Raw genomic sequence first — 224,417 nt, 5'->3', positions numbered from 1 at the left:
GACCTCATCCTCGAGGAAATCGGCATCGAGTTCCGCGAAGATCCGGAAGCCTTGCAGCTGTGGCGGGACGCCGGCGCAGATGTGCGCGGCGAGCGCGTGCATTTCCCCAAGGGACTGTGCCGCGAACTCTTGAAGACCGCACCGTCCCAGTTCACCTGGCATGCCCGCAACCCCGAGCGCAGCGTCCAGATCGGCGGCAAGGCCACCGTTTTCGTGCCGGTCTACGGCCCGCCCTTCGTGCGCGACCTTGAAGGCGTGAGGCGCTATGCGACGATCGAGGACTTCCGCAATTTCGTGAAGCTCGCCTATATGGCACCGTCCATGCATTCGTCGGGCGGCACGGTCTGCGAGCCGGTGGACATTCCGGTGAACAAGCGTCACCTGGACATGGTCTACAGCCACCTGAAATATTCCGACAAGCCGTTCATGGGCTCGGTCACCGCGCCGGAACGCGCGGAAGATTCGATCGCCATGGCCAAGATCGTGTTCGGCGACGAATTCGTCGAGAACAACACGGTCATGATGAACCTCATCAACGCCAATTCGCCCATGGTCTTCGACGAGACCATGGTGGGCGCGCTGAAGGTCTACGCCCGGCACAACCAGGCCTGCGTCGTCTCGCCGTTCATTCTGTCGGGCGCGATGAGCCCGGTGACCGTCGCCGGCACGCTGACGCAGATCCTCGCCGAGGTTCTCGCCGGCGCCTCCTTCACCCAGCTCATCCGCAAGGGTGCGCCGGTGCTGTTCGGCACCTTCGCCGCGTCGATCTCCATGCAGTCGGGCGCGCCGACCTTCGGTTCGCCGGAGCCGTCGCTGGTCTCCTACGGCGCAGCACAGCTCGCCCGCCGCCTCGGCCTGCCGTTCCGTACGGGTGGCTCGCTCTGCGGTTCGAAGGTTCCGGATGCGCAGGCGGCGCACGAATCCGCCAACACGCTCAACATGACACTGCTGGCGGGCACGAATTTCGTGCTGCACGCAGCGGGCTGGCTCGAAGGCGGCCTCGTTTCGTCCTACGAGAAGTTCATGATCGACCAGGACCAGCTCGGCATGATGCAGAAATTCGCCGAGGGCATCGACCTCTCGGAGAATGCGCAGGCGTTGGATGCCATCCGCGAAGTGGGTCCGGGCAGCCATTATCTCGGCTGCGCGCATACCCAGGCCAACTTCCAGACCGCTTTCTACCGTTCGCCGCTCGCCGACAACAACTCGTTCGAGCAGTGGGAGATCGAGGGGCAGAAGCGCATCGAGGAGCGCGCCAACGCGCTGTGCCGCAGCTGGCTCGACAGCTACGAGGCGCCGCATCTCGACCCCGCCATCGACGACGCGCTTCTCGCCTTCATCAAGGAGCGCAAGGACTCGATGCCGGACGCCTTCACCTGAAAGGGTCCCGACCGCGCCAGGGAGCAAGGCGGAGCGACGCGGGTGGCCGACATGATCCAGAAGGAAGTCTGGCGTCCGCATTATGAGCTCAAGGGAGACGTGACCCGGTGAACGCCTCCGGTCAGCACCTCGAAACGATCCGTGCGGCTCTTCGGCCGCACGGTCTTTTTTTGCGTGGTGTGGTGAGTTTTGCGGATGGCGAGGCCGTGCCGACGCTGGGCGACGGTCGCCCGGCGGCCAGCGTCGTGCTCATCGGCAATATCGGCAGTTCCCTGTGGCCGGCGTTCTCCTGCTGGCGGCGCGGCCGGTCGGATGGTGGCGGGCCCGACCCGCTCGATACCTGGTCGAAAGACGTCATCGGTCCCATCGCGGCGACGGCCGGTGCAACGGCGTGGTTTCCCTCCGATCCGCCCTGGCAGCCGTTCCAGCAGTGGGCGATGCGCGCGGAGGGTCTGAAAGCGTCGCCGCTCGGCATTCTCATCCATTCTGTTTACGGCCTGTGGCACGGTTATCGTGGCGCGCTCGGTTTTGCCGTGCCGGCGGTGACCGAGCCGGTGGCGCGGCCCGTGGAACATCCCTGCGACACCTGTCGCGACCGCCCGTGTCTCACGACCTGTCCCGCCGTTGCCGTGCGCGCGGACGCATTCGACGTCCCGGCCTGCCGCAGCCATCTGCGTACGCCGCAAGGGCAGGGCGGCTGCCTGCGCGGCGGCTGTCTTGCCCGTGCCGCCTGTCCCGTCGGGGCGGCGTATCGCTACGGGGACGAACAGTTGCGTTTCCACATGGCCGCGCTCTCGCTTTGACCATCTGCGCGGCGCGCTGCTAATTTCGCCGCATTGCAAGCCGAGCCATCGTTCATGCGCTTTCTCTCCATCCTGTGCTTTTTCCTCGCCACGCTGGCCCTGCGGAGCGTCGCCATGGCCGAACCGCCAAAATGCGCCGAGGTCGAACATCTCGGCGGCCGTTATACGGTCTGCACCTTCGATCCCGCCGAAGATACGATCCGGCTTTACGGTGCGCGCACGCTGGGCAGCTCTGGTGCGAGCTACGACCAGCTGAACACCTATCTTCTGCGCAACGGCGAGCACATGAGCTTTGCCATGAACGGCGGGATGTACCATCCCGATTACGGCCCGGTCGGGCTTCTCGTCGAGAATGGCCGGGAGACCGGCGCGCTCAACCGTGAGAATGCGTTCGGAAACTTCTTCATGAAGCCGAATGGCGTGTTCTGGCTGGCAGACGGCAAAGCCGGCGTGATGGAGACGGAGGCCTTCGCCAAAGCCGGGCTTTCGCCGCGCGAGGCCACGCAGTCGGGTCCGATGCTGGTGGTCGACGGCAAGATCCATCCGCGCTTCCTGCCGGATGCGACGAGCCTGCAGATCCGCAACGGCGTCGGCATCCTGCCGGACGGGCGCGTGGCCTTCGCCATATCGAAAGACCATGTCCGCTTTCACGATTTCGCGACGCTGTTCCGCGACCGGCTGCACTGCCGCAACGCACTGTTCCTCGACGGCAGCATTTCCAGCCTCTACGCGCCGGAAATCCGCCGACACGACCGTCGGGCCGTGATGGGAACGATCATCGCCGTCGTGAAAAAGCTGCCCTGGTAATATTTTTTTCGGATTCGATCCAAAGGATTGCCACGCCATGCACGTCTGAAAGGTCAGTGCACGCAATCGGGATGGGCCCGTGGAAACAGAACTCGTCGAAAAGGCGGCTCAGGGGGACCGGCAGGCATTCGCCGCGCTGATCGAGAGCCGCTATGATTTCATCCATGCCGTCGCCTGGCGATGGTGCGGCGACCGGCAGGATGCGGAGGATGTGGCGCAGGAGGTGTGCATACGCCTCGCCAGCGCGATCAGGGGCTTCAAGGGTGCCAGCCGCTTCAGCACCTGGCTCTATTCGGTCACGCTCAACGCCGCCCGCGACCAGATGCGCAAGCGCCGCCGTGCTGAATGGCGCGACGCAGCCTATCTGCGCGAGCAGGCGGTGCTGGAGACCGGGCGCACCGAGGATGACGGCGAAGAGCTGTGGCAGGCCGTTCGCCAGTTGCCCGACAGGCAGCGTGATGCCGTTCTGCTCATCTACGGTGAGGGGCTTAGCCATGCGGCGGCAGCCGATGTGCTCGGCTGTGCCGAAACGACCATTTCCTGGCATGTGCACGAGGCCCGCAAGCGCCTGAAGGTGCTTTTGCGCGATGCCGCCGCGTGACGGAAGGATAGACCGATGACCGATCTCGATCTTGAAAAACTCGCCCGCCGCCAGCCGCCGGCCGCCAGAGCATCGTCGCGCGCCGCAGCCCTTGCCGCCGCCATGCAGGCTTTCGACGACGCGGAAAAAAATGCGACCGCCACCAAAGGTTCTACCGCGGGCGGGCGTCGAAGCTCCATCTTCAACCGGATATGGAGCCCTATCATGAACCGCAGACTTCTGGCCGGATCGGCCCTTGCCACGCTTCTCGTCGTCCCGGTCGCCGGCCTTGTGACCTATGAACTGGTGCGCAACGGTACGGTGGCCTTGCAGACCAATCATCAAACAGAGACGGAAAGACGCGCGGCTGCGGTAAAGAAGTTGGCCGAGGAGAGACGGAAGCAGCAGCTCGAGCAGGCAAAACAGCAGGACTCTTTCCCGGGGGAAGCAGAGGGTGATGTATCCTATCTTATCGGAAAGAAGCGTGCCGTCGAGCCGACGACGAAGCAGGAAACAAACCTGTCCACGGCCGACAACCGCTCCGCCGAAGCCGCGCCACTTGCCGAAAGCCTGAATGGCGAAATGGCGGCGGTGCCGCAATCGCTTTCCGTCGGCGGCGCTGTCAACCCGACGCTGACGCGGCGCGTGGCGCAGCCCACGACAATGGATTCCATGATCGTGCCGGTTCCGCAGGCGAACCGCGAACGCTTCGCCTCCGCCGATCCGAATCCGGTGAAAAGCGTCGCCACCGATCCGGTCTCGACGTTCTCGGCCGATATCGACACGGCGTCCTACTCCTATATGCGCAGCGCGCTTCTCGGCGGCAGCCTGCCGGAGCCGGATTCTGTGCGTGTCGAGGAACTGATCAACTATTTCCCCTATGACTGGAAGGGGCCGGACACGGTGGAAAAGCCGTTCAACGCCACCGTCACCGTCATGCCGACGCCCTGGAACAAGGGAACCGAACTGCTGCATATCGGCATCAAGGGCTTCGAGACCGTGGCGGCCGAACAGCCGTCGGCCAACCTCGTTTTTCTCATCGACGTCTCCGGTTCGATGGATGAAGCCGACAAGCTGCCGCTGCTCAAGAGCGCTTTCCGCCTGCTGGTCGGCAAGCTGAAGGACACCGATACCGTGTCCATCGTCACCTATGCGGGCAATGCGGGCGTGGTGCTGGAACCGACGGCGGCGAAGGAGCGGCAGAAGATCCTCGACGCGATCGATACGCTCCAGCCCGGCGGCTCGACTGCCGGTGCCGAGGGCATCGAGACGGCGTACAAGCTGGCGCAGAAGGCCTTCAAGAAGGACGGCGTCAACCGCGTCATGCTGGCGACGGACGGCGATTTCAATGTCGGCCCGGCGAGCAATGAGGAACTGGAACATATCATCGAGGAACGCCGCAAGAGCGGCATCTTCCTCTCCGTGCTCGGTTTCGGACGCGGCAACTACAATGACGGCATGATGCAGGCGCTGGCGCAGAACGGCAACGGCACGGCCGCCTATATCGATACGCTGGCCGAGGCGCAGAAGACGCTGGTGGAGGAGGCGGGCTCCTCCCTCTTCCCCATCGCCAAGGATGTGAAGTTCCAGATCGAGTTCAACCCCGATCGCATCGCCGAATACCGGCTGATCGGTTATGAAACCCGCATTCTCAACCGCGAGGATTTCAACAACGACAAGGTGGATGCCGGCGATATCGGCTCCGGCCATCGCGTCACCGCGATCTATGAGGTGACGCCGAAGGGCAGCCCCGCGGTGCTGAACGATCCCCTACGCTACGGCAAGGGCGAGACGGCGGATGCGGCTGCGTCTGGCGCCGGCGAGATCGCGTTCCTGAAGATGCGCTGGAAGAAGCCCGATAGCGACACGAGCGAGCTTGTGACGATGCCGGTTACGGACAGCAATGTGGTCCCTGATCTCGATGCGGCCTTGGCGGATGTCCGCTTTTCCGTCGCCGTTGCGGCCTTCGGCCAGAAGCTGAAGGGTGTTCCCGCCCTGCAGGACTATGCCTACGGCTCGATCCTCGGCCTGGCGGAGGCGGCCAAGGGCAACGATCCCTTCGGCTATCGCGCCGAGTTCGTGAAGCTTGTCCGGCTCGCCGAGGGCCTGGCCGGCGGCAAGTAACCGCTGCTGCCCGGTCGTCGTCTTTCCGACAGCCGGGGCGGAACGTTTCAGGCGGCGGTCGACGCCTCTGCGCTGCACGGTTCCTGCGCGGTGGCTGGCTGCACATTCTTTGCGTTGGGTTTGCGCGGCCAGACAGGCGACAGCCGCATGAGGGGCGCTCTCCAGCGCCTCTCTTTTTCGGTTGGCAAAGGCGTGCAGGCCGGCGGCGTGGCGTCCACGAGTTCGAGCCCGGCGTCCCGCAATAGGCGCCAGTCTCGGCGCCGGACAAGGTGTTGCAACGCGTCCCGTTCGGACTGTCTCTGCCGCTGGTTGTTCCAAAATTCCCGCAATGTCGCCAGAATGTCCATGCCATGCGCCCTTCTTTCCTCCCGCACAGCCAAGCAAAGCCGTAGACATTTCACAAACGAATAGCGATGATGGCAGGCATCAGAAAAGGCGATGGCTGAATGTACCCACCTCTTGAAAGCGATCTGCTCCGGATTTTCGTCGCCGTCGCGCAGGCGGGCAATGTCACCCATGCCGGCGAACGGCTCGGGCGAACGCAGTCGGCAGTCAGCATGCAGGTGCGCAAGCTGGAAGCGTCCGTCGGGGCGAAACTGTTTGCCCGCGGCCCGCGCGGCGTGGGGCTGACGATGGAAGGACAGCGGCTGCTGCCCTATGCCAAGCGCATCGTCGGCCTTGTCGACGAGACGACTGCGGCGATGCGCACGCTGCCGCTCGACGGGCCGGTGCGGGTCGGTATTCCAGAAGAATACAACCAGACCATCCTGCCCAATGCGCTGGCGGCCTTCGCGCAGGTGCATCCCGGCGCCGAGGTAACGGTCTTTTGCGGCTATACCGCGCAGCAGATGGAGGCGTTGGAGGCCGACGACCTCGATCTCGCCGTCATCTTCGAATGGGACGGCGGCATTTCCGGCGAGCTTCTGGCGATCGATCCAACGGTCTGGGCGGTCTCGGTCGGGCATGACCTGCATCTGGAGCGCCCGGTGCCGGTCGCGCTCTACCGGCGCTCGGTCTGGTGCCGGGAGTTTGCGGAGCGCTCGCTGGAACGATATGCCATCCCCTATCGGGTCGCCTATACCAGCGATACGAGCAGCGGCCTGCGTTCGGCGGTGTCGAGCGGTCTTGCCATCGCACCGCTTGCCCGCAGCAACATTCCCGCGGGCGCGCGCGAATTGACCCTTGCCGAGGGCTTTCCGCAAGTCGATTCCTCGCGTGTCGTGCTCAAGCGCAACCCACGCCGTGGCGGGCCTGCCATCGATGGCATGGCGGATCTCGTCCGCAAGTCCTTCGCGCCGCTGGCCGCGGCGACCGATCAGGCTTTTGGATAGGCTCTTTCCAGCCCGCCGGACCGGGTCAGCCCGGCGCGGAAGGCGGCGTGTGCGGCGTGCTGGCTGGAGCGCGCGCATTCCATGAGGCGGATCTGCAGGCGCGCGGGCGCGGTTTCGCCCAGCCATTCGCCAAGCTTTTCCAGCTTGAGGGAATTGAGGAAGCGGGCGGTGGACGCCCGGTCGAGAGAGAGGGCCAGCCCTTCGAGCAGGTTTTCGTCCTGCTGCGGGTTTTGCATCAGCAGGCTCAGATAGGCCTTATCGCCGTCGCCGAGCGCTAGAAGCTTGTCGGCGACGGTATCCCTGTCCGGAAAGGCGGCCGGATCTGCACTCATATCATCCCCCATAGAATCGTCTTCGTCTTGGATAAGGCGCGCAAAGGTTCGCCGCAAGCGACGGTAAGGATATGGACTTAAAATCCAATATTGACAAAACGTCTATAATCGGATTGGTTGCCGCCATGTTTGATGCTTCGAATTCCAACGCGCTGCTGGTGCGCCACGCCACGACCGCCGCGGCCATCTCCACCCTGTTCTATCCCCATGCCGAGGTCGTGCTGCACGATCTCGAAACGGGCCGGATCGCCGGCATCTGGAATGCCTTTTCCGGCCGCAAGCCCGGCATGGAATCGCTCGTGGACGGCGAGCTGGAGGAGGCCGGCGAGGCGGGCGTCTATGGCCCCTATGAAAAAACGGGAGACGACGGTCGGCGCCTAAAATCGGTGACGTCGGTGCTGAAGGATGAGTTCGGCCAGGCGCTCGGCCTGCTCTGCATCAACATGGATGTCTCGCATTTCGATGCCGCTGCGAAGCTGCTGTCGGCCTTCACCGGAACGGTGGCGCCGCGCCCGCCGTCGCTGTTTTCCGGCGACTGGCGCGAGGAGATCAATACGGCTTTGCATGACTGGCTGCGCAACCAAGGCCTTGCATTGACGGCCCTGAGGAAGGCCGAGCGCGTGGCGCTGGTGGCAGCGCTCGAGGAGCGCGGCCTGTTCCAGACCCGCAATGCGGTCGATCATCTCGCCGGTCTCATCGGCGCCTCGCGCGCCTCGATCTACAACTACCTCGCCGATGCCCGGCGCCAGAACGTCAAGGATTGACCTCGTGACCCCATTGCCGGATTTCCGTCTCGAAACCCATTTTTCCCGCTGGGAATTCAAGGCCCGCCACCACATGACGGCGAGCGATGCCGAGACGATGAGCATGTCGGAACTGCTGGCGCTTGCCGGCCCCGAGGATCTGGAGGCGTGGGAGCGTGTCTCGCTCGGCTATACGCAGACCTGGGGTGCGCCGGAGCTGCGCGAGATCATCGCCTCGACTTACGAGACGCTTGGCGGCGCTGACATCCTGACCTTTGCCGGCGCGGAGGAGGGGCTTTACTGCGCCATGCTGGCGCTGCTCGGGCCTGATGATCACGCCATCGTCACCGTGCCGAACTACCAGTCCATGGAGACGCTGCCTGTCACCATCGCCGGCAGCGTGACGGGCGTGGCGCTGCGGCCTGAGAACCGCTGGCGGCTCGACCTCGACGATGTGCGCGCCGCACTTCGTCCGGAAACCCGGCTCATCGCCGTCAACTTTCCCAACAACCCGACCGGGGCCATTGCCGATCAGGCGACCTTCCGGGAGCTGGCGGCGCTGTGCGCGGAGCGCGGCATCCATCTCTTTTCCGACGAGGTCTATCGCGGGCTGGAGGTCGATGATGCCAAGCGCCTGCCGCAGGCCGCGGACCTGTTCGACAGGGGCATTTCGCTCAATGTCATGTCCAAGGCCTATGGCCTGCCGGGCCTGCGCATCGGCTGGATCGCCTGCCGTGACCATGCGCTGCTCGAACGCATGGAGAAGATGAAGCACTATCTCTCCATCTGCAACGCGCGCCCTTCGGAGGTGCTGGCCGGTATCGCGCTCAAGTCGCGCGAGACGATACTGGCCCGCAACCGCGCCCTGTGCGCTGACAACTCCGAAAAACTCGGCCGTTTCTTCGCGGACTACCCGCATCTCTATGAATTTTCTCCGCCCGACGGCGGCTGCGTCGCTTTCGCCCGCTATCTCGGAGCCGATGGCGTGGAGGCGCATTGCCGCCGGCTGGTGGAGGAGAAGGGAGTGCTTCTCCTGCCGTCCAGCCTCTATGTCTCCGATCTGCTGCCGGTGCCGGCAGATCGCTTCCGCGTCGGCATCGGGCGCAGGAACATCGACGCGGGCTTTGCGGCATGGCGGAAATTCCTGGCCGAGACCTGATCGTCAGGCGTTTTCACGCGCAAGCCGCGCCTCAAGGTCCCCGATGGTCGCAAGAAACCAGATGGAGCGGCCCTTGTTCGTCTCGCGCACGAAGTCACGAAGCGCCTTGCTGCCCTCGAGCAGCGTCGTGACATCGCCGATGATGGCGCAACGCAGATGGTAGTTGACGAATTTCTGGAAGACCGTGCCGGCAAGGCGCGTCTCCAGGCGCAGGAAATCCGGACCGAGCCGTTCGACCGGAATGGCGACGAGCGTGGCACCCGCCGAAAAGGCCTCGCCGATCACGTCATTGCCATCCGCTTCCGTTGCGACAGGCGTGCCCTGCGCGGAAAGAACGAGCACGTTCGTGCCCGACATCTCGATCGTCTGCATCATGCAGGCTCCTTGAACGTATCTTCTCACATATAGCGACAAAAAAGCCGCCCGCGGCGCTGACCGGGGCGGCTTGCAATTGTCGATCCGACAATCGGTCAACCGCGCCGGCGGCCGCCGCGTTCGCGAGCGGGCGCCGCGGCGGCTTCATTCGCGGTCTTGTTGCGCAGCGGGCCGATCTTTTCGACGATCGTTTCGAGCGTCGGGCGTTCGCGCGGTTCATGGGCGTCGAGGGCCACGCGCATCGCGGCAAGGTGCTCGCAGGACGTACCGCAGCAGCCGCCGATGATGCGTGCGCCGGCATCGCGGGCAAGGCGGGCATATTCCGCCATCAGCGGCGGCGTGCCGGAATAGTAGATTTCCGAGCCGCGGAATTCCGGGATGCCGCAATTGCCCTTCACGACGACCGTGGCCGAGGGGGCAGCGCCCGTCATGTCGAGCAGCGAGGACAAGATGTCGGAGGCGCCGACGCCGCAATTGGCGCCGACCGCGAGCGGGCCCGCGCCGATGTCACCGGCCACGCCGTGGATATCCTTGGGATGCAGGCCCATCATCGTCTTGCCGGCCGTATCGAAGGAGCCGGTATAGACGAAGGGCATGCCGACCTTGGTAGCGGCTTCGGCGGCCGCGCGGATTTCATCCGGCGACGACATGGTCTCGATCCAGGCGACATCCGCGCCGCCGGCCTTCAGGCCCTCGATCTGCTCGACGAAGGCGGCGACGGCATCGTCATAGGTCATGGCGCCCAGCGGCACGAGCAGTTCGCCCGTCGGCCCGACCGAACCGGCGACGATGACGGTGCGCGGCGCCTTGTCGGCGACCGCGCGCGCGATCTCGGCGGCCTTTTTGTTCAGCGCGTGTACACGATCCTGCGCATGGTGCAGTTTCAGGCGGTGCCGCGTGCCGCCGAAGGTGTTGGTGAGGATGATGTCGGCGCCCGCATCCACGAAGTCCTGGTGCAGCTTCGTGATGTTCTCGGGCTTGGCCTCGTTCCACAGTTCCGGCGCTTCGCCTGCTTCCAGCCCCATGGCGAACAGCGATGTGCCGGTTGCGCCATCGGCAAGCAGGAAGGGTTTTTCGGCCAGGAGGCTGGCGAGCGGATTGGTGGCGGTCATGGCATGTCCTCTGTTTGCTCCATCATATAAGGATTTCTTTATGTGGTTGCAACGGCGGAATGGCAGAGCGCCCCATGGAGGCCGTCGATGCCCTCTCGGTCCCGGCCGAGTGGCCGCGAGAGACATCTAATTGTGGGACAGCGGCGCCGGAAAACGAGAAGAGGGCGCCGGCGCGCCCTCTCGATGTGCTTGTAAGCGGCTCAGGCCGCCGCCTTCGCCTCATGGCTCGTCGGCGTCACCATGGAGGAGATGATCGCGCCGATGTCGATCGCGCCGATCGGCCGGCCGGCCTCGTCCACGACATGGGCCTGCGTCTGGTTGGCGCCCGTCATGGCACGGGCGGCGGTTTCCAGCACGGTGCCCTTGGCGATCGGCATGCCCTGGGGATTGCCCGCGAGCGGCGCCATGATCGTCTCGACATTGACGACGCGGCCACGGTTCACTTCCTTCACGAAGGCCGTGATGTATTCGTCCGCCGGGTTGAGCACGATCTCCTGGCCGGTGCCCTGCTGCACGACCATGCCATCACGCAGGATGGCGATCTTGTCGCCGAGACGCAGCGCTTCGTCGAGATCGTGGGTGATGAAGACGACGGTCTTCTTCAGTTCTTTCTGCAGGTCCAGAAGCACGGTCTGCATGTCGACGCGGATCAGCGGGTCGAGAGCGGAGTAGGCTTCGTCCATCAGCAGGATGTCTGCATCGTTGGTGAGCGCGCGCGCGAGGCCCACGCGCTGCTGCATGCCGCCCGAAAGTTGGTTCGGGTAGTGGTTCTCGAAGCCGGCAAGGCCGACGCGCTCGATCCACTGCTTGGCGCGCTTTTCGCGTTCGGCCTGCCCGATGCCCTGGATTTCCAAGCCGTAGACGGTGTTTTCCAGCACCGTGCGGTGCGGCAGGAGCGCGAATTTCTGGAACACCATCGCCGTCTTGTGGCGGCGGAATTCGCGCAGGTCGTTTTCGCTCATCCGACAGACGTCGACGCCGTCATACAGCACCTCGCCGGCGGTCGGATCGATCAGCCGGTTGATGTGGCGGATCAGCGTCGACTTGCCGGAGCCGGAGAGACCCATCACCACCATGATGCCGCCTGCGGGCATGGAGATGTTGATGTCGCGAAGACCGAGCACATGGCCGTACTGCTGGTTCAGCTCGGCCTTGCCGAGGCCGTTCTTCACCGCGTCGACATAATCGCCGCCACGGGGTCCGAAAATCTTGTAGAGGTTGCGGACCTCGATTGCATGACTAACCATGAATTACCTCCGAATGCTTCTGTAGTCGCCTGCCATAGGCCTGGCTTGTACGGTCGAATATGATGGCGATGGCCACGAGCGCGAACCCGTTGAGGAACCCCACCGTGAAGAACTGGTTGTTGATGGCCTGAAGGACGTTCTTGCCCAGGCCGCCGACGCCGACCATGGAGGCGACGACGACCATGGCGAGCGACATCATGATGGTCTGGTTGATGCCGGCCATGATGGTGGGCAGGGCAAGCGGCATCTGCACGTTCTTCAGCTTCTGCCAGGCGGATGAACCGAAGGCGTCGGCCGCTTCCAGCACTTCCTTGTCGACGAGACGGATACCGAGATTGGTCAGGCGGATCATCGGCGGCACGGCATAGATGACGACGGCGATCAAACCCGGCACCTTGCCGATGCCGAAGATCATGACGACGGGGATCAGATAGACGAAGCTCGGCATCGTCTGCATCACATCGAGGATCGGGTTGATGAAACCCTGAACCCGGTCCGAGCGCGCCATGAGAATGCCGATGGGGATGCCGATCACGATGGCGATGAGCGTGCAGACCGTGACCATGGCGAGCGTCACCATCGTGTCGTTCCACAGGCCCAGCATGCCGATGACAAGCATCGACGCGGCCGTTCCGATGACGATCTTGACGTTGCGGCTGGCGAAATACACGACGGCCAGCAGGATCAGCAGGATGATCGGCCATGGCGACGTGACGAACAGGCGCTCTAGGTAGTTCAAAAACCATTGCAACGGCTGAACCATCGCATCGATTGCATTCACATAACTTCTGACGAGCCCCTTGAACCCGTCATCGACAGTCTTTCTGACCGCGCGAATGCTCGCGTCGCTGAATGCCGGAAACTTGCAAAGAAAGACCGGCAACGTGTCGCATAGTCCTGCCATCCTTTTTCCCCTCTTCCTACCGGTCGATGGTGCCCCGCTATGCGACGGATGTGTCCGGCATGGCGAATGGGGCGGCTTGTACAGCGATATTCTTCTTATTGTTCCGGTTTGTCCGTATTGGCACGGGCGGCGGCCCGATAGTGTACTGTTTGCGACTTTCTGGGTGAAGATCAGTCAAATGACTGTCCGCACCGAAGCCATCGGCACCGGCAGCCTTGGGCCGCCGGTGCCTGATGTCTGTCAGAGAGCGGCCTTGACCTTCTCGGCAACCTCGGGGCTCACCCACTTGGTCCACATATCGGGATAGGTTTCGAGGAAGTACTTCGCCGCATCCTCGTTCGTGCCCTGGTTTTCCGTCATCCAGGCGAGAACCTTGCCGACCGTGCCGTTGTCCCACTGGCGGGTCTTCATGTAATCCATGGCGACGCCCGCCTTTTCGGAAAAGGCTTTCGTCACGACGGTGAAGACGTCGGAGGTCGGGTAGGAGTTTACCTTGGGGTCGGGGCAATCGGGAACGGCCGTGCAGGCATCCCAGTCGGCCTTGTTGTGCTCGACGCCGAAGGACAGGCGCGTCATCTCGTACTGACCGAGAATGGCGGTCGGCGCCCAGTAGTAGCCGAGCCAGCCGGTCTTCTTTTCGAAGGCGTTGGCAATCGAGCCGTCGAGGCCGGCCGCCGAGCCGGTATCGACCAGTTCGAAGCCGTCGGCATCCGCGTTCAGCGCCCGGTAGAGGTTGGACGTGGATACCTGGCAGTTCCAGCCGGCGGGGCAATTGTGCACCGCGCCCTTCGACGGATCTTCCGGCGCCGGGAACAGGTCCGGATGCTTGAGCGCGTCCTGCACGGTCTTGATGTCGGGATGCGCGTCGGCCAGGAATTTCGGTATCCACCAGCCTTCCACGCCGCCTTCCGACAAGAGTGGCGCAAGCTGGATCAGGCGTCCCTCGGCGATGGCCTGGTCGAGCGGCGTGCGCACGGCGTTGACCCACATTTCCGGCGCGACGTCAGGTTCGCCCTTTTCGTTCATGGAGGTGAAGGTCGGCATGGTGTCGCCCGTCACCAGGGTGACGTTACAGCCATAGCCGCTTTCGAGAATGATCTTGTCGACCTGTGCGGCGACGCCGGCCGACGCCCAGTTCATTTCGGCGATCGAAACATCGCCGCATTCTGCCGCCTGGGCGGACCCGGCAAAGCCATAAAGGCCGGCGGCGAGGATAGTGGAGGCAAAAAGCTTCTTCATAGGATTTAAGACCTCCCAGTCTTGAGATGCAGCGTTCATCCCGGAAGGCAGAGCAGGTTACTGCGTTGTCCCGACTGCCCGGTCTCAGTGTTCGGCAGACGAGGGAATGCGATGCCAGGTGAGGCGAGCCAATCCCCCTGCTGCAAGGACGTCGAGCTTTTTTTGTTCCCCGGCGTAACCCTGTCACCGGCGATCCGTCTGCGTACGTCACGGGGCAAGCCTACGGGTTCTTGTTGAGAAATCAACCGCCTGAGAGGCAGGCACGGGCTGCATCGGGCGCTAGCCATGGCCGGAATGCTGAAAAACAGGTGTTCTTGCCGTCGAAAAAATGGGCGTTTGCTCCGGTGCGGGCAAATACTCGTAAGCGATCCGTCCCGGGAACGCCGCTTCCTGTTCGGAAGCAGACAGATCGTGTCCGGATTGCGCCGTTTCGCCCCAGCAGTCACTTTTTTCGCGGTTTTATAAAAAAATCGCGATTCACCTTTGCTTAAGGTCTCGATAACCGTCCGGTAACGATGTGGCGCTATTGATCTTCCCACGGCGGGGGACACTGCCGAACGCTCCGGAAAAGGTATTGCGTACCGGGGTGACTGGGCTCCGATGTGTTTTTGTCGGAAGCCGCCATGCGTATTTTGGCAAGCCGTGCACTCCCACCAGGGGTGCACGGCTTTTGCGTTTTAGCGATCCGGCAGGCAATAAAAAACGTCGCCTCCCGGAGAGAGGCGACGCTGGATGCGAGCGGGACCTGACGTCGCGCTCGAAGGATCAGCCGATGTTGCGCGTGCGGATGACGCCGAGCGGGCCGAGCGGCGCATCCATGACCTCGTTGCGCACGCGCGACTGGTTCTGGGGAGCGACGCCGTTCCAGGCGATCTGTACGAAGTTCGGCTTGCTGAAGATAAACAGCATGGTCTTTGTCCTAAAAATCCGAAGCCACGCGCCTCGGCTGTCTGATGTCCCTCATATAGGTGCGCCGAAGAGAAAAATCAGCGTCGTTCACGGCGCAAAATGTCGCAAAACGGATAGCATCCCAGCTATGCCGATCTTGCATGGCATGCTGTTGCGGAAATACATCGGAGCACCGGGCCGGATTGCGGCAAAATTGCGGTAAATCAGGGCTTTCCGGTGGCGAGACGCGGTGATAGGAAAAGCGCCATGACAAGAACGATCATGCTACAGGGCACCGGCTCGGATGTCGGAAAAACGGTACTGGTGGCGGGGCTCTGCCGCATGGCCGCCAACCGCGGCCTGACGGTGCGTCCGTTCAAGCCGCAAAACATGTCGAACAATGCCGCCGTTTCGGCCGATGGCGGCGAGATCGGCCGCGCACAGTGGCTCCAGTCGCTTGCCGCGCGCGTGCCCTCCAGCGTGCATATGAACCCGGTGCTGCTCAAACCGCAGTCGGATGTCGGCAGCCAGATCGTCGTTCAGGGCAAGGTCTTCGGGCAGGCCAAGGGGCGGGACTACCAGGCGCTGAAGCCCAAGCTCATGGGCGCAGTGATGGAGAGCTTCGAGACCGTATCGGCCGGCGCCGACCTCGTGGTCGTCGAGGGCGCTGGCTCGCCGGCGGAAATCAACCTGCGGTCCGGGGACATCGCCAATATGGGGTTCGCCACCCGGGCCGGCGTGCCGGTCGTGCTGGTGGGCGATATCGATCGCGGCGGAGTCATCGCCTCGCTGGTCGGCACCCACGCCATTCTGCCGGACGAGGACCGGCGCACGGTCACGGGCTATCTGATCAACAAGTTCCGGGGCGATGTCACGCTGTTCGACAGCGGCATCGCCGAAATCGGCCGCTTCACCGACTGGCCTTGTTTCGGCGTCGTGCCCTGGCTGAAGGATGCCGCGCGCCTGCCGGCAGAGGATTCCGTCGTGCTCGAGCGTCTGGCGAAGGGTGGCGGCGGGGCGCTCAAGGTCGCCGTGCCCGTGCTGCCGCGCATCGCCAATTTCGACGATCTTGACCCCTTGAAGGCTGAGCCGCAGGTCGATCTCGTCTTCGTGCGGCCGGGGGAGGCGCTGCCGGCCGATGCCGGCCTTGTCGTCCTTCCGGGCTCGAAATCCACCATTTCGGACCTGCGCGATTTCCGCGCCGCGGGCTGGGACCGGGATCTTTCCCTTCATGTGCGCCGCGGCGGGCGCGTCATCGGCATTTGCGGCGGGTATCAGATGCTTGGCCGCCGCGTGACCGATCCGCTCGGCATCGAAGGCGGCGAGCGGGAGGTCGAAGGGCTCGGGCTGCTTGCGGTCGAGACGGAGATGGCGCCGGAAAAGACCGTGCGCAACAGCGACGCCCGCTCCCTGCAATACGATGTGCCGCTCGAAGGCTATGAGATCCATCTCGGCCGCACCACGGGGCCGGATGCGCTGTGTCCCTCCGTCAGCATAGACGGCCGGCCGGACGGCGCGGTCTCGCCGGATGGCCGCGTGATGGGAACCTATCTGCACGGACTGCTCTCGAGCGATGCCTACCGGGCGCGGCTGCTTGCGGATTTCGGCATCGAGGGCGGCGGCTTCGATTACCGGGCCGGCGTCGATGCGGCACTCGACGGCGTGGCGGCCGAGCTTGCAGCCGTGCTGGATCCGCGCTGGCTCGACAGCCTTATGGGCACCCGCTGATTAAACCGCCGGCCTGAAACGTTCAGACATCGGGTTTCTCCACTGCCGGTCGCGGCCGCACCAAAGTTGCGCCTGATTTCGGTGCAAGGAGGGACACTATCATGCCCGCTCTGCGGGTGCCGACGCCGTTGTGCGATCCGAAAGGGTGATTTGATGGGTTCTGGACCTCTTGCTCGATCTGTTCTGGTGGGCCTTGTCGGGCTGTCGCTCGCCGGTTTTCCGGTGGCTGCCTTCGCCCAGACGGCTAAGGAAACCACCAATGCCGGCAAGCGTTGGGAGGAAGAATTCGCCTTCTGGCAGAAAGCCTCCTCCGGCAGCGATGTCACGCAGTTTGAAAACTACCTGAAACAGTATCCCAACGGCACGTTCGCCTCGATGGCGCGTCTGCGCATCGCCGAATTGAAGGCCGCGGGCAACGCGAAGCCGGCCACGACGGCGTCCGACGATGCCGCCGCCAAGGCCAAGGCCGATGAGGCGAAGGCCGCCGAGGAGGCCAAGCGCGTCGCCGATGCGGAGAAGGCCAAGGCGGAGGACGCCAGCAAGGCCGCCGAGGCCGAGAAGGCGAAAGCCGAAGCGGCGAAGGCCGAGGCGGCCGCTGCCGCAGCCAGCAAGCTTGCGTCCGAAAAGGCCGCCGCCGAGGAAAAGGCGAAGGCCGAAGCCGCAGCCGCTGAAAAGGCGCGGGCAGAGGAAGCCGCCCGCCTCCAGGCGGACCGGAAGGCGGCGGATGAACGCAGGCTGGCGGCCGAGAAGGCTGCCGAAGCCGAGCGTGTGAAGAAGGAAGCCGCCGCTGCTGCCGAAAAGGCCAGGGCGGACGAGGCGGCGCGCGTGCAGGCCGAGGCAGAGCGCCGCAAGGCCGACGAGGCCGCCGCGGCCCAGAAGGCCCGCGCCGAGGCCGAGGCGAATGCCCGCGCTGCCGAAGCCGCGGCCGCCCGTGCCGAAGAAGCCAAGCGGCTGGAAGCGGAAAAAGCCGCGGCTGCCGAAAAGACCCGGCTGGAGCAGGAGGCGGCAGCCGCCCGCAAGCTGGCCGAGGAAAAGACGCGCGAGCTGGAGCGCCTGAAGGCGGAGGCCGCCAAGGCTGCGGCGGAAGCCGAGGCCAAGGCCGCCGAAGCCTCTCGCCTTGCCGCCGAGGCCAGGAAGCGTGCCGAGGAGGCCGAGGCCGCCCAGAAGCGCGCCACCACCAGCGGCCCGGCAACGGCAACGAACGACAACGCGGAAGCCGACAGGCTCGCTGCGGCCAAGCGCGAGGAAGACACGTTCCAGAAGGCGGTGGTATCCGGCTCTCGGCAGGCGTTCCAGGCCTATCTCGACGCCTATCCGCGCGGCCGGTATGCATCGGATGCGCGCGAGCGGATGGCTGCCCTCGCGACCACGCCGACGCAGAAGGCGGAAACCGAGCGCCTGGTCGAGGAGCGCCCCGTCGTCGATCCGCGTGAGGCCTATATGGAGCGCTCGACGCGGATTCAGGCGCAGCGCTGGCTGAGCGCGCTGGGCTACAGCACCTATGGCGCCGATGGCGTCTTCGGCCCGCGCACCCGCGCGGCGATCGCCGCATGGCAGGGTGCGTCCGGCTACCGCGCCGATGGCTATCTTTCACGCCGGCAGTTCGCCGCCCTGCGCCAGGCCGCGCAGTTTGCCGAGGCACGCCAGGCCAGCCGCGAGCGCCGCTACCAGCGCGAATACGATGTGCTCGAGGGCCCGGTCGACGGCTATTACGATGGTCCTTACTACAGCGATGACGGCTACTACCGCCGGCGCGGCGGCGTGGTGATCATCCCCGGCTATTGAGTTTGCGACGGCCGGCCGGCGTTTTCGGCACAGGCCATGCCGCTGGCTGTCGATTGACTTGTGGCGGCCGGCGGCATAATCATCCGACTATTGGATGGTTCTCTGGTCCGGAAACGGACCGGTGAGTAAATGGGAATGTGACGCGGCGGACCCAATCAGGGCGCTGCAATCACGGCCGACCCCGCGACTGTAGAGTAGCGAGGGACGCCCATCCGGAGGGAGGAATTTCGCGGGTAAGAGGGCAATGTTGTCCTTGAAGCGCGAAAGGAACACCGACCGGAAAAGCCACTGGGTGGCATCACGATAACCGGGGCTGGACGCCTCTTCTTCTACGAATCGTCCGCCTGCGTGATGCGAAAAGACCTGGGAAGGTGAGGGCGGCCCGAAGGCGCTGATGCGCCGGACGCTGCGAGCCAGGAGACCTGCCAGCCAATGAGGGCATATCGCCCGACCTGGGGAGGGGCTTCCCCGATGCCTGCACGGAGGTTGTCATGGCTGTTTCCAATACGTCTTCTATCACGCTTTCCGCGAGCGATCGCCTTGTCGCCGGCGTTCTCGCGCTGCTGCTCGGCGGGTTCCTCGTCTTCGGCGCCGGCCTTGCGAATTCGGCCGTGCTGCACGACACCGCGCACGATACGCGTCACTCCTACGGCTTTCCCTGCCACTAAGGAGTTTCCGATATGATCGTTCGTTATCTCCTGGCCGCCCTGGTGGCCGGGCTCTTCTCTGGCGTCCTGATGACGGCCGCCCAGGAGGCCCGCGTCGTGCCGCTCATCCTTCACGCCGAAGAATTCGAAGGCGGCGATGAGGCGGCACCCGCCACCGAAGGCACCACGCCGTCCGCCGATGGCGCTGCCGCGACGCATGAGCATTCGTCCTTGGGCGCCGTCATCCTCAACGTCGCAGCTTACCTGTCGCCCGTCTCCGTTGCCTACGCTCACGACGCCGAAGGCCATGAAGAGGGTGGCATCATGTTCGGCATGAGCCGGTTCTCCGGCACGCTGCTGGCCAACCTCGTGACGGGAGCAGGCTTCGCGCTGCTGCTTGCCGGTTTCAGCCTTGTCTCCGGCCATCCGATCACGGTCGCCAACGGGGCGCTGTGGGGCGCTGCCGGCTGGCTTGCCGTGCATATGCTGCCGGCCATCGGCCTGCCGCCGGAACTGCCGGGTTTCCCGGCCGCGGACCTGACGCAGCGTCAGATCTGGTGGGTTGCGGCGGTCGTGCTGTCGGCGGCGGGGCTCTACCTGCTGTTCCTCAGGCCGGGCATCGTGGCCAAGATCGCCGGCGTGGTGCTGATTGCCGCGCCGCAGGTCTATGGCGCGCCGCAGCCGTCGGACATTTCCAGCGCCGTTCCGGCCGTTCTCGGTGCGGAGTTCGCCGTCGCGGCCCTTGCCACGACGCTGTTCTTCTGGATCGTGCTCGGCCTTTCGCTTGGCTTTGCCAACGAAAAGATCGCCAAGGCTGCCTGATATGACGCTGACATCGCCCGGAGCCGTCCTGGTTCTGGGCGGTGCGCGTTCCGGAAAATCCACTTTTGCCGAAAGGCTGGTCGCCGAGACCGGCCTTTCGCGTCATTATATCGCCACCGGCCGCGCCTGGGATGACGAGATGCGTGAACGCATCGCCAGGCACCGGGAAGACCGCGGCGACGGCTGGGAAACGCATGAGGAACCGCTTGCGCTCGCGGCCCGGATCGCCGATGTCGCGCGGGCTGATCGTGCGGTCCTCGTCGATTGCCTGACCCTCTGGCTCGCCAATCTGATGCTGGAGGAACGCGACATCGCGCAGGAATGCGCCGGCCTCCTGTCGGCCATCGCACAGGCGCCGGGCCGTTTGGTCTTCGTTTCGAACGAGGTCGGCCTGGGCATCGTACCTGAAAACCGCATGGCGCGCGACTTTCGCGACCATGCCGGGCGGCTCCACCAGCAGGTGGCGGCGCTCGTACCGGAAGTGTATTTCGTTGCGGCCGGACTGCCGCTGAAAATGAAGGGTTGAGCCATGCTGCAACAGAAGATCCCCGCCACCGTTATCACCGGCTTTCTCGGGGCCGGCAAGACGACGATGATCCGCAACCTCCTGCAGAATGCCGGCGGCAAGCGCATCGCGCTCATCATCAACGAGTTCGGCGATCTCGGCGTCGACGGCGACGTGCTGAAGGGCTGCGGCGCGGAGGCCTGCACCGAGGACGATATCATCGAGCTCACCAATGGCTGCATCTGCTGCACCGTGGCCGACGACTTCATCCCCACCATGTCGAAGCTGCTGGAGCGGGAGAACCGCCCGGACCATATCGTCATCGAGACTTCTGGTCTCGCGCTGCCGCAGCCGCTCGTCGCCGCCTTCAACTGGCCGGAAATCAAGACGCAGGTGACGGTCGACGGCGTCATCACCGTGGTCGACAGCGCCGCCGTCGCGGCCGGCCGTTTCGCCGACGATCATGACAGGGTCGATGCCCTGCGCGTCGAGGACGAAAACCTCGACCACGAAAGCCCGCTGGAAGAGCTCTTCGAGGACCAGCTGACCGCCGCCGACCTCATCGTGCTCAACAAGACCGATCTGCTCGACGCCGCCGGTATCCAGACCGTGCGCGACGAGGTCGCCTCGCGCACCGCCCGCAAGCCGTCGATGATCGAGGCGAAGAACGGTGACGTGGCCGCCGCCGTGCTGCTCGGCCTCGGCGTCGGCACGGAAGACGACATCGCCAACCGCAAGTCGCACCATGAACTGGAACACGAGAACGGCGAGGAACACGACCACGACGAATTTGACAGCTTCGTCGTCGAACTGCCGGCGCTTGCCGATCCGTCCGCCTTCATCGAGCGCCTCAAGGGCGTGATCGCCGAGCACGACGTGCTGCGCGTCAAGGGATTTGCCGATGTGCCCGGCAAGCCGCTGCGCCTGCTCATCCAGGCCGTAGGCAGCCGCATCGACAGCTATTTCGAGCGCGCCTGGGCCCCGGACGAAAGCCGCGGCACCCGCCTCGTCGTCATCGGCCTGCACGACATGGATGAGGCCGCCGTACGCGCTGCCATTGCTGCGGCTGTGTGATATCGGATGAGCATGCGGCGGCACCCCCCTCTGGCCTGCCGGCCATCTCCCCCACAAGGGGGGAGATCGGATGAGGCGACGGCTTGCCCCGCTGTCTTGCCTGCACGCCGCCGCTCAATCTCCCCCCTTGTGGGGGAGATGTCACGAAGTGACAGAGGGGGGTATGCCCCCTTGGCGGTCCTCTCGCAGCAGGGAGGCGCTGCATGCATCTCCTGCTAGCCCAGAAGGGCACCATCGCCGACGGCAAGGAGGCGATCGACCTTGGCCAGACGCCGGGCGATATCCTCTTCCTCTCCGCTGCCGATACGGAACTGGCCTCCATCGCCGCCGCCCACCGTGCGCGCGGTGGTGATACGCGCCTTCGTCTCGCCAGCCTCGCGACGCTGTCGCATCCCATGTCCGTCGATACCTATATCGAGCGCACGGCCCGGCACGCCCGGCTCATCGTCATCCGCGCGCTCGGCGGCGCGAGCTATTTCCGCTACGTGCTGGAAGCCCTGCTGGCGACGGCTGTCGCCAACGATATCAAGCTCGTGGCGCTGCCGGGCGATGACCGTCCCGATGAGGGGCTGATCCCCTTCAACAGCATCGAGGATGCCGACCGCCGGAACCTCTGGGCCTATCTCAACGAGGGCGGGGCGGACAATGCCGACCGTTTCCTCGCCTATGCCGATGCGGTGGTGTTTGGCCGCGAGAAGCCGGCACCGGCGACGCCGCTCGAAAAGGCCGGCATCTGGTGGCCGGGGCGCGGCGTGGTGGATGTCGAGGAGTGGCGTGCGCTTGCGGGCGATAACATCCCCACCGTCGCCATCGCCTTCTACCGCGCCTATGTCCAGAGCGGCGAAACACGTCCGGTCGAAATGATGATCGATGCGCTGGCGGCGGAGGGCATTCGGGCCCTGCCGCTCTTCGTCTCCAGCCTCAAGGAGCCGGTTTCCATCGAAACCGTCCGCGCCGCCTTTGCGGAGGTCCGGCCGGAGGCCGTGCTGAATGCCACGAGCTTTGCCGTCTCCGCGCCCGGCGCCGGCCGCAAGCCGACGGTGCTCGACGAGACCGGTGCGCCGGTGTTGCAGGTCGTCTTCTCCGGCTCCTCGCGCGAGGCGTGGCAAGCGTCGGGGCAGGGGCTCACGGCGCGCGATCTCGGCATGAACGTCTCGCTGCCGGAAGTCGATGGCCGGGTTCTGTCCCGTGCCGTCTCCTTCAAGGCGGCCGCGCGGTACGACGAGCGCGTCGAGACCAACATCATCGGCCTCGATCCGGTCGAGGACCGCATCCGTTTCGTTGCGAAGCTCGCCGCCGGGTGGGCGCGGCTTCGGCGCGCCGCGCCGGCCGAACGCCGGGTCGCCCTCGTCATGGCGAACTATCCCAACCGCGATGGCCGCCTCGGCAACGGCGTCGGCCTCGATACGCCCGCCGGCACGATGGAAGTGCTGCGCGCCATGGTGGCGGAAGGTTATGCGGTGGCGGACCTGCCGGAGGATGGCGATGCGCTGATCGCCCATCTCATGGCGGGCCCCACCAATGCGGCCAATGACGGCCGTGAAATCCGCGAAACGCTTTCGCTGAATCTTTACAAGGCATTCTTCGCTTCGCTTCCGACATCGATTCAGCAGGAGATGACCGCCCGCTGGGGCACGCCGGAAGACGACCCCTTTGTGACCGGCGAGGTCTTCGCCCTGCCGCTCGCCCGTTTCGGCGAGACGCTCGTGGGTATCCAGCCGGCACGCGGCTACAATATCGATCCGAAAGACACCTACCACTCGCCGGATCTCGTGCCGCCGCATGGTTATCTCGCCTTCTACGCTTTCCTGCGCCTGCATTACGGCGCGCATGCCATCGTGCATATGGGCAAGCACGGCAATCTCGAATGGCTGCCGGGCAAGGCGCTGGCGCTGTCGGAAGCCTGTTACCCGGAGGCCGTGCTCGGCCCCGTGCCGCATCTCTATCCCTTCATCGTCAACGATCCCGGCGAAGGCACGCAGGCCAAGCGTCGTTCCGCGGCCGTCATCATCGATCACCTGACGCCACCTCTGACGCGTGCCGAAACCTACGGCCCGCTGAAGGACCTCGAAGCCCTCGTCGACGAATATTACGAGGCCTCCGGCGGCGATCCGCGGCGCATCAGGCTGCTGACGAAGCAGATCCTCGATCTGGTGCGCGATATCGGCCTCGACAGCGACGCCGGCATCGCAAAGTCGGACGGCGAGGAAGCCGCGCTGCAAAAGCTCGACGCCTATCTCTGCGACCTCAAGGAAATGCAGATCCGCGATGGCCTGCACGTCTTCGGCGTCTCGCCCGAAGGGCGCCTTCTGACGGACCTGACCGTTGCGCTGGCCCGCGTGCCGCGCGGCCTGGGCGAGGGCGGCGAGGCGAGCTTGCAGCGTGCCATCGCAGCCGATGCCCTGGGCGAGACGGATTTCGACCCGCTCGACTGCATCCCGTCCGATCCATGGACCGGCCCGCGGCCGCAGATCCTTGCCGGGCAATCCGAAACGCCCTGGCGCAGCAAGGGCGATACGGTGGAGCGCATCGAACTGCTCGCGGCAAGGCTGGTGGATGGCACATTGGGCTGCCCGGCCGGCTGGCTCGCCACGCGCGCGGTGCTCGATGTCATCGAGACATCCATCCGCCCTGCCGTTGCGGCCTGCGGCCCCGCGGAAATCACGGCGCTGATGCGCGGCCTGGACGGGCGTTTCGTCGAGCCCGGCCCCTCCGGCGCGCCGACACGCGGGCGGCCGGATGTTCTGCCGACCGGGCGAAACTTCTATTCCGTCGACAGCCGCGCGGTGCCGACGCCGGCGGCCTGGGAGCTTGGCCGCAAGTCCGCCGAACTCCTCGTCACCCGTTATGCGCAGGATCACGGCGAATGGCCGACCTCCTTCGGCATCACCGCCTGGGGCACCTCCAACATGCGCACCGGCGGCGATGATATCGCGCAGGCCATGGCGCTGATCGGCGTGAAGCCGACATGGGACATGGCTTCGCGCCGCGTCACCGGCTTCGAGATCATTCCACCGGCGACGCTGCGTCATCCGCGCGTCGACGTGACCTTGCGCATTTCCGGCTTCTTCCGCGATGCCTTCCCCGAACAGATCGCGCTTTTCGACCGCGCCGTGCGGGCCGTGGGTGCCCTCGACGAGGACGATGCGGACAATCCGATTGCCGCCCGTATGCGGGCGGAAGCCACAGCGCTTGCGGCCCGGGGTGCCTCCGAAGCGGAGGCCGCCAGACAGGCGGGCTTCCGCATCTTCGGCGCGAAATCAGGCGGTTATGGCGCTGGCCTGCAGACCATGATGGACGAAGGCCTGTGGACGGACCGGGGCGACCTGGCCGATGCCTGGCTCGACTGGGGCGCACACGCCTATGACGGCGAGAGCGACGGCGTGCCGATGCGCGAGCGGCTGGAGGCCCGCATGAAGAGCCTTCAGGCCGTCATCCAGAACCAAGACAGCCGCGAGCACGATCTTCTCGACAGCGACGAATACTACCAGTTCGAGGGCGGCATGGCGGCGGCGGCGGAGCACCTGTCCGGCCGCCAGCCCGTCATGTACCACAACGACCTGTCGCGGCCGGAAAAGCCGGTCGTGCGCACGCTGGAAGACGAGATCGGCCGCGTCGTGCGCGCCCGCGTGGTCAATCCGAAGTGGATCGACGGTGTCATGCGCCATGGCTACAAGGGCGCGTTCGAGATCGCCGCAACCGTCGATTTGATGTTCGCCTTCGCCGCCACGACCGGGGCGGTCAAGGACCACCACTTCGAGGCCGCCTATCAGGCTTATCTGCTGGACGAGCGCGTGCGCGATTTCCTGATGGAGAAGAACCCGGCAGCACTTGCCGAGATGGCCGCACGCTTCGCCGAGGCCATCGACCGGCGGCTGTGGACCCCGCGCTCGAATTCCGCGCGTTTCGAACTGGATATGTTGGGCGCCCGCAAGGCGTCCTGAAAGGAAAGAAAACGATGTCTGAAAACCACGACGAGACCGCCGGCATGACCGAAGCCGAGCTTGCCCGCCATTCGGAGAAGATGGCCAAGAAGAAGCAGGCGCGCGAGAAGATCATGGCGACGAAGACCGATGAAAAGGGTCTCGTCATCGTCCATACCGGCAAGGGCAAGGGCAAGTCGACCGCCGGCTTCGGCATGATCTTCCGCCATATCGCGCACAGGAAGCCCTGCGCCGTCGTGCAGTTCATCAAGGGCGCCTGGCAGACCGGAGAGCGCGACCTGATCGAGGCGCATTTCTCCGATCTCTGCCAGTTCTACACACTCGGCGAGGGCTTTACGTGGGAAACGCAGGATCGCGCGCGCGATGTCGCCATGGCGCAGACGGCCTGGGAGAAGGCCAAGGAGCTGATCCGCGACGAGCGAAACGCCATGGTGCTGCTCGATGAGATCAACATCGCGCTGCGCTACGACTATATCGACGTCAACGAGGTCATCGACTTCCTCAGGACGGAAAAGCCCTACATGACCCATGTCGTGCTGACGGGCCGCAACGCCAAGGAAGAGCTGATCGAGATCGCCGATCTCGCAACCGAGATGGAACTGCTCAAACACCCGTTCCGCTCGGGTATCAAGGCGCAGCAGGGCGTGGAATACTGAGGCCGATCAACGCTCAACTCGCCTGCCTGCGGATCTAGTGCGCGCAGGCGATGGCGAGGCTACCACCCCAGCCACAGCCGGATCGGATGGGCCGGGTCGGCCATCAGGCGGATGGCGAGCGCGATCGAGGTGACGACAAGAAGCGGCTTGATGATCCGGGCGCCGTTTCTCATCGCCACGCGTGAACCCACCTGTGCGCCGAGGAACTGGCCGACACCCATGGTCAGCCCCACCTTCCACAGCACGACGCCGTAGAGAATGAAGACGACGAAGCCGCCCAGATTGGAGCCGAAGTTCAGAAGCTTCGTGTGCGCCGTCGCCTTCAGCACGCCGAAGCCGGCCAGCGTCACGAAAGCCAGCATGAAGAACGATCCGGTGCCGGGGCCGAATACGCCGTCATAGAAGCCGACCAGCGGCACGATGGTTACGGTGAACAGGAAGACGCTCATGCGGCGGTGCTTGTCGAGATCGCCGATATTGGGCTTGAGGCCGAAGTAGATCGCGATCGCCACCAGCAGGAACGGCATGAAGATTTTCAGGACATCGCCGGGCACGACCGTCGCCAGCAGCGCACCGAACACCGAACCGATGGTCGCCGCCGCCGCCATGGGCAATTGCTCGCTGAGCCGCACATGGCCGGCGCGCGCATAGGCGATCGTGGCCGATCCCGAGCCGAACAGCGATTGCAGCTTGTTCGTTCCCAGCGTCTCCAGCGGCGGAATGCCGGCCAGCAGCATCGCTGGAATGGTGATCATGCCCCCGCCGCCGGCGATGGAATCGATGAAGCCGGCGAGGAAAGCGGCAAGGAACAGCAACAAGAGAAGGTGGAGGGCGATATCGACCACGGCGGGACTCGGGAGCAAAAAAGGGAGCGTCGCGTGACCTTCTGTCAGACTGAGGGCCGAAAAGCAAAGCATGCCGACGCTATGCCTCCGCACTCTGCCGCAACCTGCGCCTTGCATGCCGCAATCCGGTTTGACCGGCCTTGCCCCCTCCGGTACTAAGGAAGCAGCGACGGTGCCCGCCAGGCGGGCCGAGCGGTGTCCGGTGCGGCCGACCCAGGCGGGGCCATAGCCGGAACTGTCGGAAGACGGCGAAGCCGGGCCCTTTCGCGCGGAATTTTGCGAGAGACTGCCATGCGCGCTGCGGCCCCATCCCCAGACACCGGACGACGAAGGCTTGTCCTCGGCCTCGGCTGCGAACGCGGCACGCCGCCCGAAGAACTTGTCGCGCTTGCCATCTCCGTCGTCGATCGCCCGGGCGATATCGCTTTCGTCGCCACGCTGGATGTGCGGGCCGGGGAGCCGGCCATGCAGGCCGTTGCCCGCCATTACGGCGTCCCGCTCGTGACCTTTACGGCCGCGCGCCTCGAAGCGGAGACACCGCGCCTCGCCAATCCGTCCGATATCGTCTTTGCCCATACCGGCTGCCACGGCGTGGCGGAGGCCGCCGCCTTGGCGCAGGCGGGTGAGAATGCGCGGCTCGTGCGCGGCAAGACGAAATCCGCCCATGCGACCGTTGCCATCGCCGAATCATCTCAATCGTTTGCGGCGCTTTCCTCGCAAACCGATTCGGCCTCTTCGCATATCGATTCAAGGGAGCGCGTGTGATGAACGCCCTGTTCTCCGCTCTTCCGGTCATCGAAAAAGGCAGCGTCTGGCTGGTCGGCGCGGGGCCCGGCGATCCCGGGCTTCTCACGCTGCATGCCGCCAATGCGCTGCAGCAGGCCGATGTCATCGTGCATGACGCGCTCGTCAATGCCGAATGCCTGTCGCTTGCGCGGCCGGGCGCAACGCTGGAATTTGCCGGCAAGCGCGGCGGCAAACCCTCGCACAAGCAGCGCGACATCTCGCTCAGGCTGGTCGAACTGGCGCGGGCGGGCAACCGCGTGCTGCGGCTGAAGGGTGGCGATCCCTTCGTCTTCGGCCGTGGCGGGGAGGAAGCGCTCACGCTCATCGAGCACGGCATTCCCTTCCGCATCGTGCCGGGTATCACCGCCGGTATCGGCGGTCTTGCCTATGCCGGCATCCCGGTCACACACCGCGAGGTCAACCACGCCGTCACCTTCCTGACGGGCCATGATTCCTCCGGCGTCGTTCCCGATCGCATCAACTGGGAGGGCATCGCCAAGGGCTCGCCGGTTATCGTCATGTATATGGCGATGAAGCATATCGGCCAGATCACCGCCAATCTCATGGCGGCCGGCCGCGCGCCGGATGAACCGGTCGCCTTCGTCTGCAATGCCGCGACCGCCGAACAGATGGTACTGGAGACGTCTCTCGCCCGCGCCGAGGCGGATATGGCGGCGGCCGGAATCGAGCCGCCCGCCATCGTTGTCGTCGGCGAAGTCGTGCGCCTGCGCTCCTCGCTCGACTGGCTCGGCGCCTTGACGACCGGCCGCAGGCTTGCGCCCGACCCGTTCGGGGTGAGCGCGCTCAAGGACCCGGCATGAGCGGATTGCTTATCGCAGCACCTGCCTCCGGATCGGGCAAAACGACGGTGACGCTGGGACTGGCGCGGGCCTTTGCCGACACCGGGTTCGACCTCGTCTCCGGCAAGGCGGGGCCGGATTACATCGATCCGGCGTTTCACGCCGCCGCCAGCGGAAGACCCTGCTTCAACTATGATCCCTGGGCGATGCGGCCGGACCTCATCCGCGCCAATGCCGCGCTCCAGGCGGGCGAGGGCAGCTTCCTGCTCGTCGAGGCGATGATGGGCCTGTTCGACGGCGCCATGGATGGCACCGGCACGCCCGCCGACCTCGCCGCCATGCTCGGTCTGCCGGTGGTGCTCGTCGTGGATTGCAGCCGCATGTCGCAATCCGTGGCCGCACTGGTGCACGGCTATCGAGGGTATCGCCGTGATATCCATGTCGCCGGCGTCATCCTCAACAAGGTCGGCAGCGCCAGGCACGAGGCGATGCTGCGCGGCGCGCTGGAGGCGGGCGGGGTTGAAATCTTCGGCGTGCTCGGGCGCGATGCCGCACTCGCCTTGCCGGAGCGCCATCTCGGTCTCGTCCAGGCCGGCGAGCACGCGGCGCTGGAGGGCTTCATCGCCCATGCGGCAGCGGTCGTTCGCCGCAGCTGCGATCTCCAGCGCCTCGCCGCCGTGGCGGAGACACGACGCGCGCCGCCCGCCGCGCCTGCTGTGTCGCGCCTGCCGCCGCTTGGCGCGCATATCGCCGTGGCCCGCGACCGCGCTTTCGCCTTCTCCTACGAGCATCTGCTGGCGGGATGGCGCGCAGCGGGTGCGGCCCTGTCCTTCTTTTCCCCGCTGGCCGATGAGGCGCCCCACGCAGACGCCGATGCCGTCTATCTTCCTGGCGGCTATCCCGAACTCCACGCTGGCGCCCTTGCCAATGCCGCCCAATTCCGCCTAGGCATGCAGGCGGCGGCGCGCCGGGGAGCGCGTGTCTATGGCGAATGTGGAGGCTACATGATTCTGGGAGAGGGGATCGTCGCGGCGGATGGCACCAGGCACGCCATGCTCGGGCTTCTGCCGCTCGTCACCAGCTTTGCCGAGCGTCGCCGCCATCTCGGCTATCGCCGCGTCACGCCGCTGGCAGGTTCCGGTTTTGCCGGCCCCATGACGGCGCATGAGTTCCACTATTCGACCGTGCTGCACGAGGGCGATGCGGATTGGCTCTTTGCCGTCACCGATGCCGTCGGCGAGGATCTCGGCCAGGCCGGCCTCCGTCGCGACACGATCAGCGGCTCCTACATGCATCTCATCGACGTCGCGCCGGTGGCGGCATGACCGCGCCGCCTATTGTCCATGGCGGAGGTATTGCCGCGGCGGCGGCGCGCTTCGGCGGCAAGCCGGAGGACTGGCTTGATCTTTCCACCGGCATCAACCCCAATCCCGTCGCCGTTCCCGAGATCGACGCCGCCGCCTGGCATCGCCTGCCGGATCGGCATCGGCAGGACGCCGCTCGCGCCGCCGCCGCCCGCTATTATCGCACGCCGCACGTCCTGCCGCTGCCCGTGCCCGGCACGCAATCCGTCATCCAGCTTCTGCCGCGCCTTGTGCCGGCGGGCCGGCGCGCCGCCGTCCTGTCGCCGACCTATGGCGAATATGCCCGCGTGCTGGAGAATGCCGGCATCGCCGTCGACCGGGTGGACGGCATCGATGCAGTGACGGAAGCGCACGGCCTCGTGGTGGTCGTCAATCCGAACAATCCGGATGGCCGCTTCGTCCCGCGCGAAACCCTTCTGGACCTCCATCGCCGGGTCGAGGCGTCGGGCGGCATTTTGCTCGTCGACGAGGCTTTCGGCGATATGCGGCCCGATGACTGCATCGCGCCGCTTGCCGGCGATGACAGACCCGGTCTTCTCGTCTTCCGCTCCTTCGGAAAATTCTTCGGCCTTGCCGGCCTTCGGCTGGGCTTCGTCGCCGGACCGTCCGCCGTTCTGGAAACGTTGGCCGATGGCCTCGGACCCTGGGCCGTGTCGGGCCCGGCGCTGACCATCGCGACAACGCTGATGGCCTCCGATACGACGCCAATCCGGCATGCCATCCAGCAGCGCAAGTCGGCGCTCGATCAGGTCCTTGCCGAAGCCGGGTTGGTGTCGGCCGGCGGCACCGGCCTGTTTTCGCTGGTCGAACACGCGTCGGCCAAGGCCCTGCACCAGCATCTCTGCCGCCACCATATCCTCGTGCGTCCCTTCGACTATCATGCGCGCTGGCTGCGCTTCGGTCTCACGCCGGATGAGGCGTCCGACACCCGTCTGGCAGCGGCCCTTCGTGATTTTGCGGGCTGACCGATGACGCAGACGCTCTTCATCCTCTTTTTCGCGCTCGTGCTGGATCGGTTGATCGGCGATCCCGATGCGGTCTGGCGGCGCGTGCCGCATCCGGTCGTGCTGTTCGGCCAGGCCATCGGCCTGATGGATCGGCTGTTCAACGGCAAGCGCCTGTCCGCCGAAACGCGGCGCTTCAATGGTGCGGCCTGCATCGCCGTCCTGCTCGTCGCGAGCGTGCTGCTCGGCTTCGTCATGCACCGTCTTCTGGCCGTAATCGGGCCGCTTGGCATGCTCGCGGAGGTCATCGTGGTTGCGATCTTCCTTGCCCAGAAAAGCCTGCTGGATCACGTCCGCGCCGTGTCGGAGGGCTTGAAACAGGGCGGACTCGAAGGCGGGCGGCGCGCGGTGTCGATGATCGTCGGTCGCGATCCGGCAACGCTCGACGAGCCTGCCGTCTGCCGCGCCGGCATCGAAAGCCTTGCGGAGAACTTTTCCGACGGCGTCGTCGCGCCGGCCTTCTGGTATGTGCTGTTCGGCCTGCCGGGCCTGTTCGCCTACAAGATGCTGAACACCGCCGATTCGATGATCGGCCACAGGAACGCGAAATATCTGGACTTCGGCTGGGCCTCCGCCCGGCTGGACGACTTCGCCAACTGGCCGGCGGCGCGGCTCTCGGTCCTCTTCATCGCCGCCGGCGCCTGGCTGGCCAAGGGCAAGGCCTCCGCGCGGCTCGCCGTCGGCACCGCCCTGCGGGATGCCGGCCTGCACCGTTCGCCCAATTCCGGCTGGCCGGAAGCGGCCATGGCCGGCGCGCTCGGCATCGGCCTTGCCGGCCCCCGCATCTATGGCGGCCAGCGCGTCGACGAACCCATGATGAACGCCAGCGGCCGCACCACGGCCACCCCCGCCGACATGGATCTTGCGCTGCGCATCTTCTCGGCGGCCTGCGTTGCACTGTCTGCCACGATACTTGTTCTAGCGCTCTGCGGTGCTGTTGTTTAAGCGGGGGACGTAGAGCTCCGTCGCCAGCATCCGGTATTCGCTAAATTTTTATACCTTAACTTCGTTTTGTTTTCGCCATCCCCGTCAATATTGCGGAAGGATGAAACGTCTATATTCTGTGCCATCGGGAGACATGACGTTCAGCATTTCGAAAATTGATAGAGAGGGAAATCATGCGTAGTTTTCTTGCGACTGCCGTCGCATTTCTTCTTGTTCTGTTCCAGACAGAGACGGTGCTTGCAGCCAATCTGGTGGCGCAGGTCAATCTTTCTTCGCAGACCATGACCGTTACTCAGAACGGCGTCGTGAAGCACCGCTGGCGCGTCTCGACCGGCCGCAAGGGCTTCAACACGCCGACGGGCAGTTGGTCGGCGAAGTGGGCGTCGCGCAACCACCGTTCGCGCAAGTACAACAATGCACCGATGCCCTATGCGATCTTCTTCAAGGGCGGCTATGCCGTGCATGCGACCTATGAGACGCGGCGGCTCGGTCGCCCGGCGTCACATGGCTGCGTGCGGCTTTCGCCGAACGATGCCGCGACGTTCTACCAGTTGGCCAACCGCCACGGCCTGCCGAACACCCGCATCGTCATCACGCGCTAAAGCATTTCCAGCCGAAGCGAAGTCGCTTCGGCGTCGGATAATGCGGTAAAAACAGGAATCTAGAGCATTTCCGGTGAACCGGATTTCACCGGAAATGCTCTAGTATCGTCAGTCATTGCCGGCATAGCGCATGAGGCGGTCCATGTCGGGCACGCTGACATGCCGGTTGTTCTCGATGCGGATGACGTTTTCCTTGCGCAGCTTGGTGAACTGGCGGCTGACCGTCTCGATGGTCAGGCCGAGGAAATCGGCGATGTCGGCGCGCGAGAGCGGCAGGTCGAAGACGGTGGTCTCGATGTTTTCCGGGTCGACATGGGTGGCGATCAGGTGGAGGAAGCTTGCGACCTTCTCCTGCGCCGTCTTGCGGCCGAGCGTCAGCATCCAGTCGCGGGCTTCGTCCAACTCCTTGAGCGCCTGGCGATGCAGCTTGTGCTCCAGCTCCGGTGTCCGCCTGACGAGGCGGTCGAGCACCTGGCGCGGGAAGTTGCAGACCTCGCTTTCGGTCGCGGCCTCGGCGGTGATGGCGCTTTCCTCGAGGAAGGGACGGCCGAGGAAATCGGGTGCGAATTGCAGGCCGACGATCTGCTGGCGGCCATCGGCCATCACCTTGGTCAGCTTCACGACGCCGCGGATGATGTTGGAATAGTTCACCACCGTCTCGCCCTGGCCGATCACTTCGGCGCCGGTGTCGAGCCGATGGCGGGAGGAGTGCTTGTTGAGTTCGCCGAGCTGCTCGGGCGTCAGCACGCCGCAGACGCCGCCGTGGCGCGCCTCGCAGGCGCGGCAGACCACCGGGATATCGGAATTGTGGATATCTTGGCGACGAACTTCCATGTCAATTTCCTTTGGCCCGATGGCACAACGCTGCCGTGCTATCGCAAGGTGCCGCCAACATAAAGAGTGTCGCGCAGCGGCAAAATAGCGCTTTCTGACTATTGTCAAATCCTAGCCCATCCAATCGGCTTTTCACTTGATCAAAATCAAATGGCGCGGGGCGTTTCGGGTTTATTTGCCTGATCAGCAAGGAGATGATCATGCAGGACGCACTCGTAGAACGCCTTTCCGCGCCGGTTCCCCGCTACACGAGCTATCCGACCGCGCCGCATTTCGACGAGAGCGTGGGGCCGGATGCCTATGCCGGGTGGCTCGCGACCCTGGGTTCTGCCAATCGGCTGTCGCTCTATGCCCACATTCCCTATTGCGACCGGCTGTGCTGGTTCTGCGCCTGCCACACCAAGCACACGCTGCGCTACGAGCCGGTGGAGGCCTATCTGAAGGGGTTGCACGCGGAGATCGCGTCCGTCGGCGCGCTTGTCTCGCGCGCGGCGCCGGTGACGGCGCTGCATTTCGGCGGTGGTTCGCCCACCATGCTGCGGCCCGACGACCTCGTGGCGCTGAAGGACTGTCTTGCACGATATTTCGCCTTTTCCCCGGAGGCCGAGGTCTCGGTGGAAATGGATCCGAACGATCTCGATGATGCAAGGCACGACGCGCTCGCGGCCATCGGCATGACGCGCGCCAGTCTCGGCATCCAGGATTTCGACCCCAAGGTCCAGAAGGCCATCAACCGCATCCAGACTTTCGAACAGACGCGGGGCGTGGTGGAGGCCGCACGGGCGCGGGGCGTACGCTCCGTCAACTGCGACGTCCTGTACGGGCTGCCTTACCAGACGCTGGAGACGATGGCCGAGACCGTGCGCGCCGTCATCTCGCTTGCGCCTGATCGCATCGCGCTGTTCGGCTACGCGCATGTGCCGTGGATGAAGAAGCACCAGACGATGATCGCCGAGGCCGCGCTGCCCGGCATCGTGGCGCGCTTCGAGCAGATGTCGATGGCGGCGGAGATGCTGGTTTCGGCCGGCTACGAGGCGATCGGTATCGACCATTTCGCGCTGCCGGCTGACCGGCTCGCCGTGGCCGCGCGGGAGGGAACGCTGCGCCGCAATTTCCAGGGCTATACGGACGACCGGGCGGATGCGCTGATCGGGCTCGGCGCATCGTCCATTGGTCAATTGCCGCAGGGCTATATCCAGAACATGCCGGCGACGGGTGAATATCTGCGCCGCGTGGAGGAGGGCGGCCTTGCGGTGGTGCGCGGCTACATCCTGACCGAGGAAGACCGCGCCCGCGCCTGGGTCATCGAACGCGTTATGTGCGATTTCGGCTTCTCGCTGGCCGACCTCGCGGAACGGCATCCGGCATTTTTCGCCGTCATTCGCGGGGAGGCAGGGCGTTTCGTCGCGACGGATCGGGATGGTCTGGCGGCGTTCGAGGGCGAGCGCTTCACGCTGACGCCGGCCGGGCGGCCCTTTGCCCGCACGGTGGCCGCCACCTTCGATGCGCATCTTGCCAGCGGCCGGGGACGGCACTCCATTGCCGTGTGAGGGCTGTTGCCGCGGCAACACAGCCTTGCGGGGAATGCAGGTCCCTCATCAACCCCATTGGCAATCGCGTCGGTTTTCCATATAGGATCGCGCGACTATAGATTCATGAGGTATGGGCGTGACTGCTACATTCGACAAGGTTGCCGACATCATTGCTGAAACCAGCGAGATCGATCGCGAGACGATCACGCCGGAAAGCCACACGATCGACGATCTCGGCATCGACAGCCTCGATTTCCTCGACATCGTCTTTGCGATCGACAAGGAATTCGGCATCAAGATCCCGCTGGAACAGTGGACGCAGGAAGTCAATGAAGGCAAGGTTGCGACGGAAGAATACTTCGTCCTGAAGAACCTCTGCGCGAAGATCGACGAACTGCGGGCCGCCAAGGCCTGATACGCGGCGCCCGGCCGCCTTTCCGGCGGCGATGTTCCGGACGACCCCGGCGCAGAGGGCTATCGGCCTGCCGTCTTCGGCAGGCCTTTCGATTTTCGGCAAAGGCTAATCCGATGCTGCTAGAATATTTCCAGATGATCGACCGGGTGGAAGCCGTCGATGCTGCGCGCCGCATCCTGAAGGCCCGCTCCGTCGTTCCGTCCAAGAGCCCGGTCTTTGAAGGTCATTTCCCCGGCATGCCGCTCGTTCCGGGCGTGCTCCTCATCGAGACCATGGCGCAGGCATCCGGCTTTCTCGTGCTGGGCGCATCGGATTTCGCCGCCATGCCCTTTCTGATGAGCGTGGACGGCGCGAAGATGCGCACCTTCGTCGAACCCGATGCGGTGCTCGACATCGAGGTCGTGCTGGAGCATGAGGGATCCGGCTACGCCGTGACGAAGGCGAAGATTTCGTCGGCCGGCAAGAAGGTATGCGACACGCAGCTGAAGCTGCGCACCATGCCGTTTGCCGAGGTGCCGCTTGCCGATATCGTGCGCAAGCGCGCCGAAGAGGTGGGTTTGTTGGAGGCGCTAGCTGCGTCTGCTGAAGGGAAGTGAGTATGGCCAAGGCGAACAACGATGTTGTCATCACCGGCGTGGGTATTGTCACCTGTCACGGTGTCGGCGCCGAGGCGCATGTGCAGATCCTCGGCGCGGCCGCAGCGCCCGGGCTGAAGATCGAGACGGAGCGTTTTTCGCCCTATCCCGTGCATCCCATGCCGGAAATCGACTGGAACCAGCAGATTCCCAAGCGTGGCGACCAGCGCCAGATGGAAAACTGGCAGCGCCTCGGCGTCTTCGCCGCCGGCCTCGCGCTTGACGATGCCGGCTTCAAGGACGATGCGGACGCCTGCGGCACCATGGACATGATCGTGGCGGCCGGCGGCGGCGAGCGCGACATCACGGTCGATTCGCTCATCGTCGACGAGGGCCTGAAGCGTAACGACCGCGAACACCTGCTCAACGAGAAGCTGACGACCGAGCTGCGGCCGACGCTTTTCCTGGCGCAGCTTTCCAACCTGCTCGCCGGCAACATTTCCATCGTGCACAAGGTCACGGGCTCGTCGCGCACCTTCATGGGCGAGGAAGCGGCCGGCATCAGCGCCATCGAGACGGCCTTCCACCGCATCCGGTCCGGCCAGTCGACGCACACGCTGGTCGGCAGTGCGCTGGTGGCCGAGCGGCAGGACGTCATCCTGCTTTACGAGGCGATCGGCGCGCATGCCACGGGCGGCTGGACGCCCCTGTGGTCGCGTGACGAGACGGCCGGCGGCGGTATCATCACCGGTTCGGCGGCAGCGTTCCTCATTCTCGAATCGCGCGCGCATGCCGAGGCGCGCGGCGCACGCATCTACGCGACCATCGACGCCATCGGCGGCGACCGCGGTTCGCGCGACGCGGGCCGTCTGGAAGCGCGCCTGGAGCAGCTGGCCGACGGGGCAAAGGCCGGCGCCGAAACCATCGTCTTCTCCGGCGCCTCCGGCGCGCATGATGTGACGGCCCGTGAAAAGGCCTGGCTCGGCACCCGTTTCGAAGGCAGCGCCGTGCGCGGCTACAGCGGCGTCATCGGGCAGTCGCTCGAGGCACAGTTCCCGCTGGGTTTGGCGCTCGCCGCGCTGACGCTCGGTGCGGGCATCACGGTCGCGCCCTTCGACACGGCCGCCGAGACCGCCATGAGCGCACCCGCCGCAACCGCCGTCGTCACCACGGTCGGTCATTCGCGCGGCGAGGGCGTCGCAATCCTTTCCGCAGAGAAGTGAGGGTAGGGCCATGAGCAAAGCCGCTTACAGGGATCATCTCGGTCGCCCCATCGTCGCCGTGACAGGCATGGGTGTCGTCACCTCGCTCGGGCAGGGCCTCAAGGACAACTGGGCCGCGCTGACCGGTGGCGTCTCCGGCATCCACGCCATCACGCGTTTTCCGGTCGACGGGCTCAACACCCGCATTTCCGGCACGGTCGATTTCATCGAAGTGCCCGTCGAAAACCCGGTCGAGCGTTCCTACGCCTATGCCCGCGAGACGACGGACGAGGCGCTGGCGCAGGCCGGCATTTCCGGGGATTTCGGCGGCCCGCTCTTTCTGGCCGCGCCGCCCATCGAGCCCGACTGGCGCGACCGCTTCGCGCTCGCCGACCGGGCGCCGGCCTCGCAGCGCCCCGGCGACGCCTATGACCGCTTCCTGTCCGTGCTCCGCGAACAGCCGAGCCCGGCGTTGCACGAGGCCTGGTCCTTCGGTTCGATCTCCGAGCGCCTGTCTGACCGCTACGGCACGCGCGGCCTGCCGGTGACGCTCTCGACCGCCTGCGCCTCCGGTGCGACCGCGATCCAGCTCGGCGTCGAGGCGATCCGCCAGGGCCGCACGGAGCGCGCGCTCACCGTCGGCACCGACGGCTCCGTGACCGCCGAGGCACTCATCCGCTTTGCGCTTCTGTCCGCGCTGTCGACGCAGAACGACCCGCCGACCAAGGCCTCCAAGCCGTTCAGCAAGGACCGCGACGGTTTCGTCATCGCCGAGGGTGCGGCGGCGCTCGTGCTGGAATCGCTGGAATCGGCCATTGCCCGCGGCGCCAAGGTGCTGGGCATCCTCAGGGGTTGCGGCGAGAAGGCGGATCATTTCCACCGCACGCGCTCGTCGCCGGACGGCGGTCCTGCCATCGCGACCATCCGTGCGGCGCTGGAAGATGCCGGCATCGACGAAAGCAGCATCGGCTATATCAACGCCCATGGCACGTCGACGCCCGAAAACGACAAGATGGAGTATCTCTCCATGTCGACCGTCTTCGGCGACCGTCTGGCGGGCATCGCGGTTTCGTCCAACAAGTCGATGATCGGCCATACGCTGACGGCGGCCGGTGCGGTCGAGGCCGTGTTCTCGATCCAGACCATGCTGACCGGGACGCTTCCGCCCACCATCAACTACACGAACCCCGACCCGACCATCCAGCTGGACGTCGTGCCGAACGTGAAGCGCGATGCGCAGGTCACGGCGGTTCTCTCCAACTCCTTCGGCTTCGGCGGCCAGAACGCCAGCCTCGTGATGACGGCCGAACCGGCCTGACAGGAAAATTGACCATGCGTGCCCTGCAGCTTCTCGACGACCGCAAGCTCGAAATCACCGACATCCCGGAACCGGAAGCGCCCGGCCCGGGTGAAGTGACCCTGCGCGTCAAGGCCGTCGCTCTGAACCATATCGATGTCTGGGGCTGGCGCGGCATGGCCTTCGCCAAGCGCAAGATGCCGCTGGTCATCGGCGCGGAAGCCGCCGGCGTCGTCGAAACGCTCGGTCCGGGCGTGTCCAACGTGCTGCCCGGCCAGCTCGTGTCCATCTACGGCGCGCGCACCTGCGGCCTCTGCAAGCCCTGCCGCGAGAAGCGCGACAATCTCTGTGAACATGTCGGCGGCGTGCATGGCTTCCATCTCGACGGCTTCGCGCAGGAAAAGGTCAACCTTCCCGCCCGCCTGCTCGTGCCAGCACCGCCCGGCATCGATGCGGTTGCGGCGGCACTCGCGCCCGTCACCTTCGGCACGGTCGAGCACATGCTGTTCGACAATGCCAAGCTTCAGCCCGGCGAGACGATCCTCGTTCACGCCGGCGGCTCGGGCATCGGCACGGCTGCGATCCAGCTTGCCAAGAAGACCGGTTGCACCGTCATCACCACCGTCGGTTCGAACGACAAGATCGAGAAGGCCAAGGCGCTCGGCGCCGATCACGTCATCAACTACCGCGAGGATCGCTTCGAGGGCGTGGTGCGCAAGCTGACGAAGAAGAAGGGCGTTGACGTCGTCTTCGAACATGTCGGCAAGGATACCTGGGCCGGCTCGATGCTCTCCATGAAGCGCGGCGGCCGCCTCGTCACCTGCGGCTCCACGTCGGGCGTTTCGACCGACATGAACCTGATGATGCTCTTCCAGCAGCAGTTGAAGCTGCTCGGCTCCTTCGGCTGCCGCATGGAAAACATGGCGGATGCCATGCAGAAGATGGCCCGCGGCGTCGTGCATCCGGTCATCGACACGGAAGTCACCTTCGACGGCATCGCGACGGCGCTGGAGCGCATGGAATCGCGCCAGATCTTCGGCAAGATCGTCCTCAAGCTGGACTGATTGCCGTGAAGATGATCATCACCCGCTTTGTTCTGGCGCTTAGGAACACGAAGCAATGGCTGGAGGCGCAATTCGCCTTCGGTCTGCTCAACCTCCTGAAGCTGCTGCCGGCGGATGGTGCGATCAACTTCGCCGACCGGGTCGCGCGCTGGATCGGTCCCAAGACGAAGCGCCACAAGCTGACCCTGACCAATCTGCGCAATGCCTTCCCGGAAAAAACGGACGAGGATATCAAGGCGATCGCGCTCGACGCCTGGGGCAATATGGGCCGCCTTGCCGCCGAATATGTCTTCCTCGACAAGCTGTTCGATTTCGATCCGGCGCGCTCGACACCCGGCCGTGTCGAAGTGTCCGGCATTCCGATCTTCGTCGACCTTCGGGACAACCCGCGCCCGTTCATCGTCTTCACGGCCCATACCGGCAATTTCGAGCTCCTGCCGGTCGCGGGCGCGGCCTTCGGGCTCGACGTGACGGTGCTGTTCAGGCCGCCGAACAACCCCTACGTCGCCGATAAGGTTTTCGAATTCCGCCGCGCGCGCATGGGCGGGCTGGTGCCGTCTCATGCCGGTTCGTCCTTCACGCTGGCGCGCAAGCTGGAAGCCAGCCAGCCGGTGGGCGTGCTCGTCGACCAGAAGTTCACCCGGGGCCTGCCGACGCAGTTCTTCGGCCGCCCGGTGCAGACCAACCCTTTGCTCGCCAAGCTGGTCCGCCAGTTCGACTGCGAGGTCTATCCGGCCCGCTCCATCCGGCTTCCCGGCAATCGCTACCGCCTGGAGATCGAGCCGGCGATGAGCGTTCCGCGCAAGCCGAACGGCGCCGTCGACGTCGATGCCACAGCGCAGATGCTGAACGACAAGGTGGAGCAATGGGTGCGCGAATATCCGGGCCAGTGGCTCTGGTATCATGATCGCTGGAATATCAAGCACAGCCTTATTACTTGAAGGCTTATCATTTTTTATTAGAACTTTGCTTTTACGTACGTACTTCAGCTCGTTTCTTTAAAATTGTCGTTTGACATCTTTTCCGACGCTGTTACCATTTTGCTAATGTAAGCGCTTTGGATGGCGGTTTCGGGGAGGTGTCAGGCAAGAGAGGAATCCCGTTCCCAATAGTATGATAATATGAATGGCTGATTGCTGTAGTTCTCGGCAATTTTGGGGAGCAAGAATTGAAAGCTCTTATAGAGTTGTTCTGGTTTAAGTATTCGCAACTACAGTATGCTGTAAGAACGGGAGATGAGAAACTCATCTCCATGCTGGACAGGGAAATAGAACCGGCGCTCGCCGCCGTGCTCCAGCAGGAGGCGCAGAATGTTGGCGACCTTCGCTGTCAGTTCCAGTTCGCGCTGGATCTCCTGCGGGAGGATGCCGACGACAGGGCCTGCGTGCTTCGGCAGGCGCAAAGCCTCAAGATTTTGCTCGACAGGTATTTCGGCACGCAGGAGGCGGCAGGTCCGTTTTCCGTTCCGGCGATCGATGCCATACGCCCGAGCGGCGTGTCGCGCGTCACGGAGGACGGCCTTCTGAACGAAGCGATCCTCGACAGCCTGCCCGATCGCGTTGCCGTCGTTACCACGGATTACCGCTACATCTATTCGAACGCGCTCAATGCCAGCCGCTTCAGCCAGAAGCCCATCGATCTCGTGGGGCGGCATATCGTCGAATTCATCGGCCTCCAGCGCTTCGAGTCACGCGTGAAGCGGCATCTCGATCGCTGTTTTGCCGGCGAAGTGATGGAATACGATTATATATCCAGCGGGCGCGGCAGCGCCGTCACCCGTTGCCGCATGACGCCCTGCCTATCGGCGGCCGGCGACGTGATCGGCGCCATCCTCGTTCTCCATGATTTCCAGGAATTGTCGCGCGACCCGATGGCGGCGTGAGCCCCCTCATGAGGCGAGCGGCCCGCGCAGCATGAACTGCTGCTCGAAGGCGATATGGCGCCGGATCGATTCGAAGAAGCCGCGCAGCATGTAGCCTGCCGCTTCCGCGTTGACCCCGGCGTCACCGCTGCCGAGCCGCGTCAGCGTGTCCGTGAGCTCCTCGGCGAAACACTCGTCCTCGACATGCTCGAACTTCAGCCGCGCGATGGCTTCCGTCAGTTCGTCGTCGTGTGCGCGCAGTTTCTCCAGCAGGGGAAACAGCGTTTCCTCCTCATAGCGATGCACGCCGTTGACCAGCGGAATCAGGGATTTGGCGGCGTACATGCATTTCTGCCGGTTGATGTTGGCCGGCAGGCTGTCGGCGATGTCTTCCAGCGCCGCGCACAGCGCGAGCTGCGCGTCGTGGGCCTTCTTCAACCAGTCGAGCGAAACGGCATCCATCGGGCGGTCCGAAAGCAGCCGGGCAATACCAGTGTGGTCCGTCATCTCATATGTCCTCGTTTTCTGGATGCCGCGCGTCGCAGGGCGGGCTGCGTCAACCTGTCCCTTTGATGACCCCGGCTTCCGATCTGCGCCTTGATCCATGTCAAGGATGCTGGCGTGCGCATCTGCGAAGGCTCATTCGAGCGCAAAGGCCGATTCCGCGTGGGAACGGCTTATGCGGGACATTCGAGAGTTGGGGGATGCCAACGATGAAATACACAACGGAAACAATCGTCCTTGCCGTGGGCGCATTCCTCGCGCTGCTCGGCGCGGCGTTTGCCCAGGACAAGCTTTTCGGGGCCCATATGTGGGTCCTCTTCTTCGTGCTCCTGGCGGGCACGGTCTTCATGATCCGGCGCATTTCCTTCGCCCCGGCCAAGATCGCAGCCTCGTCTGACGATGGCGGTTACTTCGATGAGGTCGTGAAATACGGCGTCATCGCCACCGTCTTCTGGGGCGTCGTCGGCTTCCTGGTCGGCGTCGTGGTCGCGCTGCAACTGGCCTTTCCCGATCTCAACATCGAACCCTGGCTGAACTTCGGCCGCACGCGCCCGCTGCACACCTCGGCGGTGATCTTCGCCTTTGGCGGCAATGCGCTGATCGCGACGTCGTTCTATGTCGTGCAGCGCACGTCGCGCGCGCGCCTCTTCGGCGGCAATCTCGGCTGGTTCGTGTTCTGGGGCTACCAGCTCTTCATCGTCATGGCCGCCACCGGCTATCTGCTCGGCATCACGCAGGGCAGGGAATATGCCGAGCCGGAATGGTATGTCGACCTGTGGCTCACCGTCGTCTGGGTCGCCTATCTCGTCGCCTTCCTCGGCACGATCATGACCCGCAAGGAACCGCACATCTACGTGGCGAACTGGTTCTTCCTGTCGTTCATCGTGACGGTGGCCATGCTGCATATCGTCAACAACCTGGCGATCCCGGTGTCGTTCCTGGGCGTGAAGAGCTACTCGGCCTTCTCGGGTGTGCAGGATGCGCTGACGCAATGGTGGTACGGCCATAACGCCGTGGGCTTCTTCCTGACGGCCGGCTTCCTGGGCATGATGTACTACTTCATCCCCAAGCAGGTGAACCGCCCGGTCTATTCCTACCGCCTGTCGATCATCCACTTCTGGGCGCTGATCTTCATGTATATCTGGGCCGGCCCGCACCACCTGCACTACACGGCGCTGCCGGACTGGGCGCAGACGCTGGGCATGGTCTTCTCGATCATGCTGTGGATGCCCTCGTGGGGCGGCATGATCAACGGCCTGATGACGCTCTCGGGCGCCTGGGACAAGATCCGCACCGACCCGATCGTGCGCATGATGGTCATGGCCGTCGCCTTCTACGGCATGGCGACCTTCGAAGGCCCGATGATGTCGATCAAGTCGGTCAACTCGCTCAGCCACTACACGGACTGGACCATCGGCCACGTGCATTCGGGCGCGCTTGGCTGGAACGGCCTCATCACCTTCGGCGCGGTCTACTTCCTCGTTCCGAAGCTGTGGAAGCGCGAACGGCTGTACTCGATCCGCATGGTCAACTGGCACTTCTGGCTCGCCACGCTCGGCATCGTCGTCTACGCGGCGGTCATGTGGGTCGCCGGCATCCAGCAGGGCCTGATGTGGCGCGAATACGACGAGCAGGGCTTCCTGGTCTACTCGTTCGCCGAAACCGTCGCCGCGATGTTCCCCTATTACGTGCTGCGCGCCGTCGGCGGCGGGCTGTTCCTCTTAGGCGCGCTCATCATGGCCTACAACGTGACCATGACAATCCTCGGCTACCAGCGTGACGAAGCCCCGATCCCGGGTGCCGCACCCGCGCTCCAGCCGGCCGAATAGGAGGGGACACCATGTCCATTCTTGACAAACACGCGATCCTCGAACGCAACGCGACGCTTCTCCTCGTCGGCTCGCTCCTGGTCGTCACCATCGGCGGCATCGTCGAGATCGCCCCGCTGTTCTACCTCGAGAACACGATCGAAAAGGTGGAGGGCATGCGGCCTTATTCGCCGCTCGAACTGGCGGGCCGCGACATCTATGTCCGCGAGGGCTGCTACGTCTGTCACAGCCAGATGATCCGCCCGTTCCGCGACGAGGTGGAACGCTACGGGCACTACTCGCTGGCGGCGGAGTCGATGTACGACCATCCGTTCCAGTGGGGCTCGAAGCGCACGGGGCCCGATCTCGCCCGCGTCGGCGACCGCTACTCGAACGAGTGGCACGTCCAGCACCTGATCGAGCCGCGCTCGGTCGTGCCGGAATCGGTGATGCCGAGCTACGCCTTCCTCAAGGAGACGCCGCTGGAGGTGAAGAACATCACCCTGCATCTCGAAGCCAACCGCAAGGTGGGCGTGCCCTATACGGACGAGATGATCGAGAACGCGGCGGCCGATATCAAGGCGCAGGCGGATCCGAACGCGGACACGTCCGGCCTGGAGGCCCGCTATCCGAAGGCCAAGCTTGGCGACTTCGACGGCGACCCCACGAAGCTCACCGAAATGGATGCGCTCGTCGCTTATCTGCAAATGCTCGGCACGCTGGTGGACTTCTCCACCTATGACGATGCCAGCGGTTACCGCTGAGGAGGTGGACCATGGAAACCTATACCGCCATGCGCCACTTCGCCGACAGCTGGGGCCTGCTCGCCATGACGCTGTTCTTCCTGGCCGTCGTCGCCTTCACACTCCGCCCCGGCGCCCGCAAGGCCGCCGAACGGGCCGCTGAAATCCCTCTCAAGGAGGACTGATCATGGCCGAGAAACATATTGACGAAATCTCGGGCGTCGAAACCACCGGCCACGAGTGGGATGGCATCCGCGAACTGAACAACCCGATGCCGCGCTGGTGGGTCTGGACGTTCTACGCGACGATCCTCTGGGCGATCGGTTACACCATCGCCTTTCCGGCCTGGCCGCTGGTGAGCGATGCCACAAGGGGCGTTCTCGGCTGGTCGAGCCGCGCCAATATCGCGACCGAGCTGGCAGACGCCAAGCAGGCGCAGTCCGCCTTCGTCGACCGTATCGCCAACTCCTCGCTTCAGGAGATCATGGCCGATCCGCAGCTTTCGCAGTTCGCAATCGCGGGCGGCGCGTCGGCCTTCAAGGTCAACTGTGCGCAGTGCCACGGCTCGGGCGCTGCCGGTGGCGCCGGCTTCCCGAACCTCAACGACGACGACTGGATCTGGGGCGGCTCGGTGGACGATATCTACCAGACCATCGCGCATGGTATCCGCAACCCCGGTGACGACGAGACCCGCACCTCGGAAATGCCGGCCTATGGCGAAATCCTGGAGCCCGTGCAGATCAAGCAGGTGGCGGCCTATGTCGTCAGCCTGACGGGCACGCCGTCGGATGCAAGCCTCGTCGAGCCGGGCAGGCAGATCTTCGCCGACAACTGCGCGGCCTGCCATGGCGATGACGCCAAGGGCAACCGCGAGTTCGGCGCGCCGAACCTCGCTGACGCCATCTGGCTGAAGGGCGAGGGCGAGGCGGCCATCGCCGCGCAGGTCCGCGCGCCCAAGCATGGCGTGATGCCGAGCTGGCTGCCGCGTCTCGGTGACGCTTCGGTCAAGCAGCTTGCGATCTTCGTCCATTCGCTGGGTGGCGGCGAATAATCGCCGAGACTGGATATGAGAAAGGAAGAGGCCGCGTCGAACGCGGCCTTTTTCATGCGACGACCGTGTTGCGGCCTGCCGATTTCGCCCGGTAGAGATTGCGGTCGGCGGCGGCGAGCGCTTCGGCCGGATCGAACCGGGGGGCGCAATGGAAGGCGCCGATGCTGACGCCGAGGGGTATGCGGATGCCGGATGGGTGGCGAAAATCGATGGCGGAGACCGCCTCGCGCACCGCCTGCGAATGATCGAGCATGCGCTCGGCCGACGCGCCGTGCAGGAAAATCGCAAATTCCTCGCCGCCAAGGCGACCGACGATGTCGTTCTCCTGAGCCAGGCTCTGGAGGGCAGCGCCGATGAGATGCAGGGCCTCATCGCCCGCGGCATGGCCGAACCGGTCGTTGACCGACTTGAAATGATCGACATCGAGAAAGAGCAGGCCGCCATTCGCGCCGTCGTTGCTGGATGCGGCAATCTCGTCCATGAAGGCTGCCCGGTTGAGCAGGCCGGTCAGGGCATCGCGCCGGGCCTGGTATTGCAGGCGGTCATAGGCTTTTTCCAGCGCATCGCGCGCCTCGGCGAGCGCCGTATTGGCGCGGCGCAGACGGTCGGCCTGATAGAAATGCACGAGCGAGGCGGGAATGGAGATGGCGATCGGGCAGACGATGGTCATGACCAGGCCTGCGCCCGCCACGCGGCCGCCCATCATCGGTACGAAGGCGAAGCTGATCACGAGCGATGCGACCGTCGACAGCACCGCGACCAGTAAGGTCCTGCCCAGAATTGCGTACATCGACGAGCCCACGCTGATTTAACCGCTGGACTCGTCACTAGGAGGCGATCGTTGAAAATCCCTGAATTCCAACGGTAAAAATGCTTTACGCCGTCAGATTGACGCTAAGTAAGCCGCTCAACGGTCGGACCAGACCGCCAGCTCGTATCCGTCGGGATCGGTGAAGTGGAAGCGGCGTCCACCGGGAAATTCGAAGATCGGCTGTACCACGGTTCCGCCTGCGGCCTCCACGCGCGCCAATATCTCTTCCAATTCGTCGGCAAAAAGAATGATCAGCGGGCCGCCCTGTGCGCGAACCGGCGCCGTTGTGGTGAAGCCGCCGGTCAGGCGGCCGTCCTGAAACTCGCAATATCGCGGCCCGTAGTCCGTGAAGGTCCAGCCGAAGGCGCTGCCGTAGAAGGCCTTGCTGCGGGCGATATCCGCGACGTTGAACTCGATATAGTCGATCTTGCGATCCGCGCCTCTGCTGCTCATCGCGGCAACTCCCTGTCTTCCATCAGTTTGGCCAACGTCCCGAGATCACGGGCCACATGCGCCGCATCCGATTCGAAGGCCGCGTCATCCATATCCGGTTGCCGCAGCAGCGTGAACATCACCTCCGCGCCATCACCGTTCGGCACGACGCGCAGGGCGTTTTCGACGACCCGGCCATCGGGCAGGGTGACGGTATGATCGATAACGCCGAAATCGTTGGCCGGCGCGAACCGGACACGCACATTGTCGATCGGCCCGCCATCGGCGATCCAGTCGTCACCGTCGCGCGTCAGCCCCGAGGCGAGGCCCGAAGCCCAGAGCGGCATGTTCTCCGGCTTCGCGGCGAAGGCGTAAACGGCACGCCAATCACGATCGATGCTGCGGTGAATAACACGGACGGGCAGGGTGGTCATGGGCGCTCTCCTCATCGACGCAGGATAGGTTGGAACGGGCGCATTTGTCGAACGAAAAGTGAACATACTTTTCTTTTCGACAGCGGCAGACGGTGAGTGCTGCGCATTCGTGCGGCAACGCGCCACGCCCATGGCGGCCGTAACGCCCACCAAACTTGACGTAGATCAACGATGCGGCGCCCCGTTGGCGTCATTGTCCCCGGCATAGGCAGAAGATTCCGGGACATCCGCATATTATGACGACCGTCTACACCGCAGACACGACCATCGAGCGCCACGAGGCCGAGCCCGTCAACTCGGCCAAGGTGCGCAAGCCGCTCTACGAGAAGCGCAAGAAGATCTTTCCCAGGCGCGCGCAGGGTCGTTTTCGCCAGTTCAAGTGGCTGATCATGCTCGTGACGCTCGGCATCTATTACCTGACGCCGTGGATTCGCTGGGACCGCGGTCCCTATGCGCCAGACCAGGCGGTGCTCATCGATCTCGCCGGACGGCGCTTCTACTTCTTCTTCATCGAGATCTGGCCGCAGGAATTCTTCTTCGTGGCCGGCCTGCTCGTCATGGCGGGCTTTGGGCTGTTCCTCGTGACCTCAGCGGTCGGTCGTGCGTGGTGCGGCTATGCCTGTCCGCAGACGGTCTGGGTGGACCTGTTCCTTGTCGTGGAGCGTGCCATCGAAGGCGATCGCAATGCGCGCATGAAGCTCGATGCCGGGCCGTGGACGTTCTCCAAGGTCTGGAAGCGCGTCAGCAAGCATGTCATCTGGCTCGTCATCGCCGTCGCCACGGGCGGTGCCTGGATCTTCTATTTCGCCGACGCACCGACATTGCTGGTCAATTTCGTCACGCTGCAGGCGCCGCCGGTCGCCTATATCACCGTCGCGGTCCTGACGGTGACGACATACGTCCTGGGCGGGCTGATGCGCGAGCAGGTCTGCACCTATATGTGCCCATGGCCGCGCATCCAGGCGGCGATGCTCGACGAAAGCTCGCTGGTCGTGACCTATAACGACTGGCGCGGCGAGCCGCGCACCCGCCATGCCAAGAAGGCCATTGCTGCCGGGGAGAGCGTCGGTGATTGCGTGGATTGCAACGCCTGCGTCGTGGTCTGTCCCATGGGCATCGATATCCGCGACGGCCAGCAGCTCGAGTGCATTACCTGCGCGCTGTGCATCGATGCCTGCGACAATGTCATGGACAAGCTCGGCAAGGAGCGCGGTTTGATCGCCTATGCCACGCTGTCGGATTACGCGGCGAACATGGCGCTTGCCACCGGTGGCGGCACGCAGCCGATCGACCCGGCGCGCGTCCGCAATGCCGACGGCACGTTCAATGATCGTGTCAGGCATTTCGACTGGCACGTCATCTTCCGCCCGCGCACGCTGCTCTACTTCGGTGTCTGGTCGCTGGCGGGGCTGGCGCTGGTTTATGCGCTGCTGGCGCGCGAGCGGCTGGATCTCAACGTCATCCATGACCGCAACCCTCAGTTCGTCGTGGAATCGGATGGCTCGATCCGCAACGGCTATGCGGTGAAGCTGCTCAACATGATCCCCGAACCGCGCGTCATCACCGTGTCGATCGAGGGCATGCCGGGCGCCGTCATGAAGATTGCCGGCCATGACAACACGGATGGCCGCAGCGTCGACGTGCCGGCCGATCCGGACAAGGTGACGGCGCTCAGGGTCTTCGTCACCCTGCCCAAGGACAAGCTGTCGGAAGCGGCCGAGGGCTTCAGGATCATGGCGGAAGATCGCCAGGGTCACGAGAGCAGGGCCTATTCCGCCAAATTCAACATGCCGGGAGCACGATAATGGTCGCCGAAAGCAAGCAACGCGGTTTCGTCTTCACGGGCTGGCATATGCTCCTCGTCATGGTGCTGTTCTTCGGCACCATCATCTCGGTCAACGTCTTCATGGCGTGGAACGCGGTGCGGACCTGGAGCGGGCTGGTCGTGCCGAACACCTATGTCGCCAGCCAGCAGTTCAACGGCAAGGTGGAGGAGGCCAAGCGGCTTGCCGCCAGCGGCATCGAGGGCGACATCGTCATCAAGGACGGCCGCATCGTCTACCATGTGGTCGACGCCGGCGGCCAGCCCGTCGTCGCCGACGAGGTCTCGGCCACCTTCAAGCGTCCGGTGGATGAGCGGGAGGATTTCACCCTGTCGCTCGTGCCCTCGGGGGCGGGGCGGTTCGTTGCCGAGCGCGATGTGCCCGCCGGCCAGTGGGTGATCGATATCGCCACGCGGCATCAGGGCGTGAAGGTGTTCCACCAGACGCTGCGCACCGTCGTCACAGGAGGCAACCAATGAGCTGCTGTGCACCCGGAACGGAAGGCGCGATGGAGGCTGAGCGTGCTCGCCATGCCTTGCCGTCGTCGGAGGAACTGCTGCTGGCCAGCCGGCCTGTCGGGCCGGGCTTGCGCCAGAGCGACCTGAGTGTTCCCGGCGTGCATTGCGGCGCGTGCATCACCACCATCGAGGCTGCACTCGAAGCCCTGCCGGAGGTCGAGCGGGCGCGCGTCAACCTTTCCACCCGCCGGGTCTCGGTGATGTGGAAGGAGCAGGTCAACGGCGCGCCGACCGATCCGCAGGCCATGGCGGCGGCGATCGCCGCCACGGGCTACGAGACGCATCTCTTCTCGCTTGCCGCGGAAGGCGACGACCTCCTGCGCAACCAGCTGATCCGCGCCGTCGCCGTTTCCGGCTTCGCGGCCACCAACATCATGCTGCTGTCGGTTTCCGTCTGGTCGGGCGCCGAGGCCGCGACGCGCGACCTGTTCCACTGGATTTCCGCCTTCATCGCCGGCCCGACGCTGATCTATGCCGGTCGCTTCTTCTACCGCTCGGCCTGGAACGCGCTGCGCCACGGCCGCACCAACATGGATGTGCCGATCGCCATCGCGATCACGCTTTCCTATGTCTTTTCCTTGTGGGAGACGCTGCACAGCGCCGAGCATGCCTGGTTCGACGCCACCGTCAGCCTGCTGTTCTTCCTGCTCATCGGCCGCACGCTCGACCATGTCATGCGCGATCGCGCCCGCTCGGCCATCACCGGCCTTGCCCGCCTGTCGCCGCGCGGCGCGATGGTGATGCTGCCCGACGGGACGCGCGACTATCGGCCGGTCGAGGAGATCGCCGTCGGCGATCATCTCGCCATCGCCGCCGGCGAGCGCATTCCCGTCGATTGCCGCGTGCTGACGGGGGCAAGCGATGTCGACCGTTCCATCGTCAACGGCGAGAGCGATCCGCTCGCCGCCGGGCCCGGCACCCGCCTAGAAGCGGGCGCGATGAACCTCACCGGCTCTCTTCTCGTCGAAGCCGTCGCGACCGCCCGTAATTCCTTCCTGTCGGAGGTCATCGGCCTGATGGAAGCGGCCGAAGGGGGCAGGGCGCGGTATCGCCGCATCGCCGACCGAGCGTCGCAAATCTATGCGCCCGTCGTGCATGTCATGGCGCTGGGCTCCTTCCTCGGCTGGGGTCTCCACGACGGCGACTGGAAACATGCGCTCATGGTCTCCATAGCCGTGCTGATCATCACCTGCCCCTGCGCGCTCGCGCTTGCGGTGCCGGTCGTGCAGGTGGTGGCAGCAGGCCGCCTGTTTGCCGGCGGCGTCATGGTGAAAGACGGCTCGGCCATGGAACGCCTGGCCGAGATCGACACCGCCGTCTTCGACAAGACCGGCACGCTGACGCTCGGCAAGCCGCGCCTTGTCGATCGGGATAGCGTCAATCGCACCCATCTTGCACTCGCGGCGGCGCTGGCGGCCCATTCGCGTCATCCGCTTTCCGTGGCGCTTGCCAGCGCGGTGCCCGGTCCCATGCCCGTGCTCACCGAGGTGCGTGAAATCGCGGGCGGCGGGCTTGAGACCGAAACGCCGCAGGGCCTGCTGCGCCTCGGGAGCCGCGCCTTTGCGGCGGGCAGGGCTGTTGACGGCGAGGAGATGCACGGGCTTTCAGAGGTCGTGCTGTCGCGCGACGGCGTCGTGCTGGAAACCTTCCGCTTCGAGGACGCCCTGCGCGCCGGGGCCGGCGAGGTGGTCGGCGCGCTGCGCTGGGACGGCATCGATATGGCGATCCTGTCGGGCGACCGGCCTGCGGCGGTCTCGCGCATTGCCGGCCTGCTCGGCATCGAGCGCTGGCAGGCCGGTCTTTCGCCGCGTGAGAAGACCGAGGCCGTCGCCGAACGCGCCGCAAGCGGTCATCGTGTCCTCATGGTGGGCGACGGCATCAACGACGCCCCGGCACTGGCCGCGGCGCATGTCTCCATGGCGCCGGCCAGCGCTGCCGATGTCGGCCGCCAGGCGGCGGACCTGGTCTTCCTGCACGAAAGCCTCGAGGCCGTGCCCTTTGCCATCGAGACCGCGCGAAAGGCCGGGCGCCTGATCCGCCAGAACTTCGCGCTCGCCATCGGCTACAATGTCGTCGCCATTCCCATCGCCCTTCTCGGGCACGCGACGCCGCTGATTGCGGCCATAGCAATGTCCACATCATCGATTACGGTCGTGGTCAATTCGCTGCGCCTGCGGGGACGCCTGCCGGCCTTTGCGACACGCGCAGCGGATGCGGCGCGTCCGGTCAACACCATGGTGAAGGCGGCATGAACACGCTCATCTTCCTCATTCCCATCGCGCTTTTCCTCGGCGCGCTCGGGCTTGCGGCCTTTCTCTGGTCGCTCAAGAGTGGTCAGTACGACGATGTGGAGGGTGCGGCCTGGCGCGTCCTCGACGATGGCGACGACCGGCCGGGCAAGTAGTTTCGAGGGGTTCTAAAATGGCGGGGAATTCAAACAATCCCTTGTCGTAAATCGATTTGAATGCCAAAACACGCGCGCTGGAGCGATGCTCCACTCTCTCTTTTCGCGCGGCGTTTTCGGCAGGCTCCGAAAGTCATCCCCGCCGCGCCATACCTACGGAGGTACTATCGTGGCACAGGCGGAAATCGGTCTTATCGGTCTCGGCGTGATGGGGTCCAACCTTGCGCTCAACATCGCCGAGAAGGGCAACAAGATCGCGGTGTTCAACCGCACCGTTGCGCGCACGAAGGAGTTCTACGAGGAGGCCGGCGACCTCAAGGGCCAGATCGTGCCCTGCGAGACCATCGAGGAATTCGTCGCCGCCATCCGCCCGCCGCGCCCGATCATCATCATGATCCAGGCCGGCGCGGCGGTCGACCAGCAGATGGATCTGCTGCGCCCCTACCTCGAAAAGAACGACATCATGATCGATGCCGGCAACGCGAATTTCCGCGACACGATGCGCCGCTTCGATGCGCTCAAGGATTCCGGCCTCACCTTCATCGGCATGGGCGTCTCCGGTGGCGAGGAAGGTGCGCGCCATGGCCCGTCCATCATGGTCGGGGGCACGGAAGACAGTTGGAAGCGCGTCGAGAAGGTTCTGACCTCGATTGCCGCCAAGTACAACGACGATCCGTGCGTTGCCTGGCTCGGCGAGAACGGCGCCGGCCACTTCGTCAAGACCATCCACAATGGCATCGAATATGCCGACATGCAGATGATCGCCGAAATCTATGGCATCCTGCGCGACGGCCTGAAGATGAGCGCCACCGAGATCGGCGAGGTCTTCGGCCAGTGGAACAAGGGCCGCTTGGAATCCTACCTCATCGAGATCACCGAGAAGGTTCTCGCCGCCAAGGACCCGATCGCCGGTGGCCCGATGGTCGACATGATCCTCGACAAGGCCGGCCAGAAGGGCACGGGCAAGTGGTCCGCCATCGAAGCCCAGAACATGGGTGTGCCGGCAACCGGCATCGAAGCCGCCGTTGCCGCCCGCTCCATCTCGTCCTTCAAGGCCGAGCGCGAGGCCGCCGAAAAGATCCTCGGCCTGCCGGACGTGCCCGCACTCTCGGTCGCCGACAAGGCCGCCTTCATCAAGGATCTCGAAAGCGCGCTTCTGGCCGGCAAGATCGGCGCCTATGCGCAGGGCTTCGCCGTCATGGCCGCCGCGTCCAAGGAATACGACTGGAACCTGCCGATGCCGACGATCGCCAAAATCTGGCGCGCCGGCTGCATCATCCGCTCGCAGTTCCTCGACGAGATCACCAGCGCCTTCACCAAGGCCCCGGATGCGGCGAACCTCATCGTCACCCCGGCCTTCGCCGCCATGGTCAAGGAAACCGACGGCGCGCTGCGCCGCGTCGTTTCGGCCGCTGCACTGCACGGCCTGCCGGTTCCCGCACTTGCCTCCGCGCTCGGCTATTTCGACAGCTACCGCCGCGGCCGCGGCACGGCCAATGTCATCCAGGCCCAGCGCGACTTCTTCGGCGCGCACGGCTTCGACCGCCTCGACGGCGCCGACAGCCACCACGGCCCGTGGGGCTCGGGCCTCAACGGCTGACGCCAGCTATCAGACAAATGAAAACCGCCCGCAAAAACTCTTTTGCGGGCGGTTTTGTTTGGACTGGTCAGTCCGGCAGACGGACGACCAGTTCCATCTCGACTTGCAGGTCAGGCGCCGCCAGCGCGGCCACGCCGATGCCTGTCACGCACGGTTGCACGCCGTCGAACGTGGCGAGGAAAGACGGCATCAGCACATCCATTCTTTCCGGGGTCATATCGACCATATAGACCCGCGCGATCACGATATCCTGCGGTTTTGCCCCAACGGCCTCCAGTGCTGCCCTGGCATTTGCCGAGACGAGGTCCATCTGCTCGGCGAGGCCCGTTGGCGTCGGCCCGCCGTCCGCACGCCACGCAACCTGGCCGGAAATGTAGGCCATGCGCCCGGGTGCGACGATGGAAATCTGCGAATAGCCCGCATTGCCTGCGTTTGGGAGCGCGGGAGGGTTCAAGCGCGTGATGGACTGTGACATAACTCTTCCTGAAATTAGAGAGAAATTCTAAGATGATTTTGAATTTCTCTACAAATGTAGAGGATCACATGCCGCAGGACAAGGCCAACCGCAAGGAGATCATCCTGGACAGTGTTATCGATCTTCTGGCGACCCGCGGGCTCGAAGGGGTGACGCACAGGGCGGTCGATGAGGCGGCGGGCTTGCCGCCGGGATCGTCATCCTACTATTTCCCAAAGAAGGCCGCCCTTCTTCTCGCAGCCGCAGGGCAGCTTGCCGACCTCCTGGAAAAGGACTGCGAAGACATGCAGGTCGGTTTCGCCGAAACGGTTGCCCGGGCAGGAATGGCGGCGGCCGTGGACTACGTTGCCGACGAACTTGCGACCTATGCGGATACCGCCCGCAACTTGTTTCTGGCGCGGATGGAACTGACCATGGCCTCAGCCAGGCGCGAGGATCTCGCAGGCGTGGGCGCACAGCTCACCGCGGCCGCGCGACGGCCGATCGCGTTCTTCCTGAAGCTGATTTCCGAGGGGCGGGCGGACGTTCCGGTGGACGCCTTCGCCGGTTTCATCGACGGGATGACGCTGATGTATGCGACTGGCCAGGGGCCGAAGCCGACTCGCGAGCAGGTCGCGGCAGTCTTCGGCTCCATCCTTTAAGGCGCATCACTCGGTCGGGATCGGATAGCTCAGCGTCTGCAACTCTTCCGGTGCGCGTCCTTCGATGCGGGCGATCACGGCTTTTGCCAGTTCGCGGCCGGCGAGGCGGATATCCTCGCGCATGGTCATGACCTCGGGACGCAGCCATTGCAGCAGCATCTGCGATTCCTTGGAGACGAGGTCGATATGCTCGCCGAGCTTCAGCCCATCCGCCTCCAGCGCCGCGACGAGCGCCACGGCGCCCGAGCCGCTGCCCGAGACGATACCGTCGGGGGCATTCGGCGCGCGCAAGAGGTTTTCCGCCGCCCGGCGTATGTCGACGAGGCTGCTGTCGAGGTTCACTTCGTTGAAGGGCATGGCCGTCGCGCCGAAATCGCGGACGCCGCGCTCGAAGCCCGCCCGCATGTGCAGGTAAAAGGTCAGGTACGGCGGCGGCTGGAGCAGGACGAGCCGCTTGCGGCCCTGTTCGACGAGCTTGCGCACGGCCTCGTAGGCGAAGCGCTCGTTATCGAAGTCGTGATAGGGATGCGTGAGCCCCATCTCCGTGCGGCCATGCGTGGCGAAGGGAAAATTGCGCTCCATCATCAGCGCCACGCGCGGGTCCTTCGGCTCGGTGCGCGAGATGATCACGCCGTCGGCCGCGCCGGTTTCCAGCACGTATCGCACCGGGTCGAGCGCATTGCCCTGGGTTCGGTAGGGCGTGACGACGAGGTGATACTGCGTCGTTGCAAGCACCTCCGAAATACCGATCACCATGGGGCTCGTCAGGCCCATGATCTCTTCCTCGAGACTGAGGATGAGGCTGATGACATTCGTCTTGCCGGTGCGCAGGCGCACGCCCGCGCGGTTGGGCTGGTAGCCGATCTGGGCGGCGACAAGGCGCACGCGCTCCTTCGTCTCGGTGCCGATATCGGGGGCGTCCTTGAGCGCGCGCGAGACGGTCGTGATGCCGAGGCCCGTCATGAAGGCGATCGTCTTCAGTGTCGGCCGCTCATTCGTGCCCGCGGGCGCGGTTCGTGCCCCCTCGCTCAGCCTGTCCTTCATTCCCGCCTCAACCTCTCCGCATTAGCGAGCGGTTATACATGTTCTGCCCTGCATCGCCACATGGGCGCGCAGATGCATGGAAAAACTGTAACGATATAGTGATTTTGTCGAGCCAAAAATTCCGAAAACGGCTTTTTCCGATGCTTCGGCGGCTCTTTCCGCATTGCACAAGGCTGCGATGATGGTGCGTGACGGAGTGCAGCCTATTAATATAAGATATAAAATAAAAACAATTGTTTGTAATTTCTGTCATGCTGGATTTTACCGGATGAACGCATCCTTTTCGCGTCTCTCAAATCGGGCGTTTTGAGTAAAACGTCCCTTTGCCGCGCTTGCAGGTTGCGCGTTCGATCCTCTTCGTCTACTTTTTTACTGCAACGTTTCAGTGAGGGAGGAGACTCATGAAAATTCGTTCGATGGCCGCTGCCTTGGCGGTGACCGTGGCCCTGCCGTTCGCCGCAGCCCATGCGACCGATCTGGAGGTGACCCATTGGTGGACGTCCGGCGGGGAGGCCGCGGCGGTCGCAGAACTGGCAAAGGCATTCGACGCGACGGGCAACAAGTGGGTGGACGGCGCGATCGCCGGCGCCGGCGGCACGGCGCGGCCGATCATGATCAGCCGCATCACCGGCGGCGATCCGATGGGCGCCACGCAGTTCAACCACGGCCGCCAGGCCGAGGAACTGGTGGAGTCCGGCCTGATGCGCGACCTCACCGATGTCGCGACACGGGAAAACTGGAAGGACATCATCAAGCCGGCGAGCCTGCTCGACAGCTGCACGTTCGATGGCAAGATCTATTGCGCACCCGTCAACATTCACTCCTGGCAGTGGCTGTGGCTATCCAACGGCGCCTTCGAGAAGGCGGGTGTCGCCGTTCCCAAGAACTGGGACGAGTTCGTCGCGGCCGCGCCGGCGCTGGAAAAGGCCGGCATCGTGCCGCTCGCGGTGGGCGGCCAGCCCTGGCAGGCGGCCGGCGCGTTCGACGTGCTGATGGTGGCCATCGCCGGCAAGGACACGTTTTACAAGGTCTTCAAGGACCGCGACGCGGAGGTTGCGGGCGGCCCTGACATCGCCAAGGTTTTCAAGGCCGCCGACGATGCGCGCCGCATGTCCAAGGGCACGAATGTGCAGGACTGGAACCAGGCCACCAACATGGTCATCACCGGCAAGGCCGGCGGCCAGATCATGGGCGACTGGGCGCAGGGCGAATTCGCGCTCGCCGGACAGGTCGCCGGCAAGGACTATACCTGCCTGCCGGGGCTGGGCGTGAACGACATCATCTCGACCAGCGGCGACGCCTTCTACTTCCCGCTGCTCAACAACGAGGAAAAGTCCAAGGCGCAGGAAGTGCTGGCGTCGACGCTCATCGCGCCTGCCACGCAGGTCGCCTTCAACCTGAAGAAAGGCTCGCTGCCGGTGCGCGGAGACGTCGATCTCGCCGCCGCCAACGACTGCATGAAGAAGGGACTGGAAATCCTTGCCAAGGGCAACGTGATCGAGGCGCCGGACCAGATGCTTTCGGCCGACAGCCAGAAGCAGAAGGAGGACCTCTTCTCCGAGTTCTTCGCCAATCCCTCGATGACGCCGGAAGACGCCCAGAAGCGTTTTGCCGACATCATCGCCTCGGCGGAGTGATCAGCGGACGGTCGGCGCTTGCCGCCGGCCGTCGGCATAGCCCGAAACCTCCCGTCCGTCATGGTCGGGCCTGTCCCGGGCATCTGCCAGCGTCTCGATTTTCGATGCGTCGGCAGATCCTCGGCACAAGGCCGAGGATGACGGAGGAGGGGGGCGGGGCTCTGCTGCAGCGAAGGCGAGCGCTTGCGCCTGCCGTGTGATCGAGACCAAGGAGGAGTGACCCATGACGGGCCAGGCACACACCGGTCGCCCCAGTAGACTGCTGCGCAATCTCAGTTCCAAGATTGCGTCCATTCCCATGATGCTCACCGCCGTCGTCATCTTTCTCGGCGGCACGATCTGGACGGTCGTCTATTCGTTCACCAATTCCCGGCTCCTGCCGCGGGCCAAGTTCGTCGGGCTCGACCAGTACGAGCGCCTGTGGGATGCGCCGCGCTGGATCGTCTCGATCCAGAATCTCGCGATCTACGGCTTCTTCACGCTGGTCTTCAGCCTCGTGGTCGGCTTCCTGCTGGCCGCGCTGATGGACCAGAAGATCCGCTTCGAAAACACCTTCCGCACCATCTTCCTCTATCCGTTCGCGCTGTCCTTCATCGTGACGGGCCTCGTCTGGCAATGGATCCTGAACCCGGAGTTCGGCGTGCAGTCGGTGGTGCGCGCGCTGGGCTGGACGAGCTTCACCTTCGATCCGCTCTACAATGCCGACATCGTCATCTACGGCGTGCTGATCGCGGGGCTGTGGCAGGGCACGGGGCTCGTCATGTGCCTGCTGCTCGCCGGGCTTCGCGGCATCGACGAGGACATCTGGAAGGCGGCGCGCGTCGACGGCATCCCGATGTGGAAGACCTATCTCTTCATCGTCATTCCCATGATGCGTCCCGTCTTCATCACGACGCTGGTCATCATCGCGAGCGGCATCGTCAAGGTCTACGATCTCGTCGTGGCGCAGACGAGCGGCGGCCCGGGTATCGCCTCGGAGGTCCCGGCGAAATACGTCTACGACTACATGTTCCAGGCCCAGAACCTCGGGCAGGGTTTCGCCGCCTCCACCATGATGCTCGTCACCGTCGCGATCATCATCATCCCCTGGGCCTATCTCGAATTCGGAGGACGCAAGCGTGGCTGAGACCGTCTCCCTCAAGCCCGGCGCAGCACTCGCCGCCACCGCCGGACCGCCAAGCGAGCCCTGGGGCAGGAAGCCCCGCCGCACGCTGTCCCGCCGCAACATCATGCTTTACGGCACGCTTCTCGTGGCGGCGCTCTACTATCTGCTGCCGCTCTACGTGATGATCGTGACCTCGCTGAAGGGCATGCCGGAAATCCGGCTCGGCAACATCTTCTCGCCGCCGGTGGAAGTGACCTTCGAGCCCTGGGCCAAGGCCTGGGCCACCGCCTGCACCGGCCTCAACTGCGATGGCCTGTCGCGCGGCTTCTGGAATTCGGTGCGCATCACCGTGCCCTCGACGCTGATCTCGATCCTCGTCGCCTCCGTCAACGGCTATGCGCTGGCCAACTGGAAGTTCAAGGGCGCGGACCTCTTCTTCACCATCCTCATCATCGGCGCCTTCATACCCTATCAGGTCATGATCTATCCGATCGTCATCGTGCTCCGGGAAATGGGCATCTACGGCACGCTGACCGGCCTCGTCATCGTGCACACCATCTTCGGCATGCCGATCCTGACGCTGCTCTTCCGCAACTATTTCTCCTCCCTGCCGGAGGAGCTGTTCAAGGCGGCGCGCATCGATGGGGCCGGGTTCTGGCAGATCTATTTCCGCATCATGCTGCCCATGTCGCTGCCGATCTTCGTCGTGGCGATGATCCTGCAGATCACCGGCATCTGGAACGACTTCCTGTTCGGCGTCGTGTTCACGCGGCCGGAATATTACCCGATGACCGTGCAGCTCAACAACATCGTCAACTCCGTCCAGGGGGTGAAGGAATACAACGTCAACATGGCCGCGACACTGCTCACCGGGGCTGTTCCGCTCATCGTCTATTTCGTGTCGGGGCGCCTGTTCGTCCGCGGCATCGCCGCCGGCGCAGTCAAGGGTTAAGCCATGCAGAACTCCGTCTCCATCAAGGACCTTTCGTTGAGCTTCGGCGCTGTCAACGTGCTGGAAAACCTCAATCTGGATATCGGCGAGGGCGAGTTCCTCGTGCTGCTCGGCTCGTCCGGCTGCGGCAAGTCGACCCTGCTCAACTGCATTGCCGGCCTGCTCGAGCCGACCGGCGGGCAGATATTCATCAAGGACAGGAACGTCACCTGGGAGGAGCCCAAAGACCGCGGCATCGGCATGGTCTTCCAGTCCTACGCGCTCTATCCGCAGATGACGGTGGAGAAGAACCTTTCCTTCGGCCTGCAGGTCGCCCGCATGCCACGCGCGGAGATCGACAAGCGCGTCGCGCGTGCCTCCGAAATCCTGCAGATCGGCCCGCTCCTCAAGCGCAAGCCCTCGGAACTGTCGGGCGGCCAGCGCCAGCGTGTGGCGATCGGCCGGGCCCTGGTGCGCGATGTCGATGTCTTCCTGTTCGACGAGCCGCTCTCCAACCTCGATGCCAAGCTGCGGTCGGAGCTGCGCGTGGAGATCAAGCGGCTGCACCAGTCGCTGAAGAACACGATGATCTATGTCACGCACGACCAGATCGAGGCGCTGACGCTCGCCGACCGCATCGCCATCATGAAGAGCGGCGTCATCCAGCAGCTCGCCGATCCAAACACGATCTACAATGCGCCGAAGAACATGTTCGTCGCCGGCTTCATCGGCTCGCCGTCGATGAATTTCCTGCGTGGCGAGATCGTGGAGAAGGGCGGAAAGCCCGTCTTCAGCACGAACGGCGTGGATGTCTCGCTCGATGGTTATGCCTCCGGCGAAGCGCTTCCGGCCGGCCGCAAGGTGGTGCTGGGTGTGCGCCCGGAGCACGTGAAGGTCGACGAGGATAGCGCCGGTGCCGAGGCGCATCAGGCGAGCGTCGATATCGAGGAGCCGATGGGCGCCGACAATCTGCTGTGGCTCAAACTTGCCGGCCACACGCTCGCGGTCCGCGTCGCCGGCAACAGGCGTTTTGCGCCCGGCACGGCCGTGTCGCTCTCCTTCGACATGGGGCTGGCCTCGCTGTTCGATGCCGGCACGGAGGAGCGAATTTAGGATGGCGGAGATTGCGCTTGCCGTCCTTCCTTCTCCCCCACGGGGAAGAAGGGGGAGAAGCGACGCCGCAACTCACTACGAGGCGCCCGCAGATAGTAAGCCAGAGATCACCCAATGACCCAAACATCCGACGTCACCGCCATCGAGCTTTCCGGCACCTGGACCGTCACCAGCACGGACGCCGCGCACACCGCCCCCATGCGCGTGCCCGGCGACGTGCACAGTGCGCTCATCGCCGCCAACCTCATTCCCGATCCCTATGCCGGCCGCAACGAGCGCGACGTGCGGTGGGTGGCCGGGAAGGACTGGGCGATCGAGCGCACGTTCGACCTTCCGCCGGAAACGCTGGAAGGCGACTGGTATCTCGATATCGGCAGCATCGACACGGTGGCGTCGGTCTATCTCAACGGCGTCCTGGTGCTCGATACCGACAATTGCTTCCGCCGCTACCGGCCGGCCGTGACCGAGGCGCTGAAGGCGGGCGAAAACACGCTGAAGGTGCTGATCCATTCCAGCATCGCGGCCGGCGCGCGGCGGCAGGCGGAGCAGCCGTTCTTCATCCCGTGGTCGACGAGCAATTCGCCCATTGCGAACGGCAACATGCTGCGCAAGCCGCAGTGCCATTTCGGCTGGGACTGGAACATCGCCATCGCGCCGCTCGGCATCTATGGCGAAATCGTATTGCGCCGGCTTGAGGTGGCGCGCATCGAGCATGTCACCACGCGGCAGTTCCATCATGCCGACGGCGCGGTCGATCTCTATGTCACCGCGACCTTCCATGCCGAGGAGCCGGGCATCCTGCCGGTGCATTTTGCGCTCGGCGAGGAACGCGTGCGGCTCGATATCGGCGTCGCCGCCGGCGAGACCCAGCTTACCCACATGTTCAGCATCGAAAAGCCGGCGCTCTGGTGGCCGGCCGGCCACGGCGAACAGGCGATCTATGCGGTGCGCGTCGAGACGCCGACGGAGACCGTCGTGCGCCGCGTCGGCCTGCGGCTGTTAGAGCTGATCACGGACAAGGACGAGGCGGGCAGTCGTTTTGCGCTGAAGGTCAACGGACGGGAAATCTTTTGCCGCGGGGCGAACTGGATTCCCGCCGATGCCTTGCCCTCGCGCATCAACCCGGTCGCCGTGCGCGACCTGCTGCAATCGGCCGTCGATGCCAACATGAACATGCTGCGCGTCTGGGGCGGCGGCTTCTACGAGCCGGACTGGTTCTACGATCTCTGCGACGAGCTCGGCCTGATGGTCTGGCAGGACTTCATGTTCGCCTGCAACCTCTATCCCTCGACCGTCGATTTCCTCGACAATGTGACGGCGGAGGTGGACTACCAGGTCCGGCGGCTCGCCTCGCATCCTTCCATCGTGCTGTGGTGCGGCGACAACGAGCTGGTGGGCGCGCTCACCTGGTTCGAGGAAAGCCGCCGGGACCGCGACCGCTACCTCGTCTCCTACGATCGCCTCAACCGCACCATCGAAGTGGCGATGAAGAAGGCGGCGCCCGGCGCGATCTGGTGGCCGTCGAGCCCGACTTCGGGCTATCTCGATTTCGCCGATGCCTGGCATGCCGACGGTTCCGGCGACATGCACTACTGGTCGGTCTGGCACGAGAACAAGTCCTTCGACAATTACCGGACCGTCAGCCCGCGCTTCTGCTCGGAATTCGGCTTCCAGTCCTACACGTCCATGCCGGTCATGCAGACCTTCGCGGACCCCAAGGACATGAACATCGCGTCGCCCGTAATGGAGAGCCACCAGAAGAATGCCGGCGGCAACGAGCGCATCGCCGGCACGATGTTCCGCTATTTCCGTTTCCCGAAGGATTTTCCGAGCTTCGTCTATCTCAGCCAGATCCAGCAGGGCCTCGCCATCCGCACCGCCGTCGAATACTGGCGCTCGCTGAAACCCCATTGCATGGGCACGCTCTACTGGCAGCTCAACGACACCTGGCCCGTCGCCTCGTGGTCGAGCCTCGATTACGGCGGCAGCTGGAAGGCCATGCACTACATGGTGCGCCGCTTCTTCCAGCCCGTCGCCGTCGCTGCCATTCCATCTAAGGACGGCGAGACGATCGGTTTCTCGGTGGTCAACGATACGGCCGAACCCGTCACCGTGACGCTCGAGACCTGGCTCGTCTCGCTGTCCGGCGAGCGCCGGCCCTATCGCAGCATCGAGGGCGCTTGCGGGCCGGACAGGGCGGAAATGCTGTTTTCCGCCATTTCCGCCGATCTCCCCGAGGACGCGCTGCTGTTCTGGTCCTTCAAGGCCTCGAACGGCATGGCGGGCGAGGGGCACCATGTCTCCGGCACCTACAAGGCGCTCGATCTCCAGGCCTCCGGCCTGACGCTCGACGTCACGCCGCGCGGCGATGGCCGTTTTGCCGTCACCGCCACGGCACACGGCCTGGCGCTGCACGTCATGCTGGAGGCCGACGTGCCCGGCCGCTGGTCGGACAATGCGTTCGACCTTACGGCCGGCGCCCAAAAGACGCTGATCTTCACGCCGTCCGAGCATGGCGTGGATCCGACATTCCAGTGGCTCGACCTTCATTCGTGCCAGACCCATCAAGACTGAACCAAGGAAACCGCCATGCAGACCGTCAGCTTCCAGCTTTACAGCGCCCGCAATTTCCAGCCCTTCGCCGAAGTGTTCCGCATCCTCGCTGATGCCGGCTATAGCGAAGTCGAGGGCTACAGCGCACTCTACGAAACGCTCGACGATGCGGCGATCCAGCAGGTGAAGGCCGATCTCGATAAAAACGGCCTCACCATGCCGACCGCCCATTTCAGCCTGGACATGCTGGAGACGCAGCCGCAGCGTGTGCTCGACATCTGCCGCACGCTCGGCATCACGGCGGTCTATTGCCCCTATCTTCTGCCGGAGCATCGCCCGACCGATGCAGCGGGCTGGCATGCGCTGGGCGCGCGGTTGCAGAAGGCCGGGACGCCGATCCGCGAGGCTGGCCTCGTGTTCGGCTGGCACAATCACGACTTCGAGTTCTTCGCGCTGCCCGACGGCACCGTGCCGCTGGATCATCTCTTCGCCGGCGGCCCGGATCTGACCTGGGAGGCGGATATCGCCTGGATCATCCGTGGTGGGGCCGACCCTTTCGCCTGGATCCAGAAATACGGCAGCCGCATCACCACCGTCCACGTCAAGGACATCGCGCCGGCGGGCGAGAACGCCGACGAGGACGGCTGGGCGGATGTCGGCCATGGCACGGTGCCGTGGGGCGATCTCGCCAAGGCGCTCGCCGGCACGCCGGCCAGACATTTCATCGTTGAGCATGACAATCCGAGCGATATCACCCGGCTTGCCACCCGCTCGATCGCGACCGTCAAGACATTCTGAGGACCGACATCATGAGCAAGGAATACGGAGTCGGCATCATCGGCTGCGGCAATATCTCGGGCGCCTATTTCAAGCTGATCCCGACCTTCAGGAACCTGAAGCTCGTTGCGTGCGCCGATATCAACCCCGCGGCCTCGACGGCGCGATCGGAGGAGTTCGGCGTGCCGGCGCAGGAGATCGACGCGCTGCTGGCAAATCCCGACGTCGATGTCGTGGTGAACCTGACGATCCCCGACGCGCATTACCCGGTGTCGAAGCAGGCGCTCGAGGCGGGCAAGCATGTCTATTCGGAAAAGCCCTTCGTGCTGTCGCTCGAGCAGGGCGAGGATCTGCGCCGCATCGCCGATGCCAGGGGCCTGAAGGTCGGCTCGGCGCCGGACACCTATCTCGGCGGATCGCACCAGTTCGTGCGCCACCTCATCGACAGCGGCAGGGTGGGCAAGATCATGTCCGGCACGGCGCATGTGCTGGGGCCGGGCATGGAGAGCTGGCATCCGAACCCGGATTTCTTCTTCGCGCCGGGCGGCGGGCCGATCCTGGACATGGGCCCCTATTACGTCAACAACCTCGTCAACCTGGTCGGGCCGGTGAAGCGCGTCGTGGCGCTCGGCAACCGGGCGCGCGAGGAACGCATTATCGCCAATGGGCCGCGGCTCGGCGAGGCGCTGCCGGTCGCGGTGCTGACGAACATCCATGCCGTGCTCGAATTCGTCAGCGGCGCACAGGTCGCGCTGATGGCGAGCTGGGACGTGTGGGCGCATCGCCACCAGAACATGGAGCTCTACGGCACCGACGGCGCGGTCTTCGTGCCGGACCCGAATTTCTTCGGCGGCACCGTCGAGGTTGCCGTCAACGACAAGGAGCCGAAGGCGGTCGCGGTCTGGGACCATCCGCTGACGGCCCAGAACTACCAGTTCGACTGGGGCAAACAGGCCAATTACCGCGGCATCGGCCTTGCCGACATGATGGACGCCGTGACGACGGGCCGTGACTATCGCTGCTCGCTCGACCGCTCGCTGCACACGATCGACGTTCTGACGGCGATCCTGCGCTCCGCGGAGGAGGGCCGGGCGGTCGATATCGTCACGACCTGCACCCAGCCGCAAGCCTTCGGCATCGAGGAGGCGCGCGCGCTGCTTCGCTAGCACCGCGCGACCTCATCCGCTCACCCCGCCTGGCGCATCCAGAGCGGGAAGGGGTCGGGCAGGTTTGCCCAGCGCGCCGGTTCGAACGTCTCTTCGGCGACGAGGCAGGCGTCGAGCCGGCGGCGGATGTCGTGCTCGTCCATCGGGTCCGCGCCGATGAAGACGAGTTCCTGCCGCCGGTCGCCCCAGACGGGATCGGAAGAGCGGGCGATGGCCTCGCGCGCCGCCTCGTCCTGCGGCCAGTGCTGCGGGGGAACCGAGGCCCACCACAGGCCGAGCCGGCCGCTGCGCACCAGCGCGCCCGCCTGGCTCATCTCGCCGACATGGTGCGGCCGTGTGGCGAGCCAGAAGAAGCCCTTGGCGCGGATGACTCCCGGCCAGCTCTCGTCGAGAAAAGCCTTGAAGCGGGCGGGGTGAAACGGGCGCTTCGCCCGGTAGACGAAGGAGCGGATGCCGTATTCCTCGGTTTCGGGAACGTGATCCTTGAAGCCGTGCAGCTCCTTGAACCACAGCGGATGCTCGCTCGCCTTCTGGAAATCGAACAGGCCGGTGCCGAGGATATCCGCCAGTTCGACCATGCCGAAATCGGTCTCGATGACGCGGGCCGCGCTGTTCAGGCCGCCGATGATCTGGCGGGCGGCCAGCAGGTCCGGGGGGCTCGCCGCCCCCGTCTTGTTGAGCACGACCACGTCGGCGAATTCGATCTGCTCGACCAGCAATTCCACCAGCGTCCGGTTGTCTTCCTCGCCGGCCGTTTCGCCGCGTTCGGCCAGGAAATCCTGCGAGCCGTAATCCTTGAGGAGGTTCGCGGCATCGACCACCGTGACCATCGTGTCGAGGCGGGCGACATCCGACAGGCTCCAGCCGTCTTCGTCGCGAAAATCGAAGGTGGTGGCGACCGGCAGCGGCTCGGAAATGCCGCTGGATTCGATCAGCAGGTAGTCGAAGCGCTTCATTTCGGCGAGGCGGCGCACCTCCTTGAGGAGGTCGTCGCGCAGCGTGCAACAGATGCAACCATTCGTCATTTCCACCAGCTGCTCGCCGGTCCGTGAAAGGTCCGCCCCGCCATCGCGGATGAGGGCGGCGTCGATGTTCACCTCGCTCATGTCGTTGACGATGACGGCGACGCGCAGGCCGCTGCGGTTGTTGAGCACGTGGTTCATGAGCGTCGTCTTGCCGGCGCCGAGGAAACCAGAGAGGACGGTAACGGGGAGGCGGTTATCCATGCGATCTACCCTTATGTTATAATATTACATTCGCGGAGCTAAAAAATGGCGGGATGATCCCGCCATGCGTTTTCGAAGTGACGCCGCCCGGCCTGATAGGGCCCGCCCAAGTCTCCACGCCATGCTGTTGACGGCGTGGAGGGTGGAGCGGGCGTTGCGCTCAGGCCGGAGCCCGAACCTGTCCCTTAACGGCCGCAAGCGCTCCTCAGCTGGCCTGTCCGAGGCAATCGCGCAGCGACGTGGCGATGCTCTTCATCAGGGTGAAATAGAGGTCCGGACCGGGCTCCAGCGTGGCGGCCTCCGGGTCGAGAACCCCGGATTTCGCAGGCGTGCCCTCGATCACCACATTGACCAGCTTCGGCTCGAACTGCGGCTCGGTGAAGACGCAGGTCGCGCCCAGCGTCTTCACCTTGTCGCGGATCTGCGTCAGGCGTTCCGCACCGGGCAGGGTTTCCGGGCTGACGGTGATGGAGCCGGCGGCGTGCATGCCGTAGTGATGTTCGAAATACTGGTAGGCGTCGTGGAAAACGATGAAGGGCTTATCCTTCACGGGCGCGACCGTCTCGGCGACCTCCTTGTCGAGCGCATCGAGCTTTTCTTCGAGGCCGGCGAGGTTCTTCCTGTAGGTCTCGGCATTGGCCGGGTCCTTCTCGGCGAGAACCTTGGCGGCTTCGGCCGCAATAGCACGGGCGTTCTGCGGGCTCAGCCACAGATGCATGTCGAATTCACCATGCTCGTGGCCTTCATGGCCGGCTTCCTCACCATGGGCATGGTCGTGGCCGTCCGCCTCTTCACCATGGGCATGCGCTTCCTTGCCGTGGTCGTGACCTTCCTTCTCATGATCATGGCCTTCCTCGCCCTCATGCGCGTGGCCCTCATGCGCATGGTCATGGCCTTCGCCTTCATGCGTATGGGCCTCGAACGGGCCGCCTTCGCGGAAGGGCAGTTTTTCGAGGCCCGGCGCGTCGTCCAGTTCCACCACGGTCGCCTTGCCGCCGAGCGATTCCAGCGGCTTTTCCAGGAAGGCTTCCAGGCCATGGCCGACCCAGAAGACCACATCGGCATTCTGGAGAGCGGCCGCATTGGACGGCTTCAGCGAATAGGTGTGCGGCGAGGCGGCACCCTCCACGATGAGGCCCGGTTCGCCGACGCCCTGCATGATGGCGGCGACCAGTGAATGGATCGGCTTGATCGACACGACGACATCGGGCGCCTCGGCGCGCGCGGCACCGGCGCCGGCAACGAGAAGGGCGGTGGAAAGGAGGAGGGCGCGAACGGCCTTTTGCATGGGATACTCCGCTTGAATGTGAATGTAATGTTATTACATCAATTGCGTTATGCTATAACGTGTGCCATATGCTGACGCAACAGGCTTTTGGAAAAAATCATGCTGCAGACCCCAACCAGGACCGCTTCGCCGCTCGTGTCGCTTGCCGGTGTCGGTGTGCGCCGTCAGGGCCGCTGGCTCGTGCGCGGCGTGGAATTCTCGATTGCGCCCGGTGAGATCGTCACGCTGATCGGCCCGAACGGCTCGGGCAAGTCGACCACCGCCAAGGCGGCCATCGGCGTGCTGAAGGCCGACGAGGGCAGGGTGGAGCGCAAGGCGGGCCTCAAGGTCGGCTATGTGCCGCAGAAACTCTCCATCGACTGGACCATGCCCCTTACGGTGGACCGGCTGATGACGCTGACCTCGACGCTGAAGGGCGCGGAGATCGAGGCGGCGCTGGACGCGACTGGCATCCGTCATCTCGCCCGCGCGGAGGTGCAGCATCTCTCCGGCGGCGAGTTCCAGCGCGCGCTGCTGGCCCGCGCCATTGCCCGCAAGCCCGATCTTCTGGTGCTCGACGAGCCGGTGCAGGGGGTGGATTTCTCCGGCGAGATCGCACTTTACGATCTGATCAAGACGATCCGCAACACGACCGGCTGCGGCATCCTGCTCATCTCGCACGACCTGCATGTGGTGATGGCCGAGACCGACACCGTCATCTGCCTCAACGGCCATGTCTGTTGCCGCGGCACGCCCGAGGTGGTGAGCCAGAGCGCGGAATACCAGCGCCTTTTCGGCGCGCGCGCCGGGCAGACGCTGGCCTTCTACAATCACGATCACGACCACACGCACCTGCCCGACGGCCGCGTGCTGCATGCCGACGGCTCGATCACAAACGATTGCCGCCCGAACGACGGCCATCATACGCCCGTCGTGCCCTCGGGCCGCGCGGGGCCGATGCGCATCGTGCACACGCACGGGCCCGATTGCGGCTGCGGCCACGACCATGGCGCGGTGCCTGACGGCGCCGGACAGCAGGAGAAGCGCGATGCTTGACGATTTCTTCATGCGCGCACTCGTCGCCGGCATCGGCCTGGCGCTCACGGCGGGCCCGCTCGGCTGTTTCGTCGTCTGGCGGCGCATGGCGTATTTCGGCGACACGATGGCCCATTCGGCGCTGCTCGGCGTGGCGCTGTCGCTGCTGATGAACTTCAACCTGCTCCTCAGCGTCTTCGCCGTCGCGGCGACCGTCTCGCTTCTTCTTCTGCTGCTCCAGAAGCGCGGCACGCTTTCGACGGATGCACTGCTCGGTATTCTCTCCCATGCGACGCTGGCGATCGGCCTCGTCATGGTGTCCTTCATGACCTGGGTGCGTATCGATCTGGTCGGCTTCCTGTTCGGCGATATCCTCGCCGTGTCGCGCGCCGATGTGGACCTCGTATGGGGCGGTGGCATTCTCGTCGTTTTCGCCATCGTGTGGATGTGGCGCCCGCTGATCGCGTCCACGGTCAACCCCGAACTGGCCGAGGCCGAAGGCATGCAGCCGGAGAAGACGCGCCTTGCTTTCATGCTCTTGATGGCGCTCGTCATCGCCATCGCCATGAAGATCGTCGGCATCCTGTTGATCACCTCGCTTCTCATCATCCCCGCGGCGACGGCGCGGCGCTTTTCCACCAGCCCGGAGATCATGGCGGTGCTTGCCTCGCTGATCGGCGCGCTGGCGGTCGTCGGCGGATTGTTCGGATCGCTGAAGTTCGACACGCCCTCCGGCCCCTCGATCGTGGTTGCAGCGCTTGGCCTGTTCATTCTAAGCCTCATCACGAAACCGAGGACGAGCGTCGTGGAACATTCGGCGGCAAACCAGGGAGGTCGGGCATGACCACGCAGCAATTGACGAAGAACCAGGGCCTCGTCTTCGACGTGCTGTCGCATTCCGACAGCCCGCTCAGCGCCTACACGATCCTCGACAAGCTGCGCGACAACGGGTTTCGCGCGCCGCTCCAGGTCTATCGTGCGCTGGACAAGCTCCTGGAGTTCGGCCTGGTGCATCGGCTGGAGAGCATCAATGCCTTCGTGGCCTGCGCCCACCCGCATGAGGGCTGCCACAACCACGGCATTACCGCCTTCACGATCTGCGAGACCTGCGGCAAGGTGACGGAGTTCCACGACCACGTGATCGAGGACCGGCTGAAAGCCTTTGCCAAGGACCGCAACTTCAAGACCGGCAAGACGACGATCGAGATCCGCGGCACCTGCGCCGGCTGCGCGTAGATCCTCTAGCCGACGGGTTTCAGACCCTTCCTGAAGCGCTGCCAGTTGCGCACATAGCCCTCCGCGGAGCGCTTCAGGCCTTCGATTGCCTCGGCATCGAGCGTGCGCACGGCCTTGGCGGGGGCGCCCACGATCAGCGAATTGTCCGGAAAGACCTTGCCTTCCGTCACCAGCGCATTGGCGCCGACGAGGCAATTGTTGCCGATGACCGCGCCGTTCAGTACCGTTGCGCCCATGCCGACCAGCGAATTGTGGCCGATGGTGCAGCCATGGATGATGGCGCCGTGGCCGATGGTACAGCCCTCGCCGATGATGACGGGCTTGCCGGGATCGGTATGCACCACGACGCCTTCCTGGATATTCGAGCGCGCGCCGACGATGATCGGCTCGTTGTCGCCGCGCAGCGTGGCGCCGAACCAGATGCCGACGTCCTCGCCGAGGATGACCTTGCCGATGACATTGGCATCCGGCGCCACCCAGTAGCGGTCGTCGGCGGGGAGTGTGGGCGCGCGGTCGTCGAGGGCATAAAGCGGCATGGTTTCCTCCGGCGGTCTGATTCCGGTGACAGTCTAGCACCGGCCCGGCGACCGGGGAAAAGGGCGAGGGTGGTTTTTGCTGATCATATGGATTATGAGCCCGGCCATGACGAACAGAGCGACATTCTACAGCCGGGCCGTGGAGACGGGGACGAAGATTTTCGCCACCGCGCCGATGATCGACTGGAGCGACCGGCATTTTCGCGTGTTCGCGCGCCAGCTCACCCGCAACGCGCTGCTCTTCACCGAAATGATCGTCGCCGATGCCATCCTGCGCGGCAATCGCGAGCGGCTGCTCGGCTTCGATGCGATCGAACATCCCGTGGCCTTGCAGCTTGGCGGCAACAGCCCGGAAAAGCTTGCGGAGGCTGCGCGGATCGGCGAGGGTTTCGGCTATGCCGAGATCAACCTCAATGTCGGCTGTCCGTCGGACCGGGTGCAATCGGGCACCTTCGGCGCCTGCCTGATGCGTGAACCGGATCTGGTGGCCGATTGCGTGGCGGCGATGCGGGCGGCGGTGTCGATCCCGGTCACCGTCAAGTGCCGCATCGGCGTCGACGACCAGGACCCGGAGGTGGCGCTGCGCGACCTCGTGTCCCGCGTGACGGCGGCCGGCACGGATGCCGTCTGGGTCCATGCGCGCAAGGCCTGGCTGCAGGGCCTGTCGCCGAAGGAGAACCGGGATATCCCGCCGCTCGACTACGGCCTCGTGCACCGGCTGAAAGCCGAAAACCCGAATCTTTTCATCGGCCTCAACGGCGGGCTTCAGACTTTGAGTCAGGCCGTCGAGGCGATGGACGGGCTGGATGGGGTCATGCTCGGACGAGCAGCCTACCAGGATAGCGGTGTTCTCACGGGCGTGGACCGGTTTTTCCCGCATCCCCTGTCGGAAGGCCTGCCGTCCGGTGTCTTCTCCGGCCCACAGGACCTGTCGGGCGAGGACTGGGAGGCGGTGCGCGATGCGATGGTCGCCTATGCCGGCGAGGTGATCGCGCGCGGCGGGCGGGTGGCGCATGTCACGCGGCATATGGTCGGCCTGTTCCAGGGCTTTCCGGGCGTGCGCCGCTACCGGCAGATCCTGTCCACCGACGCCACGAAGCCAGGGGCGGGGCCGCAGGTGATCGCCGATGCCTTCGCGGCGGTGCTGTCGGCACGGGGCGCGGCGCAGGATGCGGCGGAGTAGCGCTTTCTGTGCATCGGCCCCGGCATGACCACAATTTCGTCCCCTCGGGGTCGGAAAACGGCGTAAAAGAACCGACGACGCAATGAGAGACGAACAGGTGCCCGCGTGATCGATCCCTACGCCATGCTCGGACTGGAGCGCGATGCAGACGACAACGCGGTCAAGGCCGCCTATCGCAAGGCCGCCAAGGGCATGCACCCGGATTCGGGCGGCGATGCCGACCAGTTCGCCCGCCTGCAGGCCTGCTACGACCTGTTGCGCGACCCGGTGCGCCGCAAGGTCTTCGACGACACCGGCTTCGACCCGCAGCTCGCCGACCCGCGCGACCTCAAGGGCCTGATGCTGCTCGAACCGCTGGTCAACGACGTCATCCTCGACGAGCGCGAGCCGGGCAGCTTCGATCCGCTGGCGGCGATGCGCCGAAAACTCTCCGACGACATCGTCAAGAGCCGCTTCCACATCCTGGAGCTCGAACGCCACCGCAACCGGGTGCGCCAGCACATCGATCGCCTCGGCCGCAAGGGCGGCACGGATTTCCTCGGCTCCATGCTGCGCGCCCGCTCGCAGTCGATCACCGAGGCCATCCGCAATGCCGAGGGGCAGATCCAGGCGATCGAGCAGGCCTATACGATGCTGGAAGGCTATTCCTACGAACTGGCCGCCGCCCTCGACACCGCCGCGCTCGACGTGAAGGGCGAGGCGGCCGAATAGGCCGCGCCGCCGCCGTCATCGCAAATCCTGCCAGCCCTCCGGCAGCGGCGGTTCCTCGCCGTCGTATTCGGCCGGCGGCCGCGCCGCGCGCATGGCTTCAAAGGCCCGGAACTCCCGCAGCGCCGCGCCGGATTTCACCGTGCGCGCCACCGCCATGCCGGCATCCTGAAGCGCGCGCGTGTCGCGATAGGGCGAGGCGAAGGTCACCCGGCTGAAAAACGAGCTGTAATCGACGATGTCGCGCACCTCCTCCGCCACGGCGTCGAACTGCGCGCGCTGCCCGGCATCGAGGTTGCGCAGGCAGAAGGGCTGCTGCGTGTTGCGCGAGACCCAGCAGCACCGCCCGCGGCGACGGCAGTCGCGCAGGCGGCAGGCGCGCCAGGGCAGCGCCAGCATCTCGGCAATGCGGGCGAGCAGGAAGGGCGATAGCGGGGGAAGCTTGCTGCGGTCGAACATGAGGGCTCCTGTCGGTTGGGAAAGGCGCGGGCTGCGCGGCGCCGGGCCGCGACCAGCCAGGCGGACCGCGTCCGTTGCCGGCGACGGCGGAGGACGGGGCGGCGGGTGTCGCAAGGCGGGCAGCCGCCCGCATCGCCGCGCGCGAGATCACGCCGGGTTGTGGGGCATCGGTATCGGACGGGGCGCTGAAAGCTGCCGCATCAGATAGTATAAATGGCACCTCTCAGCGCCCCGTTCGGCGGTTTTTGCCCGCGACTCCGGTCCCTCTGCAAGCAACGGGCCCGGCGGCGCTTGCCGTCGGTTTCCGGGGCGGGCCCCGCCGGGGTTTTTCGCGCCTGACAGGGCTCACCTTCGAGCACCGTCCGGGCGGAAAGGCGTCACCGCCTTTCCCGACAAGACATCACTCCGGCGGACGATGCCGACGCACCCTCCGGCCCCGCTCCCCTTGTGTGCCGCACAGGCACGCCCGACGCGCCGTCCGGGGCTGAAACGGGGGAGCCGGTCCGACGCTCCGCCGCTTCCCCCGTGTCGCCGGAGGGAGACCATTTTCCGCGGACCCTCAAGATGCAGGCTTACGTCCGTCCCGCACCCCAAGCGCCGACCCCGCCTCGCCGCAACGCCTTGCGGTGTATCCGCGACGGGATGAGGGGATTATGGCATGGGTGGAAAGGGTGGGGATGATTTCAGTAGATCTTTTCGCGCACAATCTCCGGGGACTGCTAAACATTCCGAATCCACCGCGACGACGTAACTAGAGATTGTAAAACCTGATATGGGCCTATCCAAATCCCCTCGCATGATGCAATCTAAATAAAACACGGGCTTGGAAATGGCGGAGAACATTGTGGCAGACAAAACGTGGCAGGATTTCGAGAAAAATGTGAGGCTCTACGCAAAGGCGATATGGGGCACCGAATTTCGTTCTCAAATGTTATATGATCGCCAAATCGACGCCTACTCAGAATTGAATTCAAAATCTGCTGTCGCTATCGAAGTTACAGAGCAAAAGAATATAAATAAAATCCAAGACGATATAAATAAATTATATCATGTTCGTGCTAATAACTTTTCTAGTAAATTTATAAGCACGGAATGCTTTATCGTTGTCGGATTTGAGCCTACACCAGCCATGATCGGCGCTTGCTCGAAGGTTAACATAGACGTTCTTACCGTTGAGGAGTTTAAATCGCGCTTTCTTCCTTACGAGGAGTACCGCTCAATGCGGATTCTCGAGCCGTTTGGAAGCGCGATCGATCCGGAATCTGGCTCCCCGGATACGAAAGCTTATGTGGAAGTAGATTTTCTGCGGGGCGAGAGTGCATACAGTCGAAAGAGAATATATGAAGATATTTCATCCGGGAAAAGTGTAGTTCTACTCGGGGAATACGGTACGGGAAAAAGTAAATTTTTTGAGAATGCTTTTCATGTTTTTTCGAAGAAAGCGAGCTTTTCAACCGGCTATCCTTTGGCTATCGATCTGCGAAAGAGCTGGGGGCTAAATAGCAGATATGAAATAATTACAAGACATTTAACTGATTTAGGTATGTCTTTTCATGCTGATAAGTTCATTAAAGCGTATAATGAGGGTCTTCTATTTCTGTTCATAGACGGTTTTGATGAAGTTGGATCACAGGCTTGGAGCGATAATCCGGAAAGCTTAAAAAATTTGAGAGCCGATGCGCTGCAGGGGGTGCGAGATTTAATATCTAATCAGAAATCCGGTCTAATTATCTGCGGTCGAGAGCATTATTTTGACAGTAATGATGAGATGTTTTCTGCATTAGGTTTGATAAACAGGAATCCCATTCTCGTTCAAACTAAAGGCGAGTTTAGTGTCGATGAGATTCAGAAATTTGTTCAGAACTCCAGTATCTCCATATCAATTCCCGATTGGTTGCCGCGAAAGCCTCTAACGTGCGACTTTTTTGTTAGGACATTTGCCGCGACGGAGGATAAAGCTCGTTTTGATGCAGATACACCTCATAAATTTTGGGATATTTATGTCTCCGCAGTCTGTGAGAGAGAGGCGAGGCTAAACAGTGCGTTTGACGCGGACTCGATTAGATCGGTTCTCGTTGCAATTGCAGCTATAACGAGACGTCTGCCTCAGGATGTCGGGCCAATCACCCTTGCGGAAATTCGTGACGCATTTCAGCGCGCTGTTGGTTACGCGCCTATTGATCAAGCAAGCGTGTTGTTGCAACGCTTGTCAGGCCTAGGTCGCTCCTCTGCGGATACGGAAGATCGCCGATTTGTAGACACGTATCTACTTGATGGACTAAGAGCTGTTCATGTAGTTGAGTTCGTTACCAAGATCGCAAATGATGCTTATCTTGACGAGGATTGGCTAAACCCACTCGGTGAGTACGGATTAGATATTGCTTCTCAAAAGATAGCTGATTTGGGTTTGAGTGAAGAAGCTGTACTATTTTGTCGATCTGCCATACGAAAGAGAAATCACACACTAATTGCGGATGTAGTTGGTGCGCTTCTTCTTTCGGGACAAGCGGAAATTGATTTTGGTGGCCTTCACATAAAGGGTGCTCAAATTGGCTGCCTTGATTTTTCTGAAGTGGATGCTCGGAATTTAATAATAGAAACTTCTACAGTTGATGAACTGAACGTTCCTTTGAAGGAGAATTCTAGCATCGTAATAATTGACTGCCATGTTAATACAGCTTTGGGTATATCTGCCGAATCTGGCATGCCTAATTGGATAAAAGACACAAAAATTGAAAATTACACGTCAATTGCCACGACCTCTAGAATAAAATCCTCAGATATAAGTAATAATCATAAGGTTCTTGTTGCTATTCTCCATAAAACGTTCTTCCAGCCTGGGTCTGCCCGAAAAGAAGAAGCTTTGTTTAGGGGGTTGGGAAAAATTGCCAGACCTAAAACCGTTTCCTCTATAACTAACAAGCTAATATCTGAGGAGATAGTTTCTCAAGAGAAAGGGAATTCGGGAGATATTTTCGTGCCAAATCGCGCCAAAACGAAGCGCGTCGCGAAAATCATGGCCGAGTTAAACATGTCCACAGATCCGATTTGGCGATATGTCGATTCCATTTAACACTCTTTCCGAATACTCGGCTACAATAGCTATATCGACGTCTCACCGCCCCGGCCGACCCGTTTTCCCCTTCGTCCGTCCCTTACGCTTCGCCTCCGCCGGGTCCTCATAGCTTCCGACGCCGATCTTCCCCCGGCGAACCGGCTTCGCGTCGTCGGCGCCGGTGGCGCGTTCGGGTTGGCCTTCCAGCAGGGGGGAGTGGCGCTTCTTGGTGGAGAGGGTTTCCGGCGGGCGTTGGGGCAGGTCGCCGGTGACGGGTTTTTCGGTGCGGCCGACGGTCATTTCGTCGAGGCTGTTCTTGCGGAACAGCGACTTGCCTGATGGCGTGGCAACGTCGCGGCCCATCTCGTCCAGTTTCGGCTTGCGGAAGAGGGGGCGTTCGATGTCGGTGCCCGGGCCCATGTCGTCGAGCGAGGGTTTCTGGAAGAGGGATTTCGAGGTGTCGGCGTCCGCCGCTATGGATCCTCGGGTCAAGCCCTGATATGACGGAGGAGTGATGGTGCCAGAGGCACCCCCCTCTGTCCTGCCGGCGTTCGTCGCTGTAAACGATTCACTGGATCGATTGCTCCGCTGCGCGGACCGCTCCTCACCCCCCACAAGGGGGGAGATCGACTCGTGGCTGGCGCCGGTTTTCTTCCCGTTGCCGCCTTGTGTCTTTGCCGCGCCTTTTGGCTTGCCGCTGCCACCTTCCTGATTTTTCGCTTCTTCGCGCGCCATCGGGTCGTCCATGACGGCGAGTTCGGCGGCCTTGAGGCGTTTGATCTCGTCGCGCAGGCGGGCGGCCTTTTCGAAATCGAGATCGGCGGCGGCGTCGCGCATGGCTTTTTCCAGCGCGTTGAGGTGAGCCTGGAGGTTGTTTCCGACGAGGTTGCCGCCGTCCGCAAAGCCCTTGCCGGCGACGCCGGAGATATCGGCGCGGACGTGATCGCGCTCGTAGACGCTGTCGAGGATGTCGGAAATCCTGGCCTTCACGGATTCCGGGGTGATGCCGTGCGCCTCGTTATAGGCGACCTGCTTTTCGCGGCGGCGGGTCGTCTCGTCCATCGCACGCTGCATGGAGCCGGTGATCTGGTCGGCATAGAGGATGACCTTGCCGTCGACGTTTCGCGCCGCGCGGCCGATGGTCTGCACGAGGGACGTTTCCGAGCGCAGAAAACCTTCCTTGTCGGCATCGAGGATGGCGACGAAGCCGCATTCGGGAATGTCGAGGCCTTCGCGCAGCAGGTTGATGCCGACGAGCACGTCGAAGGCGCCGAGCCGCAGGTCGCGGATGATCTCGATGCGCTCCAGCGTGTCGATATCGCTGTGCATATAGCGCACGCGAATACCCTGTTCGTGCAGGTATTCGGTGAGGTCTTCGGCCATGCGCTTGGTGAGCACGGTGACGAGCGTGCGGTAGCCGGCCTGCGTGGTCTCGCGGATCTCTCCCAGCACGTCGTCCACCTGGCTTTTCGCCGGGCGAACCTCGACGGGCGGGTCGATCAGGCCGGTCGGGCGGATGACCTGTTCGGCGAAGACGCCGCCGGACTGCTCCATCTCCCAGGCGCCGGGCGTGGCCGAGACGGCGATCGTGTCCGGCCGCATGGCATCCCATTCCTCGAAGCGCAGCGGGCGGTTGTCCATGCAGGAGGGCAGGCGGAAGCCGTATTCGGCCAGCGTCGCCTTGCGGCGGAAGTCGCCGCGATACATGCCGCCGATCTGCGGGATCGTGACGTGGCTCTCGTCGATGAAGATCAGCGCGTTGTCGGGAATGTATTCGAACAGGGTCGGCGGCGGCTCGCCGGGCTTGCGGCCCGTGAGGTAGCGCGAATAGTTCTCGATGCCGGCGCAGGAGCCGGTGGCTTCCAGCATCTCGATATCGTAGCGCGTGCGCTGCTCCAGGCGCTGCGCTTCCAGGAGGCGGCCGGCCTTTTCCAGCTCGGCGAGGCGCAGCTTCAGCTCCTCGCGGATCGCCTTGATGGCGCCGTTCAGCGTGGGGCGCGGCGTGACATAGTGGCTGTTGGCGTAGATTTTTACCGATTTCAGGTCGCCGGTCTTCTGACCGGTCAGCGGGTCGAATTCGGTGATGGCGTCGATCTCGTCGCCGAACATCGAGATGCGCCAGGCGGCATCTTCCAGGTGGGCAGGGAAGATCTCGATCGTGTCGCCGCGAACCCGGAAACTGCCGCGCTGGAAATCCATCTCGCGGCGCTTGTATTGCTGGGCGACGAGGTCGGCGAGCAGCTGGCGCTGGTCGAGCCTCTCGCCCACTTCCATCTGGAAGGTCATGGCGGTGTAGGTCTCGACCGAGCCGATACCGTAGATGCAGGAGACCGAGGCGACGATGATGCAGTCGTCGCGCTCCAGAAGCGAGCGGGTCGCGGAGTGGCGCATGCGGTCGATCTGCTCGTTGATCGACGATTCCTTCTCGATGAAGGTATCGGAGCGCGGCACATAGGCTTCCGGCTGGTAATAATCGTAGTAGGAAACGAAGTACTCGACCGCGTTTTCCGGGAAGAAGTTCTTGAACTCGCTGTAGAGCTGGGCGGCGAGCGTCTTGTTCGGCGCGAGGATGACGGCGGGGCGCTGCGTCTCCTCGATCACCTTGGCCATGGTGAAGGTCTTGCCGGAGCCGGTGACGCCGAGCAGCACCTGGCTGCGCTCGCCCGAAGACAGGCCCTCCACGAGGTCGCGGATCGCCGTCGGCTGGTCGCCGGCCGGCTGGTATTCGCTGATCATGCGGATCGGGATGCCGCCTTCCGTCTTCGCCGGCCGGGCCGGGCGGTGCGGCGTCCACAGCTTGCCGTCCTTGAACAGCGGGTTGCCGCTCTCGATGAGCGCCGACAGCGCCTCCACCGTGGCGGTGACCGCCGTTCCGGCATTGAGCGACGCGGCGTCCTCCAGCGAGACATCCATGCCCGACACCGGGTTGAGGCCGGCGGCGGCGCGCGTCTTGGGGTCGGACGAGCCGCCGATCGACACGCCGCGGGAGGTTTTGCTGGCGGTGACGTTTTCCGTGTGGCGGCGGGCGGCGTTCTCCACCGACTTGCGGTGCTTGCCGGCCTTCGACGCGACTTCGCGGCGGCTTTCGACGCTTCCCGCCTCGGCTTCCGCCTCCAGCTGCTTCACCCAGTCGGAGACGCTGCCGGACAAGGGTTCGCCCTCGAAAGGCGACTGCGGGGCTTCCTCGAAACCGGGGTTCGAGGGCGGGGATTTTTTCGGGGTTCTGGCCATGCGGGGAATATGGAGAGAGTCATCGCGAAAAGAAAGGGGCGGCGAGTACAAAAGGGAAACGAATTTGCGCCGTTCCCGCCGGCGGCGGGTCAGGCCGGATGGCCGGCGAAGACGTCGCGCACGATATCCGCGACGTGGCGCACGGCGCGGTCCGTGTCGCGGCGGCGATGCCAGGCGATGTGGAGCGGAAAGCCCTCCACCGGCAGGGGCGGCGCGGCGATGTGCAAGTTGTCGGCGGCGCCGGCGGGCACCGTATGGGCCGGCATCATCGCCAGGAGGTCGCTGTCCTCCAGCAACGGCGGGACCATCAGGAAGCTCGGCACGACGATGCCGATGCGGCGCGACCGGCCCAGCGCGGCGAGCTGGTCGTCGAGGCCGCTGCGCGTATCGCCGCGCCCTGAGACGAGGACATGCGGGTAGGCGAGCCAGCGCTCCAGCGTGAAATCGGCGGCGGCCGGGTGGTCGCGGCGCATGGCCACGACATAATGCTCGTGCAGCAGCGTCTCGCGGTGGAAGGCCGTCGCGTCGATGGCGGGGAAGACGGAGATCGCGATGTCGCCCGTGCCGCGGGCGAGGGATTCGAGCGCCGCCGATGCGCTCTGCCACGGCTGGATGACGAGGTCGATGCCGGGCGCGGAGCGCGCCAGCGCGCGTTGCAGCGGGCCGGCGATGAGGATGCCGGGATGGTCGGCCGTGATGATGCGCACGGTCTGGCGGATCTCGGCCAAGGGCTCCTCGGGCGCATCGACCACGGCGGCAATGCCGGCGAGCAGGTTCTTCAGGGGATCGCGCAGCGCCTGCGCCCGCGCCGTCAGCCGCATGCCGCCCTTGCCGCGTTCCAGCAGGGGATCGCCGAAGAGGTGGCGGCAGCGGTCGAGCGCGCTCGATGTCGCCGGCTGCGACAGGTTCAGCCGGGCCGCGGCGCGCGACACATGGGCCTCGTCAAGCAGGGCATCGAGGATGACGAGGAGGTTGAGGTCAATGGATCTTAAATTCATCAGATCGATAATAGCATATACAAATCATCCATTGGAATGATTTCTTTCGTCCCGGCATTGTCTGCCTGTCAACACAGGAGACGACGCCATGAGCAAGACCTTGATCCTTCTCTTTCACCCTGACCTCACCCGTTCGCGCGCCAATGCCGCGCTCGCGACTGCGGCGGCGCGCCTGCCCGATGTCGAGGTCGTGGACATGCATGCGGTGTGCACGGACGGTAGGATCGACGCCGACCGGGAGGTTGCCCGGCTGCTTGCCGCCGACCGGATGGTGCTGCAGTTCCCCGTCCAGTGGTATTCGACGCCGCCGCTGCTCAAGGCCTGGCAGGACGCCGTGCTGACGCGCATGGTCTACATGGCGTACGAGACCGAGGGCCGGCTGCTGGAGGGCAAGCCGCTTCTGGTCGCGGCGACGGCCGGCAATGTGCCGGAAGCCTATGCGCCTGCCGGCACCAACCGGTTCACCATGACCGAATTGCTTCGCCCGCTGGAGGCGACCGCCCATCGCTGCGGCCTGCCCTGGCAGCCGCCGTTCCTGCTGTTCCGGGCAGACAGGCTGAACGATCTCGCGCTGCGTGCGGCAGCCAGTGATTATGCCGCACGCCTCGAAACGTGGCGCAGGGACGACGAGCGCCGCTATCTCGCGGAAGCCTGGGGCTGAGACATCGCGCCGTGCGCGCCTCTCGTGGGAGCAGCCGGTAAGCAGGAGCCGACATTGCCCGTCAGGTTGCGTCCGTCGCTGGTTGGCGGGCGAACCGTTCGGCGTGCTGTGCAAGCCAGCCGGGAATGTCGGCCGCTTCCATCGGGCGGGCGTAGTGATAGCCCTGGGCCTGGCGGCAACCGAGGCTTTGCAGCATGCGTGCCTCGGCCTCGTTCTCCACGCCCTCTACGACGATGTCGATGGACAGGGCATTGCCGATGCCGATGAGGGCGGAGATGAGGGTCTGGTTCTGCCGGCTCGTCTCGATGCCCCGCACGAAGCTTCGGTCGATCTTCAGCCGGTCGATGTGCAGGCTGACGATGTAGGCGAGGGAGGAATGGCCCATGCCGAAATCGTCGACGGCGAGACGGAAACCGGCGGCTTCCAGCCGGGCAAGCTCGGCGTCGGCAGCCTGGGTGTCGAGCGTCGCTTCCTCGGTGATCTCGATCTCCATGCGCGACGGCGGGACATCGTGCTGCTGCGTGATGTCGATGAGGAGACGCGAGAGCGTGTCGCCGGAAAACTCACGCGGCGAGACGTTGATGGCGACGGCGGCATCCGGCAGGCCATAGCCGGGCAATGCCTGGAGCAGGCGCGCGGCGCGCGTCGCGACATAAGCGGTGAGGGCCGTCGACATGTGCAGGGCCTGTGCGGCGCGCACGATATCGGGCGGGCTGACCGCGCCGAGCGCGTCATGGGTCCATCGCAACAGGGCCTCGAAGCCCGTCACGCGGCCGCCGCCCAGTTCCACCTGCGGCTGGAAGAAGACCTGCAACATCTGCTTCTCGATCGCTTCGGCAAGCGTCGCCTCGATAAGGCGCTGACGTTCGATGCGCGCTTTCAGCAGCGGGTTGAAGAGGCTGAGCTTGCGGCGGCCGCCGGCCTTGGCGGCATAAAGCGCGATGTCGGCACTGGCGAAGAGCGCCTCGGCGCTCTCGCCGTGCGCGGGATAGAGCGCGAGGCCCGCGCTGGCGCCGACGGTGACCGAGCGCTCGCCGACGACGATGGGCTCGCCGGCAATCCGGATGATTTCCTTGCCGATCAGGCGGGCGCGCGCCTCCGCGCCGGTGCCTTCTATGATCACGGCGAACTCATCGCCGCCGAGCCGGGCCACCATGTCTCGCGCGCCGGTCAGGCCGGTGAGACGGCTGGCGATTTCGGTGAGGACAGCATCGCCCACGCCGTGGCCCATCGTATCGTTGATCGCCTTGAAGCGATCGAGGTCGATTGTCAGCAGGGCCAGCGTATCGGCCGAACGGCTGGCGGCGAAGGCGCTGCGCAGCCGGTTGTTGAAGAGGGTGCGGTTGGCAAGGCCCGTCAGCGGGTCCGTGTTCACGAGAGCGGAAAGCTGCTGATTGGACTGGTTGATTTCCGCATTGGCATCCGACAGCGATGCGGCGAGCGCGATGGCATTCAGGCGGTCCATCTGGCTGCGGACGAACTCCCTTTCGCTGACCTGGCTCGTGCGGAACATCACAAGGCCGAACAGCGCCGTATCGGCGGCGATGACCAGCGAAGAGGGCGTGCCGATCGCTATCAAATTCACAAAGGTCGCGAGGATGGGCGGGACGGCGAACAGCATCGTCGTCTGGCTGTAGGCCGCGCTCTGCATCATGGCGCCGGCGCAAATGCCGCAGATGATGAAGACCACGTAGGGATTGAGCCCGCCTTCGCCGATGACCGTGCCGAGGAATGGCGTCAGGGCCCATGTCAGCCCGCCGGCGAGGGCGCCGAGTGACAGGATTCTGAGCGCTCGCTTCGGCTGTTCGATCGCGATGTTCTGGCGCCTGATGACGCGCACCGTGATGTAGCGGGCGAGGTTGACGGCGAAGATCGCGGCCAGCCAGTAGAGCACGCTCGTATTGGGCGCATCGAGCCACAGGACTGCAACTATCGTGACGGCGATGAAGCAACTGGCCGGCAGGGTCAGGACGATGCCGTCCAGCACGGACATGGCCTGTGCGGACAAAATCTGGTGTCTCGTGGGTTCGTCGATCGGCGTCGGCCGGCTCGCATGCGTCATTCTCGGTCCCGGCCAACAGGCACTTCGTCGCGCCGGGATGGTGCGGCTGGCCCCATAAGATTGTCTTAACGCCAGACCGTCAGAATCAGCAAGTGGTGTCTCAGTCGATCAGGTCGAAGGCGCGGAAGATCCAGCTCAGCTGATAGGCGATGGCGGCGGTGACGAAGACGGCGTGGAAGCGCCGGTTCGCCGTCCAGGCCGCGATCAGGCACAGCGTGATGAAAGTGACGTTGCGGATGGGATATTCGTACCCGAAGGACTCGAAGTAATCGATCCCCTTCAGCGCCGTGTCGAGCAGATCGACCGCGAAGACCATCGTGAACGCGCCGAAGAACCATTTGCGCCGCGAGAAGAAATAATCCTCGTAATCCCTGTAGTCGTCGAGCGTGGTCGGAAACAGCAGCACCGCCAGCATGAAGAACAGGCAGCAATAGCTGACGACGAAGAGATAGACGCCGAAATCGATGGGCGTCAGCACCTGAAGACGGAACTCCCACCACCAGAAATGCAGCAGGTAGAGGATCAGGAAGCCCGCCCAGGCGAGGTGGACCGGATAGACCTTCGTCTTGCCGGGATGCTGGATGAAGATGGCGATGCCGCTCAGGACGCGCGCCAGGCTGAGACTGACGACCATGCCGATGACCACGCGGACATGCGTAAACACGGCGGGATCCGGCGGCATGTTATGGTCCATCCTGGCCCTCCCGAGGCTTATCTAGTCGCCGGGAACCGGCGTCGGCTGGCCCTGGCTGTCGAGCGCGACCATGACGAAGGTCGCGGCCGTCACCTTTTCCAGCCGCGTGGTGAGATAACGCTGCGCCCAGGCTTCGACCGACAGCGTGATGGAGGTGCGCCCGACGCGGGCGATATCCGTGTAGATGCTGAGCGTGTCGCCGATCTTGACCGGCAGTTCGAAGGCCATCTCCCTGACCGCCGCGGTGACGACGCGGCCGCGGGCGCGTTCTGCGGCGCGGATGCCGCAGGCAAGGTCCATCTGCGCCATGACCCAGCCGCCGAAGATGTCGCCGGCCGCGTTGGCATCGCCGGGCATGGCGAGCGTGCGAAGGGTGAGCTGGCCGTTCGGGGTCTGCGTGTCGGTCATGCGGGCTCCTCTGCGTCTGCCTTCCGGTCTAACCCATTGCGCGCGTGTTCGAAAGAGGGTCGGCGGGCCTGCCGGGCACCGCGCGCAGCTCAACCTTGCGTCGACAATCTTTCCTTTACCATGTTGCGCGAAAATCCCCTGGAAATGCAGGCTTGTCGGCTTGCAAGCCGGTTTTGCGGGGACGGTGTCCGAATGTGGACAAACGCCGCCTGCACCATCGCCGGACAAGAATGTGCGTAACCGGGACCGCATCCTGCGACGCCAGGCGCCGGGCGGAAGTGACAATGGGTATTGCGTTCGTATCTCGTTTCCGCAGGCCGGTGGGGCTGCTTCTGATCCCGGCGTTTCTCGCCGCCTGTTCGGGCGGCCTGACGCCGCCCGACGATGTCGACAGCGTCGGCGCCATCACGCCGGTCGCGGAGATCGGCGATACCGGCAACAGCGGCGATACTTCATCTTCCTACGGCATGGAAACGCCTGATACGGTGATGGCCGCGCCCGAGCGCCAGACGCGCCGCCTCCCGAAGATCGACAGCGACGAAGCCATGGGCATCGGCGAGCCGGTGCAGGCCTCGTCGGGCATGCTGACCGTGCCCGAGGGCGGGGTGAGCATGGACGAGGGGCTGGGCGTGGGTCGCGTCGAGGGGCTCGCCGAGGCGCAGGCCAACGAGATCGCGGAGGGCAATGCCAGCCAGGTCGTCGTTGGCGGCATCGGCACGGATACACCGCAGCAGATGGGCGAGCCCGAGGTCATCCCGATGTCGGATGCCGGCATGGAGGCCGAAAGCGACGGCTATCTGCGCGTGCCCGACAAGGCGACGACGCGTCAGCACCAGTCCCAGCAGCAGTCTATGCAGGGCGAACAGGTCGCCTTCCTGCCGCGGCTCAACAATCCCATGCAGATCCCCGAGACGATGGGCGGCATGCCGGCGTCCGAAAAGGCCTGCCGGCAGCGTCTCCAGAAGCTCGGCGTCAAATTCCGCGACGTGCCGCGCATCTCGCGCGGGCGCTCCTGCGGCATCGAATGGCCGGTCGAACTGTCGGGCCTTTCCGGCGGCATCCAGATCAAGCCGGCCGCGCAGGTCAATTGCCAGATTACCGAAGCCTTCGCGCGGTGGGTGAAGGCCGAGCTCGTGCCCTCGGCGCGCATGCGCTACCTCTCGGGCGTCTCGGCGATCCACCAGATGTCGTCCTATTCGTGCCGCACGATGAATTCGCGTCGCGGCGCCGCCATGTCGGAACACGCGCGCGGCAATGCCATCGATGTCGGCAGGATCGTGCTGAAGAGCGGCAAGTCCATCGCCATCGAGCCGAAGGGCTTCTTCGCCTTCCGTGAGAAGGGACTGCTGAAGTCGGTGCGCGGTGACAGCTGCAAGTATTTCTCCACCGTGCTCGGACCCGGCAGCGACCGCTACCACAAGGACCATTTCCACTTCGATCTGAGGGTGCGCAAATCGGGCTACAGGCATTGCAGCCTGTAGGCGCACAAAAAAAGACCGGCGGGGCGCCGGTCTGAAGGAATGTCACATTTCAATCGCCACCGCCGGGGGCGGCGAGGGCGCATGCGGGCTTCCACAGGGGAAGCGGGCGGCCGGGCCGCCGAAAGCTCCCTCAGGGTCGGGAGCGAGGCCTCTGTCTGACAGTGGGAGCGGTGGGGTGCGGGGTGCGGACCGTTCCCGTGGCCTCGTGCAGACCATGGTTGAAATCGGTCACGGTTTGATGACAGTTGGCGCATCTCTGCCGCGATTGTTTCGCGAGTCGCCTCTTTATTCCCGCCGGGAGAATTGCATGCCGCCCATTGCCGATCTTGCCCTGTTCGCGCTGGCGCTTGCCGCGGCGGGCGTCGTCTCCGGCCTGCTTGCCGGCATTTTCGGCATCGGCGGCGGGGCGATCCTGGTGCCCGTCTTCTATCAGGTGTTCGGCTATCTCGATGTGCCGGAGGCGGTGCGCATGCACCTGTCCGTCGGCACCTCGATCGCCATCATCGTGCCGACCTCGCTGAGGTCGTTTACGGCGCATCGCAAGCGCAGCGCCGTCGACATGGACCTGCTGAAGAGCTGGATCGTGGCGCTGCCGCTCGGCGCGATCCTCGCATCCGTCATCGCCGCCTTCATCTCCAGCGTCGGCCTGCGCCTCGTCTTCGTCGGCATCGCGCTGCTCGTCGCGCTGCGGATGCTGTTCAACCGCGAGACCTGGCGGATCGGCGACACGCTGCCCGGCGGCATCTCCCGGCAGATCGCCGGCGTCGTCATCGGCACGTTGTCGGGCCTGATGGGCATTGGCGGCGGCGTGCTCAACAACACCTACATGACCTCCTTCGGCCGGCCGATCCATCAGGCGGTCGCGACCTCCTCGGGCGTCGGCGTGCTCATCTCCATCCCCGGCATCTTCGGCTATATCTGGGCCGGCTGGGGCGAGCCCGGCCTGCCGCCCGGATCGACCGGCTTCATCAACTGGATCGCCGTCGCGCTGATCGTGCCCATCGCGCTCGTCGTCACGCCATGGGGCGTGCGGCTGGCGCATGCCATGAGCAAGCGGCAGCTCGAGATCGGCTTCGGCATCTTCCTCATCCTGGTGGCGCTGCGCTTCCTCTACAGCATCTACGGCTGAGAGATTTTTTCGCCAAGCCGGGTGAAAACCGGCAGGGGATACGCCATATAGGGTGTCCTTCCGCATGAATTTTCCCTTTTCCGGACCATCCCATGGCGCCCATCGTTTCCATTCGCAATCTCACCAAGAGCTATGCTTCGGGGTTCCAGGCGCTGAAAGGCGTCGATCTCGACATCGAAGAAGGCGAGATCCTCGCGCTGCTCGGGCCGAACGGCGCGGGCAAGACGACGATGATCTCGATCATCTGCGGCATCGTCACGCCGAGCGGCGGCACGGTCACGGTCGGCGGCCACGACATCCTGCGCGATTTTCGCCAGACGCGCTCCATCATCGGCCTGGTGCCGCAGGAGCTGACGCTCGATTCCTTCGAGACGGTCTGGAACACCGTCGCCTTCTCGCGCGGCCTGCACGGGTGCAAACCCGACCCGGCGCTGATCGAGCGCATCTTGAAAGACCTCTCGCTCTACGACAAGAAGGACACGATGCTGCGCCACCTTTCGGGCGGCATGCGCCGGCGCGTGCTGATCGCCAAGGCGCTGTCCTACGAGCCGAAGGTGCTGTTCCTCGACGAACCCACCGCCGGCGTCGACGTATCCCTGCGCAAGGACATGTGGCATCTCGTCGAGCGGCTGCGTGCCTCCGGCGTCACCATCATCCTGACCACGCACTATATCGAGGAGGCCGAGGAGATCGCCGACCGCATCGGCGTGATCAATCACGGCCAGATCCTGCTCGTGGAGGAGAAGAAGGCGCTGATGGCCAAGCTCGGCCGCAAGCAGATGACGGTAGAGCTCGCCGAGCCGGTCACCGCCATTCCCGACGCGCTGTCGCCGTTCGGGCTGACGCTTGCGGGCGAGGGCACGCGCCTCGTCTATGAATTCGATTCCGCCGGCGAGCGGACCGGCATTTCCTCGCTGCTGTCGGCCCTCTCGCATTGCGGGCTGAGGGTCAAGGACATCTCCACCGAGCAGAGTTCGCTGGAAGACATCTTCGTGGAGCTGGTGGGAGAGGGCAAATGAACTTCGAGGCGATCAAGTCCATCTATGCGTTCGAGATGGCGCGCACGCGCCGCACGCTGCTCCAGAGCATCGTCTCGCCCGTCATCACCACGTCGCTCTACTTCATCGTGTTCGGCGCGGCGATCGGCTCGCGCATGCAGGAAGTGCAGGGCGTCTCCTACGGCGCCTTCATCGCGCCCGGCCTCATCATGCTGACGCTGCTCAACCAGTGTATCGGCAACGGCTCCTTCGGCATCTACTTCCCGAAATTCACCGGCACGATCTACGAGATCCTGTCCTCGCCGATCTCGATGATCGAGATCGTCATCGGCTATGTCGGCGCCGCCGCGACGAAGGGGCTCATCGTCGGTACGATCATTCTCGTCACCGCCTCGTTCTTCGTCGACATCTCGATACGGCATCCGTTCATGATGGTGCTGTTCTTCGTGCTGACGGCGGTCACGTTCAGCCTGTTCGGCTTCATGATCGGCATCTGGGCGAAGGACTTCGAGCAGCTGAACCTTTTCCCCATGCTGATTGTCCCGCCGCTCGTCTTCCTCGGCGGCAGCTTCTATTCGATCGACATGCTGCCGCCCTTCTGGCAGACGGTCAGCCACTTCAATCCGGTGCTCTACCTCGTCTCCGGCTTTCGCTGGAGCTTCTACGAAATCGCCGATGTCAGCCCGCTCGTCAGCCTCGTGACGGTGCTGGGGTTCCTGATCGTGTGCCTTTCGATCACGGCCTGGATCTTCAAGACGGGCTACAAGCTGAAGAACTGAGCCATGCAGAACGCGTCGCGACCGGTTGACCGGATCGCGGCGCATGCCTATCGCTTTCGCCAGCATTCCCGCAGCGCGAGCGCCCATGACGTCCAGACCGGTCAACGCCATTCCCAGAACAGTCTGGATCCTGGGTATCGTCAGCCTGCTGATGGATGTTTCCTCGGAGATGGTGCAGACGCTGCTGCCCTTCTACCTCGTCAGCGGACTGGGCGCCTCGGCGGTCTTCGTCGGCTTCGTCGAGGGCCTGTCGGTCGCCATCGCCACCGTTACCAAGCTGTTCTCCGGCATTCTCGCCGACCGCATGGCGCAGCGAAAGCCGCTCGCCGTTCTCGGTTACGGCCTCGGCGCGGTTTCCAAGCTGCTCTTCCCGCTCGCCACCTCCGCGGGCTGGATCGTCGCGGCCAAGGCCGTCGACCGTGTCGGCAAGGGCATTCGCGGCACGCCGCGCGATGCCCTGATCGCCGATGTCACGCCGCCGGAACTGCTCGGGGCGAGCTTCGGATTGCGGAAATCACTGGATACGGTGGGCGGGTTCGTCGGGCCGCTGGTGGCCATCGGGCTTATGATCCTGTTTGCCGGCGACGTTCTCACGATCTACTGGATCGCCGTCATCCCGGCGTTTCTGGCCGTCCTGTTGCTGATCGTCGGCGTGCGCGAGCCGAAGGCGCCATTCGAGGCAAAGGGCGGCGGGCTGCCGCGCCTTGCCGATATCGTGCGGCTGAACGGGGCGGTGTGGATGGTCATCGGCGCGGCCGCGCTGCTGACGCTCGCCCGTTTCAGCGAGGCCTTCCTGCTTCTCAAGTCACAGGAGGCGGGCTTTGCACCGGCCTGGATTCCTCTCACCATGGTGATCATGCACGCGGTCTACGGTCTGACGGCCTATCCGGTCGGCCGCCTGTCGGACCGTATCGGACGCTCGGGCCTGCTGGTCGCCAGCCTGTTCGTGCTCGTCTTCGCCTATGGGACGCTTGCCTATGCCGCGACGGTGCCGCTGTTCATTGCCGGCATCGTGCTGTGGGGTCTGCATATGGGGCTGTCGCAGGGGCTGCTTGCCACGTTGATCGCCGATACCGCGCCGAAACACCTCAAGGGCACCGCCTTCGGCGTCTTCAACCTCATGACCGGCATCGTCGTGCTCTTCGGCAATGTCGCCGCCGGCTGGATCTGGGACAATCACGGCTCGGGCGCGACCTTCCTGACCGGCGCCGTGCTTTCGGGGGCGACCATCCTCTTCGTCGCGCCCATGCTGATGCGGGTCAAACACACGGGCAAATGAGCTGTTTCCTTTCGCCCGTGAGCGGGCCAGGGTCCGCGCCGTAGATGGGGCGGGCGATGTCTTCGCCGTTTCACCTTTCCAGCCAGCTTTCGAGCATGCGTCGGATTGCCCTGTCGGCGGGTTCCTCGCGCATGAAAGCCCACCAGGTGTGTGCGCCCTGCCAGATGCTCGCCATCTGCCAGGCGAGGCGGGCTCCCTCATCGGCATCCTGCGAAAGCCGGCGGGCAAGCGCCTGGTTGAGGCGGCGTGCCCATGCGGCGCCACGGGCACGCAGGACAGGGTCGCGGATATCCTCCCGCAGCAGAAGCAGGCCGTCCGTGGCGTTGCGCTCGGCCATTTCGGCCGGCATTAGCCGCATCAGAAGATCGATGGCGCCTGCCGGGGTGACGGCTGCCTCGGCATCGACCGCATCGGTCTCGTCATCGAGCCGATCCCACGCGCGCAGCAGCACGGCCCGCACCATGGTGTCGCGATCGCCGTAGCGTTGCACCAGCGTTGCCGGCGAAAGCCCCGCCGCCTTCGCTGCGCGGGCGAACGTCAGCCCGGCCGGGCCGGTCTCCATCATCGCTTCGAGAAGGGTGTCTAGGACCTGTTCGTCCGGGATCGTCTTGTGCCGCGCCATGGAAATATATAAACGTATGTTCGTTTATTTATCAAGGGAGGTCACGATGGCCAGGATCATCGGCTATATCGCCGCCAGCCTCGATGGGCTTATCGCCGACGAGAACGACAATCTCGACTGGCTGTTCAAATATGACAGCATGGATCTCGGCGAACATGATTACCGGACGTTCCTGTCGGGCATCCGCACCGTCGTGATGGGGCGGGGCACCTATGACTTCATCGCACGGGAACCGTCGCCCTGGGCCTATGACGGGAAACGAACCTTCGTCGTCACGTCCCGGCCGATCGACGACCCGAAGGGGCCGCTGGAAACGCGAAGCGATGTCGATGCGCTCATTGATGAACTTCGCGCGCTCGGCGACGGTGACGTGTGGATGCTGGGGGGCGGCCGCCTGCAGATGGCGTTTCTGGAACGCGGCGCGCTGGACGAGATCGAGATCTACATCATCCCGGAAATGCTGGGCGGCGGGCAGCCGCTGTTTCCGTTGACGGGTTTTCGCGCGAGCCCGACGCTGGTGAGTGCCAAGGCGATAGACCAGGGATGCGTGCGGCTGCATTACCGGTTCGATGACGCCGCCTGATCAGTCCTTCAGCCGCAGTTCGTCGCGGGTGATCTCGATGGAGCCCAGCGTTTCGAGGAAGCTCATGCCGAGCAGGCTCTGCTCCAGGCGGCCCTCCTGGGCGACCATGCCGCGGATCGTGCCGCGCTGGATGGGGCCGATGGCGACCTGGCGCAGGGTGACGGGGGCGGCGAGCGCGCGGCCGTTGGCGGTCGACACGTCGATGGAGAAGACGAGGTTGTCCGGGTTGATGCCGAGGCGCATGGCATCCGCATAGGACAGCACGACCGAGCTTGCGCCGGTATCGACCATCATGCGCAGCGGCGTGCCGTCGATGGTGACATCCGTTTCGAAATGGCCCGACAGGCCCTTCTGGATGACGAGGATCTGTTCGCCGCTGGCATTGGTCGTGACGACCGCGCGGCCGGGAATGAGGCCTGCCGTCAGACGGTTGCCGACGTCCTGCAGGTCGAAGCGGTAGAGATAGGCTGTCGCGAGCGCCAGGATGAGCACGAGCCAGATGGCGGCCTGGCGCAGGCTTTCGCCCCATTGGCGACGCCCGGCCAGAATGCCGGCCGCCATCATCGTGCCGATCGCCGAGAGCGTCACGAGGCGGCCGAAATCGTCATTGGCGATGCCGAGCGTGCGGCCGCTGTCATGGTTGAGGATCAGAAGCGCAAGGCCGCCACCGAGAATGGCCAGAAGGACATAAAATCTCATGCGTCGCCACGCTCCCTTGCCATGCGGGCGCGGCGGGTCTCGCGCCGCGGCTTGCGCTCGACGGTCTCAAGCCGCGCCGGAAGGGCGGCCATGATCGCGCGGCGCTCGTCGGATGTGTAGAGCGTCCAGGCGCCGATTTCCTCGCGCGTGCGACCGCAACCGAAGCAGTAGCCGGTCACCATGTCGATTGAACAGACGAGTATGCAGGGCGATTCCATCGAAACTCCAGATATGTCCGCTTCTATATCGGCAGCTCAAAGCGCCAAGGCAAGGGCGAAAAGCACTGACATTTCCGCGAGCTGTTGGGTGGCGCCGATCGTATCGCCGGTATGGCCGCCGATCTTGCGCAGGGCGATGCGGTTGAAAACGAGGACGCAGAGCGCTGCGGCGGCAAGCGCCAGAAGCCAGGACAGGACGGTGCCGTGCGGCAGCAGGAGCAGTGCCGCAAGCAGGACGCCGGAGATGAGCGCGACCGTGGTGGCGCCCTGGTCCGGCTCGCCCACCGAAGCGGCGACGCCGTCCCGGCGGGCCGGCGGCAGGAGCGACCAGTGCCAGACCATGGCGGTGCGGCTGGCGGCCGCGACGGCGAGCAACGCCATGCCGAGGCCGGAGGGCGTGAGAGCGGTCGCGAGCGCGGCGATGGCGGCCGCGCGCAGGCCGAAGGAGAGGACGAGGGCGACGACGCCGTAGGAGCCGACGCGGCTGTCCTTCATGATGGCGAGCGCACTGTCGCGGTCACGCCCGCCGCCGATGCCGTCGGCGCTGTCGGACAGGCCGTCCTCATGCAGCGCGCCCGTCACCAGCACCTGAAGGCCGAGCACGGCGAAGGCGAGCAGGAGCGGCGGGGCGTGCAGGGCCGAAAGCACGGCAGCGAGTGCGGCGGCCGGCAGCACGATCAGCACGCCGGCCAGCGGAAAGGCCTGCACGGCGCGCGACAGGCGGCCGTCATGATCCGTGAAATGACGTTGCGGCACAGGCACGCGCGACAGGAAGGCGACGGAGCGTGCGGTGTCGTCGATGAAGTCGCGGATGTTCATGTGGAAAAGCCCCTCCCGGCGAAAGCGCGATGGCAACAGCCGCAAATGCGGTTGTCGGATTCGCGCCCGGCCTCTATTAGGAGACACCAAAACCCCGCCTTTGAAAGCCCAAAGCAAGGAATTCCCCAAGATGAGTGCCAGCGGCCTGCCGTTCGATGATTTCCGTGAATTGCTGCGCAATCTGCCCGGTCCCGATTCGGCCGCGCTGGTGGCCGCGCGCACGCGGAATTCGCAGCTGACCAAGCCGCCGGGCGCGCTGGGCCGGCTGGAGGAGATCGCCTTCTGGCTCGCCGCCTGGACGGGGCGTCCGCCTGCCGTCACGCGGCCGCTCGTCGCGATCTTTGCCGGCAACCACGGCGTGACGAAGCAGGGCATCACGCCTTATCCGTCGTCGGTGACGGCGCAGATGGTGGAGAATTTCGCAGCCGGCGGCGCGGCGATCAACCAGATCTGCGTGACGCACGACCTCGGCCTCAAGGTCTTCGACCTGGCGCTCGACTATCCGACCGCCGACATCACGGAGGAGGCCGCCCTTTCGGAGCGTGACTGCGCCGCGACCATGGCCTTCGGCATGGAGGCCGTTGCCGGCGGCACCGATCTCCTGTGCATCGGCGAGATGGGCATCGGCAACACGACGATCGCCGCGGCGATCAACATGGCGCTCTATGGCGGCACGGCAGAGGAGTGGGTCGGGCCGGGCGCCGGGTCCGAGGGCGAGGTGCTGCAGCGCAAGGTCGCGGCCGTCAAGAAGGCGGTCGACCTGCACCGCGCGCATCTCAACGATCCGCTGGAGGTGCTGCGCCGCCTCGGCGGCCGCGAGATCGCGGCGATGGCGGGCGCCATCCTGGCCGCGCGCATGCAGAAGATCCCTGTTATCCTCGACGGTTATGTCGCGACGGCGGCCGGCGCCATCCTTCGCGCTGCCAACCCGGCCGCGCTCGACCATTGCCTGATCGGCCACGTCTCCGCCGAGCCGGGCCACATGAAGTCCATCGAGAAGCTCGGCAAGACGCCGCTTCTGGCGCTCGGCATGCGGCTTGGCGAAGGCACCGGAGCAGCACTCGCGGCCGGCATCGTCAAGGCGGCGGCGGCGTGCCATTCCGGCATGGCGACCTTCGTTCAGGCGGGTGTCAGCAACCGTTCGTAGCGGCATGGTCGGCAAAAAGCCAAAATGACGTGGATTGGACCCGTGGGGCTTCGCTCGACGGGTCCGGCAGCAGGGGATGACGGAATGGGTCAGGGACCAATTACGAAAAAGACGGGCTTCAGCCACCTCCTGGCGGCCGCGACCTACTCGGCCGACGGCGCGCGCCGCCTGCTTGGCGAATCCGCCTTCCGCCACGAGTTGATCGCCTTCGTCGTCGCCATGGTGCTGTTTGTCTTCGTCGGCGCGACGCTGTTCGAATTCGTGGCGATGACCATCCTCTTCCTGCTGATGATCGCCTTCGAGGCGCTGAACACCGCAATCGAGGAGATCGTCGACCGCGTGTCGCCGGAAATCTCCGAAATGGGCAAGCACTCGAAGGACCTCGGTTCCTTCGCGGTGTTCTGCCTCATCATCGCCAATGCCGCCTGTGCGGGCTATGTGGTGATTTCGAAGTTTATCTGAGGATCACGCGAAGCTCTTGCGGCGCGGGGCGACCGCGTGGGTCTCGCTGACGGCGGGCAGGCTTTCCAGCACGCGCTTGGCCGGCAGGATGGCGATGGCTTCGGTGCCTTCACGCAGCTTCGATTTCAGGATGAATTCGCCGTTGTGCTTGGCGAGGATCGCCTGGACGATCGGCAGGCCGAGCCCGGTGCCCTGTTCGGCGCTCTTGATGGCGATCGACCCTTGACCGAAGGCTGAGAGCACGACGGGGATTTCCTCTTCCGGAATGCCGGGACCGTTGTCCTTGATGGAGACATACTGCCCGCCGCCGGCCGTCCAGCCGGCCTTCACGACGACCTCGCCGCCCTGGGGCGTGAATTTCACGGCATTGGAGAGCAGGTTGAGGATGACCTGGCGCAGCGCCTTCTCATCCGCCCAGACCGCCGGCATGCCGCTTTCCACCTGCTCGGAAATGGTGATGTTCTTGGCGCGGGCGCGCAGCTGCACCATGCCGATGCAATCCTCGGCGATATCGACGAGATGCACGGAATCTTCCGCCAGATCGTATTTGCCGGCCTCGATGCGCGACAGGTCGAGGATTTCGTTGATGAGATTGAGGAGATGCTGGCCCGAACGGTGGATGTCGGAGGTGTATTCCTTGTAGATCGGGTTGTTCAGCGGCCCGAGCACTTCGGTCGACATGACCTCGGAGAAGCCGAGGATGGCGTTGAGCGGCGTGCGCAGTTCATGCGACATGGAGGCGAGGAAACGCGATTTAGCGAGATTGGCCTCTTCCGCACGGCGGCGGGCCTCGTCGGACATGGATTTTGCGACTTCCAGCTCGGCGATCAGGTCGTCCTTTTCCGATTGCGAGGAGAGGAGCTGGGCGCTCGTGTAGCGCAGGCGGTGCGTCATGAAGACGAGGAAGAGCATGGCCGCCGTGATGATCGCCGCCATGCCGACGGTGCCGGGTGCGGGCGAGAGCACGGCCACGACGATGAGCACGGCCACGGTGGGCAGGAAGGCGCAGAGAATGGCGTGGCGCAGCATCAGCGTGCTCATCGCCGTCACGGCGAGCGCGACGAGCAGCGCGGAACCCTTGTAGAAGTCGAAGGTCACGCCGGTGCAGCTGCCGCAGGTTTGCAGCGAGAAGGCGACCCAGGCGAGCCCCATGAAGACCTGTGCGATGAGGAAGCCGCGTTGCCAGCGCCGCACGTTCTCCGCCGTGATCTCGCGCCCGCGCGCGCGTTGCGCGACGATCATGCCGATGGCGTGCATGGTGAGCGCCAGCACCGCCCAGGCAACGAGGCCGATTTCCTGCGTGAGATAGACGCCGCCGGCGGCAATGAGCATGACGACGACGGGAATGGCGAGCGCGCTCTGTGCCACCGAGCCGACATGCAGCTGCATCATCTCGCGTTCGAAACCCGGCGAGACGCCCGTGGCGACCTGCAAGCGATCACGAGTCGCGCGAACGGTCCGCGAAACAGCCTTGTTTCGATGGCTGCGCGACTTGTCGACAATGATCTTGTCGGTCGAGGTGCTGACGCCGGTACTCATGATGACTGCAACTGTTACGGACAGCGTTGCAGTCTAGGTGGCAATCCTTAAGAAGATGCTGCCTCGCATAAACCATTTGCGAACCATTCCGGCATTTTTCGTGACGTGAAATGCGGTGCCATTCATCCTATGACGCTTGGGCAGATTCGAAATCGGGAAATGAGTTCCATGAGTTTTTCCAGGCGCATGCGCGATGTCGGCGTGGCGGTCGCCATGATGGTGCTGATCGTGCTGATCATCGTGCGTCTTAGCGACGGTAGCGTGGAGACGATTGGCGGTGCGGCGCGGGCGAAGGACGGCGATTCCATCACGCTGGACGGCCGCCGTATCCGGCTCATCGGCATGGACGCACCGGAAATGTCGCAGATCTGCAAGAGGGACGACGGGGAATGGCGCTGCGACGTGGCGGCGCGCTCGCGGCTGGCCGAGCTGATGCGCGCGGGCCCCGTGACATGCCGCGTCCAGGGCAAGGACAAGTACGACCGGCTGCTGTCGCGCTGCGAGGCCAACGGCATCGACCTTGGCGAGCGCATGGTGCGCGATGGGCTTGCCGTCGCCTATGGCGACTACGAACACGAAGAGCAGCTTGCCAAGGCCGAGCGCAAGGGGCTGTGGGGCAGCACCTTCGATCGGCCGCAGGATTGGCGGCGGATGAACGGCCGCCAGCCGGAGGGCGTTCACACGGCCGAACCCGGCCTTGTGGGGCGCATTCTGGGTCTGCTGGGGCTGGATTGACGGAACGGGCGATGGACAAGGCTGCAAACCCCGAGGATCTGGCTGCCCTGCGCGTGGCGATCGCTGCCTGCCGGCTCTGTCGCGAGGCGCCGGCCAAGGCGGGTGACGTGCTGCCGCACGAACCGCGCCCCGTGGCCGTCATCTCCTCCACGGCGCGTATCCTGATTGCCGGACAGGCGCCGGGGCTTCGGGTGCACGAAAGCGGACTTCCCTTCAACGACGCATCGGGCGACAGGCTGCGCGCCTGGCTCGGCGTCGATCGCGCGGTGTTCTACGATCCCGACCGTTTCGCCATCGTTCCCATGGGCCTGTGTTTTCCGGGCTACGACGCCCATGGCAGCGACCTGCCGCCGCGCCGCGAATGCGCGCCGTTCTGGCGTGCACGCATCATGGCGACGATGCCGCAGGTCGAGCTGGTGCTGGCGATCGGGCAATATGCGCAGGCATGGCATCTGGGTGCCGCGAAAGCGGCGAGCATGACCGAGACGGTTCGCGACTGGCGCCGCCATCTCGGCCGCAATGAAGCGCCCGCCGTGCTGCCGCTGCCGCACCCTTCCTGGCGCAACACCGGCTGGCTGAAGCGCAATCCGTGGTTTGAGGCCGAGATTTTGCCGGAACTGCAAAGCTGGGTGAAACGTCTAACGACTGAAATATAATTCTTCCTATTCGCCGAAAAATCGATATATAGGGGAATTAATTTTCGTAGGGGAAACCAATGGACCGTCTGGACCGCAAAATCCTTCGCCTCTTGCAGGAGGATTCCACGCTTGCAGTTGCCGATCTCGCAAAGAAGGTTGGCTTGTCGACAACCCCCTGCTGGCGCCGCATCCAGAAGATGGAAGAAGACGGTGTGATCCGCAAGCGTGTCGCGCTGCTGGATCCGGTCAAGATCAACACCAAGGTCACGGTCTTCGTCTCGATCCGCACCAATTCGCATTCGACCGAATGGCTGAAGCGCTTCTCCGAGGTGATCGTCGAGTTCCCGGAAGTCGTCGAATTCTACCGCATGAGCGGGGAGGTGGATTACCTCCTGCGCGTGGTCGTGCCCGATATCGCCGCCTATGACGCCTTCTACAAGCGCATGATCGCCCGTATCGAGATCCGCGACGTGTCGTCGGCCTTTGCGATGGAGCAGATCAAGTACACGACCGAGCTTCCGCTCGACTACATGGTCGTGGACAACCAGAAAAGCGGCGAGGACTGAGCGCCTTCAGAGATCCGGCGCATTGAACGTGACGACGATCGTCTTCCACGCGTCATAGGATGCGCGTTTCGCCAACTCCGCATACGGGGCGCAGCGAACGACCGCACGAACGGCACTTGCGGCGAAGGCCTTCGTCGCGGGATCGCCGGCGACGGGACCGTCTATGGATGGTGATCCGTCGAGTTCGCCCGACGGTGTCAGCGAAAACTTTACGCGAACCGGCTTGATGGTGTCGGGAAGGTCCGGCGGGAGAGCCCAGCAGCTCGTGATTTTCGCGTGCAGCCCGGCGAGAAGCGCGTGCCTCGACGCATCGTCGTCCGCGTCAGCCCTTGCGGCGGATGACACGAGGAGGAGGGCGACGGCGGCGGCGCGAAGCATCATCTACTTGCGCTCCAGCCGGGCAAGCAGCGAGGACGTGTCCCAGCGGTTGCCGCCCATCTCCTGCACGTCGCCGTAGAACTGGTCGACCAGCGCGGTGACGGGCAGTTTGGCGCCGTTGCGGCGGGCTTCCGACAGCACGATATCGAGGTCCTTGCGCATCCAGTCGATGGCGAAGCCGAAATCGTACTTGCCGGCGATCATCGTCTTGTGGCGGTTCTCCATCTGCCAGGAACCGGCAGCGCCCTTGGAGATGACGTCGATGACGGCTTCCATGTCGAGCCCGGCCTTCTTGCCGAAATGCACGCCTTCGGCGAGGCCCTGCACGAGGCCGGCGATGCAGATCTGGTTGACCATCTTGGTCAACTGTCCGGCACCCGCCGGGCCCATCAGGCCGACCATGCGGGCATAGGCGTCGATAACAGGCTTTGCCGTCGCGAAGGTCGCCTCGTCGCCACCGCACATGACGGTGAGCACGCCGTTCTCGGCACCGGCCTGTCCGCCGGAAACCGGCGCGTCGATGAAGGCGAAGCCGCGCTCCCTGGCGGCGGCGTCGAGTTCGCGGGCGACTTCGGCAGACGCGGTGGTGTTGTCGATGAGAATGGCGCCGGGCTTCATGCCGTCGAACACGCCGTCCTTGCCGGTCGTGACGGCGCGCAGGTCGTCGTCATTGCCGACGCAGGTGAAGACGAAATCGGCATCTTTCGCGGCCTCGGCCGGGGTGCGGAAGGCCGCGCCGCCGAATTCGGCCGCCCACTTTTCCGCCTTGGCGAAGGTGCGGTTATAGACCGCGACCTCATGGCCGCCCTTGATCTTGAGATGGCCGGCCATGGGATAGCCCATGACGCCGAGACCGATGAACGCAACCTTTGCCATGCCGTCTTCTCCTGCAATCGCTGGCAGGACGTTTAGCGGATCACGGGCCGGGGTGAAAGTCTTTCGCGTCAGCCGCGATACCGGGCGATGACCAGATGGCCGGCGATCGGTTCGCCTTCCTCCATGCGCACGGTGATGTCGGACATCTCCACGACGTCGAAGCCGGTCTCGTGGAGGCGCTGGCGCACATAGGATCCGGCATGGGCGAAGCGCTGGTGCGGGCCCACCATGAACGGACGGCCGGCAAAGCTGTCGTACGGCAGCGTTTCCGACGAGAAGGCAAAGAGGCCGCCGGGCACGAGATTTTCGGCCGCGCCGAAGAACAGCGCCTCGAGCGCACCGAGATAGGGCAGCACGTCGGTCGCGGCGATGAGGTCGAAGGGCTCGTCGTCGTTGTCATCGAGGAAATCGACGGCCTCGGCGACATAGAGGGTCTCGTAGAGATCCTTCTCATGCGCGATCTCGACCATGTTTTCCGAGAGGTCGACGCCGGTGATGTCCTCGGCCATGTCGCGCAGCGCGCCGCCGGTCAGGCCCGTGCCGCAGCCGAGATCGAGCACGCGGTCGAACGGGCCGAGTTCCAGCGCCTGGAAGCGCTGGCGCACCAGAAGCGGCACGCAGTAGCCGAGCTGGTCGACGAGCACGTTGTCGAAGACTTCGGCATGCTGGTCGAACAGCGTGGTCACATAGGCGTCGGGCGCCTTCTCAGGGGTCTCGCCGCGGCCCATGGAGGCAAGGCGCACGGCCGCGCCGCCATGGTCCTCGGGATCGAGCGCCAGCACCTCGGCATAGGCCTTGGCGGCGGCATCGAAATCGCCGGACTTCTCCAGCGAGAGGGCGCGGTTATAGGCTTCCGCGAGCGCGTCTTCGTCGATCTTCTTCATGCCGCGTCTCTTAGGCCCGCCCGCCGGGCTTGGCAAGCAGGCCGCAGGACGTCAGTTGATGATGAATTCGCCCTTCAGTGCGCGCCACTCGCTGGCCGAAATCAGGTGGCGGTGCACGTAGCGGATCGAGTGCAGCGGGCCGTCGAGTTTCTCCTGCCAGAACTTCAGGAAGCGCTTCATCTCCGGAAAGTCCGGCGCGAGATCGTAATGCTGCCAGATATAGGTCTGCAGGAATGTCGGATGGTCGGGCATGCGATAGAGAATCTGGGCCGTCGTCATGCCGTAGCCCTTGAGCTGCATTGCCATGTCGTTCGTCATCGGGACCTCTCATTTCACAAGAATGATGGTCCTTATGATTGAAGCGCCGCCATGGTTAAGCAAGTGTTGATTTTTGCCCGTGAAAACAAATAATCCTTTGGATTCAAATTGTTGGCAGCATCGTCAGGCGAGTGCTGCCAACCGTGTCACCGCTTCAGGTGACGGGTGAGGCGCGCTTCCAGCCAGGCCCAGACATTGCGCAGCAGCTCCACGATGATGAGGTAGAGCAGCGCTGCCCACAGATAGGCCTGGTAGTCGAAGGTGCGCGAGAAGGCGCGGCGGGTTTCGCCCATCAGGTCGAAGACGGTGATGATGGCGACGATGGCCGAGCCCTTGATCATCAGGATGATCTCGTTGCCATAGGGGCGAAGGGCCACGATCAGCGCCTGCGGCAGGATGACCTTGAAGAAGGCGATCTTCTTCGGCAGGCCGAGGGCCGCGGCACCCTCGTGCTGGCCGCGCGGTACGCTTTCGATCGCGCCGCGCAGGATTTCGGCCTGGTAGGCGGCGGTGTTGAGCGTGAAGGTCAGGAGGGCGCAGTTCCACGCATCGCGGAAGAACCACCACAGGCCCCAGGCCTTCAGTTCGGCCGAGAAGCTGCCGAGACCGTAATAGATGAGGAAGAGCTGGGTCAGCAGCGGCGTGCCGCGGAAGAAATAGACGTAGCCGTAGGAAAACCACGAGAAGACCGGGTTCTTCGACATGCGCGCGAAGGCGAGCGGCAGCGACAGGACGGCGCCCAGCGCGACCGAGAGGCCGACGAGCGTGAGCGTCACGCCGAGGCCGGAGAGGTAGTTCGGCCCGTAGCGGGTGAACTTTTCCGGATCCCAGCCCTCGACCAGCATCAGGAAGATGCCGATGGTCAGCGCCAGCCAGACGCCCATGAAGACGTTTCCGAAGAACCGGCCGGCGGTAAAGGGCCGCGGCGGGGCCGGCGGCGGCTCCTGCGGCGGAATGAGGCTGGTGGAAACGTGGCTCATCGTGCCGCCTCCGAACGCTTCGCCCAGCGCTCGATGCTGGAGAAAATCAGCGAGGAGAGGAAGGCGAGGATGAGGAACAGCAGACAGGCGATGGCATAGAATTCGAACGCCTGCTTGGTGACGCGGGCGGCCACGCCCGTCTGGCGCAGGATATCCGGCAGGCCGATGACCGAGACCAAGGCGGTATCCTTGAGCAGCGCCATCCAGAGGTTGCCGAGGCCCGGCAGGGCGATGCGGATGAGCTGCGGCAGGATGATGCGCTGCATCGTGCGGCCGCGATGCAGGCCGAGCGCATGGCCGGCCTCGTACTGGCCGCGGGGAATGGCCTTGAAGGCCGACAGCAGCACCTCCGAACAATAGGCCGAAAAGACGACGCCGAGCGCGATCATGCCGGCGAAGAAGGCGTTGATCTCGACGGTGCCCTGGTAGCCGATGGCGGTCGCGGCATTCTGCACGAGGATCTGCAGGCCGTAATAGACGATGAAGAGCGTCAGAAGTTCGGGCAGGCCGCGGAAGAGGGTCGTGTAGATATTGGCCGACAGGCGCAGTGAGCGTTCCTCGGACTGCTTGGCCAGCGCGATGAAGAAGCCGAACAGCAGGCCGACCGGCAGCGTCGCGAGCGCCAGGCTGCCTGTGACCAGGAAGCCGAGCGCGATCTCGTCGCCCCAGCCGGTATCGCCACAGGCCAGAAGCGTGTCGCCTGCAAACAGCGTGAAGATGCCGACCGGTCCGCAGAGCGGGTCCACGATCCCCAATGCTGCGGTTACCGCCTCGACGATGGCGGTAAAGAACCCGCTCATGCCAAACCCCCGATGCGCGTTTCGCGCTTGTTGTCAGACGCTGTGCGCGCCTTTCATTTTGTCGTCAAGTTCTCAAGCAAAAGAAGCGGGAGGGCAAGCCCTCCCGCTTCTGCAATCCGGTGATGGGGTCAGAAAAAACCGGCATCAACCCAACGTGTCCAAGTCTCAATCGCCGTAAACGTCGAACGGGAAGTACTTGGCGTTGATTTCCTGGTATTTGCCGCTCTTGCGGATGGCCGCGATCGCCGCGGTGAACTTGTCGGCGAGCGGATCGCCCTTGCGCACCGCAATGCCGGCGCCTTCGCCGTTGATGACCGGATCGAGGGGCAGCGTGCCGAGCAGCTTGCAGCAGGCGCCGTCAGCCGTCTTCAGCCATTCCGACAGCACCACCACGTCGTCGATGACGGCGTCGATACGGCCGTTGGCGATGTCGAGCTTGTACTCATCGGCCGTCGGGTAGAGCTTGACCTCGCTGTCCTTCATATGCGCTTCGGCATAGTTGGAATGGGTCGTGGAACCCTGGGCGCCAAGCGTCTTGCCGGCCAGCGCTTCGGGCGTGGCTTCCTTGATGTCGGAATCCTTCGGCACGACGATGGCCGGCGGTGTGTTGTAGTACTTCTTGGAGAAGTCCACCTGCTGCTTGCGCTCGGCGGTGATCGACATGGACGCGACGATGGCGTCGAACTTCTTGGCGATCAGGGCGGGAATGATGCCGTCCCAGTCCTGCGTGACGAAGGTGCACTCGGCCTTCATTTCCTCGCAGAGCGCCTTGGCGATGTCGATGTCGAAGCCGGTCAGCGTGCCGTCCGACTCGAGGTTGTTGAAGGGCGGGTAGGCGCCTTCCGTGCCGATCACGATCTTCTCGCCTTCAGCCATCGCGGAGGAGGCGAAGAGCGCGATGACCGCAGCCGAGGCTGCGAGCGTGAAACGTTTGGAAATACGCATGTTGATCCTCTCTGTTGAAGGCTCTCGGGTTTTTCTTGTTGTCCGGGCCTTGATGTAAAGCAGGCGGGGTGCCCGCTTGGATGGGATAATCGGCCTGTTTGCGCGTAAAAATCAACTCCTTTTGCGCCGTCATTCCGCCCCCTTTCAACGACAATTTCCGCGCACCTCTGGTCTTGGCGGCGGCGCGACCTATCTCGTCGCTCACCGCTGGCCGTTCAGCCACGGTTCAGGCAGGCATGACTAGGCCTTAGAGGAAGACGGGCGACTCGCCGATCGGCAACAAAGAATGCCGGCGGCAGGCTCCCGACACTAACAAGACGGGACACCGTGAGGACAAAACGATGACTTTCCGCTCAAAACTTTTCGCAACCGTGGCGTTCCCGGTGCTTTCCGCGTCGCTGATCGCGACGCCGGCACTCGCCGATGCCCTCATGAAGCCGTTCGAAGTCGCCCAGGACAGCGGCGAGCAGGCCCAGCCGTCCGAAGAAGAGCTGCTGCAGCAGCGCCAGGCCGAAGAACAGCGCGCCGCCGAGGAAGAGGCGCAGCGCCAGGCCGAAGAGCAGCAGCGCGCCGCCGAGGAAGAAGCCCAGCGCGCGGCCGAAGAGCAGCAGAAGGCTGCCGAGCAGGAAGCCCAGCGCCAGGCTGAGGAACAGCAGAAGGCCGCCGACGAAGAGGCACAGCGCCAGGCCGAAGAACAGCAGCGCGCCGCCGAGGAAGAAGCCCAGCGCGCGGCTGAGGAGCAGCAGAAGGCCGCCGACGAGGAAGCCCAGCGCGCGGCCGCCGAGCAGCAGAAGGCTGCCGACGAGGAGGCCCAGCGTCAGGCCGAGGAACAGCAGAAGGCTGCCGACGAGGAGGCCCAGCGCGCGGCCGAGGAACAGCAGAAGGCCGCTGACGAAGAAGCCCAGCGTGCAGCCGCCGAGCAGCAGAAGGCTGCCGACGAGGAAGCCCAGCGTCAGGCTGAAGAACAGCAGAAGGCCGCCGAGGAACAGCAGCAGCAGACCGAGCAGCAGCCGGCGGAAGAACAGCCCGTCGAGCAGCAGCCGGCGATCGTGACCGACGAGCAGCAGCAGCCCGCCGACGGTAGCACGGCGGAGCAGCCCGCTGAAGCCGGCACCGAGCAGCCGGCAACGGCCGAGACCGGTGAAACGCCTGCCGGCGAGCCGGTTCCGGAAGTCGTCGACACGCTTTCGCCTGAGGAAAAGCAGGCCATTGCCGAGGACCCGGGCAAGACGGACGAAACCGTCGTGCTGCCGGTCGAAAACGGTGCTGCCGTGCTCGACAGCGACAAGGACGCCGACAATACCGGTGGCCGCATGAGCCGCGAGGAGCGCCGCAAGCAGCGCGAGGAGCTGCGCGCCCAGGAAGAGGTTCCGCTGCCGGCTTCCGACGATTCGGCGCAGGCCGAAATTCCGCAGGAGGTCCGTGAGGCCGTTCCGCAGAAGATCGAGGCCGCCATCAAGGAAGAGGGCCAGCGTGTCGACGCCGCGCCGGTCTTCGCGGTGCCGGAGACGACCAACATCGTCAACAACACCGTGATCAACAACACGGTCATCAACAACAACACCGTCAATAACACTGTGAACAACAACACGGTGAACAACAACGTGACGCAGGTGAACGTGGTCGAGACGATCGATAACCGCACCGTTCTGTCGGTCGGCAACCAGCTGATCGTGCGTGGCGACGACCGTCCGCGCCTGCGCCGCGATTCCGAGGAAGTCTATTACGACGAGCTCGCCCGGGGCCGCACGCGTGAAACCATCGTTCGTCCCGGCGGCGTGCAGATCATCACGATCTACAATCGCTACGGCGACGTCATCCAGCGCTCGCGCATCGGCCGCGACGGCCGCGAGTATATCCTCGTCTATGCGCCGGAACTGGAAGACGATGCACCGCGCCCCGACCTCGTGGACGTTGGCTACGAGCTGCCGCCGATGCGCCTGCGCATTCCGCTGCGCGACTATATCGTCGACACCTCGAGCGACCCGGATCGCGACTACTACGAGTTCCTCTCCGAGCCGCCGGTAGAACGGGTGGAGCGCGTCTACACGATCAACGAGGTGAAGCAGTCCGCCCGCCTGCGTGACAAGGTCCGCCGTATCGACCTGGATACCGTGACCTTCGCCACCGGAAGCGCGGAAGTGCCGATGTCGCAGGCACGCACGCTGCGCAAGGTCGCGGAGGCGATGTCGAAGATCCTGGACAAGGATCCGGGCGAGACCTTCCTCATCGAAGGCCATACGGACGCCGTCGGTTCGGACAAGTCGAACCTCGTCCTGTCGGACCGCCGCGCCGACTCCGTCGCCAGCCTGCTCACCGAGGTCTACGGCATCCCGCCGGAAAACCTCCAGACGCAGGGTTACGGCGAGCGCTTCCTGAAGGTGCGCACGCAGTCTGCCGAACAACAGAACCGCCGTGTGACCATCCGCCGTGTGACCACGCTGGTCCGCCCGGTCGCCAGCGCGAACTGATCCGGCCTCGCGCCGCTTTGCAAAACGAAAAACCCGCCGGTGGAAGCCGGCGGGTTTTTCTTTGGTCTCAGGCTATGCGAGGCCGCTTTGCGTCAGGCGGCGTGGTGCCGGCCGAAGCCGTCCTCGCGGATCGGGTCGAGGTCACGCGTCTTGAAGTGATCGATCTTCTCGTTGAGGATCTGCACGCGGCGGCGCAGGCCGTGGATCTCGGCGGTGTTCTCCTCGACCATGGTCGCGTTCTGCTGCGTGATGAGCTCGACCTGATGCACGGCCTGGTTCACCTCGTTGATGCCCTCGTACTGGGCGGCGGCGGCATGCTCGATCTTGCTCACCAGCGAGTGGATGGACGAGATGTGCTGGTTGATGACGGTAAGGGCCTCGCCCGTCTCGGTGACGAGGGACACGCCGTTGCGCACCTGTGCGGAGCTGTCTGAGATAAGGCCCTTGATCTCCCGGGCGGCGCCTGCGCACCGCTGGGCGAGTTCACGCACCTCCTGCGCCACGACCGCGAAGCCGCGGCCGGCTTCACCGGCGCGGGCTGCCTCGACGCCGGCATTGAGCGCCAGGAGGTTCGTCTGGAAGGCGATCTCGTCGATGACGCTGATGATCGTGCTGATCTTTTCCGAGGACTTGTTGATCTGGTCCATGGCGTCGACGGCCTTGGCCACGACGTCGCCGGAGCGGCGGGCATAGCTCTGGGTCTCGTCGACCGAGACGGCGGTCTGCTGCGCGCTTTCGGCCGTCGAGCGGACGATATCGGTGAGCTGGCGCAGCGCCCGCGAGCTTTCCTCCAGGGCGGCGGCCTGCTGCTCCGTGCGGCGGGCGAGGTCGTCGGCGGAGGTGGCGAGGTTGCCGGTGCCGCTGTTGATCTCCACCGTCGTGGCGCGAACGTCCGACAGCGTGACCCGCAACGCCTCGACGGCATTGTTATAGGTGCGCGCCATGGCGACATATTCGGCGGCAAGCGCTTCCGTCATGCTTTCCTCGAGGTTGCCGGCGGCGAGCTGGCCGAGCACGTTGGAAAGCGCCGTCAGCGCCTCGGTCTGCTCCGCCTCGATGCGGGCACGCTCGCTGGCGCGGCGGGCCTGTTCCTCGGCCGTCAGCTGGCGCTGGGCTTCGGCTTCCTGCTCAAGGCGGATGTTTTCGAGCGCGGCGTCGCGGAAGACGGCGACCGAGCGCACCATGTCGCCGATCTCGTCGCCACGGTTGCGGCCGTCGATGGAGATGTCGAGGTCGCCGGAGGCGAGGCGCGACATGGCTTCCGTCACGCGCTTGAGCGGTCCGCGCAGCGTTTCCACGAGCATCAGGCCGCCGATGATGGCCAAGAGCGTGCCGGCGACCATGGCGATGATCGAGACATTGGCGGAACGCTGGCTGTCCTGCTTGCCGGCTTCCTGCGCGCTGGAGACGAACTGCTCGAGCGTCTGGCTGGCATCGGCGACGGAGACATAGGCGCTGGCGCGTGCGGCCTGCCAGGTCTCGCCGACGGCAATCAGGTTCTGCGTGCCTTTCTCGACGCGCTCCAGCGAGGGGGCGAGCTTCTGGGCGAGATCGCGCAGGGCGGCGTTCTTGGCGCCGAGCTTGGCGAGTTCGGCCGCGCTGGCGGAGACGTTCTTCACGTCGGCCAGCACCGCGTCGCGGCTCGTCTGATCGAGCTTGCGGTGGAGTTCGCTGATATGCAGGCGGGTCTCGCCGATCGCCTTGAACGTATCGTTCATCAGGGAGATCAAAGTCTTCAGCGTCGCGATTTCGGTGTCCATGCCGACGAAGCGCTTGGCGGCGGTGTCCGAATTGGCGCCGGCGGCCTTGGTGAAGTCCGCCTCGTACTTGGCAAGCTTGCCGAGGACGGGCACGAATTTCAGCTTCTTGCTTTCGGCATCGTCGCTGCCGGCGAGGATCGCCTTCACGGCCCCGATTTCGGCCTCGAACGGCTTGATCTGGCCAAGCGCCTTCTCCGAGGCGATCGCCTTGGATTCGCCCAGCTGCTTGACGAGCTGCGGCAGGTAGGTCTCGGCGGCCTTGACCTTGTCCTCGGCCTTCATCGCCAGTGCGACGGGCTTGCGGAACTTGCCGATGCGTTCGGCAAGGCCCTGGTAGGCCGCGGCATCGAACAGCAGAGCCTTGGCGAAGGCTTCCTTTTCGCCCGATTCACCGCGGATGACGTCGATCTGCTTTTCGGCGAACTCGCCGTCCTTGGTCATTGCCGCCAGCGCGCCCTCGAGATCGGCCGTCACGGCGTTGCGTTCCTGGTCGATGGCCCAGAGATTTTCCGTCTGGCCGCGCATGGTGGTGGCGAGCGCGACCACCGAGGCGATCTTGGCCTTTTCCGTTTCGTTGGGAAGAAGGGCTTCCAGATCGTGGATGCCGGCCTCCTGCTCGTCGATACGCGCGGTAAGCGCATCGCGCGTCGTCTGGCTCGGCCTGTCGGAAAAGTCCTGTAGCGCGGTGCGCAGGTTCTGGAAGTGCGACAGGCTGTTGATCGTCTCGCGCGTGACCGTCATGTGGCCGTTCAGCGTGCTCGCGGTGAAATATCCCACGAGGCCGATACCCGCGATCAGCGCAATGAGAGGGATAACGAACAGCAGCACCTTGGTGACGATGCGGCGCTGTTGCAGCAGGCGATCGATGAAGGACATGGCTTCCCCGGCATGTTTATGACGATCAACATTCCCGGGGGTGAGCGCTAAAACGGAAAGGGCCACTCATGCCCTTGCGTGGGCGCGGCCTGCCTTCCGTCGTTCCGTGGCATCACCGATCGTTCATCCGCCGGCACGCCTTCACCCGTCGCATCATGCGATCGTTCATTGGGGTGCGGTAACGATAGGCGCGGAAGTTTAATGAAATACTTCCCGCAAGCCGCTGAAATTCAGGCTTTTCATGAGAATTACGCCAGTTCCGTGCCCAAGGGTACGGCAAAAGCCTGTTCTTTGGTCAAAGCAATGCTTCATTGGGCAGAATCGGGGATGCAACCGGCAGGTATCCGGCTTATGACTGACGCGGATATGCATGGAATCATTCTTCATGAGCCTTACCGCAAATACCAGGGGGGCGCTCTTCATGGTCGTCGCCATGGCCGGCTTCACCTGTAACGACGCGCTCGTCAAATCCGTCACCCACAGCATGAATGCGGGGCAGATCCTGTTCATACGCGGGCTGATGACGAGCGTGCTCGTTCTGGGCATCGCGGCCTGGATGGGCGCGATCTGTTCCTGGCGCGTGCTCGTGCAGCCGGCGGTGCTGCTGCGTCTGGTGGCGGAGATCGTCGCTTCGCTCGCCTATGTTTCGGCGCTGGGCGCCATGCCGCTTGCCAACACCTCGGCCATCCTCCAGTCGCTGCCGCTTGCCGTGACGCTCGGGGCGGCCCTTTTCCTTGGCGAAACCGTGGGATGGCGGCGCTGGGCGGCGATCCTTGCCGGCTTCGTCGGCGTGCTGATCGTCATCCGGCCGGGGCCGGAAGGATTTTCGCTGGCCGCGATCTATGTCGTCGCGTCGGTCATCGGGGCTGCTGCGCGCGATCTTTCCACCCGCCGGATAAGTCGCGACGTGCCGTCGATCTTCATCAGCGCGGTGACCGCCATCGCCATCACCCTGGTCGGCGGCGCGTTGGTCGTGCCGCTCGGCGGCTGGCAGCCGATGACGCTGGAGACGTTCGCACGCCTGGCGGGGGCGAGTGTGCTGCTGCTCGTCGGCTACCAGACCATCGTCAACGCCATGCGCATCGGGGAGATCTCGTTCATCGCGCCGTTCCGCTACACGTCGCTGATCTGGGCGATGACCATCGGCTTTCTCGCCTTCGGCGAGGTTCCGGATTTCTGGATGGCGGTCGGCGTGGCGATTATCGTGGCGTCGGGGCTCTATGCCTTCTCGCGCGAGAATATCCGCAAGCAGGCACCGCTTGCGCAGCAATCGAAGCCTGAATCGCCGTGACGGGTCAGGATGAGAGCAGAGGAGGAGCGGCGATATGGCGGACAAGGTCTTGATACCCGGTGTCGTGCTTGCGGGCGGCCTGTCGTCGCGCATGGGGCGGGACAAGGCCGGTATTAGGCTTGGCGGGATTTCGCTGCTCGACCACGCGATTCGGCGCCTGCGGCCGCAGGTTTCCACCGTCGCCATCAACGCCAATGTGCCGGTCCTGAGCGCGGAGGGCGAGGGGCTGGCGGTCTTTCCCGATCTCGATGCCGCGCGCTCCGGTCCGCTCGGCGGTGTGGCGGCGGCGCTCGACTACGCGCGCCGCCATCATCCGGCCGCCCGCCATGTCGCGACGGTGCCGACGGACAGCCCGTTCTTTCCCGCCGATCTCGTCGCGCGCCTGCATGAGGCTGCCGATGCGCCGGAGCGGATCGTCGTTGCCCGGTCGGCGGATGGCCTGCATCCGGTCTTCGCGCTCTGGCCCGTCACTGTTGTCGACGACCTTTCCGCATGGCTTGCAAGCGGTTCCGTCCTGCGGGTGCGCAGCTTCCTCGATCGCCACAATGCGCGGGAAGTGACCTTCCAACCGGTCGAGACTGCTGCGGGGCCGCTCGATCCCTTCTTCAACATCAACACGCCGGACGATCTGGACGCGGCGGAACGCTGGCTCGAGGTGCTGAAACGATGACACGACCGAAGATCTTCGGCATTGCCGGCTGGAAGAATTCCGGCAAGACGGGGCTTGCCGTGCGCCTCGTGACGGAACTGGTCGGGCGCGGCTACCGGGTCTCCACCATCAAACACGCCCATCACGACTTCGATATCGACAAGGTGGGTGCCGACAGCTACCGGCACCGGCAGGCGGGCGCGCACGAGGTGACGATCGTGTCGGGCACACGCTACGCCATCATGCATGAGTTGCGCGGTGCGCCCGAGCCCTCGTTCGAGGAAATCCTCGGCCGGCTGGCCCCGTGCGATCTGGTGCTCATCGAAGGCTACAAGCGCGAGCCGATCCCGAAGATCGAGGCGCGGCGGCTGGAATCGGCCAACCGCGAACCGCTTGCGCCCACCGATCCGCATATCGTGGCCATCGCGGCCGACCATGCCGTGGCAGATACGGCGTTGCCGGTCTTCGACCTCGACGACACGAAGACGATCGCGGATTTCGTGGTGGCGGTGACGGGCCTCGACGGCTGACGGCGTTAGCCGCCGGTAACGCTCATGTGGCGGGCGACGGCGGGGCGGTTACGACGGTCGATGATGAAGTCGTGGCCCTTGGGCTTGCGGCCGATGGCCTCGTCGATGGCCTGCGAGAGCAGGGCGTCGTCATCGGAGGCACGCAGCGGCAGGCGCAGGTCGGCGGCGTCGTTCTGGCCGAGGCACATATAGAGCGTGCCGGTGCAGGTGAGGCGCACGCGATTGCAACTTTCGCAGAAATTGTGCGTCATCGGCGTGATGAAGCCGAGGCGTCCACCGGTCTCCTCGACGGTCACGTAACGTGCCGGGCCGCCGGTGCGGTAGGCATTTTCGGTCAGCGTGAATTCCTCGGCGAGGCGGGCGCGCATCTCCGACAGCGGCAGGTAGCGGTCGGTGCGGTCTTCCTCGATCTCGCCCATCGGCATGGTCTCGATGAGGGTGAGGTCCATGCCGCGACCGTGCGCCCAGCGCATCAGGTCGGGGATCTCGCGGTCGTTGAAGCCGTTCAGCGCCACCGCGTTGATCTTGATCTTGAGGCCGGCAGCCTGCGCGGCGTCGATGCCCTCCATGACCTTGGAGAGATCGCCCCAGCGGGTGATGGTCTTGAATTTCTCCGCATCGAGCGTGTCGAGCGAGACATTGATGCGGCGCACGCCGCAATCGGCAAGCTCTGCCGCATGTTTGGCGAGTTGCGAGCCGTTCGTGGTCAGCGTGAGTTCGTCGAGCGTGCCGGCATGGACGTGGCGGCCGAGCTCGCGCACCAGGTGCATGATGTTCTTGCGCACCAGCGGTTCGCCGCCGGTCAGCCGCAGTTTGCGCACACCCTTTGCGATGAAGGCGCAACAGAGCCGGTTCAGCTCTTCCAGCGTGAGGAGGTCCTTCTTGGGCAGGAAGGTCATGTTCTCCGCCATGCAATAGGTGCAGCGGAAATCGCAGCGGTCGGTCACCGAGACGCGCAGATAGGTGACGGCCCGGCCGAAGGGATCGATCATCGGGGCGGCGGATTGCGCGACGGGGTCGGCGCCGTTCCAGGGGCCAATATGCGAATTCAAGACACGTTCTCCATGATCGTCATGTCGTGCGCGACGGCCGCATCGTCAAGCCGGTGCGGCGATTATGACAGCATTTTGCGCCTTGCGCATCCCCGGCTTGCGGCATAGTCCTTCGCGAAAGCGTGAAGAAAGGAATGGACATGGGCGATCTCTGGCCGACCGAACTGCGTGTCTCCAAGGACCGCCAGCGCCTTGTCGTCACCTTCAACGACGGCGCAAGCTTCGACCTTTCCGCCGAACTGCTGCGCGTGCTTTCGCCCTCGGCCGAGGTGCAGGGCCATGGACCGGGCCAGAAGGTGACGGTTCCGGGCAAGCGCAATGTCGCCATCCTTTCCATGACGCCGACGGGCAATTATGCCGTGCGCATCGGTTTCGACGATCGTCACGATACCGGCATCTACACGTGGTCCTATCTGCGGGAACTCGGGGAAAAGGGTGCCGATCTCTTCGCCGACTACGAGCGCGAGCTTGCGGAGAAGGGCATGAGCCGCGATATATCGGAAAAGCCGCGATAACCGGACAGCCCGTTCGGGGCGGTGTCCAGCCAGCCCGGACGGGAGATGCCTTTGGCCGCAGAAGCGAATGCAAACGATCTGACGCAGGTCGTCGTCCTCCTTGCGGCGGGCGTCGCGGCGGTTCCCATCTTCAAGAAGATCGGCCTCGGCTCGGTGCTCGGCTATCTCGCGGCCGGCCTTGTGGTCGGACCGTTCGGCTTCGGCTTCTTTGCCGATCCGCAGGCGATCATCCATGTCGCCGAGCTCGGCGTGGTGATGTTCCTCTTCATCATCGGTCTGGAAATGCAGCCGTCGCGATTGTGGGGCATGCGCAAGGATATCTTCGGGCTCGGGGCGGTTCAGGTGATCGGCGCAATCGCCGCGCTGACCTGTATCGGCCTGTCCTTCGGCTTTCCGCTCGTTCCCTCCTTCGTAGCCGGCACCGGCTTCGTAATGACCTCCACTGCCATCGTCATGCAGATGCTGCAGGAGCGGGGAACGATGTCCACGCTCAAGGGGCAGCGCATCATCGCTATCCTGCTCTTCGAGGATCTCGCCATCGTGCCGCTGCTCGCCATCGTCGCCCTCCTGGGCACGGGGGCTTCGGCGGCCGATGCGTCCGACCGCTGGCTTTCCGTTGGCATCGCCATCGGCGCCGTCGTCGCGCTGGTGCTGGCGGGGCGTTATCTGCTCAATCCGCTGTTCCGGGTGCTGGCATCATCCGGTGCGCGCGAGGTGATGACGGCTGCGGCGCTGCTCGTCGTGCTCGGCTCGGCGCTCGCCATGCAGGTATCGGGCCTCTCCATGGCCATGGGGGCGTTCCTCGCCGGCGTGCTGCTCTCCGAATCCGCCTTCCGCCATCAGTTGGAGGCCGATATCGAGCCGTTCCGCGGCATCCTGCTCGGCCTGTTCTTCCTGGGCGTCGGCATGGCGATCGATCTTTCGGTCATCGCGGCCAACTGGCAGCTCGTGGCGGCCAGCGTGGTGGGCTACATGGTCGCCAAGATGCTGCTGATCTACATCGTGGCGCGGTTGCTCGGCACCTGCCACGCCGAGAGCCTCGAGCGCGCGGTCCTGATGGCGCAGGGCGGCGAATTCGCTTTCGTCCTCTATGCGGCGGCCGTGTCGGCCGGCATTTTCGACGCGCAGTCGAACGCGATCCTGACAGCGACCATCATCATCTCGATGATCCTGACGCCGCTGATGGTGATCGCCCACGACCGGCTGGTGCCGAAGAAGGCGCCGTCGATCGAGGGGCTGACGCTGCCGGAGAATGTCGAAGGTACGGTTCTCATCATCGGCTTCGGCCGGTTCGGCCAGATCGTCAGCCAGCCGCTGCTGGCGCGCGGCTACACGCTGTCGCTGATCGACAGGGATGCCGAGTTCGTGCGCGATGCATCCGAGTTCGGCTTCAAGGTCTATTACGGCGACGGTGCGCGCATCGATATCCTGCACGCGGCCGGCGCCGGCACGGCCAAGGCGATCCTGATCTGCGTGGACGACAAGGAGGCCGCGCTCAAGATCGCCGAGGTGGTAAAGGAGGAATTCCCGCTCGTGCCGCTCCTGGCGCGCGCCTTCGACCGCGGCCATGCGCTGGACCTCGTGCATGCCGGCGTCGATTTCCAGATCCGCGAGACCTTCGAATCGGCGGTGGCCTTCAGCCGCGAAACGCTGAAGGCGCTCGGTGAAGACGGAGACGTGGCCGAGGACGTGGTGGAGGAATTCCGCGACGTGGACCGCGAGCGCTTCGCGCTCGAAACGGTCGGCGGCATTTATGCCGGCCGCCAGCTCATTCGCGGCAATGCGCAGCCCGCCGACATCATCGCGGCGCGCACCGGCCGTGCACGCGCGGCCGCGGAAGAGGAGCGGCATCGCCGCGAGGAAGAACAGGAAAGTTGACGTTTCGCAAACGTCGCTGGCGACTCACCAAAATATGCGTCATGTCTAATTAAAATCGACATGAGGCGCTCATGAACAAGGGTAGGCTCGAGGCATTCAGCGACGGCGTCATCGCCATCATCATCACCATCATGGTTCTTCAGCTGGCCGTGCCGAAAGAGCCGACATTGGCGGCCCTCGTGCCGATGGTGCCGATCTTCCTCGGCTACCTCCTGAGCTTCGTCTATGTGGCGATCTACTGGAACAATCACCACCACCTGCTCACCGTATGCGGCAATGCAAGCGGCGGGGTGCTTTGGGCGAACATGCACCTGTTGTTCTGGATGTCGCTCATTCCCTTCGTCACGGCCTGGATGGGCAACAACCCGTCGGCGCCGATCCCGACGGCGCTTTACGGTGTCATCCTGCTTCTGACGGCGGTCGCCTACGAGATCCTGCAGATACGGATCGTGGCCGTCCACCCCGACAAGGCGCGCATCCGCAGCGCGCTGGGGCGCGATTTCAAGGGGCGGTTTTCGCCCGTGTTCTATTTTGCCGCCATCGTGCTGGCCTTTGTCTCACCCGTGATTTCCCACGTGCTCTACGCAGCGGTCGCGCTCCTGTGGATCGTGCCCGACCGCCGCCTCGAACAGCTCTACCAGAAGGACGCGCCATGACGGCAAGCGAGGACCAGCGTTTCATCCATTCCGCGTGCCTGCGTGTCCGCGGCACGGCGAGCGAGGGCAAGGTCGCCTTCGCCGAGCTCTTCTTCGACCTCGTCTTCGTCCTGACGATCATCCAGCTCTCCCATTCGCTGGCTGCGCACTACTCACCGCTCGGTCTCGTCGAGGCGGCGCTGCTGATGCTGGCGATCTGGTGGGTGTGGATCTACACGACCTGGGCGACGAACTGGCTGGATCCGGACAAGTCGCCGGTGCGCCTGCTGTTGTTCGTCCTGATGTTCCTGGGGCTTCTGCTTTCCATTGCGATCCCCACCGCCTTCGGGTCCGGCGGGCTGCTCTTCGCGCTCACCTATGTCGCCATGCAGGTCGGCCGCTCCGCCTTCACCGCGCACGCCATGCGCCGCGACTGGCCGGAAAACAGCCGGAACTTCACACGCATCACCGTCTGGACGATCTTCTCGGCGGTGTTCTGGATTGCCGGCGCCTTCGTCGAGCATGAGGCGCGGCTGGCGCTCTGGCTCGTTGCGCTTGCCATCGAATATGCCTCGCCGGCACTCGGTTTCGCCGTGCCGGGACTTGGCCGCTCGTCCGTCAGCGACTGGCAGGTCTCCGGCGAGCACATGGCGGAACGCTGCGCGCTCTTCGTCATCATCTGCCTTGGCGAGACCATCCTCGTCACGGGGCGCACGGTCGCGGGCATGGAACTGCTCGACGGCTTCACCATCTTCCTGCTGCTCATCGCCTTCGCCTCGACGGCGACCATGTGGTGGATCTACTTCCGGTTCGGCCATGGCGAGGCGGCGCATCTGATCGAGCATTCGCCGACGCCCGGCCGCATCGCCCGCATGGCCTTCACCTATGCGCATATTCCGATCGTCGCGGGGATCATCCTGTCGGCGGTGGCCGAGGAATTCGCGCTCGCCCATCCGCTGGGCCACCTCGATGCGAAGACGGCAAGCGCAATCATCGGCGGGCCCGTGGTCTTCCTGCTCGGCAATATCTGGTTCAAGGCGACGATCCGCGGGCGCTCGCCGCTCTCGCACATCGTCGGTGTTGCCGCGCTTCTCGGGCTTTCCGTCATCGTGCCGTTCGTCGAGCCCTACCAGCTGTTCATGGCGGCCGGGATCGTGCTCTTCGGCGTGGCGCTTTGGGAGTTCTTCTCGCTGAAATCCACCCCGGCGGACGCGCTTACGCAGGCCTAACCGTCATCGGCATCGTCCGCGGGCTCCATCGTCTGGAGGATGCGGATGATGTCCTCCATGGCTTCGGCGACCTGCAGGCAGCGATCTTCCGGCGTGCGCGATAGAGTGCGCTCGATGAGGCCGGTCTGGATGGCCATGGCCTGCATCGTCAGGTCTCGGCCGCTCCCTGTCAGCGAAAGACGCAGGATGCGCTTGTCCTTCGCATCGGGCCGGCGCTCGATGAGGCCGCGCTTCTCAAGCTGCGGCAGGAGCATGCTCATGTTCGAACGGCCGACCAGGAGCTTGCGGGCAAGCTCCTGCTGCGAGATGCCGTCGAAGCGATAGAGGTTGATCAGGATGTCGAGATGCGGCGTCTTGATATCGAGATCCGCGATCGCGCGCGTCATCGCCTGCTGCATGAGCTGGCAGGCCCGCGCCACGCCGATCCAGCTGCGAAAGCGCGGATGATCCCAGGGAAAGGCTTGATTTTCGTTCATCGTTGTACTTTATTGTTCAGCATTGAACATTTTTATGGTTTCCCACTATGGCATCCTTTGGCTTGAAGGTCATCCGGCTCGCGCTGTCGGGCGTGGCCGCCGTCTCACCCGATGCGGCCGGCCGCGCCGCGTTCCGGATTTTTGCCACGACGCCTGGGCGCCGGCCGCGCACCGCCAAGGAAAAGGAGCTTTTCGCGCGCTCCGAAGGCTGGATGCGGCAGGCGCAGCGCGTGACGCTCGCATTCGACGGACGTGTGGCGGTCGCCCACCGTTTCGCCGCCCGGCCATGCGCGGCCTTCGCCGGCCGGGTTCTGGTCGTGCACGGATGGGGTTCGCGGGCGGCCTATCTTTCCGCGCTGACGGAGGAACTGGTCGCGGCCGGCCATGAGGTCGTGGCGCTCGACCTGCCGGGGCACGGTGCCGCGCGCGGGCGCACGCTCACCCTGCCGATGGCGGTGCGGGCGATCGATGCGGCCTGGCAGCGCTTTGGCGGCTTCGACTATTTCTGCGGCCATTCCTTCGGCGGTGCGGCCCTTGCCTGCGCGGCGAGCGGCCTCGTGCCCGCCGTTCCCGCGCACCGGCCGCGCCGCCTCGTGACCATCGGTTCGCCGAGCGAGATGACCTGGCTTTTCAAGGATCTCGGGCGCTACCTGGAGCTCGGGCCGCGGGCGCAGAGCGCGCTGGAAAGCCATGTCGAAAGCATTGCCGGCGCGCCGCTGTCGGCCTTCGATGCGGCAAGCGCGGCGGGCGGGCTGGACACGCCGATGCTCGTGCTGCATGCCGAAGACGACAAGGAGGTTCCCGCCCACCATGCGCGCCGCTACGCGGCCGCTGGGCCGAATGTCACGCTGGAATGGGCGAACGGCTTCGGCCACCGGCGCATCGTATCGGCCGCGCCCGTCATCGACCGCATTGTCGGCTTCTTTGCGGAGGATCGGCAGCGGATAGCCGCCTGAGGGGCTTTTCGTCACGCGACTGTCATGGAAAGGTGCGATCCGCCCGGTTTGGGCAGAGCATGGAGAAGCGCATGACCGTCGTGACATCAGTCGAAGAGTTGAACGCGCTTTATGGCACGCCGGGCGAGGCTTCGCTCGTCAAGGTGACGGACCATGTCTTGCCGGAGCATCGCGCCATGATCGAGGCCTCGCCGTTCATGGCGCTGGCGACCGTCGGGCCGGAGGGGCTCGATTGCTCGCCGCGCGGCGATGCCGACGCCGTCATCCATATCGAGGACGATCGCACGCTGATGCTGCCGGACTGGCGCGGCAACAACCGGATCGATTCGCTTTCCAATATCGTGCGTGATCCGCGCGTAGCACTGCTGTTTCTTATCCCCGGCTCCAACACCACGATGCGCGTGAACGGCCGCGCGGTGGTGCGCATCGACGAGGCGATCACGCAACGGTTCGTGATGGACGGGCGCCATCCGCGTTCGGTCGTGGTGATCGCCGTCGAGGAGGTCTATTCCCAGTGCGCCCGCGCGGTTTTGCGCGCCGACCTCTGGAACCCCGAAAAATTCCGCGACACGTCGCAATTGCCGACCGTCGGGCAGATGCTTGCCTCTGCCAAGAAGGGGTTCGACGGCGAAGCCTATGATCGCGAATGGCCGGGCAGGGCCGCGAAGACAATGTGGTAGGCGCCTGCGAATATCGCGCCATGCAGAACCGTTTTATCCCTGATCGTGAATGGCTTTAGCCGAAATCTGGAGTTGGAAATGCGGACAGGACTTTTTGCGGCAGCACTTGCCGGCATGTTTGTGGCCTCGATGGGGGTAGCCCGGGCGGATGAACTGATCGAGAGCTACAACGCCTATATCGGCCAGGATGATCTTTACAATTCCAGCAATGAGCGCCTGACGCTGCCCTGGCAGGTGATCCGCCAGGACCGGGCGAACGTGCACCGCTTCGGCATCCGCCAGCCGGGCGATGAGACGGACGGCTTCTTCGCCTCGGCACGCAACCGGGAACTGGCCGAGCGCATGCTCAGCCATGGCCGCATCGACAGCGGTGCCGCGCGTCTGCTGCTGGAAGGCGATGTGCGCATCAATGTCCAGATCTGGCGCGGCGCCCATGGCGACTACATCAACATCAATGTCGACTAAGCGCCTTCTTGTGGGCGTGATTGTCGGTCTCCTCGCCGCCTGCCCGGCGGCGGGGGCAGCGGAACCGGATCTCGCGGCCCGTCTCAAGCTTCTGGTGGAGGCCTACCCGGAAAGCCTCTCCGGCGTGGAGGGCAACACGCTCATCTTCAAGGACGGCGGCCCGCCGCTCGAGATAGACGACGGCAAGGCCAAGGATCATCCGGCGGCGCTTGCTTCCGGCGATGTCGAGGACAGCCTGCGGCAGATCTATCCGCTGGGGCCCTGCGAGCGGAAGCCGGAGGTCGATTTCGATCCCGGCCGCATCCGCAGCGATGCGCTGATGATGCGGCTCTTCGGTGCGTCGGCCAAGGCGGTTGGGGCTGATCTCGTGCCGGTCGCGTGGTTCGGCGAGACGTTGCGCGTGACGAAGCGGCAAGGCGCGGCGACGGCGCTGGAGAAGGTGCGCGATGCGCTTGCGGCAAAGCCCGAGCTGAAGCGGTATCTGTCGCCTTCGGCGGGCGTGTTCAACTGGCGCAAGGTCTCGGGCGCGAAGAACATGTCGGTGCACAGTTTCGGCGCCGCAATCGACCTCAACACGAAATTTGCGGATTACTGGATCTGGTCCGGCGGAAAGCCGGGCAGGGTGCCGACATATGCCAACAAGTATCCGCTGGAGATCGTGGAGATTTTCGAACAGCACGGCTTCATCTGGGGCGGGCGCTGGTATCACTACGACACGATGCATTTCGAGTACCGGCCCGAACTGATCGCCATCGCAAAAGCGGCGGGCGCTTCCGCCTGCCGCTGAGCTTGGTTCAATCGCGCACGATGACGGTGGCGCCGGCGGAGACCTGCGCATAGAGGTGCTCGACATCCTCGTTTGCCATGCGGATGCAGCCCGAGGATTGCGCCTTGCCGAGCGATGACGGCTGGTTGGTGCCGTGAATGCGGTAGATGGTCGAGCCGAGATAGATGGCGCGCGAGCCGAGCGGATTGTCGAGGCCGCCCTTCATCGAGACGGGCAGGACCTTGCCCTTCCTGGCTTCACGGTCGCGCATCTCCTGCGGCGGTGTCCAGGTCGGCCATTCGGCCTTGCGCGTCACCTTTTCCGTCCCGGTCCAGATGAAACCCGCGCGACCGACGCTGACGGCATATTTCATCGCAAGGCCGGAGCCGAGGACGTGATAGAGGCGACGTTCCGAGTTGACGATGATGATGGTGCCGGGCGCGACCTTCTCGTCGAAGGCGACGAGTTCGCGGGCGATGGGGGCACGCGAGACCGCGGCAATCTTCTTGTCCGAGGCGACCGGCTCGCCGCTCGACAGCACCTGAAGCCAGCCGGCCTTGTGTGTCGCGGACGAGAGCGAGGATACCTCGATCGGGTCGATGGACTGACCGGCGGCATAGGCGCCGGAGGCGGAAACAAGCCCTGCGATGAGGGCGATAGCGAGCGTTTTCATGATCCTGTCCCTGTCAGAGCATCCGGCCTCGCCGGCTTTTCGATGGGACTGTTCTAGGATCGCGGCGACGCCCGCGCTGTTCCTCGCGGAACAGAGCCGCATGCGCGGCCGATCAGAAGGGCTGTATCCAGACCAGGCTGCTCAGCATCAGGGCGGCGATCATCGTCATTTCGAAAAATCCGGTTTGCATGGCGCTTATCTCCTTGCTTGCCACACAAACGCACGATTTCCGTCCCGGTTCCGCCGGATATGCGGCGCGCCGAAAAATTCCTTGCCGAAACGTAAAAACGGCGCCGCAAGGGCGCCGTTTCGAACCGGGGATGGCGCTATCGCCGGTAGATCAGCCAGTTCTTGGCGAAATCCTTCTTCATGCCGTCCTCGAAGGGCATCGTGCGGTTGCGGCCGCCGTTCTTGGCGCAGTAGAGCGCGATATCGGCCTTCGAGTAGAGTTCGCCGGGGCCTTCCGCCGACGAGGCCATGCACAGGCCAAGCGATATGGTGATCGGACCGTAGTTGACGCCGGTCTTGGAGTTTTTGAAGGGCGTGTGCTCCAGCGCTGTGCGGACACGCTCTGCGATCGCGATCACCTCTTCCTCGTTGTTGCCCTCGATGATCATCGCGAATTCCTCGCCGCCGGTGCGGGCGACGAGGATGTCCTTGCGCACATTGGCGCGGATCACGCTGCCGACGGAGGCGAGGATCTTGTCGCCGACGGGATGGCCGTAGGTGTCGTTGATCTTCTTGAAATGATCGATATCGGCGAGGATGAGCCCGGTGACATTGTGCGCCATGGTGGAATTGTAGATGGCCGACAGCTTGTCGTCGAAGGCGCGGCGATTGGCGAGCTGGGTGAGCGAGTCGGTGGAAGCGATGCGCTTGTACTCGTCCAGTTCCTTGCGCACGCTCTCCATTTCGAGCGATTTCTGCGCGACGTTCTCCACCATCACCTTGCCCTGGCTGATGGTGTCGCCGGTCGCCTCGGTGAGCACGCCGATGACGCTTCTGATGAGGTCCATGCTGGTGGCGTTCTTGCCGGTGATGCGCACCACCGTTTCGTCGAGGAGCCGGTTGTAGCTTTCCAGCGATGTCTGCTCCTGCTTGAGCAGGCGAAGCAGCCCTTCGAGTTCGCCGACGATGCGCGAATGCACGCCGTCCATGGCGGTGACGCCATGGTGATGGCCGAAATACTGTGCGCCGATCTCGTCCAGCTCTTCCTGCGTGGCCTTGCTGCCGAGGGCCGCCAGTTCGCGGGTCAGCTTCGGATTCGATCCGATATAGGCCTCGTAGAACAGCTCGTAATTCCGTGGAATGGGCGAGATGCCCATAATGCGCATGGCGTAGGTTACCTGCGCCGCAATGTCCGGCACCTGCACCTTCTGCGCGACTGCCGTGTTCATGGCGCCTGCCCCCGAGCGGTTTGATACAGGCCCGTAAAATAAACGGAAAATGCTTTGGGAATGATTAACGTTTGTCGTTTTCCGCTCGGTGAGGCAGATAAAAAAAGGCCGCAGATCGTTGAATCTGCGGCCTTTTGTCGGAGCGTGCCGTTTGGCGTCAGCCGGGCATGATCATCTTTTCGGGGCGAACGACCGCATCGAATTCCTCATTGGTGACGTAACCGCCGCCGACGGCTTCCTCACGCAACGTGGTGCCGTTCTTGTGGGCCGTCTTGGCGATCTTGGCGGCGTTGTCGTAGCCGATCTTCGGGGCGAGCGCGGTCACGAGCATCAGCGAACGGTCGAGTGCGGCCTTGATGTTGTCCTCGCGCGCCTCGATGCCGACGACGCAATTGTCGGTAAACGAGATCGCCGCATCCGACAGCAGCTGCACCGACTGCAGGAAGTTATAGGCCATCAGCGGGTTGAAGACGTTCAGCTCGAAATGGCCCTGGCTGCCGGCGAAGGTCAGCGAGGCGTGGTTGCCGAACACCTGGGCGCAGACCTGGGTGAGGGCTTCGCACTGGGTGGGGTTGACCTTGCCGGGCATGATCGACGAGCCGGGCTCGTTTTCCGGCAGGGCGAGTTCGCCGAGGCCCGAGCGCGGGCCCGAGCCGAGGAAGCGGATGTCGTTGGCGATCTTGAAGAGGGCCGCGGCGGCCGCATTGATCGCGCCATGCGAGAAGACCATGGAATCATGGGCGGCGAGCGCCTCGAACTTGTTCGGCGCGGTCTTGAAGGCGATGCCGGTAATCTCGGCGATGTGATCGGCGACCTTTTCGGCGAAGCCGATCGGCGCGTTGAGGCCGGTGCCGACGGCGGTGCCGCCCTGGGCGAGTTCGCACAGGCCCGGAAGCGTCAATTCGATGCGCTTGATGGAGGAGGCGACCTGCGCGGCATAGCCGGAGAATTCCTGGCCGAGCGTCAGCGGGGTGGCGTCCTGCGTGTGCGTGCGGCCGATCTTGATGATGTGGTCGAACGCCTTGACCTTGGCTTCCAGCGCCGCATGCAGGTGCTTCAGCGCCGGCAGCAGGTCATGAACGATGCGCTCGGCGCAGGCGATGTGCATGGCCGTCGGATAGGTGTCGTTGGACGACTGGCTCATGTTGACGTGGTCGTTGGGGTGCACCGGCTTCTTGGAGCCCATGACGCCGCCGAGCATTTCGATGGCCCGGTTGGAGATGACCTCATTGGCGTTCATGTTGGATTGGGTGCCCGAGCCGGTCTGCCAGACGACAAGCGGGAAGTGATCGTTGAGCTTGCCGTCGATGACTTCCTGTGCGGCTTCGACGATTGCCTTGCCGATGGCCGGATCGAGACGGCCCAGTTCCATGTTGGCGCGGGCGGCGGCCTGCTTGACGATGCCGAGCGCGCGCACGACGGAGAGCGGCTGCTTTTCCCAGCCGATCTTGAAATTGCCGAGCGAGCGCTGGGCCTGCGCGCCCCAATAGCGGCTGTTGTCCACTTCGATGGGGCCGAATGTATCCGTTTCCGTGCGCGTCGATGTCATAGTGCTTCCCGCTTCTCCGAGCCCATGCGATGAGGTCTGCCGCCGGCGTTGCCGCCGCATGGGGCGCGGCAGGCCGGGCGAGCGCGGGCCGGGAACGGCGGGCGCGCTGGCGCGAAAAAATCGCGCAAATCTCTGGCCCATCTGCGACCCAGTTGCAAGGGGCGGCCGGCTCCCGCGGTGGAAGACTTTCGGCTAAAATCGATTAGGCCGCGTCGCGACGGTGAAGCGTCGCTCAAGGCGCGTTTGAGCTGTGCCTTTTGCATCACAACCCACCAGCGATTTTTTTTGCCCGCCGTGCGCCGCCGTGTCCCGTGTAAGGCTGCGAACGCAAAAATGCGAGCGGGTTCAAATTTTTATGCCGTCCCAACCGTTCCCTGCGCAAGCGATCGGCATAACGGTTTTTTGAGGCCAGGAAGGGCATGTGGGGTGAGGGCGTTTCCTTTTCATTCACCATCCTTTCCTATAACTTACCGGCCTGCTGGTTCGGGCGCCACCAGAGACCGCGAAGCGCGGTTTAAGACGGGGAATGGAAAACACATGAAGCTTACGAAAACCGCCGTGCTGGCAGCCGCGCTGGCCCTTTCCTGTGCCACCGTCACGCTCCACGCAGCGCCCGCCAATGCAATGACATTCATGGAGTGGCTGCAGAAGCGCAAGGAAAAGAAGCAGGCCGAGGCCGCCGGATTGCCCGGCGTCAAGACGACCTCCGCGCTGCCGGGCGCCGCCGCCGAGGTGAAGCAGGAAGCCAAGCCGCTGCCGCGCGTCACCGGCCCGCGCTACTACACCTACAAGGCCGACGCTCTGAAGCGTGTCGGCGTCGACAAGCTGGCCGATCCGGTCGTCACGAGTTCGATTTCCGCCGACATCGCGCCGGCAGGCGATGCCGGCATCCGCGCGGCCTTCGCGAATGTCGACGTGCGCACCAATCCGGATGCCGCGAAGGCTGTCGAGACCTTCTATGGCGACTACCACAAATTCGTCTGGATCGACGGCACCGGCATCAACGACAAGGCGAAGGCCGCGATTGCGGTGCTGGCGGATGCCGCATCCGTCGGGCTCGATCCGTGGGATTATGCCGTGAAGATCCCGGCGGAGACTTTCGACGGCGCCGACATGAACGCGCGCTATGCCGAGCTCGCCACCTTCGAGATCGCGCTGTCCTCGGCTGTCGCCAGCTACGTGCAGGACGCCGTGCGCGGCCGCATCGATCCCAACCGCATCTCCGGCTACCACGACTTCAAGCGCAAGGACGTCAACCTCGTCGCGGCGCTGAAGAACGTCTCGATGAGCAGCAACGTCAAGGGATATCTCGAAAGCCGCTCGCCGCAGAGCGCCGACTTCCAGGCGCTGAAGGACGAGCTTGCCCGCCTCAAGGCAGAGACAAGCGGTGAAGACCGCGTTGTCATCGCCGATGGTACTTTGCTGAAGCCCGGCCAGAGCAATCCGGAACTCGCCAATATCGTGAAGGGCATCGTCAAGCACGGCTCCGACGCGCTGAAGACCGACCATTCCGTGACGATCGCCACCTATGCCGGCACGCCTGAATACACGCCGGAACTGGTGTCGCTCGTCGAAGCCTTCCAGAAGGAGCATGGCCTCAAGCCCGACGGCATCGTCGGCAAGGCGTCCATCCGTCTGCTGACCGGCGGTGATTCGGTTGCCGACAAGATCGCCAAGGTCGAGGTGGCGCTGGAGCAGGCGCGCTGGCTGCCGGTCGATCTCGGCGCACGGCACGTCTTCATCAACCAGCCGGCTTTCCAGGTCTATTACTACGAAGGCGGTTCGGAAAAGTTCTCGATGCGCACGGTCGTCGGCTCCAAGTCGAACCAGACCTATTTCTTCGAGGACAAGGTGCAGACCGTCGAGGTCAATCCCTATTGGGGCGTGCCGCAGTCGATCATCATCAACGAGATGCTGCCGAAGCTGCGCAACGACCCGAACTATCTCGACCGCATGGGCTATGAAGTGGCCGTCGGCGGGCGGGCGGTTCCGTCGTCGTCGGTCAATTGGTACGGCTCCACGTCGGGCATTTCCGTTCGCCAGCCGCCGAGCGGTGACAATGCGCTCGGCGAACTGAAAATCCTCTTCCCGAACAGCCATGCCATCTACATGCACGACACACCGTCGAAGAGCTTTTTCAAGAAGGACATGCGTGCGCTGAGCCATGGCTGCGTGCGCCTTGCCGAGCCCCGCAAGATGGCGGCCGCCGTGCTGGGCGTGAGCGAGGAAGAGGTCGGCAAGGAGATCGCCGCCGGCCGCAACAAGGCGCTCAGCGTGAAGGCGGACATCCCGATCTACATCGCCTACTTCACCGCCTGGCCGAACAAGGATGGCGTGGTCGAGTATTTCGACGACGTCTACGGGCGCGACGACTACATGCGCAAGGCCTTCGCGGCGACGCAGAAGGCGCGTCAGGCCGGCGCCTGAGCGGGACGGCCCGATTGAAATAGAAAGGCGCCCGCAAGGGCGCCTTTTTTCGTTGAAGCGGATGGTTTTCTGCCGGCTTCAGCGCGCCAGCAGTTGTTCCACGAGCGCGGGCGTCAGCTCGTCGAAATGGGCGATGACATGGGTCGGCTCGAGCGTGGCCACCGGAACGTCGGAATAGCCGAAGGGCACGCCGATGGAGGGCACGCGGGCATTGCGGGCGACGAGGATATCGTTGAGGCTGTCGCCGATCATGACGGTGCGGGCCGGATCGCCGCCGGCCCGGCGCACCGTCCCCAGCAGATGTTCGGCTTCCGGCTTGCGCACGGGAAAGGTGTCGCCGCCGGTGATGGCCGCGAAGCGGTCCGTGAGGCCGAGACCGTCGAGCAGGCGGCGCGCAAGGCCTTCCATCTTGTTCGTGCAGACGGCGAGCCGGTGGCCGGCATCCGAGAGGCGATCCATCGCCTCGACCAGACCGGGATAGGGTGCGGAGACGCCCGGCATGGCATTGCCGTAATGATCGACGAAGACGCCAAGCATCTCCTGCAACTCGTCATCGGAAACGGCTCGTCCGCGAAGCGCGAAGGCGCGCTTGATCATCACCACGCCGCCATGGCCGACCAGATGGGTCAGGTCGTCATAGGTGACGGGGTCGAGCCCTCTGAGGCCGATCGTGTGGTTAAGGCTCGCCACGAGGTCGTGCGCGGTATGGATGAGCGTACCGTCGAGATCGAAGACAACGAGAGAAGAGGTCATGGCAGGCCTTGCGGGACAGAGCGGACGAGGTCTTTCCGGTAAGCGAGGGGAGGCGCTTTTGCAATCGCCTTTTCGGTCCGGGACTTGCGGCGTTTTTGACTTTCGTTTGCCGGGCGGGGCGTGTAAGTGTCTCACCGGAATTCCGGTGCCTCGCGCGCGCCGGCGTGCAACCGTTCAGGGAGTTGGGGGGCATGGACGCCCGTGAAATGAAGATCAAGGCGGCGGAAGCCGCACTGGCGCATGTGGAAGACGGCATGCGCCTGGGCATCGGCACGGGGTCGACCGCCGAGGAGTTCGTGCGGCTGCTGGCCGAGAAGGTCGCGGGCGGCCTGCGCGTCGAGGGCGTTCCCACATCCGAGCGCACCGCGCGGCTCTGCCTGGAGCTCGGCGTGCCCTTGAAATCGCTCGACGAACTGCCGGAACTGGATCTGACCATCGACGGCGCCGACGAAGTCGACGGCCGGCTGCGCCTGATCAAGGGCGGCGGCGGCGCGCTGCTGCGCGAGAAGATCGTCGCCTGCGCCTCCCGGCGCATGATCGTCATTGCCGACGAAAGCAAGGTTGTCGAGACGCTCGGCGCCTTCAAGCTGCCGATCGAGGTCAATCCGTTCGGCCTCGTCGCCACGCGTATCGCCATCGAGAAACTCGCAGCGCGCCTGGGCCTTTCCGGTGCGATCGATCTGCGCGCGTCCGGCGACGGCACGTTCACCACGGACGGCGGGCACTACATTCTCGACGCATCTTTTGGCCGCATTCCTGATGCAGATGCGCTCGCAAGAAACCTCAACGACATACCCGGAGTCGTCGAACACGGCCTCTTCATCAATATAGCGTCGCTGGCCGTCATCGCGGGACCCGCGGGAGCACGCACGCTGACGGCGAAAGAATAGACAGGAGCAAAGACCACATGTCCAAATTTGCTGGTTTCGGCCGCACCCTCGCAGTGACCCTTATCGTTTCGGCCAGCCTTGCCGGCGCCGCCAAGGCGCAGGACGTCACGGACGACCAGATCAAGGCCGCCCGCGCCGCCATCGACGCCATCGGCGCGACGAGCGGTTTCGACAATATCCTTCCGAGCCTTGCCGCTCGCGTGAAGGCAACCTTCGTGCAGGCTTCGCCCAACTTCGAGGCCGAGATCAACACCGTCGTCGATGAGCAGGCGATTGCCCTTGCGCCGCGCCGCGCCGATCTCGAAAAGGAAGCGGCCACGATTTACGCCAAGACGTTCACGCAGGACGAACTGAAGGCCATCGCGGATTTCTATTCCTCGCCGGTCGGCAAGAAGCTCCTGTCGGATGGCCCGATCGCGACGCGCGAAGTCATGAAGGCCGCCGAAATCTGGGCCGCCGGCGTCAGCCGCGACCTGCAGACGGAAAGCGGCAAGAAGCTGGACGCCACGATCGGCGCTGCCGCTCCCGCCGAGGGTGGCGCGCAACAGCCGCAGCAGTAAGACAAAAAAGGCGGCCCTGGGCCGCCTTTTTCATTCCGTCGCCGGGCATGGCGGCCGGGATCGACCTATTCGTGGATCGTGTACTCGCCGAGCTCGCAGAGGTTCTGCGTGTCGGTGGTCGTGTCGAGGTCGGAATCTTCAGAGAATTCGAAGCGCATATCGTATTCGCAGACGTCGCGGCCGTCGGCGATGGTGATTTCGATCGTTTCGCCGGGGTTGAGCACGTCCTGCCCGAACACATCCTCTTCCCATTTGTCGACGCCGACGGGCGAGGTGTGAAAGCGGGTGAGCACGGAATTCGTGCCGTTCTTCAGGTTGAAGACGAGATCTTCGGCAGAGGCAGCGCCGGCAACCAGGAACAGTGCCGCGGAAGAGATTGCGATCAGTTTCGATTTTGACATTTTTGTCACCCGTTCAGCCCACGATTGAGCGAAATCTCTTTTAAGCGTTGTCTCACATTCGGTAAATGAAAATAGCGTTGGACGGCCTGCCATCGGCCGAGAATCGCACGGCGTCGGACAACGTCCTCGATGGTGACGGCCGGGCTTTCACTTTTGTGCCTGCTGCACCTATATGGGAGGCACAAAAGGCCGTGGATTCGCCGGCCGTTCCCAACGCCATCGTCCGGCCACGTCCGCAGGAGATCCCCATGACAGCTTTCGATTACGACCTCTTTGTCATCGGCGGCGGCTCCGGCGGTGTGCGCAGCGCGCGTCTGGCCGCAAGCATGGGCAAGAAGGTGGCGATCGCCGAGGAATTCCGCTTCGGCGGCACCTGCGTCATTCGCGGCTGCGTGCCGAAGAAGCTCTATGTCTATGCCTCGCAGTTTCCCGAGCATTTCGAGGATGCCGCCGGCTTTGGCTGGACGGTGGGCGAGAGCGCCTTCGACTGGAAGGCGCTTGTCGCGGCCAAGGAGAAGGAAATCACCCGTCTCGAAGGGCTTTATCGCAAGGGGCTGGACAATGCGGCGGCGACGATCCTCGCTACGCGCGCCGTTCTGGTCGGACCGAACACGGTGCGCCTGACGGCCACCGGGGAAGAGGTGACGGCCGAGCGTATCCTGATTGCCGTCGGCGGGCATCCGACGCCGCATCCCGACCTGCCGGGACACGAGCTGTGCATCACCTCCAACGAAGCCTTCGACCTGCCGGAAATGCCGAAATCCATCGTCATCACCGGTGGTGGCTATATCGCGGTCGAATTCGCCAACATCTTCCACGGGCTCGGCGTCGAGACGACGCTGATCTATCGCGGCAAGCAGATCCTCTCGCGCTTCGACCAGGACATGCGCCAGGGCCTACAGTCGGCGATGATCGCCAAGGGCATCCGCGTCCTGTGCGAGGACCTCATCATCGACGTCGCAGAGGCGGCGGACGGACGCCGCACGGTCACGACCAAGGCGGGCGAGACGCTGCATGTCGATCAGGTGATGCTGGCGCTGGGCCGCGCGCCCAACACGGGCAGCCTCGGGCTGGAAACGGTGGGCGTGAAGACGGATGAGCGCGGCGCGATCATCGTTGACGACTATTCGCGGACAAACGTGCCCGGCATCTTCGCGCTGGGCGACGTGACCGACCGCGTGCAGCTCACCCCCGTGGCCATCCATGAGGCCATGTGCTTCATCGAGACGGAGTTTCGCGGCAACCCGGTCTCGCCCGACCACGACCTGATCGCCACCGCCGTGTTCTCGCAGCCTGAGATCGGCACGGTGGGCCTCAGCGAAGAAGAGGCCGCAAAGACGTTCGACGACCTTGAAATCTACCGCGCCGAGTTTCGCCCGATGAAGGCGACGCTTTCGGGGCGGCAGGAAAAGACCATCATGAAGCTCGTCGTCAATGCCGCCGACCGCAAGGTGATCGGCGCGCATATCCTCGGCCACGAGGCCGGCGAGATGGCGCAGCTGCTCGGCATTTCGCTGAAGGCCGGCGTGACCAAGGACGATTTCGACCGCACGATGGCGGTGCACCCGACGGCGTCGGAGGAACTGGTGACGATGTACCAGCCGAGCTACCGCGTCAGGAACGGCCAGCGGATCTGAGTGCCGCCGGTTTCGCCGTCGGCAGGCGGCCCGCGAAGCGATCCTCATGGCGCTTGAACAGAGCCGCAAGCCTGTCCAGAGCCAAGCGCATTTCCGGGCGATGGCGGTCGTCGTCGTTGACGGCCAGCCAGAGGGGATGGGTGAGCGCCTCGATCGGAGCGCCGTCGCGCGCGAGCGCCGGCAGGGCATCTCCCACGAAGGTCGGCAGCACGCCGCGCCCGGCGCCGCTGGCAATCAGCCGGGCCAGGATGTCGGGCGCGTTCGTCCAGGTGTGGATCTGGTTCTCGTGGTGGCGGAACACCCATTTCTCCGGCTCCGATATGGCAACCTCCGTGCCGATCGATATCCAGGGCAGCTCCTCGCCCGGATCGGCACCGGCCGCGCGATAGACCGCGTAGGCGACGTCGACGGATTTGCGCACGGCGACATTGCCGGTCCTGGGCGCTTCGTGGAGAAGCGCGATCATGCTGTGGCGATGGGTGAGGTCTCCGATGGCCGACAACAGCTTGCAGCACAGCCGGAAGGCGTCATCTCTGCTTCTGAGTTCGGCGAGATTGTCGGCGACGAAGCCGGCCAGCCAGATATTGCCGGCGACCGACACGATGGGCAGCGTGAAGGCATCGCCGTGCCAGCGGGTGATGTCGGCCGTCGTGCGGCGGATGGTCTGCACATGTTCGAACAGCACGGCGCCGTCCGGCGCCAGCCGGTAGCCCTGCTGGCTGCGGATGAACAGCGTGCGGCCCATCGAGCGCTCCAGCGCCAGCATGCGCCGCCCGATCGTCGGCGCGCTGATGCCGGTCATCGCTGCCGCGCCTGCAAGGCCGCCTTCGGCTGCGACATGAAAGAAAAGCTGCAGATCGCTCCAGTCGACTTCCGACATTCCCATTCCCTCTTCACACCATCCTTCTTAGCGCAAATTGCGCCGCTCGGCATCGCTCGCCGGTGAAACGGGCGTTTCATTCGTGCATCTACGAAGCGCGGGCGCCAGCCGCTACCTCATGACGAACATCACGATAGGAGTTTGTCATGAGCCCGGAATGGATGATTGCCTTCGACCGGCAGGACGCCAGGTCGCATGGAACGAGACGCAAGAGCCTGGCCGATCCGCTCGAACGGGTGGAGTGGCGGGGCCTTCAATGGGTGAACACTCTGTTCAGCCGCATGGCCGCCGCCCGCGGGCGGCAACGGCCGAAATCAAGGCAAAGTGCTTTTTCCAGATGGATATTCGCATCCGAAGTGTCTCGAGGTCGCTGACAGGCAACGCCGCTTCGATATCCTGTGCTCTACCGCCTGTTACCGGGATGGCGCAGCCGCCGCAATTGCATTGCAGGCGCTGGAACTGCGGCTATGCAAGAACCATCTAACGGTTTATAAGCCCGCATCTTCAAACGGAGAGGCGCCCGCCGGTTTCGGGCGCTTCAGGACAGGTGAGTATCATGGCACAGAATTGGACCCCGAACAGCTGGCGGCAGAAGCCCATCCAGCAGGTTCCGGAATATCCCGATCTCGCCGCATTGGCGGCGACCGAAGAGCGCCTCGCGAAGTTTCCGCCGCTCGTCTTCGCCGGTGAGGCACGTCGCCTCAAGGCATCGCTCGCCAATGTCGCGGAAGGCAAGGGCTTCCTGCTGCAGGGCGGCGATTGCGCCGAGAGCTTCGCCGAACACGGTGCCGATACGATCCGCGACTTCTTCCGCGCCTTCCTCCAGATGGCCGTGGTCCTGACCTTCGGCGCCCAGCAGCCGGTGGTGAAGGTCGGCCGTATCGCCGGCCAGTTCGCCAAGCCGCGCTCGTCCGGCATCGAAAAGCAGGGTGACGTGTCGCTGCCGTCCTACCGCGGCGATATCATCAACGGCATCGAGTTCACCGAGGAAGCCCGCATTCCGAACCCGGAACGCCAGATCATGGCCTACCGCCAGTCGGCTGCGACGCTGAACCTGCTGCGCGCCTTCGCGATGGGTGGCTACGCCAATCTCGACAACGTGCACCAGTGGATGCTCGGCTTCGTGAAGGACAGCCCGCAGGCCGAGCGTTACCGCAAGCTCGCCGATCGGATTTCCGAGACGATGGACTTCATGAAGGCCATCGGCATCACCTCGGAGAACCACCCGAACCTGCGCGAGACGGATTTCTTCACCAGCCACGAGGCGCTGCTGCTCGGCTACGAGCAGGCGTTGACGCGTGTCGATTCCACCTCGGGTGACTGGTATGCGACCTCCGGCCACATGATCTGGATCGGCGACCGTACGCGCCAGGCCGACCACGCGCATATCGAATATTGCCGCGGCATCAAGAACCCGCTCGGCCTCAAGTGCGGCCCGTCGCTGACCGGCGATGGCCTGCTGGAGCTGATCGACCTGCTCAATCCGAGCAACGAGGCCGGCCGCCTGACGCTGATCTGCCGCTTCGGCCATGACAAGGTCGCCGACAACCTGCCGAAGCTCATCCGCGCCGTCGAGCGCGAGGGCAAGAAGGTCGTCTGGTCCTGCGATCCGATGCACGGCAACACGATCACGCTCAACAACTACAAGACGCGTCCGTTCGAGCGCATCCTGTCGGAAGTCGAAAGCTTCTTCCAGATCCATCGTTCGGAAGGCACGCATCCGGGCGGCATCCACATCGAGATGACCGGCAATGACGTGACGGAATGCACCGGCGGCGCGCGTGCGCTGTCGGGTGACGATCTCGCCGATCGCTACCACACGCATTGCGACCCGCGTCTCAACGCCGACCAGGCGCTCGAACTCGCCTTCCTTCTTGCCGAGCGCATGAAGGGCGGCCGTGACGAAAAGCGCATGGTCGTGAACGGCTGATCGCCTTTCGTTCCTGCTTCGGTTCCCCTCGATGAGCGGGGCTGATGGAAGCATTCAGGAATGTGAAATTGACAGGACCGGGCCAGCTGGACAAGCTGGCCCGGTTTTCATTTGCGCGCTGCGCCTGCCAGGGGAAGAGGAACCATGAGCGAAGTCCACACGGGCCATTGTCTTTGCGGCGCAGTGCGGTTTCGCACGTCCGGTCCGCTACGCGCGGTGACGGCATGCCATTGCAGCCAGTGCCGCCGCCAGACCGGGCATTTCTACGCCGCGACCAATGTGACCGACGACCGGCTGGAGGTCGAGGGCGACGAGAGCGTGACCTGGTACCGGGCGAGCGAGGCGGCGAGCCGCGGCTTCTGCCGCATCTGCGGCTCGGCGCTGTTCTGGAAGGGCGATGGATCCGACAACATATCCATCATGGTCGGTTCTTTCGACCTGCCGACGGGGCTGGCCATCGGCAAGCATATCTTCTGTGCCGACAAGGGCGATTACTACGAAATCGAGGGCGACGCGCCGCGCTATGACGCCGCCCGCTGAGCCGATCTCACTGCACCAGGGCAGGGCGCTGACAGCGCACGCCCGTCACGCGGATATCGGCCTCGCCGATGCGCACGCCGACGACCAGTAGCAGATTGTAGAGCAGGTCGTCGATGGCGGGCGTCACCGCGCCGAGCGTGGAGGCCAGTGCTGCGGTCAGCACCTTCGGCGTGCCGATCGTGAGGAACAAGATCTGGATGTCGAGATCGAGATTTTCCAGCAGGGACTTCGTGATCGAGGTGAGGGCGTCGCGCGTCGAGGCGGTTTTCGTGGTACGGGCGGCGATCTCCGTCGGCGAAAAGGTGATCCTGCTTTTCGTCAGGTTCTGGGCTTCGACATGGGCGATGGCATCGATGTTGACCAGGCCGGAATCGACGATGCGGGCCTTCTTGACGCGCGGTTCGGTGGAGAAGTTGGAAAGCACCGAAGGATCGACGGCGCCGATGGCGATTTCGGCAAGCCCCGGCACGGCGTCGATAGTGACGTTGGCATTGGCCGTGGTGCCGCCGAGGCAGCGGATATCGGCAAGCTTCGCTTCCGAGGCTGCCACCTCCACGTAGAGCGGCAGCTTTATGCGTATGCCGGCGAGGGCCGCAAGCCCATCGACGCCGATCTCGACGGCAAGGCGCGTCTGGGCACTGCGCACCGCGCTGCCGGGGGCGCCGAGACGGTGGGCCGGTGTTTCCACTGGCGGCTCGCCGATGGCCAGAGCCACCTTGACGCCGGCGAGGCCCGGTACGCCCGCACCGAGGTCGAGCGCCACCTGGTTCGTGCCGTTGGCAAGGGCCGCACCGGCGGACACGATCTGCATGGCATTGACCGACATATCCCAGTCGCCGCCCGTTGCCACCGCTATGCCCTTCTTCGGGTCGAGGTTCAGAATGCGGGAAAGCGGCAGCTTGACCTTGCTCTTGCTCGTTGCCTGCTCAAGGGCGCGCAGAGCCGAATTGACGGTGCTCGACAGGCCATGCACGGCCCGCATGGAGGCCAGCAGTTCCGGCATGGTGATGCCGGCGTTCAGCACGTCCTCATAGGTCCCGGCCGTCAGGTTGAGCCTTGTCGCGACGGCCTTGAGGAACGGCTGGACGGCGATGTCGGTATCGACGAGCGCGCGATAATCCATGACCTTCAAGGACAGGTTGGTGCCGAGAAGCTTGCCGAGCAATGCGTTGAGAATGCCGTCGTTGAGGCTTGCGAGCCGGGTTCCGACCGAGAAGGCGGCTGTCTTGGTGCGCGAAGCCGCGCCCGTCGCCGAAAGTACGGGCGAACGCGGCATGAACATGGAGGCGACGAAGAGGTCTGCCGGGCGCGTCAGCCGGACACGCGCCGCATCCGCATCCGTCGTCGACGGCGTAAAGCGATCCTGCGGCAGCAGGTCCGGATCGGCGACATAGCGGCCGCGCTCGACCGTGGCCTCGGCGACAGTCGTCTTGCCGAGGTCGAGCGACGGGTCGGCGGGGAAGGACAGGCCGTTCCTGCCCGTGACATTGGCGGGCACGCGGTTGAGCGAGAAGAAGGCGGCCGTGGCCTTCTCGGCTTCCATAACATTCGAGGCAGCGGCGATGGCGGCGAGATCGGCATCGGCCTGAAGCGCGCGCTGCTGCACCGTGAGGTAGCCGAAGTCCACGCCGAGCGCGAGCGAGAACACCATCAGCGGCAGGCTGAGGGCCGCGAGCGTGCCGATATTGCCGGCGCGGTCCTTGATGAAGGGATGGCGGTCCATTTCACATGCCCCCCACACGCACCGTCGCGTAGCGGCGAATCTCTTCCTGCGGCAGGGCGAAGGTGAAGAGCTTCCAGATCGGCAGGTCGCTCGAATCGTAGGCGATGGTCACCGTGAACTGGTCGGGGTTGCCCGGATCGTCGGCGACCACGACCTGCATCTTTGCGCGGTTTATGAAGGAGTAGTCGAAACGCGAGGCGTCGAGATAGCGGTTGACCAGCGTGACGCGCTCCGCCGGATTGAGGCCGGCCACAGCGGTGCGTGCGGCATCCGCCGCGATCTGCTGCACCGAGTGGGTCACGCTGAGATAGATGCCGTAAGCGATCATCGTGAAGAGCGCCAGGAAGAACAGCGGCGCGATGATCGCAAATTCCAGCGCCGAGGTGCCGGCGCGGTCTTTCGACAGACGGGCGAGGGCGTGCATGACATCTCCTCCGTGGGATGGTCGGCGGTCAGGCATTTCCGCATCCGGGAGGGATGCACGTTTATCGTGCATCGAAAGTCTTAATTTCTCCTATAGATTGATTTTTGAAGCCAGTGCGTGCCGCAGGTTGAGGCCGGTTGTCAGTCCCGCTGCCGCAGCACGTCGTGCAGGCGCAGCACTTCCATCTTCAACGCGGCGATCTCGTTGAGGAAGTGCGTATCGATCTTGTGGTGAAGCGCCATCAGTTCGATTTCCGCCTTCAGGTTGACCTCGTAATCCTTCGACGCCTCGAAACGGTCGCGCATGGCCTGGCGGTTCTGCGACATCATGATGATCGGCGCCTGCAAGGCGGCCAGCATGGACAGAACGAGATTGAGGAAAATGAAGGGGTAGGGGTCGAAGGCCTCGCGGGTGAGGATGATGGTGTTGAGGACCGTCCAGACGAGGAGGAAGACGAGGAAGCCGATGATGAAGGTCCAGGACCCGCCGACGCGGGCGATGGTATCGGCGACGCGCTCGCCGACGGATTGCTTGGACTCGTAGGCCGCGTTGGTATCCTCGGCGAGGATGCGCCCGGCGCGCGAATTCATAAGGACTTGACGTTCGGTCTCGTCCAGCTCTTCGGCGGGCTTGCCGAAGAGGACCTGCGCGGCATCGTCTAGGGTTTTCATGGGCGGCTCCGGGAAAGCGAATCGGAGCCTAACCTAGCGCCTTTCCGGCAAAAATCAGTAGCCCGCGCTCATCAGTTCCGCATGGGAATCGAAGAAGCGTTCCAGACCGTATTGCTTGCCGAACATGATGTCGTGCTGCAGGAAGCGGAAATCGCGCACCAGCGGGTCGATCGTCTTCTTGCGCGACCAGTCCGTCGTCGCCTTGCCTTTCGCATCGATCAGCATGTAGCGGTCGATGACGCGCAGCTTGTCGTGCACGGCGCCGAGGAAGCCCGTGTAGTAGGGGTGCTCGAAGCCGGCCTCCTTGAGGATGTAGTAGGACAGGAACGCCGGGCTGATCGTGCCGATGTCCTTTTCGGCGCCGGTCTTGTTGGACCAGACGACGAGCGGGGTCTCGTGTTCCTTCTTCATCTGCTCGGCGGAGCCCTTGCGGGAGGCGGTGATGCCCTTCATGTAGCCGGAGTTCTGGTAGACGGTGTTGAGCGGCGGCAGGTGGTCGCCGAAGACGACGATGATCGTCTCGCGGTCACGGTTCTTCGCCCAGTCCATCAGCATCTTCAGGCTCTGGTCGGCTTCCTTCACGCCCTGCGCGTAGCTTGCCAGCATCCGGTTGTCGCGTGCGTCCAGCTTGCCCTCGGACGTGATGTCCGTCTTCATATAGCGGCCGTCGTCATAGGGGCCATGGCCCTGCAACGTCACCGTGAAGAAGAAGAACGGATCTTCCTGCATATCGGCCTGGCGGATGATTTCCTTCGTCAGCGCCTCGTCGGACGTGAAGTTGCCCCGCTTTGCCAAGGGCGGCATCTTGTCGACGTCCTTGAAGGTCTCGAAACCGAACGCCTTGTAGACGCTGGAGCGGTTCCAGAACCAGCCCGAGAACGGATGGATGGCGCGCGCCGTGTAACCCTCGGCGCGGAAGAAGGTCGCGAGCGACGGGATCGGCTTGCGGATATACTGCTGGTAGGGAATGCTGCCGGTCGGCAGGAAGGCGTTGGAGAAGCCCGTCAGCGCCTCGAATTCGATATTGGCGGTGAGGCCGCCGAATTCCGGCGAGAAGACGTTGCCGCCCTGGTTTTCGCGAATGACCGGCATCGGGTCGGCGGAAAGCTTCACGGTTTCCAGCCGCGTCGGATCCCAGAGCGACTCGCTCATGACGACGATGACGTCGGGCTTCGTGCGGTGCGTGGTGCCGGCCGGAAGCGGCTTGGACGGGATCTTGTCGATGGCATCGACCATGTAGCCCGACGGGGCCTGCACATTGGCCATGGGCAGGTTGATGGCAAAGGCCATCATGAAGCCGTTGTGGCGATAGTTTTCCGCCTGATCCCACATGATCGGGAAGACTTTCAGGCGGTCACGCATCCAGGAGAACTCGTTGTAGTCCATGATGGAGGCGAAGCCGGCCAGCAGCGGCACGGCAAGCGCCAGCCGCGCCAGACGTTCCTTGCGGGTCAGCGGGCGGAAGCGGCGCCAGGCGAAGATCCACAGGGCGATGAGGCCGGCCATACCCGCGGCAACGGCAAGCGCAAGGGCAGCTGCCGTCCACGGACGGTCCTGCACCAGCACCGGCATCAGTTCGAGGATCTGGCGGCCGAACAGCAGGTCGGTCGGGTAGAGCGGATCCGTGAGGAAGACCTGTTTCTGCTGCGAAATCACGCCCATCAGGATGACGAGCGGCGAGACCAGCAGCACCGCCTTGTGCTGCCGCCCGATCAGCGCGTCCAGCGCAAGATAGAGCAGGAAGAACACGCCCGTCGTCGTCCAGCCGGGCTGTTCGAGATTGGTGAGGTAGGCGTAGGTCTGCTGGACGGAGCCACGCGTGATGAGCTCGATGGCAACGACGGTCGCGAGCGCCAGGATGCCGGACACGGTGAGCGATCGCAAAACCGCCAGCGTCTTGGCATGGCGCGTGAGAAAACCCACCCTGTCAGGACGTTTCTCCGTGGCTTCGATTGCCACCGCTGCGGTCGTGAACAGGGCCAAGGCCGTCTCCGATTTCACAAAACTTTCGTCTCTCTGTCATATGGTTGTCATCTTGAACAGGAGATGAACGCTTTCCTTAACGTTGCCCAAACGCTTTGGTTCAGTCTGTTGCTGTGCAGCAATGGTGGAGCGCCGCATGCGGGCGAACCTGGTTCGCATCCCATTGTTTTCAATCGGCGCAGCTGTTCATTCCAAAAGCGCGCGGTATGTTCTAAAGAGCTTGCGACCGTCCGAGCGTGCGGGCTGCACGATCGGACACAAGAGGAGACGGGTCCGCAGAGATGACTTCCGAGACTGAAAAGACGACGCTGCGCATTGCTGTCGCGCAATTGAACCCGACGGTTGGCGATGTGGCCGGAAATCTGGCCAAGGCGCGCGCCGCGCGTGCGGACGCCGCAACGCAGGGCGCCGACCTGCTTTTGCTGACGGAACTCTTCATTTCCGGCTATCCGCCGGAGGACCTCGTGCTGAAGCCGGCCTTTCTGAAGGCCTGCCGTCGCGCCGTCGAGGATCTCGCCGCCGACACGGCGGATGGCGGCCCGGGCGTCATCATCGGTTTTCCGCGGCAGGACGAGACCGGCCGCTACAATGCCATCGCCGTTCTGGATGCCGGCAAGGTCATCGCGGTGCGCGACAAGGTGGACCTGCCGAACTATGGCGAATTCGACGAGAAGCGCGTCTTCGACCAGGGCGCGATGCCGGGGCCGGTGAATTTCCGCGGCGTGCGCCTCGGCATTCCGATCTGCGAGGACATCTGGGGCGAACTCGGCGTCTGCGAGACGCTGGCGGAAAGCGGCGCGGAAATCCTGCTGTCGCCGAATGGCTCACCCTATTATCGCGGCAAGGTCGATATCCGCCACCAGGTCGTGCTGAAGCAGGTCATCGAGACCGGCCTGCCGCTGCTCTACGCCAACCAGCTCGGCGGCCAGGATGAGCTTGTCTTCGACGGCGCGAGCTTCGCCTTCAACGCCGACAAGACGCTGGCCTTCCAGATGAGCCAGTTCGAGGAGACCATCGCGCTCACGACGTGGAAGCGGCGCGGCGACGGCTGGGCCTGCGACAGCGGCCCGATGTCGCAAATTCCCGAGCGCGAGGAAGCGGATTACCGTGCCTGCCTGCTCGGCTTCCGCGACTACGTCAACAAGAACGGCTTCAAGAACGTCGTGCTCGGCCTGTCCGGCGGCATCGACTCCGCGATCTGCGCGGCCATCGCCGTCGATGCGCTGGGCGAGGAGCGCGTGCGCTGCGTGATGCTGCCCTACCGCTACACGTCGGAGGATTCGCTCAAGGACGCCGCCGATTGCGCGAAGGCGCTGGGCTGCCGTTACGACATTGTGCCGATCGAGGCGCCCGTGACCGGCTTCCTTTCCGCACTGTCGGAGACCTTCGAGGGCACGGAAGAAGGCATCACCGAGGAAAACCTGCAGAGCCGCACGCGCGGCACGATCCTGATGGCGATTTCCAACAAGTTCGGCTCGATGGTTGTCACGACGGGCAACAAGTCGGAAATGTCGGTCGGCTATGCCACGCTCTACGGCGACATGAACGGCGGGTTCAACCCGATCAAGGACCTCTACAAGATGCAGGTCTACGCGCTGTCGCGCTGGCGCAACCAGCATGTGCCGCCCGGCGCGCTGGGCCCGACGGGCGAGGTGATCCCGCACAACATCATCGACAAGGCGCCGTCCGCCGAACTGCGGCCAAACCAGACCGACCAGGATTCCCTGCCGCCCTATCCGGTGCTCGACGACATCCTCGAATGCCTCGTCGAGCTGGAGATGGGCACGGAGGAGATCGTGGCGCGCGGCCACGACGCGGCGACCGTCCACCGGATCGAACACCTGCTCTACATCGCCGAATACAAGCGCCGCCAGTCGGCGCCCGGCGTGAAGATCACCCGCAAGAACTTCGGCCGCGACCGCCGCTACCCCATCACCAACCGCTTCCGCGACCGGGGGTAAGGGGCGCGGGGTGCTGGCTATCTTTCTGCGCCTGGTAGTTGTGCGTTAACCTGTGAAATCGAAAAGTAACCTCTCTGATTGCAGGCGGAGTGGGCGATGCTAATATGCATTCCTTCTCAAGGGGAGTGGGTATGACGCAACGCGGGGCTGTCCTTTTCGTCGATGCAGAGAACGTGCCTTCAGGTGTCGCTGGTAAACTCATTGAAGAGGCGACAAGGCACGGCCTGCTGCTTGATCGCCGCATCTACGGTGACTTCTCGAATCCATCCCTCAAGCCTTGGCTGGATGCCGCCGCACTTCATGCCCTCACGACCCGGCAAACCGTGGCCGGTGCAAACCGCAAGAACGGTGCTGATATCGCCATGGTGATCGATGCCATGGACGAACTTCATTCGGGAGAAGTGGATGTGTTCTGCCTCGCCACTGCCGATAGCGACTTCACGCAATTGGCAATGCGAATTCGGCGCGCTGGCAAGATCGCCGTTGGCATGGCGTGCTCGAAAGCTTCAAGCCGCTTTCAGGCGGCGTTTGATGTTTTCAGGATCGTCGATGCAGTGAAAGCCAATGCCAGTTCAGTGTCGGTGAAAGCCGGCGAAAAGCCTGTCGCAAAGCAGGCACCGGCTGTTCGGCGGGCGTTAAAGGGAGAACTCCTGCAACGCATTTTCGTCGAAGCGCCGCCGTTGGATGGTCCATGGGTTGCGCTGCCGGACCTCATGAAGACTTTGCAAGCGTGTCAACCAAACTTCGATCTTAAGTCTTACGGCCACAACCAATTCTACAAGCTGCTGGCCTTTTCCGACGTCGAACTCACCGACAAGAACCGCAAGGCGCGTTTGAAGGCACAGCCCCTCAAGAAAGTGGTCGATAACGGTTGAGGCGATAAGGCCGTTTTGCGGCCGCGGGCTTGATCGTTGAGCCGTGCCGTGCACAATCCGGCCGTCAGGTGCCCGCTTGCGGGAGAATCGGGAAACCGGTGCGGGGAAACCCAGGTCCGGTACGTGCCCAACGCTGTGACGGGGATGGCTTGTCCTTAAAACCTTGAATCGATTCAGGGTTTTGCCACTGGTTGTTCAACCGGGAAGGCAGGGCGGGGCCGTGTGAACCGAAGTCAGAAGACCGGCCTGGCGAGATGGACCGAACCGCGCGGACGGCGGCAGGTTTTGCGCATTGTTGGGGAGATGACGATGCGAACCGAACCGTGGGACCCTCTGGTCCGGGCGGACGCCTTTCCGTGTGAGGAGAGGCAGGCCGTCTACCGCGCCATCGAAACACGCCGCGACGTGCGCGACCAGTTCCTGCCCGATCCCTTGCCGGACGATCTGGTCCGCAGGCTGTTGCAGGCGGCGCACAATGCGCCGTCGGTCGGTTTCATGCAGCCGTGGAACTTCCTTCTCGTGCGCAACCTGCCCACCCGTCAGGCGGTGCATGCGGCCTTCCTGAAAGCCAATGCCGAGGCGGAGGCGATGTTTTCCGGCGAACGGCAGGCACGCTATCGCGCGCTGAAGCTCGAAGGCATCCTGAAGGCGCCGCTGTCTATCTGCGTGACCTGCGATCCGACACGGGCAGGGTCCGTCGTGCTGGGGCGAACGCACAATCCGCGCATGGATGTCTATTCCACCGTCTGTGCCGTGCAGAACCTCTGGCTTGCGGCGCGGGCGGAAGGGGTGGGCGTCGGCTGGGTCAGCATCTTCCACGACAGCGATATCCGCGCCATCCTCGGCATTCCTGACCATATCGAGATCGTCGCCTGGCTGTGCGTCGGTTTCGTCGACCAGCTCTATGGCGAACCGGAGCTGGCCGTGAAGGGCTGGCGGCAGCGCCTGCCGCTGGAGGAACTGGTCTTCGAGGAGCGCTGGCCGGACGTCAGTTGACGTCGGCATCGGCCGGACGGCCGAGGTCGATCGCGGATTCGTTTTCCGGCAGGAAGGCCGGGCCGACCGTGCGCACCTTGTGCTTGGACGGATCGTACTCACGCTCGGCGGCCTTGACCGGAACCTTTGCCTCTTCCTTGCGGGGCAGCGCGTGGATCGTGGTCACGGAGCCGGCCCCGCCATCGGGCGCCGTTTCCGTCGTCGTCTCCCCGCGGGCCGCCTTTTCGCGCTTGATCATCTCCTGATAGTAGGCCGTAAGGTTGCAGCCGCAGGCGCCGGGCTTGGAGAGATCGCGCGTGCGGTAGGCGAAGGCGTTCTGCAATTCGACATAGGCGCGGCCGGTGACCGTGGAGGTCATCTGCTCGGTTTCCTGCCCGCGGCCCATCGCCTGGTAGAACAGTTCCGTCTCGGTCTGCGGGCACATCATGGCGCAGACCTGCTGGTCGCGGCGGAAATCCATCGGCGAAGCGTTGGAGGAGATCGGGAAGAAGCCGCCGTCGCAGGTGCGCACACAGACGGTGCGCAGGTTCCCGTGGCCGGCATTGCCGCCCAGCGAGCGCAATTGCAGCCGGTCGCTGCCTTCGGGCGTCGTTCCCAGCGGCAGGGTGCGCGTGTCGTCGAGCGAGCGCAGGCGCTCGGTCGCGGCAACCGGCGTCACCTTCGCGTCGTTGCAGCCCTCGGCCTCAAGCCTGGAGAGCAACTGGTTGCGCCTGGCTTTCGACGTGCCGCCACCCGACAGGTCGCGCCGCTTGCTGTCGAGGATCTGGAGGTTCTGCTCCATCTTGCCGATGACGGTGGCGAGCGTGGCGCAGGCATCGGCATTGGCGCCGCCGATCACGATGATGCTGCCGCCGGAGCAGCGCAGGCGGCGCTGGTCGCTTTTGGCCTGCCGCAGCTGGATGTTCTGGCGGGCGATGGCGGAAGCGTATTTGCGCGCGTTCGCGGTATCGACCACGACCTTGGGCAGGCTCGCCAATTCCGTTTTCAGGCGCTGGCACACGTCGGCCAGCGCCGTGCCGCCGGATAAAAGAAGCGACAGGCCGGTTGCGACGGCAAACAGGAAGCGACTGCGTCCCTTCACGGTATCGATCCCTATCGATCTTCGAGCATGTCGAAACGGCCGGCGAAAACCGGCTTTCGTTCACTTATCATAGGGCGCGCCGGGGCAAGTGCAACGCCGACAGGCATTCGTGATTAACGGCCTCGATACCCGCCTGCCTTGCAACCGCCTTGGTCAGCCCCTAGATTGCGGCCATGGTCAATACCGACCGGATGGTGCTTCATGGATTTCAACCCGACCGCAAATCGACTTCGTTTTGTCATCGGGGATATCCGCATCCATGCCGCATTCCATCACGCTTTCCAAAATCTCGTGGTCCACGCCTGACGGGCACACGCTTCTTTCCGATCTCGACCTGACCTTCGGCGCCGCACGCACCGGCCTTGTCGGCCGCAATGGCGTCGGCAAGACGACGCTGCTCAGGCTCGTCACGGGCGAACTTATTCCGCGATCGGGGGCCATCACCGTCGACGGTACGCTAGGCGTGCTGCGCCAGACCGTGCAGATCACCGCTGGAGAGACAGTCGCCGATCTTTTCGGCATTGCCGACATGCTCGACCTCATCGCCCGCGCGGAACGCGGCGCGGCGGACGCCGACGCGCTTGCCGATGCCGACTGGACCGTGGAGGCGCGGTTTTCAGCTGCGCTCGCGCGTGTCGGGCTTCAGGCGGGCTCGGATACCCCGCTGTCGGCCTTGTCGGGCGGGCAACGCACGCGGGCAGCCCTTGCGGCGCTGGTGTTCCAGGAGCCGGATTTCCTGCTGCTCGACGAGCCGACCAACAATCTCGACCGTGAGGGCCGGCAGGCGGTGCTCGACCTGCTTGCCGGCTGGCGGGCCGGCGCGGTGGTCGTCAGCCACGACCGCGAATTGCTGGAGACGATGGACGTCATCGTCGAACTGACGACACTGGGTGCTAGCAGCTATGGCGGAAACTGGAGCGCCTACCGGCAGCGCAAGGCGCTCGAACTGGCCGCGGCCCATCGCGATCTCGCCGATGCGGAAAAGCATGCGGGTGAGGTGGCGCGCACCATGCAGGTCATTGCCGAGCGCCACGCCCGCAAGGAAAGCGCGGGCCGCCGCAAGCGCGCGCGGGGGGATATCCCGCGCATAATTCTCGGTGCCATGAAGGAGCGCAGCGAGCTCACGGGCGGTGCGAATGCGCGGCTTGCCGAGGGCCGGCAGGCGGAGGCGGGCGACGCCGTCGCCAAGGCCCGCGCGCGTATCGAAGTGCTCCAGCCCCTGACGGTCAACGTGCCGCCGACGCGCCTGCCGGCAAGCCGGGTGGTCCTGCGCATGGAGGATGTCGCGGCGGGTTACCGGCCGGAGCAACCGGTTATCCGCGGTTTCTCCCTCGTCGTCACGGGCCCGGAGCGCATCGCCATCACCGGTCCGAACGGTTCGGGAAAGACCACGCTCCTGTCGCTGCTGACGGGCGACCTGCAACCGGAGAGGGGCAGCGTGCGCCTCTTCACCGATCTTGCCATGCTCGACCAGCGGGTGAGCCTGCTCGACCCGGCCCTGTCGATCCGCGACAATTTCCGGCGGATCAATCCCGGTGCGGACGAGAATGCCTGCCGGGCCGCCCTGGCGCGCTTCATGTTCCGGGCGGATGCGGCCTTGCAGGTGGCGGGCAGCCTCAGCGGCGGGCAATTGCTGCGGGCTGGTCTCGCCTGCGTGCTGGGCGCCGGGCAGCCGCCGGCCCTGCTTGTGCTGGACGAGCCGACGAACCATCTGGATATCGATTCCATCGAGGCGGTGGAGGCGGGCCTGCGGGCCTATGACGGCGCGCTCGTCGTCGTCAGCCACGACGCGGCGTTTCTGGAAGCGATCGGCATCACGCGCAGGATCAGCCTTTCGGGTCCTTCCTGACGAAAACGGCCGCCGGGTTTGCCGGCGGCCGTCCGTCTCGATAGGCCGCCTGCGGCATCAATCCGGGTAGGAGGCTTCCACCACGGCAAGTGCCGCCATGTTGACGACGCCGCGCGAGGTGGCCGACGGCGACAGGATATGGGCAGGCAGGGCGGCGCCGAGCAGGATCGGGCCGACATGCAGGCTGTCCGTCATGGTCTTGACGACGCCCATCGTGATGTTGGCGGCGTCGAGGTTCGGGAAGACCAGGAGGTTGGCTTCGCCTGATAGCGTCGAGTTCGGCATGACGCGCTGGCGCAGCGTTTCGGAAATCGCGGCATCGCCGTGCATTTCGCCGTCGGCTTCCAGCGTCGGGTCGATCTCGCGCACGATATCCATCGCGCGGCGCATCTTGTAGGCGCTGTCGGAATCGCGCGAGCCGAAGTTCGAGTGCGAGACGAGGGCGGCACGCGGCGTGATGCCGAAACGGCGGATTTCCTTGGCCGCCATCACCGTCATTTCCGCAACTTCCTCTGCCGTCGGATTGAAGGTGACATAGGTGTCGGTGAAGAAAGTCGCGCCGCGCTGGGAGATCAGCAGGCTGAGGCCGGAGAAGTCCAGCACGCCCGGCTTCTTGCCGATGATCTGGCTGACATCGCGCAGGTGCTTGGCATAGCGCCCTTCGACGCCGCAGATCAGCGCGTCGGCCTCGCCGCGCTTGACGGCCAGCGCACCGATGACGGTCTGGTTGGTGCGCACGATGGTACGTGCGGCTTCCGGGATGACGCCCTTGCGGCCGACGATGCGGAAATAATCGTCGACATAGTCGCGGTAGCGCGGATCGTCTTCCGGGTTGATGACCTCGAAATCGCTGTCGGGGCGAATGCGCAGGCCATAGCGCTTGAGGCGCGTCTCGATGATCTGCGGGCGGCCGATGAGGATGGGCTTGGCGATTTCCTCTTCCAGCAGCACCTGGGCTGCGCGCAGCACGCGCTCGTCCTCGCCTTCGGCGAAGATCACGCGCTTCTTCTCGGCATTCTTCGCCGCCGCGAAGATCGGCTTCATGATGAAGCCCGAGCGCCAGACGAAGCGGTTCAGCTGGTCGAGATAGGCGTCGAAATCGGCAATCGGGCGCATGGCCACGCCGGTTTCGGCGGCCGCGCGCGCGACGGCCGGCGCAATCCGCAGGATGAGCCGCTGGTCGAAGGGCGAGGGGATGAGGTAGTTCGGGCCGAAGACGGGCGTTTCGCCGGAATAGGCGCGGGCGGCGACGTCGGACACCTCTTCGCGGGCGAGCGCTGCGATGGCGCGCACGGCGGCCATCTTCATTTCCTCGTTGATCGTGCGCGCGCCGCAATCGAGCGCGCCGCGGAAGATGTAGGGGAAGCAGATGACGTTGTTGACCTGGTTCGGGAAGTCCGAACGGCCGGTGCAGATCATCGCGTCCGGGCGGGCGGCGCGCGCCTCTTCGGGCATGATTTCCGGCGTGGGATTGGCGAGCGCCATGATCAGCGGCTTTTCGGCCATGCGCACGAGCAATTCGGGCTTCAGCACGCCAGCGGCGGAAAGACCGAGGAAGACATCGGCACCGTCGATGGTTTCGGCGAGCACCCGCTTGTCGGTTTCCTGCGCGTAGACGGCCTTCCACTGGTCCATCAGCGCTTCGCGGCCCCTGTAGACGAGGCCTTCGATGTCGTGGACCCAGATGTTTTCGACCTTGGCGCCGAGCACGACGAGCTGGTTGAGGCAGGCAAGCGCGGCAGCACCCGCCCCGGAGGCTACGATCTTGGCGTCGGCGAGCGATTTTCCGGCAAGCTCAAGGCCGTTCAGGACGGCGGCCGCAACGATGATGGCCGTGCCGTGCTGGTCGTCGTGGAAGACGGGGATATCCATCTTCTCGCGCAACTGGCGCTCGACCTCGAAGCATTCGGGCGCCTTGATGTCCTCGAGGTTGATGCCGCCGAAGGTCGGCTCGAGAGCGGAGATGACATCGACCATCTGCTCGACGGTCGGGGCGTCGATCTCGATGTCGAAGACGTCCACGCCGGCGAATTTCTTGAAGAGGACGGCCTTGCCTTCCATGACGGGCTTAGAGGCGAGCGGTCCGATATTGCCGAGGCCGAGGACGGCCGTACCGTTGGACACCACGGCGACGAGATTGGAGCGCGCCGTGTAATCGGCGGCCGTGCTCGGATCGTCGCGGATGGCAAGACAGGGCGCGGCGACGCCCGGCGAATAGGCGAGCGCGAGGTCGCGCTGGTTGCCGAGCGGCTTGGTGGCGGTGATCTCGAGCTTTCCGGGACGGGGATAACGGTGGAAGAAAAGCGCCTGCTGGTCGATGTCTCCGCTTGCGGGGCCGTTCTGCGTCCGCGGTTTGTCACCGGTGCTCATGATACTCCTGCCATATTCTGTTTTCGTTGCGGCCTTCGTGGCACAAAACCGCCGCGACGTGAAGTTTAACGGGTGTACCATAAAGCCGCATTCAACAGCCGGTGCAATGCCTATTTGCCTTTCGAAAATGCATAGCTGTGTCATCAATCTGAAATAGGACTCTGGTTTTCAGGAGACCGAGAGCCGCCCGTCATGACGATGATCGCGGTGGCCGGCCACCCGGAGACGAACGCATGACCGTGACCCCTGCCGACCCCGACGTCCGCCACTTCCGCACGCTCTTCATCTCGGATGTGCATCTGGGATCGAAGGCCGCCAAGGCCGATTTCCTTCTGGACTTCCTGCGGCACCACGAGGCCGAGACCATTGTGCTGGTCGGCGACATCGTCGATGGCTGGCGGCTGAAGCGCAACTGGTACTGGCCGCAGGCCTTCAACGACGTCACGCAGAAGATCCTGCGCAAGGCGCGCAAGGGCACGCGCATCGTCTATATCCCCGGCAATCACGACGAGTTCCTGCGCGATTTCCCCGGCACGCATTTCGGCGGTGTCGAGGTGGCCGAGCGCATGATCCACGAAGGCGCGGACGGCAGGCGCTATCTGGTGCTGCACGGCGACCAGTTCGACGTGGTCGTGCGCCATGCCCGCGTCGTCGCCTATCTCGGCGACTGGGCCTATGACGCGGCCATCGCCATCAATGTGGTCTTCGCCGCCATCCGGCGCCGGCTCGGCCTGCCGTACTGGTCGTTCTCGTCCTGGGCGAAGCAACAGGTCAAGTCGGCCGTCAACTTCATCGGCGAGTTCCAGAAGGTCGTGGTCGAGGAGGCGCGCCGCAACAATGCCGACGGCGTCATCTGCGGCCATATCCACCATGCCGTCATCACCGAAATCGACGGCATCCGCTATATCAACAGCGGCGACTGGGTGGAAAGCTGCACGGCGATCGCCGAACACCATGACGGCGAGATGGAGCTGATCACCTGGCAGACGATGGCCTCGCGGCCCGCCGCCGTGCTCGCCGTATCGCACCAGATGCCGGCCATCGAGACGCGCGAACGGGTTGGCGCGGAGGCCGCCTGAGGCGGCTTCCCGGCAGGCGCCGACGCCTGAAAAATCCCGGATTGGCCTGCGCGCTGCGGCATGATAGAGCGGCAAGCGTTTCAATGCAGGTTTCCCGCCAATGACGCCCCCTTCCGGGTTCAGAGTTACCACCGGCGCGCCGCCGTTCTTCGCCGTGCGGATCGCGCTTGTCTTCTGCGCGCCGATGATGGTCAACGGCATTGCGCTCCCGTTTTTCCCGGTCTGGCTGGAAACGCTGTCGCTTACCGATTTCCAGATTGGCATCGTGCTTGCCGTGCCGCTATTCGTGCGGGTCTTCACCGCGCCGGTCGCGGGCGTCATCGCCGACCGGATCGGCGAGCGCTCGGTCGTGCTCCTGTGGTCGGGGCTGCTCTCGCTTTTGACGGCCGTGGCACTGTTTGCGACCGGCTCGTTCTGGCCGATCCTGCTGCTCTACACGCTGCAGGGCGCGGTCTATTCGCCCTATGTGCCGATCACCGAGGCGATCATGCTGTCGGGCGTGCGGCGCTGGAACTTCGATTATGGCCGCATGCGCCTATGGGGTTCGCTCGCCTTCATTGTTGCCACAATGGTCGGCGGCTGGCTTGCCGGGCTCTATGGCGGCGCCATGGTGCTGCCCGCGATGGCGGCGGCTTTCGTGCTGACCGTCGTGGGCGCGATCATCGCGCCGAAGATCGGCAAGCCGCGCCGGCCGTCACCGATCGCCGCCATAGCGACCATGCCGACGAAGAGCACGCTGCGCCAAAGCGACGTGCAACTGATGCTGATCGGCGTTTCCCTCGTCAACGCCAGCCACGCCATGCTGTTCGCCTTCTCGGCGATCTACTGGCAGAAGATGGGCTTTAGCGGCGTCGATGTCGGCATCCTCTGGAGCGCGGGAGTGCTGGCGGAGGTGGTGTTCTTCCTGCTCGCCGTCCAGCTCAGGCGGCGCTTCAATCTCTGGTCGATGATGATCGTCGGTGCGTCGGTGGCCGTCGTGCGCTGGATCGTCTTTCCGATGGAGATGTCGTTTGCCGGCTATTTCGCGCTGCAATGCCTGCATGCCTTCACCTATGCGCTCATCCACATGAGTGCGCAAAGCCGGCTCGTGCAGCGGGTGGCGGAAGAGCAGGAGGCGGCGGCGCAGGGGCTGTACTTCTTCTACACCGGCATCTTCACGGCACTGGCGACCTTCGTCTCGGGCTATGCCTTCAGCTGGTATGGCGTTCAGGGCTTCTACCTGATGTCGCTGGTCGCCGCAGCCGGTCTCATCTGCGTCGTGGCAGGCCGGTTGCTCGCGCCATCGGCTCAGCCCCAGAGTGCCGGCTCCGGCGGATAGACGTCGGAGCCTTCGTAGCGCAGGGCCGGCTCCCGGTCGCGCGCCAGAAGCAGCGGGCCGTCGAGATCGACGAAGTCGGCGCCTTGCGCCAGAAGCACGGCCGGCGCCATGCCGAGCGACGTGCCGACCATGCATCCCACCATGATCTTCAGGCCGTGGGACCGTGCCGCCTGGCGAAGCGCCAGCGCTTCCGTCAGCCCGCCGGCCTTGTCGAGCTTGATGTTGATGGCGTCGTAGCGGTCGGCGAGGCCGGCGACATCGCGCGTGCGATGCACGCTCTCGTCGGCGCAGACGATGACGGAGCGCGCCATGCCGCGCAGCGCCGAATCGTTGTCCGCCGGCAGCGGCTGTTCGACCAGCGTGATGCGGGCCTGCGCGCAGAGGGCGAAGTGATGGGCGAGATTGTCCGGCGTCCAGCCCTCGTTGGCATCGAGGATGATGGCGCTGTCGGGTGCGCCCGCGCGCACGGCGCGGATACGGGCTTCATCGTCAGCCGTTCCGACCTTCACCTTGAGCAGGGGACGCCAGGCATGTTCGGCGGCCTGCCGCTGCATGGTGTCGGGTTCCCCGAGCGAAAGCGTGTAGGCCGTGACCAGTTTCTGCGGCGCCGTCGTATCCAGCACCTGCCATGTGGGTACGCCGGACAGCTTGGCCTCCAGGTCCCAAAGGGCGCAGTCCAGCGCATTGCGCGCCGCACCCGCCGGCATGAGGCGGGCAAGCTCCTCGCGGCCGACGCCGTCCTCGATGGCGCCGCGCATCTCCTCGATAGCGGCAAGCACACCCGGCACCGATTCGCCGTAGCGCGCATAGGGCACGCATTCGCCGCGGCCGAGGGCACCCGAGGCGCCAATCGTGCAGGTCACCACCTCCGCCGTCGTCTTGGCGCCACGCGAAATGGTGAAAGCGCCGGCAATCGGGAAGCTCTCGGCGGCGGCGAGAAGTGTTCTGTGCATCGGATCGGCTCTCCCGGTATTGAAAAATGCGCAAGGCGACGGGCTTTTGCCCCTTCGTTCGGTGACAGACGATGCGCGAGTCGATAAGACAGGGCATGTTGTCCCACGCACGGGAAGATGCAAGACACTTGGCCACGAACACCGATACCCTCGCAGAGATAAAGACCGAGAGCCTGACGGGTGGAGACGGCGAGATCTGGCGTCTCTCCGGCCGCTGGATCAACACGACGGCGGTCGCCGCCTCCAAACAGCTCGACGGCATGAAGGGCGGCACGACGGGGCCGCTTGAGATCGACCTCGGCGGCGTCGAGGAAATGGATACCGCCGGCGCCTGGCTGCTGCGTCGCGCCATCACCGCGCGCCAGTCGGGCGGTGGCGAGGTCAACATCACCGACCGGCCGGGCGCAAGCTATGCGGACCTCATCGCGGCACTGCCCGAAAAGCTGGCCGAAGCCGGCGATACGCGCAGCGCGTCGGGCTCGAGATTCGAACGCATCTTCGCCCCCATCGGCCGCGTCGTGGTCGACATCTGGAACGACTCGGTCGCGGCCATGTTCATTCTGGGCTCGGCGGTGCGCGGGGCGCAGCTCAAGCTTGGCCGCAAAAGCGGCGTTTCGCCCGCCGCCATCGTGCACCAGATCGACCATATGGGCGTGCGCGCCGTTCCGATCATTCTGCTGATGTCGTTCCTCATCGGCGCGATCATCGCCCAGCAGGGCGCCTTCCAGCTGCGGTACTTCGGGGCGGAAGTCTTCGTCGTCGATCTCGTCGGTATCCTGCAGCTGCGCGAAATCGGCGTCCTGCTGACGGCCATCATGATCGCAGGCCGCTCCGGCAGCGCCATCACGGCCGAAATCGGCTCGATGAAGATGCGCGAGGAGATCGATGCGCTGAAGGTGATGGGGCTCAGCCCCATCGGCGTCCTCGTCTTTCCGCGGCTGGTGGCGCTCACGGTCGCGCTGCCGCTTCTGACGATCATCGCCAACTTCGCGGCGCTCGCCGGTGCCGCCTTCGTGGCCCGGGCCTATTCGGGCATCACCTTCGACACGTTCCTGTCGCGCCTGCGCGAGGCGATCGATCTCTCGACCATCGTCTCCGGCATGATCAAGGCGCCCTTCATGGCGCTGATCATCGGCATCGTCGCATCGGTGGAAGGCCTGAAGGTCGGCGGCAGCGCCGAATCGCTCGGCCGGCACGTCACCGCCGCCGTGGTTAAGTCCATTTTCGTCGTCATCCTCGTAGACGCCCTCTTCGCCGTGTTCTACTCCGCAATCGACTTCTAGGAATGCAGATGGACCCGGTTACGGCAGATCAGAAGGACGTCATTCTCTCGGTCAAGGACCTGACCGTCGGTTTCGGCACGAAGATCGTCCTCGACAAGCTCAATCTCGATATCTACCGCGGCGAAATCCTCGGATTCGTTGGTGCATCCGGCACCGGCAAATCCGTTCTGATGCGCACCGTGCTGCGGCTCCTGCCGCGCCGCGGCGGCAATATCCAGATCTTCGGCACGGATTTCGACAAGGCGACGGATTCCGAGCGCATGGCGCTGGACATGAAGCTCGGCGTGCTCTTCCAGCAGGGGGCGCTGTTCTCGTCGCTGACGGTGCGGGAAAACATCCAGGTGCCGATGCGCGAATATCTCGACCTTCCGCAGGCGATGATGGACGAACTGGCGCGGCTGAAGATCGAGCTCGTCGGCCTCGCACCCGACGCCGCGGAAAAATTCCCCTCGGAGCTTTCGGGCGGCATGATCAAGCGCGCGGCGCTGGCCCGCGCGCTGGCGCTCGATCCGGCGCTTGTCTTCCTGGACGAGCCGACATCGGGCCTCGATCCCATCGGCGCGGCCGAATTCGATGCGCTGATCGCCAAACTGCGCGACACTCTGGGCCTCACCGTGTATATGGTGACTCACGACCTCGACAGCCTGTTTTCGGTATGCGACCGCATCGCCGTGCTTGGGCAGAAGAAGGTTCTCGTGGAAGGCACCATCGAGGACATGCTGGCCTTTGACGATCCTTGGGTGCAGTCCTATTTCCAGGGCAAGCGTGCACGATCGATCGTGCGATAGACATGAAGGACATCCGGGAGCATCCCGTCCCGGCGGATGGAACTGCGAGCAGGACTGAAGAATGGAAACGAAAGCCAATTACGCCCTCGTCGGTTTCTTCACCGTGCTGGTCATGGCAGCCGCCTTCGTGTTCGTCTACTGGATGTCACAATACGGCCGGGGCGGCGACATGGCGCAGCTGGCGATCCGCATTCCGGGTTCTGCCAACGGCCTGTCCATCGGCTCGCCCGTGCGCTTCAACGGCATTCCCGTTGGTTCCGTGCGCAGCCTTGCCATCGACAAGGACGATCCGCGCTTCTCCGTCGCCATGACGGAGGTCGCAACCACCGCACCCGTGAAGAAATCCACCTCCGCCGTGCTGGAAGTGCAGGGCCTGACGGGGGCCGCCTATATCGAGCTTTCCGGTGGTTCCGCCGGCGATCCGAACATCCTGCGCGATGCCTTCGACAACGAGACGGCCGCGGTTCTCCAGGCCGAGCAGTCGAGCGTGACCAATATCCTGTCGACGGCCGACAAGATCCTCAAGCGGGCCGATGCCGCCATTACCGATGTCCAGGGTTTTGTCGCCGACGCCCGCGGCCCGCTCACCAAGACCATCCAGAATGCCGAGCGCTTCTCCGATTCGCTTGCCGCCAACGGCGAGAACATCGACGAATTCCTGAAGAGCGTCGGCGGGCTTTCCGAGACGTTCAGGAACCTTTCGGGCCGGCTCGATTCCACGCTCGCCTCGGTCGATTCGTTGATCAAGGCCGTCGATCCGAAGAAGGTCGAGGACTTCGTCGGCAATGTCGACAAGGTCAGCAAGGATATCGCCGACGCCTCCGGCAACGTGAAGGAGACGGTCGAGGGCTTCCGCAAGACGGCCGAGACCTTCGACACATTCGGCAAGAATGCGACCGCCACGCTCAACAAGGTCGATAGCCTGATCGCCGCCGTCGATACACAGAAGGTCAGCGGCGCCATCGACAATATCTCGGTCGCGACCCAGGATGCACGCAAGGCAATCGCGTCCGTCACCGGCGTCGCCGACAAGATCGGCAACCGCCAGGAAGACATCGACCAGATCATCACCGACGTGCAGCAGATGAGCAGCAAGCTGAACGCGGCATCCACCCGTGTCGACGGCGTGCTCGCCAAGCTCGACGGCTTCCTGGGCGAGGGCGATTCCGAATCGCTGTTTGCCGAGGCCAAGGCGACCTTGCAGTCGATCAAGCAGGCGGCGGATACGCTGAATGGCCGGATCGGGCCGATTGCCGACGGGCTTCAGCGCTTCTCGGGCTCGGGCCTTCGCGATGTCGAGGCGCTGGTGCTCGATACGCGCCGCACCATCCAGAATCTCGACAGCGCGATCTCCGGTTTCGAGCGCAATCCCCAGCGCCTGCTGTTCGGCGGCGAGACCGTCAAGCAGTATGACGGCCGCACCCGCCGCTGACACCCTTGAAGTGTGGCCGTATTTACACAACGGCCGCTCAGGTCTCGCTTGCGTGCAAGGACTTGGCCCACACCACCGTGACAGCCTGCAAGGCCGCTGCTACATATCGATATCAAGGGTTTCGAGGACAATATGACGGTATCGGGTATGGAGATGTGGCGGAGAGGACCTGCGACGCGGATCGCACTCTCGGCCGTTCTGGCTGCGTCACTGACCGCCTGCGGCGGTGGAGCAGCCAAGAACGATACGTTCAGCCTCACATCTGCGGCACCGATCGAGGGGCCGTCTGCCAAGAGCCGGCAAATCCTCGTGCCGCAGCCGACCGCGCTGAAGGCGATCGACAGCGAACAGATCGTCATCCGTCCGTCGCCATCGGAGATCCAGTATCTTTCGCAGTCGCAGTGGAGTGATAGCCTGACCAAGATGGTGCAGGCCAAGCTCGTGCAGGCTTTCGAGAACACCGGCCGTCTGGGCGGTGTCGGTACGCCCGGCCAGGGTCTGGCCATCGACTACCAGATCGTGACGGAGATTCGCGCGTTCGAGGTTCAGACCTCCGGCGCCGGCACCGCGATCGTCGAGATTTCCGCCAAGCTGCTCAATGATCGCAACGGTTCCGTGCGGGCGCAGAAGGTGTTCCGGGCTACGGCGCCGGTTCGCGGAACGGGTAATACGGCTTTCGTGAAGGCGCTCGATACGGCCTTCGCCGCCGTCACCGCCGATATCGTCGGCTGGACGCTGAAAACGATCTGATCGATCGATCTCTTATCGATAGATTTTCGGCCGCGCGCTGCCCCTTGAGGTCGCGCGCGGCCTTGTCTTTTCCCGTCAGGCCGCTTCGACGCCCTGGATGGCCGAGACCTTCCAATCGCCACCGTTGCGGCGCAGGAACGTCCAGACCTCGACGGTTTCCGTGGGAGTGTCCGGATCGCCGGAGACCAGCTTGCCCGAGGCGCGGTCGCGCATCACGTCGATGCTTTCGTAGCGCATGGCGACGGTAGCGTAGTCATCGCTGCCTTCGCGCCAGGCTTCGGCGACGTCGCCCTGTACGAGATGAATGTCGCGCACCTCGTTGCGCAGGCCCTGCGTGGCATTGTCGCCGATCTCCTCGGCGAGGTAGGACATCGCCTCCGGCGTCGTGATCTGGCGGAGCGTGCGGAAATCTTCCGCCGCATAGGCGGCCTGCAATTCCTTCAGCATGCCCTCGAACTGTTCGAGATCCTGCTGTCCTATGCCGATCTCGTCGCCGGACTGCGGCTGGACCGCGGCCTGTCGCTGGCCGCCGCCGATGCGCGGGATCTCGAAATCCGAGCCGTTGCCGCCCTGATAGGTGCTGCGCGCCGCGCCTGCGCCGGCATAGGCCGGTGCATTCTTCTGCGCGAACATCCGGCGGATGAACAGGAAGGCACCGGCGATGAGCAGCACCTGGAGGATCAGGCCGAGGAAGCCGATGCCGCCGCCGAGCCCGTGGCCGAGCATCATGCCGACAAGGCCGCCGAGCATCAGGCCGCCGAGCATGGAGCCGCCGAAGCCGCCGAACAGGCCCGGACGCGGGTTCGTCGCCGTGTTGTTGCGGCCAGCCGCCTGCTGGGTGGTGGATGGCTGGCGCGTCATCGTGCGGTCGATGGGCTGGGCTTCGTTCGGCGCGGTGCGCGTCGTCGAGGGCGTGGAGAAGGTGCGGGTGCCGCGGCTGCCGAAACCGCCGCCGGCGCGACGGGCTTCGGCCACGTCCACCACCGTCATCATCACGACCAGCGCCACGGCCAGCGTCGCGAGAAGGCGCCCAAACCCCTGTATTGCAATCATATTCGTCTCTCTCCCTTGCGGCATCAGGCCTTTCGCTGGGGATATAGAGGCTGGCGGCCGCGAATATAAGAGAAGGGAGCGCGGAAACGACACGGCCGGCTCACAAATGCGTTATCGGCCATAACGCAAAACGGCCGCCCCGAGGGACGGCCGCCAAGTCCTGCACGATCTGCTTCACTCAGTTGAAGCGGCCTGCCGCGTGGGCCAGCATGGTGTAGACCTTGCCGGTGTCCGAGGTGAGGTAGGTCTGCGTCATCGTCTTGTCGCGGTCGTTGCGGGCCACGTCGGCGAGCAGCTTCTCGAAATCCGAGATGTAACGGTCGACGGCGGTGCGGAATTCCGGCTCGCGCTCGTACTTGCGCTTGATCTCGTCGAAGGTCTGCTGGCCCTTCAGCGTGTAGAGGCGACGGGTAAACACGTCGCGCTCGCCGCGCTGGTAGCGGCGCCACAGGTCGACCGACGCATCGTGATCGATGGCGCGGGCGATATCGACGGACAAGGAGTTCAGCGATTCCACGACATGGCGCGGGTTGCGGCTGTCGGCGGGGCGGGCCGCCTGGCCTTCGCCGCGCGGCTGGGCGAACTGGGCTTCCTCACGCGAGACGGCGCCGCGCAGGAGATCGCGCATCCAGCCGCCTTCGCCGCCTGCCGTTCTGGCATCGGTTTCGGCGGGCAGGGGCTGCGCGCGCTGCGGCACGGTGGCGGCGGCTGCGCGCTCCAGCCCGAGGCTGCCGCGAAGCTGCGGCTGTTCCTCGCGACGCGGCTCGACGCGGGCCTGCTGCTGGACGGGCTGCTGCGCAGGTGTCGCCTGAACGGCCGGGCGCGAGACTTCGAGAGCGGCCGAGGATTTGCCGATGATATCGGACAGGTCCTGCAGCGCCTTGATCTGCTCGCTGACGGCGCGCCGCATCTGGGCGGCGTTTTCCTTCGCTTCTTCCGGCAGGTCGAACGCGCCGCGCTTGAGTTCGCCACGGGTTTGGTCGAGTTCGCGGCGGATTTCGCCGGCGGCGCGGCGGATTTCCTCGGTGGCGCCGGAGAACTTGCCGATGGCTTCCTCGACCGCCTCGCGCATCGCGTCGCGCATGACGGCCGTCGCGGCCTCGGACTTCTTGCCGGACTCGTTCAACAGGCGATCGACATCCGAAAGCCAGGCGCTGACGCTGCCGCGCAGGCGGTTTGCGACTTCCTTGGTGCGCTCCTCGGCGCGCACGAAGGCGCCTTCGACGGACTGGCCCGCTTCCTCGCCGGCCTTGACCAGCGAATCGCGCAGCGTGGCGGCGGCGGTCTCGGCGCGTTTTTCGGTCTCGCTCAGGATGCGACCGACTTCGGCGAACGAGCCCTGGATGCCGCCGCGCAGGTTGCCGGCGATCTGGCTGGAGCGTTCCTCGGCGCGGCTGAAGGCGCCTTCCACCATGCCTTCGAGCGAGCGCATGGTGCCCTCGATTTCCTCCGACCGCTGGACGAGGCCGACGGAGAGCGCGCGCAGCGCATCCTGACGCTCCTCGAGCGTCGAAACGAGGTTGGACTGGGCCGCGGCCAGGAGGTCCGACGCCTGCGACAGGATCTTCGAGTGGTCCTCGAAACGACCGACGATGCCGCCGATCTGGGAGAGGGTGCCGGCCGCGATATCCGACAGGCGGTCGACCTTGCCTTCCAGCAGGCGCGACGTGGTGGCGACCATTTCGGAGGCGCGTTCGGCCGACGAGCTGAAATGCTCGGCCGTGCTGCTGAGACGGCCATCGATGGCGCCCAGCGTCTGGCTGGCCGCATCGACCATGCCGGCGATGGCGCCGTTGCTTTCCGAAAGGCGGGCGATCAGGCCCTCGACATTGGCCTGGAGGCCGTCTTCGATGGCGCGCATCGCGCCGGCCGCTTCGTCCGTGCGGGCCGTGATGGCGGCCAGCGTGTCGGCGGTGCGGGCGGAGATCGCGTTGATGAGCGCGGCGTTCTCGTTGCGCAGGCGATCGGCGCTTTCGCGGGCGACGCCGGTGATCCGCTCGGCAGCCTCGCGGCCGACGGCCGCGTAATCGTCGATGACCGGGCGGGCTTCCTCGTTGATGAGGCGCGACAGCTCTTCCGTGCGGCTCGCCAGCATGGAGTTGAGCTCGCGGGTGCGCTCGTCGAGCGTGGAACGGATGGAGGCACCGCGCGTATCCAGTGCCTTCTGAACCTCGCCGAGACCCTGCTGCAGGGCCTGCGCCTGACCGGCCAGACGGCTTTCCGTCTCCTCGATGGAGCGGGCGAAGGCCTCGTTGCGGGTGGAGAGGTTTTCGGCAAATTCGGCGCCGGTGCGTGCGATGTTCTCGGCCACCCGCTGGGCTTCCGTGCCCATTTCCGTGGCCGCACGAGACACCGCGCCGCGCAGCGAACTGCTGATGCTGACGAATTCCTCGCCGGTCTTGGCCAGCGACTGGGCCGAGCGCACGGCTTCGGCATCCATGTCCTGCGCCGCCTGCGAAACGGCTTCGCGCAGCGTCTGGGCGAGGCCCGCAGCCTTGCCGTCGATGGTGCGGTTCACATTGTCGAGGCCGATCGTGAGCGCCCGGTCCATCGTGCCGAGGCGTTCCTCGATGCGGCCGGTCTTGTCGTCGATCGTGGTCGCGATGCGTTCGGAGGCTTCGCCGGCGATCTGGGCGATCTGGTTGGCGCGCTCGCTCAGCGTGCTGTCGATGCGTCCGGCGGCCTCGTCTGCTACCTGCGCGATCTGGCTGGCACGCTGGGCGAGCGTGCTTTCGATGCGCCCTGCAGCCTGGTCGGTAACCTGCGCGATCTGGCCCGCGCGCTCGGCGAGCGTGCTGTCGATGCGTCCGGCAGCTTCGTCGGTGACCTGTGCGATCTGGCTCGCGCGGTCGGCAAGCGTGCTGTCGATACGCTGGGCGGCATCGCCCGCAACGCGCTCGATATCGCCGACATGGCCGGCGAGGGTGGCGGCGATCCGCGCCGTGGTTTCGTCGCCGATGCGGTCGACTTCGGCAATGGGGCGGGAGAGGGCGTCGGAGACGCGCAGCGAGACGTCGCTGCCCACGCGCTCCAGGTCGGCCAGGCGCTCGCCGAGCGTGTCGGAGATGCGCGAGGCTGCCGTATCGACGATGCCGGAGACGTTGTCGACGCTGTGCTCGATGCGGGCTTCCAGCTTGCCGAGGTTTTCTTCCAGGCGGCTGCCGGTGGTGTCGAAGCGATTGGCGACGCTGTCAACGGTCTGCTCCATGCGCGCGCCGAAGGCATCGGCCGCCTGCGCGATCTTGGACGTGGTCTCGCCGAGGCGTTCGGCGACGGCATCGGTGCTTTCGCGAACGCGTGCATTCAGGAGGTCGGCGCTGGTGTCGATGGTGCGGCGCAGTGCTTCCTGCTGCTGCTCCAGCGAGATTTCCAGCATGCCCGCGCTCGTGGCGATGGTCGTGCCGATGGCGGTGGTCTGGTCGTTCAGCGTCTCCGTGAGCTGGTCGCGGCCTTCGCTGATGGCGACATTGATCGCATGGATGCGGTCGTCGAGCGTCGCGCGGATCTGTTCATGCGTCGAGACGAGCGAGCCGGCAAGCTCCGAGGCGCGGCCCGAAAGGGCTTGCGCGATCTCGGCGGCGCGGCCCGAGAAGGCGTCGGCGAACTCGGTCGCCTGGCCGTGCAGCACGCCGCCGAGCTGCTGGCTGCCTTCTGAGAGCACATGCTCGACGCGGTCGGCTGCATTGTCGATGGCCGCCTGCATGGAGCCGGCGCTGTTGGACAGCACGGAGGCAAGGTTGGCGGTGCGGCCGGTGATGACCTCATCGATCTGGCGGGCAGCACCGGTGAGCGCGGTTTCGACGCGATTGGCCGCCGAACCCACGGAATTCTCCAGTTGGCTGCCGGTCTCGTGCAGCATGGCCGAAAGGGCTGCCGTGCGCTCGGTAAGCGCGCTGTCGAGGCGGTTGTGGCTTGCCGCGATGGTGGAGGTGATCTCGTCGGCGCGGGCGCCGAGCGCTTCTTCCATGCGGGCCTGGGCGGCCTGGATGTCGGTCGCGATGGCCGTGCCGCGGTTGTCGAGCGCTTCCGTCAGGCGGCGTTCGCTGCCCGAGATGCTTTCGGCCAACGCGTCGGCGCGCGCGCCGAAGCCGTTTTCGATACGGCTCTGCACCTCGGCGAGGCCGCCGAGCAGGGCGGACGACTTTTCGGACAGGACAGCGCCCACGCGCTCATGCGCACCGCCGACGGCGTTGCTGATGGCTTCGGCATGGCCGGAAACGGCGCTTTCGAACACTTCCTGGCTGGTGGCGATCGTGGTCGCCAGCGCGAAGGACTGGTCCGTCAGCGTGTTGCCCAGGCGGTCGATGCTGGAGGTGAGGATGCCGTCGATCGCCTCGCGGCCGCTGGCGACGGTCTCGTTGATTCGTGCAAGGCTCTCCATCAGCTTGGAATCGAGCGATCCGGCGCGCTGGTCGAAGGCCTGGGCGAATTCCTCGACGCGCTGGTCGAAGGTGCCGGCGATCTGGCCGACGGTCGCCTGCATGCGCTCGTCGAAGAAGCCCGAACGAAGGTCGAGGTCCATGACCGTGTCGTCGGCGGCGTTCTTGAGGCTCTGGCGGAACTGCGCGCCCTTTTCATCCAGCGCCGCGTTCATCGACTGGAGAACGTGATCGAGGCCGCTCGTCACGGCTTGCTGGCCGATCGAAAGGCTTTCGCTGATCTCGCGGGTGCGGGCGATCAGCGTTTCATTGAGCTGTTTTGCGCGCTCGTTAAGCGCGGCATTGAGCTTCTCCGTGTTCGCGTCGAGCGAGGTCGCGCGCGTTTCGAACTGCTGGAGAAGATCGCGGCCGCGGCTGTCGAGGTTCTGCGTCAGCTGGTCCAGGCGCGTATCGAATTCGTTGGCAAGCGCAAGGCCGGAGGAGCTCAGCGTGGACAGGAGGTTGTCCGTGCGCGCGGCGAGCATCGCGCCGATGGTCTGCGTCGCGCTGTCGGACTTTTCCATCAGCATGGCGGCGCGCGTGTCGAGCATGGAGGCGAAGGCCTCGCCGGACGTGGCAAGGCGCGCCGTGATGCTCTCACCGGCGCTGGCCAGCTCGTCCTTCAACTGCTCGTGCGCGCCGGAAATGGACGAGCGGATGCGTTCGGCATGGCTGACGATCGCCTCGCGTTCCGTGCCGAGTTCCTGCACGAGCGTGCGCACGCGCATCTCATTGTCGGAATAGCTGCGCTCGAGGGCGTTGACCTCGGAATGAACGAGCGTTTCGAGTTCCGTGGCGCGTGCGATGGTGCGCTCGATGCCTTCGTTCATCGCCGACACTTCACGGCGCACGGCCTGGCCGACGGACATGATGCGGTCGGCGGCGACGGTTTCCGGCTCAGAGAGGCGCAGGGCGACTTCCGCCATGGAGCGTGCCGCGCTGCGCAGTTCGTGGGCGCGCGCGATCATGATGGCGAAGGCGAAGAACAGCATGATCGGCATGATGATCGCGACCAGCATGCCGATGGCGCCGGGCAGGGCGACCAGATCGGCGATGGAGCGGATCTGCCAGATCTGCGGTGCATAAAGAAGATTGGCAACGCCGACGCCGCCGATGACCCAAAGCACGGAGGCGAGCGCGGCCATGCGGATGGGGCCGCGCGAGGAGCGCATGTCGAGCGACTTCAGGATCGCGGCGGGCGTCTTGCGCGAACCGTCATTGGCGGGCGCGAAGACCGGCGTCTTCGGGCCGGGCTCGGGGTTCAGGTTGCGCGGGGTCTCGGCGGACGCCTGCTGACCTTGCGTCTTTCCCTGAATTCGACTTGCTGGTTCAGACACACGGGCCTCCGACGAATCCGTCTTCGAAGGCGTCTCCGCGGTCAGATCGTCGAAATCGATTTTCAAGGCCTCTTCGAGAGCCTGGAATGCCTTGTCGTCGATCGACTCAATGGTCTTGTTCGTCGCCATGCGGGTACGCCTCGTTACCATGTCCGGGTCGAGCCCTATACGCGCCGCCGCTGCTCGGGCGTATTCGAGATCGTCCGGTTGGCGGCCGGTCTTGCCGCGAACCCTCATGGTTGCGCAGCGTCCGGACCGCCGTTCATTCCCAATTCGTTCGATAGACCGAAATGACGGAAGGGTGTATATCCGCCAACGGCTTATCCACCGGGACTATCCGGCCGTATCGTAGTGACACATTAGCCTGTATCACACAATTGATTGCCATCTCCCTTAGGCTGAAACTTAACAGAAAGTTAATTTCAGCCGATTCTGTATCGCAATGGAAAGCTTGAGAAAAAAGCCTTTTTTCAGGCATTAACCATAGTTTGCGATTCATGCCCATTTTGCGCCGCCTTTTAATCCGATAGGGGCCTCCGCCATACACAATGGCATCCGTTTTCCGCGCATCCGGCGGGCGAACGGACGGGCAGGCCCGTAAACGTGGCATGCTCCATAACGAAACAAGCGCGCGCGGCGCGAACAAGGATATTGGCAAATGGCAGCGCTCAACATCGCCTTCGATACCCCCGACAACGCCAGCGGCATCTGTGCCTCGACTGGACGGCCGATCGATTTGGTACACCTTGGCCGCCAGACCATGGGCGACAAGGCGCTGGAGCTGGAAGTGCTGCAGATGTTCGCGCGGCACGCCCGTCAGAGCATGAAGGAACTGGCCATGTTCGACGGCGAGGCGCGCGCCTCGATCGCCCATCGCCTCAAGGGATCGGCGCAATCGGCCGGCGCCACGGCCGTCGCGCGCGCCGCCGCCGCGCTGGAGGAAAACCCGGCGGATGCGATTGCGCTTGCCGCCGTCACGGCCGCCGTCGTCGAGGCCGAGAACTTCATCCTGAAGCTCTGCCGCTGACCGGAACTGTGGCATAACGGCAGCCCCTCGCGCCCGGATGGCCGGGCGGCACGGCGCGATGTTGACTGTGGAGGGGTTTTGTTGGAAACCTCGGCCGCAACGCTGGCAGGCGGGCGGTCGCCCGCCGTGCCGGACAGAGGCCCTGGGCCGCTCACAGAATTCGGAAGCCATCATGAGCAAACTCACCATCGTCGCCTTCGACGGCACCCGTCACGAACTGGATGTCGCCAACGGCTCCACGGTCATGGAAAATGCCGTGCGCAACTCCGTGCCCGGCATCGAGGCCGAATGCGGCGGCGCTTGCGCCTGCGCGACCTGCCATGTCTATGTCGACGAGACTTGGACGGCGCTTGTCGGCCCGCCGGAAGCGATGGAAGAGGACATGCTCGACTTCGCCTATGACGTCCGGCCGACCTCGCGGCTTTCCTGTCAGATCAAGATGTCGGATGCCCTTGACGGTCTCGTGGTCCACGTTCCCGAGCGCCAGGCCTGACATCAAATTCCTGAAAACGGATTACGGCCAGCCGGCGCGCCTTGGCGCGACCGGCCCCATTATCGTGGGCGCGAAAAGTCACCGGCGTTACCGTGCAGGGATCAAGACACAAGGACAGGCAAAAAAAGCCTCGCCGGTCATGGGACAAGCGAGGCGAGGAGGGCGCATCGCAGCGAGGAAAGGGAGGAAACAACCTGCTGCTATGATGTGGATGCGCCAGGAGAACCTGTTACAAACTGCTTCATGCTGCACGGGGAGAAACATATCCTCCCGGTCACCGTTGAAATGAAGATAGGGTGATTTGCGCATTTGCGCTATCGCAAGAATTCACCTGTCATTTTACGCATAAAACGACAATGCTTGCATCGCATCGCGGCTTTTCATCGCAATTGTGCTGGCAATACTGAGCGGCCGGGCGGCCTTTACTCACTTCCCGTTTTTCAGGCGGTGCGTCAGCAGGCGCATCATGCGGTCGTTGAAGTTCTTCGATTCGATGCGGTCGAAACGGGCCTGGTCGGCATCGTGGCGCGCGACAGCGTCGGCGGTGGCGCGGTCCACCCGCGCCTGCATGCGCTCGCAGTCGGGTTCCGACGGCAGACGCCGCAGCGTGCGCTCCAGCTCGCGGGCATGGGTGCGGGCGATCTCCGCATGCCGCTCCTCGTGGCGCTTGATATCGCTGGATAGCGTATCCCAGATCAGCGCCAGCGACGGGGTCGCGCGATTGCGGTTCTTCCAGCGCGGCAGGATGATCTGCGTGGAGAGCACGACCTTGGCCTCGCCGACCGCGCAGCGGTTGTTGCGGCGGACATAGGTTACCGAGCCGCCCCACTTGATCTTCGTCGCGCCCGGATGCCGCGAGCCGCTGCGCTTCATCATCGGCCCGCGCTTTGACAGTTCCGCGTCGAGTTCGGCGGCGGTGCGTCCGCCGACCGGGAAATAGGAGAAGGTCTTCGTGGTGATCGTCTGTGCACCGGCTGGCTGGAAAGGGAGCGAGGCGAGGGCGGCAAGGGCCATCAAGCGGGCGATGGTCTTCATTCGAATCCGTATTCCTTTCGCGCCGGCGGGCATGCCCGACGGTGTGCCGGCAATGCGCCGGTTGAACTTCGTCTAAGCTTGGGGCATAGGCTCGGCAAGCGCAACACCCATTCGGGATCGCTGGTTAACCGCCGGAGGAAAACGCCATGTTCTCGCCGTTCGATCCCTTCCGCTGGTCGCTCGCCCATGGCCGGCATCTGGAGCTTGGCGCGCGCGGCATCCTGATGGCGATCGTCAATGTCACGCCGGACTCCTTTTCCGACGGCGGGCGCTTCGACAGCGCGGACGCCGCCGTCGCGCGGGCGATCCTGTGTCTCGAAGAGGGGGCGGAGATCATCGATATCGGTGGCGAATCGACGCGGCCGGGTGCAGCATCCGTCTCGGCGGCCGAGGAGCAGGACCGGATCCTGCCGGTCATCGAGGCGCTCGCCGGCACGACGGACGCCATCATCTCCGTGGACACCTACCGCGCCGAAACGGCGCGGCTTGCGGTCGCCGCGGGCGCCCATATCGTCAACGATGTGCATGGGCTGCAGCGCGAGCCCGATATCGCCGAAGTCGCGGCGCAGAGCGGGGCGGGGCTCTGCATCATGCATACGGGACGCGACCGCGAGAAGCGGCCGGACGTCGTGGAGGACCAGTATCTCTTCCTCGGGCGTTCGCTGGAGATCGCCCGCGCAGCCGGTGTGCCGCGCGAGGCCATGGTGCTCGACCCCGGCTTCGGCTTTGCCAAGGACGCGGACGAGAACCTGGAACTGATGGCGCGGTTCGGCGAACTCTACGGTTTCAAGCTGCCCATCCTCGCCGGCACGTCGCGCAAGCGTTTCCTCGGCGCGGTGACGGGACGCGAGGCGGCGGAAGACCGCGATGCGGGCACGGCCGCCACGACCGCCTTGCTGCGCATGGCCGGTGCGGCGGTCTTCAGGGTACACGATGTCGCAATCAACAGGGACGCATTGGCCGTTGCCGATGCTATGCTCTCGGCGCGGCGCAGGGTCGCTGCGCGCGAGGCGCAGGGCGAAACGCCGGCGAGACAGGATACACCATGACCACCAGCTACACGATCACGCTCAAGAACTGCGCCTTCTTCGCCCGCCACGGCCTGCACGATGCGGAAGAGTTTCTCGGGCAGCGCTTCTTCGTCGATGCGGAACTCGACGTGCTGCCGCTTCGCCCGCTGTCGGACGACGCCATCGATTCGACGGTGGATTACGGCGTGGCCTTCCAGGAAATCGAAAAGATCGTGACCGGCCAGCGCCGCTACCTGATCGAGGCGCTGGCGCAGGAGATCGCAACGGTTCTCTGTGCGCGTTTCCCGCAGATTTCACGCGCCCGCATCACCGTGCGCAAGCCCAATGCGCCCGTGCCGGGCGTGCTGGACTATGTCCAGGTCACGGTCGATCATGTCGTCTGAGACGTTTCGCCGGGCGACGCTCGGCCTCGGCGGCAATATCGGCGATCCCGCCCACGCGATGGCCGCGGCGCTGCGCGCGCTCGAAGCGCGTGCGGATTGCCGGGTGCTGGCGGTGTCACGGCTCTATCGCACGCCGCCGTGGGGAAAGACGGACCAGGACTGGTTCTTCAACGCCTGCGCGCTCATCGAAACCACGCTGGCGCCCGAGCCTCTGCTCGACATCTGCCTTGGGATCGAGCGCGACATGAAGCGCGAGCGCATCGAGCGCTGGGGACCGCGCACCATCGATATCGACGTTCTGACCTATGAGGGTGTGGAGCAGGCCGGCGGGCGGCTGGAACTGCCGCATCCGCGCATGACGGAGCGCGGCTTCGTGCTCATGCCACTTGCCGATGTCGCGCCGTCGCTGGACGTCGAAGGCCGGCCCGTCACCGCATGGCTGGAAGCGGCGGATGTCTCGGGCATAGAGCCGGCAAGCGCCGGCCCGGACTGGTGGCGGACTACTTGATCGAACCGACGGCGATGTCGTCGAGATTGCGGTCGAGCGACAGGCCGATGACCGGGATCATCTTGTCTTCGACCTTCACCGAGATGGTGATGTTCATCTTCTTGTCGCCGTCGAGGCGTGCGATCATGGCGCCGTTCAGCTTCTGGCGGTTGATGCCCACCACGACCTTGTTGCCGTTGACCTGGCCGGACACGATGTCCATGCCCTTGCCGGCGGCGCCGTCGAGGAACTTGCCCTTGTAGGTGCTGCCTGCCTTGCTGATCAGCGCGGACATCGGCTGCTTGAAGACGCCGACGCGGCAGAAGCCGTCGAGCTGGATGCCGGCGCCCTTTGCGGCGACCGGGTTGCCCGTCAGGTCGCAGTTGAACTTGGTGCCCTTGTATTTTCCGGCGACGATTTCACCCGCGCCCTGCCAGTTGCCGGCGACCTGTTCGAAGAAGGCCCTGTCGCGCTGCGAGGCGGATGCGGGAAGCGCAATGGCGCTGGCTGCGAGAATGGCCGCTGCGGAGGCGCGGGCGATCAAAGAGGTGCGCGAGTACATGAACAATCCTTGATGGGCGATGGCCGTTGGCCTGCTTTGTGCGTTCAGGTTTGCGCGAAAATGGTTAACGGACGGTTTCCGGCGGGCGTGCTTGCGTCTTTTGATGGCGCATGACGGCCCGGGAAACCGGAGTGTTGCAGCAAGGTCACGCCTCGTCGCGGCGGCTGCCCGTGGCGCCGGGCGTCAGGTCGCCGATGAAATCGCCGATGCCGGGGCGCTTCAGCGCGCGGAAGGGCATGGGGCGGCAGAGATCCATGGCGGCGATACCGATGCGGGCGGTCATCAGGCCGTTGATGACGCCTTCGCCGAGCCTTGCGGAGAGTTTCGAGGCCAGTCCGTGGCCCAGGACCTGCTGCACGAGGCTGTCGCCCATGGCGATGGACCCGGTCACGGCGAGATGGGCGATCACGTCACGCATCAGCCGCAGCATGCCGATCTTGCCCGGGCGTCCGCCGTAGAGTTCGGCCATGCTGCGCACAAGCCGGCTGCTTTCGTAGATGACATAGCCGAGGTCCACCAGCGCGCGCGGGCTGACGGCGGTGACGATGGAGACGCGCTTGGACGCGCCGAGGATCAGCGCAAGGGCCTCGCGATCGAGCGGGCTCATCAGTTCACGCTCGGCAAGCTCGATCAGGTGCGCGGCATCGATGATATCGCCGTCTGTTTCGGCAAGCCGCGCACGGCCGCGCGCCGTCTGCGGGCGTGCGGCGAGCAGTTGGACGAGGCGTGCGACCATGGCCCGGCCGCCGGCCGGCGTGGGCGAGGCGGCCGCCGCCGCGATATCGTGCTTCAGATCCTGCACGGCGGCGAGGCGGCGAAGGCCGATCAGTTCGCGCAGCACGACGCCGAGAAGGGCAAGGACCGCCACCACGGCGGCGGCGAGGGCGAGGTAGCCCAGCCAGTCGTTGCGGCTGAACAGGTCGCGGATCAGCGCATCGACCCAGAGGCCCACGGCGAGCGACACGAGAACGCCCAGCGCGCCGAAGACGATGCGGCCGAGCGTGATGCGACGCGGGCGCGGTGCGGCGACGGGCGGCGTGAGGTCGGGCAGGTCTGCCGTCGTGGCGATGAAGGGGTCCTCCGCGTCCGGTGTCAGCCTGACGGGCGTGTCGAAGGCGGCGGGCGGACGGGTGCGTTCGCTCTCCGGCCGGGTGGTTGCATCGGCCGGCAGGGAGAAGGCGGCGGGCTTGCGCGGACGGTCGGTCATGCGAGCCGGTCTCCGATCAGATATTGCAGCGCGCGGTCGAGCCTTATGTGCGGCACCGACAGTTTCAGCCCGCCGCCGGTCTCCTCGATATGGGGCGGGCGAAAGCGCACGAAGTTGAGCAGATGTTCGCCTTCAGGAGACGATTCAAGCGCTTCGAAAAGTGAATCCGGATTCTTTGGCAAGTCCCCGGGAAAGATAGCGGTTTTGCGTTCGCCGTCGAAGGTTTCGCCGTTGATTTTCTCACCCGCCATGGGCACGCCGACGATGACGGGCAGGTCCTCGCCGCCATGCTTGACGGTGGCCTCCCGGGTGGCGCGCACGGAGGCGAGCGCCATCACCTCGATGCCCGCGCCGCTCATGCCGATGCGCTCGATGGCGCGCTCGACGAGGCGGCGGGTGACAGCCTCCAGACGCGGATGGCTCTCATGGTGCAGGTGATCGGCCTTGGTGGCGGCGATCACGATGCGGTCGATGCGCCGCGTGACGAAGGAGGACAGGAAGCTATTTGAGCCGGCACGGAAACAATCCAGCACGTCGCCGAGCGCGCGTTCCAGATCGTGCACGGCCTCCGCGCCGCGATTGATCGCCTGGAGCGCATCGATGAGCACGATCTGCCGGTCGAGGCGGGCGAAGTGCTCGCGAAAGAACGGGCGCACCACATGGGACTTGTAGGCCTCGTAGCGCCGCTCCATCATCGCCTGCAAGGAGCCGCGCGCCGGGTTGCCCTTGGCAAGGTCGGGCAGCGGGGCGAAGGTGAGCGCCGGCGAGCCTTCCAGGTCGCCCGGCATCAGGAAGCGGCCCGGCGGCAGGGTGGAGAGCGAGCGCTCGTCGGATTTGCAGGCGCGCAGATAGGCGGTGAAGGCTTCTGCAAGTGCCCGGGCCGTCGCCTCCGAAGCGTCGGCCGCCGGATCGACCGTCGCGGACAAAGCCAGCCAGTCGCGGGCGAGCTCGGCGCGGATACCGGAGCTTGCGAGTGCGACGGTCTTTTCGCTGAAGGTCCGGTAATCCTGCGCCAGCAGGGGAAGATCGAGCAGCCATTCACCGGGATAATCGACGATGTCGATGGAGAGTTTGCCGGGCGAAAACAGCCGGCCCCAGCCGGAGGCGCTTTCATATTCCAGCGTGAGGCGGAGCTGCGAAATGGCACGGGTCGAATCCGGCCAGACGCGGTCGGCCACCAGCGCGCGGATATGGTCCTCGTACTGGAAGCGCGGCACGGCATCGTCCGGCTGCGGTTCCAGGCGGATATTCGAGACCCGGCCGGAGCGCCCGGCCTCGAACAGCGGCAGGCGTCCGCCATTCAGAAGATTGTGCACGAGCGAGGAGATGAAAACCGTCTTGCCGGCGCGCGACAGGCCCGTCACGCCGAGCCGGATCGACGGGTTGACGAGATTGGTGGCGCGGCCCGTCAGCGCGTCGAGCGCGAGCAGGGCCTCATCGGTCAGGGTCGTCAGGCTTGGCGGCACGATTTCTCTTCCATCATCGAAGGCGATATAGGAAACCCGACGACGCCGAAAAAGAGGCGCCGAGATGCCCGCGCGTGTTTCAGCGCAGGGGGCGCGGCGCCATGAAACCTGCAAGGCAGGCGCCGCCCTGGTCGCTGTATGTTGGGCGGTTGTCGAAATCCAGGATGGCGAGACCGGCGGTCGGATAACCCAGGGGCGCCGCGGTCTCTGCGATCTCACGGCCGACGAGGCTGTGGAAGAACGCCTCGACCATAGGATTGTGACCCACGATCATGACAGACGTTTGCGCGCGTGCGGCGAAAGCCAGTTCGGCATAGGTCTCGATTCCGCCGGAATAGAGCGAATCCACATAATCGATCGGCAGCTCCTCGCCGACCGTACGGCGGAAAGGGGCCGCCGTCTGACGGCAGCGCAGGGCCGTGGAGGAGAGGATGAGGGCCGGCCGGTAGCCCTGGTCGGCGGCCTCCTCGGCGATGACCTCCGCCTCGGCGAAGCCTTCGTCGTCAAGAGCGCGCTCGAAATCGGACTGGCCCGGCTGCGCCCAGGCGGCGCGGGCGTGACGAAGGATGTAGAGCCGGAAAGCCGGCGTGCCGAGAGATGTCAAATCGATGCTCCATCCGCCCGCGGCCGACCATCAGAACCGCTTTCCGACTTCATGTCTTTCCCCGCGGCAAAGATCAACCGGTTTCGCGGGCGGATGCATTCACGATTGCGGGGAATGGCGGCGCGGCCCGTCAAATAAAATCTTGATAGGCCGCCCTTGGGGGACGGAAAGTCGTGCCTATATTCTCGGCACGCGCTGAAGGCGGAGCAGGCGGTCCTCCTTCCAACGGCCGCGGCAATGCCGTCTTCGGCGCGATATGGGAACGGCTGTTTTGCCATCCTATTGTAATTTTGATGAAATATTACTCTGGCAAGGTCCAAAACATAGGCACGCGTGAAAACCGTGGGTAAGTCTCAGAAGGCTTGAAACGGCGTAATTGTAGGGATATACAGCGCGCCTTGAGATGTTCTTCAGGAGAATCGCGTTGAGTGAGAAGATCGATCTTAGCAATTTCGTCCTCAATGAGGACGATGAATTCATGAGTGCCAACCAGCGGGCTTACTTTCGAGCGAAGCTTAACGCCTGGAAAAACGACATTCTGCGCGAAGCGCGCGAAACTCTCGAACATCTGGCCGAAGAAAGCGCCAATCATCCGGATCTCGCAGACCGGGCATCCTCGGAAACCGACCGCGCTATCGAGCTTCGGGCTCGTGACCGCCAGCGCAAGCTGATCTCCAAGATCGACGCCGCGTTGCAGCGCTTGGACGAGGGCACCTACGGGTACTGCGAGGAAACGGGTGAGCCGATCGGCCTCAAGCGTCTCGACGCCCGTCCGATCGCAACGCTGTCCATCGAGGCGCAGGAGCGTCACGAGCGCCGCGAAAAGGTGTATCGCGACGAATAGGCGTCTGCCTGACGGGCGAAACGGGCGCCCGGGAGCCAATCCTTCACGCTCGTTCCTCAGGGAACCGCAATAACTCAAACCCCTGGAGCTTCCGCTTCCAGGGGTTTTTTCTTGGCCGCGTCAGCCCTTGCGGTTGGCGGCGATCTCACCGAGCAGGCGGGCCATTTCGGCTTCCGTCTCCTCACGGCTCTTGCCGGCCGGTTGCTGCGCCTGTCCGGCCATGGCGGCGGTCTGCGTCGGGTTCGACGTCGGCTGGGCAGCGGTGCGCACCTGGCCGGCACTGGCGGTCGTCGCGGGATTGTTCGCCATCTCCGCTTCGAGCAGCTTTTCGAATTCGCTGACCAGGGCCGGATTGTCTGCGGCGCTGCCTTCCGGCCTGACCGGCGTCGCGGTAACCGCGGTTACCGGGCGCTGCTGCGGCACCTGATGGCTCTGGGCGGGAACGACAGCCGGGTTTACGGTGCTCATGGACGAGGCCGTGGCGGTTGCAGCGGGCTGCGGCGTCAGCACGCGCTGGCGGTTCTGCTCCAGCAGGTCTTCCACGCGCTTTTCGGGCGTGCGCTGCTGCTGGCCTGGCTGCGTCTGCTGCACGGCGGAAACCGGCTGGGACACGGCCCGCGCGGGAACCGGGCGCGCATCCTCATCGCCGGCATAGAGAACCTTGCCCATGGCGGAGACGCCATCCTGTGCTGCGGCCGGCCGTCGCTCGGTGGTGGTAGTGGTCGGGGTTGCAGCCGTGACGCTTGCCGCCGGCCGGGTGACCACGGGCGTCTCTACGGCGGCGACGGCGGGTTCGCGCCGTACCGGCTCGGCTCGCTCGACCGTCTCGACGGGCTTTTCGGCGGGCTGCGCGCTCTCGCTCGCTGTCGGCACGATCCGCGATTCGATGACGATGTCCGTGGGGCCGCCGATCATGACGAGGTGTTCCACGTCGTCGCGCCGCACCAGAACGAGGCGGCGGCGCGTATCGATCGCGGCGGCATCCAGCACGGCAAGGCGCGGCGTGCGGTTGCGGCCGCCGCGAATGAAGGGCGAGGACGGACGGCCCCGGATGATCCACAGCACCAGCGCGAGGCAGAGAAGGCCGAGCAGGACGACGACCACCGCGATGACGAACTTCTGACCGTTGTCTGCGAGGATCTCAGGCAACATGGCGCGTGCACTCCTTTTGTCCGGTCGGCCCCTGCCGCTCACCGCGGCATCTGACGGCCTTTTGCGAGGTCCTACAAGCGCTTGGCGACGGTTGTCCAGCATCCATTGCCGTCGCGCTTGCGTCGTAACTATGGCGGCGCGCGGAAAATACGAGGGTTTTGGCGGTAATATTCCCTGTGAATTCGCGGCCTTGCTTCCCCTCGGCGGCTTTTTGCGCTTCCCTCGGGCAGCTAAACATGATTCTCGCATCGTTGCCGCGCCACGTGAAGGGCAGGCGCGCTGCATATGAGGGATTGATGACGACGATGAAACGGCCGGGCGACGACAATCTGCCGATCGTGGACCGCGGCTTGCGGCCGGCGATGGCGCTTCGCGTCGTGCTGCTGGCCGTCGTGCTGGCGGCCTCGGCCGGCGCCTTCATCGTTTTCAAGAACCAGCTCGACAATGAACTCGTGCTCGGCGTGCTGGGCGTGCTGGCCATGGCGGGCATCTTCTTCGTCGTGTCAGCGCTGATCGGCTTCATCGAGTTCATGCCGGAACCCGCCGGTGCCGACGATCTCGCGCATGCCTTTCTCGACAGCCATCCCGACGGCACGGTCATCACGGACCGCAAGGGACGCATCGTCTATGCCAATGCCGCCTATGGCGCGCTGACCGGCGCCAAGGGTGACGCGGAAGTGCAGTCGCTCGAGACGCTGCTGTCGCGCAACCGCGACGCCACGGAAGCCGTCTACCGCCTCACCAACGGCCTGCACGAGGGCAAGGAGGGGGCCGAGGAATTCCGTGTCCAGAAATCCCTCGACGCGTCCGCCTCGGCCGGTTCCGGCGCGCACTGGTATCGGTTGAAGGCCCGCGTGCTGCCGAACGGCAAGAAGGCCGGGCGGCCGCTCTATATCTGGCAGATTTCGGATATCACCTCGGAGCGCGACGATCAGGAGCGGTTCTTCAAGGAGCTGCAGAACGCGATCGATTATCTCGACCACGCGCCCGCCGGCTTCTTCTCCGCCGGCCGCAAGGGCGAGATCGTCTATCTCAACGCGACGCTCGCGGAGTGGCTGGGCATCGACCTCACGAAGTTCCATCCGGGATCGCTGTCGATCGCCGATGTGGTGGCGGGCGAGGGGCTTGCGCTCATCCAGTCCGTGCAGGCCGAGCCTGGCCTGAAGCGCACCGAGACGCTCGATCTCGACCTGCGCAAGACGAATGGCCAGAGCCTGCCGGTGCGCATCGTGCATCGCGTGTCCTCCATGCGCGACGGTGCGCCCGGCGACAGCCGCACCATCGTTCTGGCGCGCGAGGAGGGCGGCGAGGCCGACCAGTCCGCGTCGATCGCCTCCATGCGTTTCACGCGTTTCTTCAACAACACGCCGATGGCGATCGCCTCCGTCGACGGCAATGGCCGCATCCTGCGCACTAATGCGCCGTTCCTGAAGCTGTTTTCCGGCGTCGTGTCGCGTGACGACATCGATCGCGGCGCCAAGCTCGAGACCATCGTGCACGAGACGGACCGGCTGCGCCTCCAGGCGGCATTCGATGCGGCCAAGGACCGGCAGGGCGATATCCCGCCGATCGATTCGCTGCATCCCGCCGACGACGGGCGGCATTTCCGTTTCTACGTGAACGCCGTCATCGACCAGAGCGACGAGGCGCCGGAGGAGGCGGCCATCGTCTACGCCGTGGAGATCACCGAGCAGAAGGCGCTCGAGACCCAGATGGCGCAGACCCAGAAGATGAACGCGGTGGGAACGCTCGCCGGCGGCATCGCACACGATTTCAACAACGTGCTGACGGCCATCCTGCTCTCGTCCGACCATTTGCTGCTGTCGGCGCGCCCCGCCGACGCGAGCTTTGCCGATCTCATGGAGATCAAGCGCAACGCCAACCGCGCCGCGGTGCTGGTGCGCCAGTTGCTCGCCTTCTCGCGCAAGCAGACGATGCGCCCGACGGTGCTCAACCTGACCGACGTGATCGGCGACCTGCGCATGCTGGTCGACCGGATGACCGGCACGAATGTGAAGATCAATGTCGATTACGGCCGCGACCTGTGGACGGTGAAGACGGATCTCGGCCAGTTCGAGCAGGTGCTGATCAACCTCGCCGTCAACGCCCGCGATGCCATGCCGGATGGCGGCACCATCACGTTCCGCACCCGCAACGTGGAGGCCGAGGAGGCCGCTGCCCGCAACCTGCGCGACCTGCCGCCCGGCGACTATGTCGAAGTGGAGGTTTCCGACCAGGGAACGGGCATACCGCCCGAGATCATCGACAAGATCTTCGAGCCCTTCTTCACGACCAAGGATGTCGGCAAGGGCACGGGCCTCGGCCTCTCGATGGTCTACGGCATCGTCAAGCAGACCGGCGGCTACATCTATCTGGATTCGGAAGTCGGCAAGGGCACGACCTTCCGCATCCTGCTGCCGCGCCATGTGGAAGAGGCCGTTCCCGTCGATACCGCCGCCGACGCCGCGCAAACCGGCGCCCAGCCGGTCGCATCCGTCGCGCAGATCGCCGAAAAGGAGCCGCGCGACCTCACAGGCGGTTCGGCCGTCGTGCTTCTCGTCGAGGATGAGGAAGCCGTCCGCCGCGGCGGAAAGCGCATGCTGGAAACCCGCGGCTATACGGTGCACGAGGCCGGGTCGGGCGTGGAAGCGCTCGACATCATGGACGAATTGAACGGCGCCGTCGATATCGTCGTATCCGACGTCGTGATGCCCGAAATGGACGGGCCGTCTCTGCTGCGCGAACTGCGCAAATCCTATCCGGATCTCAAGTTCATCTTCGTCTCGGGTTACGCCGAGGACGCCTTCGCCCGCAACCTGCCCGCCGACGCCAAGTTCGGCTTCCTGCCAAAACCGTTCTCGCTGAAGCAGCTGGCTGAGGCCGTGCGGGAAATGCTCGACGAGGGGTAAGTCAAACGGGTTTCAGTGCCGAATTGCCCCACATCCGCATTGTCCCTTCGTCGGCCTTTGTGAGCTTTAACGAAGGACGACCGAGCATACCGTTGCGCCTGGCATTCACGATGCAACTGTATCGACTGGCATAGGCGCGTGAGGACCGGCCAACTTCATATCCATTAAACGCGCGTCGGCTCCAATGCCATCCCTCGTCGTCACGCCAGAATACCCATCTGTCACCATTCGGATCGATACAACTTAAGAGCATGATCTCTACTCCCCTTGATAGACTCAAGGTCGCGCTGATTCGTGCAATTGTCTACCAATCCAATGCAATCTTTGGGTGTTCCTTTTCTGGTGCCTATATTGTTTAAGGTTGTGTTGATAGCTTCTAAATTCTTTATAAAACAACGGCTTATTTATAAGGCTTTTCTTACTTAATTGCGTGAGTTATTCGCGCCGGTTTGTAAGGAATTCGTGACCTGCGTCAAAAAAAGAGCGGCCGGAGTAGCCCGGCCGCTACTTTGTTCTCAAGCCACCATCGCGACGGCGATCTCTGCCGCCAGGCGGGCATTGTTCTCTACCAGCGCAATGTTCGTCTTGAGACTGCGGCCGTCGGTCAGGTGGAACAGGCTGTCGAGCAGGTAGGGCGTGACCGCCTTGCCGGCGATCTCGTCGCGCTCTGCATTGTCGAGCGCACGGGTGATGTAGATTTCCATCTCCTCGCGCGGGATCTCGTCGGCCTGCGGCACCGGATTGGCGATCAGCATGCCGCCGTCGACGCCGAGCTGGTCGCGCACCGTCTGGAAGTTGGCGATCGCCGCCGGACTGTTGAGCGTCAGCGGGCTCTTCAGCCCCGAATCGCGCGACCAGAAGGCCGGGAAGATGGCGCTGTCATAGGTCACGACCGGCACGCCGCGCGTTTCCAGCACTTCCAGGGTCTTGGGGATGTCGAGGATCGCCTTGGGGCCGGCGCAGACGACGATGACGCCCGTGCGCGCGAGTTCCTCAAGGTCGGCCGAGATGTCGAAGGTTTCTTCCGCGCCGCGGTGAACGCCGCCGATGCCGCCGGTGGCAAAGACCCTGATGCCGGCGCGCGCAGCACCGATCATCGTGGCGGCGACCGTGGTCGCGCCCGTGCGGCGCTCGGCAATGGCAAACGCCATGTCGGCGCGCGATACCTTCATCGCGCCCTTGGTCTGCGCCAGCGCTTCGAGCTGGGCGGCTTCCAGGCCGATATGCAGCACGCCCTCGATGACGGCGATGGTGGCCGGCACGGCGCCGTTGTCGCGGATGATCGTCTCCACGCTGCGCGCCATCTCGAGATTGCCCGGATAGGGCATGCCATGCGTGATGATCGTCGATTCGAGGGCGACGATGGGCGCGCCACGGGCCTTGGCGGCGGCGACTTCGTCCGAATACTGCATCGGCAGGAGGGAGGAGACGGGTCTGGTCATGCGATGTCCTTGAAGGATTTTGGGCAAAAAAGTCTCATGACAGGATTTCGGCAGGCGGCACAAGAGAAAGTGCATCGGCAAGCGCCGTCTGCGACATTTCTTCCGCGACGGCGAGCGGCGAGCGCACGGTGATGACGGCGGCGGCGACGCCATGGCGCAACGCCTCATCGATCGGCGTCCCACGAAGCCACGCATCGAGAAAGCCGGAAGCGAGCGAATCGCCCGCGCCGGTGACATCGCCGAGCGCCGGTATGGCCGGCGGCATCACCAGCGCGGCACGCTTCTCATCGAAGGCGATGACGCCTCTGCCGCCGCGCGTGACCACGCCGGCGCGAAGGCCGACGGCGCGCAGAGCGTCGGGCCATGCGGCCGCGTTTTCCGGGTTGGCGCCGCTGATCGTGCGCGCCTCCGCCTCGTTCATGAACAGGAAGGCGAGGGCGGACAGGCTTTTTTCAAGGCGCACGACCTTGGCCGGCGAAATGGCGATGGCGGCAAGCGGAATGCCGGCTTCCCGCGCCATCGTCGCCATTGCCGCCAGCGTTTCCGCCGGCAGATTGGCATCGGTCAGCAGGGCGCCCGCTTCGGCAATCGCCTCGCGCATGGCGCGCTGTTGCAGCCGGCGCGGCGAAAACAGCCGGTAAAGCTCCATGTCGGCCAGTGCGATGACGAGGTTGCCGTCGCGCTCGATGATCGCCGTGTAGCTCGGGGTCGCGCGGTCGAGAAAGGTGAAGGGCGTGTCCTCGACGCCCGCCGCGTGCGCTGCGGCCGCGACGATCTCGCCGTCCGTGTCGCCGCCACGTGGCGAGACCAGCCGCACGCGGCGGCCGAGCCGGGCGAGATTGCGCGCTGCGTTGAAGGCGCCGCCGCCCGCTTCCACGAACCATCCGCCCGGATTGCTGGCGCCGGGCACCGTCTCGCCGGCAATACGCCCGCGCCTGTCCACATGGGCGCCGCCCATCACCAGTATCGTTCTGTCCGTCATCGTCGTCCTTCGCATCCGCATGCCGATTCGTCCGTCCGGGGCAGGTTGCAGGGCGGCCAAACCGTTGTTTTCAATCCAAGATCATCCACTTGAAACGAAAGTAGAACACACGCTCGATTTGTTAATTCGTTCAAATGGATGAACGGCTCTTGCAAAAAGAGAACAAAATGTGTACATAGCTTTCATCGGCGGGTTCGTTGCCTGTCTTGCTTCAATAACCTAAAGGTGGACAAAATGGCACAGAACAGTTTGCGGCTCGTAGAGGATAAAACAGTGGATAAAAGCAAGGCACTCGAAGCGGCTCTCTCCCAGATCGAGCGCTCGTTCGGCAAGGGCTCCATCATGAAGCTCGGCGGCAAGGACAGCGTGGTGGAGATCGAGACGGTTTCGACCGGCTCGCTCAGCCTGGATGTCGCGCTTGGCATCGGCGGCCTGCCCAAGGGGCGCATCATCGAAATTTACGGGCCGGAAAGCTCGGGCAAGACGACGCTGGCACTGCAGACCATCGCCGAGGCGCAGAAGAAGGGCGGCATCTGCGCCTTCGTGGACGCCGAGCACGCGCTGGACCCGGTCTATGCCCGCAAGCTCGGCGTGGACCTGGAGAACCTCCTCATTTCGCAGCCGGATACCGGTGAGCAGGCGCTGGAAATCACCGATACGCTGGTCCGTTCCGGCGCCATCGACGTGCTGGTGGTCGATTCGGTCGCGGCACTCACGCCGCGCGCCGAAATCGAAGGCGAGATGGGTGAAAGCCTGCCGGGGCTTCAGGCCCGCCTGATGAGCCAGGCGCTGCGCAAGCTGACGGCCTCCATCTCCAAGTCCAACACGATGGTCATCTTCATCAACCAGATCCGCATGAAGATCGGCGTCGTCTACGGTTCGCCGGAAGTGACGACGGGCGGCAACGCCCTGAAGTTCTACGCCTCCGTGCGTCTCGATATCCGCCGCATCGGTGCGGTGAAGGAGCGCGACGAGGTGATCGGCAACCAGACCCGCGTCAAGGTCGTCAAGAACAAGATGGCGCCGCCCTTCAAGCAGGTCGAGTTCGACATCATGTATGGCGAGGGCGTCTCCAAGACCGGCGAGCTCATCGACCTCGGCGTCAAGGCCGGCATCGTCGAGAAGTCGGGTGCCTGGTTCTCCTACAACAGCCAGCGCCTCGGCCAGGGCCGCGAGAACGCCAAGACGTTCCTGCGTGACAACCCGGACCTCGCGCGCGAGATCGAGACGTCGCTGCGTCAGAATGCCGGCCTCATCGCCGATCGCTTCCTGGAAAACGGCGGCCCCGATCCGAACGATGCAGAAGACGCGGCGAACATGTAGTCTTCCCGCAACGCTTTCAGAAAACGACGGAAAACCGGCCTTTCTTCGCGAAGGGCCGGTTTCTTCGTGTCTGGACAGGTGCCGGGCCGGACGATAAAAGCCTTCAGTTCTCGCGCATGCCCGCGGTTTCAGGCCTTCTTTCGGGAGGCGTCGGGCGAAGCGCGGTTTCGACGGAATTCGCGGATGGACGGTCCACAAGGCCTTCCGGGCGGGCACTCCGGCCGGCGAGGCGGTGTCGCGTCGCTGTGGGGCAATTGGGTGGATGACGCGCCGGTTCCGGTGCAGACAGTGCTAAGATGAAGGACGCGATATGAGCGGCGTGAATGACATCCGGTCGACTTTTCTCGACTATTTCCGCAAGAACGGGCACGAGGTCGTGGCCTCCAGCCCCCTCGTGCCGCGTAACGACCCGACGCTCATGTTCACCAATGCCGGCATGGTGCAGTTCAAGAACGTCTTCACGGGGCTGGAGACGCGGCCCTACACCAAAGCGACGACGGCCCAGAAGGTCGTGCGCGCCGGCGGCAAGCACAACGATCTCGACAATGTCGGCTATACCGCGCGCCATCTGACCTTCTTCGAGATGCTCGGCAACTTCTCCTTCGGCGATTACTTCAAGGAGCAGGCGATCGAGCATGCCTGGACGCTCGTCACCAAGGGCTTCGACCTGCCGAAGGATCGTCTTCTCGTCACCGTCTACGCCGATGACGACGAGGCCGCGCTGCTGTGGAAGAAGATCGCCGGTTTCTCCGACGACCGCATCATCCGCATCCCGACCTCCGACAATTTCTGGCAGATGGGCGATACCGGTCCCTGCGGCCCCTGCTCGGAAATCTTCATCGACCAGGGCGAGCATGTCTGGGGCGGCCCTCCAGGCTCGCCGGAAGAGGACGGCGATCGTTTCCTGGAGTTCTGGAACCTCGTCTTCATGCAGTTCGACCAGACCGCACCCGGCGAGCGCAGCCCGCTGCCGCGTCCGTCCATCGATACCGGCATGGGCCTGGAACGCATGGCCTGCATCCTCCAGGGCGTGCAGAGCGTTTTCGAGACGGACCTGTTCCGCACGCTGATCGCCGCGGTCGAGGAAACGGTGGGCACGAAGGCCGAGGGCGAGGCCGCCGCAAGCTGCCGCGTCATCGCCGATCACCTGCGCTCGTCCGCTTTCCTGATCGCCGACGGCGTGCTGCCCTCGAATGAGGGCCGCGGCTATGTCCTGCGCCGCATCATGCGCCGCGCCATGCGCCACATGCAGCTGCTCGGCGCCAAGGAGCCGCTGATGTGGTCGCTTCTGCCGGCCCTCGTCGGCGAGATGGGTCGCGCCTATCCGGAGCTCGTGCGCGCCGAGGCGCTGATTTCCGAGACGCTGAAGCTCGAGGAAACCCGTTTCCGCAAGACGCTGGAGCGCGGCCTCTCGCTGCTGTCGGACGCCACCGTCACGCTCAAGAAGGGTGACATGCTGGACGGCGAAACCGCCTTCAAGCTCTACGACACCTACGGCTTCCCGCTCGACCTGACACAGGATGCACTGCGCGCCCGCGAGATCAATGTCGATCTCTTCGGCTTCAACGATGCGATGCAGCGCCAGAAGGCCGAGGCCCGCGCCAACTGGTCGGGTTCGGGCGACAAGGCGACCGAGGCCGTCTGGTTCGAATTGAAGGAAAAGCACGGTGCGACCGAATTCCTCGGCTACGACACCGAAACCGCCGAAGGCGTGGTTCAGGCCATCGTCGTCGACGGCAAGGCCGCCGGCAGCGCCAAGGCCGGCGACAGCGTGCAGATCGTCGTGAACCAGACCCCGTTCTACGGCGAATCCGGTGGCCAGATGGGCGATTCCGGTATCATCACCTCGGACAATGCCCGCCTTTCCGTCACCGATACGCAGAAGAAGGGTGAGGGACTGTTCGTGCACAGCGCCGTCGTCGAGAGCGGCACGCTGAAGCTCGACGATGCGGTCGTGCTCACGGTCGATCATGCGCGCCGTTCGCGCCTGCGCGCCAACCACTCCGCCACGCACCTGCTGCACGAGGCGCTGCGCGAGGTCCTGGGCACCCATGTCGCCCAGAAGGGTTCGCTCGTGGCGCCCGAGCGCCTGCGCTTCGACGTTTCGCATCCCAAGCCGATGACCGCCGAGGAACTGCGCGTCATCGAGGACATGGCCAACGAGATCATCGTGCAGAACGCGCCGGTCACCACCCGCCTGATGTCGGTGGATGATGCCATTGCGGAAGGCGCCATGGCGCTGTTCGGCGAAAAGTACGGGGATGAGGTCCGCGTCGTCTCCATGGGCACCGGCCTGCACGGCGCCAAGGCGAACCGGCCCTATTCGGTCGAGCTTTGCGGCGGCACGCATGTCTCCGCCACCGGTGAGATCGGCCTTGTTCGCATCCTCTCGGAAAGTGCCGTCGGCTCGGGCGTGCGCCGCCTGGAGGCGCTGACGGGCGAAGCCGCTCGCGCCTATCTCGCCGAGCAGGACGAGCGCGTGAAGTCGCTTGCCAGTGCACTGAAGGTGCAGCCTGGTGAGGTTCTGGCCCGCGTCGAGGCGCTTGCGGACGAACGCCGCAAGCTCGAACGCGAGCTGACCGAGGCCAAGAAGAAGCTTGCCCTGTCCGGCGGCTCGGCCGGCGGTGACGATGGCGTGCGGGATGTCGCCGGGGTCAAGTATCTCGGCAAGGTCGTGACCGGCGTCGAGCCGAAGGACCTGAAGAGCCTGGCCGACGAGGGCAAGAAGAGCCTGGGCTCCGGCGTCGTCGCCTTTATCGGCGTCTCGCCGGATGGCAAGGCGAGCGCCGTCGTGGCCGTCACCGAGGACCTGACCGGCCGCGTCAGCGCCGTCGATCTCGTGCGCGTCGCCTCCGAAGCGCTCGGCGGCAAGGGCGGCGGCGGGCGTCCCGACATGGCGCAGGCCGGCGGGCCCGATGGCGCCAGAGCGGCCGAGGCGATCGACGCCGTGGCGGCTGCCATCGGCGGCTGACCACGCTGCCAGCGGCTGGAATCGACCCGATCTGATACGCTACGGCGGGCCTTGGCCCGCCGTTCGTTTGCGAAGTCTTCAACGTTTCCGTGTAGCGTGGCGCTGTGCGGAGTTTTTGTTTTGATCGAAGATCTCGTCAGTATCTCGACCCTGATGATGTGCACGTTCCTGTCGACCACCGTCGTCGGGATCTTTTTGCTTCAGGTCTGGCTGACCGATCGGCGCCATGCGGCGGCCGGCTACTGGTGCCTGTCCATGTGGGTGGGCTCGCTCTGCACGCTGCTTTTCACCTTTCGTGCGTTCGGTTACCCACTCGTGACGGTCGGGCTTGCCAATATGCTGGCCGTCTTCGGCTATGCCATGATGTGGGCCGGCTTTCGGGTGTTCGACAACCGCCCGGTCCATGGCGCCGTCGTGCTGTCAGGAGCGGTTCTCTGGCTCGTTGCCTATATGGGCGTGAATGCGGTGGCGCAGGATGTGAACAACCGCGTTATCATCATCTCGCTGCTGATCACCGCCTATTCGGTGGCGACGGGCGTGGATATCTGGCGTGGCCGCCGCACGGACCCGCTACCGACACGCTTTCTCGCCTCGCTCTTCTTCGTGTCGCATGGCGCCATCTATTTCCTGCGCGTGCCCATGACGTTGCTGGCACCGTCGGCCTTCGGCCACGGCACGGCCTATTCGGCGTGGTTCGCGATTTTTTCGCTGGAACTGTTCGCCCATACGATCCTGGCGGCGGTCGCCATGCTGGTGCTGATCAAGGAGCGGGGGGAGGCGCTGTACCGTCAGGCGTCGCGCACCGATGCACTCACCGGCATCGCCAATCGCGGCTCCTTCCTCGATGATGTGCAGGCGCGGCTTGCCGGGCGGTCGGGCGGCAGCCTGCTCGTCTTCGATCTCGATCGTTTCAAGAGCATCAACGATACCTATGGCCATGCCGCGGGCGATGCCGTGCTCAAGCGTTTCGTCGAGACGGTTTCCGCGCGAATGGAACGTGGCATGCTGTTCTGCCGCTTCGGCGGCGAGGAGTTTGCACTGTTTGCCCCGCATCATGGCATGGATCGGGCGGAGGTTTTCGCCCAATCCCTGCGGCGCGAGATAGCCGCCCTGTCGCTGGATGACGGGGAGGGCCGCGCGATCAGCCTTTCCGTGAGCATCGGGCTTGCGGATGTCGAGACATTCGGCGCCGATTTCGATCGTCTCTATTCCGCTGCCGACCGCGCGCTCTATGCCGCCAAGGACGAGGGCCGCGACCGCGTGAAGCGGGCCCAGCCGTCTGCGGGCCTCTCGGACCTCGCGAGCCGCATGCGCGCCTCCATCGTGCCCGATGCGGGCGCGGCCGCAGCCAGTTAGCCCGCCGCTTCCTCTTTGGAAATCTCCCAGAGCCTCGGCACGATTGGCACGGCCGTTACTTGACGACGCCATCGAGATAGAGGTCTTCACCGCGTTGCAGAGACGTAAAGGCGAAGTCGTCTTTCTTGAGAAAACGGTCGAACCAGCCCAAAAGATCATCTTTCGTCGCCGTGTTGCGATAGCCGACCAACCTGACGCTGAGGGGAGCGCTGAAGGCGATGTCAAAGGCCGTGTCGACCTAGGTTGTGCCTGAAAGCTGAACCGAAAACGTGCCGTTGCCGTCGTGACGGATGGCGATGTCCGCACGCATGAAAAACTCGTCGCTGTAGGTGGTGATGAGGCCGGGCGCTTCCCACCAGTCCTCACCCGTCAAGGCGTTTCGCGTTCCTTCGCCCTGGAAGTCTGCCCGGATGTCCTGCAGGCTGCGATAATCGCGGTTCTCAAAGCGCTTCACCGGTATTTTGAGCCATTGTGTATCAAGCGCCGGGTTCAACCATTGGGAAACGTCATCCTCGGGGTCATTGTTGGGATCGAAGAAGAATTTCGGGGATGTCACGTTCAAGTTCAGGACGACATAGTCTTCCAGCGTCTGGCCGGGCCAGGATCCACTGTTCGCCCGCAAGGTGATGCGCGGTTCCTGAACGGCGAGATCGAGCGGATAACTCTGATAAACAATCCTAAAATGCGCCATGTCGTCTCCGGTGTGAAACTCCTCATGAATTCCGCAGGATAGTGGCTGATGGTGCACTTTGCCATGCACATCGCTCAGGATCAGACCGCTCGCAAGGGAAAACCGCGCGGCCCTGCAGATGAGCAAGATTTGCGAAGTCGGGCCGTGCCATGGTTCGAGGCATGCGAACGGGAGGCGAGACATGCGCAGCAATGACATATGGGCGGCCTACGAGAAGCGTCTGACGCGCGTTTCAGACTATATCCACGATCACCTGGACGAGGAGCTTGATCTCAACCGCCTGTCTGAAATTGCCTGCCTGTCCGCACATCACTGGCATCGGGTCTATCGCGCGGTTCACAAGGAGACGCTGGCCATGACCGTTCGGCGGCTTCGCCTGCACCGGGCGGCGGGTGATCTGGTGCGCAGCGATCGTCCCGTTCGCGATATCGCCGCGCGATGGGGTTATCCCAACCTTCAATCCTTCACGCGGGCCTTTTCGGCTGCCTATGGCATGCCGCCGGCCCGCTACAGGCGGGAGGGACCCCACCGTGCCTACGCAACGGAAAACCAAGAGGAAACCACCGGCATGTTCGACGTCACCATCCGCACGCTCCCGCCGCAAGACCTGCTCTGCATTCCGCATACCGGGTCCTATATGGGCATCGGCAAGGCCTTCGAGGCGCTCTATGGCACGCTCTATGCGCGCGGCCTCTTTCGGCCCGGCATGCGCATGATCGGCTTGTATCTCGACGATCCCGATCTTGTCGCCGAGGACAAGCTGCGCTCCTTTGCCTGTGTCACGGTCGATGCCGCGTCTGCCGTCGCATCGCCACTGGAACAGCGCACGCTGTCCGGCGGAGACTATGCCGTGCTGCGTCATCAGGGGCCTTATGCGAATATGGGTGCTGCCTATCGCTGGCTCTTCGAGGCATGGCTGCCCGCGTCGGGCCGGTCGATCCGCGACGAGGTGATGTTCGAGCACTACCTCAACAGCCCGCGCGATGTGGCGCCCGATGCGCTGCTGACGGAGATCGGCCTGCCGCTCCAGCCGGATGGCAACACGGCTTCCTAAGGCCCGCGGCGGCAAACCCGCCCCAATAAAAAAAAGCCCGGCGCGATGGCCGGGCTTCTCATGCATGTGGATGCCGATCAGGCCGCCGTGGCCTTGCGGAGGTTCTCGTCGATCTTGTCGAGGAAGCCGGTGGTGGAGAGCCACGGCTGGTCGGGACCGATGAGGAGCGCCAGATCCTTGGTCATGAAACCGGATTCGACGGTCTCGACGCAGACCTTCTCCAGCGTTTCGGAGAACTTCGCCAGTTCCGCATTGCCGTCCAGCTTGGCGCGGTGGGCAAGGCCACGCGTCCAGGCGAAGATCGAGGCGATCGAGTTGGTCGAGGTTTCCTCGCCCTTCTGGTGCTGGCGGTAGTGACGGGTCACCGTGCCGTGCGCGGCTTCGGCTTCCACCGTCTTGCCATCGGGTGTCATCAGGACGGAGGTCATCAGGCCGAGCGAGCCGAAGCCCTGCGCCACGATGTCGGACTGCACGTCGCCGTCGTAGTTCTTGCACGCCCAGACGTAACCGCCGGACCATTTCAGCGCCGAAGCGACCATGTCGTCGATCAGGCGGTGCTCGTACCAGAGCTTGGCTTCCTTGAACTTCTCGGCGAATTCGGCGTCGAAGACCTGCTGGAAGATATCCTTGAAGCGGCCGTCATAGACCTTGAGGATGGTGTTCTTGGTCGAGAGATAGACCGGAACCTTGCGCTGCAGGCCGTAGTTGAACGACGCGCGGGCGAATTCGGTGATCGAATCGTCGAGGTTGTACATGCCCATGGCCACGCCGGCAGACGGCGCGTCGAACACGTCGTATTCGATTTCCTTGCCGTCTTCGCCGACGAATTTCATCGTCAGCTTGCCCTTGCCGGGGAACTTGAAGTCGGTGGCGCGGTACTGGTCGCCGAAGGCGTGGCGGCCGACGATGATCGGCTTGGTCCAGCCGGGAACCAGACGCGGGACGTTCTTGGCGATGATCGGCTCGCGGAAGATGACGCCGCCGAGGATGTTGCGGATCGTGCCGTTCGGCGACTTCCACATCTTCTTCAGCTTGAATTCCTCGACGCGGGCCTCGTCCGGCGTGATGGTGGCGCACTTGACGCCGACGCCGTGCTTCTTGATGGCGTTTGCGGCATCGATTGTCACCTGGTCGTCGGTGGCGTCGCGGTTTTCCATGCCGAGATCGTAGTATTCAAGGTCGATGTCCAGATACGGATGGATCAGCTTGTCCTTGATGAACTGCCAGATGATGCGCGTCATCTCGTCGCCATCGAGTTCGACGACGGGATTGGCGACCTTGATCTTTGCCATGAGGAGCCTCGTGCTTGTAGGGGCGGAACGCCCCGGATCGTGGACTTGAAAGAACCGAGTGGCCCTATAGCACTCACGGCCGGGAAGGCAAAGCCGGGCACGGGGCGAGCCGGTTTATTTTCCACGCGCGGCGGAATAAGTTTCGCCAGAATTCCGTTTCAGAAGAGTCGCGGGCATGCGACTTCGTCTGCCGCCAGCCAATGGAGAGTGTGATGTCGCGCCTCGGTCTCGCCGCCCTTGCCGTCCTGATCCCGATTTCGGCCCATGCCGCCGCCTTCAAGGCGCCCGTGGAGGAGCTGATGGCGGCCACCGCCAGCAACTGGAAGGAGATGAAGGAGGATACCGAGACGGCGCCCGACTACATCGACTATTTCAACGAGGATTTCCTGAGGCGGCTCTACAGCAAGGATCTCGTCGCGAAATATCGCGAGGCCGCGAAATATCCGGCCTATGACGATGGCGGCTCGCCCTTCGGCTACGATCCCATCGTCAGCGGCCAGGACGGCTGTTCGCTGAAGGACCTGACGATCACCGAGGGCACGCCCAAGGACGGCGCGGACGACGTGACCGTGACCTTCGACAACACCCATTGTTTCCCCGAGCGCGACCCCTCGCAGGCCAAGACGACGCTGGTTTTCAAGGTGATCGAGGAAGACGGGCGGCCCGTCATCGACGAGATGGTGCGTGAGGGCGAGGACGAATCGACCCTCAAGGAAGAGCTGGGCGAACTGGCACGCTATGGTGCGGAAGCAGCCGCCGGCGGCCAGTAACGCTTTTCATTTCCGGTCAATTGTGCCACTGAGGCCCGGTTTTTCTAGGGATATAGGGCATGGCAGGCACGAACAGCGAACGCACGCTGATCGCCGAAGGACCGGCGATCATTCTCGTTCATCCGCAACTGGGCGAGAATATCGGCATGGTGGCGCGCGCCATGGCGAATTTCGGGCTGGCGGAACTGCGGCTCGTCAATCCGCGCGACGGCTGGCCGAGCGAGAAGGCGATTTCGGCCGCCAGCAAGGCCGATCACGTCATTGCCGCCGCCACGGTCTTTCCCTCGCTGGAGGCCGCGATCGCCGACCTCGAATTCGTCTATGCGACGACGGCGCGCGACCGCTACGGCTACAAGGAGGTCCGCTCGCCGGTCGTGGCGTCCGATGACCTGCGCACGCGCTTCCGGGCAGGGCAGAAGACCGGCATCCTCTTCGGCCGCGAGCGCACGGGCCTCACCAACGAGGAGATTGCGCTCGCCGACGAACTCGTGACCTTCCCGGTCAATCCGGCCTTCGCATCGCTCAATCTCGCCCAGGCTGTGCTGCTGATGAGCTACGAATGGATGAAGAGCGGTCTTTCATCCGTCGAGGTGACGCCGTTCAGCGCGCTGCCGCAGCGTCCGGCCCAGAAGGAAGAGCTCCAGGGCCTGTTCGATCACGTCGAGGAAACGCTGGATGCGCGCGGCTACTTCCGGCCTGCCGAAAAAAAGCCAAAACTGGTGGAGAACCTGCGCGCCATTCTGACGCGTCCTTCCTTCACCGGCACGGAGATCCAGGTGCTGCGCGGCGTGATTTCCTGCCTCGACCGCTTCACCCGCGAATCACCGCGCGGCGCGGCCAATCCGAACCGAACCCGCAACCGCCGGCCCAAGGTGCCTCGTGACATCGACTAGTCCAAAACCGATCCTGATGTTCGACAGCGGCATCGGCGGCCTGACGGTGCTGCGCGAGGCGCGCGTGCTGATGCCGGAGCGGCATTTCACCTATGTGGCCGACGATGCGGGCTTTCCCTATGGCGGCTGGGAGGAGCCGGCGCTGAAGGCGCATGTCGTCGACCTCTTCGCAAGGCTGCTGCACGAGCACGATCCGGAAATCTGCGTCATCGCCTGCAACACCGCCTTCACGCTCGTCGGCGCGGATCTGCGCGCGTCGTTCCCGCACATGCCGTTCGTCGGCACCGTACCGGCCATCAAGCCGGCGGCCGAGCGCACCCGCTCGGGCCACGTCTCGGTGCTTGCCACCCCCGGTACGGTCAAGCGCGCCTATACCCGCGACCTGATCCAGTCGTTTGCCACGCAATGCGACGTGCGCCTCGTCGGCTCGGAACATCTTGCCCGCATGGCCGAGGCCTATATCCGGGGCGAGACCCTGTCTGACGAGGCGGTGCGCGCGGAAATCATTCCCTGCTTCGTGGACGAGATGGGCCGCAAGACGGATATCGTCGTGCTGGCCTGCACGCACTACCCCTTCATGGCGAACCTCTTCCGCAAGCTGGCGCCCTGGCCGGTCGACTGGCTCGACCCGGCCGAAGCCATCGCCCGGCAGGCCCGCCGCCTCGTGCCGCCGCTCGAAACGCTGGCGCCGGGCGAGGACATCGCGATCTTCACCTCCGGCAACCCCGACTTCTCCACCCGCCGCCTGATGCAGGGTTTCGGCCTGCGCGTGGTGTGAAGCGGCTTTCCCTGTGGGTTTTTCAAAAGCCTGAGGTGACGGGTCGGCATTTCGTGCTAGGGCTTGCCGGTTGCCCGGTGGCGGCCGGGCGAATCGCAGATTTCAGAAACGAGGAACGGGATGAAGGTCGGCATCGACATGGGAACGGTGCAGGGCGGCGCACCGGCCAAGCTCGATATCGAGGAACTCTTGGCGACGCGCCTCTTGGTGCAGGGCAATTCGGGATCGGGCAAGTCGCATCTTCTGCGCCGCCTGCTCGAACAGTCCGCGCAATGGGTGCAGCAGGTCATCATCGACCCCGAGGGGGATTTCGTCACGCTGTCCGACCGCTTCGGCCATGTGGTCGTGGATGGGCAGCGCACCGAGGCCGAGCTTGTCGGCATCGCCAACCGCATTCGCCAGCATCGCGTATCCTGTGTGCTCTCGCTCGAAGGCCTGGAGGCCGACGAGCAGATGCGTGCGGCCGGCATCTTTCTCAACGCCATGTTCGATGCCGACAGGGACTACTGGTATCCGGTGCTCGTCGTGGTCGACGAGGCGCAGCTTTTTGCGCCTGCCGTCAGCGGTGAAGTCTCGGAAGAGGCCCGCAAACTCTCGCTCGGCGCGATGACCAACCTGATGTGCCGCGGCCGCAAGCGTGGTCTTGCCGGCGTTATCGCCACGCAGCGTCTTGCCAAGCTTGCCAAGAACGTCGCGGCGGAAGCCTCGAACTTCCTGATGGGCCGTACCTTCCTCGATATCGACATGGCGCGCGCCGCCGATCTGCTCGGCCTCGATCGCCGGCAGGCGGAAATGTTCCGCGACCTGCCGCGCGGCTCCTTCGTGGCACTCGGCCCGGCCTTGTCGCGCCGCCCGCTGCCGGTGACGATCGGTGCTGTGGAGACCTCCGCACGCTCGACCAGTCCCAAGCTGATGCCGCTGCCGGACGCGCCGCAGGATGTCGAAGACCTGATCTTCACACCCGACCCTGACGAATTCTCCCGCCCGCTGGTGCGCCGCGCACCGCCCGCGCCGCGGCCGACGACGGATATCCTGGCCGAACTTTCCCGCGCACGCCCGGAGCCGGTTCAGGCGGAGGCGAAGGCACCGGCGCCGGAAATCTCTCCTGAGGAGCGCGAAATCCTGCTCGATCAGGCGCTGGCCGAAATCCTCGGCAATCCGGAAGCGGCGTTCCGCGCCGATGCCGAGCTGTTCCAGGATTTTCTCGTGCGCTGCCGCATTCGCCGCGTGCCCGGCGCGCCCCTGTCGCTGTCGGCCTTCCGGCGCAAGATGGCCGTCGCACGCTCGGGTGTCGATGCCGAGACGGCCGCAACAGAGATCTGGGGCAGGGCGCTCGACCTGTCGCATAGCGTGACGGAGGACCTCCAGGGCGTCTTCCTGCTCATCGCGCAGGCCGCGGTGCGCGGCCTTGCCTGCCCGTCGGATGCCCGCATCGCGCGCGCCTACGGCACGCATTCGGCCCGCCGGGCGCGGCGCCTGCTCGGCTATTTCGAGGAGCAGGGGCTGGTCGTGGTACACAGCGATCTCGCCGGCCACCGCATCGTCGCCTTCCCGGATCTCGGCTGCGAGACGCTGCCGGGGGATGCCAACGGGCCGGACCTTGCCGATTCCCACCGCGATGCGGCGGAATAGGCGGATTTTCCGGGCTTTGCTCGTTGACAGTTTTGTAAAACTCCCCTAATGACCCCGCCAGCGCCGGGCAGAAATGTCCGGTGTTTCATTTGACATGTCCCGTGGATTCTCCGGTCGCGATCGTGAGAAGCCTGTCGGAACCCACAAGGTTCAGAGGAGGGCGTGTTTCCTTAGAGCCGGCCCGGCAACGGGCTGGCCATAACAAGACTTAGAGGAAATGCGATGAGCAAGCGCGCTGCATCCAAGTACAAAATCGACCGCCGCATGGGCGAAAACATCTGGGGCCGTCCGAAGTCCCCGGTCAACCGCCGCGAATACGGCCCGGGCCAGCACGGCCAGCGCCGCAAGTCCAAGCTTTCGGACTTCGGTGTGCAGCTGCGCGCCAAGCAGAAGCTGAAGGGCTACTATGGCGACATCCGCGAGAAGCAGTTCCGCGCGATCTTCGCTGAAGCCGAACGCCGCAAGGGCGACACCCCGGAAAACCTGATCGGCCTGCTCGAATCGCGCCTGGACGCGATCGTCTACCGCGCCAAGTTCGTTCCGACGGTCTTCGCTGCCCGTCAGTTCGTCAACCACGGCCACGTCAAGGTCAACGGTGTTCGCGTCAACATCGGCTCCTACCGTTGCAAGCCGGGCGACGTCATCGAAGTCAAGGACAAGTCCAAGCAGCTCGTCACGGTCCTCGAATCCGTTTCGCTGGCTGAACGCGACGTTCCGGACTACATCGAAGTCGATCACAACAAGATGGTCGCGACCTTCGTTCGCGTCCCGGTTCTCTCCGACGTGCCCTACGCCGTCGTCATGGAACCGCACCTGGTTGTCGAATTCTACTCGCGTTAATCGCGAACGACACCTTGCCAAATCCGGAGAAGCCGCCAAGAGATTGGCGGCTTTTTCTTTGGGGGACAGTGCATGATGGATCTGCAGGCCATCCTCGACGATATCCATGACAGTCTGTCGTCACGGCGCGGCGAGGGCAGGGTCGCCGATTACATTCCCCAGCTTGCCCATGTCGACCCGAAGAAATTCGGCATGGCCGTCGTGACGGTCGACGGTGCCGTGCACCTGGTCGGCGATGCGCAGGAGCCTTTCTCCATCCAGAGCATTTCCAAGGTCTTCACGCTGACGCTGGCGCTCGGCAAGCATGGCGAGGCGATCTGGAAACGCGTCGGCCGCGAGCCATCGGGATCCGCGTTCAACTCCATCGTCCAGCTGGAATATGAGGGCGGCATTCCGCGCAATCCCTTCATCAATGCGGGCGCCATCGCCATTACCGACCTCGTGCTGGCCGGGCATACGCCGAAGGAGGCGATTGGCGAGATCGTGCGCTTCATGCGCTATCTCGCCGACGAGGACGACATCATCGTCGATCAGGATGTGGCGCGCTCCGAGCAGGCGACGGGCTTCCGCAATTTCGCGTTGGCCAACTTCCTGCGCTCCTTCGGCAAGCTCGACCATGCCGCCGAACTGGTGCTCGGCGTCTATTTCCACCAATGCGCCCTCGCGCTGAGCTGCCGCCAGCTGGCGCGGGCAGGGCTGTTCCTCGCCAACAGCGGCATCAATCCGCTGACCGGCCACCGCGTGGTCTCGCACCTTCGGGCGCGACGCATCAATGCGCTGATGCTGACCTGCGGCCACTATGACGGCTCCGGCGACTTCGCCTACCGGGTCGGCCTGCCGGGCAAGAGCGGCGTGGGCGGCGGCATCCTGGCCGTCGCACCGGGAAAGGCGTCGGTCGCCGTCTGGTCTCCCGGGCTCAACGACAACGGCAATTCGCTTCTCGGATCGCTGGCGCTCGAAATGCTGGCGGCGCGCACCGGCTGGTCCATCTTCGGGGCTTGATTGTGTGGGCGGTTCGGGGCATTGCAGGCGCATGACCCTCGCACTCGCCGAAACCGAAGACGACACCCCGGACGAAGGCCGCCATCCGCTCTTTTCGAATGCGCCGTCCAGCGTGTCTTTCAACAAATTGCGCAAGCGCCTGCTGCGTCAGGTGCGGCAGGCGATGGACGATTTCGCCATGCTGAAGGGCCAGAAACGCTGGCTGATCGGCCTTTCGGGCGGCAAGGACAGCTACGGCCTGCTGGCGCTGCTGATGGATCTGCAATGGCGCGGCCTGCTGCCGGTCGAGCTGATCGCCTGCAACCTCGATCAGGGCCAGCCGAACTTTCCCAAGCACATCCTGCCGGAATACCTGAAGTCCATCGGCATCGCGCATCGCATCGAATATCGCGACACGTACTCGATCGTGAAGGAAAAGGTGCCGACGGGGGCGACCTATTGCTCGCTGTGCTCGCGGCTTCGGCGCGGCAACCTTTACCGCATCGCCCGCGAGGAGGGCTGCGACGCGCTGGTGCTCGGGCATCATCGCGAGGACATTCTCGAAACCTTCTTCATGAACTTCTTCCATGGCGGCCGGCTGGCGACCATGCCGCCGAAGCTGCTGAATGACGAGGGCGACCTGATGGTGTTGCGTCCGCTCGCCTATGCGGCGGAGGACGATCTGGCGAAATTTGCCGCCGCCATGCATTTTCCGATCATTCCCTGCGATCTCTGCGGCTCGCAGGACGGGCTGCAGCGCAACGCGATGAAGGCGATGCTGGCCGATATCGAAACGCGCATGCCGGGCCGCAAGGACACCATGCTGCGTGCGCTCGGCCATGCCAATCCCTCCCATCTGCTCGATCCGAAGCTCTTCGATTTCTCCTCCCTCGAAACGGTAAGACAAGAATGACGACGATTGATATCAATGCCCTTGCGCTGGTGCTCGCACAGGCGGCCGAAGCCGAAATCCGCCCGCGGTTCCGCGCGCTCGCAAAGGGTGACGTCCACACCAAGGCGGATGCGAACGATCTCGTGACGATCGCCGACGAGGCGGCGGAGCGCTTCATCAAGCGGGAGGTGGAGGCGCAGTTTCCGGGCGCGCTGTTCGTCGGCGAAGAATCGGTGGCGGCCGATCCGGCGCTGCTGCCGAAGCTTGCCGATGCCGACCTCGCCATCGTGGTCGATCCGATCGACGGCACGTTCAATTTCGCCGCCGGCGTTCCGATGTTCGGCGTGATGGCGGCCATCGTCTCGGGCGGCCAGACCGTCGGCGGCATCATCTACGATCCGATGGGCGACGATTTCGTCATGGCGGAGAAGGGCGGCGGCGCCTGGCAGACCGGCGGCCACCGGCCGGCCGTCAAGCTCAAGGCGCGCGGGGCGGCGCCGCTGGAAGAGATGACCGGCATGGCCTCCACCAGTTTCTTCGATCGCGAGCGGCGTGCACGCGTGCTGTCCAACCTCGCCAAGGTCGCGTATGTCTCGAACTATCGCTGCGCGGCCCACGAGTACCGCACTTTCGCCGGCGGGCACCTGCATTATCTGATGTACAACAAGCTGATGCCCTGGGATCACCTGGCCGGCACGCTGATAGCGCAGGAAGCCGGCGCCTACGCCGCCCGTTTCGACGGCAAGCCGTACGAGCCGCACCATGTCGGCGGCGGCCTGCTGGTCGCGCCGGACAAGGACAGCTGGGAACTGCTGCGGCGCGAAGTCTTCGTCGACTGAGTGGGTTTCAGATGGAATGAGAAAAGGCCCGGTCGCTTTCGCGGCCGGGCCTTTCCTTGTCAGATGATCTCGCTCTCGCCGTCACGTCGCCTTGTTGTGCGGCTGGAAGAGCTTGCCGTGTTCGGCGATCAGCACGAAGATCAGGCCGATAACGGAGAGCGAGAAGAAGCCCAGCACGAGCGGCAGGGCGGTTCCGTTGAACGACTGGCCGATGACGGCGCCCACCACGGTGCCGCCGGCCGTGCCCATGAAGCCGAGCACGGACGACGCGGTGCCGGCGACATGGCCGAGCGGTTCCATTGCCAGCGAATTGAAGTTCGAGGCGATCCAGCCGAACTGGAACATCGCGAGCGCGAACAGCACGAGGAACAGGGCGAAGGGCAGGTGCGTCGGCCAGAGCAGCGTCAGGACCAGCCAAAGCGCGTTCACGCCGAGGAAGCCGAGGAGCGCGCCGTGCGACAGGCGGCGCATGCCGAAGCGACCGACGAGCCGGGCATTGACGAAGGACGACAGCGCCATGAAGGCCGCGACCGCCGCGAAGGCGACCGGGAACCACACACCGAGCCCGTAGATGCCAACATAGATCTGCTGCGCGGAGTTGATGAAGCCGAAGAGCGCCCCAAAGATGAAGGTGCTCGCCAGGGTGTAACAGAGCGCCACACGGTCGGTGAGGACGATGCGGAAGCCCTGAAGGACCGAGCGCACCGTGAAGGGACGCACATCGTCCTCATGCAGCGTTTCCGGCAGGCGGAAATACATCCAAGCCCAGACCGCCGCGGCCATCACGGCCATGAAGACGAAGATCAGGTGCCAGTCGCCGAAGACCATCACCACCTGGCCGATGCCGGGCGCCATGACGGGAACGACCATGAACACCATCATGATCAGCGACATGACCTCCGCCATCGCGCGGCCGCCGAAGATATCGCGCACGATGGACACGGTGATGACGCGCATGGCCGCCGAGCCGATGCCCTGAACGAAGCGCAGCACGAGAAGGGCGGTGAAGCTCGGAACGAGGATCGCGGCAAGCGACGACACGACATAGATCCCTAGGCCCACGAACATGGGAATGCGCCGGCCGAACCGGTCGGAGACCGGGCCGTACAGCAACTGCGCGAAGGCGAAGCCGATCAGGTAGGCCGAGATGACATATTGCCTGTGGTTCTCGCTCTCGACGCCGAGGCTGGCGCCGATCTCCTGGAGACCCGGCAGCATGATGTCGATGGCGAGCGCGTTCAGCGCCATCAGCAGGGCCATGAGCGCGATGAATTCTATCTTGCCCATGCCTTTCAGGCGCTGGGCGGCTTCGGGGGAAAGTCCGGACATATCAATTCATTCCAAAAATGAGAGAAGGCGCCGCTGGGTTGCGGCGCCTTTGCAATATCGGCAGTCTGAAGACCGCATATCGTCAGGCAGCACCCTTGATCGCAATACCCTGTTCCTGAAGGTGGGACTGCAATTCGCCCGCCTGGAACATTTCGCGCACGATGTCGCAACCGCCGAGGAATTCGCCCTTCACATAGAGCTGGGGAATGGTCGGCCAGTTGGAATAGTCCTTGATGCCCTGGCGGATATCGGCATCCGCGAGCACGTTGATCGCCTTGTAGTCCACACCGACATAATCCAGCACCTGGACGACCTGGCCGGAGAACCCACACTGCGGGAATTCCGGTGTGCCCTTCATGAAGAGCACGACGTCGTTGGTCTTGACTTCGTTGTCGATGAAATCGTGGATGCCGCTCATTTCCATATTCCCTAGCAAATCGGCTTCAAGGGCCGATGGGATGAACCATTCGCCCTAGATAACAACCTCGTGTGACAATTGCCAGAAGTCCGCGTGCAAAAAATGCACGCCGTGTTTTTCAGGCGGCCGCGCCACCGCGGCGATAATAGCCGACCAGCCAGTAGATGAGGCCGCCTGCCAGGCCGCCGGCAAGAACCATGACAGCGAGGGCGTCGCTCAGCAGCGAGCGGTCGATGAACACCAGCGAGAACGGGCCGTCTATGCCGCCGGCAATCACGAAGAACAGCCAGGCCCTCACCTGGAGAACGCGCGCGAGGACGACCGTGACGATGAAGCCGGGAAGTGCGCAGCCGAAGGTGTAGGCGAGGCCGACGACGAAAATCTCAAACAGGCCGTCGCTCGCGCCCGACCAGAAGTAAAGCAGCACGATCACCACCGTCGTCGCGGTCAGGACGGCGGCGATATAACCGAGGGCGACGAAAAGGATGCCGGGTTGCCCGCTTGTGGCCGAGCTGTTGTCTGCGGTCACGTTCCGAGGTCCCTCTTTGCGGAGCGGCGCAAGCCGCGCCTAGCGGCTGCGCTGGCTGCTGCGGCTGGCGGCCGTGCGACGCCGGCTCACCTGCTTGCGCGGCCGCTTGGCCGGCTTCTTCGCGGGCTTCAGGGCTGCTTCGATGATATCGCCGAGCAGCCCGCCGGAGGCCTTCTTGCGCGTCGTGGTCTTGCGGCGCGTACGCTTGGTCGTCGTTGTTTTGCGCACGCCGGCCTTCTTCAGCACCTCCTTGAGGGCTGCATCGACCACGCCGCTGACGAGTTCGTTGAGAAGGCCAGCCATGGCGTCAATCCGGAATGGAGGTCTGGAGGGCGAGGGCGTGCAGCACGCCGCCCATATTGCCCTTCAGCGCGTCATAGACCATCTGGTGCTGCTGCACGCGGGTCTTGCCGCGGAAGGCTTCCGCGACGACCTCGGCAGCGTAATGGTCGCCGTCGCCGGCAAGATCGCGGATGACCACCTTCGCTCCCGGAATGCCGGATTTGATGAGGTCTTCGATATCGCCCGGTGACATGGCCATGAAACTGCTCCCTTATTTATTCCGCGGCGGCAGCGGCGGTGCCGTTGCCATCCATGAAGTCAGGGAACCACGATTCATGGGTGTTGCGCAATTGCTCAATCGACAGCGACAACAGGCCGTCCACGGCAAGCGCGTCGCCGCCCACGGTGCCCAGGCGGCGGAACGGCACGCCTGCGCCTTCCGCGCTGGCGCAGATGAAGTTCGCGAGGTCGGCGGGAACCGCGATCACGTAGCGGGCCTGGTCTTCGCCGAACAGAACGGCATGCGCCGGGCCATTGGCATCCGACAGGTCCACCATGACGCCCTTGCCGGAGGCCATGACCATTTCGGCGAGCGCGATGGCAAGGCCGCCCGAGGAAATGTCGTGGCAGGCGGTGACCTGGCCGTTGCGGATGGCCGAGCGCACGAAGTCGCCGTTGCGGCGTTCGGCATGCAGGTCCACTTCCGGGGCGGGGCCGTCGATCTTGCCGACGACGTCGCGCAGATAGACGGACTGGCCGAGATGGCCGCCGTCCGTGCCGATGAGGATCAGCTGGTCGCCGTCCTTTGCGCCGCCGATCTTGGCCATGACCGACCAGTCGGGCAGCAGGCCGACGCCGGCAATGGTGGGGGTGGGCAGGATCGCGATGCCGTTCGTCTCGTTGTAGAGCGAGACGTTGCCGGAGACGATCGGGAAGTCGAGTGCGCGGCAGGCCTCGCCGATGCCTTCGATGGCCTTGACGAACTGGCCCATGATTTCCGGCTTTTCGGGATTGCCGAAGTTCAGGTTGTCGGTTGAGGCAAGCGGTTCGGCGCCGGTCGCCGTGATATTCCGCCAGCATTCGGCCACGGCCTGCTTGCCGCCTTCGAACGGATCGGCCTCGACATAGCGCGGGGTGACGTCGGAGGAGAAGGCGAGCGCCTTGCTGGCATGGCCTTCGACGCGTACGACGCCGGCGTCGCCGCCGGGGATCTGCAGGGAATTGCCCTGGATGAGCGTGTCATACTGCTCGTAGACCCAGCGGCGGCTCGACTGGTTCGGCGAGCCGACCAGCTTCAGCACGGCGTCGCCGTAGTTTTCCGGTTCAGCCACCAGATTTGCCGGCAGCGGTGCGGGCTTGCCGGGTTCGCGCCACGGGCGATCATATTCCGGGGCCTGGTCGCCGAGGTCCTTGATCGGCAGGTTCGCCACTTCCTCGCCCTGGTGCAGGATGCGGAAGCGCAGGTCGTCGGTGGTGTAGCCGACGATGGCGAAGGCCAGACCCCACTTGACGAAGATCGCCTTGGCGACCTCTTCCTTGGCGGGTTCCAGAACCATGAGCATGCGCTCCTGGCTTTCCGACAGCATCATCTCGTAGGCGGTCATCTGCTCTTCGCGGACCGGAACCAGATCGAGGTTCAGTTCGATGCCCAAGTCGCCCTTGGCACCCATTTCCACGGCCGAGCAGGTGAGGCCGGCCGCACCCATGTCCTGGATGGCGATGACGGCGCCGGTCTGCATCAGCTCGAGGCAGGCTTCCAGCAGGCACTTTTCGGTGAAGGGGTCGCCGACCTGCACGGTCGGGCGCTTCTCTTCGATCGTCTCGTCGAATTCGGCGGATGCCATGGTCGCGCCGCCCACGCCGTCACGACCGGTTTTTGCGCCGAGGTAGACGACCGGCAGGCCGACGCCCTTGGCTTCCGAAAGGAAGATGGCGTTGGACTTGGCAAGGCCGGCGGCGAAGGCGTTGACGAGGATGTTGCCGTTGTAGCGCGGATCGAACTCGACCTCGCCGCCGACGGTCGGCACGCCGAAGGAATTGCCGTATCCGCCCACGCCGGCGACGACACCGGAAACGAGGTGGCGGGTCTTCGGATGGTCCGGCTCGCCGAAGCGCAGCGCGTTCATGGCGGCAATGGGCCGCGCGCCCATGGTGAAGACATCGCGCAGGATACCGCCGACGCCGGTTGCCGCGCCCTGATAGGGCTCGATATAGGACGGGTGGTTATGGCTCTCCATCTTGAAGACGACGCAGTCGCCGTCATCGATGTCGACGACGCCGGCATTCTCGCCGGGGCCCTGGAGGACGCGCGGACCCTTGGTCGGCAGCGTGCGCAGCCAACGCTTGGAGGATTTATACGAGCAATGCTCGTTCCACATGGCCGAGAAGATGCCGAGCTCGGTGAAGGTGGGTTCGCGGCCGATCAGCGAAAGGATGCGGTCGTATTCGTCCGGCTTCAGCCCGTGGGCGGCAATCAGCTCCGGTGTGATCGGGCGGGTGTTCGAAATGGTCATCGTCGCTCGTCTTGTCGTGGAGGGCAGGATTGGGGTCTCTTTACCCCAAGCCGCCGTGCAGCGCGACAGGAAAATGACCGGGAATCACAGGCGGACACGGCTTTCAGGCCGGGCTGTCGTAACCGCTCGGCCCCGACGTGATGAGCCTGCGCAGCCTTGTGAGGCCGGCAACCACATCCTGCCGGTTTGCCGGCGATGAAATGCCGATCCGCACCCGGTGGAAGGTCTTTTCAGAACGGCCCGCCTTGAATTCGTCCTCGTCGTCGATGAGCACGTCCTCGGCGAAGGCAGCCTGCCGGAAGGTGCCCGAAAGCCAGGGGTCGGGCAACTTGAGCCAGACGAAGGGCACGCGCGGATGCGAATTGAACTCGAGGCCGGCGAAGATTTCGCGGACCAGCGCCTCGCGCGCCATCACCTCGTCAGAAACCCGCGCCCGGATGGCTTCCGCCGTGCCTGATAGCACCAGCCGCGCGGCAAGCTCAGCGAGCAGGAACGGCAGGCCGCCGCTCACCATCTTGTGGGCGATGCGCACGCGTTGGGCAAGGTGCGGCGGGCAGGCGATCCATCCGCCACGCACGCCTGCCGCGACGCTCTTGGAAAGCCCGCCAACGAGGAAGGTGCGGTCCGGCGCCAGCTCCGCGATGAGCGGCAGGCCGTTCTCCGTCGATCCGCCGTAGAGATTGTCCTCCACGAGGAAGACATTGTGCCGCTTGGCGATGGCGGCAATCGCGCGCCGCCGTTCTTCCGGCATGGTGGCGAGCGTCGGGTTCTGGGCCGACGACATGAGAAAGGCGAGCTTGGGGTGCTGCTGGACGCAGACCCGCTCGAAGTCGTCAGGGAGCACGCCGTCGGCATCGGAATCCACCAGCACGCTCTGGCGGCCGATCAGCGCCGTGCCGCGGCTGACCTGTGAATAGGTGACATGTTCGAAAACGATGCGGTCGCCCGGCGCGGTGATGACCGAAACGGCGGCGATGACAGCGGCGTGGGCGCCGAGCGTGGGAACGATGCTGTCATGGCCGGGCTGCCAGTCGCCGTGCTTCAGCCAGCGGCGCCCCGCCTCCAGCCAGTCGGCCGGAAAGCTGCGCGTATAGCTCGCGATCTCGCTCGGCTGCTCACGGCAGATCGCTGCGACGATATCCGTGATGGCCGAGGACTGGCCGACATTGGTGGCTGCCGTCGTGTCGAAGCGCAGTTTGCCGGGTGGTGCGCTCGACGCCCGGGTGCCGATCAGGCGGGCGCTGACGGTATCGACCGCGGCGGCGCTGTCGTTGTCGCCCGAGCCCAGCACATAGGTCCCGCGTCCAACCTCGCCGCTGACCAGACCGCGCTCGCGCACCATCGCGTAAGCGCGGCTGACGGTGCCGATGGTGACGCCGATGTCATAGGCGAGATTGCGTTGCGGCGGCAGCTTGCTGCCGGCGGGAAGCGCGCCGATGCCGATCGCCTGCTCGATCTGGTCGGCAATGCGGACATAGAGCGGGCCGTCCGTGGCCTGAAGATTGGGGAGCCAATTTGTCATGGTGCCAATTCATATGTTGCACCGTCTATGGAGTCAATTATTTCCTGAATGCACCAATTGTCACACGTCTTGTGACAAGTTCAGGAGAATTATGATGACAATCGATGCAATTGGTTCCCAAGCCCTTCGGGCGCCGGTCCTTCCGGTGCGCTCGTTCTTGCAGCGGACGGTGCGTGTCTACCGGATTTGGGTCATGAAGCGCCGCACGCGCTATGCGCTCCTCGATCTCACCGACTCGCAGCTCGAGGATATCGGCATCTCCCGCAGCGCGGCGCGGCGGGAGGTCGCGAAATCGTTCTACTGGGACTGAGGCTCAGCAGCCCTTGCCGCCGGCCGCCCAGCGCCTGACGTCGGTTGCGATGCGGGCGCCGACCGGCTCGCTCATCAGCGGACCGAAGGCGTCGAGCTTGGCGGGATTGCCTTCAGCCTGCACGACGAGCAGCGGGCGCGATTCCGGCGAATTGCGGTGCACGACAAGAATGCGCGGCCGGCCGGAGAAGGAATTCAGCTCGGGCGCAAGGCGATAGGCCTTGAAGGCCGGATCACCCGACTTGAACCAGCACGCATTGGCGCCGAGCGCAACGCGCTCCATCGTCGGCAGGGCTGCGCCGTTCGGCTTCGGCGCCGGCGTCTTCGTCTGGCAGCCGGCCAGAGCCGCGGCGAGAGCGAGCGGCAGGATGAGCTTGACGGACGGAAGGGGGCGCATGGAAAGCCTTTCGGAAGCGAACATGCGCCCTTGATAACAAGGACCGGTTAAGCAGCGATTACGTCGAGCACCGATGCGAAGAGGCCGCGGCCATCCGAGCCGCCATGGGCGGCCTCGATGAGGTTTTCCGGATGCGGCATCAGGCCGAGCACGTTGCCCTTGGCGTTCATCACGCCGGCAATGTCGTTGATCGAGCCGTTCGGATTGGTGCCGTCTGCATAGCGGAAGACGACCTGGCCGTTGCCTTCGATGGCGGCGAGCGTCTCGGCATCGGCGAAATAGTTGCCGTCGTGGTGGGCGACGGGGCAGCGGATGATCTGGCCCTTGTCATAGGCGCGGGTGAAATCCGTATCGGCGTTCACCACTTCCAGCTTCACCTCGCGGCAGACGAATTTCAGCGAGGCATTGCGCATCAGCGCGCCCGGCAGAAGGCCCGCTTCGAGCAGGATCTGGAAGCCGTTGCAGACGCCGAGAACCTTCACGCCGGCCTCGGCCTTCGCCTTGATCGCCTGCATGACGGGCATGCGCGCGGCAATGGCACCGCAGCGCAGGTAATCACCATAGGAGAAGCCGCCGGGGATGACGATCAGGTCGACATCCGGCAGGTCCGTTTCGGTCTGCCAGACGGTGACGGGCGCGACGCCCGAAATCTTGGTCAACGCCGCGATCATGTCGCGGTCACGGTTGAGGCCGGGGAGCTGGACGACGGCGGACTTCATGGGTGTGGTTCAAACCTTGCCTGGGCCTCGGCGAGTTCACGCAATTCGAGGCGGTTTTCGATACGGTCGAGACGTGTCAACACCTGAGCCATGCTGCTGTGTAGGTTGTTGACGTCCCCTTGCATGACATGCATGTGATTTCGCAGGCTCACGATATCCTGCCGCATATCCCGCTGTCCGTCCTTAAGTGTGGTAAGGTCAGACTGGATACGCTTCATGAGCTCGAACATTAACTCCTGCGAAATATCCGTCATTGCTTCGTCCCTTCAACCGTCAGGCGAGGGCGATAGTATAGTTCTCGATTACCGTGTTGGCCAGCAGCTTCTCGCACATGGCCTTGAGATCGGCCTCAGCCTTGGCGCGGTCGGCGGTCTCAAGCTCGAGGTCGAAGACCTTGCCCTGACGGACCTGGCCGACGCCGTCGAAACCGAGGCTGCCGAGGGCGCCTTCGATCGCCTTGCCCTGCGGGTCGAGAACACCGTTCTTCAGCGTAACCGTTACGCGTGCCTTGATCATGTCTATCGTTCCATCCTTGGGAGCGTGTTATTTCACCAGAACGGGGCCGGTGCCGCGCACGGGCTCGTTCTCATTGATGACGCCGAGGCGGCGGGCCACTTCCTGGTAGGCTTCCAGAAGTCCGCCCATGTCGCGGCGAAAACGGTCCTTGTCCATCTTTTCCTGGGTCGCGATGTCCCAGAGACGGCAGCTGTCCGGCGAGATCTCGTCGGCGATGATGATGCGCATCATGTCGCCTTCGTAGAGACGGCCGCATTCGATCTTGAAATCGACGAGCTGGATGCCGACGCCGAGGAAGAGGCCGGACAGGAAGTCGTTGACGCGGATGGCGAGCGCCATGATATCGTCGAGTTCCTGGGGGCTCGCCCAGCCGAAGGCCGTGATGTGTTCCTCGGAGACCATCGGGTCCTCGAGCGCATCGGCCTTGAAGTAGAATTCGATGATCGAGCGGGGAAGGACGGTGCCTTCCTCGATGCCGAGGCGCTTCGACAGCGAGCCGGCGGCCACGTTGCGCACGACCACTTCGAGCGGGATGATCTCGACTTCCTTGATCAGCTGCTCGCGCATGTTGAGGCGGCGGATGAAATGGGTCGGAATGCCCATCTTGTTCAGCTGCGTGAAGAGATACTCGCAGATCCGGTTGTTCAGCACGCCCTTGCCGTCGATGACGTCATGCTTCTTCTTGTTGAAGGCGGTGGCGTCGTCCTTGAAAAACTGGATCAGCGTGCCCGGCTCGGGACCCTCATAAAGAATCTTGCCCTTGCCCTCGTAGATACGGCGGCGACGGTTCATGGTTTTTATCTCGGTTGTTGGCGCTCTTGGGCTGCGCGGGTGTCGTTCGTTTGCGCTCCCATAAACGAAATGCCGCAGTTTAACAATCGGCGTTCCGCCCGATCCCCCGATTTCCGGCGTTTCGGTGAAGTTACAGCGGGACAAAAGTTCGCATTGCACTTTTCCCGGCGTTTTGATTTATGGGCTTGGAAGCCCAAACGGGGCAAAAGAATCGACGGGAGTAATCTATGGCCAGCATCAACGATCGGGAAAAGGCCTTCGAAGCCAAGTTTGCGCTTGATGAGGAGCTTCGCTTCAAGGCAGAGGCGCGTCGCAACAAGCTGCTCGGCCTCTGGGCTGCCGGCCTGCTGGGCAAGAGCGGTGACGATGCCGACGCCTATGCCAAGGAGGTCGTTGCCGCCGACTTCGAAGAGGCCGGCCACGAGGATGTCGTGCGCAAGGTCAAGGCCGACTTCGACGCAGCCGGCGTGGCGCGCACCGAAGACGAGATCCGCCTGCAGATGGTCGAGCTTCTCGCCGTCGCCGTGTCCCAGATCGAAGCCGGCTGATCGATTGGCTGCAAACAATATTTGAAAGCCGCCGTGCCTCGCCCGGCGGCTTTTTGCTGTCTAGCTGACGGGGTGCCGGGAAGCGTTGTGAATGTCACGGGCGCGGCGGATTTCTAGGGATTTCCGCTCAGTCACGACTTGCTAAGCTTTCAGCTTGCTGAGGAACTGCGCGAATACCATCGTACCTTCCGGCCACGGGCCGTGACCGGACTGTGCGTTGATGTGTCCTGCTTCGCCAGCATCAAGGATCAGCGATCCCCAGGCGGCGGCGATGTCGTCGGCATGTTCATAGGTGCCGAAGGGATCGTTTCGGCTTGCCACGACGATAGAGGGAAACGGCAGCGGGTCGCGCGGGTAGGGGCCGAACGTCATGAAGTGTTTGGGGCGGATATCGGGACTGGCGACATCCGGCGGCGCGACGAAGAAGGCGCCTGCCACCTTGTTGTTGAAATGCGGCGCGGCATGGATGGCTGCGGTCACGCCGAGCGAATGGCCGACGAGCACGACGGGTTTCGTCGCGGCTGCGACCTCTTCCACGACGCGCTGAACCCAATCCTCACGCACCGGCTTCGCCCACTCCGCCTGTTCGATACGCCGCGCCGTCGAGAGCTTCTGCTCCCAGCGGCTCTGCCAGTGGTCCGGGCCCGAATTCGTGTAGCCGGGAATGATGAGGATGTCTGCTTCCGAAACTTTCATGGGCGCGGATGTGCTATCGGTGCGTGCGGAATTCAAGGGGGGCGGCGATGACGCGTCCTGCGTCATCGCTTTTTCGTACCTGTCGGGACGATCAGACCGTGCCGAAGACGCGACGGAAGATCGTGTCGACGTGCTTGGTGTGATAGCCGAGATCGAACTTTTCGCGGATCTCTTCCTCGGAAAGCGCTGCACGCACCTCCGCGTCGGCCAGAAGCTCCTCGAGGAAGTCCTTGCCCTGTTCCCAGACCTTCATGGCGTTGCGCTGCACGAGGCGATAGGCGTCCTCGCGCGAGGTTCCGGCTTGCGTAAGGGCAAGCAGGACGCGCTGCGAATGAACAAGGCCGCGGAACTTGTTGAGATTCTTGAGCATGTTGTCCGGATAGATCACCAGCTTCTCGATGACGCCGGCCAGACGGTTCAGCGCGAAGTCGAGGGTGATGGTGGTGTCGGGGCCGATGCCGCGCTCGACGCTGGAATGCGAGATATCGCGCTCGTGCCACAGCGCGACGTTCTCCATGGCCGGCGTCACGGCCATGCGCACGAGGCGGGCCAGACCCGTGAGGTTTTCCGTGAGAACCGGGTTGCGCTTGTGCGGCATGGCGGAGGAACCCTTCTGGCCGGGCGAGAAGAACTCTTCGGCTTCCAGGACTTCCGTGCGCTGCATGTGGCGGATTTCGATCGCGACGTTCTCGATGGAGGACGCGATGACGCCCAGCGTCGCGAAGAACATGGCATGGCGGTCGCGCGGAATGACCTGCGTGGAGACCGGCTCCGGCACCAGGCCGAGCTTTTCGCAGACGTGCTCCTCGACACGCGGATCGATATTGGCGAAGGTGCCGACGGCGCCGGAGATCGCGCCGGTCGCGATTTCCGCGCGGGCGGCCACGAGACGGGCGCGGTTGCGGTCCATTTCGGCATAGAAGCGGGCGAGCGTCAGGCCCATCGTGGTGGGTTCGGCGTGGATGCCATGGCTGCGGCCGATGCGGATCGTGTCCTTGTGCTCGAAGGCGCGGGCCTTCAGCGCCGCCAGAACGCGGTCCATGTCGGCCAGCAGGATATCGGCAGCGCGCACGAGCTGGATGTTGAAGGTGGTGTCCAGCACGTCGGAGGAGGTCATGCCCTGATGCACGAAGCGGCTGTCGGGACCGACGAATTCGGCAAGGTGCGTCAGGAACGCGATGACGTCATGCTTGGTGACGGCCTCGATCTCGTCGATGCGGGCGACGTCGAATTCGGCCTTGCCACCCTTTTCCCAGATCGTTTCGGCGGCCGACTTCGGGATGACGCCGAGGTCTGCCAGCGCATCGCAGGCATAGGCTTCGATCTCGAACCAGATGCGGAACTTCGTTTCGGGCGACCAGATGGCGACCATGTCCGGTCGGGAATAGCGAGGGATCATCGGCTCTAGACTTTCCTTGGGAAGGTGGGAATTGCCGCCGCTTTAGCAAAGATGGGCGGCAAGCTCAACGCATGGCGGTCGACATGGCGCGGGCAAGCCACAGACTGGCGCCGGCAAGCACCGGCAGCCCGACCGGAAGATAGAGCCCGAGGCCCATGACGAGGAACTGGTAGATCGCGCCCGCCGTGGTGAATGCGAACTGGAAGGCCCAGATGACCGTGCCGAAGGGTTCGTGCCACTGGGCATAGAACAGGCGGTAGTCCAGCGCGAAGACAAATGCCGTAACCGCGACGGTCCCCACGCTCAGCACGGCGAAATGCGCCGCAAAGCGCACCTCTGCCCCGCGCCGGCGCGACAGGAAGCGCGCCATCGGCAGCACGATCGGCCAGGCGGCGGTACCGCCGGCGAAATAGATGAGAAGAAGCCGGCGCAGGTGAAAGGACGGCAGCCGGTCGTGCATGACGAGCGAGACGTAGGCGCATGCCGCCATCGCGATGCCCCAGCACAGCGCCCCGCCGAGACAGAGAGCCGGCGATGGAAAAACCGGCGGCAACGAATGGTCCGGCGCCGCATCCTTCAAGCCCGTCACGGATGCCGTCTGCTTCATGTCATGGCCGGAAGGGCACGGCGATCCACCGGCCGTTGTCGCCCTCGAAACCGACGCTGCGCACCAGCACCAGCGCCACATGCACCCGCTCGCCGTTCGGCACCGGGAAGGTCAGCGCCCCGGAGAGCTGGTAGGTGAGCGGGCAGTTGCGGCTGTCGGGAACCTGCCCGTCCTCGTAGACCGTGCGGTCCGTCGGCTTGCCGTCATCCTGCACGAGACGCAGGCGGAAGCCCTTGCCGCCGTGGGGCGTCACGTCACGGCATTTTTCCGGCAGCGGCAGCGCGATCTCGTCGAGCGCAAGGGCATAGCTTCCGCCTGGCATGGGCTCGATGGCGAAGGGGTAGTATTCGATGCGGCTGCGGTCCACGCCGAGCTGGCCCATCGGGTTGAACGCGGCGAGCACGCCGGGATTGTCGAGAAGCCCATTCTTCCCGATCATCGGCGCGGCCTTGGCCATTGCATCCGCCCGCGCTTTGGAAAGCCCGGCCTGTTCGTCATCGATGCGCACGCGCACCGGCGTGCCGGGCAGATAGGCGTCCTTTTCCGTGTCGATGAAATAGATCGTGGAATAGGGAAAGCCCGAGCCGTCCTGAACGCCGAATTCCTCGAAGGCATAGACCTTGCCGTCGGGCGAGAAGCCGATGGACTGGAACGTGGAAAAGTCCCCGGCCACGGCGCCCATCGCCGTCATGAGACAGGCGGCAAGCGCCGTCACGGCGTTGCGCAGGATCCTCAAGCGCGGGCTCCCTCCGCATTGGCGCGCAGCGTCTCGATGGTTTTGCGATAGGCGTCGATGTTGCCGCCGCCGAAGATGGCCGAGCCCGCGACGAAGACATTCGCGCCGGCCGCCGCGGGAATGGCGATCGTGTCGACCGCGATGCCGCCGTCCACCTGGATGTCGATCGGCCGGTCGCCGACCATCTTGCGCACGCGGCGCAGCTTCTCCTGCATCGCCGGAATGAACTTCTGGCCGCCGAAGCCGGGATTGACCGTCATGACGAGGATGAGGTCGATCTTGTCCAGGAGGTAATCGAGCACGCTTTCGGAGGTCGCTGGGTTGATCGATACGCCGGCGCGCTTGCCGAGCGCACGGATCGCCTGCAGCGAGCGGTCGAGATGCGGCCCGGCCTCGGCATGCACGGTGATGCTGTCGCAGCCGGCCTTGGCGAAGGCTTCGAGATACGGGTCGGCCGGCGAGATCATCAGGTGGCAGTCGAAGAACGCGTCGGTGTGCGGGCGCAGCGCCTTGATGACATCGGGGCCGAAGGAGATGTTCGGCACGAAATGCCCGTCCATGATGTCGAGATGGACCCAGTCGGCGCCGGCGGCGACGACGTCGCGCACTTCCTGGCCGAGCCTGGCGTAGTCGGCGGCGAGAATGGAGGGCGCGATCCGGATGGGAAGGGTCATGTCAGGCTCCTCGGAACAGGATGGGGCAGGATATGGGCGTGGCCATATCATTCCCGGCAGGGGGGAACAACGGGCGAATTAGCCCGTCGCCCAGCTCGGCATGATGTCGCCCGCCATCGGCTTGGCGTCGTGCACGCCGCGCGCGATGGCGCGGGCCATGGTCGAGGCGGCGGACGCGCCCAGCTCGACGAAATCCTCCGGTGCCGGTGTGCGCCCGCTGCGGCCGGTGGCGAGCGCGAAGACAAGGTCGCCGTCGAAGGGCGTATGCGCCGGCCACAGCGCGCGGGCAAAGCCGTCATGGGCGGCGATCGCCAGACGCTTCGCTTCCGCCTTGGTCAGGACGGCGTCGGTGGCGATGACGGCGATGGTGGTGTTTTCCGTGGCGGTCGGGCTGCGCGACATTTTCGTGCGCGGCAGCCGCGCTTCGGGGGGCAGGGGTGCGGGCAGGCCGAGCCCGCCGAATTCGCCGTCCTCCTCGAAGGGCGCTGCCCAGAAATGCCTGCTATCGCCGATCGTCGCGGACCCGAGCGCGTTGACCGCGACAAGCGCTCCGACCGTAAAACCGCTATCGAGCACGCTGGATGCGGAGCCGAGCCCGCCCTTGAAGGTGGCGGTGAGCGCCCCGGTCCCGGCGCCGGTGCTGCCGGTCTCGAAATCCTCCGCCGCGGCGGCGAGCGCCGTATAGCCCAGTTCGCGATAGGGCGGGTAGCGGCCCCAGTCCTTGTCGCCGCCGTTCATGAGATCGAACAGGATGGCGGCCGGCACGATGGGAATGCGGTGCGGACCGACGGCAAAGCCGCGGCCGGCCTCCCGCAACCCGGCCTGCACGCCGGACGCGGCATCGAGCCCGAAGGCGGAGCCGCCGGAAAGCACCACGGCATCGACCGTCTGCACCGTGTTGTGCGGTTCGAGAAGGTCCGTCTCGCGCGTGCCGGGCGCACCACCCAGCACCTGGACGGCCGCGATTGCCGGCGCCTCGCAGAGCACGACCGTCACGCCGGAGCGCAGCGCATGGTCCGTCGCATTGCCAACCCTGAGGCCCGCGACATCCGTGATGCGGTTCTTCGGGCCGGGGCGCATTTATTCGCCTTCCTTCTCGGCATCGGCCGGCGCGAAGGCGCCGTCGCGCCACACCAGCAGGCGATAGGGATTGTCCCGCAGCTCGTGGTCGCTGCCGAAGGCGACAGGGCCGAGAGCGGTCGCGAAGCTGCCGGTCGTGAGTTTTTCGATGAGGTCGCCGCTTTCGGCCGCGGCCGCAGCCACCACGCTTACGGCGGCATGGGCCGGCAGCACATAACCTTCCGCCACGATGCCCTCGGCCTGCATGGCAGCGGCTACGGGCCTTCCCTCACGCAAAGCCTGGTAATCGGGCAGGGCGATCGCCTGCACACTGTCCGTCATCGGAACGGCCGGGTCGGCGCCCAGGAGCGCTTCGCCGCCCAGCAGAATGAGCGAGACCTTCTCGGCCTTCGCGTCGCGGGCGATCACCGCGACATCGGTCCGGTCGCCGCCGACGAAGACATGCGTGACGCCCGTTTTGGCAAGCCGACGCACCAGCGTCAGCTGCTGTTCCTGGGCGGGGCGGAACGTATCGACGAAGGTGGCCTTCATGCCGATCTCTTCCAGCTGGAGACGCACGGCCTCCACCAGTTCGCGCGCATGGATCGTGCCGTCGTCGATGAGGGCGAAGGGTTCCGATTTCCAGTCGCGCGTGATGACCTCGACGGCCTTTTCCGCTTCCGCCTTCGGGCCGGGCGCCAGCCGGAAGAGCGGCCACTTCTTCTTCAGCGCGTCTTCCATGAGAATGCCGGAGCGCACGGAGAGCGTGATGGCCGGGATCTGCGCCTCGGCAAGCGCCGGCAGGGCGGCGGCAAGCCCCTCCGTGCAGAGGAAGCCGATGGCGGCGCGCGCATCCGCAGCGATGATCTGCCCGGCGATGCCTTCGCCATCGGTCTCGTCGCAGGCCTCCGCGATCTCCACCACGGTGTCGCCATTGGCTGCGGCGGCAAAGCGGGCACCATCGCGCACCTGCTGGCCGAGGATGGCGAGCGGGCCTTCCGTGGGGGCCACGACGGCGAAGGTCAGGCCGGCCGCAAGGGCAGGCGAGGCGACAGCGCCGATGGTGGCAAACAGGCTGGCAAGGACGGCGCTCTTCATCTTCAACCCATGGATCGCGATCGTTTCCTTTGTACGGATCGGGCTTCGGGCGTCAAAGGGAAAAGTCCCGAACCCGGCCATTGTCCTGAAAGAGACAGGAAAATTCGGCGTTCGGGGGTTACATTTGCGTTCATTTTCGCCATGTATCTCCAGTGTCAAAGGAGAATGCCGTGTTGGACAGATCGACGCTGGATCCGTCGCTTTATCGCGATGCCATGAGCCGTTATGCCGGCCATGTTCAGATCGTCACGACCGCGCATGACGGCGAACGACGCGGCGTCACGATCACCGCCGCCTGCTCGGTCTCCGACAGCCCGGCCATGGTGCTTGCCTGCATCAACGCCTCGAATTCCAAGAACGCGATCTTCGAGAAGAGCGGCCATTTCGCGCTGAACGCGCTCGCTGCGGACCAGATCCATCTCGCCAACGCCTTTTCCGGCCGTGACCCTGCGATGACACCGCAAGAGCGTTTCGCCCTTGGCGACTGGCAGGAGCTTGCTACGGGTGCTCCTGTGCTGAAGAATGCGCTGGCGGCCTTCGATTGCCGGCTTGTCGAACTCACGGTCATGGCGACCCATATGGTGCTGATCGGCGAGGTCATGGGCGTTTCCTTCGGCGAACACCGCCCGGCGCTCATCTACATGGACCGGGGTTACCACACGCTGTAGGCGCGGCGGACAGAAACAGGAGCGGAACTTGGATCGCGACGGGATTGAAGAGATGTTCCAGGCGCTCGGGCCGGTGACGATCCGGCGCATGTTCGGCGGCAAGGGCATCTACCATCAGGGCCGCATCCTGGCGCTCGATTTCCGCGATGAGATCCTGCTCAAGGCCGATTCGGTCAGCGCGCCCGATTTCGAGGCGGCAGGGTGCCGGCAATGGACCTATGAGGGCAAGAAGGGCACGCCGGTGAAGATGCCCTACTGGTCGGTGCCGGAAGCGGCCTTCGACGATCCCGACGAAATGGCGATCTGGGTGCGGCGCGCCTACGAGGCGGCGTTGCGCGCCGGCTGACGCCGAATGAGCGCGTCCACCGCATCCGCGGCAAAGCGCGAAAGCGGGCTCGGCAGGTCATCGAGTGCGAACCAGCCGAATTCCGGCAGCTTTTCCGGCTCCATGACATCAGGCTCACCGGAAAAATCGTCGGTCACATAAATGAGCGACAGCCAGTGCTGGCGCTCCTGCGTGATGATCTGCTCGGAGATGCAGAGAAAGTCGATGGTGTGCGTCACGATGCCGGATTCTTCCTCCGCCTCGCGGCGGGCGGCATCAATGGCGCGTTCCATGTGGTCGACCTTGCCGCCCACGATGTTCCAGCACCTGGCCTCCGGCGCCTTGACGCGCCGATAGAGCAGCAGCTTGCCGTCACGCAAAACAGCCAGGCCGCAACCGAGGCCTGGCACGTCTATTCCAGGAGTTGACATTCAGGAATTCCAGCAGGTGTGGTTTCGCGCCGCAAAGCGCAAAACCGGCGCCGTCAGGCCTTGCCGGCAATCAGCATGAAGGCCGGGACCTCGTCGCCGAAGCCGAGCGGCGTCGGGCCGTCATCGTCGTCGCGGCGGTAGCGGTTGCGGCGGTCACGGCTGTCATCATTGGCCGGGCGCGGCGCGGCGTGGTTTGCAGCGCGGGGATTGCGTGCGGGATTCTGCGGCCGTACGTCCGCCTTGCGTTCAGCTTTCACGACGTCCACCTTTTCTTCGGTCTCGATTGCCTCGACCCGGGGTTCCGGGGCACGGGCTTCACTCCTGCCACGGCCGCGCGAGCGGTCACGGTCGCGCCCGCCGCGATCGCGGCCGTTGCGCGGGCGTTCACGCTCTTCGCTTTCGGCCTGCTGCGGCAGGTCTTCGAGCGAGCCGTTCAGCCATTCGATCTTCTGATCGATCAGCTTTTCGATGGCGTCGACGAACTTGCCGTCACGCTTGGAGACGAGGGTGAAGGCGGCGCCCGAGCGGCCGGCACGGCCGGTGCGGCCGATGCGGTGGACATAGTCCTCGGCATGGATCGGGACGTCGAAGTTGAAGACGTGGCTCACATCGGGAATGTCGAGGCCGCGGGCCGCGACATCTGACGCCACGAGCAGCGTGAGCTTGTTTTCCTTGAAATTCGCCAGCATCGTCGTGCGCGACCGCTGGTCCATGTCGCCGTGCAGGGCGCCGACGGAGAAGCCGTGGCGGTCCAGCGAGCGGAAGAGGTCCGCGACATCGACCTTGCGGTTGCAGAAGATGATCGCGTTCTTGAGATCGTCCTGGGCGCGGATGAGATCGCGCAGCACGGCGCGCTTCTCGTAATCCTTGCTGTGGGTGGCGACGAAACGCTGCGTCACGGTCTTTGCCGTGGAGGACGGCGGGGCCACCTCGATGCGCTCCGGGTTCTGCAGGAAGCGGTCGGCCAGCTTCTGGATTTCCGGCGGCATGGTGGCCGAGAAGAACAGCGTCTGGCGCGTAAAGGGAATGAGCTTGGCGATGCGCTCGATATCGGGGATGAAGCCCATGTCGAGCATGCGGTCGGCCTCGTCGATGACGAGGATTTCGACGCCGGTCATCAGCAGCTTGCCGCGCTCGCAATGGTCGAGAAGACGGCCGGGCGTGCAGATCAGCACGTCGGCGCCACGCTCCAGCTTGCGGTCCTGCTCGTCGAAGGAGACCCCGCCGATGAGCAGCGCCACGTTCAGCTTGTGGTTCTTGCCGTATTTTTCGAAGTTCTCGGCAACCTGTGCCGCCAGTTCGCGGGTCGGCTCGAGGATCAGCGTGCGCGGCATGCGGGCGCGGGCACGGCCCTTTTCGAGAAGGGTCAGCATCGGCAGCACGAAGGAGGCGGTCTTGCCGGTGCCTGTCTGGGCAATGCCGAGAATGTCGCGTCGCGCAAGCGCCGGCGGGATGGCACCGGCCTGGATCGGAGTCGGGATCGTGTAGCCCGAATCGGTGACGGCGGACAGGACTTTCTGGCTCAGGCCAAGATCAGCAAAAGTGGTCAAAGGAAAAACAGTTTCCGTTCCGGTTCTCGCGAACACAATGAGTTGTAGCGGTCGATGCGCCGCTAGGATGCAGCGCACTTATGCCGAAAGTGCCGGAAAGTCAAGGAAATCAGCTTTTCTACAAAAACGGCGGGCTATTTGCTGCTGCCGGACGACAAATTTGTCATACGAAGGGGAACGGATCTGGCGTTCGTCAATCCATGTAGGTGGTCAGCTTCATGCCCGCCATGAGGAAGCGCATCGGGTCGATCGCCTTGCCGTTACGGCGCACTTCGTAGTGCAGGTGCGGGCCGGTGGAACGCCCCGTCGTGCCCGAGAGGCCGACCGGATCGGACGCCTCGACGTGATCGCCGACCTTGACGAGAACGCGGGAAAGATGGGCGTAGCGCGTGGTCAGGCCGTCGCCGTGATCGATTTCCACCATGTTGCCGTAGCCGCCGTTGCGGCCGGCGACGGTGACGGTGCCCGCACCGCTGGAATGAATCTGCGTGCCCGTGCTCGCGCGGAAATCGATGCCGGCATGCAGCGCCAGCCGGCCGAGGAACGGATCGGTGCGGTTGCCGAAGCGGCTGGTAATGTTGCTGCCCGGCGAGGGGTTGCCGAAGGGCAGCTTGCGCGCCGTGCGGCGGGCCGCGTCAAGACGGTCGAGCGCATCGTCGAGGTCGTTGATGGATTCCTCGAAGGGATTGGAAAAGGTCTCGGGCTCCACGAAGGGGCCGCCGATGGCCGTCTGCGCGCCCTCTTGAACAGCCTGATCGTCGGCGGCGGCCGTCTCGGTGACATCGAAGCCGGTGCGGCGCAGGATGGTCTGGATGGCGTCGGCGGTTTCCGATGCGCCAGCCGTCAGAGACTGGATCCGGTTCAGCTGGTCGTGTTCGAGATCCTTCAGCGACAGCGTGACGCGCGAAAAGAGGCGATCGGCCCGATCGGCGACCGATTCTCCGGTCGAAGCGTAGGCGAGTTGCGTGGTCTTCTGCGGGGCCACGTTGCCCATGATGGTGTTGATCGCGCCGACGGCGTCGGCGCGGCGGCCGTCCGTCACCGGCTTCTCTTCGGGCAGGGGCACGGTTTCGGCGCGGTTGAGCAGGGCGTCGAGCTTGCCGTGGCGTGCGGAAAGCGCCAGCTGCTGCTGCATCAGCTTCTCGACCTTCTCTTCCACCACCTGCTGGTCGAGGAGCTGGCGGCTGGTCACGCGATCGACCTGGGCGCGCAGCGCGGAGATGCGGTCTTCGTAATCGTGCTGCATGCGCGCCTGCCGCGCCATCGTGGCGCCGATGAGGTCGTCGCGCAGGACGAGATAGGAGGTGGCGGCGAGATAGCCGACGGTGAACATGCCGGCGAAACAGAATGTGACGGCCGCCATCCAGGGACGGATGGTCATGTGGCGGATCTTGTCGCCGCTCGCCAGGATAACGACATGCTGCTGCGCGCGTTTTCCGAAGACGCGGTTTTCAGGACGCTCCGCCACAGATGACCCCCAGACGTTTCAGCCACGCTACCGGCGCGTCATGTCGTGACTCGCGCTGCCGTGCTCTTGCGGGGATTACACTCTGTTAGGGTTAATAAAGCCTTTCGTGGGGCTCGTTTCGGCCGGAAATATCAGCTCTGGCTTACGGAAACGAGGGCGCGGTAGAAGGAGGGCGTCAGCCCCGCCTCCGCGCGCGCGACATCGTTGAACGGCGCCTTGAGCGGACTGCGAAAATTGGTGCGCACAAGCGCCTGGAAGGTGGCAGCCGGGTCCTTTTTCTCCCGCGCGCAAAGGAAGCGGAACCACTTCGCGCCGACGGCGACATGGCCTTTCTCGTCGTTGTAGATGATGTCGAGAATGTCGGCGCTGGCGTGGTCGCCGGTCTCGCGCATCTTCATCTGCAATGTGGGCGTCACGTCGAGGCCGCGCGCCTCCAAGATGAGCGGCACGACGGCAAGGCGCGCGGTCAGGTCGTTGCGCGTGTCGTGCGCGGCCTGCCACAGGCCGTCATGGGCGGGCAGGTCGCCGTAGTCGGCGCCGAGTTCGCGCAGGCGGTCGCGGATCAGCCCGAAATGCTTGGCCTCCTCGAAGGCCACCTGCATCCAGCCGTCGAAGAAGGAGTGCGGCACGCGCTCGGTCGTGAAGCGCGCGACGATGTCGAGGGCGAGATCGATGGCGTTGAGTTCGATATGGGCGAGCGCGTGCAGGAGCGCGATGCGGCCCTTCTCGGTGTGCAGCGAGCGCTTTTCCATGTTCCGCGGCGGCACGAGGTCCGGCTTGTCCGGCCGGCCCGGCCGCGCGGGCAGCACCGGATCGCGCGGCGAGCGTATCGAGAGCGTGCGGGCAAACCAGCGGCGCGCGGTTTCCTGCGCAAGATCCGCCTTCATGTCGAGATCGGCAGACGCGATGGCGGCGGTGGCGCCGCCGCGCAGGCTTTCGATGTGCGGGGGGTGAGTCATTCCAGGGCCTTGATCGCGTCGCTTAAAGCTTCTTGGCAGCGTCCAGAACGGCGGCGACATGGCCGGGGACCTTCACCTTGTTCCAGATCTCGGCGATCTTGCCTTCGGCGTCGATCAGAACCGTGGTGCGTTCGACACCCATATAGGCGCGGCCGTACATGCTCTTTTCCTTCCACACGCCATAGGCCTGCAAGGTCTCCAGCCCTTCGTCGGAGGCGAGCTGCACGTCGAGGCCGTGCTTCTTGACGAACGAATCATGCTTCTTGACCGGGTCGGGCGACATGCCGATCAGCGCGACGCCGGCGGCGTCGAAATCCGGCCGGGCGGCGGTAAAATCCTTCGCCTCCGTCGTGCAACCGCTCGTGTCATCCTTGGGATAGAAGAACAGCACGACGGGCTTGCCGCGAAAATCCTGCAGGGAAACGGTGCCGCCGCCATCGCGCGGCAGCGTGAAATCGGGGGCTTTCATGCCGGGGGCCAGTTCTGCCATGGGATTTCCTTTCTTTGGCCGGCTTTTTGAGTCAGGGACCGGGCTTTCCGCATATATAGTGACGGGCAGAATCGTCCAGCGCAGAGCGGACGGCACGCCACCTTTCCACGGGATAGCACGGCGAACCAGGGCAGGGGAAAGCAAACGCTTCATGGGAGAGATCCGCGGCGAGAAAGTTGTGTTCCGCAAGCAGGATATCGTTCCGCTGCACGAACTGCCGTCCGCGCGGGCCCATGAACCGATCGTCCTGCACGCCGTGGAAACCGGCCGAACCGGCTTTCTGTGCCGTATCCTTGCCGGTGTGGTCGCGCTCGTCCTGTTCATCGGCGCGGGGCTTGTCGCGCTTGTGGAGGCGGGCGTCTTCGACAGCACCCTGAACGCCCGCGCCGTCACCGCCCTCAACGATGCGCTGGGGCCGCGTTACCGGGCCTCGGTGGATCATACGGTGCTGCGTGTCGCCGGCCTGCGCGGCTTCGTCCTGAAGGCGGAGAATGTGCGCATCGTCGACGTCCAGTCGCAGAAGGAGATGGCGACGACCGAGGCGGTCGGCCTGGTGCTCGATCCGACGGCGCTTGTCGTCGGCCGCGTCGCCATTTCGCGGCTCGATGTCGATGGCGTCATGATCAATGCGGCGCTCCTGCCCGAAAGCAAGCCGCTCGATCTCGACGATCTGCGCATTTCCGACGTGCCCGACTATCTCGAAACGGCGTTCGAGCGGCTGGACGGCATGGATCGCCTGATCGATTCGAGCGGCATGCAGGCCGTCAACCTGTCGGATTTCGGCGCGACGTTCCAGGGGCCGGGCGGGCGTCCCGTCGTCTTGTCCATTGCCGATCTCCAGTTCTCGCGCGATGCGTCCGGCACCATGTCCATCGACGGCCGGTTCCTGCTGAACGACAAGGAGGGCGAGATCGACCTGACCGCGGCGACGCAGGGCGGCTCGGTGCGCACGATCGACGGCGTCATCCGCAACGTCGCCTTCGGCAATCTGTTGCTGAGCCATGCCCCTGATGGAGACATTCATGCGGGTGTCGACACCACCATGGATGTCACCGTCAGCGCGGGACGCGAAGGCGAAGCCGCAAAGCCCCGGCTGGTGGTGGACATCGGCCTTGCCGCCGGCACGGTTTACGGCGACGGCGTGCCGGCCGAACTGCGCCCGTCGGCGATCAAGGCAAGCTACAATTTCGACAAGGGATCGATCGAGCTCGCGTCGAAGGATGCGAGCGTCGGCCAGTCGCATTTCCCCTTCACCGGCGGCCTCATCGATCTCGACCGCGTCTCCGACAAGCCGGACAAGGGCTTTGCCATCGATCTCGTCTTCAGCAACGCGATCAGCCGCCCGGTCGATTCCACCGAGGCGCCGATCCGTTTCGACGCGAAGGCGAGCGGCTATTACCTGACGAAGACGAAGAAGCTGCAATTCGACGAAATGGCGGTGTCGAGCGAAAAGGGCAACGTGGCGGGCTCGCTTGCCATGCGTTTCGGCGACCGGCAGCCGGAAGTGAGCTTCGTGATGATCGCCAGCGAACTGGAATCGGCTGCCGTCAAGCAGTTCTGGCCGTTCTGGATGGCCAAGACGGCGCGCAGCTGGGTGATCAAGAACATTTTCGGCGGCACGGTCACGAACGGCCGCATCGAGTTCTATCTCGCCGAGGGGCGTGAGCGCACGCCGGGCGTGCCGATGCGCCTCACCGAAGACGAATTGAAGATCGATTTCGATATCGAGGGCGCACGCATGAACGTGGCGGGGGAAATACCGCCGCTGCGTGACACGTCCGGCCAGTTCCGCCTGCGCGGGCCGCGCGCCGACATCTCCATTAAGGGCGGCACGGCCTATTTCCCGTCGGGCCGATCCGTCGCGCTGACCGGCGGCACCTTCATCCTTCCGGACAACTACACCAGGCCGCTGATGGCCGACATGGACATCGACGTTTCCGGCGATGCGGATGCCATCGCCGAACTCGTCACCTATCGCCCGATCCGCGCCTTGCCCGCGACGGGCTTCGTGCCCGAGGATTTCGCCGGCCCGGTGAAGGCCAAGGTGAAGGCGCACTTCGGCGTGATCCCCGCGCACAAGCCGCCGCCGCCCGAATGGAACGCGGCGCTGACGCTCGACGGCGTGGACGTGCGCAAGCCGGTCGCCGGCCGCAAGGTGACGGATCTGCACGGTGTCCTGACGATCGATCCGCGGCAGGCGGTGCTCGATGCCAAGGCCGATATCGACGGCGTCGGCCTCAACATCGCGCTGGTCGAGCCCGTCGACAAATCCAGCGGCGCCAAGCGCAAGACGACACTGTCAGGCACCATCGGCAACAAGGATCGCCGTTCGCTACTGCCTGGTCTCGACGAGATCGTCGAGGGGCCTGTCGACATCCGCGTCGAGCAGGAGGGCGATGGAACAAGCAGCGTCGAGGCCGACATGGGCAAGGCGGCGGTATCCGTGCCTTGGCTGGGCTGGACGAAGGGCGCGGGCATCGGCGGCAAGGTGACGCTGACCGCCAGCACGGCCGATGGCGTGACGAAGATTTCCGATTTCCGGTTCGCCGGCGAGGGCTTCAATGTCGCCGGTGCGCTGAATTTCCGCGGCGCCTCTCTCGATTCGGCGAATTTCTCGACCGTTCGCCTGTCGGCCGATGACAGTTTCCGCATCAAGGTCGACCGTTCGAAGTCCGGTTACCGGGTCGCCGCCAATGGCGAGGCGGCGGATGTCCGTCAAGTGCTCGCCCGGCTAAAGAACGCGACCGGGGGCAGCGGCGGCGACAAGCAATCGGTCAGCGTGGATGCGAGCCTCTCGCGTGCGGTGGGCTTCAACGGCGAGAGCCTGTCCAACGTGCAGTTCAGCTACAACACGGCCGGCGGGCGCATTTCGGGGCTGAACCTCTCCGGCGTGACATCGGGCGGCGCGCCTGTCGTGGCCCAGGTGGTGAAGACCGATGGCGTCGACGTGATCCAGCTGACCAGCGGTGATGCGGGTGCCGTTGCGCGCTTTGCCGATGTCTACCGCCATATGAGGGGCGGGCTGCTGAATGTACGCCTGCGTGACACGGGCGCGAACGGCTGGCTCGGTTCGGTCGATATCCGCAACTTCGCGCTGGTGGGCGAGGAGCGGCTGCGTTCGCTCGTCTCGACCCCGGCCGGGGAAAACGGCCGAAGCCTCAATCAGGCGGTCCGCCGGGAGATCGACGTCAGCGCCGTGAAGTTCTCGCGCGGCTTTGCCCAGGTGCGTGCCTCCGGCGGCGCGCTCAGCGTGGCGAACGGCGTCGTGCGTGGCGAAACGGTCGGCGCGACATTCCAGGGCATCGTGCGCGACGCCAACGGCAATATCGACATGACGGGCACCTTCATGCCCGCCTACGGCCTCAACCGGCTCTTCGCCGAACTGCCTCTGATCGGCGTCATCCTCGGCAACGGCAACGACCGCGGCCTGATCGGCATCACCTTCAAGCTGGCCGGCTCGCTGGAACAGCCCAATCTCACGATCAACCCGCTGTCGATCATCGCCCCGGGCGTCTTCCGCAACATCTTCGAATTCCAATGAAAAGGCCGCCCGGAGGCGGCCTTGATCGTCATTCCGATTGTGGTCGCTCAGGCCGGGCGCACGAGGATGTGCTTCTTCTTGCCGAGCGAGAGCTTGATGACGCCGTCGGCGGAAACATCCGCGGTGCCGACGATGCGGCGCTCGTCGGAGACGGCGGTGTCGTTGATGCGCACCGCGCCGCCCTGGACGTGACGGCGTGCCTCGCCGTTGGAGGCGGCGAGGCCGGCCTTGACGATCAGCGCGAGCAGGCCAACCCCGGCTTCGAGTTCGCCCGTGGCAACATCGATGGACGGCAGGTTTTCGGCGATTGCGCCTTCCTCGAAGGTCTTGCGCGCCGTCTCGGCGGCCTGCTCGGCATTCTCGCGGCCATGCAGCACCGCCGTGACTTCGGTGGCGAGGATCTTCTTGACCTCGTTGATTTCCGAGCCGCCAAGCGCCGAAAGGCGGGCGATCTCGTCCATCGGCAGGGTGGTGTAGAGCTTCAGGAAGCGCGAGACGTCGGCGTCTTCCGTGTTGCGCCAGTACTGCCAGAAATCATAGGCCGACAGCATGTCCGGGTTCAGCCACACGGCACCCGAAAGCGACTTGCCCATCTTGGCGCCCGATGCAGTGGTCAGAAGCGGCGAGGTCAGCGCATAGAGCTGCGGCGAACCCATACGGTGGCCGAGGTCGATGCCGTTGATGATGTTGCCCCACTGGTCGGAGCCACCCATCTGGAGGCGCACGTCGTAGCGCTTGTTCAGCTCGACGAAGTCGTAGGCCTGCAGGATCATGTAGTTGAATTCGAGGAAGGACAGCGATTGCTCGCGCTCCAGGCGCATCTTCACGCTGTCGAAGGCCAGCATGCGGTTGACCGAGAAGTGCCGGCCCACATCGCGCAGGAATTCGAGGTAGTTGATGCCCAGCAGCCAGTCGGCATTGTTGATCATCAACGCGTCTTTCGGGCCGTCCCCATAGGTGAGGTAATTGGAGAAGACCTTCTTAATGCTGGCGATGTTATCGTTGATGGTCTGCGGGGTCATCAGCTGGCGCGCTTCGTCCTTGAAGGACGGATCGCCGACCATGCCGGTGCCGCCGCCCATCAGCGAAACCGGTCGGTGGCCTGTTTTCTGGAGCCAGTGCAGCATCATGATCTGGATGAGCCCGCCGGCATGGAGACTGGGCGCCGTCGGATCGAAGCCGATATAGGCCGTCACGGTTTCCTTGGCGAGAAGGTCGTCGAGGCCCGTTTCATCGGAGATCTGATGAATGAAGCCGCGCTCTTTCAGCGTGCGAAGGAAATCGGATTTGAATTCGGACATGGCCTGTCTCTCTGGTGGAATCGTGATGACCGGACATCGTTTTCCGGTGGACAGCGGGGCGTTTAACATCGTTTGCAGGCATAATCACTTTAAAAGTGAGTCTGGAGAGGACGCATGACAGCAGTGAAAACGGCCATCGGCCTCATGAGCGGAACGAGCCTCGACGGCATAGACGTCGCTCTGTTGCGCACCGACGGGGAGGGACGCGTCGAGCGTGGTCCGGCCATGGCGCAGGCCTATGACACTGCCTTCCGCCTTCGCCTGCAGGATGCGCTTGAAACGGCCAGGACGATCCGCGATCGCGGGGACCGGCCGGGCGATCTGGCTGCGGTCGAGCGGGAGTTGACCTTGCGCCATGCCGCCGCCGTGAACGCGTTCCTCGCGCAGAACGACCTGTCCGCCGCCGATATCGATGTCATCGGCTTTCATGGCCAGACCGTGCTGCATCGGCCGGATGACCGCCTGACCGTACAGCTCGGCGATGGCGGACTGCTGGCCGCCGAGACCGGCATCGCCGTCGTCTGCGACATGCGCGCCAACGACATGGTGCATGGCGGGCAGGGTGCGCCGCTGGTTCCGGCCTATCATGCCGCACTCGCCGCAAGCCACGCCAATGCGCGCGGCAAGGCCGTCGTCTTCGTCAATATCGGCGGCATCTCCAACATCACCTTCATCGGCAGCGGCGGAGAGATCGTCGCCTACGATTCCGGACCGGGGAATACCTTGATCGACCAATGGGTGGAAGCGCGCGCCGGCATCGCGTTCGACGAAGGTGGGGCGATTGCGTCCGGGGGCCGTATCGATCCCGCGCTTGCGGCGCGCTATCTCGATCTTGCCTTCTTCAGCGATCCGGTGCGCCGCTCGCTCGACCGCAACGATTTCCGCCCGCCGTCGGACACCGACGCGAACCTTGAGGACGGGGCGCGCACGCTCGCCCATGTGACGGCGGCGGCGATCCTGCGCTCCGCGCGGCATCTGCCCGAACGTCCCGCGCTTTACGTGATCTGCGGTGGCGGCCGGCTGAACAGGGTCATCATGGAGGACCTTGCCGCGCTTGCCGAACGGGAGGAGGCCGAGGTCGTCGCTGCGGAGGCGCTGGGGCTCGACGGAGACAGCATGGAGGCGGAAGCCTGGGCCTATCTGGCGGTGCGATCGCTTGCCGGCCTGCCGCTCACCTTTCCCGCGACGACGGGCGTGAAGGCCGCGGTGACGGGCGGCCTGCTGTGGAAATCATCTCCTTCGATTTAACGCAATCTTTCCTGCCGATCTCTAGCATCGCCAGTCGTCAGTCCGGGCTGCAATGCATGGGAGTGGCTTCGGTGTAATGCGTAAGGTGGCCAATGAGTGGCGCGGGCTTCCTGCTGGCGGTGAATTTCCTCATCGCACAATGTTTCTTCATGTTCTTCCTGGCGGTCTCCGCCCGGAGCCGTAATCGTGTCGCCGCGCGCTGGTTTGCCGGCAGCTTTGCGGTCGCCTCGCTGTCTGCAATCTTTGAATTCCTCATCGCCCTTGTGCCGCCGGTGAGGCTCTGGGCGCTTTTAGCCTTCGCGTCGATGCTCGCCGGCATGTTCATGTTGCGCATCGGGATCGGCCATCTTTACAGAATGCGGACCAATCGTACCGCTCTTGCCGGGATCTATCTGTGCTTCGTAGCGCTTGGTGCCCTGATCTATGACCTGCCGCGCGGCACCCTACAGCACGCGCTGCTGTATCAGGCGCCCTTTGCTGTGGCGCTCGGGATGAGTGCCTGGGCCACTTGGCGGGCACCGGTGAAGTCCTTTGTGGATCGGGCGCTTGTGGTATTGCTGGTCGCCACCAGCCTGCATTTTATTTTGAAAGGCTTTGCCGCCGTATTTGCCGGCGCGGGTGCGACTGCGAAAGACTATCTTAGCAGTCCATTCGCACTTGTCTCCCAGAGCACGGGCGCCGTTCTCATCGTCGCCGTCGGTTTGATGCTGTTGTGCGTGCTCGTCCTGGAAATCGTTGCCGACGAGAAGATCAATGCTGAGGTGGATCCGCTTTCGGGATTGTGTAATCGACGCGGTTTCGACAATCGCGTCGATACACTGATGGCTCAATCCGGGCCGCACAGCATCGTGATCTGCGACCTCGATCGCTTCAAATCGATCAACGATACGTACGGCCACGAGGGGGGCGATGCGGCGATCCGTGCCTTTGGCGAGATGCTGAAGGCCGCTTCCCCTGAAGGTGCGCTCGTCGCCCGCATTGGTGGTGAGGAGTTCGTGCTCTTGCTGCCGCGCACCGGCAAGGAGGCTGCCCTGTTGTTCGCTCACGCATTGCGGGCGACGCGTGCTGTCTCACCGGTGCCCGGCCTGCCGGCGGGCGTTCGCGTCACCGCAAGCTTCGGCGTAGCGGAAATCGGCCAGAACGAGCCGCTGCGCTTTGCCATGCGCCGGGCGGATGATGCGCTTTACGCCGCCAAGAGCGCCGGACGCGATTGCGTGCGGGAAGCCGAGCCGCCCTCCGTCGTTCTTGAAATCGTGCGCACCTCCAACTAGGCCCCAACAAAAAAGCCCGATGGCGAAGCATCGGGCTTTTGTCTGTGCGCCAGTCGGCCGGTCAGCGGATGCGCTTGGCGGCCGGTTCCGGTGTCAGTTCGCCGGCGAGGCGGCGGTCGAGGTAATCCTCGCATTCGGCCATCAGCGTTTCCGTCTGGCCGTTGAAGAAGTGGTTGGCGCCCGGCACGGTCTTGTGCGTGATGAGGATGCCCTTCTGCGTCTTCAGCTTCTCGACGAGGCCGTTGACGTCCTTTTCCGGTGCAACCTTGTCTGCTTCACCATTGATGATAAGGCCGGACGACGGGCAGGGGGCGAGGAACGAGAAGTCGTAGGTGTTCGGCTGCGGGGCGATCGACATGAAGCCTTCGATCTCCGGGCGGCGCATCAGGAGCTGCATGCCGATCCACGCACCGAAGGAATAGCCTGCGACCCAGCAGCTCTTGGAATCGGGATGCAGGCTCTGCACCCAGTCGAGTGCCGACGCTGCATCCGACAGTTCGCCCGCGCCATGGTCGAATTCGCCCTGGCTGCGGCCGATGCCGCGGAAATTGAAGCGCAGCGTCGTAAAGCCGCGCTTCTGGAACATGTAGAACAGCTGGTAGACGATCTGGTTGTTCATCGTGCCGCCGAACTGCGGATGCGGGTGCAGCACGATGGCGATCGGGGCGTTCTTCTGCTTGGACGGCTGGTAACGGCCTTCAAGGCGACCGGCGGGTCCGTTGAAGATGATTTCGGGCATTCTTACTCCGGCAAGCTCGGGTCCGAAAACGGATTCTTGTCAACTGAAGTCTTGACGAAAGCAGTCAGCTTTTCTAGAACCTAGTTTAGAACCATTCGAAACTGTAGGGCGCCAGGTTGGCGCCGTGAGTTTGGTGTCATAAGGCAAGCCCGACGGAAATTTCAAGAAAAATGCACGCGCATCGACCTTGATTGCCGGGCACGGATAAAGAATGATCAGAACCGAGCGCACATATCTGGACTGGAACGCGACGGCGCCCTTGCTGCCGGCGGCGCGTGACGCCTTTGTCGCAGCGCTCGATCTGGTCGGCAATCCCTCTTCCGTGCATGGCGAGGGCCGGGCGCTGCGCATGCTGGTGGAAGCCGCGCGCCGGGACGTGGCAGCGCTCGTCAATGCCGCGCCGGCCCATGTCATCTTCACCAGCGGTGCGACCGAGGCGGCGAACCTCGTCCTCACACCGAACTATCGCATGGGGCGCACGCCGCTCGCCATCGGCCATCTGTATGCAAGCGAGATCGAGCATCCCGCGATCCGTGAAGGCGGCCGCTTTGCCCGTGAGGCCGTGACGAGCATTCCGGTGACACGCGCCGGTGTCGTGGATCTCGATGCGCTCGAGACATTGCTGCAGAACCACGACAAGACAAGCGGCCTGCCGATGGTCGCCGTCATGCTTGCCAACAACGAGACCGGCATCGTCCAGCCGATAAAGGCCGTGGCGGAGATCGTGCGGCGCCATGGCGGCCTTCTTGTCGTCGATGCGGTTCAGGCCGTCGGCCGCATGCCTGTGGACATCGAGGCGCTGGACGCGGATTTCCTGATCCTGTCCTCGCATAAACTTGGCGGCCCCAAGGGCGCGGGCGCGCTCGTCTCGCGGGGCGAGGTGCTGATGCCGGCGCCGCTGATCCGTGGCGGCGGGCAGGAGAAGGGGCATCGTTCCGGCACGGAAAATCCTGCGGCACTTGCCGGTTTTGCCGCCGCCGCGCGCAGTGCCGCCGACGAGCCCGCCGCGCGCAACGGTCGCATTGCCGGCCTTCGTGATGCGCTTGAAAAGGGCATGCGCGCGGCGACCAACGACGTGATCATTCACGGCGCCGAGGTCGAGCGTGTCGCCAACACCTCGTTCTTCAGCCTGCCGGGCCTGAAGTCCGAAACCGGCCAGATCGCCTTCGATCTGGAGGGGATCGCGCTTTCGGCCGGTTCGGCCTGCTCGTCCGGCAAGGTCGGGCAGAGCCATGTGCTGACGGCGATGGGCTTCGATGCCGCGCTCGGCGGGCTTCGCGTGTCGCTTGGCCCGGGCTCGACTATGACGGATGTGGAACGCTTTCTGGCGGCATTTTCGCGCGTCGTATCGCGCCGGCGTGCCGCCTGAGGCAAAACTTGCGGGAACGCAAGTTTTTGCTTGCCAAAAGGTGTGAAAAGCGCCCTTTGGCCCTTACATAACCGGCGGTAGACCGCCACACGTTGACAAACTGCCGGACCTTGGATCCGGCAAGATTGGAGAACGCTATGCCTGCGGTGCAGGAAACGATCGATCAGGTCCGTCAGATTGACGTCGACCAGTACAAATACGGTTTCGAAACGAACATCGAAATGGAAAAGGCCCCGAAGGGTCTTTCCGAGGA

Annotated in this window: 212 protein-coding genes and 2 riboswitches (2 of these 214 only partly in view); of the genes, 121 read left to right on the top strand and 91 right to left on the bottom strand. The window is 64.5% G+C overall.

Annotation, left to right across the window (positions count from 1 at the left end):
- The 6 genes from K6301_RS08685 to K6301_RS08660 form a co-directional block, all read left to right on the top strand.
- Positions 1-1,380 carry the 3' portion of a trimethylamine methyltransferase family protein gene (locus K6301_RS08685; RefSeq protein WP_247216169.1) on the top strand. It extends 204 nt beyond the left edge of the window, so only the last 1,380 of its 1,584 coding nucleotides appear in the window; its start codon lies off the left edge, out of view; its stop codon occupies positions 1,378-1,380.
- A gap of 107 nt (positions 1,381-1,487) precedes the next feature.
- Positions 1,488-2,183: a ferredoxin gene (locus K6301_RS08680; protein ID WP_247216167.1), complete on the top strand. Its 696-nt coding sequence runs from the start codon at positions 1,488-1,490 to the stop codon at positions 2,181-2,183.
- A gap of 54 nt (positions 2,184-2,237) precedes the next feature.
- Positions 2,238-2,990 (top strand): phosphodiester glycosidase family protein, encoded by a 753-nt coding sequence (locus K6301_RS08675; RefSeq protein ID WP_247216165.1) that lies wholly within the window; start codon positions 2,238-2,240, stop codon positions 2,988-2,990.
- A gap of 79 nt (positions 2,991-3,069) precedes the next feature.
- Entirely contained in the window at positions 3,070-3,591 is a 522-nt protein-coding gene (locus tag K6301_RS08670) for an RNA polymerase sigma factor (protein ID WP_247216163.1), read from the top strand.
- Positions 3,592-3,606: 15 nt separating this feature from the next.
- Positions 3,607-5,694: a vWA domain-containing protein gene (locus tag K6301_RS08665; RefSeq protein WP_247216161.1), complete on the top strand. Its 2,088-nt coding sequence runs from the start codon at positions 3,607-3,609 to the stop codon at positions 5,692-5,694.
- 446 nt (positions 5,695-6,140) lie between these two features.
- Positions 6,141-7,025 (top strand): LysR family transcriptional regulator, encoded by an 885-nt coding sequence (locus tag K6301_RS08660; RefSeq protein WP_247216159.1) that lies wholly within the window; start codon positions 6,141-6,143, stop codon positions 7,023-7,025.
- Here the strand turns inward: K6301_RS08660 and K6301_RS08655 are convergent.
- Positions 7,010-7,357, bottom strand: coding sequence for a hypothetical protein (locus tag K6301_RS08655; protein ID WP_247216158.1), 348 nt, complete (start codon positions 7,355-7,357; stop codon positions 7,010-7,012). The two genes, K6301_RS08660 and K6301_RS08655, sit on opposite strands and share 16 nt — an antisense overlap.
- 125 nt (positions 7,358-7,482) lie before the next feature.
- Between K6301_RS08655 and K6301_RS08650 the strand changes: the two genes are divergently transcribed.
- Together K6301_RS08650 and K6301_RS08645 are read left to right on the top strand one after the other, a co-directional pair.
- Positions 7,483-8,121 (top strand): helix-turn-helix transcriptional regulator, encoded by a 639-nt coding sequence (locus K6301_RS08650; RefSeq protein ID WP_247216156.1) that lies wholly within the window; start codon positions 7,483-7,485, stop codon positions 8,119-8,121.
- A gap of 4 nt (positions 8,122-8,125) precedes the next feature.
- Positions 8,126-9,259 (top strand): aminotransferase class I/II-fold pyridoxal phosphate-dependent enzyme, encoded by a 1,134-nt coding sequence (locus K6301_RS08645; RefSeq protein ID WP_247216154.1) that lies wholly within the window; start codon positions 8,126-8,128, stop codon positions 9,257-9,259.
- A 3-nt stretch (positions 9,260-9,262) separates the two neighbouring features.
- Here K6301_RS08645 and K6301_RS08640 read toward each other — a convergent pair whose 3' ends face one another.
- The 6 genes from K6301_RS08640 to K6301_RS08615 form a co-directional block, all read right to left on the bottom strand.
- Positions 9,263-9,634, bottom strand: coding sequence for a DUF4180 domain-containing protein (locus tag K6301_RS08640; RefSeq protein WP_247216152.1), 372 nt, complete (start codon positions 9,632-9,634; stop codon positions 9,263-9,265).
- A gap of 95 nt (positions 9,635-9,729) precedes the next feature.
- The gene (bmt, locus tag K6301_RS08635) at positions 9,730-10,746 is read right to left on the bottom strand and encodes a betaine--homocysteine S-methyltransferase (protein WP_247216150.1); all 1,017 of its coding nucleotides are present in this window, start codon (positions 10,744-10,746) and stop codon (positions 9,730-9,732) included.
- 200 nt (positions 10,747-10,946) lie between these two features.
- Positions 10,947-11,993: a quaternary amine ABC transporter ATP-binding protein gene (locus K6301_RS08630; RefSeq protein ID WP_134649453.1), complete on the bottom strand. Its 1,047-nt coding sequence runs from the start codon at positions 11,991-11,993 to the stop codon at positions 10,947-10,949.
- A complete protein-coding gene (locus K6301_RS08625) occupies positions 11,986-12,897 on the bottom strand; it encodes an ABC transporter permease (RefSeq protein WP_247216148.1) in 912 nt (303 codons plus the stop codon). The genes K6301_RS08630 and K6301_RS08625 overlap by 8 nt, the downstream gene beginning before the upstream one ends.
- A 240-nt stretch (positions 12,898-13,137) precedes the next feature.
- The gene (locus K6301_RS08620) at positions 13,138-14,136 is read right to left on the bottom strand and encodes an ABC transporter substrate-binding protein (protein ID WP_247216146.1); all 999 of its coding nucleotides are present in this window, start codon (positions 14,134-14,136) and stop codon (positions 13,138-13,140) included.
- 765 nt (positions 14,137-14,901) lie between these two features.
- A complete protein-coding gene (locus tag K6301_RS08615) occupies positions 14,902-15,045 on the bottom strand; it encodes a hypothetical protein (RefSeq protein WP_134649449.1) in 144 nt (47 codons plus the stop codon).
- 246 nt (positions 15,046-15,291) lie between these two features.
- Between K6301_RS08615 and K6301_RS08610 the strand changes: the two genes are divergently transcribed.
- From K6301_RS08610 to cobO, 8 genes are all read left to right on the top strand, one after another.
- Positions 15,292-16,752, top strand: a complete 1,461-nt coding sequence (locus tag K6301_RS08610; protein ID WP_247216143.1) for a cobyric acid synthase — start codon at positions 15,292-15,294, stop codon at positions 16,750-16,752.
- Between the two features lie 153 nt (positions 16,753-16,905).
- Positions 16,906-18,537, top strand: coding sequence for a peptidoglycan-binding domain-containing protein (locus tag K6301_RS08605; protein WP_247216141.1), 1,632 nt, complete (start codon positions 16,906-16,908; stop codon positions 18,535-18,537).
- Between the two features lie 78 nt (positions 18,538-18,615).
- A riboswitch (cobalamin riboswitch) is annotated at positions 18,616-18,981 on the top strand.
- Between the two features lie 47 nt (positions 18,982-19,028).
- A complete protein-coding gene (locus tag K6301_RS08600; protein ID WP_134649446.1) occupies positions 19,029-19,205 on the top strand; it encodes a CbtB domain-containing protein in 177 nt (58 codons plus the stop codon).
- A 12-nt stretch (positions 19,206-19,217) separates the two neighbouring features.
- Positions 19,218-20,006, top strand: coding sequence for a CbtA family protein (locus K6301_RS08595; RefSeq protein WP_247216140.1), 789 nt, complete (start codon positions 19,218-19,220; stop codon positions 20,004-20,006).
- Position 20,007: 1 nt separating this feature from the next.
- Positions 20,008-20,532, top strand: coding sequence for a bifunctional adenosylcobinamide kinase/adenosylcobinamide-phosphate guanylyltransferase (cobU, locus tag K6301_RS08590; RefSeq protein WP_247216139.1), 525 nt, complete (start codon positions 20,008-20,010; stop codon positions 20,530-20,532).
- A 3-nt stretch (positions 20,533-20,535) separates the two neighbouring features.
- The gene (gene cobW, locus K6301_RS08585) at positions 20,536-21,585 is read left to right on the top strand and encodes a cobalamin biosynthesis protein CobW (protein WP_247216135.1); all 1,050 of its coding nucleotides are present in this window, start codon (positions 20,536-20,538) and stop codon (positions 21,583-21,585) included.
- Between the two features lie 203 nt (positions 21,586-21,788).
- On the top strand, positions 21,789-25,529 hold the full coding sequence (cobN, locus tag K6301_RS08580) for a cobaltochelatase subunit CobN (RefSeq protein ID WP_247216133.1): 3,741 nt from the start codon (positions 21,789-21,791) through the stop codon (positions 25,527-25,529).
- 14 nt (positions 25,530-25,543) lie between these two features.
- Complete coding sequence (gene cobO, locus K6301_RS08575) at positions 25,544-26,185, top strand: cob(I)yrinic acid a,c-diamide adenosyltransferase (RefSeq protein ID WP_247216131.1); 642 nt, start codon at positions 25,544-25,546, stop codon at positions 26,183-26,185.
- A gap of 59 nt (positions 26,186-26,244) precedes the next feature.
- Here cobO and K6301_RS08570 read toward each other — a convergent pair whose 3' ends face one another.
- The gene (locus tag K6301_RS08570; RefSeq protein ID WP_247216129.1) at positions 26,245-27,030 is read right to left on the bottom strand and encodes a TSUP family transporter; all 786 of its coding nucleotides are present in this window, start codon (positions 27,028-27,030) and stop codon (positions 26,245-26,247) included.
- Positions 27,031-27,321: 291 nt separating this feature from the next.
- Here K6301_RS08570 and K6301_RS08565 point away from each other — a divergent pair, with 291 nt between their 5' ends.
- From K6301_RS08565 to K6301_RS08540, 6 genes are all read left to right on the top strand, one after another.
- A complete protein-coding gene (locus K6301_RS08565; protein ID WP_247216128.1) occupies positions 27,322-27,795 on the top strand; it encodes a cobalamin biosynthesis protein in 474 nt (157 codons plus the stop codon).
- A complete protein-coding gene (gene cobA, locus K6301_RS08560) occupies positions 27,795-28,637 on the top strand; it encodes a uroporphyrinogen-III C-methyltransferase (protein WP_247216126.1) in 843 nt (280 codons plus the stop codon). Before K6301_RS08565 ends, cobA begins: the two co-directional genes overlap by 1 nt.
- On the top strand, positions 28,634-29,941 hold the full coding sequence (locus K6301_RS08555; RefSeq protein WP_247216124.1) for a cobyrinic acid a,c-diamide synthase CobB: 1,308 nt from the start codon (positions 28,634-28,636) through the stop codon (positions 29,939-29,941). The genes cobA and K6301_RS08555 overlap by 4 nt, the downstream gene beginning before the upstream one ends.
- The gene (cobD, locus tag K6301_RS08550; RefSeq protein WP_247216122.1) at positions 29,938-30,945 is read left to right on the top strand and encodes a threonine-phosphate decarboxylase CobD; all 1,008 of its coding nucleotides are present in this window, start codon (positions 29,938-29,940) and stop codon (positions 30,943-30,945) included. The genes K6301_RS08555 and cobD overlap by 4 nt, the downstream gene beginning before the upstream one ends.
- 3 nt (positions 30,946-30,948) lie before the next feature.
- Positions 30,949-31,929, top strand: a complete 981-nt coding sequence (cbiB, locus tag K6301_RS08545) for an adenosylcobinamide-phosphate synthase CbiB (protein ID WP_247216119.1) — start codon at positions 30,949-30,951, stop codon at positions 31,927-31,929.
- A 173-nt stretch (positions 31,930-32,102) separates the two neighbouring features.
- Complete coding sequence (locus K6301_RS08540; protein ID WP_247216117.1) at positions 32,103-32,531, top strand: L,D-transpeptidase; 429 nt, start codon at positions 32,103-32,105, stop codon at positions 32,529-32,531.
- A gap of 108 nt (positions 32,532-32,639) precedes the next feature.
- Here K6301_RS08540 and K6301_RS08535 read toward each other — a convergent pair whose 3' ends face one another.
- On the bottom strand, positions 32,640-33,365 hold the full coding sequence (locus K6301_RS08535) for a Crp/Fnr family transcriptional regulator (protein WP_134650066.1): 726 nt from the start codon (positions 33,363-33,365) through the stop codon (positions 32,640-32,642).
- A 200-nt stretch (positions 33,366-33,565) separates the two neighbouring features.
- Between K6301_RS08535 and hemN the strand changes: the two genes are divergently transcribed.
- The 8 genes from hemN to K6301_RS08495 all read left to right on the top strand — a co-directional run bounded on the left by hemN (position 33,566) and on the right by K6301_RS08495 (position 41,332).
- Complete coding sequence (hemN, locus tag K6301_RS08530; protein ID WP_247216115.1) at positions 33,566-34,915, top strand: oxygen-independent coproporphyrinogen III oxidase; 1,350 nt, start codon at positions 33,566-33,568, stop codon at positions 34,913-34,915.
- Between the two features lie 112 nt (positions 34,916-35,027).
- Complete coding sequence (locus K6301_RS08525; protein WP_134650064.1) at positions 35,028-35,312, top strand: acyl carrier protein; 285 nt, start codon at positions 35,028-35,030, stop codon at positions 35,310-35,312.
- A 113-nt stretch (positions 35,313-35,425) separates the two neighbouring features.
- On the top strand, positions 35,426-35,908 hold the full coding sequence (locus tag K6301_RS08520; RefSeq protein ID WP_247216113.1) for a 3-hydroxyacyl-ACP dehydratase FabZ family protein: 483 nt from the start codon (positions 35,426-35,428) through the stop codon (positions 35,906-35,908).
- 2 nt (positions 35,909-35,910) lie between these two features.
- Complete coding sequence (locus K6301_RS08515; RefSeq protein ID WP_247216111.1) at positions 35,911-37,110, top strand: beta-ketoacyl-ACP synthase; 1,200 nt, start codon at positions 35,911-35,913, stop codon at positions 37,108-37,110.
- A gap of 10 nt (positions 37,111-37,120) precedes the next feature.
- Entirely contained in the window at positions 37,121-38,407 is a 1,287-nt protein-coding gene (locus K6301_RS08510) for a beta-ketoacyl-ACP synthase (protein WP_247216109.1), read from the top strand.
- Between the two features lie 14 nt (positions 38,408-38,421).
- Positions 38,422-39,450: a zinc-binding dehydrogenase gene (locus tag K6301_RS08505; protein ID WP_247216107.1), complete on the top strand. Its 1,029-nt coding sequence runs from the start codon at positions 38,422-38,424 to the stop codon at positions 39,448-39,450.
- Positions 39,451-39,461: 11 nt separating this feature from the next.
- Positions 39,462-40,391, top strand: a complete 930-nt coding sequence (locus tag K6301_RS08500; protein WP_247220545.1) for a lipid A biosynthesis lauroyl acyltransferase — start codon at positions 39,462-39,464, stop codon at positions 40,389-40,391.
- A gap of 311 nt (positions 40,392-40,702) precedes the next feature.
- Complete coding sequence (locus K6301_RS08495; RefSeq protein WP_247216104.1) at positions 40,703-41,332, top strand: PAS domain-containing protein; 630 nt, start codon at positions 40,703-40,705, stop codon at positions 41,330-41,332.
- Between the two features lie 6 nt (positions 41,333-41,338).
- Here K6301_RS08495 and K6301_RS08490 read toward each other — a convergent pair whose 3' ends face one another.
- Entirely contained in the window at positions 41,339-41,818 is a 480-nt protein-coding gene (locus K6301_RS08490; protein WP_247216103.1) for a hemerythrin domain-containing protein, read from the bottom strand.
- 206 nt (positions 41,819-42,024) lie between these two features.
- Between K6301_RS08490 and ccoN the strand changes: the two genes are divergently transcribed.
- From ccoN to ccoP, 4 genes are read left to right on the top strand one after another with little or no spacing between them, the layout of a single operon-like run.
- Positions 42,025-43,644 carry a cytochrome-c oxidase, cbb3-type subunit I gene (gene ccoN, locus K6301_RS08485; protein ID WP_247216101.1) on the top strand — a complete coding sequence of 540 codons (1,620 nt, stop codon included), beginning with the start codon at positions 42,025-42,027 and terminating at the stop codon, positions 43,642-43,644.
- Positions 43,645-43,655: 11 nt separating this feature from the next.
- Positions 43,656-44,387: a cytochrome-c oxidase, cbb3-type subunit II gene (ccoO, locus tag K6301_RS08480; protein ID WP_247216099.1), complete on the top strand. Its 732-nt coding sequence runs from the start codon at positions 43,656-43,658 to the stop codon at positions 44,385-44,387.
- Between the two features lie 11 nt (positions 44,388-44,398).
- The gene (locus K6301_RS08475; protein WP_023513312.1) at positions 44,399-44,551 is read left to right on the top strand and encodes a CcoQ/FixQ family Cbb3-type cytochrome c oxidase assembly chaperone; all 153 of its coding nucleotides are present in this window, start codon (positions 44,399-44,401) and stop codon (positions 44,549-44,551) included.
- 2 nt (positions 44,552-44,553) lie between these two features.
- On the top strand, positions 44,554-45,417 hold the full coding sequence (gene ccoP / locus K6301_RS08470) for a cytochrome-c oxidase, cbb3-type subunit III (protein ID WP_247216097.1): 864 nt from the start codon (positions 44,554-44,556) through the stop codon (positions 45,415-45,417).
- A gap of 52 nt (positions 45,418-45,469) precedes the next feature.
- Here the strand turns inward: ccoP and K6301_RS08465 are convergent, their stop codons facing one another.
- From K6301_RS08465 to K6301_RS08455, 3 genes are all read right to left on the bottom strand, one after another.
- Positions 45,470-46,207 (bottom strand): GGDEF domain-containing protein, encoded by a 738-nt coding sequence (locus K6301_RS08465; protein ID WP_247216095.1) that lies wholly within the window; start codon positions 46,205-46,207, stop codon positions 45,470-45,472.
- A gap of 117 nt (positions 46,208-46,324) precedes the next feature.
- Positions 46,325-46,681, bottom strand: a complete 357-nt coding sequence (locus tag K6301_RS08460) for a VOC family protein (RefSeq protein ID WP_247216093.1) — start codon at positions 46,679-46,681, stop codon at positions 46,325-46,327.
- A complete protein-coding gene (locus tag K6301_RS08455) occupies positions 46,678-47,094 on the bottom strand; it encodes an SRPBCC family protein (protein ID WP_247216091.1) in 417 nt (138 codons plus the stop codon). Before K6301_RS08455 ends, K6301_RS08460 begins: the two co-directional genes overlap by 4 nt.
- A 236-nt stretch (positions 47,095-47,330) precedes the next feature.
- Here K6301_RS08455 and ccoG point away from each other — a divergent pair, with 236 nt between their 5' ends.
- From ccoG to gndA, 5 genes are all read left to right on the top strand, one after another.
- Positions 47,331-48,899 (top strand): cytochrome c oxidase accessory protein CcoG, encoded by a 1,569-nt coding sequence (ccoG, locus tag K6301_RS08450; RefSeq protein ID WP_247216089.1) that lies wholly within the window; start codon positions 47,331-47,333, stop codon positions 48,897-48,899.
- Entirely contained in the window at positions 48,899-49,396 is a 498-nt protein-coding gene (locus tag K6301_RS08445) for a FixH family protein (RefSeq protein WP_247216087.1), read from the top strand. Before ccoG ends, K6301_RS08445 begins: the two co-directional genes overlap by 1 nt.
- Positions 49,393-51,687 (top strand): cation-translocating P-type ATPase, encoded by a 2,295-nt coding sequence (locus K6301_RS08440; RefSeq protein ID WP_247216085.1) that lies wholly within the window; start codon positions 49,393-49,395, stop codon positions 51,685-51,687. The genes K6301_RS08445 and K6301_RS08440 overlap by 4 nt, the downstream gene beginning before the upstream one ends.
- On the top strand, positions 51,684-51,839 hold the full coding sequence (ccoS, locus tag K6301_RS08435; protein WP_241948620.1) for a cbb3-type cytochrome oxidase assembly protein CcoS: 156 nt from the start codon (positions 51,684-51,686) through the stop codon (positions 51,837-51,839). Before K6301_RS08440 ends, ccoS begins: the two co-directional genes overlap by 4 nt.
- A 169-nt stretch (positions 51,840-52,008) precedes the next feature.
- Positions 52,009-53,439 carry an NADP-dependent phosphogluconate dehydrogenase gene (gene gndA, locus K6301_RS08430; protein ID WP_247216082.1) on the top strand — a complete coding sequence of 477 codons (1,431 nt, stop codon included), beginning with the start codon at positions 52,009-52,011 and terminating at the stop codon, positions 53,437-53,439.
- 67 nt (positions 53,440-53,506) lie between these two features.
- Here gndA and K6301_RS08425 read toward each other — a convergent pair whose 3' ends face one another.
- Positions 53,507-53,914 carry a RidA family protein gene (locus K6301_RS08425; RefSeq protein ID WP_247216080.1) on the bottom strand — a complete coding sequence of 136 codons (408 nt, stop codon included), beginning with the start codon at positions 53,912-53,914 and terminating at the stop codon, positions 53,507-53,509.
- Between the two features lie 68 nt (positions 53,915-53,982).
- On the opposite strand from K6301_RS08425, the gene K6301_RS08420 reads away from it, so the two are divergent.
- Positions 53,983-54,555 carry a TetR/AcrR family transcriptional regulator gene (locus tag K6301_RS08420; protein WP_247216078.1) on the top strand — a complete coding sequence of 191 codons (573 nt, stop codon included), beginning with the start codon at positions 53,983-53,985 and terminating at the stop codon, positions 54,553-54,555.
- A gap of 6 nt (positions 54,556-54,561) precedes the next feature.
- Here the strand turns inward: K6301_RS08420 and K6301_RS08415 are convergent, their stop codons facing one another.
- Positions 54,562-55,599: a LacI family transcriptional regulator gene (locus K6301_RS08415; RefSeq protein ID WP_247216076.1), complete on the bottom strand. Its 1,038-nt coding sequence runs from the start codon at positions 55,597-55,599 to the stop codon at positions 54,562-54,564.
- Between the two features lie 401 nt (positions 55,600-56,000).
- On the opposite strand from K6301_RS08415, the gene K6301_RS08410 reads away from it, so the two are divergent.
- The 7 genes from K6301_RS08410 to K6301_RS08380 all read left to right on the top strand — a co-directional run bounded on the left by K6301_RS08410 (position 56,001) and on the right by K6301_RS08380 (position 64,881).
- Complete coding sequence (locus tag K6301_RS08410; RefSeq protein WP_247216074.1) at positions 56,001-57,236, top strand: ABC transporter substrate-binding protein; 1,236 nt, start codon at positions 56,001-56,003, stop codon at positions 57,234-57,236.
- A gap of 223 nt (positions 57,237-57,459) precedes the next feature.
- On the top strand, positions 57,460-58,362 hold the full coding sequence (locus K6301_RS08405; protein ID WP_134650042.1) for a carbohydrate ABC transporter permease: 903 nt from the start codon (positions 57,460-57,462) through the stop codon (positions 58,360-58,362).
- Positions 58,331-59,293, top strand: a complete 963-nt coding sequence (locus tag K6301_RS08400; protein WP_425475389.1) for a carbohydrate ABC transporter permease — start codon at positions 58,331-58,333, stop codon at positions 59,291-59,293. The genes K6301_RS08405 and K6301_RS08400 overlap by 32 nt, the downstream gene beginning before the upstream one ends.
- Before the next feature lie 3 nt (positions 59,294-59,296).
- Positions 59,297-60,385, top strand: a complete 1,089-nt coding sequence (locus K6301_RS08395; RefSeq protein WP_247216072.1) for an ABC transporter ATP-binding protein — start codon at positions 59,297-59,299, stop codon at positions 60,383-60,385.
- A gap of 114 nt (positions 60,386-60,499) precedes the next feature.
- On the top strand, positions 60,500-62,959 hold the full coding sequence (locus K6301_RS08390; RefSeq protein WP_247216070.1) for a beta-mannosidase: 2,460 nt from the start codon (positions 60,500-60,502) through the stop codon (positions 62,957-62,959).
- Positions 62,960-62,974: 15 nt separating this feature from the next.
- Positions 62,975-63,736, top strand: a complete 762-nt coding sequence (locus tag K6301_RS08385) for a sugar phosphate isomerase/epimerase family protein (RefSeq protein ID WP_247216068.1) — start codon at positions 62,975-62,977, stop codon at positions 63,734-63,736.
- An 11-nt stretch (positions 63,737-63,747) separates the two neighbouring features.
- Positions 63,748-64,881 (top strand): Gfo/Idh/MocA family protein, encoded by a 1,134-nt coding sequence (locus K6301_RS08380; RefSeq protein WP_247216066.1) that lies wholly within the window; start codon positions 63,748-63,750, stop codon positions 64,879-64,881.
- A 20-nt stretch (positions 64,882-64,901) separates the two neighbouring features.
- Here the strand turns inward: K6301_RS08380 and zigA are convergent, their stop codons facing one another.
- Together zigA and K6301_RS08370 are read right to left on the bottom strand one after the other, a co-directional pair.
- Positions 64,902-66,107: a zinc metallochaperone GTPase ZigA gene (gene zigA / locus K6301_RS08375; protein ID WP_247216064.1), complete on the bottom strand. Its 1,206-nt coding sequence runs from the start codon at positions 66,105-66,107 to the stop codon at positions 64,902-64,904.
- Positions 66,108-66,312: 205 nt separating this feature from the next.
- Positions 66,313-67,395 carry a metal ABC transporter solute-binding protein, Zn/Mn family gene (locus K6301_RS08370; RefSeq protein WP_247216062.1) on the bottom strand — a complete coding sequence of 361 codons (1,083 nt, stop codon included), beginning with the start codon at positions 67,393-67,395 and terminating at the stop codon, positions 66,313-66,315.
- A 99-nt stretch (positions 67,396-67,494) separates the two neighbouring features.
- On the opposite strand from K6301_RS08370, the gene K6301_RS08365 reads away from it, so the two are divergent.
- From K6301_RS08365 to K6301_RS08355, 3 genes are read left to right on the top strand one after another with little or no spacing between them, the layout of a single operon-like run.
- Positions 67,495-68,430 carry an ATP-binding cassette domain-containing protein gene (locus tag K6301_RS08365; protein WP_247216060.1) on the top strand — a complete coding sequence of 312 codons (936 nt, stop codon included), beginning with the start codon at positions 67,495-67,497 and terminating at the stop codon, positions 68,428-68,430.
- Positions 68,423-69,253: a zinc ABC transporter permease subunit ZnuB gene (gene znuB, locus K6301_RS08360; RefSeq protein ID WP_247216058.1), complete on the top strand. Its 831-nt coding sequence runs from the start codon at positions 68,423-68,425 to the stop codon at positions 69,251-69,253. Before K6301_RS08365 ends, znuB begins: the two co-directional genes overlap by 8 nt.
- On the top strand, positions 69,250-69,645 hold the full coding sequence (locus K6301_RS08355; RefSeq protein ID WP_247216056.1) for a Fur family transcriptional regulator: 396 nt from the start codon (positions 69,250-69,252) through the stop codon (positions 69,643-69,645). The genes znuB and K6301_RS08355 overlap by 4 nt, the downstream gene beginning before the upstream one ends.
- A gap of 5 nt (positions 69,646-69,650) precedes the next feature.
- Here K6301_RS08355 and K6301_RS08350 read toward each other — a convergent pair whose 3' ends face one another.
- Positions 69,651-70,181 (bottom strand): gamma carbonic anhydrase family protein, encoded by a 531-nt coding sequence (locus K6301_RS08350; protein WP_134650033.1) that lies wholly within the window; start codon positions 70,179-70,181, stop codon positions 69,651-69,653.
- Between the two features lie 106 nt (positions 70,182-70,287).
- On the opposite strand from K6301_RS08350, the gene dusA reads away from it, so the two are divergent.
- Both dusA and K6301_RS08340 read left to right on the top strand, forming a co-directional pair.
- The gene (gene dusA, locus K6301_RS08345; protein ID WP_247216053.1) at positions 70,288-71,364 is read left to right on the top strand and encodes a tRNA dihydrouridine(20/20a) synthase DusA; all 1,077 of its coding nucleotides are present in this window, start codon (positions 70,288-70,290) and stop codon (positions 71,362-71,364) included.
- Positions 71,365-71,487: 123 nt separating this feature from the next.
- The gene (locus tag K6301_RS08340; protein ID WP_134650074.1) at positions 71,488-72,075 is read left to right on the top strand and encodes a J domain-containing protein; all 588 of its coding nucleotides are present in this window, start codon (positions 71,488-71,490) and stop codon (positions 72,073-72,075) included.
- A gap of 15 nt (positions 72,076-72,090) precedes the next feature.
- On the opposite strand, the gene K6301_RS08335 is transcribed toward K6301_RS08340, so the two are convergent.
- On the bottom strand, positions 72,091-72,531 hold the full coding sequence (locus K6301_RS08335) for a hypothetical protein (RefSeq protein ID WP_247216052.1): 441 nt from the start codon (positions 72,529-72,531) through the stop codon (positions 72,091-72,093).
- Between the two features lie 844 nt (positions 72,532-73,375).
- Here K6301_RS08335 and K6301_RS08330 point away from each other — a divergent pair.
- A complete protein-coding gene (locus K6301_RS08330; RefSeq protein ID WP_247216050.1) occupies positions 73,376-75,604 on the top strand; it encodes an NACHT domain-containing protein in 2,229 nt (742 codons plus the stop codon).
- 42 nt (positions 75,605-75,646) lie between these two features.
- Here K6301_RS08330 and uvrB read toward each other — a convergent pair whose 3' ends face one another.
- Both uvrB and K6301_RS08320 read right to left on the bottom strand, forming a co-directional pair.
- On the bottom strand, positions 75,647-78,817 hold the full coding sequence (gene uvrB / locus K6301_RS08325) for an excinuclease ABC subunit UvrB (protein ID WP_247216048.1): 3,171 nt from the start codon (positions 78,815-78,817) through the stop codon (positions 75,647-75,649).
- An 89-nt stretch (positions 78,818-78,906) separates the two neighbouring features.
- Positions 78,907-79,815: a LysR family transcriptional regulator gene (locus tag K6301_RS08320; RefSeq protein WP_247216046.1), complete on the bottom strand. Its 909-nt coding sequence runs from the start codon at positions 79,813-79,815 to the stop codon at positions 78,907-78,909.
- Between the two features lie 88 nt (positions 79,816-79,903).
- On the opposite strand from K6301_RS08320, the gene K6301_RS08315 reads away from it, so the two are divergent.
- The gene (locus tag K6301_RS08315) at positions 79,904-80,476 is read left to right on the top strand and encodes an NAD(P)H-dependent oxidoreductase (RefSeq protein ID WP_247216044.1); all 573 of its coding nucleotides are present in this window, start codon (positions 79,904-79,906) and stop codon (positions 80,474-80,476) included.
- Between the two features lie 61 nt (positions 80,477-80,537).
- Here the strand turns inward: K6301_RS08315 and K6301_RS08310 are convergent, their stop codons facing one another.
- The 3 genes from K6301_RS08310 to K6301_RS08300 all read right to left on the bottom strand — a co-directional run bounded on the left by K6301_RS08310 (position 80,538) and on the right by K6301_RS08300 (position 83,640).
- The gene (locus K6301_RS08310) at positions 80,538-82,538 is read right to left on the bottom strand and encodes a putative bifunctional diguanylate cyclase/phosphodiesterase (protein ID WP_247216042.1); all 2,001 of its coding nucleotides are present in this window, start codon (positions 82,536-82,538) and stop codon (positions 80,538-80,540) included.
- Positions 82,539-82,638: 100 nt separating this feature from the next.
- Positions 82,639-83,232 (bottom strand): hypothetical protein, encoded by a 594-nt coding sequence (locus K6301_RS08305; protein ID WP_247216040.1) that lies wholly within the window; start codon positions 83,230-83,232, stop codon positions 82,639-82,641.
- Between the two features lie 21 nt (positions 83,233-83,253).
- Entirely contained in the window at positions 83,254-83,640 is a 387-nt protein-coding gene (locus tag K6301_RS08300) for an acyl-CoA thioesterase (protein WP_134650024.1), read from the bottom strand.
- A 290-nt stretch (positions 83,641-83,930) separates the two neighbouring features.
- Between K6301_RS08300 and K6301_RS08295 the strand changes: the two genes are divergently transcribed.
- The 5 genes from K6301_RS08295 to K6301_RS08275 all read left to right on the top strand — a co-directional run bounded on the left by K6301_RS08295 (position 83,931) and on the right by K6301_RS08275 (position 89,306).
- The gene (locus K6301_RS08295) at positions 83,931-85,121 is read left to right on the top strand and encodes an extensin-like domain-containing protein (protein WP_247220543.1); all 1,191 of its coding nucleotides are present in this window, start codon (positions 83,931-83,933) and stop codon (positions 85,119-85,121) included.
- 307 nt (positions 85,122-85,428) lie between these two features.
- A complete protein-coding gene (locus K6301_RS08290) occupies positions 85,429-86,250 on the top strand; it encodes a sulfite exporter TauE/SafE family protein (protein ID WP_247216038.1) in 822 nt (273 codons plus the stop codon).
- A 92-nt stretch (positions 86,251-86,342) separates the two neighbouring features.
- Positions 86,343-87,269: an ABC transporter ATP-binding protein gene (locus K6301_RS08285; protein WP_134650022.1), complete on the top strand. Its 927-nt coding sequence runs from the start codon at positions 86,343-86,345 to the stop codon at positions 87,267-87,269.
- Positions 87,266-88,027 (top strand): ABC transporter permease, encoded by a 762-nt coding sequence (locus tag K6301_RS08280; protein ID WP_134650021.1) that lies wholly within the window; start codon positions 87,266-87,268, stop codon positions 88,025-88,027. The genes K6301_RS08285 and K6301_RS08280 overlap by 4 nt, the downstream gene beginning before the upstream one ends.
- An 85-nt stretch (positions 88,028-88,112) precedes the next feature.
- Positions 88,113-89,306, top strand: coding sequence for an MFS transporter (locus tag K6301_RS08275; protein ID WP_247216036.1), 1,194 nt, complete (start codon positions 88,113-88,115; stop codon positions 89,304-89,306).
- A 70-nt stretch (positions 89,307-89,376) separates the two neighbouring features.
- On the opposite strand, the gene K6301_RS08270 is transcribed toward K6301_RS08275, so the two are convergent.
- Positions 89,377-89,928: a TetR/AcrR family transcriptional regulator gene (locus tag K6301_RS08270; protein WP_247216034.1), complete on the bottom strand. Its 552-nt coding sequence runs from the start codon at positions 89,926-89,928 to the stop codon at positions 89,377-89,379.
- A 46-nt stretch (positions 89,929-89,974) separates the two neighbouring features.
- Between K6301_RS08270 and K6301_RS08265 the strand changes: the two genes are divergently transcribed.
- Complete coding sequence (locus tag K6301_RS08265; RefSeq protein WP_247220443.1) at positions 89,975-90,511, top strand: dihydrofolate reductase family protein; 537 nt, start codon at positions 89,975-89,977, stop codon at positions 90,509-90,511.
- Here the strand turns inward: K6301_RS08265 and K6301_RS08260 are convergent, their stop codons facing one another.
- The 3 genes from K6301_RS08260 to K6301_RS08250 are packed head-to-tail and all read right to left on the bottom strand — an operon-like array spanning position 90,512 to position 92,247.
- Complete coding sequence (locus tag K6301_RS08260; protein WP_241948644.1) at positions 90,512-91,210, bottom strand: retropepsin-like aspartic protease family protein; 699 nt, start codon at positions 91,208-91,210, stop codon at positions 90,512-90,514.
- A complete protein-coding gene (locus K6301_RS08255) occupies positions 91,207-91,428 on the bottom strand; it encodes a DUF1289 domain-containing protein (RefSeq protein ID WP_134650017.1) in 222 nt (73 codons plus the stop codon). The genes K6301_RS08260 and K6301_RS08255 overlap by 4 nt, the downstream gene beginning before the upstream one ends.
- Before the next feature lie 36 nt (positions 91,429-91,464).
- The gene (locus tag K6301_RS08250; protein ID WP_247220441.1) at positions 91,465-92,247 is read right to left on the bottom strand and encodes an adenosylcobinamide-GDP ribazoletransferase; all 783 of its coding nucleotides are present in this window, start codon (positions 92,245-92,247) and stop codon (positions 91,465-91,467) included.
- Positions 92,248-92,377: 130 nt separating this feature from the next.
- On the opposite strand from K6301_RS08250, the gene cobT reads away from it, so the two are divergent.
- On the top strand, positions 92,378-93,394 hold the full coding sequence (gene cobT, locus K6301_RS08245; RefSeq protein ID WP_247220439.1) for a nicotinate-nucleotide--dimethylbenzimidazole phosphoribosyltransferase: 1,017 nt from the start codon (positions 92,378-92,380) through the stop codon (positions 93,392-93,394).
- Between the two features lie 84 nt (positions 93,395-93,478).
- Positions 93,479-93,856 carry a diacylglycerol kinase gene (locus K6301_RS08240; RefSeq protein WP_247220438.1) on the top strand — a complete coding sequence of 126 codons (378 nt, stop codon included), beginning with the start codon at positions 93,479-93,481 and terminating at the stop codon, positions 93,854-93,856.
- A 3-nt stretch (positions 93,857-93,859) separates the two neighbouring features.
- On the opposite strand, the gene K6301_RS08235 is transcribed toward K6301_RS08240, so the two are convergent.
- Positions 93,860-95,395: a sensor histidine kinase gene (locus tag K6301_RS08235; protein WP_247220437.1), complete on the bottom strand. Its 1,536-nt coding sequence runs from the start codon at positions 95,393-95,395 to the stop codon at positions 93,860-93,862.
- Between the two features lie 168 nt (positions 95,396-95,563).
- Here K6301_RS08235 and K6301_RS08230 point away from each other — a divergent pair, with 168 nt between their 5' ends.
- Genes K6301_RS08230 through K6301_RS08220 form a run of 3 tightly spaced genes read left to right on the top strand, consistent with a single transcriptional unit; the run spans position 95,564 to position 97,334 of the window.
- Complete coding sequence (locus K6301_RS08230; protein WP_247220435.1) at positions 95,564-96,130, top strand: thermonuclease family protein; 567 nt, start codon at positions 95,564-95,566, stop codon at positions 96,128-96,130.
- 11 nt (positions 96,131-96,141) lie between these two features.
- Positions 96,142-96,786, top strand: coding sequence for a uracil-DNA glycosylase family protein (locus tag K6301_RS08225; protein ID WP_247220433.1), 645 nt, complete (start codon positions 96,142-96,144; stop codon positions 96,784-96,786).
- A 59-nt stretch (positions 96,787-96,845) separates the two neighbouring features.
- Positions 96,846-97,334, top strand: coding sequence for an Lrp/AsnC family transcriptional regulator (locus K6301_RS08220; RefSeq protein ID WP_134650010.1), 489 nt, complete (start codon positions 96,846-96,848; stop codon positions 97,332-97,334).
- Between the two features lie 6 nt (positions 97,335-97,340).
- On the opposite strand, the gene K6301_RS08215 is transcribed toward K6301_RS08220, so the two are convergent.
- The 7 genes from K6301_RS08215 to K6301_RS08185 form a co-directional block, all read right to left on the bottom strand.
- A complete protein-coding gene (locus tag K6301_RS08215) occupies positions 97,341-97,715 on the bottom strand; it encodes a hypothetical protein (RefSeq protein WP_247220431.1) in 375 nt (124 codons plus the stop codon).
- Positions 97,716-98,588 (bottom strand): NAD(P)-dependent oxidoreductase, encoded by an 873-nt coding sequence (locus K6301_RS08210; protein ID WP_247220430.1) that lies wholly within the window; start codon positions 98,586-98,588, stop codon positions 97,716-97,718. It lies immediately after the preceding gene.
- Between the two features lie 68 nt (positions 98,589-98,656).
- A complete protein-coding gene (locus K6301_RS08205) occupies positions 98,657-99,472 on the bottom strand; it encodes a class I SAM-dependent methyltransferase (protein WP_247220428.1) in 816 nt (271 codons plus the stop codon).
- Positions 99,473-99,523: 51 nt separating this feature from the next.
- Positions 99,524-99,790: an usg protein gene (locus K6301_RS08200; RefSeq protein ID WP_134650006.1), complete on the bottom strand. Its 267-nt coding sequence runs from the start codon at positions 99,788-99,790 to the stop codon at positions 99,524-99,526.
- A gap of 146 nt (positions 99,791-99,936) precedes the next feature.
- On the bottom strand, positions 99,937-100,770 hold the full coding sequence (locus K6301_RS08195; RefSeq protein WP_247220426.1) for an ABC transporter permease: 834 nt from the start codon (positions 100,768-100,770) through the stop codon (positions 99,937-99,939).
- On the bottom strand, positions 100,767-101,570 hold the full coding sequence (locus K6301_RS08190; protein WP_247220424.1) for an ABC transporter permease: 804 nt from the start codon (positions 101,568-101,570) through the stop codon (positions 100,767-100,769). The genes K6301_RS08195 and K6301_RS08190 overlap by 4 nt, the downstream gene beginning before the upstream one ends.
- Before the next feature lie 165 nt (positions 101,571-101,735).
- On the bottom strand, positions 101,736-102,515 hold the full coding sequence (locus K6301_RS08185; RefSeq protein ID WP_247220423.1) for an ABC transporter substrate-binding protein: 780 nt from the start codon (positions 102,513-102,515) through the stop codon (positions 101,736-101,738).
- 341 nt (positions 102,516-102,856) lie between these two features.
- Between K6301_RS08185 and K6301_RS08180 the strand changes: the two genes are divergently transcribed.
- A complete protein-coding gene (locus K6301_RS08180; RefSeq protein ID WP_247220421.1) occupies positions 102,857-104,986 on the top strand; it encodes an OmpA family protein in 2,130 nt (709 codons plus the stop codon).
- Between the two features lie 92 nt (positions 104,987-105,078).
- Here the strand turns inward: K6301_RS08180 and K6301_RS08175 are convergent, their stop codons facing one another.
- Positions 105,079-107,622 carry a methyl-accepting chemotaxis protein gene (locus tag K6301_RS08175; RefSeq protein ID WP_247220419.1) on the bottom strand — a complete coding sequence of 848 codons (2,544 nt, stop codon included), beginning with the start codon at positions 107,620-107,622 and terminating at the stop codon, positions 105,079-105,081.
- Between the two features lie 385 nt (positions 107,623-108,007).
- On the opposite strand from K6301_RS08175, the gene K6301_RS08170 reads away from it, so the two are divergent.
- From K6301_RS08170 to mobB, 3 genes are read left to right on the top strand one after another with little or no spacing between them, the layout of a single operon-like run.
- Positions 108,008-108,913, top strand: coding sequence for a DMT family transporter (locus K6301_RS08170; protein ID WP_247220417.1), 906 nt, complete (start codon positions 108,008-108,010; stop codon positions 108,911-108,913).
- Positions 108,914-108,947: 34 nt separating this feature from the next.
- Positions 108,948-109,583: a molybdenum cofactor guanylyltransferase MobA gene (gene mobA, locus K6301_RS08165; RefSeq protein ID WP_247220416.1), complete on the top strand. Its 636-nt coding sequence runs from the start codon at positions 108,948-108,950 to the stop codon at positions 109,581-109,583.
- On the top strand, positions 109,580-110,092 hold the full coding sequence (gene mobB, locus K6301_RS08160; RefSeq protein ID WP_160869220.1) for a molybdopterin-guanine dinucleotide biosynthesis protein B: 513 nt from the start codon (positions 109,580-109,582) through the stop codon (positions 110,090-110,092). The genes mobA and mobB overlap by 4 nt, the downstream gene beginning before the upstream one ends.
- A gap of 5 nt (positions 110,093-110,097) precedes the next feature.
- Here the strand turns inward: mobB and moaA are convergent, their stop codons facing one another.
- Positions 110,098-111,084 carry a GTP 3',8-cyclase MoaA gene (moaA, locus tag K6301_RS08155; protein ID WP_160869933.1) on the bottom strand — a complete coding sequence of 329 codons (987 nt, stop codon included), beginning with the start codon at positions 111,082-111,084 and terminating at the stop codon, positions 110,098-110,100.
- Positions 111,085-111,284: 200 nt separating this feature from the next.
- Here moaA and K6301_RS08150 point away from each other — a divergent pair, with 200 nt between their 5' ends.
- From K6301_RS08150 to K6301_RS08135, 4 genes are all read left to right on the top strand, one after another.
- Positions 111,285-111,659, top strand: a complete 375-nt coding sequence (locus K6301_RS08150) for a gamma-butyrobetaine hydroxylase family protein (protein ID WP_134649996.1) — start codon at positions 111,285-111,287, stop codon at positions 111,657-111,659.
- A gap of 51 nt (positions 111,660-111,710) precedes the next feature.
- The gene (locus tag K6301_RS08145; protein WP_247220414.1) at positions 111,711-113,537 is read left to right on the top strand and encodes a monovalent cation:proton antiporter-2 (CPA2) family protein; all 1,827 of its coding nucleotides are present in this window, start codon (positions 111,711-111,713) and stop codon (positions 113,535-113,537) included.
- Positions 113,538-113,608: 71 nt separating this feature from the next.
- The gene (locus tag K6301_RS08140) at positions 113,609-114,193 is read left to right on the top strand and encodes a TMEM175 family protein (RefSeq protein WP_247220412.1); all 585 of its coding nucleotides are present in this window, start codon (positions 113,609-113,611) and stop codon (positions 114,191-114,193) included.
- Entirely contained in the window at positions 114,190-115,401 is a 1,212-nt protein-coding gene (locus K6301_RS08135; protein ID WP_247220409.1) for a low temperature requirement protein A, read from the top strand. The genes K6301_RS08140 and K6301_RS08135 overlap by 4 nt, the downstream gene beginning before the upstream one ends.
- Here K6301_RS08135 and K6301_RS08130 read toward each other — a convergent pair.
- Positions 115,398-115,877: a MarR family winged helix-turn-helix transcriptional regulator gene (locus K6301_RS08130; RefSeq protein ID WP_247220407.1), complete on the bottom strand. Its 480-nt coding sequence runs from the start codon at positions 115,875-115,877 to the stop codon at positions 115,398-115,400. The genes K6301_RS08135 and K6301_RS08130 overlap by 4 nt on opposite strands.
- A 47-nt stretch (positions 115,878-115,924) precedes the next feature.
- Between K6301_RS08130 and K6301_RS08125 the strand changes: the two genes are divergently transcribed.
- The 4 genes from K6301_RS08125 (at position 115,925) to K6301_RS08110 (ending at position 118,765) form a co-directional block, all read left to right on the top strand.
- Positions 115,925-116,833, top strand: a complete 909-nt coding sequence (locus K6301_RS08125; protein ID WP_247220405.1) for an alpha/beta hydrolase — start codon at positions 115,925-115,927, stop codon at positions 116,831-116,833.
- Between the two features lie 71 nt (positions 116,834-116,904).
- Positions 116,905-117,513: a pyridoxamine 5'-phosphate oxidase family protein gene (locus tag K6301_RS08120; protein ID WP_247220403.1), complete on the top strand. Its 609-nt coding sequence runs from the start codon at positions 116,905-116,907 to the stop codon at positions 117,511-117,513.
- Between the two features lie 78 nt (positions 117,514-117,591).
- On the top strand, positions 117,592-117,978 hold the full coding sequence (locus K6301_RS08115; protein ID WP_134649989.1) for a hypothetical protein: 387 nt from the start codon (positions 117,592-117,594) through the stop codon (positions 117,976-117,978).
- A complete protein-coding gene (locus K6301_RS08110) occupies positions 117,968-118,765 on the top strand; it encodes a M15 family metallopeptidase (protein ID WP_247220401.1) in 798 nt (265 codons plus the stop codon). Before K6301_RS08115 ends, K6301_RS08110 begins: the two co-directional genes overlap by 11 nt.
- Positions 118,766-118,772: 7 nt before the next feature.
- Here K6301_RS08110 and K6301_RS08105 read toward each other — a convergent pair whose 3' ends face one another.
- The 4 genes from K6301_RS08105 to K6301_RS08090 all read right to left on the bottom strand — a co-directional run bounded on the left by K6301_RS08105 (position 118,773) and on the right by K6301_RS08090 (position 122,814).
- Entirely contained in the window at positions 118,773-119,417 is a 645-nt protein-coding gene (locus tag K6301_RS08105; RefSeq protein ID WP_247220399.1) for a L,D-transpeptidase, read from the bottom strand.
- 326 nt (positions 119,418-119,743) lie between these two features.
- Positions 119,744-120,814 (bottom strand): GGDEF domain-containing protein, encoded by a 1,071-nt coding sequence (locus K6301_RS08100; RefSeq protein WP_247220397.1) that lies wholly within the window; start codon positions 120,812-120,814, stop codon positions 119,744-119,746.
- Positions 120,815-120,971: 157 nt separating this feature from the next.
- A complete protein-coding gene (fumC, locus tag K6301_RS08095) occupies positions 120,972-122,423 on the bottom strand; it encodes a class II fumarate hydratase (protein ID WP_343298943.1) in 1,452 nt (483 codons plus the stop codon).
- Positions 122,424-122,625: 202 nt separating this feature from the next.
- Complete coding sequence (locus tag K6301_RS08090; protein WP_247220393.1) at positions 122,626-122,814, bottom strand: hypothetical protein; 189 nt, start codon at positions 122,812-122,814, stop codon at positions 122,626-122,628.
- 86 nt (positions 122,815-122,900) lie between these two features.
- Between K6301_RS08090 and K6301_RS08085 the strand changes: the two genes are divergently transcribed.
- Complete coding sequence (locus K6301_RS08085; protein WP_247220391.1) at positions 122,901-124,790, top strand: L,D-transpeptidase family protein; 1,890 nt, start codon at positions 122,901-122,903, stop codon at positions 124,788-124,790.
- A 78-nt stretch (positions 124,791-124,868) separates the two neighbouring features.
- Here the strand turns inward: K6301_RS08085 and K6301_RS08080 are convergent, their stop codons facing one another.
- Entirely contained in the window at positions 124,869-125,543 is a 675-nt protein-coding gene (locus K6301_RS08080; protein ID WP_247220389.1) for an HAD family hydrolase, read from the bottom strand.
- 191 nt (positions 125,544-125,734) lie between these two features.
- Here K6301_RS08080 and rpiA point away from each other — a divergent pair, with 191 nt between their 5' ends.
- Positions 125,735-126,433: a ribose-5-phosphate isomerase RpiA gene (gene rpiA, locus K6301_RS08075; protein WP_247220386.1), complete on the top strand. Its 699-nt coding sequence runs from the start codon at positions 125,735-125,737 to the stop codon at positions 126,431-126,433.
- 17 nt (positions 126,434-126,450) lie between these two features.
- Positions 126,451-126,993: a DUF2059 domain-containing protein gene (locus K6301_RS08070; protein ID WP_134649981.1), complete on the top strand. Its 543-nt coding sequence runs from the start codon at positions 126,451-126,453 to the stop codon at positions 126,991-126,993.
- Between the two features lie 65 nt (positions 126,994-127,058).
- Here the strand turns inward: K6301_RS08070 and K6301_RS08065 are convergent, their stop codons facing one another.
- A complete protein-coding gene (locus tag K6301_RS08065) occupies positions 127,059-127,394 on the bottom strand; it encodes a hypothetical protein (protein WP_134649980.1) in 336 nt (111 codons plus the stop codon).
- Between the two features lie 248 nt (positions 127,395-127,642).
- Between K6301_RS08065 and gor the strand changes: the two genes are divergently transcribed.
- Positions 127,643-129,031, top strand: a complete 1,389-nt coding sequence (gene gor / locus K6301_RS08060; protein WP_247220384.1) for a glutathione-disulfide reductase — start codon at positions 127,643-127,645, stop codon at positions 129,029-129,031.
- Here the strand turns inward: gor and K6301_RS08055 are convergent.
- On the bottom strand, positions 129,009-129,911 hold the full coding sequence (locus K6301_RS08055; RefSeq protein WP_247220382.1) for a LysR family transcriptional regulator: 903 nt from the start codon (positions 129,909-129,911) through the stop codon (positions 129,009-129,011). The genes gor and K6301_RS08055 overlap by 23 nt on opposite strands.
- 556 nt (positions 129,912-130,467) lie before the next feature.
- Here K6301_RS08055 and K6301_RS08050 point away from each other — a divergent pair.
- On the top strand, positions 130,468-131,841 hold the full coding sequence (locus K6301_RS08050) for a class II 3-deoxy-7-phosphoheptulonate synthase (RefSeq protein WP_134649976.1): 1,374 nt from the start codon (positions 130,468-130,470) through the stop codon (positions 131,839-131,841).
- A gap of 144 nt (positions 131,842-131,985) precedes the next feature.
- Positions 131,986-132,381: a GFA family protein gene (locus tag K6301_RS08045; protein WP_247220380.1), complete on the top strand. Its 396-nt coding sequence runs from the start codon at positions 131,986-131,988 to the stop codon at positions 132,379-132,381.
- 7 nt (positions 132,382-132,388) lie between these two features.
- Here K6301_RS08045 and K6301_RS08040 read toward each other — a convergent pair whose 3' ends face one another.
- From K6301_RS08040 to K6301_RS08025, 4 genes are all read right to left on the bottom strand, one after another.
- Positions 132,389-134,104 (bottom strand): pilus assembly protein TadG-related protein, encoded by a 1,716-nt coding sequence (locus K6301_RS08040; protein ID WP_247220378.1) that lies wholly within the window; start codon positions 134,102-134,104, stop codon positions 132,389-132,391.
- Between the two features lies 1 nt (position 134,105).
- Positions 134,106-134,528, bottom strand: coding sequence for a TadE/TadG family type IV pilus assembly protein (locus K6301_RS08035; RefSeq protein WP_241598922.1), 423 nt, complete (start codon positions 134,526-134,528; stop codon positions 134,106-134,108).
- A gap of 140 nt (positions 134,529-134,668) precedes the next feature.
- Positions 134,669-135,199 (bottom strand): DUF1003 domain-containing protein, encoded by a 531-nt coding sequence (locus K6301_RS08030; RefSeq protein WP_247220376.1) that lies wholly within the window; start codon positions 135,197-135,199, stop codon positions 134,669-134,671.
- Between the two features lie 54 nt (positions 135,200-135,253).
- Complete coding sequence (locus K6301_RS08025) at positions 135,254-137,182, bottom strand: LTA synthase family protein (protein WP_425475379.1); 1,929 nt, start codon at positions 137,180-137,182, stop codon at positions 135,254-135,256.
- A 281-nt stretch (positions 137,183-137,463) separates the two neighbouring features.
- Between K6301_RS08025 and K6301_RS08020 the strand changes: the two genes are divergently transcribed.
- The 3 genes from K6301_RS08020 to bluB all read left to right on the top strand — a co-directional run bounded on the left by K6301_RS08020 (position 137,464) and on the right by bluB (position 141,014).
- Positions 137,464-139,143 (top strand): NAD+ synthase, encoded by a 1,680-nt coding sequence (locus K6301_RS08020; protein WP_247220375.1) that lies wholly within the window; start codon positions 137,464-137,466, stop codon positions 139,141-139,143.
- Positions 139,144-139,274: 131 nt separating this feature from the next.
- Positions 139,275-140,018, top strand: coding sequence for an NYN domain-containing protein (locus K6301_RS08015; protein WP_247220374.1), 744 nt, complete (start codon positions 139,275-139,277; stop codon positions 140,016-140,018).
- Positions 140,019-140,067: 49 nt separating this feature from the next.
- Positions 140,068-140,282, top strand: a riboswitch (cobalamin riboswitch).
- 45 nt (positions 140,283-140,327) lie between these two features.
- On the top strand, positions 140,328-141,014 hold the full coding sequence (bluB, locus tag K6301_RS08010; protein ID WP_247220373.1) for a 5,6-dimethylbenzimidazole synthase: 687 nt from the start codon (positions 140,328-140,330) through the stop codon (positions 141,012-141,014).
- Here the strand turns inward: bluB and K6301_RS08005 are convergent.
- Positions 141,007-142,095 (bottom strand): DUF2865 domain-containing protein, encoded by a 1,089-nt coding sequence (locus K6301_RS08005; RefSeq protein ID WP_247220371.1) that lies wholly within the window; start codon positions 142,093-142,095, stop codon positions 141,007-141,009. The genes bluB and K6301_RS08005 overlap by 8 nt on opposite strands.
- 259 nt (positions 142,096-142,354) lie before the next feature.
- Between K6301_RS08005 and K6301_RS08000 the strand changes: the two genes are divergently transcribed.
- Positions 142,355-143,944, top strand: coding sequence for an ABC-F family ATP-binding cassette domain-containing protein (locus K6301_RS08000; RefSeq protein ID WP_247220370.1), 1,590 nt, complete (start codon positions 142,355-142,357; stop codon positions 143,942-143,944).
- A gap of 57 nt (positions 143,945-144,001) precedes the next feature.
- Here K6301_RS08000 and K6301_RS07995 read toward each other — a convergent pair whose 3' ends face one another.
- On the bottom strand, positions 144,002-146,314 hold the full coding sequence (locus tag K6301_RS07995; RefSeq protein ID WP_247220368.1) for an NADP-dependent malic enzyme: 2,313 nt from the start codon (positions 146,312-146,314) through the stop codon (positions 144,002-144,004).
- Positions 146,315-146,547: 233 nt separating this feature from the next.
- On the opposite strand from K6301_RS07995, the gene K6301_RS07990 reads away from it, so the two are divergent.
- Together K6301_RS07990 and K6301_RS07985 are read left to right on the top strand one after the other, a co-directional pair.
- A complete protein-coding gene (locus K6301_RS07990; RefSeq protein ID WP_247220366.1) occupies positions 146,548-147,393 on the top strand; it encodes a UDP-2,3-diacylglucosamine diphosphatase in 846 nt (281 codons plus the stop codon).
- 100 nt (positions 147,394-147,493) lie between these two features.
- A complete protein-coding gene (locus K6301_RS07985) occupies positions 147,494-148,711 on the top strand; it encodes an MFS transporter (RefSeq protein ID WP_247220365.1) in 1,218 nt (405 codons plus the stop codon).
- Here the strand turns inward: K6301_RS07985 and dgcA are convergent.
- Positions 148,681-149,664, bottom strand: a complete 984-nt coding sequence (gene dgcA / locus K6301_RS07980) for an N-acetyl-D-Glu racemase DgcA (RefSeq protein WP_247220364.1) — start codon at positions 149,662-149,664, stop codon at positions 148,681-148,683. The two genes, K6301_RS07985 and dgcA, sit on opposite strands and share 31 nt — an antisense overlap.
- Positions 149,665-149,792: 128 nt before the next feature.
- Between dgcA and K6301_RS07975 the strand changes: the two genes are divergently transcribed.
- From K6301_RS07975 to K6301_RS07960, 4 genes are all read left to right on the top strand, one after another.
- Positions 149,793-150,947, top strand: a complete 1,155-nt coding sequence (locus K6301_RS07975; protein WP_247220363.1) for an ABC transporter permease — start codon at positions 149,793-149,795, stop codon at positions 150,945-150,947.
- An 8-nt stretch (positions 150,948-150,955) separates the two neighbouring features.
- Positions 150,956-151,735 (top strand): ABC transporter ATP-binding protein, encoded by a 780-nt coding sequence (locus tag K6301_RS07970; RefSeq protein WP_160869158.1) that lies wholly within the window; start codon positions 150,956-150,958, stop codon positions 151,733-151,735.
- A gap of 61 nt (positions 151,736-151,796) precedes the next feature.
- On the top strand, positions 151,797-153,167 hold the full coding sequence (locus K6301_RS07965; protein WP_247220362.1) for an MlaD family protein: 1,371 nt from the start codon (positions 151,797-151,799) through the stop codon (positions 153,165-153,167).
- 132 nt (positions 153,168-153,299) lie between these two features.
- Complete coding sequence (locus K6301_RS07960; protein WP_247220361.1) at positions 153,300-153,917, top strand: ABC-type transport auxiliary lipoprotein family protein; 618 nt, start codon at positions 153,300-153,302, stop codon at positions 153,915-153,917.
- A gap of 75 nt (positions 153,918-153,992) precedes the next feature.
- On the opposite strand, the gene K6301_RS07955 is transcribed toward K6301_RS07960, so the two are convergent.
- Positions 153,993-154,970 (bottom strand): Tim44 domain-containing protein, encoded by a 978-nt coding sequence (locus tag K6301_RS07955; protein WP_247220360.1) that lies wholly within the window; start codon positions 154,968-154,970, stop codon positions 153,993-153,995.
- Positions 154,971-155,148: 178 nt separating this feature from the next.
- Positions 155,149-160,854, bottom strand: coding sequence for an apolipoprotein A-IV repeat region-like domain-containing protein (locus K6301_RS07950; protein WP_247220359.1), 5,706 nt, complete (start codon positions 160,852-160,854; stop codon positions 155,149-155,151).
- Positions 160,855-161,383: 529 nt separating this feature from the next.
- Between K6301_RS07950 and K6301_RS07945 the strand changes: the two genes are divergently transcribed.
- Both K6301_RS07945 and K6301_RS07940 read left to right on the top strand, forming a co-directional pair.
- Positions 161,384-161,752 (top strand): Hpt domain-containing protein, encoded by a 369-nt coding sequence (locus K6301_RS07945; protein ID WP_247220358.1) that lies wholly within the window; start codon positions 161,384-161,386, stop codon positions 161,750-161,752.
- A 172-nt stretch (positions 161,753-161,924) separates the two neighbouring features.
- Complete coding sequence (locus K6301_RS07940; protein ID WP_134649955.1) at positions 161,925-162,245, top strand: 2Fe-2S iron-sulfur cluster-binding protein; 321 nt, start codon at positions 161,925-161,927, stop codon at positions 162,243-162,245.
- Between the two features lie 426 nt (positions 162,246-162,671).
- Here the strand turns inward: K6301_RS07940 and K6301_RS07935 are convergent, their stop codons facing one another.
- Positions 162,672-163,280 carry a DUF922 domain-containing Zn-dependent protease gene (locus K6301_RS07935; RefSeq protein WP_247220356.1) on the bottom strand — a complete coding sequence of 203 codons (609 nt, stop codon included), beginning with the start codon at positions 163,278-163,280 and terminating at the stop codon, positions 162,672-162,674.
- Positions 163,281-163,426: 146 nt separating this feature from the next.
- Between K6301_RS07935 and folP the strand changes: the two genes are divergently transcribed.
- From folP to folK, 3 genes are read left to right on the top strand one after another with little or no spacing between them, the layout of a single operon-like run.
- Positions 163,427-164,329, top strand: a complete 903-nt coding sequence (gene folP, locus K6301_RS07930; RefSeq protein ID WP_247220354.1) for a dihydropteroate synthase — start codon at positions 163,427-163,429, stop codon at positions 164,327-164,329.
- Entirely contained in the window at positions 164,326-164,694 is a 369-nt protein-coding gene (folB, locus tag K6301_RS07925; RefSeq protein ID WP_134649952.1) for a dihydroneopterin aldolase, read from the top strand. Before folP ends, folB begins: the two co-directional genes overlap by 4 nt.
- The gene (folK, locus tag K6301_RS07920; protein WP_247220353.1) at positions 164,684-165,202 is read left to right on the top strand and encodes a 2-amino-4-hydroxy-6-hydroxymethyldihydropteridine diphosphokinase; all 519 of its coding nucleotides are present in this window, start codon (positions 164,684-164,686) and stop codon (positions 165,200-165,202) included. The genes folB and folK overlap by 11 nt, the downstream gene beginning before the upstream one ends.
- Here folK and K6301_RS07915 read toward each other — a convergent pair.
- The 4 genes from K6301_RS07915 to K6301_RS07900 form a co-directional block, all read right to left on the bottom strand.
- Positions 165,195-165,743, bottom strand: coding sequence for a hypothetical protein (locus K6301_RS07915; RefSeq protein ID WP_134649950.1), 549 nt, complete (start codon positions 165,741-165,743; stop codon positions 165,195-165,197). The genes folK and K6301_RS07915 overlap by 8 nt on opposite strands.
- Positions 165,744-165,888: 145 nt before the next feature.
- Positions 165,889-166,950, bottom strand: a complete 1,062-nt coding sequence (locus K6301_RS07910; protein ID WP_247220352.1) for a YcjF family protein — start codon at positions 166,948-166,950, stop codon at positions 165,889-165,891.
- Entirely contained in the window at positions 166,947-168,416 is a 1,470-nt protein-coding gene (locus K6301_RS07905) for a YcjX family GTP-binding protein (RefSeq protein WP_247220351.1), read from the bottom strand. Before K6301_RS07905 ends, K6301_RS07910 begins: the two co-directional genes overlap by 4 nt.
- A gap of 79 nt (positions 168,417-168,495) precedes the next feature.
- On the bottom strand, positions 168,496-169,020 hold the full coding sequence (locus K6301_RS07900; protein ID WP_247220350.1) for a SixA phosphatase family protein: 525 nt from the start codon (positions 169,018-169,020) through the stop codon (positions 168,496-168,498).
- Between the two features lie 424 nt (positions 169,021-169,444).
- Here K6301_RS07900 and dksA point away from each other — a divergent pair, with 424 nt between their 5' ends.
- Positions 169,445-169,864: an RNA polymerase-binding protein DksA gene (gene dksA / locus K6301_RS07895; protein WP_160869136.1), complete on the top strand. Its 420-nt coding sequence runs from the start codon at positions 169,445-169,447 to the stop codon at positions 169,862-169,864.
- 120 nt (positions 169,865-169,984) lie between these two features.
- On the opposite strand, the gene K6301_RS07890 is transcribed toward dksA, so the two are convergent.
- Positions 169,985-171,016, bottom strand: a complete 1,032-nt coding sequence (locus K6301_RS07890; RefSeq protein WP_247220349.1) for a flagellar biosynthetic protein FliO — start codon at positions 171,014-171,016, stop codon at positions 169,985-169,987.
- A gap of 296 nt (positions 171,017-171,312) precedes the next feature.
- Between K6301_RS07890 and cckA the strand changes: the two genes are divergently transcribed.
- Positions 171,313-173,925, top strand: coding sequence for a cell cycle histidine kinase CckA (gene cckA / locus K6301_RS07885; RefSeq protein ID WP_247220347.1), 2,613 nt, complete (start codon positions 171,313-171,315; stop codon positions 173,923-173,925).
- Between the two features lie 515 nt (positions 173,926-174,440).
- On the opposite strand, the gene K6301_RS07880 is transcribed toward cckA, so the two are convergent.
- Positions 174,441-175,367 (bottom strand): pseudouridine-5'-phosphate glycosidase, encoded by a 927-nt coding sequence (locus tag K6301_RS07880; protein WP_160869128.1) that lies wholly within the window; start codon positions 175,365-175,367, stop codon positions 174,441-174,443.
- Positions 175,368-175,401: 34 nt separating this feature from the next.
- Positions 175,402-176,349, bottom strand: coding sequence for a carbohydrate kinase family protein (locus tag K6301_RS07875; protein ID WP_247220345.1), 948 nt, complete (start codon positions 176,347-176,349; stop codon positions 175,402-175,404).
- A gap of 234 nt (positions 176,350-176,583) precedes the next feature.
- Here K6301_RS07875 and recA point away from each other — a divergent pair, with 234 nt between their 5' ends.
- The 3 genes from recA to K6301_RS07860 all read left to right on the top strand — a co-directional run bounded on the left by recA (position 176,584) and on the right by K6301_RS07860 (position 181,999).
- Positions 176,584-177,672 (top strand): recombinase RecA, encoded by a 1,089-nt coding sequence (gene recA / locus K6301_RS07870; protein ID WP_134649939.1) that lies wholly within the window; start codon positions 176,584-176,586, stop codon positions 177,670-177,672.
- A 310-nt stretch (positions 177,673-177,982) separates the two neighbouring features.
- Positions 177,983-180,643, top strand: a complete 2,661-nt coding sequence (gene alaS / locus K6301_RS07865; RefSeq protein WP_247220343.1) for an alanine--tRNA ligase — start codon at positions 177,983-177,985, stop codon at positions 180,641-180,643.
- Between the two features lie 120 nt (positions 180,644-180,763).
- Positions 180,764-181,999, top strand: coding sequence for a GGDEF domain-containing protein (locus K6301_RS07860; protein ID WP_247220341.1), 1,236 nt, complete (start codon positions 180,764-180,766; stop codon positions 181,997-181,999).
- A 238-nt stretch (positions 182,000-182,237) separates the two neighbouring features.
- Here K6301_RS07860 and K6301_RS07855 read toward each other — a convergent pair whose 3' ends face one another.
- Positions 182,238-182,888, bottom strand: coding sequence for a hypothetical protein (locus tag K6301_RS07855; RefSeq protein WP_247220340.1), 651 nt, complete (start codon positions 182,886-182,888; stop codon positions 182,238-182,240).
- Between K6301_RS07855 and K6301_RS07850 the strand changes: the two genes are divergently transcribed.
- The gene (locus tag K6301_RS07850) at positions 182,872-183,744 is read left to right on the top strand and encodes an AraC family transcriptional regulator (RefSeq protein ID WP_247220339.1); all 873 of its coding nucleotides are present in this window, start codon (positions 182,872-182,874) and stop codon (positions 183,742-183,744) included. The two genes, K6301_RS07855 and K6301_RS07850, sit on opposite strands and share 17 nt — an antisense overlap.
- A 77-nt stretch (positions 183,745-183,821) precedes the next feature.
- On the opposite strand, the gene K6301_RS07845 is transcribed toward K6301_RS07850, so the two are convergent.
- On the bottom strand, positions 183,822-185,036 hold the full coding sequence (locus K6301_RS07845) for an NADP-dependent isocitrate dehydrogenase (RefSeq protein ID WP_247220338.1): 1,215 nt from the start codon (positions 185,034-185,036) through the stop codon (positions 183,822-183,824).
- Between the two features lie 212 nt (positions 185,037-185,248).
- On the opposite strand from K6301_RS07845, the gene K6301_RS07840 reads away from it, so the two are divergent.
- From K6301_RS07840 to K6301_RS07805, 8 genes are all read left to right on the top strand, one after another.
- Entirely contained in the window at positions 185,249-185,806 is a 558-nt protein-coding gene (locus K6301_RS07840) for a hypothetical protein (protein ID WP_247220337.1), read from the top strand.
- Positions 185,807-185,865: 59 nt separating this feature from the next.
- Complete coding sequence (locus K6301_RS07835) at positions 185,866-186,699, top strand: RNA methyltransferase (protein ID WP_160872469.1); 834 nt, start codon at positions 185,866-185,868, stop codon at positions 186,697-186,699.
- Positions 186,686-187,477, top strand: coding sequence for a glutamate racemase (murI, locus tag K6301_RS07830; RefSeq protein ID WP_247220336.1), 792 nt, complete (start codon positions 186,686-186,688; stop codon positions 187,475-187,477). The genes K6301_RS07835 and murI overlap by 14 nt, the downstream gene beginning before the upstream one ends.
- Before the next feature lie 120 nt (positions 187,478-187,597).
- Positions 187,598-189,109, top strand: a complete 1,512-nt coding sequence (locus tag K6301_RS07825) for a helicase HerA domain-containing protein (protein WP_247220334.1) — start codon at positions 187,598-187,600, stop codon at positions 189,107-189,109.
- A 222-nt stretch (positions 189,110-189,331) separates the two neighbouring features.
- Positions 189,332-189,949 (top strand): 30S ribosomal protein S4, encoded by a 618-nt coding sequence (gene rpsD / locus K6301_RS07820; protein WP_134650810.1) that lies wholly within the window; start codon positions 189,332-189,334, stop codon positions 189,947-189,949.
- Positions 189,950-190,021: 72 nt separating this feature from the next.
- Positions 190,022-190,951 carry a glutaminase gene (locus K6301_RS07815; RefSeq protein ID WP_247220332.1) on the top strand — a complete coding sequence of 310 codons (930 nt, stop codon included), beginning with the start codon at positions 190,022-190,024 and terminating at the stop codon, positions 190,949-190,951.
- 31 nt (positions 190,952-190,982) lie between these two features.
- Positions 190,983-191,843 (top strand): tRNA 2-thiocytidine(32) synthetase TtcA, encoded by an 861-nt coding sequence (ttcA, locus tag K6301_RS07810; RefSeq protein WP_247220331.1) that lies wholly within the window; start codon positions 190,983-190,985, stop codon positions 191,841-191,843.
- Positions 191,840-192,661, top strand: coding sequence for an inositol monophosphatase family protein (locus tag K6301_RS07805; RefSeq protein ID WP_247220329.1), 822 nt, complete (start codon positions 191,840-191,842; stop codon positions 192,659-192,661). Before ttcA ends, K6301_RS07805 begins: the two co-directional genes overlap by 4 nt.
- Positions 192,662-192,742: 81 nt before the next feature.
- Here the strand turns inward: K6301_RS07805 and K6301_RS07800 are convergent, their stop codons facing one another.
- The 7 genes from K6301_RS07800 to K6301_RS07770 all read right to left on the bottom strand — a co-directional run bounded on the left by K6301_RS07800 (position 192,743) and on the right by K6301_RS07770 (position 199,254).
- Positions 192,743-193,948: a multidrug effflux MFS transporter gene (locus K6301_RS07800; RefSeq protein WP_247220541.1), complete on the bottom strand. Its 1,206-nt coding sequence runs from the start codon at positions 193,946-193,948 to the stop codon at positions 192,743-192,745.
- Between the two features lie 124 nt (positions 193,949-194,072).
- Positions 194,073-194,408 carry a Grx4 family monothiol glutaredoxin gene (gene grxD / locus K6301_RS07795; protein WP_160872462.1) on the bottom strand — a complete coding sequence of 112 codons (336 nt, stop codon included), beginning with the start codon at positions 194,406-194,408 and terminating at the stop codon, positions 194,073-194,075.
- Positions 194,409-194,526: 118 nt separating this feature from the next.
- Positions 194,527-194,937 carry a hypothetical protein gene (locus tag K6301_RS07790; protein WP_247220327.1) on the bottom strand — a complete coding sequence of 137 codons (411 nt, stop codon included), beginning with the start codon at positions 194,935-194,937 and terminating at the stop codon, positions 194,527-194,529.
- A gap of 39 nt (positions 194,938-194,976) precedes the next feature.
- A complete protein-coding gene (locus tag K6301_RS07785) occupies positions 194,977-195,240 on the bottom strand; it encodes a hypothetical protein (protein ID WP_247220326.1) in 264 nt (87 codons plus the stop codon).
- Between the two features lie 4 nt (positions 195,241-195,244).
- Positions 195,245-195,478 carry a BolA/IbaG family iron-sulfur metabolism protein gene (locus tag K6301_RS07780; RefSeq protein WP_117366205.1) on the bottom strand — a complete coding sequence of 78 codons (234 nt, stop codon included), beginning with the start codon at positions 195,476-195,478 and terminating at the stop codon, positions 195,245-195,247.
- Positions 195,479-195,494: 16 nt separating this feature from the next.
- The gene (purL, locus tag K6301_RS07775) at positions 195,495-197,732 is read right to left on the bottom strand and encodes a phosphoribosylformylglycinamidine synthase subunit PurL (RefSeq protein WP_247220325.1); all 2,238 of its coding nucleotides are present in this window, start codon (positions 197,730-197,732) and stop codon (positions 195,495-195,497) included.
- A gap of 103 nt (positions 197,733-197,835) precedes the next feature.
- The gene (locus K6301_RS07770) at positions 197,836-199,254 is read right to left on the bottom strand and encodes an aminotransferase-like domain-containing protein (protein ID WP_247220324.1); all 1,419 of its coding nucleotides are present in this window, start codon (positions 199,252-199,254) and stop codon (positions 197,836-197,838) included.
- 94 nt (positions 199,255-199,348) lie between these two features.
- On the opposite strand from K6301_RS07770, the gene K6301_RS07765 reads away from it, so the two are divergent.
- Positions 199,349-199,564, top strand: coding sequence for a DUF1127 domain-containing protein (locus tag K6301_RS07765; protein ID WP_247220323.1), 216 nt, complete (start codon positions 199,349-199,351; stop codon positions 199,562-199,564).
- A 3-nt stretch (positions 199,565-199,567) separates the two neighbouring features.
- Here K6301_RS07765 and K6301_RS07760 read toward each other — a convergent pair whose 3' ends face one another.
- Genes K6301_RS07760 through purC form a run of 5 tightly spaced genes read right to left on the bottom strand, consistent with a single transcriptional unit; the run spans position 199,568 to position 201,987 of the window.
- The gene (locus K6301_RS07760; protein ID WP_247220322.1) at positions 199,568-199,960 is read right to left on the bottom strand and encodes a hypothetical protein; all 393 of its coding nucleotides are present in this window, start codon (positions 199,958-199,960) and stop codon (positions 199,568-199,570) included.
- 47 nt (positions 199,961-200,007) lie between these two features.
- Positions 200,008-200,679, bottom strand: coding sequence for a phosphoribosylformylglycinamidine synthase subunit PurQ (gene purQ, locus K6301_RS07755; protein WP_134650799.1), 672 nt, complete (start codon positions 200,677-200,679; stop codon positions 200,008-200,010).
- Entirely contained in the window at positions 200,676-200,933 is a 258-nt protein-coding gene (locus K6301_RS07750; protein WP_241599069.1) for a hypothetical protein, read from the bottom strand. Before K6301_RS07750 ends, purQ begins: the two co-directional genes overlap by 4 nt.
- Before the next feature lie 19 nt (positions 200,934-200,952).
- Positions 200,953-201,195, bottom strand: a complete 243-nt coding sequence (purS, locus tag K6301_RS07745; protein ID WP_160872458.1) for a phosphoribosylformylglycinamidine synthase subunit PurS — start codon at positions 201,193-201,195, stop codon at positions 200,953-200,955.
- Between the two features lie 27 nt (positions 201,196-201,222).
- Positions 201,223-201,987: a phosphoribosylaminoimidazolesuccinocarboxamide synthase gene (gene purC, locus K6301_RS07740; protein ID WP_134650796.1), complete on the bottom strand. Its 765-nt coding sequence runs from the start codon at positions 201,985-201,987 to the stop codon at positions 201,223-201,225.
- A gap of 227 nt (positions 201,988-202,214) precedes the next feature.
- On the opposite strand from purC, the gene K6301_RS07735 reads away from it, so the two are divergent.
- Positions 202,215-202,535: a DUF1476 domain-containing protein gene (locus tag K6301_RS07735; protein ID WP_247220321.1), complete on the top strand. Its 321-nt coding sequence runs from the start codon at positions 202,215-202,217 to the stop codon at positions 202,533-202,535.
- Positions 202,536-202,676: 141 nt separating this feature from the next.
- Here the strand turns inward: K6301_RS07735 and K6301_RS07730 are convergent, their stop codons facing one another.
- The 7 genes from K6301_RS07730 to K6301_RS07700 form a co-directional block, all read right to left on the bottom strand.
- On the bottom strand, positions 202,677-203,231 hold the full coding sequence (locus K6301_RS07730; protein ID WP_247220320.1) for an RBBP9/YdeN family alpha/beta hydrolase: 555 nt from the start codon (positions 203,229-203,231) through the stop codon (positions 202,677-202,679).
- Positions 203,232-203,322: 91 nt separating this feature from the next.
- Positions 203,323-204,630: an adenylosuccinate lyase gene (purB, locus tag K6301_RS07725; RefSeq protein ID WP_247220318.1), complete on the bottom strand. Its 1,308-nt coding sequence runs from the start codon at positions 204,628-204,630 to the stop codon at positions 203,323-203,325.
- A 64-nt stretch (positions 204,631-204,694) separates the two neighbouring features.
- Positions 204,695-205,237, bottom strand: coding sequence for a hypothetical protein (locus K6301_RS07720; RefSeq protein ID WP_247220316.1), 543 nt, complete (start codon positions 205,235-205,237; stop codon positions 204,695-204,697).
- A 1-nt stretch (position 205,238) separates the two neighbouring features.
- On the bottom strand, positions 205,239-205,973 hold the full coding sequence (locus tag K6301_RS07715; protein ID WP_247220314.1) for a DUF2259 domain-containing protein: 735 nt from the start codon (positions 205,971-205,973) through the stop codon (positions 205,239-205,241).
- Positions 205,970-206,647 carry a ribulose-phosphate 3-epimerase gene (rpe, locus tag K6301_RS07710; RefSeq protein WP_247220312.1) on the bottom strand — a complete coding sequence of 226 codons (678 nt, stop codon included), beginning with the start codon at positions 206,645-206,647 and terminating at the stop codon, positions 205,970-205,972. The genes K6301_RS07715 and rpe overlap by 4 nt, the downstream gene beginning before the upstream one ends.
- A 78-nt stretch (positions 206,648-206,725) precedes the next feature.
- Positions 206,726-207,727, bottom strand: coding sequence for a P1 family peptidase (locus K6301_RS07705; protein ID WP_247220310.1), 1,002 nt, complete (start codon positions 207,725-207,727; stop codon positions 206,726-206,728).
- Positions 207,728-208,804, bottom strand: a complete 1,077-nt coding sequence (locus tag K6301_RS07700; protein WP_247220308.1) for an ABC transporter substrate-binding protein — start codon at positions 208,802-208,804, stop codon at positions 207,728-207,730.
- A 173-nt stretch (positions 208,805-208,977) separates the two neighbouring features.
- Here K6301_RS07700 and K6301_RS07695 point away from each other — a divergent pair, with 173 nt between their 5' ends.
- Positions 208,978-209,472: a flavin reductase family protein gene (locus tag K6301_RS07695; protein ID WP_425475388.1), complete on the top strand. Its 495-nt coding sequence runs from the start codon at positions 208,978-208,980 to the stop codon at positions 209,470-209,472.
- Positions 209,473-209,500: 28 nt separating this feature from the next.
- Entirely contained in the window at positions 209,501-209,818 is a 318-nt protein-coding gene (locus tag K6301_RS07690) for a TfoX/Sxy family protein (RefSeq protein WP_247220307.1), read from the top strand.
- On the opposite strand, the gene K6301_RS07685 is transcribed toward K6301_RS07690, so the two are convergent.
- From K6301_RS07685 to K6301_RS07665, 5 genes are all read right to left on the bottom strand, one after another.
- Positions 209,791-210,228 (bottom strand): NUDIX domain-containing protein, encoded by a 438-nt coding sequence (locus K6301_RS07685; protein WP_247220305.1) that lies wholly within the window; start codon positions 210,226-210,228, stop codon positions 209,791-209,793. The genes K6301_RS07690 and K6301_RS07685 overlap by 28 nt on opposite strands.
- A gap of 53 nt (positions 210,229-210,281) precedes the next feature.
- A complete protein-coding gene (locus tag K6301_RS07680; RefSeq protein ID WP_247220303.1) occupies positions 210,282-211,778 on the bottom strand; it encodes a DEAD/DEAH box helicase in 1,497 nt (498 codons plus the stop codon).
- 193 nt (positions 211,779-211,971) lie between these two features.
- A complete protein-coding gene (locus K6301_RS07675; protein ID WP_247220301.1) occupies positions 211,972-213,246 on the bottom strand; it encodes a M23 family metallopeptidase in 1,275 nt (424 codons plus the stop codon).
- Positions 213,247-213,377: 131 nt separating this feature from the next.
- On the bottom strand, positions 213,378-214,205 hold the full coding sequence (locus K6301_RS07670; RefSeq protein WP_247220299.1) for a ferritin-like domain-containing protein: 828 nt from the start codon (positions 214,203-214,205) through the stop codon (positions 213,378-213,380).
- Positions 214,206-214,227: 22 nt separating this feature from the next.
- On the bottom strand, positions 214,228-214,695 hold the full coding sequence (locus K6301_RS07665) for a peroxiredoxin (protein ID WP_247220297.1): 468 nt from the start codon (positions 214,693-214,695) through the stop codon (positions 214,228-214,230).
- Between the two features lie 151 nt (positions 214,696-214,846).
- On the opposite strand from K6301_RS07665, the gene K6301_RS07660 reads away from it, so the two are divergent.
- Complete coding sequence (locus K6301_RS07660; RefSeq protein WP_247220295.1) at positions 214,847-218,236, top strand: YhdP family protein; 3,390 nt, start codon at positions 214,847-214,849, stop codon at positions 218,234-218,236.
- 47 nt (positions 218,237-218,283) lie between these two features.
- On the opposite strand, the gene tyrS is transcribed toward K6301_RS07660, so the two are convergent.
- A complete protein-coding gene (gene tyrS / locus K6301_RS07655) occupies positions 218,284-219,537 on the bottom strand; it encodes a tyrosine--tRNA ligase (RefSeq protein ID WP_247220293.1) in 1,254 nt (417 codons plus the stop codon).
- 114 nt (positions 219,538-219,651) lie between these two features.
- Between tyrS and K6301_RS07650 the strand changes: the two genes are divergently transcribed.
- Together K6301_RS07650 and K6301_RS07645 are read left to right on the top strand one after the other, a co-directional pair.
- A complete protein-coding gene (locus K6301_RS07650; protein ID WP_247220291.1) occupies positions 219,652-220,785 on the top strand; it encodes an anhydro-N-acetylmuramic acid kinase in 1,134 nt (377 codons plus the stop codon).
- Between the two features lie 92 nt (positions 220,786-220,877).
- Positions 220,878-222,056: a GGDEF domain-containing protein gene (locus K6301_RS07645; RefSeq protein WP_247220289.1), complete on the top strand. Its 1,179-nt coding sequence runs from the start codon at positions 220,878-220,880 to the stop codon at positions 222,054-222,056.
- Positions 222,057-222,117: 61 nt separating this feature from the next.
- On the opposite strand, the gene K6301_RS07640 is transcribed toward K6301_RS07645, so the two are convergent.
- On the bottom strand, positions 222,118-222,795 hold the full coding sequence (locus tag K6301_RS07640; RefSeq protein ID WP_134650779.1) for an alpha/beta hydrolase: 678 nt from the start codon (positions 222,793-222,795) through the stop codon (positions 222,118-222,120).
- Between the two features lie 214 nt (positions 222,796-223,009).
- On the opposite strand from K6301_RS07640, the gene K6301_RS07635 reads away from it, so the two are divergent.
- Both K6301_RS07635 and sufB read left to right on the top strand, forming a co-directional pair.
- Positions 223,010-224,164 carry a cysteine desulfurase family protein gene (locus K6301_RS07635; RefSeq protein ID WP_247220539.1) on the top strand — a complete coding sequence of 385 codons (1,155 nt, stop codon included), beginning with the start codon at positions 223,010-223,012 and terminating at the stop codon, positions 224,162-224,164.
- A gap of 137 nt (positions 224,165-224,301) precedes the next feature.
- Positions 224,302-224,417, top strand: the 5' portion of a protein-coding gene (sufB, locus tag K6301_RS07630) for a Fe-S cluster assembly protein SufB (protein WP_247220288.1). 1,354 nt of this gene lie beyond the right edge of the window; 116 of the gene's 1,470 nt are visible here — the first part of the coding sequence; the start codon lies at positions 224,302-224,304; its stop codon lies off the right edge, out of view.

It is taken from the genome of Shinella oryzae (assembly GCF_023038235.1).
Lineage (GTDB): Bacteria > Pseudomonadota > Alphaproteobacteria > Rhizobiales > Rhizobiaceae > Shinella > Shinella sumterensis.
Note: the sequence above shows the minus strand (reverse complement) of the source record. Positions and strands in the feature narration are given on the sequence as shown.

Coding starts and splice junctions, on each gene's coding strand:
- K6301_RS08675 (WP_247216165.1), top strand. CDS start 2,238: ATGCGCTTTCTCTCCATCCTGTGCTTTTTCCTCGCCACGCTGGCCCTG.
- K6301_RS08665 (WP_247216161.1), top strand. CDS start 3,607: ATGACCGATCTCGATCTTGAAAAACTCGCCCGCCGCCAGCCGCCGGCC.
- K6301_RS08660 (WP_247216159.1), top strand. CDS start 6,141: ATGTACCCACCTCTTGAAAGCGATCTGCTCCGGATTTTCGTCGCCGTC.
- K6301_RS08655 (WP_247216158.1), bottom strand. CDS start 7,357: ATGAGTGCAGATCCGGCCGCCTTTCCGGACAGGGATACCGTCGCCGAC.
- K6301_RS08650 (WP_247216156.1), top strand. CDS start 7,483: ATGTTTGATGCTTCGAATTCCAACGCGCTGCTGGTGCGCCACGCCACG.
- K6301_RS08640 (WP_247216152.1), bottom strand. CDS start 9,634: ATGATGCAGACGATCGAGATGTCGGGCACGAACGTGCTCGTTCTTTCC.
- bmt (WP_247216150.1), bottom strand. CDS start 10,746: ATGACCGCCACCAATCCGCTCGCCAGCCTCCTGGCCGAAAAACCCTTC.
- K6301_RS08630 (WP_134649453.1), bottom strand. CDS start 11,993: ATGGTTAGTCATGCAATCGAGGTCCGCAACCTCTACAAGATTTTCGGA.
- K6301_RS08625 (WP_247216148.1), bottom strand. CDS start 12,897: ATGGCAGGACTATGCGACACGTTGCCGGTCTTTCTTTGCAAGTTTCCG.
- K6301_RS08620 (WP_247216146.1), bottom strand. CDS start 14,136: ATGAAGAAGCTTTTTGCCTCCACTATCCTCGCCGCCGGCCTTTATGGC.
- K6301_RS08615 (WP_134649449.1), bottom strand. CDS start 15,045: ATGCTGTTTATCTTCAGCAAGCCGAACTTCGTACAGATCGCCTGGAAC.
- K6301_RS08610 (WP_247216143.1), top strand. CDS start 15,292: ATGACAAGAACGATCATGCTACAGGGCACCGGCTCGGATGTCGGAAAA.
- K6301_RS08605 (WP_247216141.1), top strand. CDS start 16,906: ATGGGTTCTGGACCTCTTGCTCGATCTGTTCTGGTGGGCCTTGTCGGG.
- K6301_RS08600 (WP_134649446.1), top strand. CDS start 19,029: ATGGCTGTTTCCAATACGTCTTCTATCACGCTTTCCGCGAGCGATCGC.
- K6301_RS08595 (WP_247216140.1), top strand. CDS start 19,218: ATGATCGTTCGTTATCTCCTGGCCGCCCTGGTGGCCGGGCTCTTCTCT.
- cobU (WP_247216139.1), top strand. CDS start 20,008: ATGACGCTGACATCGCCCGGAGCCGTCCTGGTTCTGGGCGGTGCGCGT.
- cobW (WP_247216135.1), top strand. CDS start 20,536: ATGCTGCAACAGAAGATCCCCGCCACCGTTATCACCGGCTTTCTCGGG.
- cobN (WP_247216133.1), top strand. CDS start 21,789: ATGCATCTCCTGCTAGCCCAGAAGGGCACCATCGCCGACGGCAAGGAG.
- cobO (WP_247216131.1), top strand. CDS start 25,544: ATGTCTGAAAACCACGACGAGACCGCCGGCATGACCGAAGCCGAGCTT.
- K6301_RS08565 (WP_247216128.1), top strand. CDS start 27,322: ATGCGCGCTGCGGCCCCATCCCCAGACACCGGACGACGAAGGCTTGTC.
- cobA (WP_247216126.1), top strand. CDS start 27,795: ATGAACGCCCTGTTCTCCGCTCTTCCGGTCATCGAAAAAGGCAGCGTC.
- K6301_RS08555 (WP_247216124.1), top strand. CDS start 28,634: ATGAGCGGATTGCTTATCGCAGCACCTGCCTCCGGATCGGGCAAAACG.
- cobD (WP_247216122.1), top strand. CDS start 29,938: ATGACCGCGCCGCCTATTGTCCATGGCGGAGGTATTGCCGCGGCGGCG.
- cbiB (WP_247216119.1), top strand. CDS start 30,949: ATGACGCAGACGCTCTTCATCCTCTTTTTCGCGCTCGTGCTGGATCGG.
- K6301_RS08540 (WP_247216117.1), top strand. CDS start 32,103: ATGCGTAGTTTTCTTGCGACTGCCGTCGCATTTCTTCTTGTTCTGTTC.
- K6301_RS08535 (WP_134650066.1), bottom strand. CDS start 33,365: ATGGAAGTTCGTCGCCAAGATATCCACAATTCCGATATCCCGGTGGTC.
- hemN (WP_247216115.1), top strand. CDS start 33,566: ATGCAGGACGCACTCGTAGAACGCCTTTCCGCGCCGGTTCCCCGCTAC.
- K6301_RS08525 (WP_134650064.1), top strand. CDS start 35,028: ATGGGCGTGACTGCTACATTCGACAAGGTTGCCGACATCATTGCTGAA.
- K6301_RS08520 (WP_247216113.1), top strand. CDS start 35,426: ATGCTGCTAGAATATTTCCAGATGATCGACCGGGTGGAAGCCGTCGAT.
- K6301_RS08515 (WP_247216111.1), top strand. CDS start 35,911: ATGGCCAAGGCGAACAACGATGTTGTCATCACCGGCGTGGGTATTGTC.
- K6301_RS08510 (WP_247216109.1), top strand. CDS start 37,121: ATGAGCAAAGCCGCTTACAGGGATCATCTCGGTCGCCCCATCGTCGCC.
- K6301_RS08505 (WP_247216107.1), top strand. CDS start 38,422: ATGCGTGCCCTGCAGCTTCTCGACGACCGCAAGCTCGAAATCACCGAC.
- K6301_RS08500 (WP_247220545.1), top strand. CDS start 39,462: ATGATCATCACCCGCTTTGTTCTGGCGCTTAGGAACACGAAGCAATGG.
- K6301_RS08495 (WP_247216104.1), top strand. CDS start 40,703: ATGCTGGACAGGGAAATAGAACCGGCGCTCGCCGCCGTGCTCCAGCAG.
- K6301_RS08490 (WP_247216103.1), bottom strand. CDS start 41,818: ATGACGGACCACACTGGTATTGCCCGGCTGCTTTCGGACCGCCCGATG.
- ccoN (WP_247216101.1), top strand. CDS start 42,025: ATGAAATACACAACGGAAACAATCGTCCTTGCCGTGGGCGCATTCCTC.
- ccoO (WP_247216099.1), top strand. CDS start 43,656: ATGTCCATTCTTGACAAACACGCGATCCTCGAACGCAACGCGACGCTT.
- K6301_RS08475 (WP_023513312.1), top strand. CDS start 44,399: ATGGAAACCTATACCGCCATGCGCCACTTCGCCGACAGCTGGGGCCTG.
- ccoP (WP_247216097.1), top strand. CDS start 44,554: ATGGCCGAGAAACATATTGACGAAATCTCGGGCGTCGAAACCACCGGC.
- K6301_RS08465 (WP_247216095.1), bottom strand. CDS start 46,207: ATGTACGCAATTCTGGGCAGGACCTTACTGGTCGCGGTGCTGTCGACG.
- K6301_RS08460 (WP_247216093.1), bottom strand. CDS start 46,681: ATGAGCAGCAGAGGCGCGGATCGCAAGATCGACTATATCGAGTTCAAC.
- K6301_RS08455 (WP_247216091.1), bottom strand. CDS start 47,094: ATGACCACCCTGCCCGTCCGTGTTATTCACCGCAGCATCGATCGTGAT.
- ccoG (WP_247216089.1), top strand. CDS start 47,331: ATGACGACCGTCTACACCGCAGACACGACCATCGAGCGCCACGAGGCC.
- K6301_RS08445 (WP_247216087.1), top strand. CDS start 48,899: ATGGTCGCCGAAAGCAAGCAACGCGGTTTCGTCTTCACGGGCTGGCAT.
- K6301_RS08440 (WP_247216085.1), top strand. CDS start 49,393: ATGAGCTGCTGTGCACCCGGAACGGAAGGCGCGATGGAGGCTGAGCGT.
- ccoS (WP_241948620.1), top strand. CDS start 51,684: ATGAACACGCTCATCTTCCTCATTCCCATCGCGCTTTTCCTCGGCGCG.
- K6301_RS08425 (WP_247216080.1), bottom strand. CDS start 53,914: ATGTCACAGTCCATCACGCGCTTGAACCCTCCCGCGCTCCCAAACGCA.
- K6301_RS08420 (WP_247216078.1), top strand. CDS start 53,983: ATGCCGCAGGACAAGGCCAACCGCAAGGAGATCATCCTGGACAGTGTT.
- K6301_RS08415 (WP_247216076.1), bottom strand. CDS start 55,599: ATGAAGGACAGGCTGAGCGAGGGGGCACGAACCGCGCCCGCGGGCACG.
- K6301_RS08410 (WP_247216074.1), top strand. CDS start 56,001: ATGAAAATTCGTTCGATGGCCGCTGCCTTGGCGGTGACCGTGGCCCTG.
- K6301_RS08405 (WP_134650042.1), top strand. CDS start 57,460: ATGACGGGCCAGGCACACACCGGTCGCCCCAGTAGACTGCTGCGCAAT.
- K6301_RS08395 (WP_247216072.1), top strand. CDS start 59,297: ATGCAGAACTCCGTCTCCATCAAGGACCTTTCGTTGAGCTTCGGCGCT.
- K6301_RS08390 (WP_247216070.1), top strand. CDS start 60,500: ATGACCCAAACATCCGACGTCACCGCCATCGAGCTTTCCGGCACCTGG.
- K6301_RS08385 (WP_247216068.1), top strand. CDS start 62,975: ATGCAGACCGTCAGCTTCCAGCTTTACAGCGCCCGCAATTTCCAGCCC.
- K6301_RS08380 (WP_247216066.1), top strand. CDS start 63,748: ATGAGCAAGGAATACGGAGTCGGCATCATCGGCTGCGGCAATATCTCG.
- zigA (WP_247216064.1), bottom strand. CDS start 66,107: ATGGATAACCGCCTCCCCGTTACCGTCCTCTCTGGTTTCCTCGGCGCC.
- K6301_RS08370 (WP_247216062.1), bottom strand. CDS start 67,395: ATGCAAAAGGCCGTTCGCGCCCTCCTCCTTTCCACCGCCCTTCTCGTT.
- K6301_RS08365 (WP_247216060.1), top strand. CDS start 67,495: ATGCTGCAGACCCCAACCAGGACCGCTTCGCCGCTCGTGTCGCTTGCC.
- znuB (WP_247216058.1), top strand. CDS start 68,423: ATGCTTGACGATTTCTTCATGCGCGCACTCGTCGCCGGCATCGGCCTG.
- K6301_RS08355 (WP_247216056.1), top strand. CDS start 69,250: ATGACCACGCAGCAATTGACGAAGAACCAGGGCCTCGTCTTCGACGTG.
- K6301_RS08350 (WP_134650033.1), bottom strand. CDS start 70,181: ATGCCGCTTTATGCCCTCGACGACCGCGCGCCCACACTCCCCGCCGAC.
- dusA (WP_247216053.1), top strand. CDS start 70,288: ATGACGAACAGAGCGACATTCTACAGCCGGGCCGTGGAGACGGGGACG.
- K6301_RS08340 (WP_134650074.1), top strand. CDS start 71,488: ATGCTCGGACTGGAGCGCGATGCAGACGACAACGCGGTCAAGGCCGCC.
- K6301_RS08335 (WP_247216052.1), bottom strand. CDS start 72,531: ATGTTCGACCGCAGCAAGCTTCCCCCGCTATCGCCCTTCCTGCTCGCC.
- uvrB (WP_247216048.1), bottom strand. CDS start 78,817: ATGGCCAGAACCCCGAAAAAATCCCCGCCCTCGAACCCCGGTTTCGAG.
- K6301_RS08320 (WP_247216046.1), bottom strand. CDS start 79,815: ATGAATTTAAGATCCATTGACCTCAACCTCCTCGTCATCCTCGATGCC.
- K6301_RS08315 (WP_247216044.1), top strand. CDS start 79,904: ATGAGCAAGACCTTGATCCTTCTCTTTCACCCTGACCTCACCCGTTCG.
- K6301_RS08310 (WP_247216042.1), bottom strand. CDS start 82,538: ATGACGCATGCGAGCCGGCCGACGCCGATCGACGAACCCACGAGACAC.
- K6301_RS08305 (WP_247216040.1), bottom strand. CDS start 83,232: ATGGACCATAACATGCCGCCGGATCCCGCCGTGTTTACGCATGTCCGC.
- K6301_RS08300 (WP_134650024.1), bottom strand. CDS start 83,640: ATGACCGACACGCAGACCCCGAACGGCCAGCTCACCCTTCGCACGCTC.
- K6301_RS08290 (WP_247216038.1), top strand. CDS start 85,429: ATGCCGCCCATTGCCGATCTTGCCCTGTTCGCGCTGGCGCTTGCCGCG.
- K6301_RS08285 (WP_134650022.1), top strand. CDS start 86,343: ATGGCGCCCATCGTTTCCATTCGCAATCTCACCAAGAGCTATGCTTCG.
- K6301_RS08280 (WP_134650021.1), top strand. CDS start 87,266: ATGAACTTCGAGGCGATCAAGTCCATCTATGCGTTCGAGATGGCGCGC.
- K6301_RS08275 (WP_247216036.1), top strand. CDS start 88,113: ATGACGTCCAGACCGGTCAACGCCATTCCCAGAACAGTCTGGATCCTG.
- K6301_RS08270 (WP_247216034.1), bottom strand. CDS start 89,928: ATGGCGCGGCACAAGACGATCCCGGACGAACAGGTCCTAGACACCCTT.
- K6301_RS08265 (WP_247220443.1), top strand. CDS start 89,975: ATGGCCAGGATCATCGGCTATATCGCCGCCAGCCTCGATGGGCTTATC.
- K6301_RS08260 (WP_241948644.1), bottom strand. CDS start 91,210: ATGAGATTTTATGTCCTTCTGGCCATTCTCGGTGGCGGCCTTGCGCTT.
- K6301_RS08255 (WP_134650017.1), bottom strand. CDS start 91,428: ATGGAATCGCCCTGCATACTCGTCTGTTCAATCGACATGGTGACCGGC.
- K6301_RS08250 (WP_247220441.1), bottom strand. CDS start 92,247: ATGAACATCCGCGACTTCATCGACGACACCGCACGCTCCGTCGCCTTC.
- cobT (WP_247220439.1), top strand. CDS start 92,378: ATGAGTGCCAGCGGCCTGCCGTTCGATGATTTCCGTGAATTGCTGCGC.
- K6301_RS08240 (WP_247220438.1), top strand. CDS start 93,479: ATGGGTCAGGGACCAATTACGAAAAAGACGGGCTTCAGCCACCTCCTG.
- K6301_RS08235 (WP_247220437.1), bottom strand. CDS start 95,395: ATGAGTACCGGCGTCAGCACCTCGACCGACAAGATCATTGTCGACAAG.
- K6301_RS08230 (WP_247220435.1), top strand. CDS start 95,564: ATGAGTTTTTCCAGGCGCATGCGCGATGTCGGCGTGGCGGTCGCCATG.
- K6301_RS08225 (WP_247220433.1), top strand. CDS start 96,142: ATGGACAAGGCTGCAAACCCCGAGGATCTGGCTGCCCTGCGCGTGGCG.
- K6301_RS08220 (WP_134650010.1), top strand. CDS start 96,846: ATGGACCGTCTGGACCGCAAAATCCTTCGCCTCTTGCAGGAGGATTCC.
- K6301_RS08215 (WP_247220431.1), bottom strand. CDS start 97,715: ATGATGCTTCGCGCCGCCGCCGTCGCCCTCCTCCTCGTGTCATCCGCC.
- K6301_RS08210 (WP_247220430.1), bottom strand. CDS start 98,588: ATGGCAAAGGTTGCGTTCATCGGTCTCGGCGTCATGGGCTATCCCATG.
- K6301_RS08205 (WP_247220428.1), bottom strand. CDS start 99,472: ATGAAGAAGATCGACGAAGACGCGCTCGCGGAAGCCTATAACCGCGCC.
- K6301_RS08200 (WP_134650006.1), bottom strand. CDS start 99,790: ATGACGAACGACATGGCAATGCAGCTCAAGGGCTACGGCATGACGACG.
- K6301_RS08195 (WP_247220426.1), bottom strand. CDS start 100,770: ATGAGCCACGTTTCCACCAGCCTCATTCCGCCGCAGGAGCCGCCGCCG.
- K6301_RS08190 (WP_247220424.1), bottom strand. CDS start 101,570: ATGAGCGGGTTCTTTACCGCCATCGTCGAGGCGGTAACCGCAGCATTG.
- K6301_RS08185 (WP_247220423.1), bottom strand. CDS start 102,515: ATGCGTATTTCCAAACGTTTCACGCTCGCAGCCTCGGCTGCGGTCATC.
- K6301_RS08180 (WP_247220421.1), top strand. CDS start 102,857: ATGACTTTCCGCTCAAAACTTTTCGCAACCGTGGCGTTCCCGGTGCTT.
- K6301_RS08175 (WP_247220419.1), bottom strand. CDS start 107,622: ATGTCCTTCATCGATCGCCTGCTGCAACAGCGCCGCATCGTCACCAAG.
- K6301_RS08170 (WP_247220417.1), top strand. CDS start 108,008: ATGAGCCTTACCGCAAATACCAGGGGGGCGCTCTTCATGGTCGTCGCC.
- mobA (WP_247220416.1), top strand. CDS start 108,948: ATGGCGGACAAGGTCTTGATACCCGGTGTCGTGCTTGCGGGCGGCCTG.
- mobB (WP_160869220.1), top strand. CDS start 109,580: ATGACACGACCGAAGATCTTCGGCATTGCCGGCTGGAAGAATTCCGGC.
- moaA (WP_160869933.1), bottom strand. CDS start 111,084: ATGATCGATCCCTTCGGCCGGGCCGTCACCTATCTGCGCGTCTCGGTG.
- K6301_RS08150 (WP_134649996.1), top strand. CDS start 111,285: ATGGGCGATCTCTGGCCGACCGAACTGCGTGTCTCCAAGGACCGCCAG.
- K6301_RS08140 (WP_247220412.1), top strand. CDS start 113,609: ATGAACAAGGGTAGGCTCGAGGCATTCAGCGACGGCGTCATCGCCATC.
- K6301_RS08135 (WP_247220409.1), top strand. CDS start 114,190: ATGACGGCAAGCGAGGACCAGCGTTTCATCCATTCCGCGTGCCTGCGT.
- K6301_RS08130 (WP_247220407.1), bottom strand. CDS start 115,877: ATGAACGAAAATCAAGCCTTTCCCTGGGATCATCCGCGCTTTCGCAGC.
- K6301_RS08125 (WP_247220405.1), top strand. CDS start 115,925: ATGGCATCCTTTGGCTTGAAGGTCATCCGGCTCGCGCTGTCGGGCGTG.
- K6301_RS08120 (WP_247220403.1), top strand. CDS start 116,905: ATGACCGTCGTGACATCAGTCGAAGAGTTGAACGCGCTTTATGGCACG.
- K6301_RS08115 (WP_134649989.1), top strand. CDS start 117,592: ATGCGGACAGGACTTTTTGCGGCAGCACTTGCCGGCATGTTTGTGGCC.
- K6301_RS08110 (WP_247220401.1), top strand. CDS start 117,968: ATGTCGACTAAGCGCCTTCTTGTGGGCGTGATTGTCGGTCTCCTCGCC.
- K6301_RS08105 (WP_247220399.1), bottom strand. CDS start 119,417: ATGAAAACGCTCGCTATCGCCCTCATCGCAGGGCTTGTTTCCGCCTCC.
- K6301_RS08100 (WP_247220397.1), bottom strand. CDS start 120,814: ATGAACACGGCAGTCGCGCAGAAGGTGCAGGTGCCGGACATTGCGGCG.
- fumC (WP_343298943.1), bottom strand. CDS start 122,423: ATGCGGCGGCAACGCCGGCGGCAGACCTCATCGCATGGGCTCGGAGAA.
- K6301_RS08085 (WP_247220391.1), top strand. CDS start 122,901: ATGAAGCTTACGAAAACCGCCGTGCTGGCAGCCGCGCTGGCCCTTTCC.
- K6301_RS08080 (WP_247220389.1), bottom strand. CDS start 125,543: ATGACCTCTTCTCTCGTTGTCTTCGATCTCGACGGTACGCTCATCCAT.
- rpiA (WP_247220386.1), top strand. CDS start 125,735: ATGGACGCCCGTGAAATGAAGATCAAGGCGGCGGAAGCCGCACTGGCG.
- K6301_RS08070 (WP_134649981.1), top strand. CDS start 126,451: ATGTCCAAATTTGCTGGTTTCGGCCGCACCCTCGCAGTGACCCTTATC.
- K6301_RS08065 (WP_134649980.1), bottom strand. CDS start 127,394: ATGTCAAAATCGAAACTGATCGCAATCTCTTCCGCGGCACTGTTCCTG.
- gor (WP_247220384.1), top strand. CDS start 127,643: ATGACAGCTTTCGATTACGACCTCTTTGTCATCGGCGGCGGCTCCGGC.
- K6301_RS08055 (WP_247220382.1), bottom strand. CDS start 129,911: ATGTCGGAAGTCGACTGGAGCGATCTGCAGCTTTTCTTTCATGTCGCA.
- K6301_RS08050 (WP_134649976.1), top strand. CDS start 130,468: ATGGCACAGAATTGGACCCCGAACAGCTGGCGGCAGAAGCCCATCCAG.
- K6301_RS08045 (WP_247220380.1), top strand. CDS start 131,986: ATGAGCGAAGTCCACACGGGCCATTGTCTTTGCGGCGCAGTGCGGTTT.
- K6301_RS08040 (WP_247220378.1), bottom strand. CDS start 134,104: ATGGACCGCCATCCCTTCATCAAGGACCGCGCCGGCAATATCGGCACG.
- K6301_RS08035 (WP_241598922.1), bottom strand. CDS start 134,528: ATGCACGCCCTCGCCCGTCTGTCGAAAGACCGCGCCGGCACCTCGGCG.
- K6301_RS08030 (WP_247220376.1), bottom strand. CDS start 135,199: ATGAAAACCCTAGACGATGCCGCGCAGGTCCTCTTCGGCAAGCCCGCC.
- K6301_RS08020 (WP_247220375.1), top strand. CDS start 137,464: ATGACTTCCGAGACTGAAAAGACGACGCTGCGCATTGCTGTCGCGCAA.
- K6301_RS08015 (WP_247220374.1), top strand. CDS start 139,275: ATGACGCAACGCGGGGCTGTCCTTTTCGTCGATGCAGAGAACGTGCCT.
- bluB (WP_247220373.1), top strand. CDS start 140,328: ATGCGAACCGAACCGTGGGACCCTCTGGTCCGGGCGGACGCCTTTCCG.
- K6301_RS08000 (WP_247220370.1), top strand. CDS start 142,355: ATGCCGCATTCCATCACGCTTTCCAAAATCTCGTGGTCCACGCCTGAC.
- K6301_RS07995 (WP_247220368.1), bottom strand. CDS start 146,314: ATGAGCACCGGTGACAAACCGCGGACGCAGAACGGCCCCGCAAGCGGA.
- K6301_RS07990 (WP_247220366.1), top strand. CDS start 146,548: ATGACCGTGACCCCTGCCGACCCCGACGTCCGCCACTTCCGCACGCTC.
- K6301_RS07985 (WP_247220365.1), top strand. CDS start 147,494: ATGACGCCCCCTTCCGGGTTCAGAGTTACCACCGGCGCGCCGCCGTTC.
- dgcA (WP_247220364.1), bottom strand. CDS start 149,664: ATGCACAGAACACTTCTCGCCGCCGCCGAGAGCTTCCCGATTGCCGGC.
- K6301_RS07970 (WP_160869158.1), top strand. CDS start 150,956: ATGGACCCGGTTACGGCAGATCAGAAGGACGTCATTCTCTCGGTCAAG.
- K6301_RS07965 (WP_247220362.1), top strand. CDS start 151,797: ATGGAAACGAAAGCCAATTACGCCCTCGTCGGTTTCTTCACCGTGCTG.
- K6301_RS07960 (WP_247220361.1), top strand. CDS start 153,300: ATGACGGTATCGGGTATGGAGATGTGGCGGAGAGGACCTGCGACGCGG.
- K6301_RS07955 (WP_247220360.1), bottom strand. CDS start 154,970: ATGATTGCAATACAGGGGTTTGGGCGCCTTCTCGCGACGCTGGCCGTG.
- K6301_RS07950 (WP_247220359.1), bottom strand. CDS start 160,854: ATGGCGACGAACAAGACCATTGAGTCGATCGACGACAAGGCATTCCAG.
- K6301_RS07945 (WP_247220358.1), top strand. CDS start 161,384: ATGGCAGCGCTCAACATCGCCTTCGATACCCCCGACAACGCCAGCGGC.
- K6301_RS07940 (WP_134649955.1), top strand. CDS start 161,925: ATGAGCAAACTCACCATCGTCGCCTTCGACGGCACCCGTCACGAACTG.
- K6301_RS07935 (WP_247220356.1), bottom strand. CDS start 163,280: ATGAAGACCATCGCCCGCTTGATGGCCCTTGCCGCCCTCGCCTCGCTC.
- folP (WP_247220354.1), top strand. CDS start 163,427: ATGTTCTCGCCGTTCGATCCCTTCCGCTGGTCGCTCGCCCATGGCCGG.
- folB (WP_134649952.1), top strand. CDS start 164,326: ATGACCACCAGCTACACGATCACGCTCAAGAACTGCGCCTTCTTCGCC.
- folK (WP_247220353.1), top strand. CDS start 164,684: ATGTCGTCTGAGACGTTTCGCCGGGCGACGCTCGGCCTCGGCGGCAAT.
- K6301_RS07915 (WP_134649950.1), bottom strand. CDS start 165,743: ATGTACTCGCGCACCTCTTTGATCGCCCGCGCCTCCGCAGCGGCCATT.
- K6301_RS07910 (WP_247220352.1), bottom strand. CDS start 166,950: ATGACCGACCGTCCGCGCAAGCCCGCCGCCTTCTCCCTGCCGGCCGAT.
- K6301_RS07890 (WP_247220349.1), bottom strand. CDS start 171,016: ATGTTGCCTGAGATCCTCGCAGACAACGGTCAGAAGTTCGTCATCGCG.
- cckA (WP_247220347.1), top strand. CDS start 171,313: ATGACGACGATGAAACGGCCGGGCGACGACAATCTGCCGATCGTGGAC.
- K6301_RS07880 (WP_160869128.1), bottom strand. CDS start 175,367: ATGACCAGACCCGTCTCCTCCCTCCTGCCGATGCAGTATTCGGACGAA.
- K6301_RS07875 (WP_247220345.1), bottom strand. CDS start 176,349: ATGACGGACAGAACGATACTGGTGATGGGCGGCGCCCATGTGGACAGG.
- recA (WP_134649939.1), top strand. CDS start 176,584: ATGGCACAGAACAGTTTGCGGCTCGTAGAGGATAAAACAGTGGATAAA.
- alaS (WP_247220343.1), top strand. CDS start 177,983: ATGAGCGGCGTGAATGACATCCGGTCGACTTTTCTCGACTATTTCCGC.
- K6301_RS07850 (WP_247220339.1), top strand. CDS start 182,872: ATGCGCAGCAATGACATATGGGCGGCCTACGAGAAGCGTCTGACGCGC.
- K6301_RS07855 (WP_247220340.1), bottom strand. CDS start 182,888: ATGTCATTGCTGCGCATGTCTCGCCTCCCGTTCGCATGCCTCGAACCA.
- K6301_RS07845 (WP_247220338.1), bottom strand. CDS start 185,036: ATGGCAAAGATCAAGGTCGCCAATCCCGTCGTCGAACTCGATGGCGAC.
- K6301_RS07840 (WP_247220337.1), top strand. CDS start 185,249: ATGTCGCGCCTCGGTCTCGCCGCCCTTGCCGTCCTGATCCCGATTTCG.
- K6301_RS07835 (WP_160872469.1), top strand. CDS start 185,866: ATGGCAGGCACGAACAGCGAACGCACGCTGATCGCCGAAGGACCGGCG.
- K6301_RS07825 (WP_247220334.1), top strand. CDS start 187,598: ATGAAGGTCGGCATCGACATGGGAACGGTGCAGGGCGGCGCACCGGCC.
- rpsD (WP_134650810.1), top strand. CDS start 189,332: ATGAGCAAGCGCGCTGCATCCAAGTACAAAATCGACCGCCGCATGGGC.
- K6301_RS07815 (WP_247220332.1), top strand. CDS start 190,022: ATGATGGATCTGCAGGCCATCCTCGACGATATCCATGACAGTCTGTCG.
- ttcA (WP_247220331.1), top strand. CDS start 190,983: ATGACCCTCGCACTCGCCGAAACCGAAGACGACACCCCGGACGAAGGC.
- K6301_RS07805 (WP_247220329.1), top strand. CDS start 191,840: ATGACGACGATTGATATCAATGCCCTTGCGCTGGTGCTCGCACAGGCG.
- K6301_RS07800 (WP_247220541.1), bottom strand. CDS start 193,948: ATGGGCAAGATAGAATTCATCGCGCTCATGGCCCTGCTGATGGCGCTG.
- grxD (WP_160872462.1), bottom strand. CDS start 194,408: ATGAGCGGCATCCACGATTTCATCGACAACGAAGTCAAGACCAACGAC.
- K6301_RS07785 (WP_247220326.1), bottom strand. CDS start 195,240: ATGGCTGGCCTTCTCAACGAACTCGTCAGCGGCGTGGTCGATGCAGCC.
- K6301_RS07780 (WP_117366205.1), bottom strand. CDS start 195,478: ATGGCCATGTCACCGGGCGATATCGAAGACCTCATCAAATCCGGCATT.
- purL (WP_247220325.1), bottom strand. CDS start 197,732: ATGACCATTTCGAACACCCGCCCGATCACACCGGAGCTGATTGCCGCC.
- K6301_RS07770 (WP_247220324.1), bottom strand. CDS start 199,254: ATGACAAATTGGCTCCCCAATCTTCAGGCCACGGACGGCCCGCTCTAT.
- K6301_RS07765 (WP_247220323.1), top strand. CDS start 199,349: ATGACAATCGATGCAATTGGTTCCCAAGCCCTTCGGGCGCCGGTCCTT.
- K6301_RS07760 (WP_247220322.1), bottom strand. CDS start 199,960: ATGCGCCCCCTTCCGTCCGTCAAGCTCATCCTGCCGCTCGCTCTCGCC.
- purQ (WP_134650799.1), bottom strand. CDS start 200,679: ATGAAGTCCGCCGTCGTCCAGCTCCCCGGCCTCAACCGTGACCGCGAC.
- K6301_RS07750 (WP_241599069.1), bottom strand. CDS start 200,933: ATGACGGATATTTCGCAGGAGTTAATGTTCGAGCTCATGAAGCGTATC.
- purS (WP_160872458.1), bottom strand. CDS start 201,195: ATGATCAAGGCACGCGTAACGGTTACGCTGAAGAACGGTGTTCTCGAC.
- purC (WP_134650796.1), bottom strand. CDS start 201,987: ATGAACCGTCGCCGCCGTATCTACGAGGGCAAGGGCAAGATTCTTTAT.
- K6301_RS07735 (WP_247220321.1), top strand. CDS start 202,215: ATGGCCAGCATCAACGATCGGGAAAAGGCCTTCGAAGCCAAGTTTGCG.
- K6301_RS07730 (WP_247220320.1), bottom strand. CDS start 203,231: ATGAAAGTTTCGGAAGCAGACATCCTCATCATTCCCGGCTACACGAAT.
- purB (WP_247220318.1), bottom strand. CDS start 204,630: ATGATCCCTCGCTATTCCCGACCGGACATGGTCGCCATCTGGTCGCCC.
- K6301_RS07720 (WP_247220316.1), bottom strand. CDS start 205,237: ATGAAGCAGACGGCATCCGTGACGGGCTTGAAGGATGCGGCGCCGGAC.
- rpe (WP_247220312.1), bottom strand. CDS start 206,647: ATGACCCTTCCCATCCGGATCGCGCCCTCCATTCTCGCCGCCGACTAC.
- K6301_RS07705 (WP_247220310.1), bottom strand. CDS start 207,727: ATGCGCCCCGGCCCGAAGAACCGCATCACGGATGTCGCGGGCCTCAGG.
- K6301_RS07700 (WP_247220308.1), bottom strand. CDS start 208,804: ATGAAGAGCGCCGTCCTTGCCAGCCTGTTTGCCACCATCGGCGCTGTC.
- K6301_RS07685 (WP_247220305.1), bottom strand. CDS start 210,228: ATGTCAACTCCTGGAATAGACGTGCCAGGCCTCGGTTGCGGCCTGGCT.
- K6301_RS07670 (WP_247220299.1), bottom strand. CDS start 214,205: ATGACTCACCCCCCGCACATCGAAAGCCTGCGCGGCGGCGCCACCGCC.
- K6301_RS07665 (WP_247220297.1), bottom strand. CDS start 214,695: ATGGCAGAACTGGCCCCCGGCATGAAAGCCCCCGATTTCACGCTGCCG.
- K6301_RS07660 (WP_247220295.1), top strand. CDS start 214,847: ATGGGAGAGATCCGCGGCGAGAAAGTTGTGTTCCGCAAGCAGGATATC.
- tyrS (WP_247220293.1), bottom strand. CDS start 219,537: ATGTCCGAATTCAAATCCGATTTCCTTCGCACGCTGAAAGAGCGCGGC.
- K6301_RS07650 (WP_247220291.1), top strand. CDS start 219,652: ATGACAGCAGTGAAAACGGCCATCGGCCTCATGAGCGGAACGAGCCTC.
- K6301_RS07645 (WP_247220289.1), top strand. CDS start 220,878: ATGAGTGGCGCGGGCTTCCTGCTGGCGGTGAATTTCCTCATCGCACAA.
- K6301_RS07640 (WP_134650779.1), bottom strand. CDS start 222,795: ATGCCCGAAATCATCTTCAACGGACCCGCCGGTCGCCTTGAAGGCCGT.